Raw genomic sequence first — 223,556 nt, 5'->3', positions numbered from 1 at the left:
TGAACACCACGAGGGTCGAGGCCCTGCTGGCTGCCGGACGTCTGCATCCCGCCGGGCTCGCGGAGGTGAGCGCCGCCCGGGCGGACGGACGGTGGGACGCGGCGTACGAGTCCCAGCGCACCGCCTCCGTCCCCTCCGAGCTCGCGACCGAGCTGGCCGGCAACACCCGCGCGAGCGCCGCGTTCGAGAGCCTCGACCGGTCCGGCAGGTACGCCGTGATGCTGCCGTTGCTCAAGGCTCACACCCCGGAGGGGCGCGCGCGGGCCCTGGCTCGAGCGGTCGCGCAGCTCACCGCCTAGCGGACGCCGTCGCGGTCCGGATGGCGGGTCTGCACGCGATCCGTCAGCGCAGGCGGGCGGCGACGTCGGGCATGGCGGCGCAGTAGTCCTCGACCAGCTGGCGGGCGACCTCGGTGGAGTCGACGAGCGGGTGGTTGGCGAATGCCCGCCACGCGAGCTCGCGCGAGCCCTCGTCGAGCGCCCGCAGGACGAGCTGCTCGCTCGCCTTGACGGTCGTGATGAGCCCGGCCATCTCCCCGTCGAGCGGGGCGACGGCGTGGGGGCGGACGGCGCCGCGCTCCACCGTGCACGGCACCTCGACCACCGCCGCGGCGTTGAGCTGGGGGACGAGCAGCCGCCCGCCGCCCAGGGAGTCGTTGCCGACCCCGAGGATCATGGTCGCGGCGTCCCCGGTGGCGAGGCCGGTCATGAGGTCGAGCGCGACCTCCTGGTAGCCGCCGCCCTCGACGTCCTCGGTGCGCCGGCCGTGGCGCTCCTCCTCGGGGCGCGACTCGTTCATGTAGCTCGACTCGCGGTCGTGCCGGGTCGCGTCCCAGATCTCGAGGGCGCGGTCCGGGGCCGCGGCGGCCTCCCGGTAGAAGGCGCCCTGCTGGACGTCGAGGAACTCCCCGCGGGTGGGCTGCCCGCTGGTGATCCGCTCCATCGCCTCGCGGTGGCGGTAGTAGTAGAAGAGGTACTCGTTGGGGATTGCGCCGATCGCGCGCACCCAGTCGAAGCCGAGGAGACGGGCCTCCTCCATGCCGTCGAGCATCTCGTCGGAGGCGAGCAGGTCGGGCAGGACGTCGCGCCCGTCGACGACGAGCGTGCGCAGCCAGCCGAGGTGGTTGAGCCCGACGTAGTCGAAGTCGACGCGCCGCGGGTCCTGCCCGAACAGGCGTGCGGCACGCCGCATGAGCCCGATGGGGGTGTCGCAGATGCTCACCACCCGCTCGCCCAGCACGCGGCGCATCGCCTCGGTGATGATGCCGGCGGGGTTGGTGAAGTTGATCGTCCACGCGCCCGGGGCGTGGGCGGCGATCTCCTCGGCGAGGTGCAGCGCGTGCGGCACGGTCCGCAGCGCGTAGGCCAGGCCGCCGGGGCCCACGGTCTCCTGCCCGAGAACGCCGAGGCGCAGGGCGGTGTGCTCGTCGGTGATCCGCCCCGCCGTCCCGCCGATACGGATCGCCGAGAAGACGAAGTCGGCGCCGGCGAGGGCCTCGCTGAGCGCCGTCGTCGTCCGCACCTGCGGGGGCCGCGCGAGCGAGGGGGTGAGCTGGGCGAGGACGCTGGCGACGACGTCGAGCCGCTCGGCGGAGACGTCGTAGAGCCACAGCTCGTCCACGCGCAGCCGCGCGTCGCCGGCCGAGAGAGCCTGGTAGATCTGCGGGACGCGGAAGCCGCCCCCGCCGATGACGGTGAGCTTCACCGCGTGCCGGCCCTCGTGTCGCTGAGCGGGCTCGGACTGGTGGCGCGGGAGGTCCTGGTCAGCACCCGGCCGACGCTAGCAGAGCCGCGGAGGGCCACCTGTCGGGGTGCTTAGGATGGCCCGGGCGCGCCCACGGTGGGCGCGAGGAGGAGGAGTCATGAGTGACGAGGTACCCCAGGACGGGAACGTGCTCGACGTCTTCCTCTCCGGCCCGCTCTTCCTCGACGTCGTCTTCTCCGGCCTGCCGAGCACCCCGCGTCCCGGCACCGAGGTGTGGGCGAGCGGCATGGGCTCGCTGCCCGGCGGCATCGCCAACCTCGCCGTCGCCGCGAGCCGCCTGGGCCTGTCCACGGGCCTGGCCACCGGTTTCGGCGGTGACGTCTACGGGCGCTGGTGCTGGGACATCCTCTCCGCCGAGGCCATCGACCTGTCCCGCTCCAAGCGGGTCGCCGACCAGCACACCTCGGTGACCGTCTCCCTCGCCTACGACGGCGACCGCTCGATGATCACCCACGGCCACCAGCTCCCGATGAGCTACGACGAGCTCATCGGTGAGCCGCCCCCCACCCGCGCCGTCATCATCGACCTCGACGACGAGCGCGCCCAGGAGCGTTGGTGGCGCAGGGCCCGAGCCGCCGGGGCGAAGGTTTTCGCCGACCTCGGCTGGGACCCGTCGGAGAAGTGGGACGCGAGCCGGCTCGCCGCGCTCGAGGACTGCTACGCCTTCCTGCCCAACGCCGCTGAGGCGATGGCCTACACGCGCACCGACAGCCCGCAGGCGGCGGCGCGTGCCCTCGCCGAGCGGGTGCCGCTCGTCGTCGTGACGATGGGCGCGGACGGCGCGCTCGCGATCGACGGCGAGACGGGGGAGGAGTGCCACGTCCCGGCCCTCGCGGTCGAGGCGATCGACCCCACCGGCGCCGGGGACGTCTTCGTCGCGGCCTTCGCGCGCGGCTCGCTGGCCGGGTGGCCGCTCGAGCAGCGGCTGCGCTTCGCGGCGCTGTGCTCGGGGCTCGCCGTGCAGGAGTTCGGCGGCTCGCTCGCCGCCCCCGGCATCGGCGACCTCCACGACTGGTGGCAGCGGCTCGACTGCGCCCGCGAGAACGGGAACGGTGCGGCCGCCGCGCTGTACGAGCACTACCGTTTCCTCCCGGACGTGCTTCCCGCACGCCCCGGACGCGTGACCCGCCGGGCGGAGGCGACCTTCGCGCTCGAGTCGGACCTCTGAGCGAGTATCAACCGGGTAGGGGCGGCACCACCGTCCACGACGAAGGAGAATCAGCACCATGAGCTCACTACGCAAGCGCCGCACCGCCGGCGTCGTCACAACGGCCGTGGCGACCATCGCGCTCGTCGCGGCCTGCACCCCCGGCAGCGGCGGCTCGGAGGAGACCGAGGGCGCCACGACCTCCGACGAGGTCTCCACCGACATCTCCGACCTCGGTGACGTCACCCTCGTCGTGTGGGACCAGGAGGTGCGCGGCGGGCAGAACGAGCAGATGGAGCAGCTCAACGCCGCCTTCGAGGACGAGTACCCCAACGTGACGATCGACCGCGTCACCCAGTCCAACGACGACCTCACCACCACCCTGCGCCTGGCGCTCACGGGCGAGGACGCCCCCGACGTCACCCAGGTGAACAACTCGCGCTCGCAGATGGGGCAGTACGTCGCCGCGGGGCAGCTGCGCAACCTCGACCCCTACGCCGAGGCCTACGGCTGGACCGAGCGCTTCCCCGACTCCGTCCTGCAGAACACCCGGTACTCCGAGGACGGCGTGACCTTCGGCGAGGGCTCCGTCTGGGGCCTGCCGCAGGTGGGCGAGGTCGTCGGCATCTACTACTCGAAGTCCAAGCTCGAGGAGCTCGGGCTCGAGGTGCCCGAGACGTGGGCCGACTTCGGCGAGCAGCTCGGCACCATCGCCGCGGCCGGCGAGACGCCCCTGCTGCTCGGCAACCTCGACGCGTGGCCCGCAGGCCACGTCTTCGGCCCCGTCCAGGGCGCGCACGTGGACCCCGAGGAGATCCGGGCCCTCGGCTTCGGCAACGAGGGCGCGAGCTGGGAGAGCGAGGGCAACCGCGCCGCCGCCGAGGAGCTGCAGTCCTGGGTCGACGCCGGCTACTTCAACGAGGGCTTCAACGGCGCCGACTACGACGCCGTGTGGCAGTCCTTCACCGAGGGTGCCGGGGTCTACCTCATGGCCGGCTCCTGGATCGGCCCGGACGTCGAGGCCGCCATGGGCGAGGACGTCGGCTTCTTCGCCCCGCCGCCCGTCGAGGCCGGGGCGGGCAAGGTGACGACCGGTGGCACCGGCATCCCCTTCGCCGTGACGGCGCAGTCCGACAACCCCGACGTCGGCGCCGCCTACATCGACTTCATCACGAGCGAGGAGGCCATGGCCGTCCTCGCCGAGACCGGGAACATGCCCGTGGTGGAGACCGCCCAGCACATGCCCGAGGCCGGCCTCCAGGCCGACATCTACACCGCCTACGGCGAGGTCACCGAGGAGGGCGCGCTCGTGCCCTACCTCGACTGGGGCACCCCGACGATGGCCGACACCCTGGGCCAGTCGCTCCAGTCCTTCATGGGCGGCGAGCTCGACGTCGACGGGCTCCTCGCCGCGCTCGAGGCCGACTACAGCGAGTTCGTCTCGGCCGAGTGACATGACCGCCCAGCCACGGGGCACCATCGCGCCCGTCCCGCGGGCGACCCGCCCGGGTCGTCCGCGGGGGCTGGGCCGTTTCGGGCTCACCCCCTACCTCTTCCTCGCGCCGGCCTTCGTCGTCTACGCGGCCTTCCTGCTCTACCCGCTGGGCCGCGCCGCGCAGATCTCCCTGTACGACTGGGACGGGCTGAGCCTGGCCACCTTCGTCGGCCTGGACAACTACGTCGACGTCCTCGCCGACGAGCGGCTGCGCCAGTCCTTCTGGCACGCCCTCGTGCTCATCTTCTTCTTCTCGGTGCTGCCGGTGTGCATCGGCCTCGTGCTCTCGGCGGTGCTCGTGCGCGCCAAGGTGCGCGGCCTGCCCTTCTTCCGCACCGTCGTCTTCCTCCCGCAGGTCATCGCCATGGTCGTCGTCGCTGTCGCGTGGCGGCAGATCTACGCACCGGACGGCCCGCTCAACGGCCTGCTCGACGCCGTCGGGCTCGGCTCCCTCACCCGCGCCTGGCTCGGCGACTTCACGTGGACGCTGCCCGCCGTCGGCTTCGTCGGCACCTGGGTCTCCACGGGCCTGGTCACCGTGCTCCTCATGGCCGGCATGGCGCGCGTCCCGCAGGACCTCTACGAGGCCGCCACCCTCGACGGCGCAGGCGCCGTCCGCTCCTTCCTCGCCATCTCCGTGCCCGCCGTGCGGGCGGAGATCGTCGTCGCCCTCACGCTGACGATCATCGCGGCGCTCAAGACCTTCGACCTCGTCTACGTCACCACCGGCGGCGGCCCGGGGACGTCGACGACGGTGCCCAGCTACGAGGTCTACCGCCGGGCGTTCATGGAGGGCGAGGTGGGCTCGGCGGCCGCCGTCGCCGTCGTCCTCACGGTCCTCATCTTTGGTATCAACCTGGCCGTCAACCGCATCGGGGAGCGGGAGAGGTGAGGGTCTCCACCGGGGAGCGCCTGGGCAACTACGTCATCCTCATCGTCTTCGCGGCCTTCGCCCTCGCCCCGATCATCACGATCCTCGTCACCGCCCTGGGGCCGGAGACACCGCAGGACGCCGCCACCGGCGGGCCCGTCCACTGGGAGAACTTCGCGCGGGCGTGGGAGCAGGGCCGGTTCAGCGAGTACATGCGCAACTCGCTGCTCGTGGCAGCCGTCGTCGTCGTGAGCGCGGCGGTGCTGTCGATCATGGCGGGCTACGCGCTGGGCGCCTTCGTCTTCCCCGGCTCCCAGGTTCTCTTCTACGTCTTCCTGCTCGGCATCATGGTCCCGGCCGAGGCGATCATCGTCCCGCTCTTCTTCGACTTCCGGACGCTGGGGCTGACGAACACGATCTGGGGCATCGCCCTGCCGCAGGTCGCCCAGTCGATCGCCTTCGGGACCTTCTGGATGCGGGCCTACTTCCGCGGCGCGAACCGCTCGATCATCGAGGCGGCCCGCCTCGACGGCGCCGGCCACCACCGGGTGCTGTGGCAGGTGCTGCTGCCGGTGGCGCGGCCCGCCGTCGTCACCCTCGTGCTCCTCACCTTCATGTGGACGTGGAACGAGTTCCTCATCCCGCTCGTCATGTCGCCCAACGCCCAGCTGCGCACGGCGCCGCTTGGCCTGGCGCTGTTCCAGGGGCAGTACACGCAGGGCACGGTGCTCCTCGCGGCGGGCGCGGTGCTCGTGGCGCTGCCCATGGTGGTGCTCTACCTCTTCCTCCAGCGGCACTTCATCCGCGGCATGCTCGAGGGCGCGGTCAAGGACTGAGCGGCGCCTTGCCGCCGTCGCCGCCGCGTCACTAGGTTGGTGGCACGCGCGGACGGGGCCGTCCGCCCAGGGGGAGGTCGTCGTGAAGAGAGCCGTTGCAGCTGCGCTCGTGGCGCTGGTGCTGGGGGTCGTCGCTCCGGCGGCGTCCGGTGAGGAGCTGCCGCCGCTGACCGTGGGGAAGCCCTCGGTCGCGACCGAGGTCGAGCCGAGCAAGATCGACGTCATGGGCATCTGGGCCCACCCCGACGACGATGCGAGCTTCACCACGCCCTGCGGCGTCTGGCACGACCGGTACGACGTCGACTGCGGGATCATCATGCTCACCCGCGGCGAGGGTGGCTCGAACTCCGTGGGCGAGGAGTCCGGCCCCGCGCTGGGCCTGCGGCGCGAGAACGAGGACCGCGCCTCGCACTACCGCTCCGGCACCGTCGACATCTACAACATCGACGCCGTCGACTTCTTCTACAACACGAGCGCCGCCCTCACCGAGGAGGTGTGGGGCTCCGAGCGGATCCAGCGGCAGGTCGTCCACGTCATCCGCCAGACCCGGCCCGAGATTCTCACCGGCTTCTCGCCCTCCCTCGCCGTGGGGCACGGCAACCACCAGTACGCGGGCCGTGTGGTCTGGGAGGCGGCGCAGATGGCCGCCGACCCGACCGCCTTCCCCGAGCAGCTCACCGGGCCGGACGCCGTCGACGTCTGGCAGGTCAAGATGATCACCTCCGGTGCCGGCACCCAGGGCGAGGGCGGCACGGACGGGCCCAGCTGCAACGCCGGCTTCGTCCCCGCCGCGAGCAACCCGTTCACCGTCGTCGGCACGTGGAGCGGCTACCCCTCGCCCTACACGTGGCTGCCGGGCAACGTCCAGGGGCAGGAGCCGGGCACCGCGCAGACCTGGGCGCAGGTGGGCCGCGAGGGCAACCGTGCGCACCCGACGCAGGCGCGCGTCAAGCACACCGGGGTCTGGGACCCGCAGTGCTTGCGCTTCGGGATCGCCGAGTCGCAGGTGCCGTTCCAGCCCAATGGTTCCCCGGAGAACGGGCGCGACGACGCGATCCTCTTCGGCTCCGTCATCCCCGACCCGGGGGGCATGCCGCTGGGCTCGACCTTCTCCTTCGACATTGGCGACAACTTCCAGGCGCCCGGCGTGCCCTTCGACGTCACGGTCGCGAGCCGCTCCGGGGCCGGCACGATCGCCGCGGGCGAGGTGACGCTCGAGGTGCCGGCCGGGTGGGCGGTGAGCGCCCCGCAGCCGCTCGGGCCGGTCAGCGACTCGGCCGACTCCGCCGTCACCTTCACGGTGACCCCCGCCGACGACGCCGCCACCGGCCGCTACCGGCTCGCCGCGCGTTTCGACAACGGCACCGTCACCGCCTACAACGACACCCGCGTCGACGTCGTCCCCGGCGTCGAGGGCCGCTTCCAGCGCTGGGGCAACTTCGCCGAGTACGAGGACTGGGCCGAGAGCTACACCCACGTCGCTGGCCGGTCCTCCGCGGTGAGCCGCATCGGCGCGGGGGAGTCGGTGACGGTGCCCGTCGTCGTCGCCAACCGCACGACGGAGGCGCAGAGCGGCGAGGTGACCATCACGGCGCCCGCGCCCTTCGCCGTCGCGCCCGCCTCGGTCGACTACACCGACCTCGCCCCGGGGGAGGAGACGACGGTCGAGCTCACCGTCACCCACACCGACCCGGCGGCACCCGGGGGAGCGACGGCGGACCTGACGATCACGACGACGGCGGACCCGGCCGGCTCGTCGAGCAGCGAGACGCTGCAGATGTACGTCGTGCCGACGACCGTCGTCCCGGAAGCCGGCGCGGCACTCGCCGTCGACGGCGCGGAGGACGCCGGCTACGGCGAGCCGATCGACATCGGCCGCCGCTGGGAGGGCGCGGAGTGCGAGCCGGACGGGACCGACTGCGGCGCCGGCAGCTACGCGCGGCTCGCCTGGTCCGGTGACGACCTCTACGTCCTCGCCCACGTCGTCGACGACGTCGCGAGCGCGGCGGCCACCCCCGAGCGCTGCTTCGGGCACTGGCTCGTCGACTCCGTCGAGGTGCTCCTCGACCCGCAGGCCACCTCGCGGGACACCTCGACGACCTTCAAGAGCGGCATCATGCCCTTCACCGACGACCCCACCGGCGAGGCCGGCACCGGGCCGGACGGGCCGTGCTGGAGCCGGGACACCGACGCCCACCAGGGCTTCTCCTCCGGCCCGCTCGCGGACACGGTCGAGCAGGGCCCGAACTCGCCCGGCCAGGAGGTCGCGGTGAGCGTGACCCGCGGTGCGGACGGCAGCTACGAGGGCGGCTCCTACACCGTGGAGACGAAGATCCCGCTCGCCAACCTGCCGGCCGCGGTCGGGCCGACGAGCGCGGTGCCGACCGGTGACCTCGCGACCAACGACGTCGACCCGCAGTTCCTCGGGCTCAACGTCACGCCCTACGACTCGGACACCCAGGACTTCATCGGCAAGACCCGCACGGCGTGGTCGCCCTTCGGCAGCCAGCAGTCCGAGCCCTACCGGTGGGGCCACGCCTACCTCGAGGGCTACGAGCCGCCCGCGGACCGGCCCACCGAGCCGGCCGACCCGATCATCCCCGACACCGCGCTCATGGGCGTGGAGTCACCGCAGACGATCTACCAGTCGGCGGTGCGCGGGGTGACGATCTCGGGCCTGCCCGCGAGCCGCGGGCTCACGGTGTCCGACGTCGAGATCGGCAACCCGTCGGTCACGCTGTCGCTCGACGCCGCCGAGGCCGGCACGGTCCGGGCCTTCGTGTGGCAGGGCGACCTCATGGTGCCGGTGTGGGTGTCCAGCTGCGAGGGTGACGAGCTCGGCTTCTCCGCGTGCTCGGAGGCCGACGGTGCAGCGGCGCCGTGGGCGCCCGACATGGGCGGCCGTCTCCTCGGCGCCGGCACGACCGACGTCGCGCCCGGGACGGAGACCCTCACCGTGGAGATCGGCGACGACGCGCTCGACGCGCTGCGCGCGGACGGCTCGGTGCTCGTGTCCTTCGAGTCCGCGAGCGGCGGGGTCAACGCGTGGTACTTCCCGGTCGTCGAGGGGGAGGTTCCGACCCAGCAGCCCACGGAGCCGCCACCGAGCGAGGAGCCGACGACGGACGGGCCCGGCTCACCGGCACCGACCGACGGCCCCACCACGCCGGCCGGCCGCGGCGCGCTGCCGGCCACCGGCGCGGACGTCGGGACGATCGCGCTCGTCGCCGTCCTCCTGGCTGTGGCCGGCGGCGCCGTCGCCCTCGTCGCCCGCCGCCGCACCCGCCGCTGACCCGACCCCCCACCCGCCGACAGCACACTTACCGCCGAGAGCTCACTTGCCGCCGAGAGCTCACTTATCGCCGAGAGCACAGTTGTCGCCGAGAGTGCACCGGCGGGGTGTCACCTCGCGAGGAGGGTGGTGTGGAAGGTGTAGCGGGAGGCGCGGTAGATGTGGCGGCCGAACTCGACGACCGTGTCGGAGTCCGCGATGGCCAGCCGCTCCATCGTGAGCACCGCGGCGCGGGCCGGTTCCTGGAGGGTGCGCGCCTCGGCGGCCGTCGCCTGCCGGGCCCCGATCGTCTGGTGCGCCAGGCGCAGCCGCACCCCGCGCTCACGCAGCGAGGCGTACAGCCCGGCGCGCTCGAGGTCGTCGCGGGAGGGCGCGAGCTCGGCGCGCACGTAGTTGGTCATGAGGGCGAGCGGCTCGCCGTCCGCGTAGCGCAGGCGGCGCACGACGACGACGTCGGCCCCGACCTCCACCCGCAGCTTGCCGGCGACCTCCTCGTCGGCGGGGCGCACGGCGTGCTCGAGGACCTCGGTGCGCGGGTCGCGGCCGGCGGCGGCGAGGTCGTCGTGGAGGCTGCTCAGCTCCACCGCCCGGCGGATGAGCTCGGGCGCGACCTCCGTGCCCACCCCGCGCTTGCGCACGAGCATGCCCTTGTCGACGAGCTCCTGGAGCGCCCGCCGGGCGGTGGGGCGGGAGACCTGGAGCCGGTCCGCCAGGGCGAGCTCGTTCTCGATCCGGGTGTGCGGCGGCAGCTCCCCGGAGACGATCGCGTCCTGCACCACCGTCGAGATCTGGTGGTAGAGCGGCACCGGACTCGCGCGGTCCAGGTGCACCTGGGGGCGGTACATCTCCGGCGGCGTCATGGGTCCGTCCTTAAATCGGCGGGTGTCGGTTTGGCTGTGGAGAATCCGGCTGTCCGCGGTAACTGTGCTGTCGGCGGTAACTGTGCTGTCGGCGGTAAGTGTGCTGTCGGCGACAGGGGGTGCGGGGACGACGTGGTTGTACTGACAAATGCACATCTTGCCACTGGTCGGGGCGCGAGGACAGGACGTCAGTTTGTCCAGACAAACGGTTGACCGGCACGTCCCGCCTGGGTCAGAATCGAGGCGTCGCGCGCAGGGGCGCGGCGGGAGAGGGGGAGGCTGCGATGACGAGCTCGACGCCACTGGACGTGCTGACCTCCGGTCGCAGCGGCGTCGACATCTACCCCCTGAGCACCGGCGTGGGCCTGGAGGACGTCGAGACCTTCGGCAAGTTCCTCGGCGGCAGCCCCACCAACGTCGCGGTCGCCGCCGCGCGGCTGGGCCACCCCACCGCGACGATCACCGGGGTGGGGGACGACCCCTTCGGCCGCTACGTGCGCCGCGAGATGGTCCGGCTCGGGGTGAGCGACGAGTTCGTCATCACCTCCGAGCTCAACACCCCCATCACGCTGTGCGAGATCTTCCCGCCGGACAGCTTCCCGCTCTACTTCTACCGCGAGCCCAGCGCCCCCGACCTCCAGGTGCGTCCCGAGGACATCCCCCTCGACGCCGTCCGCGCGGCCCGCATCATGTGGTTCTCCGTCACCGGCCTGTGCCAGGAGCCCTCCCGCTCCGCCCACCTCACCGCGCTGCAGGCCCGCGAGCGCCGCGAGCACACCGTGCTCGACCTCGACTACCGCCCGATGTTCTGGGAGTCCAGGGAGGAGGCCACACAGCAGGTGCGCGACTTCCTCCCCGGCGTCACCGTCGCCGTGGGCAACCGCGAGGAGTGCGAGGTCGCCGTCGGGGAGAGCGACCCGGACCGGGCCGCCGACGCGCTGCTCGAGGCCGGCGTCGAGCTCGCCGTCGTCAAGCAGGGCCCGCTCGGCACGCTCGCCAAGACTCGCGAGGAGCGGGTGGAGGTGCGCCCGACCCCCACCGAGGTCCTCAACGGACTCGGCGCCGGGGACGCCTTCGGCGGCTCGCTGTGCCACGGGCTCCTCCAGGGCTGGTCGCTCGCCCGGACGATCACCGCCGCGAGCGCGGCCGGGGCCATCGTCGCCTCCCGGCTCGAGTGCTCCACGGCGATGCCGACGGAGGCCGAGGTCCTCGAGGTCGTCGACGACGGCGCCCGTCCCCAGGACGTCGAGCGCAGGCCGCTGTGATGGTCACCGTCGAGGACGTCCGCCGCATCCGGATGCACGAGCCCGAGCGCATCGCCCGCGCGCTCGCCGAGCGCCCCCGCGGACGGCTGCCCGCGCCGGGCGGCAAGCTCATGATCATCGCCGCGGACCACCCCGCGCGCGGCTCGCTCGCCGTCGGCCCGGACGCGATGGCCATGGGGGACCGCCGCGAGCTGCTGCGGCGCTGTGCCGCCGCCCTCGCCCGGCCGGGTGTCCACGGCTTCCTCGGCACGGCCGACGTCGTCGAGGACCTCGTCCTCATGGGGGCGCTGGACGGCAAGCTCGTCTACGGGTCGATGAACCGCGGCGGGCTGCGCGGGGCGAGCTTCGAGATGGACGACCGCTTCACCGGCTACACCACCCGCGCCGTCGTCGACGCCGGCCTCGACGGCGGCAAGATGCTCGTGCGCATCGACCTCGCCGACGCCGGCTCGCTGCGCACCCTCGGGGCGAGCGCCCGCGCCGTCGACGAGCTGGCCGCGGCGGGTCGCACGGCGATCGTCGAGCCCTTCATCTCCCGCCGGGTCGAGGGGCGGGCCGTCAACGAGCTGAGCACCGAGGCGGTGGTGGCGTCCGTGGCGATTGCCGCCGGGCTCGGCGGGACCTCGGCCCGCACCTGGCTCAAGGTCCCGCTCGTGCCCGACATGGCGGCCGTCGCGGCGGCGTCGACGCTGCCGACGCTCATCCTCGGCGGCGAGGTCGACGCGGACGGCGAGGCGACGGCGGAGGGCTGGGCCGAGGCCCTGCGCCACCCCGGGATCGAGGGGCTCGTCGTCGGACGGGCGCTGCTCTACCCGGCCGACGACGACGTCGACGCCGCTGTCGACCGGGCGGTGGGACTGCTGTGACGACGACCGAGCTCCTCCTCCGGGCCGGGGCGACCGCCCACGGCCGCTACGCCGTGGACGTCACCGCCGAGCGCGCCGGCTGGCGCTTCACCGGCCTCAAGGTCCTCACGCTGGCCGCGGGGGAGAGCGAGGAGATCGCCACAGGAGATGACGAGGCGCTCGTCCTGCCGCTGCGCGGCGGGTGCACGGTCGAGGTCAAGGGCCGCGTGGTCGAGCTCGCCGGCCGCCCCGACGTGTTCGCCGCCGTCACCGACCACCTCTACCTGCCACTGGGGACGACGGCGCGGGTCACCTCCGCCGACGGCGCCACCCTCGCGGTCCCGACGTCGCGCGCCCGCCGCCGCCTGCCGGTCTCGTACCAGCCCGCCGACCGGGTGCGCACCGAGCTGCGCGGCGCCGGGCAGGCCTCGCGCCAGGTGAACAACTACGCGCTCGCCAACGAGCTCGAGACCGACCACCTCCTCGTGTGCGAGGTGCTCACGCCCGCCGGCAACTGGTCCTCCTACCCGCCCCACAAGCACGACGAGCACACCGCCGACGAGCGCGAGCTCGAGGAGATCTACTACTTCGAGGTCCGCCCCGGCCCGGGCGGCCCCGGCTTCGCCTTCCACCGCACCTACGGCACGGCGCAGCGCCCGCTCGAGCTCACCGCCGAGGTGCGTTCCGGCGACGTCGTCCTCACCCCGCACGGCTACCACGGCCCCTCGATGGCCGCGCCCGGCTACGACCTCTACTACCTCAACGTCATGGCCGGCCCCGCCGAGGACCGCGCCTGGATGATGACCGACGACCCGGCCCACGCCTGGGTCCGCGGCACCTGGGACGCCCAGGAGCTCGACCCCCGGCTGCCGATGACCCGCCCCGTCGAACGAGAGGCGCGCCCATGAACGCCAGCGGGACCGTCCGCCTCACGGTGAGCCAGGCCCTCGTGCGCTTCCTGTCCGTCCAGTACTCCGAGCGCGACGGCGTCGAGCGGCGGCTCGTCGCCGGCGCCTTCGGCATCCTCGGGCACGGGAACGTCGCCGGGCTGGGCCAGGCGCTGCTCGAGAACGCGCTCGACCCCGCGCCGGGGGAGGAGCCGCTGCGCCTCTACCAGGCCCGGAACGAGCAGAACATGGTCCACGCCGCCGTCGGCTTCGCCCGCACGGCCAACCGGCTGCAGACCCTCGCGTGCACAGCCTCCATCGGCCCCGGCTCGACGAACATGCTCACCGGGGCGGCGCTCGCGACGATCGACCGCATCCCGGTGCTCCTCCTGCCCTCGGACGTCTTCGCCACCCGCGCGGCGGACCCCGTGCTCCAGCAGCTGGAGAACGAGCAGGCCGGTGACGCCTCCGTCAACGACGCCTTCCGCCCGCTCTCCCGCTTCTTCGACCGCATCCACCGCCCCGAGCAGCTCGTCGCCAGCGCGCTCGCGGCCATGCGGGTGCTCACCGACCCGGCCGAGACGGGGGCGGTGACGATCTGCCTGCCGCAGGACGTCCAGGCCGAGGCCCACGACTGGCCCGTGGACTTCTTCCGCCGGCGGGTGTGGCACGTGCCCCGGCCGGTGCCCGAGCCCGCCGCCCTCGAGCGCGCGGCCGCCGTCGTCCGCGGCGCGCAGCGCCCCGTGGTCGTCGCCGGGGGCGGGGTCGTGTACTCCGAGGCCAGCGCCGCCCTCACTGCGCTCGCCGACGCGACCGGAATTCCTGTCGTCGACACCCAGGCCGGCAAGGGCGCGATCCCCTGGGACCACCCGGCCGCCGCCGGCGGCGTCGGCGCGACCGGCAGCGCCGCGGCCAACGCGCTCGCCGCCGAGGCGGACGTCGTCATCGGCGTGGGTACCCGCTACACCGACTTCACGACGGCGTCCCGCACCGCCTTCCGCAACCCGGACGTGCGCTTCGTCAACCTCAACGTCAAGGCCTTCGACGCCGCCAAGCACGCCGCCGAGATGGTCGTCACCGACGCGCGCACCGGGCTGGAGGCGCTGCGCACCGCCCTGGACGGGTACCGCGTCACCGAGGCCTACTCCCGCGAGGTCACCGGGCTCGTCTCCGACTGGGCGCGGGTCACCGAGGAGTGCTACCACCGCGGCCACGGCCCGCTGCCCGCGCAGACCGAGGTCTTCGGCGTGCTCAACGAGCTCATGGGCGACGACGACATCCTCGTCAACGCCGCCGGCTCGATGCCCGGCGACCTCCAGGCGCTGTGGCGGGCCCGCACCCCCGTCCAGTACCACCTCGAGTACGGGTACTCGTGCATGGGCTACGAGATCCCGGCCGCGCTGGGTGCCAAGCTGGCGCGCCCGGACAGCGAGGTCGTCGCCGTCGTCGGGGACGGCAGCTACCAGATGGCGCCGCAGGAGATCGCCACGCTCGTCGCCGAGGGGCTCAAGGTCGTCCTCGTCGTCCTGCAGAACCACGGGTGGGCCTCGATCGGTGCGCTCTCCGAGTCCCACGGCTCCCAGCGCTTCGCCACCCGCTACCGCCGGCGCGACCCCGCCACCGGGATGCTCGACGGCGCGACGCTGCCCCTCGACCTCGCCGCCAACCTCCGCAGCTACGGCATCGAGGTCCACGAGCCCGCCTCGATCCCCGAGCTGCGCGAGGCCTACCGCGCGGCCGCGGCGGCGAGCGCGACCACCGCGATCGTCGTCGAGACCGACATCGAGGGCCCCAGCCCGCCGTCGTCGGCCTGGTGGGACGTGCCGGTGGCGGAGACCGCCCGCCTCGACAGCACCCGCCGCGCGCGCGTCGAGTACGAGCGTGCCCGCCGCGACCAGCGGCCCTACCTGTGAGCGATGAGGAAGCGATGAGGACCATCCACCACTGGATCGGCGGCGCGCCCCACGAGGGCGGCCCCGACGCCACCACGCCCGTGCTCAACCCCGCGACCGGGGAGGTGAGCGCCCACCTCGCCCAGGCCGACGCCGCCGTCGTCGACGAGGCGGTGCGGGCGGCGGCCGCCGCGCAGCGCGAGTGGGGCGCGACCTCCCTGGCCCGGCGCACCGAGATCATGTTCCGGATGCGTGAGCTCGTCGTCGCGCACACCGAGGAGCTCGCGCGGATCATCAGCTCCGAGCACGGCAAGACGGTCGACGACGCGCGCGGGGAGGTCGGGCGCGGGCGCGAGACCCTCGACTTCGCCTGCGGCATCGCCCACGCGAGCAAGGGCGAGTACACCGCCGACGCCTCCACCGGGCTCGACGTCCACTCGATGCGCCAGCCGCTCGGCGTCGTCGCCGGCATCACCCCGTTCAACTTCCCCGTCATGGTGCCGATGTGGATGCACCCCATCGCGATCGCCACCGGTAACGCCTTCGTCCTCAAGCCCTCCGAGCGTGACCCCTCCGCCGCCAACTACGTCGCCGAGCTCTACCGGCAGGCCGGCCTGCCCGACGGCGTCTTCACGGTCGTCCACGGCGGCCGGGAGGCGGTTGACGCGATCCTCGAGCACCCCGGCGTCGCGGCGGTGTCCTTCGTCGGGTCCACCCCGGTCGCGCGGTACGTGCGCGAGAAGGGCGCCGCCCACGGCAAGCGCGTCCAGGCCCTGGGCGGGGCCAACAACCACGCGATCGTCATGCCCGACGGCGACATCGAGTACGCCGCGGCGCAGATCGCCGCCGGGGCCTTCGGCTCGGCGGGGGAGCGGTGCATGGCGGTGCCGGCCGCCGTCGCCGTCGGGGCCGCCGGTGACCTCCTCGCCGCCGCGCTCAAGCGGGAGGCCGAGAAGATCGTCGTCGGCCCCGGTGACCGCGAGGGGGTGGGCATGGGACCGGTCATCACCGCCGAGGCTCGCGAGCGGGTCATCCGCTACGCGACCGAGGCGATCGAGGCGGGGGCCGAGCCGGTCGTCGACGGGCGCGGGCTGACCGTCGAGGGGCACGAGAGGGGCTTCTTCGTCGGGCCCACGGTGCTCGACCGGGTGAGCCTCGACGTCGGCGCCTACCGGGAGGAGGTGTTCGGGCCGCTGCTCACGGTGGTGCGCGCCGAGACCTTCGAGGAGGCCCTGGAGATCGTCAACTCCTCCCCGTTCGGCAACGGCGCCGCGATCTTCACCGCCTCCGGGGAGTACGCGCGCCGCTTCACCCACGAGGTGCAGGCCGGGATGGTCGGTGTCAACGTCCCCATCCCCACCCCGGTGGCGTACTACTCCTTCGGCGGCTGGAAGGACTCCCTGTTCGGGGAGCACCACGCCCACGGCCCCGAGGGACTGCGCTTCTACACGCGCAACAAGGTCGTCACCACGCGCTGGCCCCACGTGGACCGGCCCGTCCAGGCGTCCATGAGCTTCCCGTCCACCACCGACTGACCAGGAGTGAGCGTTGAAGATTGCCGGAGCACCGATCAGCTGGGGCGTGTGCGAGGTCCCCGGCTGGGGCCACCAGCTGAGCCCGCAGCGGGTCCTCACGGAGATGGCCGAGCTGGGCCTGAGCGCCACCGAGTTCGGCCCGCAGGGCTGGCTGCCGGAGGCCCCCGCCGAGCGGGCCCAGGCGCTCACCCCCTTCGGGCTGGCCGCCGTCGGCGCCTTCGTCCCGGTCGTCCTCCACGACCCCGGCCACGACCCGGTGCCGGAGGTCGACCGCGAGCTCGACAGCTTCGAGGCGGCCGGCGGGGACGTCCTCGTCCTCTCGGCCGCCTCCGGGCAGGAGGGCTACGACGAGCGGCCCGAGCTCGACGACGCGGGCTGGGACACCCTGCTGCGCAACCTCGACCGGCTCACCGAGCTGGCCGCCGCCCGCGGCGTGCGCGCCAGCCTCCACCCGCACGTGGGCACGATGGTCGAGCGCGAGGAGGAGGTCCGGCGGGTGCTCGCGGGCTCCACCGTGCCGCTGTGTCTCGACACCGGCCACCTCCTCATCGGCGGGACCGACCCGGTGGCGCTCGCGGCCGAGCACGCCGCCCGCATCAACCACGTCCACGTCAAGGACGTGCGCCTCGACCTCGCCCGCCGGGTCCAGCGGGGCGAGCTCGGCTACACCGAGGCCGTGCGCCAGGGCATCTACACGCCATTGGGGACCGGCGACGTCGACTTCGCCGCGATCGTCGCGGCACTGGACGCCGTCGGCTTCACCGGCTGGTACGTCCTGGAGCAGGACACCGTGCTGACCGCCGAGCCGCCGGCCGGCGCGGGTCCGGCCGACGACGTGCGCCGCTCGCTGGAGCACCTCGTGTCCCTCCAGCAGAAGCGCGCCGCCGACCTCTAGGCTGAGCCCGCCGGTGACCCGCGACGTCGAGTTGTCGGAATGTCAGGACAATCCTTGACACGCTCTGTCCGTGCCCACCAGACTGGGCGGGGACGGGTGGGCCCGGCCCACGTGTCGACCGGACGAGGGGAACAGCCGATGACGGCCGTTGCTGACCGCGAAGCCGCGCCGCCCGGGGGACCTGCCTCAGGTCGCCCCGGCCCGCAGAGCAGGGGCCTGCACGCCGCGCTCACGGTCGTGCGACTCGGACCGGTCCTCCTGCTCGTCATCATCATGGCGGTGCTCGCCGCGCTCAACCCGCTGTTCCTCTCCCCGGTCAACCTCGGCAACGTCGGCCTCGAGGCCTCCGTCGTCGCGATCCTCGCCCTGGGCCAGCTCCTCGTCATCGTCACCGCGGGCATCGACCTGTCCCAGGGCTCGGTCATCGCGGCGTCCAGCATCATCGGGGCGTTGTGGATCCGCGAGCTCGAGCTCGTCTCGGGCTGGCTCGTCATCCCGACGATGATCCTCGCCGGCGGCCTCGCGGGCGGGATCAACGGCACCCTCTTCGTCAAGGGCAAGCTGCCCCACCCCTTCCTGCCCACCCTCGCGATGCTCATGGTCGCGCGGGGCGTCGCGCTCATCGTCAGCGACGGGCAGCCGATCACCGGGATGCCCGAGTCGGTCAACCTCATCGGCTCGGGCCGCATCGGCTACGTGCCCTACGCCGTCGTCCTCGTCGCCGTCCTCGCGCTCCTCGTCTACGTCCTGCTGCGCCGCATCACGTGGGGCCAGTGGATCTACGCCATCGGCGGCAACCGGGAGGCCGCCCGCCGCGTCGGCGTGCCCGTCGACAAGGTCCTCGTGTCGGTCTACGTGCTCAGCGGCATGTTCGCCGGCACCGCCGCGATCGTCGTCTCCGGGCAGACGAACTCGGCCTACCCCACGGCCGGCAACCTCATGGAGCTGTCGGCGATCGCCGCCGTCATCATCGGCGGGGCGAGCTTCTTCGGCGGTCGCGGCACCGTCGTCGGCACCCTCGTCGGCGCGCTCATCCTCGGCGTCATCCAGAACGGCCTCAACCTCATGAACGTCCAGAGCAGCTGGCAGTACGTGGCCCTGGGCACCGCCGTCGTCATCGCCGTCGAGCTCGACGTCGTCCGCTCCCGGCTCGAGACGCGCCTGAGAGTGGTCCGCACCGAGGAGTCGGAGGCGGGCGCATGACGACGACGGCGGACACGGCTCCCGGCACCGTGCCGGTCCTCGAGGTGCGGGGCGCCGTCAAGCGCTTCGGCGCGGTGACGGCGCTCGCGGGCGTCGACCTCGCCGTCCACCGCGGTGAGGTGCTCGGCCTGCTCGGCGACAACGGCGCCGGCAAGTCGACGCTCATCAAGGCGATCACCGGCGTGCACCAGCTCGACGAGGGCGAAATCTACCTCGACGGCGAGAAGGTCGCCGTCACCAGCCCCACCGGCGCCCGCGGCCACGGGATCGAGGCGGTCTACCAGGACCTCGCGCTCTTCGACAACCTCGACGTCGCCACCAACCTCTACGTCGGTCACGAGCTGACCAAGCCCCGCGGCTGGCGCGGGCTGGGCTGGCTGGACCGCAAGGCGATGCGCCGCGACGTCGAGGAGCGCCTCACCAGCCTCCAGGTCCACCTGCCCGACCTCAGGGGGCAGGTCGGCCTCATGTCCGGCGGGCAGCGGCAGGCGATCGCCGTCGCGCGGGCCGTCGCCTTCGCCCGGCGGGTGCTCATCCTCGACGAGCCGACGGCGGCGCTCGGGGTGCGCGAGACCCGCAACGTGCTCGACACGATCCGGCGCCTGCCGCAGGAGCACGGGATCTCCATCATCCTCATCTCGCACAACATGGACCACGTCGTCCAGGTGTGCGACAACGCCGTCGTCATGCGGCAGGGCCGCGTCGTCGGCAGCACGCGCCCCTCCCCGGAGACGGCGCAGGACATGGTCGCGATGATCGTCGGCGCCACCGAGGGCGCCGGGAAGAAGGGACACCAGCCATGAGGCTCACCCGACCCGCGCTCGGCGCGGCAGCCCTCACCGGCGCTCTCCTCCTCGCCGCCTGCGGCGGGGACGACGGCGGCGGGACCGGCGACGGAGGCAACGGCGAGGGGGAGTACACCGTCGCCGTCGTCCTCAAGACGCTGTCCTCGCCCTTCTGGCTCCAGGTGGCCGGCGGCGTGGAGGACGGCGGGGAGGCGGCCGGGGTCGAGGTCACCCTCGCCGGCGCCACCGCCGAGACGCAGGTGCAGGAGCAGATCGACAAGGTCCGCGCCGCGATCACCCAGCAGGTCGACGCGCTCGTCGTCGCCCCCACGCAGGCCGAGCAGCTGCAGCCCATCCTCGAGCAGGCCGTGGCCGCCGACATCCCCGTCCTCCTCGTCGACACCGACATCGAGGGCTGGGACGGCAAGGAGACCTTCGTCGGGACCGACAACTACCAGGCCGGCGTCACCGCGGGGGAGTTCATCCTCGAGCAGACCGACACCGGCTCGATCGCCGTCATCCGCGGCGTACCCGGCAACCCCTCGACCGACTCCCGGATCGACGGCGCGCTGGAGACGCTCGAGGGCAGCGACATCGAGGTCGTCGCGGACCTCGCGGCGAACTCCGACCGCGCGGAGGGCCGCTCGGTCATGGCCGACATCCTCCAGTCCAACCCCGACGTCTCGATCGTCTTCGCCGCCAACGACGACATGGCCCTCGGGGCGATGGAGGCGATCAAGTCGGCCGGCGTCGACCTCGAGGACATCCTCGTCATCGGCGTGGACGGCACGAGCGACGCCGTCGACTCCATGCTCGCCGGGGAGCTCGACGCGAGCATCGCGCAGAACTCTTACGAGATGGGCCGCACGAGCGTGGAGCTGGCGGTCGAGCTGCTCGAGGGCGGGACGATCGAGGAGCGCGTCGATACCGGCGTCACCGTCGTCACGCCCGAGAACGCCGAGGAGTACGGCAGCCAGCTCGAGGAGCAGGCGGCCGACGAGGACGTCGCCGAGGACGGGTGACGTGCTCGACGTCGGAGTGATCGGCCTGGGCGCGATGGGCGCCGACCACGTCGCCGCCCTGAGCGAGCACGTCCCGGACGCGCGAGTGGTTGCAGTGCACGACGCCGCCACTCACCGCGCGCAGGAGGTGGCGACGTCGGTCGGGGCGCGGGTGGCGGGCAGCGCCGAGGAGCTCATCGCCGACGTCGACGCCGTCGTCATCGCCTCCCCGGACCACACGCACGCCCCGCTCACCCTCGCGTGCCTCGCGGCCGGCAAGCCGGTGCTGTGCGAGAAGCCGCTGGGCGTGAGCGTGGCGGAGACGGCCGCGGTCCTCGCGGCGGAGGAGGCCGCCGGCCGGCGCCTGGTCACCGTGGGCTTCATGCGCCGCTTCGACCCCGGGTACCTCGAGCTGCGCGAGGCCGTGCTCGGGGGCCTGGTCGGGGACCCGGTGCTCGTCCACTGCGTCCACCGCAACGCCGCCCCGCACCCGCAGGCGACGACCGACGGGGTCGTGGGCAACTCGATGATCCACGAACTCGACATCCTCCCGTGGCTCGTCGGGCTCCCGGTGACCGGCATCGAGGTGCGCTCCCCGCGCGCCGAGGGGCTGCGCGAGCCGCAGCTGGCCGTCGTCGAGCTCGGCGGGGGACGGGTGCTGGCGACCGTCGAGGTGTTCCTCAGCGCGCAGTACGGCTACGACGTGCGCTGCGAGGTCGTGGGCACCCAGGGGGCGCTGAGCCTGTGCCCGCCGGCGCGGCTCGGTCTCGCACGCAACGGCCGCAGCGGTGTCGCGGTCCCGGCGGACTTCCGGGTGCGCTTCGCCGAGGCCTACCGGGCCGAGCTGTGCGCCTGGGTCGCCGCGGCGAGCCGCGGGGGAGCGACGGGTGCGTCCGCGGAGGACGGCCACCTGGCCGGCGTCGTCGCCGCCGCCGGCATCGAGTCCCTGCACCTCGGCCGCCGCGTCCCCGTCCCGAGCGAGTCCCCCGCCCCCACGCCTTCGCCCGCTCCCGCGCCCCCTCCCGCCTCCCTTCCTTCGCCGGCAGCCGGATTCTCCGGCGAGGGCGGGCCCGGGGTGTGAGTGCCGGTGGCGCGGTGCGTCCGCCCGAGCGCCGGACCGTCGGCATCGGCGTCATCGGGCTGGGCTGGATGGGGCGGCTGCACGCCCGCAGCTACCGCGGCGTGCCCGAGCGCTACCCGGAGCTGCGCGTCGCCCCGCGCCTCCTCGTCGCCGCCGACCCGCACGAGCACACCCGGCAGGCCGCCGTCGACCATCTCGGCTTCGCCGAGGCGACCGCGGACTGGCGCGAGGTGCTCGCCCGCCCGGACGTCGACGTCGTCTCCATCTGCGCCCCCAACCACCTCCACCGCGAGATCGCGGTGGCGACCGCGGCTGCCGGCAAGCACTTCTGGATCGAGAAGCCGATGGGGGTCGGCGCCGCGGACAGCGAGGCCATCGCCCGGGCGGCGACCGAACGCGGCCTGGTCACCGCCGTCGGCTTCAACTACCGCCACGCTCCGGCGATCGCCCACGCGCGCGAGCTCATCCGCTCCGGGAAGCTCGGCCGGGTCACCAACGTGCGGGCGTGGCTGCTCGCCGACTACGCCGCCTCCTCGGACGCCCCGCTCACCTGGCGCTACGAGCGCGCGCTGGCGGGCTCCGGCGTCGTGGGAGACCTGCTCTCCCACGGCGCGGACCTCGTCCAGTACCTGGCCGGCCGCGTCACCGCGGTGACGGCGACGACGAGCACCGTCATCGCCGAGCGCCCGATCCCGGTCCGGCTCGGGGTGGGGCACGGCGGCCACGAGGTGGGCGAGGAGCGCGGCCCGGTGGAGAACGAGGACCACGCCGCCGCGCTGCTGCACCTCGAGTCCGGCGCTGTCGGGACCATCGAGGCGAGCCGCGTCGCGCACGGACCGCGCGCCGAGTACGTCGTCGAGGTGTACGGCACGCGGGGCTCGGTGCGGTGGAGCTTCGAGCGGCTCAACGAGCTCCAGGTTGCCGACGAGCAGGGCGGCTACCGCACCGTCATGGCCGGCCCTGAGCACGGGGAGTTCGCCCGCTTCCAGCCGGGCGCCGGCACCAGCATGGGCTTCGACGACCTCAAGGTCATCGAGGCGGCGCTGTTCCTCGAGTCCGTGCTCACCGGCGAGCAGCGCGCACCGTCCGTGTCGGACGGGTGGTCAGCCGCGGCGGTGGGGGAGGCCGTCGTCGCCTCGGCCGCCGACGGCGGGTGGCACCAGGTCCCGCACGTGGCCGGGACGACGTTCGACCGCTGACAGCGCAGCCGGCGGAACGGTGGGCGGTGAGAGCCGGGACCGGTAGCGTCTGGCCATGGCACCGACGAAGAGCCCCGCCGTCGAGATCGACGTGGCCGGCCGGCCCGTGCGAATCACGAGCTCGGACCGGGTGATCTTCCCCGAGCCGGGGATCACCAAGCGTGAGGTCGTCGACTACTACCTCGCCGTCGGGGACGGGATCCTGCGGGCGCTGCGCGAGCGGCCGGTCACCCTGGAGCGCTGGCCCAAGGGCGTGCTGCCGGACATGAAGCGGGCCACCCGCAGTGACCCGCACGGGGACGCGTTCTACCAGAAGCGCGTGCCCGCCAAGGGCGTGCCGGACTGGATCGAGACGGTCGAGATCGCCTTCCCCAGCGGCCGCACCGCCGACGAGCTGTGCCCCACCGAGCTCGCTGCCGTCGCCTGGGCCGCCAACCTCGGGACGATCACCTTCCACCCGTGGCCGGTGCGCCGCGACGACGTCGACCACCCCGACGAGCTGCGCATCGACCTCGACCCGCAGCCCGGCACCGACTTCGCCGACGCCGTCGAGGTGGCGGCCGTCGCGCGCGAGTACCTCGCCGAGCTCGGCTGGCGCGGCTTCCCGAAGACGTCCGGCAACCGGGGCGTGCACATCTACGTGCGCATCGAGCCGCAGTGGGACTTCACCCAGGTGCGCCACGCGGCCATCGCCTTCGGCCGCGAGCTCGAGCGGCGCATGCCGGGCAAGGTGACGACGAACTGGTGGAAGGAGGAGCGCGGGGAGACGATCTTCGTCGACTACAACCAGAACGCCCGCGACCGCACGATCGCCAGCGCCTACAGCATCCGCCCGATCGCCCACGCCCCGGTTTCGGCTCCGGTCACCTGGGACGAGCTGCCCGACGTCGACCCCCGCGACCTCACCGTGCGCACCATGCCCGCCCGCTTCGCCGAGCTGGGCGACCTGCACGCCGAGATCGACGACGTCGCCCACGACCTCACGCCGCTCCTCGAGCTGTACGCGAAGCAGGAGGCCGAGGGGCACAGCGACCTGCCCTACCCGCCGGAGTACCCCAAGATGCCCGGCGAGCCGGCCCGGGTGCAGCCGTCGCGCGCGAGGAAGACCGACTGAGGACCGCTCATAGTCCCGACTCCCGGCAGTGCCCCTTGTTAGCCTGCAGACAGTCGCAATGCTGTGGCACGCTGCACGATCGACGATGGGGGTCAGTGATGCGCACCGCCCGAGTGGCCGCCGGAGCACTCGTCCTTCTCGCGCTGGCCGGGTGTTCCACCGACGGGACGACGGCCGAGCCCGGAGACATGGCGTCCGAGATCGCCAACGCTCCTTCCACGGGTCCTTACGACGTCGGGGACGTCATCCCGGCCGGGGAGGTCACCCCGAGCGAAGCCCGGCGGGACGCCGCGGAGCGTCTCGCCGGCGAGAGCGATCGCGAGTTCGTCTGGGTGACGGACGCGTACACGATCGCCGAGGGCGGGGAGGTCGTGGACGTCCACTACGCCGTCGAGGCCACCGGTGAGGCCTCCGACCGTGTCCGGAAGGAGTGGTTGACCTTCGACGACCCGGACGAGGCGCTCAGTTACGCCAACGAGGTCGTCGCCGACGTCAGCGAGTCGGAGCGCTACGACGTCGTCCCCCTCGAACCGTGATCGCCGCACAAGGCTGAACGCCGGGACCCGGGCGTTCGGCCCTGCCGGACGGGCGGGCGGCAGCACGAAGCGCTCACGGAAGCGCCCGGGCGCGTGCTGGATAGAGACTTCCTGCTGGTCCATTTCCAGCACACGCGCCCGACGGCCTGAGGCCCGGCTAGGTCAGGACGTCCGCCAGGTCGAACCTCATCGGCTCCTCGAGCTGCTCGTAGCCGCAGGACCCCGGCTCCCGGTCCGGCCGCCAGCGGCGGAACTGGGCGCTGTGGCGGAAGCGCGTGCCCTCCATGTGGTCGTAGGCCACCTCGAGGACCCGCTCCGGCCGCAGCGGCACGAAGGACAGGTCCTTGCCGGCCGACCAGCGGCTCTGCGCCCCGGGCAGCCGGTTCCTCTCGTGGGCGGAGGCATCCTGCCAGTCGGCCCACGGGTGGTCCTCGCCCTCGGCCAGGCGCAGCGGCTCGAGCTCCTCGACGAGCTCGGCCCGCCGCTTCATCGTGAAGGAGGAGGCGACGCCCACGTGCTGGAGCCGGCCGCCGTCGTCGTACAGGCCGAGGAGGAGCGAGCCGACGACGTCGCCGCTCTTGTGCCACCGGAAGCCGGCGAGCACGCAGTCGGCGGTGCGCTCGTGCTTCGTCTTGAGCATGAGCCGCTTGTTCGGCTGGTAGGTGAGGTCGAGCGGCTTGGACACGACGCCGTCGAGCCCGGCGCCCTCGAAGAGGTCGAGCCACTCGCGGGCCAGGGCGGTGTCGGTCGTCGCGCGGGTGAGGTGGACCGGCGCCTGCGCACTGCCCAGCGCCGACTCCAGCCGCTCGCGCCGCTGCGCCATCGGCAGGCCGGTGAGGTCCTCGTCGCCGAGCGCGAGGAGGTCGAAGGCGACGAAGGACGCCGGCGTCTCCGTGGCGAGCAGCCGCACGCGCGAGTCGGCGGGGTGGATGCGCTGGAGCAGCGCCTCGAAGTCGAGCCGCTCGCCGGTGACGATGACGATCTCCCCGTCGACGACGCAGCGCTCTGGCAGCTGGGCGCGCAGGGCCTCGACGAGCTCGGGGAAGTACCGCGTCATCGGCTTCTCGTTGCGGCTGCCGATCTCGACGTCGTCGCCGTCCTTGAAGATGATCGCGCGGAAGCCGTCCCACTTGGGCTCGTAGAGGTACTCGCCCTCGAACACGTCCTTGACGGACTTCGCGAGCATGGGGGCGACCGGCGGCAGCAGCGGGAGGTCCATCCCGCAGACGCTAGTGGCCGGGCCGCGGCGGCGCCCCCGGATCCGGCTACGGGCGGCGCCAGTCGTGGCTCTCCAGGTGTGAGCCCGCCTGCGGGCCCATCTGGAGCATGCCGCCGTCCACCGTCCACGAGGCGCCGTTGACGTAGCCGGCCTCGGGCCCGCACAGGAAGGCGACGACGGCGGCGATCTCGCGGGCGTCGCCGGGCCGGGCGACCGGGATGCCCGGGCGCTCCTTGCCCTCCATGACCGTCTCGTCCTCCTGGCCGGTCATCGGGGTGGCGATCTCCCCGGGCGCGACGGCGTTGACCGTGATCCCGTGCTCCGCCAGCTCCAGGGCGGCGACCTTGACGAGCAGCCCGAGCCCGCCCTTGGCCGCGCAGTACGGTGCCGCACCGACGCGTGGGGCGTGCTCGTGGACGCTCGTGATCGCCACGATCCGCCCGCCGGTGCCGCCGGCCACCATGTGCCGCGCCGCTGCCTGGAGGCAGCAGAACGCGCCGTCGAGGTCCACCGACACGACCTCGCGCCACGTCGCGAAGTCCATGTCGAGCAGCAGCTCGGAGCTGCCGGTGCCCGAGGACATGACGAGCGCGTCGAGCCCGCCCATCACCTCGGCGAGCTCGTCGACGACGGCGGTCCCGCTCTGCGGGTCGGTGAGGTCGAGGCGGCGTACGTGCGCCGTCGCCCCGAGGGAGCGGACCTCCTCGGCGGTGCGCTCGGCGCCGTCCTCGTCGGTGTGCCAGGTGAGGGCGACGTGCCGGCCCGGTGCCGCCAGGGCGACGGCGGAGGCCTTGCCGATGCCGGAGTCGGCGCCCGTGACGATGACCCGGCGCGGCTGGACGCCCTCCTCACGCGGGTTGGGCTGCGCCGTCGTCGTGTTCTCGCTCATGAGTCGTGTCCTCCGGTCAGCGGGAGACGAGCTTGAAGAAGGTGCTGTCCTCGCCGCTCGCCTTGTGCTCCTGGTAGAGGAAGGCGAGCTTCTGGTCCTCGAACTTGGCGAACCAGTCCTCCCAGCTGATGTGCTCGAGGTCGTCGGTGCCGGCGCCGCCGGGGAAGTCGATCCGCAGGACGCCGGCGGTGTCCCCGCCCTCGGTGCCGCGCACGCTCGCGGGCTTGCCGTCGTGCTCCTCGACCCAGCGGCGGATCTCGTCGTGGTCGGTCGTCGTGCTCGTCTCGGATGCCATTGCTCCCACTCCTTCCCGCAGGTCACGGGCATGACCCGCAGGTCGACGGTAGGCACGACGGCGGACCGGCGCACCCGGTGGGGTGAGCAGGGTCACAAGGGTGTGGGTGCGCGGGACCGGGGCCCCGCGCGGGGCCTCCGCTAGCCTCGCCGTGCCAGATCCCCAGAACCGAAAGGGTTTGACGTGTCGACGCCCCCTCCCAGCCCGTACCAGCCGCCGCAGGGTCAGCCCGGCCAGCCGCAGGTCCCGCCGCCGCCGCCGGCCTACCCGCAGGCCGGACAGCAGCAGGAGCAGCAGCAGTGGGGCTACGGCGCGCCGTCCGCCCCGCAGGCTCCCGCCGGGCAGTCGCCGAAGAACTTCTTCGCTGCGCTCTTCGACTGGAAGTTCCACACCCTCATCACGCCCAAGCTCGTCAGCTGGCTGTACGTCCTCACCATCGGTGTCGCCGTGCTGTACTGGCTCATCCTCCTCTTCGCCAGCTTCGCGGCGGACCCGGCTTTCGGGGTGCTCGTGCTCCTGCTCGGGCCGATCGGCGTTCTCATCTTCATCGCCTTCATGCGGCTGATGTTCGAGTTCTACTTCGCGCTCGTGCGGATGTCCGACGACATCCACCGCAGCCAGGGCGTCCCGCGCTCCTGACCCGCGACAACTGCGCCCCGTGCCGTCCGGCACGGGGCGCAGTCGCGTCTCAGGACAGCAGGCGCGCGAGCTCGGCAACCTCGTGGACGACGGCGTGGGCGCCGTCCTCCTCACCGGGACGCGCGTAGCCCCACCCGACCAGGACGGTCGGCAGGCCGTGCACGCCCGCGCCGTCGACGTCGTGGTGGCGGTCCCCGACCATGACGGCACGGGACACGTCGACGTCATGCTCCCGCAGCCCGGCGAGGGCGTCCTCGACGATGTCGGCCTTGGCGGCGCGCGTCTCGTCGTCCGAGGCGCCGCGGATGACGGTGAAGTACTGGGCCAGGCCGGCGTCCTGCAGGATCGGCACCGCGAGCGACTGCCGCTTGGACGTCGCCAGGGCGATCGGCACGCCGCGGGCGTGGAGCTCGCGGACCAGGTCTGCCATGCCGGGGAACACCGGCGCCTGGAGCATCCGCTCGTTGTAGCGGTCACGGTAGTCGGCGACGACGGCGTCGAGCCGGTCCTCCGGGACACCGACGAAGGCGCGGAAGCCGTCGCGGATCGGCGGCCCGACGAAGCGCAGCAGCTCCTCCTGCGTCTGGGCCGGGTAGCCGAAGTGGGCCAGGGTCTCGGCGATCGAGGCGGTGATGACCGGGCCGGAGTCGCTGATCGTGCCGTCGAGGTCGAGGAGCACGGCGGTGGGCCGCATGGGCTCGAGGGAGACGGGGGCGGGGGCGTGCGTCAATCGTCGTCCTTGCTCGGGGAAACGGGTCTCCTCCCAGGGTCGCACGGACCGGTGTGGTCACCGGTGTCCGGGTTGCCGGGTACTGTGACGTGGACAACTTGATACGCCGCCCACCCGCGGCGGGAGAGTCCCGCTCCGTGCGGGCGCCGAAGGAGCAAGCCCTCCCGCTAATCTCTCAGGCCCCGGTACCGCCGCGATCAGGCAGCTCTGGAAAGCAGCGCGTCAGCGCTCACCGACGGTGCAGGCGAGCCCCGGCTCGCGAAAACTCTCAGGTCACATGACAGAGCGGGGAGGACCCGTTTCCCAGCCACCCTGGAGCCGTGTCCATGACCTCACCGTCCTTCGCCGACCGCCACATCGGCCCCCGCGCCGCCGACACCGCGGCGATGCTCGAGTCGCTCGGGCACGCCGACTGGCGCCCGCTCCTCGAGTCCGTGCCGCCCTCGATCCGCCAGCAGCGGCCCCTGGACCTGCCCGCCCCGCGCACCGAGGCGCAGGTCCTCGAGCGACTGCGTGAGCTCGCGGCGAGGAACGTCCAGCGCGTCCAGATGATCGGCCAGGGCTACTACGGCACCCACACCCCGAGCGTCATCCAGCGCAATGTCCTCGAGTCCCCGGCCTGGTACACCGCCTACACCCCGTACCAGCCGGAGATCTCCCAGGGCCGCCTCGAGGGGCTGCTCAACTTCCAGACGGCGGTCGCCGACCTCACCGCCCTGCCCGTCGCGAACGCCTCCCTCCTCGACGAGGCCACCGCCGTCGCCGAGGCCGTCCTCCTCATGCAGCGGGCCAACAAGGCGTCGAAGGCTGCCACCGTCGTCCTCGACGACGAGCTCCACCCGCAGACGCTCGCCGTCGTCCTCGCCCGCGCGGAGGCGGTCGGGATCACCGCCGTCGTCGCCGACCTCGACGGCGGCCTGCCCGACCTGCCCGACGGCGTCACCGGCCTGGTCCTCCAGCAGCCCGGGACGTCCGGTCGGCTGCGCGACCAGTCCGGCCTCATCGCCGAGGCGAAGGAGCGCGGCGCGCTCGTCACCGTCGCGGCCGACCTCCTCGCCCTCACGCTCGTCACCCCGCCGGGGGAGCAGGGCGCCGACGTCGCCGTCGGCTCGGCCCAGCGCTTCGGCGTCCCGCTCTTCTTCGGTGGCCCGCACGCCGCGTTCATGGCGGTGCGCGAGGGCCTGGAGCGGCAGCTGCCCGGCCGGCTCGTCGGCGTCTCCAAGGACAGCGAGGGCCGCCCCGCCCTGCGCCTGGCGCTCCAGCCGCGCGAGCAGCACATCCGCCGGGAGAAGGCGACGAGCAACATCTGCACCGCGCAGGCGCTGCTCGCCGTCGTCGCCGGCATGTACGCCGTCTACCACGGGCCCGAGGGGCTGCGGGAGATCGCCCGCCACGCCCACGGTGCCGCCCGCACCCTGGCCCTGCGCCTCACCGCCGGCGGGGTCGACGTCGTCCACGACGCGTTCTTCGACACCGTCACCGTCCGTGTGCCGGGGCGGGCCGCCGTCGTCGTCGCCGACGCGGAGAAGGCCGGGGTCAACCTGCGGCTCGTGGACGCGGACACCGTCGGCGTCTCCTGCGACGAGACGACGACGCCGGAGCACCTCGCCGCCGTCCTCGCCGCGTTCGGGGTCGACGACGGGGAGACGGGCGACGGCGGCTTCGAGTTCCCCGCTGCGCTGCGGCGCACGAGCGAGTTCCTCACTCACCCGACCTTCCACGCCCACCGCTCCGAGACGCAGATGATGCGCTACCTGCGCCGCCTGGCCGACCGGGACCTCGCGCTGGACCGGACGATGATCCCGCTCGGCTCGTGCACGATGAAGCTCAACGCCGCCACGGAGATGCAGGCGATGCTGTGGCCCGGCTTCGCGACCATCCACCCGCTCGCCCCGGACCACCAGACCGAGGGCTGGCGCGAGCTCATCGGGGAGCTCGAGACCTGGCTCGCGGAGATCACCGGCTACGACCGCGTCTCCATCCAGCCCAACGCCGGTTCCCAGGGCGAGCTCGCCGGACTGCTCGCGATCCGCGGCTACCACCGCTCCCGCGGCGACGACGAGCGCACCGTGTGCCTCATCCCGTCCTCCGCGCACGGCACCAACGCCGCCTCCGCCGTCCTGGCCGGGATGAAGGTCGTCACCGTGAAGACCGCCGACGACGGCTCGATCGACACCGCCGACCTCCACGCCCGCATCGAGCAGCACGGCGACCGGCTCGCCGCGATCATGCTCACCTACCCCTCGACCCACGGCGTCTTCGACACCGAGGTGCGCGAAGTCTGCGAGGCGGTCCACGCCGCCGGCGGGCAGGTGTACGTGGACGGCGCGAACCTCAACGCGATGATCGGGCTCGCCCAGCCGGGGGAGTTCGGCGGCGACGTCTCGCACCTCAACCTCCACAAGACCTTCTGCATCCCGCACGGCGGTGGCGGTCCGGGCGTCGGCCCGGTCGCGGTGCGCGAGCACCTCGCCCCCTTCCTGCCCGGGGACGCCGCAGGGGACGACGGCGACGGCGCGGTGCCCGTGTCCGCCACCCGTCACGGGTCCGCGGGGGTGCTGCCCATCTCCTGGGCCTACATCGCGCTCATGGGCGCCGAGGGCCTGGCGGCCGCCACGCGCAGCGCGCTGCTGGCGGCGAACTACGTCGCCAAGGCGCTGGACCCCTACTTCCCGGTGCTCTACACGGGCGCGGACGGGCTCGTCGCGCACGAGTGCATCCTCGACCTGCGCGAGCTGACCAAGCGCTCGGGCGTGACGGCCGAGGACGTGGCCAAGCGGCTCGTCGACTTCGGCTTCCACGCCCCCACGCTGTCCTTCCCGGTGGCCGGCACTCTCATGGTCGAGCCCACCGAGAGCGAGGACCTCGCCGAGCTCGACCGCTTCGTCGAGGCGATGGTGACGATCCACGGGGAGATCCAGCAGGTCCTCGACGGCGAGCTCGAGCTGGCCGACAGCCCGGTGCGCCGGGCCCCGCACCCGGCCGCCGACGTCGTCACCGACGCCTGGGATCGGCCCTACCCGCGCGAGCAGGCCGCCTTCCCCGTGCCGGGGCTGCGGCAGGACAAGTACTTCCCACCGGTGAGCCGCATCGACAACGCCTACGGGGACCGCAACCTCGTGTGCGCGTGCCCGCCGCCCGAGGCCTTCGAGGAGGACTGATGAGCGAGAAGGAGACCGCCCTGCGCGCCGAGCACGAGGCGCTGGGGGCGACGATGACCGGCTTCGCCGGCTGGACGATGCCGCTGCACTACGGCTCGCAGCTGGCCGAGCACCAGGCGGTGCGTCAGGCCGCCGGGCTCTTCGACCTCAGCCACATGGGCACCGTGTGGGTCGCCGGACCGGGGGCCGGGGCCTTCCTCGACCACGCCGTCGTCGGCTCGATCTCCACCCTCGAGGTGGGCCGGGCGAAGTACACGCTGCTGTGCACGCCCGAGGGCGGCATCGTCGACGACCTCATCGTCTACCGGGTGGGGGAGGACCGGTTCCTCACCGTGCCCAACGCGGCGAACACCGCGCCCGTCCTCGCCGAGCTGGGCGAGCGCGCGGCGGGCTTCGACGCGCGGATCACCGACGCGACCGAGGAGACGGCGCTCGTCGCCGTCCAGGGGCCGCGCGCCGTCGAGATCGTCACGGCGCTCGCGGACGGGCCGGTCGAGGACCTGCGTTACTACTCGGCCCGCGAGGCTACCGTGGCCGGGCAGCGGGTGCTGCTCGCCCGCACCGGGTACACCGGGGAGGACGGCTTCGAGATCCTCGTGCCGGGGGAGCACGCCGTCGCCCTGTGGCGCGCGCTGCTCGAGGCCGGCGCCGAGGCCGGACTGGTGCCTGCCGGGCTCGCCGCCCGGGACTCGCTGCGCCTGGAGGCCGCGCTGCCGCTGTACGGCAACGAGCTGGGCCTGGACGTCGACCCCTTCGCCGTCGGGCTCGGCGGCATCGTCGGCCTGCGCCGCAAGACCGCGGACTTCGTCGGTCGCGCGGCGCTCGAGCGGATCCGCGACGCGCACGAGGCCGGGGAACAGGGCCGGCGGGTGCTCGTCGGCCTCGCCGGGCAGGGCCGCCGCGCCGCCCGCCAGGGCACCCCTGTGCTGCTCGGGGAGCAGGAGGTCGGCGTCGTCACCTCCGGCCTGCCGAGCCCCACGCTCGGGCACCCGATCGCCCTCGCCGTCGTCGACCGCGCCGCCGCGGAGGTCGGCACCGCGCTCGACGCCGACGTGCGCGGGCGGCGTGAACCCTTCACCGTCGTCGAGCGTCCGTTCTACCGTCGTCCCTGACCCACCGCTGAGGAGAACCCCATGGCCACGATCCGTCCCGACCGCAAGTACACCGCCGAGCACGAGTGGGTGGACGCCTCCGTCTCGCCCGTCCGCGTGGGCATCACCACCGTGGCGACCGACGCCCTCGGCGACATCGTCTACCTCGAGCTGCCGGAGGTCGGCGCCGAGGTGACGGCGGGGGAGACCTGCGGGGAGGTCGAGTCGACGAAGTCGGTCTCCGACCTTTACGCGCCCGTCACCGGCACCGTCACCGCCGTCAACGAGGCGGCCGTCGCGGACCCGGCGCTCGTCAACCGCGAGCCCTTCGGGGAGGGCTGGCTCTTCGCCGTCGAGGCCTCGGAGGAGGCCGAGCTCCTCTCGCCCGAGGAGTACGCCGAGACCACCGGCGCCGACATCGCCTGACGGGTGGCCCGCCCCGAGCGGGCCACCCCCTCCCGCCGACAGCACACTTACCGCCGACAGCACACTTACCGCCGACAGCACACTTACCGCCGACAGTGCACTTACCGCCGACAGCACACTTACCGCCGACAGTGCACTTACCGTCAGGGGCTCAGCCGCTGACCGTCGGGCCGGCCTCCTCGGGCACGAGGACGACGACGCAGCGCCGTTCGCGTTCCATCGCGGTGCGGTACTCGTCCCAGTCCTCGTGCTCGCCGGAGATCCGGCGGTAGTAGTCGACGAGCAGGTCCATCGCCTCGGGCAGGGAGAGGATCTCCACCGGCCCGGTCAGCTGCACCCACGGCCCGAAGAACCGGTCGGTGATGACGCACAGCGACGCCCGTGGCGTCCGCCGGAGGTTGCGGACCTTGACCGCCGTCTCACGGGTGCTGACGAGGATGCGGCCGGCGTCGTCGACCGCGGCGAGGACGGGGGACTGCTGCGCGTCCCCGCTCCGGCGGCGGGTAGCGAGGATGCCTCGCGGGTTCTCGCGCACGAAGGTGAGTGCCGTGTCGATGTCCATGAGACATGGTGGCCCGGCCGCCGTGGCCCACGCGCGTGAACCGGACATCGGTGCTGACGGCGTTAAGTGCACTGTCGGCGATAAGTGTGCTGTCGGCGGGAGCACGGGGCCGGTTACTGGGCGCCGAGCTCGACGAGGAGGACGCCGGCGGCGATGAGCACGATCCCGGCGACCATCATCCGGGTGAGCGGCTCGCCGAAGAGCACCTTGCTCCCGACGGCGGTGAGCGCCACCCCGACCGCCGTCCAGATCCCGTAGGCGACACCGATCCCGATGCCCTGCTGCAGGGTGAGGGACAGCAGCGTGAACGCGACGAGGTACCCGACGCCGACGACGGCGAGCCAGGCCCGCCGTCCGTCGACGCTCGCGCGCAACGAGAGCGTGGCGGTGACCTCGGCGAGGATCGAGCCGGTGAGGAAGAGCCAGCCCATCAGGCCTGCACCTCCTCGGTCGCCCGGTGCGAGCCGACCTCGACGAGCAGGATGCCGCCGATGATGAGCGCCATCCCCGCGGCCATGAGGAGGGTGACCGGCTCGCCGAAGATCGCGGCGGACAGCGCTGCGGTGAGGACCACACCGGTGGCGCCCCAGATCCCGTAGGCGACGCCGAGTGGCATCCCGCGGCGCAGCACCGCGGCCAGGAAGACGAAGGCCGACACGTAGCCGACGACGACGAGCACGTACCAGCGGGGATCGTCGACGGCGGCACGCAGGGACAGCGAGCCGCTCACCTCGCACACGATCGCGCCGGCGAGGAGGAGCCAGGAAGTCACCGGACGATCCTTGCAGAGCCTGCGGAGGGGCGCGGTCGGGAGCGGTTCGTGCCAGGCTACGGCCGTGCCCCAGACCGCCGACGCCGACCTCGTGGCCGCCGCGCGCGAGCTCTACGCCCACGCGCCGGCCGAGTTCGTCGCGGCCCGCAACGCCCGCGCCGCGCAGGTGCGCAAGGCGGGGGACCGGGAGCTGGCGACGAGCATCAAGGCGCTGCCCAAGGCGTCCGCCGCTGCGTGGGCCGTGGGCGCCGTCGCCCGGGAGCACCCCGAGGAGCTCGACGCACTCGGCGAGCTCGGCGCCGAGCTGCGCGTGGCCCAGGCGACGGCCCAGCCGGCCGAGCTGCGCGCCCTGAGCAAGCGCCGTCGTGAGCTGGCCGGCGCAGCCACCCGCACGGCCGCCCGCCTGGCCGAGGAGCACGGCGTCGTCCTCTCCGACGCGGCGCGGGAGCAGGTGGAGGTGACGTGGTCCGCCGTCGTCATCGACACCGCCGCCGAGCGCGCCGTCCGCAGCCTCCTGCTCGTCCGGCCGCTCGAGCCGGGTGGTGGGCTCGAGGACGCGCTCGCTCTGCCCGGCGTCGTCGACGCGGAGGCGCCCGACGACGAGCCGGCCGCCCCACCGCGCGCCACCTCGTCCAAGAGCGCCGCGGACGACGACGGCGGCCCGTCCCGCCGGGCGATCAGCCGCCGACCCCGCAGCGCCGAGAGCGAGGAGGAGGCGCCGCCCCGCCGGGCGATCAGCCGCCGGCCGCGCGCCGAGCGCGAGGAGGAGGCCGACGAGCAGGAGGAGTCCCGGCCCCGTCGGGCGATCAGCCGCCGGCCGCGCGCCGTCGAGCGCAAGGAGAAGGCCAAGGAGTCCGAGGAACCGCCGGCTGACACCGGCCGCGAGGTGCGGCGCGCCGAGCGCGAGCTGCGCGCCCGGGAGCGGGTGGCCGAGCACGCCAGGGCCGAGCTCGAGGACGCAGCCGAGGAGCTGTCCCGCGTCGAGGCCCAGGTGCTGCGGGCGGCGGCGCGCACCGAGGAGCTGCGCCGTGAGCTGGCGGAGCTGGAGGAGCAGCTGGCCGAGCTGGACGAGGAGCGGACGCAGGCCGCCGAGGAGCGCGAGGATGCCGAGGCCCGGGCGGAGACCGCCCGCCAGGCCGTGGAGGAGGCCCGCCAGCACCTCGCGGGGCTGACGGACTGAGGGCGCAAAAGGCCTGGCCAACGCGCGTGCCGCAGGGCAGGCTGACCGCACGAGTCCGACCACGAGAGCACCTGGAGGGACCATGACCGACACCACCCCGCCCGAGACGCCCAAGGACAAGATGCGTCAGGCCCTGGAGCGCAAGAACCAGCGGGCGCACCAGGCCAACCAGGCGCGGCAGAACACCGGCGCGGTGCACGGCAGCCAGGTGAACGGCGGCGGCAAGCGCACCTTCCGCCGCAAGTCCGGCTAGACCGGGTCTGCGCCGCGCCCCTCGACGGCGCGGCGCAGCTCGGCGAAGGCCTCCGCCAGGCGCGCCGGCGTGAAGTGCGCGTTGAGCCCGCTGGGGTTGGGCAGCACCCACACCCGGGTGTCGCCGAGCAGCAGGTCCTGCTCGCCGTAGGTGGCTGCGGGCCGGTCGAAGGCCGTGCGGAAGGCGGTGACGCCGAGCACGGCGAGCCACGCGGGGCGGTGCTCCGCAACGTCGGCCCGCAGCCGCTCCCCGCCGGCGCGCAGCTCGGCGGGGGACAGCTCCGCCGCCGTCGCCGAGGCCCGCTCGACGACGTTCGTCACGCCCAGCCCGAGTTCCAGCAGCTCCTCCTGCTCCGAGGGGTGCAGCTGCCGCGGGGTGAAACCCGAGCGGTGCAGCGCGGGCCAGAACCGGTTGCCCGGCCGGGCGAAGTGGTGCCCCGACCACGCCGAGTACAGCCCCGGGTTGATCCCGCAGAAGAGTACCCGCAGGCCCGGGACCGCGAGCAGCGGCAGCGTCCGGTCGGCTGCGGCGAGCAGCTCCTCACGCGTGGGGCGACGGTCGGCGGGCACGGTCCGACCCTACGTGCCCGTGCCGGGCCGCCGCCGACCTGCGATGGTGGCTGGCATGGAGCGCATCACGGACAAGCTGTACTCCTGGGCCTCGATCATCGACCCGCAGGCGCTGGCCCAGGCCCGCCTCACGGCCGAGCTCGACATCGTCGACCCGCACGTCGCCCTCATGCCCGACGCGCACGTCGGCATGGGCGCGACCGTCGGCTCGGTCATCCCCACGGTCGGGGCCGTCATCCCCGCCGCCGTCGGTGTGGACATCGGTTGCGGCATGGTGGCCGTGCGCACCCAGTTCACCGTCGAGCGGCTGCGCGGCGCCGGCCGCCCGCTCGCTGTCCTGCGCGAGGCGATCGAGCGCGCCGTCCCGCTCAGCCCCGGCAACTACAACCGCAAGGTGTGGGGCCGGGCGCCGGAGGCCGTGACCGAGCTCGAGCGCCTCGCCCGGGACGAGAACGTCACCCCCGAGACCTACGCGAAGAACTGGCGCGTGCAGCTCGGCTCCCTCGGCGGCGGCAACCACTTCATCGAGGTCACCGCGGACGAGGAGGGCCGCGTGTGGACCTTCCTCCACTCCGGCAGCCGCGGTGTGGGCAACCAGATCGCCCGCCGCTTCATCACCGCCGCGCAGCGGGTCGCCGACCGCCGCGGCGACCACCTCGCCGACCGCAACCTCGCCTACCTCACCGACGACGACGCCGAGTACCACGCCTACCTCGCCCACCTCCACTGGGCGCAGGAGTTCGCCCGCCTCAACCGCGAGGTCATGATGGACCGCGTCGTCGACGAGCTCGGCCGCTTCCTCGACGAGGACGTCGAGCGTCTCGAGGCCGTCAACTGCCACCACAACTACACGGCCGTCGAGGAGCACGCAGGCGGCCGTCGGCTCGTCTCCCGCAAGGGCGCCATCGCCGCCCACAAGGGCGTCCGCGGTCTCATCCCCGGCTCGATGGGCACGGCCTCCTACGTCGTCACCGGCAAGGGGGAGGAGATGTCGCTGTGCTCGGCCCCGCACGGCGCGGGCCGCGCCTACTCCCGCACCCAGGCCCGGCGCACCTTCACCCAGGCCGACCTGCGACGGCGGATGGCCGGGATCGAGTACCGCGACCTGCCCGCCTTCATCGACGAGATCCCCGACGCCTACAAGGACGTCGACGTCGTCATGGCCGACGCCGCCGACCTCGTCTCCGTCGACCACGTGCTGCGCCAGCTCGTCAACGTCAAGGGCCAGTGAAACGCTCCGACCGCCATTGCGGGAATGCGTGAATGTGGTACAGCCCACGGGCTGGAAACTTGTTGCCAAATATGAGATGATGCTATGCGCTGGCTCGCGGAGGTCGGGCGCTCCCACTCGATGTGGCGGCGAATTCCTCCGTGTCCTCGTGCCGCCCGAGCGATGTCGGGAATCAGCGGTAGGGCGGGAGAGACAGTCGTCGGCGAATCGCCGGCACCGAGTGTGGCGCTCTCATTAGCGAAGGGTCACGCGTTGAATTTCACCACTGGTCAGGTCGTCGTTCATCCTCACCACGGACCGGCAACGGTCAAGAAGGTCTCCACGCGCACCATCCGCAAGGAGAAGGTCAGCTACGTGGAGCTGGACGTGCACAACAGCGACCTCGTGGTGACCATGCCGGAAGGCCGCGCCGCCGAGGTGGGCGTGCGTCCCGCCGTCGACGTCGCGGGCGTCCAGGAGATCGTCGACGTCCTCCTCGCGCCGAGCCCCGAGCAGGAGACCGTCTGGTCGCGGCGCATCAAGGCCAACGGCGACCGCCTGCGCACCGGCGACATCCTCATCATCGCCGCCCTCATCCGCGACCTCACCCGCAGCAACGAGGAGAAGCGCCTCGCCTTCGGCGAGATGAAGCTCCTGCGCGACGCGAGCGGCCCCTTCGTCACCGAGCTCGCCCTCGTCCTGTCCATGACCGAGGACGACGTCGCCGCCATGGTCGACGCCGCGATCCTCGAGGGCGTGCGCCCCACCATCGACCAGGAGCTCGCCACCGCGAGCTGAGCCCCGCCGCGTAGGTGCCCGCCGCCCGGGCACCTACGCTTGGTCGCTATGAGACTTGGTGACCTGGCTGCCGCGCTGGACCTCGAGCTGCCCGCGGGGGCGGACGCGTCGACCGAGGTCCGCGGCGCCACCCACCAGGCCGACTGGGCCACCACGGGCGACGTGTTCGTCGCCATCCGCGGCGCCCGGGCCGACGGCCACGCCTTCATCGCCGACGCCGTCGCACGCGGCGCCGTCGCCGTCCTCGGCGAGGGCCTGCCCGACGGCGTCACCTCCCCGGTCCCGTACCTGCGGGTGACGAGCGCCCGGGCCGCCCTCGCCGACGCCGCCGCGGCCCTCGCCGGCCACCCGAGCCGCGGGCTCACCGTCCTCGGCGTCACCGGCACCGACGGCAAGACGACGACGTCCGCGCTCTCGCGCCACCTCCTCCGCAGCGCCGGCCGCGCCACCGGGCTGCTGTCGACGATCGGCTACGAGCTGCCCGACGGCGTGCTCCGCCAGCCGCCCACGCACTTCACCACCCCCGAGGCGCCGCAGGTCCAGCAGATCCTGCGTGACATGGTCGACGACGGCGCCACGGACGCCGTCGTCGAGGCCTCCTCCCACGCGCTCGCCCTCGACCGCGTGCGTGGCGTCGACTTCGACGTCGCGATCTGGACCAACCTCACGGGGGAGCACCTCGACTTCCACGGGACGATGGAGCAGTACTTCGCCGACAAGTCCCTCCTCGTCCAGCGCGCCCGCCACGCCGTCCTCAACGCCGACGACCCGTGGACCGAGCAGCTGCTGCCGATGGCCCCGAGCCGCACCACCTACAGCGCGGAGGGCCGCGAGGCCGACTGGCGGGCCGAGGACGTCGTCGAGGGGCCGGACGACCTGCGCTTCACCGTCCACACCCCCGCCGGCTCGGCGACGGCGGTGCTGCCGATGATCGGCCGCTTCAACGTCGCCAACGCCCTGGCCGCCATGGCCGGCGTGCACGCCGCGGGCGTCCCGCTCGAGGAGCTCGTCGCGGGGCTGGCCACCTTCCCGGGCGTGCCCGGCCGCATGGAGATGGCCGAGCGGCAGGACGGCGACCCGCGCGTCATCGTCGACTTCGCCCACACCCCACCGAGCCTCGACAAGGCGCTGGCGACCGTGCGGGTGACGACGGAGGAGCGGCTGTGGGTGGTCATCGGTTCTGCCGGCGGCCCCCGCGACCCCTCCAAGCGCGCCCCGCTCGGCGAGGTCGCCACCCGCATGGCGGACGTCGCCGTCCTCACCGAGGAGGACCACCGCGACACCCCGCTGGCCGACATCCTCGCCGAGATGGAGCGCGGCGCCCGCGAGGCCGGGCGCTCGAACTTCGTCAGCATCGGCGACCGGCGCGAGGCCATCCGGCACGCGGTAGGCCAGGCGGGCCCGCGGGACACCGTCGTGCTCGCCGGCAAGGGCCCGGAGGCCACCCTCGAGCGGGACACCGAGACGATCGACTGGGACGAGATGGCCGAGGCCCGCGAGGCCCTGGCGCTGCGCCGCGAGCACGCCGCCGGGAGGCCGTAGCGGCCCCGGGCCCAAGGTCCTCGCCCTGCGGCCCTCCGACGCGGTATCAAGGAGGTGGGAGGCGATGACCATGACCAGTCCGTCAGAGATGAACCGCCCGATCGTCGTCGGGGTCGACGGCTCCTCGCTCGCCGACACCGCCGTCCTGTGGGCGGCCGCCGAGGCCGACCGCCGCGGCACCACGCTCCACGTCGTCCACGCCTTCGTCCACCTCCACGCCGTGGGCGGGTACGTCGCGGTGCTCGACACCGCCAACCCGCTCGAGATCGGCGGCGAGGTGTGCGAGCGGGCGGCGGGTGCGGCCCGCGAGGCGTTCCCCTCGCTCACCGTCACCACCGAGGTGCGGGTGGGCCGGGCGGCGCCCGAGCTCATCAAGGCCTCGCGGGAGGCCGCCATGCTCGTCCTCGGCGCCCGGGGCCACGGGCGTGTCACCGGCCTCATCGTCGGCTCGGTGTCCCAGCAGGTGGCGATGTACGCCCGCTGCCCGGTCGTCGTCGTCCGCGGCCCCGCCGCGAGCGGGCCCGTCGTCGTCGGCGTCGACGGGTCGCCCGCCGCCGCGGAGGCGCTGCGCTTCGCCGTCGCGCACGCCGCCGCCACCGGCGCCCCGGTGCGAGCCGTGCGCGCCGAGTACGTCGAGCTGCCGATGGGCGCGCCCCCGGGCGACTGGTACGCCGACCTCGTCGCCAGGTCCGAGCAGGCCACCGTGGCAGCGCGCCGCGCCGTCGACGAGGTCGCGGCCGAGCACCCCGGGCTCGACATCGAGCTGCGGGTGCTGCGCCGCCACCCGGAGGCGGCGCTCGTCGAGGAGGCGGAGGGGGCGAGCCTGCTCGTCGTCGCCAAGCGCGGCCTGGGCGGCTTCACCGGCCTCATGCTCGGCTCGGTGAGCCAGGGCGTGCTCTCCCGGGCCAAGGTGTCGGTCGCCGTCGTGCCCGGCGGTGAGGAGCCCGAGCACCCGGACGACCCGTAGGCCGGATGAGCGGCCTCAGCCGGTGAGGTGGCGCAGGTAGCGCCCGGGGGCCTCGAGGAAGCCGCGCCAGTGGCGCACGACCTCGAGGTCCTCCCACGCGACCGGCGTGATGCCGTCCTCGTCGAGCTGGAGGACCCGGGCGCCGGGCAGCGCGGTGAGGATCGGGGAGTGGGTGGCGCACAGGACGTGCCGCTCGCCCTCGGCGAGCAGGGCGAGCACGTCGAGGAGCGCGAGGGACGTCGTGAAGGACAGCGCGGACTCGGGCTCGTCGAGCAGGACGACGCCGGCAGTGCGCACCCACCTGCCGGTGAGCATCTCGACGAAGGACTCGCCGTGGCTCAGCTGGTGGAGGTCGTGGGGGGACGGCGGCGCACCGGCCGGCGCGGAGGCGTCCTCGAGGTAGCTGACGAAGCGGTGCATCGTCTCCGCGCGGAGGAAGAAGCCGCGGCGCCAGGCCGCGCGGTCGCGCCACACCGGGCGCAGGCGCCGGCCGAGGTCGGAGCGGTCGGTGGCGTGCCCGCGCTCGGCGCCGCCGACGTGGTCGGTGGACCCGCCGTCGGCGGGGATGTCGAGCGCCTCCGCGACGGCCTCGACGATCGTCGACTTGCCCGCCCCGTTCTCCCCGACGAGGAAGGTGACGCCCGGCGGGATCTCCAGCCCGTGCTCGAGGAGGTGGGCGACGGCGGGCACGGTGTCGGGCCACGCCGCGGGGTGGGCGGACGCCTCCGGGTGGATCTCGATGCGGAGCTGGGCGGTCACGCGCCCACTGTGCCAGGGCGGACCGACACTCAGCCGGTGGGGCTCGCGGACCGGGCGGCCGGCTCGTAGCCGGCGGCGAGCCCCTCGGTGAGCGCGGCGACCAGCGCAGGCACGTCCTCGGCGGCGACGCGGACCGTGCCGGTGCACACGTCGCCGTGCCACAGCGAGAGGACGGCGACGCCGGCGTCGTGGTGCCACGACACGCGCAGCGCCCGGCCGCCGCCGCGGACGTCCGCGACGACCTCGCCCCGAGCGGGCAGCGCGACGATGCGTCCCATGCACCCATGATCCTCCGCCGGCCCTGTTCTGGCCAGGGCCGCGCGAGTAGCGTCGGGCCATGAGGTACGGCGTCGTCGCGTCCTTCGGGTCCGCCCAGCAGGTGCTGGAGATGGCGGTCGCCGCCGAGGAGGCCGGCTGGGACGGCTTCTTCACCTGGGACGGCATCAGCGTCGGGACGATGGACACCTACGACCCGTGGGCGCTGCTCGGGGCGGTCGCCGTCTCCACCAGCCGCATCCGGCTGGGCGCGATGGTCTTCGCCCTCGCCCGGCGCCACCCGTGGAAAGTGGCGCGCGAGGCGATCACCGTCGACCACCTCTCCGGCGGGCGTCTCGTCATGCCCGTGGGCCTGGGAGCGGCCGACGACGGCGCGTTCAGCCGCGTCTCCGGCGCACCGACCGAGCGGCGCACCCGCGCCGAGCTCCTCGACGACTCCCTCGCCATCCTCGACCTCGCCTGGCGCGGGGAGCCCTTCAGCTACGCCGGCACCCACCACCGGGTCGAGGACCTCGTCTTCCGGCCGCGGCCAGTGCAGCAGCCCCGCGTCCCGGTATGGGTGGTGGGGGCGTGGCCCTCCACGCGCTCGATGAGCCGGGCGCTGCGGTGGGACGGCGTCCTGCCCCAGCCCATGGGCGGGCCGGGCGAGCCGGTCACCCCGCAGATGGTGACCGACATCCGGGCGCTCGCGGCCGAGCGGCGCGAGGACGGGGGAGCGGGTTTCGACGTCGTCGTCGAGGGCGTGCTGGACGACGCGGCCGCCATGAGTCGCGTCCGCGAGCTCGCCGACGCCGGGGCGACGTGGTGGATCGAGTCCCGCTGGGAGGAGGAGAGGGCGCGCCCGGAGAACCTCCTCGCGTTCATCCGCAGCGGGCCGCGGCGGGCCTGACGTGCTGGGACGTGCCGGGTGGGCTCAGAGCTCGAGCCACGAGCTCACGTGCCGGCCGAGGCGCCATTGGATGCCACCTGCGTCGATCGTCAGCACGGGCAAGGGCCGCCGCCGGACGAGGCTTCGTCGGTATGTCACGTCTCCCGCGCCATACAGGTAGGCCCGCACGAGGACGGCAAGGTCCCGGAGCTCGGCTTCCTTCCCCACCTCGTCATCGTCGTAGTCGAAGCGGATGGCGCCCACGTCGAGGTCCAGGAGGTGAGCGCCGAACCGCTCGTTGTTCGCTGTGATCAAGGCGTGGCGCTCCGGCGCGTGAGCGCCGGCACTGTTGCGCAGTCGTATGCCGTAGCCGCGCGGTGCCTCATCGTCGTCCGCCATCTTGCCGAAGGAGACGTCGTCGAAGACCTCGTCGACGACGCGGTGCAGCACTGACCTGATGTCGACGGGCACCGGCACAGTGTAGCAGTCGGGAAGCCGTGAACGCTCTGCCATGATGAGCCGCGTGGGAGCCGTCCGGACACGTGGGTACCAGGTGTTCCTCGTCGCCGTGGCGGTGCTGTTCGCCGGCGCGACCCTCATGGGCGTGTACGACCCGGAGCTCCCGGGCGCCGGGCGATGGGAGGCGATCCCCGTCGGATTCATGGTCGGCGCCGTCGCACTGGCCACCCGAGCGTGCGCGCTCGGCGTGACCGTCCGCGAGGAGACCGTCGTCGTGCGGAACCTCGAGTGGACCCACCGCCTCTCCCGTGCCGACGTCGTCGCTGTTCGGGTCGTCAACTACGACGGTCGTCTCGGCGGCAGCTCCTGGCCCAGCTGGTGGTGGACGACGGTGAGGCTCACCCTGACGTCCGGTCGAGAGGTGACGGCCTACGGGCTGTTGGGCCGTCGCGCGGTCGTCGCGCGCCACGCGGCCCGGCTCCGGGAACTCGTCGGTCTGCCGGAGCCGACGCCTCGCACGAGCCACCGCGCCGCGCGCCGGACCTCTCGTGGCTGAGCTCGGCGTGCCCGCCGGCGCCGCAGCCAACGTCCTCGGCGCACGCCCCACGACAACACAGATCACGCACGTCCGAGGACTGTTCCGGCAGAGGGTGTCGGTCGAGGAACGCACCGTCAGCGACTGGACGATCGACGGCGTGTCTCTGCGGCAGGTCATCGCGCAGCGGTCGGGCTGGCCGGACGAGGCGGACCTCCCGGCTGAGCACCCTCCCCTCCGGTCGGACGGCTTCTGGCCGGAGCTGGCCGTCAAGAGTCTGCGAAGCCTCCTCGGCGACGGGCCGACGGAGCTTCCCGACGCTCGTGTGGTGCTGCTCTCCTGCGCGGGGTGCGCCAACATCAGCTGCGGTGCACTGACCGCGGAGCTGGTCATCGGCGACGACGCGGTGGAGTGGCGGGACATCGGCTGGCAGGACGACGACCGCTTCGACGTCGAGCACGACGGTCTCGCGCCACCCCTGTCGCTCCGGTTCTCCTGGACTCCCTACTCCGCGCTCCTTCGACGACTTCTCAGCGAGTACGCGGCGCTGGTGCCTACGCCGCGGTAACGGGTCGCACGCTGGCACTTCGACGACCGGCGGATCGAACGCCTGTTCGAGTATGCTGGCTTTGTGTCCACCACCGGGCCGACCATCCTCCACGCGGACCTCGACGCGTTCTACGCCTCCGTCGAGCAGCTGCTCCAGCCCGCGCTGCGCGGGCGGGCCATCGCGGTGGGTGGCAGCGACCGCGGGGGAGTCGTCCTCGCCGCGTCGTACGAGGCCAAGGCCCACGGCGTCCAGGGCGGGATGGCCGGGTGGAAGGCGGCGCAGCTGTGCCCGGGCCTCGTCTTCGTGCGTGGCTCCTTCCACCGCTACCAGGCCATCGCCGACGACGTCATGGCGATCCTCCGCGACGTCACGCCCGTCGTCCAGCGCATCTCCATCGACGAGGCCTTCCTCGACGTCTCCGGCTCGACGCACCTCTTCGGCCCGCCCGCCGCCATCGGCGCGACGCTGCGCCACCGTGTCCGCGCCGAGGTTGGTCTGCCGATCTCGGTCGGCGCCGCCCGCACCAAGCACCTGGCCAAGATCGCCTCGCAGGTCGCCAAGCCGGACGGGCTCGTCGTTGTCGAACCCGACGACGAGCGGGACTTCCTCGACCCGCTGCCGGTCGGTCTCATCTGGGGAGTCGGGCCGGTGACGCAGCAGCGCCTGTCCGACCGCGGGATCCACACCATCGGCGACCTCGCCCGCACCGAGCGCTCCGCCATGGAGCGCTACCTCGGCCGCGCCACGGGCGGGACCCTGCACAGCCTCGCGCACAACGAGGACCCCCGGCGCGTGAGCACCTCCACCCGGGCGCGGTCCGTGGGGGCGCAGTCGGCCATCGGGCGCCGCCCGGCCACCCGCGAGCTCGTGCGCGAGGTGCTCAGCGGCCTGGCCGAACGCGTCGCCGGCCGGCTGCGCGCCAAGGACCTGGCCGGACGCACGGTGACGGTCCGGGTGCGGTTCCCCGCCATGCGCTCGGTCACCCGCGCCCACACGCTGCCCGGACCGGTCTCGGCCACGCTCACCCTCACCGAGGTCGCCGAGCGGCTGGCCTGGCAGGCGATCGACGAGGAGGAGGCCGAGCGTCCCGAGATCACCCTGCTGGGCATCTCGGTGTCCAAGCTGACCACGCAGGCAGCCATCCAGCTCGAGCTCGAGCTCCCGCCGCCCGACCCGTGGCGCCCCGGCTCGGAGACTGGCGCCGCCCGATGGGCCCTGGACCGGTCGATGGACGCCGCCCGCGAGCGCTTCGGCCGCTCCGCCGTCGGCTACCTCCCCGCGGCAATGGGCCACTCCGCGGGCGTGCCCGACGAGTTCCGCGAGCTCGCCGAGAAGGAGCTGTGAGCCCCGTTCAGTAACCCCGCCCGAGGTCGACGGCGTGGGCCGGCCGGCGGCCCTCCGCCAGCGCCGCGTGGGCGGCGACGATGGCCTCGACGACGTCCTCCGGCATGGTCGGCCCCGACACGTGCGGCGTCACGGTGACCGCCGTGTGGGACCAGCGCCAGTCCTCCGCCGGCAGCGGCTCGGTCTCGTGGACGTCGAGCACCGCGCGGCGCACCCGGCCACCGTCCAGGGCTGCGCGCAGGTCGTCGGCCACCAGCGTGGCACCGCGCCCGACGTTGACGACGATGGCGCCGTCCAGCCGGTCGAGCACGCTCGCGTCGACGAGGCCGCGGGTGCCGTCGGTGAGCGGGAGGGCGTTGACGAGAGCCGCGCACGTGGCGAGGTGCGGGCCGGCGTCGGCCAGGGCCGCGACGTCGTCGAAGTCGGCGGCCGCGGTGCCCCGCGTGTTGACGCCGATCACGCGGTACCCGGCCGCGCGGACGACGCGGGCCACGCCGCTGCCGATCTCCCCGGTGCCGAGGACGACGACGGTGCGGCCCGTGGTCCGCACCGGCTCGAGTGGCTGCCACTGCGCCCGCGCCTGCTGGGCGTCGTACTCGCGCAGCCGCCAGGCTTCGGCGAGGAGGTGCGCCAGGACGTAGCTGCCGATCGCCTGCGGCATCCCGCCGACGGTCCGCGTGAGGACGACGTCGCGGCCGCGCAGGTCCGCGACCACGCGGTCAACGCCCGCCATCGGCAGGTGCACCCACCGCACTGCGGAGTCCCCGAGGTTCGGCGGGACGGTGAAGCCGGTGTAACTGTCGGCCCAGGCGGCGTCCTCGGCGGAGAGCGCGCCGTGGCGCACGGTGCGGGTTGTCACCGCCGGGACCGCCTCGGCGAGGTCGGCGGCGAGGCGGTCGGCGTCGCGCCCAGCGAGGAGCATGCGCTGGAAGGTGCGGGTCATGGCCTCGACGGTAGGTCACCCGGCGCGGTGAGGGCGCGTCGCCGGCCGGACCGTCAGCGGCCGAGCGTGGAGGCGCGCGCGACGAGCTCGGGGCTGAAGAGCACGTGCTGGTGCTCGTGGTCGTCCGCCCCGCGGACCTCCTCGAGGAGCAGCTCGGCGGCCCGGCGCCCGAGGTCGTCGCGCGGCTGGCGGACCGAGCTGAGCGGGATGGTGGCGGCGGCGGCGAAGGCGATGTCGTCGTAGCCGACGATCGCCACGTCCTCCGGCACCCGCAGGCCGGCAAGGGTCAGGCTCTGCAGGAGCCCGAGGGCGAGCAGGTCGTTGAGGGCGAAGACACCGGTCGGTCGCTCGTCGGCCGGCATCTCGGCGATCTCGGTGCCGACGCGGTGGCCCTCCGCGATCGTCAGGGCGCTGGTGGGCACCACCTGCAGGCGTGCCCAGCGGCCGTTGCCGTCGGCGAAGCCGGCCACCGCCTCCTGCGCACCCGCGCGTCGCTCGGTCACCTGGCGCAGCGTCTCGGGGCCGCCGACGACGGCGATGCGCTGGTGGCCCTGCTCGAGCAGGTGGGCCGTGGCCAGCCGGCCGCCGGCGGCGTCGTCCACCGCGACGGAGCACTCGTGCGTGAGCTCGGTGCCCCGGTCCACGAGGACCACGGGCACACCCCGGTCCCGCAGCCGGGCCAGTGCCCCGCTCGTGGCGTCGACCGGGGAGACGAGCACGCCCTCGGCCCGGATGCGCTCGAAGAGACCGAAGTGGCGGGCCTCGCGCTGGGGGTCCTCGCCGCTGTTGGCGAGCATGAGCGAGTAGCCCGCGTCGGTGATGACCTGCTCGGCCCCGAAGGCGACGTCGGTGAAGAACGGGTTGCCGGCGTCGAGCACGACGAGGCCGATCATCCCGCTGTTGCCGGCGCGCAGCTGCCGCGCGGACTCGTTGCGGACGAAGCCGAGCTTCTCGACGGCGTCCTCGACGCGGGTCCGGGTCGTGGGGGACACCCGCTCGGGGTGGTTGAGGACGTTGGAGACGGTGCCCACGGAGACGCCCGCGAGCGAGGCGACGTCCCGGATGCTCGCGCGTGTGCTGGCCATGATGCAAACGTTACAAGCGGGGACGCTCCCGGTGTCCGGTTCCGAGGCGGACCGTTGACGCAAAGCGGGGCGTGTGAGTAAGGTCGCAGCACTGCTTGAACCGATTCATACGATCACCAGTGAGGACACCGATGTCCGAGCAGAACGAGTCTCCGCGCCCCGTCGTCGCCCTCGAGGGCGTGACCAAGAGCTTCGGCGCCGTGCAGGCGCTGCGCGGCGCCCGCCTGGAGCTCTACGCCGGCGAGGCGCACGCCCTCGTCGGTGAGAACGGGGCGGGCAAGTCGACGCTCATCAAGGTGCTCGCCGGCGTCCACCAGCCCGACTCCGGCTCCCTCACGGTCGACGGGGCGCCCGCGACCTTCCGCAGCACCTCGGACGCGATGGCCGCCGGCGTCGCCGTCATCTACCAGGAGCCCACGCTCTTCCCCGACCTCACGGTCGCCGAGAACATCTTCGTCGGCCGCCAGCCGCGCGGGCGCGCCGGGACGATCGACCGCGCCGCGATGAACGCCGCCGCCACCGAGCTCTTCGACCGCCTCGGCGTCCCGCTCCACCCCGACCATCCCGCCCGGGGCCTGTCGATCGCCGACCAGCAGCTCGTCGAGATCGCCAAGGCGCTGTCCGTCGGCGCGCGCGTGCTCGTCATGGACGAGCCCACCGCCGCGCTGTCCGGCGTCGAGGTCGACCGGCTCTTCGCCGTCGTCCGCGGCCTGCGCGAGGAGGGGGCGGCGGTCCTCTTCATCTCCCACCGCTTCGCCGAGGTCGAGGCCCTGTGCCAGCGGGTCACCGTCATGCGCGACGGGCGGCACGTGTCCACCGACCTCATGAGCGAGGTGACCACCGACGAGCTCGTCCGCCGGATGGTCGGCCGCGACCTGTCCACCCTCTTCCCCAAGGAGGACTTCGAGCCGGGCGAGGTGGTCCTCGAGGTCGAGGGCCTCACCCGCACCGGCATCTTCGCCGACGTCTCCTTCCAGGTGCGGGCGGGGGAGATCGTCGCCCTCGCCGGCCTCGTCGGCTCCGGCCGCTCCGAGGTGGTGCAGAGCGTCTTCGGGGTGGACCCACGCGACGCCGGGACCGTGCGGGTCGCCGGTCGCACCCTGCCCCCGAACCGACCCCGGGCGGCGATGGCCGCGGGGCTCGTGCTCGTCCCTGAGGACCGCCGGCAGCAGGGCCTCGTCCTCGACCTGTCGATCCAGCGCAACATCACCCTGCCGCGCGCCCGGGCCCTGTCCCGGCTCGGCGTGCTCACCGGCCGCAGCGAGCGCCGCTCCGCCCAGGAATGGGCCGAGCGCCTGCACACCCGCTTCTCCCGGCTCAGCGACCCGGTCGCCACGCTCTCCGGCGGCAACCAGCAGAAGGTCGTGCTGGCGAAGTGGCTCTCGACCGAGCCCAAGGTGCTCATCGTCGACGAGCCCACCCGCGGTATCGACGTCGCGACCAAGGCCGAGGTCCACCGCCTCATGTCCGCGCTCGCCGCCCGCGGCGTCGCCGTCCTCATGGTCTCCTCCGAGCTGCCCGAGGTGCTCGGCATGGCCGACCGCGTCCTCGTCATGCGCGAGGGCCGCCTGGCCGCCGACATCCCCCGGGCCGAGGCCACCGAGGAGACCATCATCCGTGCCGGAACCGCCGTGGAGGCAGCATGACGACGACGACGTCCCCTCCGCCCGCCGTCGTCCCCCCTCGCGAGGACGTCTGGGTCCGTCGCCTGCGGCTGCTCCTGGGCGCCCGCATCCTCGGCCTGGTCCTCGCGCTGGCGATCCTCGTCGGTGTCACCGCCGCGGTGAACCCGCGCTTCCTGTCCGGGCAGAGCGTCCGCGACATCCTCCTCGCCGCCGCGATCACCGTCCTCCTCGCCTCGGGCATGACGATGGTCGTCCTCACCCGCGGCATCGACCTGTCCGTCGGCTCGGTGCTCGGGCTGTCCGCCTTCGGCACCGCGACCTTCATGAGCGAGTACGAGCTCGCGGTCCCGGTGGCCGTGCTCCTCGGCGTCCTCATCGGCGCGCTGTGCGGCGTGGTCAACGGTGCCCTCGTGACGTGGGGCGGCGTGCCGCCGCTCGTCGCCACCCTCGGCACGCTCTACCTCTTCCGCGGGGTCGTGTACTTCTGGGCGGGCGGCTCCCGGATCAGTGCCGGTGACATGCCGCGCGGCTTCCTCGACTTCGGCACCGGGCGGGTCCTCGGGCTGCCCTACCTCACGCTCATCGCGGTCCTCGCCGTCGTCGCCGTCGGGGTCTTCCTCGGCCGCTACCGGGCCGGCCGCGACCTGTACGCGCTCGGCTCGAGCCCCGAGGCCGCCACGCTCGCCGGCATCCCGGCCACCCGCCGGCTGATGACCGCCTACGTCACGGCCGGGCTGCTCGCCGGGCTCGGCGGGGTGCTCTACGCCGCCCGCTACGGCACCGTCGACGCCTCCGCCGGGAACGGGCTCGAGCTCGACATCGTCGCCGCCGTCGTCGTCGGCGGCGTGGCGATCTTCGGCGGCAGCGGCACCGTGCTCGGCGCCGCCCTCGGTGCGCTGCTCCTCACCGTCATCAACAACGCCCTGCCCACACTGGGCATCGACCAGTTCTGGCAGCGCGCCATCGTCGGCGCCCTCATCATCGGCGCCATCGCGCTCGACCGGATCGTCGCGGTCCGTACCGCGGCGGCGTCACGGAAGGCCTCCCATGTCGGTTGACACCTCGCCCCGCACCGCCGACACCGCTCCCACCGCCCCGGTGCGCCGCGGCCGCCGGGGGCTGGGCTGGGACGCCGCGATCATCGCGGTCACCCTCGTATTCCTCGTCGCCGCCTCGCTCGGGGTCGAGCACTTCGGCACCGCGCGCAACCTCGGCTTCCTCGTCCTCGACCTCGCCCCGATCCTCGTGCTCGCCCTGCCGATGACGCTCATCATCGTCACCGGCGACATCGACCTGTCGGTGGCCTCGATGGTCGGGCTGACCTCCAGCGCGATCGGCGTCATGTGGAACGCGGGGCTGCCGCTCGAGACGATCCTCGTGCTCGCCGTCGTCCTCGGTGCCGTGCTCGGCGCGGTCAACGGTGCCCTCGTCGCCGGGCTCGGGCTGCCCGCACTGGCCGTCACCATCGGCACCCTCGCGCTGTACCGGGGGCTGTCCTACGTCCTGCTCGGGGACAGCGCCGTCGCCTCCTTCCCGCGCTCCTTCACCGGCTGGACCATCGGCTCGGTCGGGTGGATGCCCAACATCCTGCCCGCCCTCGTCGTGCTGGCCGCCGTGTTCGCCGTCGTCCTCCACGCGACCCCCGCGGGCCGCGCGATCTACGCGATCGGTGCCAACGCCACCGCGGCCGCGTACGCGGGCATCCGGGTCCGGCGCACCCGCTTCCTGCTCTTCGTCACCTCCGGCGCGGTCGCCGGACTCGTCGGCGCCTTCTGGACGATGCGCTACGCGAGTGCCCGCGGCGACAACGCCTTCGGGCTCGAGCTCACGGTCGTCGCGGCCGTGCTGCTCGGCGGGGTGTCGATCTTCGGCGGCAAGGGCTCGCTGCCCGGCGTGCTCGCCGGCGTCGTCCTGCTCATGTCGCTGCAGAACGCGCTGCGGCTCGAGCGGATCTCCACCGAGGCGCTCACCGTCGTCACCGGCTCCCTGCTCATCATCTCCGTCCTGCTGCCCAACCTGCTGGCCCGCGGCCGCCGCGCTCTGCGCCGACGCCGCCCGCCCGCCCCCAGCGCCGCACCCGCGGCACGATGAAAGGAAGTGCCATGACAAGGACGCAACGACGCTCCGTCGCCCTGGCCATGGGCCTGGCCCTGGCCCTCACCGCCTGCGGCGGCACCACGCAGGACAGCGTGGAGGAGGACACCGGCGGCCCCGCGGAGGAGACTCAGGGATCCGGTGAGCAGGCCGAGGACTTCGCCGAGGGCCTGGCCATCACCATGCTGCCGAAGTCGGTGAACAACCCGTACTTCGAGACCTCCTCGGAGGGGGCGGAGGCGGTGGTCACCGAGCTCGGCGGCACCTACGAGTACACCGGCCCCTCGGACGCCTCGGCCTCCTCGCAGGTCAGCTACATCGACACGCTCTCCCAGCAGGGCGTGGACGCCATCCTGCTCTCCGCCAACGACCCCAACGCGCTGTGCTCCTCCCTGGACCAGGCCAGCGCCGGGGGCGCCGCGATCGTCACCTTCGACTCCGACGTCGACCCCTCCTGCCGCGACCTGTTCGTCAGCCAGGTGGACAACGAGGAGGTCGGCAAGGCGCTCGTCGAGATGGCCGCCGAGCAGGCCGACGGGGACGGCCAGATCGCCGTCCTGTCCGCGACCGCCAACGCCGCCAACCAGAACGCGTGGATCGCCGTGATGGAGGAGGAGCTCGAGAACAACCCCGACTACGCGGACCTCGAGCTCGTCGCCACCGCCTACGGCGACGACGAGGACGAGAAGTCCTTCGCCGAGACCCAGGGCCTGCTCCAGTCCTACCCGGACCTCGAGGTCATCGTCGCCCCGACGACGGTCGGCATCCTCGCCGCCGCGCGCTACGTCCAGGGCTCGGACTACGACGTCGCGGTCACCGGCCTCGGCACGCCGAACGACATGCGCGAGTACGTCGAGGACGGGACCGTCACCGAGTTCGCGCTGTGGGACCCGGGCGCCCTCGGCGAGCTCGCCGCCTGGACCGGCGCGGCGCTTGCCTCGGGGATGATCAGCGGCGAGGGCGACACCTTCACCGCCGGTGAGCTGGGGGAGTACACCGTCGGCCCCGACGGCGTCATCGTCCTCGGCCCGCCGACGCGCTTCAACGCGGACAACATCGACGACTTCGACTTCTGACCCCGCTCCCGCCGGCCCCGCCGGGCGGGCACCGGCCCGAGAGGCCGGTGCCCGCCCGGCGGGGCCGACGGCACGTCCGGGCGGTAAGCGCTCGCCCAGAGTGTTGTAACGATTCAGTCGGGCCGGTACACTCGCTTGTACCGATTCACCTACGCCGTTGAGACCGGCGCCCGACTCCCCCCGACGGCGCCTGAGAGCAGAGAGGCTCACCGATGAAGCGCAGAGCTATGACGATCCCGGCGGCGGCTGCCGCCACCGCCCTGCTGCTCGCCGCCTGTGGCGGCGGCGACAGCGAGGGCCAGGACGCCCCTCCCGCCGAGGAGTTCGACACCGAGGAGCCGGTCACCCTCTCGATGACGGTGTGGGGCAACGACGACCGCGCGGCCCGCTACCAGGAGTCGATCGACCTCTTCAACGAGGAGTACCCGAACATCGACGTCCAGCTGAACTTCGCCGCGTGGAACGACTACTGGCCCGCGCGCGCCACCGAGGCCGCGAGCTCCAGCCTCCCGGACATCGTCCAGATGGACCTGTCCTACCTGCGCCAGTTCGGCGAGCGCAACCAGCTCCTCGACCTCGAGCCCTACCTCGACGAGTACATCGACGTCTCCGCCATGGAGGAGACGGTGCTCGCCTCCGGCCAGCTCGGTGAGGCCACCTACGCCATCCCCACCGGCACCAACGTGCTCTCCCTCCACTACAACCAGACCGTGCTCGACCAGCTCGGCGTCGAGGTCCCCTCCGAGGACTACACGTGGTCGGAGTACAACGAGTGGATCACCGCCGCCTCCGAGGCTGGCGCCGGGCTGGACCCCCAGCTCTACGGCGGCATGGACTACAGCGGCGTCTTCTGGATGTTCGCGCTGCACATGACCCAGCAGGGCAACGAGGTCTTCAACGACGAGGGCATCGCCTTCACCGAGGAGGACATGGCCGAGTGGCTCGAGTCCACCGCCGAGCTCCGTGAGGGCGGCCAGACCTTCCCCACGGACCGCACGATCCAGCTCGCGCCCAAGACCGGCTTCACCAACAACCAGGTGGCCACCGAGTTCAACTGGGACAACATGATCTCCCTCGCGATCGCCGACAGCGGCACCGAGGACATGGGCCTGCTCGTGCCGCCCTCGAGCGAGGACGGCGAGAAGGCGCTGTTCAGCAAGCCCGCGATGTTCCTGTCGGTCGCCGCGAACAGCGAGGAGCCGGAGGCCGCGGCCCTGCTCGTCGACTTCCTCACCAACGACCCCGAGGTCGGCGGCATCTTCGGCACCAGCCGCGGCCTGCCCGCCTCCGAGACCCAGCGCGACGGTGTGACGCTCGAGGGCGTGGACGCCATGGTCGCCGAGTACGAGGAGGCCGTCGCGGACGACATCACCGCCACGGTGCCGCAGCCGGTCGAGGGCTTCGGCTCCCTCGAGGCCACCTACCTGCGCCTCTCGGAGGAGCTGGGCCTCGGGTCGATCACCGTGGACGAGTTCGTCGACGCGTGGTTCGCCGAGGCCGAGCAGCTGCTCAACTGACCACCGCACCGTAACGAGGGGAAAGACTCGTGGCACTTCCCACCGAGGCGCTACCTCCTCAGGTCACCGTCCCGCGGCCGCCTGCGATCAAGGGCAGGCGGCCGCTGGGCCGGGAGACCAAGGCTGGTTACGCGTTTCTCAGTCCCTGGCTGATCGGCTTCTTCGCGCTGACGGCCCTGCCGATGCTGGCCTCGCTGTACCTGGCCTTCACGGACTACGACCTCTTCTCCCCACCGGAGTGGATCGGTCTGGAGAACTTCGAGCGGATGTTCTCCGACCCGCGCTACCTCACCTCCGCCAAGGTGACCGCCATCTACGTCTTCCTCGGCACGCCGATCAAGCTGGCGGCTGCGCTGGGGGTGGCGATGCTCCTCAACACCAAGCTCGGGGGCGGCGGCTTCTACCGCTCGGTGTTCTACGCACCCTCGCTCATCGGCGCGAGCGTCTCCGTCGCCATCGTCTGGAAGGCGATGTTCATCGACGAGGGCATCGTCGACCGGATGGGACGCTCCGTCGGCCTCGACTGGGGCGGCTGGGTCGGTGACCCGAGCAAGACGATGCCGATGTTCATCCTGCTCACGGTCTGGCAGTTCGGTGCGCCGATGGTCATCTTCCTCGCCGGCCTCAAGCAGATCCCGCCCGAGCTCTACGAGGCGGCCTCGGTGGACGGCGCCGGTCCGGTGCGCAAGTTCCTCAAGATCACCATCCCGATGCTCTCGCCGGTCCTCTTCTTCAACCTGCTGCTCGAGACGGTCAACGCCTTCCAGATCTTCGCCTCGGCGTTCATCATCTCCAACGGCACCGGCAGCCCGGCCGACTCGACGCTGTTCTACACGCTCTACCTCTACATCAAGGGCTTCACGCAGTTCGACATGGGCTACGCCTCGGCGATGGCGTGGGTGCTCGTTCTCGTCGTCGGCCTCATCACGGCCGGCCTGTTCCGCAGCTCGCGGGCCTGGGTCCACTACAGCGGGGAGTCGAAGTGAGTACGGCAACGACCACCGCGCCGGTCCCCGCGGGCCAGGTGCCGGTCACGGAGCAGACCGAGCGACGCCGGCCCCGACGCACCGGGAAGCGGCTCGCCTTCCACCTCATGATGCTCGTCCTCACGGCCGTGGTGCTCTACCCCGGCCTGTGGATGCTCATGTCGTCCTTCAAGCCCTCGAACGACATCGTCGGCAACGTCAGCCTCATCCCGGCCGACGGCACGGGCCAGAACTACCTCACCGCGCTCGAGGGCATCGGCGGGGTGTCCTTCTGGACCTTCGTGCAGAACTCCGTCGTGCTCGCGGTGCTCACCGTCGTCGGCGTGCTCGTGTCCTCGTCGGTCACGGCCTACGCCTTCGCCCGGCTCGACTTCCCGGGCCGCAACATCTGGTTCGCGCTGATGATCGGCACGCTGCTGCTGCCGTTCCACGTCGTCATCATCCCGCAGTACATCGTCTTCAACGAGCTCGGGCTGGTGAACACCTTCGTCCCGCTCGTCATCGGCAAGTACCTGGCGACGGACGCGTTCTTCGTCTTCCTCATGGTCCAGTTCATGCGCAACCTGCCGCGCGAGCTGGACGAGGCGGCGCGCATCGACGGCGCCGGCCACGTGCGGATCTTCACCTCGATCATGCTGCCGCTGATGAAGCCGGCCCTCGTCACCGCGTCGATCTTCTCCTTCATCTGGAGCTGGAACGACTTCTTCGGGCCGCTGCTCTACCTCAAGAACCCCGAGCTGGCGACGCTGCCGATCGCGCTGCGGCTGTTCGTCGACCAGACGAGCGTCTCCGACTACGGCGCGCAGATGGCGATGGCCGTCCTCGCGCTCGTGCCCGTGCTGCTCTTCTTCATCCTCTTCCAGCGGCACATCGTCGAGGGCGTGGCGACCCAGGGCCTCAAGGGATGAGCGTGGGAGCGGTGAGGGACAGGAGGCTGCCGCACGGCACCTCGGGATTCGCCTTCTTCAGCGAGGTGCTGCTCACCGGGATGGTGCTCTTCGTGCTCAGCCTCCCGCTCGTCACGCTCGTGCCGGCGCTGGCTGCCGGCGCGGGGCACCTGCGGCGCCACCTCGAGGCCCGCCCGGACTCCCTCGCCGAGCTGTGGGCCGACGTCCGTCGCGCCCTCCGCTCGGGCGGCTGGCTCGTCTCCCTCGGGCTCCTCGCCCTCCTCCTCGTCCTCGACCTCAACAGCGCGGTCGCCGCCGGGGGAGCGCTGCCGGGCGGCACGCTCGTCCGGGTCGTGAGCGCCGCCGTCGCCGCCTGCGCCGTCGTCGTCGTCCTGCGGGCGGCCGGGTCCTGGTCCCGCGAGCGGCACTGGGGTGCGAACCTCCGCGCGGCCGCCGCCGCGTCGACCGCGGACCTCGCCGGCTCGGTCCTGCTCCTGTCCGCCGTCCTCCTGTGCGGCGTCATGGTCTGGATGCTCACGCCGCTGCTCCTCGTCGTCCCCGGGCTGCTGTGCCTGGCCGTCGTCGGGGTCGAGTACCGCGCGGGCGGGCGGCGGTGACCGCGCCGCGTCTCGCCGTCGTCGGCGCGGGCTGGTGGTCGGCCAACCACCACGTCCCCTCGCTGGCCGCCTACGACGGCGCGCGGCTGGTGGCCCTGTGCGACCCGCAGCGCGAGCGGGCGGCCGAGCTCGCCGAGCGGCACGGCGTCGCGGAAGTCGTCACCGAGCTTGCGGAGCTCGAGAGGGTCGGCGTCGACGGCGTGCTCGTCGCGACCCCTCACACCACCCACCACGAGCTCGCCGCGGAGGCGTTGGACCGCGGGTGGCACGTCTTCGTCGAGAAGCCCCTGACGACGACGGCGCAGGACGCCGCCGACCTCGTCGCCCGGGCCGAGCGGGCGGGCCTGCAGCTCGCGGTCGGCTACACCGACCAGTACACGCCGGCCGCGCGCCTGGTGCGGGAGGCCGTGCAGTCCGACATCGGCGAGCTCGTCCAGGTCATGGCCGAGTTCAGCTCGAGCACCGGCGGGCTCTTCGCCCGCGCGGAGGAGGCCGAGCCGCACGCTGACGACGCACCCGAGGACCAGCACCCGGAGAGCTACGGTGCCGAGACCGGCGGGGGACAGGCGCAGACGCAGCTCACCCACGTCATGGGCATGGTCTGCTGGGTCACCGACCGGCAGGTCGCCGAGGTCGCCGCCTTCGTCGACCACCGCGGTCAGGAGGTCGACGTCGACGACGTCGCGGCCTTCCGGCTCACCGGGGGCGGCACCGGTGTCGTGAGCTCGAGCGGGATGGCCGGCCCGGGACGGGCCGAGCGGCACGCCGTGCGGTACCTGGGCACCCACGGGGTCGTCGACCAGGACATGATGTCCGGGCGCGCGGTGCTCCGCCGGTCCGACGGCGTCGACGTCACCATCGCCGCCGCCCACGAGAAACCCGAGCGCACCTGGCAGCCGGCACGGACCTTCGCCGACGTCGTCGCCGGCCGGGCGGACAACCCCGCACCCGGCCGCCAGGCCGCCGCCGCTGCCGCCTTCATCGACGCCGCGATCACCTCCGCCCGGACCCGCGCCTTCGTCGAGGTCCCACAAGTGTCCTGAACCCAATCCAACGACGGGGAGATTCGATGATGAGTCATGACATGCGCCGCCCGGCGCGCACGCTGCTGAGCGCGGGGGCCGTCGCGGCACTCGCGCTCGGCACGGTGAGCACGGCGACCGCCGCCGACGACGGGCGAGGGCCGCGCCTCGAGGAGCTCGACCGGGGCCTGGTCGCCCTGTCGACCGAGCAGGGCACCTTCCTCAGCTGGCGCCTGCTGGGCGACGAGGTCAGCGCCTACACCGAGTCCGGCGCCGAGGCGCCGGACTTCCACGTCCACCGCGACGGGGAGCTGCTCGCGACGGTCGAGGACAGCACCAACTACCTCGACCCCGACGGCGGTGCCGCCGCCGAGTACACCGTGGAACCCGCCGAGGGCGCGGGACCGAGCGAGTCCGTGACGCCCGCTGACGGCGGCTACCTCGAGCTGCCGCTGCAGCGCCCGGCGGACGGCGTCACGCCGGCGGGGGAGGCCTACACCTACTCCGCCAACGACATGAGCGTCGGGGACGTCGACGGCGACGGCGAGTACGAGTACGTCGTCAAGTGGGACCCGTCCAACTCCAAGGACGTCTCCCAGGTGGGCTACACCGGCAACGTCTACGTCGACACCTACGAGCTCGACGGCACCCTGCTCAACCGGATCGACCTGGGCGTCAACATCCGGGCGGGCGCGCACTACACCCAGTTCCTCGTCTACGACTTCGACGGCGACGGCCGCGCGGAGATCATGCTCAAGACCGCCCCGGGCACCCGCAGCTACGCGGGCGGGCAGGAGGACGAGGCGCGGTACATCACCATGCCGGCAGAGGACGTCGCCGCGGGCTACGCCCATACCGACGACTACCGGATGAGCGCCGAGGACTACTACGACCACCTCGTCGGGATGTTCCGCGGCTGGCACGAGCACCCGGAGGTCGTCGCCGGGAGGTGGCCGGCCACGCTGGAGGAGGCTTTCGGCATCGCCCCGGCCTACGACTACCCGCTCTCCGAGGCGGACGCCGCCGCGCTCGTCGACCACTTCATCGACGTGTACGCCCCGGCACGGAGCGCGCGCAACGCGCTGCGCGACTTCGAGGGCTTCATCCTCACCGGCCCGGAGTACCTCACCGTCTTCGACGGCGCTAGTGGCCGGGAGCTCGACACGATCCACTACAAGCCGGGCCGCCACGACGACGGCCTCATGTGGGGCGACTACGCGATGTCGCGGATCGAGCCGGGCAACCGGGTGGACCGCTTCCTCGCGACGGTCGCCTACCTCGACGGCGACGAGGCCTCCGCCGTCTTCGCCCGCGGCTACTACACGCGCTCGACGCTCGTCGCCTACGACTGGGACGGCACGAGCCTGTCCGAGCGCTGGTTCGTCGACTCCGGCTGGACGCCGATGGACAACCCCTTCAACGCCGGCCCGCACGGCACCCCCGGCACCGACCCGGAGTTCGGCTCCATCACCACCCAGGGTTTCCACTCGCTGAGCTCGGCCGACGTCGACGGGGACGGCTTCCAGGAGATCGTCTACGGCAGCGCGACCATCGACCACGACGGCAGCCTGCTGTACAGCTCCTTCGCCGAGCTGCCGCCGGAGAGCGCCGACCCGGGCGCCTGGGCCGGCTACGGCCACGGCGACGCCATGCACGTCGCGGACATCGACCCCGACCGGCCCGGTCTGGAGATCTTCACCGTCCACGAGGGCGGGGCCTGGGCGCCCTACGGGATGGCGATGCGCCAGGCCGAGGACGGCGAGCTGATCTTCGGCACCTACTCCGGGCGGGACACCGGCCGCGGCATGGTCGGCGACGTCGTCCCCGGCTCCCGCGGCCTCGAGTCGTGGGCGAGCATGCCGGGTGGCTCCGGCGCCCTCGGCCTGCACACCCCGACCGGTGAGGTCATCTCCGAGCAGATCCCCGGGACGAACCAGTCGATCCGCTGGGCGGCCGACATGACGACGCAGATCGTCAACGGGTCCGGCGACCAGGACGTGACGGTGGACGACTGGACGCGCGGCACCCTGCTCGCAGCGGAGGGCACGCGGACGAACAACGGGACCAAGGGCAACCCCTCGCTCGTGGCCGACGTCCTCGGCGACTGGCGCGAGGAGCTGCTCGTGCGCACCGCGGACAGCTCGGCGGTGCGGCTCTACGTGAGCACGGAGGTCACCGACCGCAAGCTCCACACGCTCATGCACGACCCGCAGTACCGCGTGGAGGTCGCCCGCCAGCAGACGACGTACAACCAGCCGGCCTACCCGAGCTTCTACCTCGCCTCGGACATCGCCTGGCAGGACGTCCCGGTGCCCGACCACCGGTACGGGCCGGACGCCGACCCGATCACGTCGGTGGCGGCGCTGCGGGCTGCGGTCGACGCCCACGTCGACTCCGGGGAGGTTGCCGGGCCGATCGCCCAGCAGCTGGCCAAGGCCGCCGAGCTGGCGGAGCGCCACCTCGAGGGCGGGCGGACCGGCCCGGCCGCCACGGCGCTGGACCGCTTCGTGCGGCACCTGGACAACCCCAAGCGCCCCGACACGCTCGGTGAGGACGCGCGTGCGGACCTGCGGGGGCAGGCCACCGCACTCCTCGCGCTGATCCGCTAGCAGCAGACGGCGCGGCCCCCACCCGCTCGGGTGGGGACCGCGCCCCGTCAGATCTCGCGGACGACGACGGCGCCCCACGCCGGCACGGGTACCTCGCCCTCGTGGGTGGTCCCGCTGAGCAGGTCGGTCCCGCTCGCGGACACGCGCTGCTCGGCGCCGGTGTGGTTGAGGACGAAGAGGTAGCTCGCCTCGGGCCCGTGGCGGCGCACGACCTCGACCCCGGCGGGCGCGTCGGCGGCGGGGCGCACGCCCGACTCCTCGAGGAGGGCGTCGACGAGGCGGCCGAGGGCCACGTCGTCGAGGCGTGCGGCCTCGTACCAGGCCGCACCGGAGCCAACGGCACGGCGGGTCAGTGCAGGGGTGCCGGCGAGCGGTCCCTCCGCCAGGGTGCGGACCGCCGTCGCCCCGGCGAGGCGGAGCTTCTCGGTCCACACGCTCACCGACGTGCCGTCGTCGAGGGCGAAGCGCTCCCCGGCGAGCAGCGGCGCGAACTCCTCCGTCCGCACCCCGAGGAGCTCCCGGAAGGCACCCGGGTACCCGCCGAGGCGGACGTGGTCGTGCTCGTCGACGATGCCGGAGAAGTAGGTGACGACGACGGTCGCCCCCGCCTCGGCCGCCCGCGCGAGGGACGCGGCGTGCTCGTCGCGCACGAGGTGCAGCGTGGGCACGACGACGAGGCGGTAGCCGGACAGGTCGGCGCCCGGGTGGACGACGTCCACCGTGACCCCGCGCCGCCACAGCTCGCGGTAGTAGGCCTTGATGCGGTCCATGTAGGTGACGTCGACGCTCGGGTGGGAATCCAGCTCCACGGCCCACCACGCCTCGTAGTCGAAGACGATGGCGGCCTCGGCGCGCACGCGCGAGCCGCGCACCTCCGCGAGGGCGCGCAGGGCCTGACCCAGGCCGACGGTGCCCTGCCACACCTCGGAGTCCGTCCCGGCGTGGGGCACCATCGCCGAGTGGTACTTCTCGGCGCCGGCCACCGACTGGCGCCACTGGAAGAACATCACCGAGTCCGCGCCCCGCGCGACGTGCGCGAGGGAGTTGCGCAGCATCTCACCCGGGCCCTTGGGCCGGTTGCGCGGCTGCCAGTTGACCGCGGAGGTGGAGTGCTCCATGAGGATCCACGGCCGGCCGCCGGCCACGCCGCGGGTGAGGTCGGCGGAGAGCGCGAGCTCGATCTCCCGCTCCGGGTCGTCCGCCCCGGTGTAGTGGTCGGTGGCGACGACGTCGACCTCCTGCGCCCAGCGGAAGTAGTCGATCCCCTTCATCGACGTCGTCGTCATGAAGTTCGTCGTCATCGGCACGTGCGGGGTGAAGGTCCGCAGGGTGTCGCGCAGGTCGCGGTAGTAGTCGAGCATCGCGTCGGAGGAGAAGCGGTCGAAGTCGAGCTGCTGGGTGGGGTTGGGGTAGGTGGGTGCTACCCGCGGGGGCTGGACGTCGGCGAAGTCGCCGTAGCGCTGGGACCAGAACGCGGTGCCCCACGCCTCGTTGAGGGCCTCCACCGTGCCGTAGCGCACCCGCAGCCACTCGCGGAAGGCCTCGGCGGCGGCCTCGGAGTAGTCCCGGGGCACGTGGCAGCCGATCTCGTTGTCGATGTGCCACAGGGCCAGCGCCGGGTGGTCCGCGTAGCGCTGCGCCATCCGCGCCGCCATGCCCGTCGCGTACTTCCGGAAGAGCGGGTGCGTCACGGCGTAGGCCTGCCGCCCGCCCTGGGACAGCACGGTGCCGTCGGCCAGCCGCGGGAGGATCTCGGGGTGGCGGGCGGTGAGCCACGGCGGCGGGGAGGCGGTCGCCGTCGCCAGGGCGACCCGGATCCCCGCGGCGTGGAGCCGGTCGAGGACGTCGTCGAGCCAGCCGAAGTCGTACTCGCCCTCGCGCGGCTCGATCGTCGCCCAGGAGAAGATCGCGACCGACACGAGGTTGACCCCCGCCTCCCGCATGAGCTCGACGTCCTCGAGCTGGGTGGCCACCGGCCACTGCTCGGGGTTGTAGTCGCCGCCGTAGCCGAGGCCGACGACGCCGGTGGGCCAGCCGTCGTTCGGGGGCGTTGTCCTGGGGGCGGGCACAGGGTCGGTCACGTCTCTCACCTTCCGGGGGAGGGTACGGAAACCCCCGATGCTAGCCGGGGTGACCTCTCGGCGTGAAACGATTCACGACAACGGCCCGAATGGCGGCCCGGAGCGTTGACAGCCAAAAGGGGCCGCTCTAGGGTGTGATGAAACGATTCATAGCGGGGGACCCTGCCCGCCCGAGGACCGGAGGCGCGACGATGCGTGTCTGCTTGATATCGAAGGTCCGGCCGGACCGCCTGGCCGAGTACCGCGAGCGCCATGCCGCGGTGTGGCCGGAGATGCTCGAGGCCCTGCGCGACAGCGGGTGGCGCAACTACTCCCTCCACCTCTCGCCGGACGGCGTGCTCGTCGGGTACCTGGAGACCGAGGACTACGAGGCGGCCCAGGACGCGATGGCCGCCACCGAGGTCAACGCCCGGTGGCAGGCCGAGATGTCGGAGTTCTTCGTCAGCGACGCCAGCCCCGACCGCACCTTCACCGTGCTCGAGGAGGTCTTCTCCCTCGAGGACCAGCTGCGGGCCAACGGCCTGCCGGTGACCCCGACGACCCAAGGAGCGCACTCGTGACCGCCACCGACGCCCTCACCACCCTGGGTGAGCTGGAGATCGAGCTGCCCTCGTGGGCCTTCGCGAACTCCGGCACGCGCTTCAAGGTCTTCCCCCAGCCGGGGGTGCCGCGCGACCCCTACGAGAAGATCGCCGACGCCGCCCAGGTGCACCGCCACACCGGTGGCTCGCCCACGGTGGCCCTCCACATCCCCTGGGACACCGTGGAGGACTACGGGCACCTGCGCCGCTACGCCGAGGACCTCGGCATGCGCCTGGGCACGATCAACTCCAACACCTTCCAGGACGAGGACTTCAAGTTCGGCTCCCTCGCCGCCCGCGACGAGAAGGCCCGCCGCAAGGCGATCGACCACCACCTGCAGTGCCTCGAGGTCATGGCCGCCACCGGCTCCCGGGACCTGAAGATCTGGCTGGCCGACGGCACGAACTACCCCGGCCAGGACGACCTGCGCGGCCGCCAGGACGCCCTCGCGGAGTCCCTCGCCGAGATCTACGACCAGATCGGCGAGGACCAGCGCCTCGTCCTCGAGTACAAGTTCTTCGAGCCGGCGTTCTACCACACCGACGTGCCGGACTGGGGCACCGCCTACGCCCAGGTCGCCGCGCTCGGGGAGCGTGCCGTCGTGTGCCTCGACACCGGGCACCACGCACCGGGCACGAACATCGAGTTCATCGTCATGCAGCTGCTGCGGCTGGGGAAGCTCGGCTCCTTCGACTTCAACTCCCGCTTCTACGCCGACGACGACCTCATCGTCGGGGCGGCCGACCCCTTCCAGCTCTTCCGGATCGTCGTCGAGGTCCTCCGCGGCGGCGGGCTGGGCGCCGGGTCGCCGGTGGCCTTCATGCTCGACCAGTGCCACAACATCGAGGCGAAGATCCCCGGCCAGATCCGCTCGGTCCTCAACGTCCAGGAGGCCGTGCTCAAGGCGCTGCAGGTGGACCACGCCGCCCTCGCCGAGGCGCAGGCCGCCCAGGATGTCCTCACGGCCCACGGCGTCCTCATGGACGCCTTCTGGACCGACGTCCGCCCCCGCCTCGCGCAGTGGCGCGCCGAGCGCGGCCTGCCCGAGGACCCCCTGGCCACCTTCGCCGCCAGCGGCTACCTCGAGCGGATCGCCGCCGAGCGCGTCGGCGGCACCCAGGCCGGCTGGGGCGCCTGACCCACTCTTCCCCTCGATACACATCACGGAGATTCTGTTGAGCACCCCGTCCGACCTCATCGCCCGTTCCAACCGGCTCGGCGCCGACCCCCGCAACACGAACTACGCCGGCGGCAACACCTCCGCCAAGGGCACCGCGACCGATCCCGTGACCGGCCGCCCGGTCGAGCTGTGCTGGGTCAAGGGCTCCGGGGGCGACCTCGGCACCCTCACCGAGGCGGGCCTGGCCGTCCTGCGCCTGGACCGCCTGCGCGCCCTCGTCGACGTCTACCCCGGCGTCGAGCGCGAGGATGAGATGGTCGCCGCCTTCGACTACTGCCTCCACGGCAGGGGCGGAGCCGCCCCGAGCATCGACACCGCCATGCACGGCCTGGTCGAGATGCCCCACGTCGACCACCTCCACCCCGACTCCGGGATCGCGCTCGCCACCGCCGCCGACGGCGAGGCGCTCACCCGCGAGTGCTTCGGCGACCGCGTCGTGTGGGTGCCGTGGCGCCGTCCCGGCTTCCAGCTCGGCCTCGACATCGCCGCCGTCCAGCGGGCCAACCCGCAGGCGATCGGCTGCGTCCTCGGCGGCCACGGGATCACCGCGTGGGGCGCGACGAGTGAGGAGAGCGAGGCGAACTCCCTCGAGATCATCCGCACGGCCGAGGCCTTCATCGCCGAGCGCACCGAGCGGCTCGCGGCCGAGGGCAGGCACCCCTTCGGCGCCGTCGTCCCCGGCCGCGAGCCGCTGCCCGACGACGCCCGCCGCGCCCGCGCGGCCGCCCTCGCCCCCGTCATCCGGGGCCTGGCGAGCACGGACCGCCCGCAGGTGGGCCACGTGACCGACTCCGCCGTCGTCCTCGACTTCCTCTCCCGCGAGAAGCTGGCCGCGCTGGCCGAGCTGGGCACCTCCTGCCCCGACCACTTCCTGCGGACCAAGGTCAAGCCGCTCGTCCTCGACCTGCCCGCCGACGTGCCGCTCGAGGACGCCGTCGCGCGCCTGCGCGAGCTGCACGCCGCCTACCGCGAGGACTACGCCGCCTACTACGAGCGCAACGCCGAGCCGGACTCGCCGGCGATGCGCGGCGCCGACCCGGCGATCGTCCTCGTGCCCGGCGTGGGGATGTTCTCCTTCGGGAAGGACAAGCAGACCGCCCGCGTCGCGGGGGAGTTCTACGTCAACGCGATCAACGTCATGCGCGGGGCCGAGGCGATCTCCACCTACACCCCGATCGACGAGTCGGAGAAGTTCCGCATCGAGTACTGGGCGCTGGAGGAGGCCAAGCTCCAGCGGATGCCCAAGCCCAAGACGCTCGCCACCCGGGTCGCGCTCGTCACCGGCGCGGCGTCGGGCATCGGCAAGGCGATCGCCAAGCGGCTCGCGGCGGAGGGCGCGTGCGTCGTCGTCGCCGACCGCAACCTCGAGGGCGCCGAGGAGGTGGCGCAGGCGCTCGGCGGCCCCGACCGGGCCGTCGCCGTCGGCGGCGACGTCACCGACGAGGACGCCGTCGCGGCGCTCGTGGCGGCCGCGAACCTCGCCTTCGGGGGCGTCGACCTCGTCGTCAACAACGCCGGTCTGTCGATCTCCAAGCCGCTGCTCGAGACGACGACGGCGGACTGGGACCTCCAGCACGACGTCATGGCCCGCGGCTCCTTCCTCGTCGCCCGCGAGGCGGCCCGCGCGATGATCGCCCAGGGCATGGGCGGGGACATCGTCTACATCGCCTCGAAGAACTCCCTGTTCGCCGGCCCCAACAACGTCGCCTACGGCGCCGCCAAGGCCGACCAGGCCCACCAGGTGCGGCTGCTCGCCGCCGAGCTCGGGGAGCACGGGATCCGGGTCAACGGCGTCAACCCCGACGGCGTCGTCCGCGGCTCGGGCATCTTCGCCGGCGGCTGGGGTGCCAAGCGCGCCGCTGTCTACGGGGTGCCGGAGGAGGAGCTCGGCAAGTACTACGCGGGCCGCACGCTCCTCAAGCGCGAGGTGCTCCCCGAGCACGTCGCCGCCGCCGTCCTCGCCCTCACCGGCCCCGACCTCACCCAGACCACCGGCCTGCACATCCCGGTCGACTCCGGGGTCGCCGCCGCCTTCCTCCGGTGAGCGTGTACGCCGCCGTCGACCTCGGTGCCTCGAGCGGCCGGGTCATCGTCGGGCGCCTCGAGGGCGGCCGGCTGGAGACCACCGAAGTCACCCGCTTCCCCAACGCGCCGGTCGGCGTGCCGGCGGGGGAGCGGGAGGTGCTCCACACCGACGTCCTGGGCCTGTACCGGGAGGTCCTCGCGGGGCTGCGGACGGCGGTGCGCGAACACGGCCCGCTCACCTCGGTGGGCATCGACTCGTGGGCGGTGGACTACGGGCTGCTCGACGCGGACGGGGCGCTGGTGGGCAACCCCGTCCACTACCGGGACGCGCGGACCGCCGGCGTACCGGAGCGGGTCTTCGCGCACCTGCCGGCCGAGTGGCTCTACGCTCGCACCGGCCTGCAGGTCCAGCCCTTCAACACGATCTTCCAGCTCGCCGCGGCGGCCGGCAGCGCGCAGCTCTCCGCGGCACGGGCGCTGCTCCTGCTGCCCGACCTCCTGGGGCACTGGCTCTCCGGTGCGTTCGTCGCCGAGGTCACCAACGCCTCGACCACCGGGCTGGTCGACGTGCGCACCCGGCAGTGGTCCGACGACGTCGTATCAGGCCTCGCCGCGCTCACCGGCAGCGACGTGGCCGGGCTGCTGCCCCGCCTCGTGGAGCCGGGGACCGCCGTCGGGCGGCTGCGCCCGGAGCTCGGGGTGGGGGAGGCACGGCTCGTCACCGTCGGCTCGCACGACACCGCTTCGGCGGTTGCGGGCGTGCCGATGGGCTCGCCGCGGGCCGCCTACATCTCCTCGGGCACGTGGTCCCTCGTGGGCCTCGAGCTGCCCGGGCCGGTGCTCACGGCGGCCAGCCGCACCGCGAACTTCACCAACGAGCTGGGCGTGGACGGGACGGTGCGCTACCTGCGCAACGTCACGGGCCTGTGGGTGCTCCAGGAGTGCCTGCGCGCCTGGCGCGAGGAGGGACAGGACCTCGACCTGCCCGAGCTGCTCGCCGCCGCCCGCGCCGAGCCCGCCCTGGGCTGCGTCGTCGACCTCGACGACCCCACCTTCCTGCCGCCGGGCGACATGCCCGCGCGGCTGGCGGCGGCCGCCCGGCGCGCCGGCCAGGAGGCGCCCCGCGGCCCGGCGCAGGCCGCCCGGTGCATCCTCGACTCCCTCGCCCTCGCCTACCGCCGCGCCGTACGCCAGGCCGGCGCGCTGGCCGGGCGGGAGGTCGACGTCGTCCACGTCGTCGGCGGCGGGGCGCGCAACGAGCTGCTGTGCCAGCTCACCGCCGACGCGACCGGCCTACCGGTCGTCGCCGGGCCGGCCGAGGGCACCGCCGTGGGCAACCTGCTCGTCCAGGCGCAGGCGAGCGGTGAGCTGCCCACCGGCCTGGCCGCCCTGCGCGAGGTCGTCGCCGCCTCCACGGCCACCCGCCGCTACCGGCCCGCCGGCGATCCTGCGGCCTGGCAGGCCGCCGATCAGCACCTGTCCCCGACCCACCAGCACTGACCAAGGAGCCACCATGCCCGTGCGCGAACCGCTCCCGGAGCTCGACGCCCTCCTCGCCAGCATGGGCGAGGCCGGCTCACGCATCAGCGAGATCGACGCCAGCGAGGCCGGCGCCGGGAACATCTCCGCGTACCTGGGCTGGGACGTCGAGCTGCGCCACCGCTTCCCGGTCCAGGAGGAGGTCACCCTCCCGCTCGCGGCGCCGTCGCTGGCCGGCGGCACCGTGCTCGTCACCGGCTCCGGGCGACGGCTGCGGCAGATCGCCGGGGACCCGCTGGCGAACGTCGGCGCGCTGCGGGTCCACGAGGGCGGGCTCACCGGCACCCTGCACAGCTCACCGCGGCGGCTGTTCGCCGCGCTGACCAGCGAGCTCAACTCCCACCTCGCGGTGCACGAGGACCACGTGGCGCGGCGCGGGCTGCTCTTCCACGCCGTCGTCCACGCGCAGCCGCCGCACCTCACCTACCTCAGCCACATCCCGGCCTACCGCGACGACGCCGCGCTCAACGGGCGCATCCTGCGCTGGGAGCCGGAGTCGGTCGTCGCGCTGCCCGAGGGGGTGGGCGTGCTCGACTTCATGGTGCCCGGCTCGGACCAGCTCATGGCGGCGAACGTCGCCGGACTGCGCCGGCACGAGATCGTGCTGTGGAGCAAGCACGGGGTCATGGCGCGCTCGGACGACTTGGTGACCCGCGCCGTCGACCGCATCGACTACGCCGAGACCGGCGCGCGCTACGAGTACATGGACATCGTGGCCGGTGGCCGCGCCGAGGGGCTGACCCCCGCGGAGACGGCGGATGTCGCCACGGCCTTCGATGTCAGCTCTCCGTGGGTCCGGCCGTAGAGTCTGCACGCAGTCACGTCGAGGAGGTCGTCTTCATGGTCAAGCGTCAGGTCCCCAACCCGCGCGAGGTGCTCGAGCTGGTGCAGTTCAAGCGGCCCAGTCTCGACGCGCGCAAGCGGCGGCTGGACGCGGCGCTGACGATCGAGGACCTGCGGGCGATCGCCAAGCGGCGCACCCCGGCGGCCGCCTTCGACTACACCGACGGCGCCGCGGAGGGCGAGCTGTCCCTCGCCCGGGCGCGGCAGGCCTTCCAGGACGTGGAGTTCCACCCCTCGATCCTGCGCGACGTCTCGCGGGTGGACACGAGCACGACGATCTTCGGCGGCCCCTCGGCCCTGCCCTTCGGGATCGCGCCCACCGGCTTCACGCGGCTCATGCACACCGCCGGTGAGGTCGCCGGCGCGGGGGCGGCCGGCGCGGCGGGCATCCCCTTCACGCTCTCCACGCTGGGCACGACGTCGATCGAGGACGTCAAGGCGGCCAACCCCCACGGGCGCAACTGGTTCCAGCTCTACGTCATGAAGCAGCGCGAGATCTCCTACGGGCTCGTCGAGCGCGCCGCGGCCGCGGGCTTCGACACGCTGTTCTTCACCGTGGACACCCCGGTGGCCGGGGCGCGGCTGCGCGACACCCGCAACGGCTTCTCGATCCCGCCGCAGCTGACCGTGCGCACGGTCGCCAACGCGGTGCCCCGGCCGTGGTGGTGGGTCGACTTCCTCACCACGCCCAAGCTCGAGTTCGCCTCCCTGTCCTCCACCGGCGGCACCGTCGGTGAGCTGCTCGACTCGGCGATGGATCCCTCGATCAACTACGAGGACCTCGCCACCATCCGGGGCATGTGGCCCGGCACGATCGTCGTCAAGGGGGTGCAGACGGTCGCCGACGCCAAGCGGCTCGCCGACCTCGGGTTGGACGGCATCGTGCTGTCCAACCACGGCGGGCGCCAGCTCGACCGCGCCCCCGTTCCCTTCCACCTTCTGCCCGAGGTGGTCCGCGAGGTCGGCAGCGACCTCGAGGTCACGATCGACACCGGCATCATGAACGGCGCCGACATCGTCGCCGCCGTCGCCCTGGGGGCCCGCTTCACCTTCATCGGGCGCGCCTACCTCTACGGGCTCATGGCCGGCGGGCGCCAGGGCGTGGACCGGGCCATCGCGATCCTCGCCGACCAGGTCCGCCGCACGATGAAGCTCCTCCAGGTCACCACCCTCGAGGAGCTCGGGCCCCAGCACGTCACCCAGCTCCAGCGACTGGTCCCGCGGCCGCGCCCCTAGGGCTCAGCGGCGGCGCCCGGTGCACCGCCGCAGCCGGGCCAGCAGGCCGCGCCGCCCGTCCGGGTGCACCCGGGCGAGCGGCCGGCGGTGCGCCGTCCCGGCGGGCGGCACGTCGAGGGCGAGGTCGGCGACGACGGTGAGGTCCGGGCGCCCCTCCGGCGCGCCGACCGCCCGCCCGCCGAGCCACACGGTGCGCAGCTGCTCGCCGTCGATCTCGAGGACGGCGAGGTTGTTGTCGAACCACGGCCCGGCGATCCCGTGCCAGCGCCACGGCGGCTCGGGCACGCGCGCCCACCGGTAGAGCAGCGAGCCGACCGGTCGGGCGGCGTGCGAGCCGAGCGCGGCGAAGGCCCGCAGCGCGCGGGGGAGCGGGTTGCGGATGGGGGAGCACACGAGCTGGAGCATCCGCGAGCCGCTGCGGCGGTCCACCTCGGTGACGTAGGAGAAGTGGACGTCGCCGGAGAGGAAGAGCACCGAGGCGGGCGGGGCGCCGCGCCGCCCGTCGGCCACCTCGGTGACCATGCGGGCCACCGCGGAGAACGCGTCGCCGAAGGCGGCCCAGTGCTCGAGGTCGAGCTCCTGGCGCAGCCACTCCCCGGCCCGGGCGAGGCGCCCACCGAGCCGCCCCTGCGCCACCACCTCGTCCAGCGCCTCGATGTGGTGCAGCCCCATCGGCAGGAGGAAGGGCAGGGAGGTCGCCACGAGGAGGTGCTCGACGTCTCCAGTGAGCTGCTCGTCCAGCCAGGCCATCTCGTCGTCGTCGAGCATGGACCGGTGGCCTGGGTCGAGCTCGCGCGCCGCCCGGGAGTCGACGACGACGAGCCGCGACCGGCCCAGCGGGTGGGTGTAGCTCCACCGGTAGCTGCGGGGCTCCCGGTCGGCGCGGTCGGCGAAGGCGTCGACCGCGTCGGTGAGGTCCACCTCGGTGCCCGGGGAGGCCTGCTGGCGCCGCTGCAGCTCCGCCCACAGCGGGTCGGCCGCGCGCTCGGCCACTGAGAGGTTGCCCAGGTGCTGGTAGACCCAGTAGGAGCCGAGGCCGGCCACGATCCGCCCGTGCCACCAGCTCGTCTCCTCCATCTGGCGGCGCCAGGTGGCCGAGGTGTTCCAGTCGTCGCGGATGTCGTGGTCGTCGAAGATCATGAGGGAGGGCAGCCACGACAGCAGCCACCGCAGCGCCGGCTCGCCCCACGCCAGCCGGTACAGGTGGGCGTACTCCTCGAAGTCGGCGAGCTCGTCGCCCGGCTCCTCGGTGATGTCGCGGCGGGCGGCGATGAACTCGCGCATCGCCGCCGACGTCGCGTCCGCGTAGACCTGGTCGCCCAGCAGGAGGAGCAGGTCCGGGCCCGTGCCCAGCGGGCCGGTCTCCCCCTGCGCGAGCGCGAGCGCGTAGGTGCGCAGCGCGTCGACCCCGTGGCTGAGGTGGTGGACGTCGTCGTGGGGGACGCTGGTGCGGCACGAGCCGAAGCCGAGGCGCACCGGCGCCGTGTCCGCGCGTCCGGTCAGGGTGCTCGCCGGGAACGCGGCGTCCGCGGGCGGCCAGCACACGCCGTCGTCCACGAGCACCTCGTACGGGACCCGCGTTCCCGGACGCAGACCGTCCACCTCGACGAGGGCGTAGTGGTGCCCGTGGACGGCGAAGGTGCGGGCCGACCACGTGGCGCCGTCGTCGGGCAGGCGGACGGTGACCGTGGCCGCCCGGGCGGTCTCCACCCACACGGCGGCCGTCCCCGCCTCGACGCGGCGGACCATGGGACCCAGCACCAGCTCGGCTGTCATGGGAGCAGTGTCCCCGTGCGCGGCCGCGGGCGCGGGCGTTCGGGCCTGTACGGCGTGGGCGCCGAGTCCTACGATCGGTCACGTCAGCGCCGGCGCCGGTGCCGGCCCCGCGGCGTGGAGGTCGTCATGACTGGTCGAGTGGTCCACTTCGAGATCCCCTTCGACGACAGGGCGCGGGCCAAGCGCTTCTACAGCGACGTCTTCCACTGGGACGTCGAGGAGATGCCCGAGCTCGACTACGTCGGGGTGCAGACCGGGCCCGCGGGGGCGGACGGCATGCCCGGTGAGCCCGGGTTCATCGGCGGTGGCATGACGGCCCGCGGTGGCACGAACACCGCCACGGTCATCGTGCTGGCGAGCACCGACATCGACGCCGACCTCGCCCGCGTGGAGTCACACGGCGGGCAGGTCGTCGAGGGGCGCACGCCGGTGGGGGACATGGGCTTCGCGGCGTACTTCAGGGACTCCGAGGGCAACGTCGTGGGCCTCTGGGAGAACGCCTAGGCCGTGAGCAGGCTCGTCGCGGTGTAGCCGGCGGCGAGTGCGAGCACGGCGAGGGCCGGTCCCATCGCGGCAAGCGGGTCCTTCGCGCGCGCGTGGAACGCGACCGCGCCCACCATGAGCAGCACGACGCCGCCGCCCGCCGCGACCCCCAGCCACGGCCACCACAGCAGTCCGGCGACGATCCCCGCCACCGCGGCGAGCTCGAGGAAGCCGATGGCCCGGTAGCGCGGCCACGCGACCGACAGGTGCGCGGCCATGTCCCGCATCGCCTGCTGCCCGGTCACCTTGCTGAGCGCGGCGACGAGCAGCAGCACGCAGGTGCCGGCGGCGAGGACGGTCCGGGCGGTCTCCACGCGTCCGATCGTGCCCGACGGCGGGTGGCTGCGTCCTGGGAAATGTGGCGCCGGTCTCGCGCCACCAGGACCATGGGCCCGCGTTCCGGGCAAATCGTCCCGGCACGATGGAGGCAGCCGGGAGACACCGGCACCGAGGGGCCCGGAGGGGCCACGAGTGGAGGAAGCATGGAGATCGCCGGCAAGGTGTTCGTCGTCACCGGGGGCGGCAACGGCATCGGACGCGCCGTCGTCCTCGACCTGCTGGCGCGCGGGGCCGGGGTGGCCGCCGTCGACGTCAGCGACGCGGCCCTCGCCCAGACGGTGGCGCTCGCGGGCAACACCGGCCCCCGCCTCACGACGCACGTCGTCGACCTCGCCGACCGTGCCGCCGTCGAGGCGCTTCCCCAGGCGGTCCTCACCGCCCACGGCCAGGTCGACGGCGTCCTCAACGTCGCGGGCATCATCCAGCCCTTCGTGCCGGTCAAGGACCTGTCCTACGAGGACATCGAGAAGGTCATGGCGGTGAACTTCTCGGGCGTGGTCAACATGTGCAAGACCTTCGTGCCGTACCTCCTGCAGCGGCCCGCCGCGAGCCTCCTCAACGTCGGCAGCATGGGCGGCCTGTCCCCGGTCCCCGGCCAGTCGGTGTACGGCGCGAGCAAGGCCGCCGTCAAGCTCTTCACCGAGGGCCTGTACGCCGAGCTCCTCGGCACGCCCGTGGCCGTCACCATCGTCTTCCCCGGTGCCATCGCGACGAACATCAGCGCCAACTCCGGGGTCGGCGGGGCGCGTGACGCCTCCGAGGCGGACGGGGCGATGAAGACGACGACGGCGCAGGACGCCGCCCGCCAGATCATCGCCGCCGTCGAGAAGGGCGCCTACCGCGCCACCGTCGGCAGCGACGCCCGGATGATCGACCTCCTCTCGCGGCTCATGCCGCGGCGCACGACGGAGATGGTGACGAAGAAGATGGGCGCGATGCTCAAGAGCATGGCGCCGAGCAAGGCCTGAGACCGAGAGAGGGGCGGGTGCCGTGGCGGCGCCCGCCCCTCTCGCACGCCCGGGCTGGTGACCTGTGTCACGGGCCGCGGTTAGGGTGGCGCATGGCCCTCATCCCGGAGAAGCTCCGCCTCGCCCTCGGCCGGGAGGCCGGCACCGACGCCGCCCCGGACTGGGTGGTCCTCGACCTCCACGGCCCCTACCCGGTGCACGCGCCCGCCGGCGGACTGCAGGCCCTCGTCCAGCGGGACGAGACCTTCGAGGGGCTGACCGAGCGCCTCGAGCGGCTCGCCGCCGCCGACTGGCTGCGCGGGGTGCTCGTGCGGGTGGGGGACCTGCCGGTCGGGCTGAGCACCGCGCGAGCGCTCGGTGCGGCCCTCGGGCGGCTCGCGGAGCGCACGCGGGTGGTCGGCTACACGCCACAGGTGTCGATGCGCAGCCTGCTCGTCACCGCCGGGCTCAGCGAGATCGTCGTCCCGGAGTCGGCGGAGGTCTCCCTGCCGGGCTTCGCCGCCGAGCAGGTCTTCCTCGGCGCCTTCCTCGCGCGGCACGGGATCAGCTTCGAGAACCTCCGCATCCGTGAGTACAAGTCCGCGCTCACCCGCTTCTCCGCGGACCGGATGGACGAGCACGAGCGCGAGCAGCTCGGCGCCTACCTCGAGTCGGCCGAGGCCAGCTGGCTGGCCGGGGTCGGGGCCGAGGCCGGCGTGCTCGACAGTCCGCTCACCAGTGCCCAGGAGCTCCTCGACGCCGGTCTCGTCACCCGCATCGCCTACGACGACGAGCTCGTCACCGTCGTCGACCAGCACTGGCCGCGGACCGTCGAGCTGCTCCTCCCCGACCTCTACGCCCGCCGGCGGGCGCGCAAGGCCGACTCGGTGGCGGTCGTGCCCGTCGTCGGGCCGATCGTCTCGGGGCGCTCGCGGGCCACGCCGCCGCTGCCCGTGGGCCCCGGGCCCACCGCCGGCTCGGAGACCGTCGTGGCGGCGCTGCGCCGGGCCGAGCGGGAGGAGCACGTCAAGGCCGTCGTCCTGTACGTCGACTCCCCGGGCGGCTCCGCGCTCGCCTCGGACGTCGTGTGCCGCGCCGTCGCGCGCTCCACCAAGCCGGTCGTCGCCGTCATGGGCGAGGTTGCGGCCTCGGGCGGGTACTACGTGCTGGCGCAGGCCGACCACGTTGTCGCCGACCCGTACACGATCACCGGGAGCATCGGCGTCGTCGTCGGCAAGCCGGTGCTCGCCGACCTGGACGAGCGCCACGGGCTCAACCCGGAGACCGTCGGCCGGGAGGCGGCGCTCTTCGCCAGCCCCCACCGGCCGTTCTCGGCGGAGCAGCGCGCGTGGGCCGAGAAGATGATGGCGGAGGTCTACGCGCGCTTCGTCGAGCGCGTGGCCACCGGGCGGGGCCTGGAGCGCGAGCGGGTCGACGAGATCGGGCGCGGGCGCATCTGGAGCGGGCACGACGCGCTGGGCATCGGCCTCGTCGACGAGCTCGGCCACCTCCACGAGGGCATCGCCGCGGCTCGCCGGCTCGCCGGCCTGGGCGAGGACGCACCCGTGCGCACCGTCCCCACCGGCCCGCCGCTGCCCGGCATCCCGACCTTCGCCCGTGGTGCCGCTGCCGAGGCGCTGTGGCCCTTCGGCACCGAGAAGGTCCTCACCTGGTTCGACCGCCAGGTCCGTATCCGCTGACGCTGACCCGCCGTGCGGCTGACGCTGATCTGCGCACGAGTCCGCCGGAGGCGCCGTTGATCGTCAGGTGTCCCGGCGTGTCGGCCGCGTGTTGCCGACTTGTGCGCAGATCACCGGCAGCGGTCCGACGGCCGCGACCCGCGCCGGCGGTTTCAGCTGCGCGGGCGGCCGCGCCGCGGACCCGCGTTCCCCCGGCCCCGGCGGCGGGGGCCGCTCGGCCCGCGCCCCCGCACCGGCCCGGCCTGCTTCCCGTCCCCGGCGGGCCGGGCGTCGTCGCGAGCCGGCCGGGCGTCGGGCTGGCGCGAGCTGCGCTCGGTGCGCCCGCGGACGATCCCGACGAAGGTCTCCACCCGCGGGTCGTCGTCGTCCACCCGCCAGGCCAGACCCACCTGCGTCGTCGCCACCCCGGTGACCGGGACGGCGCGTACGTCCTTGCGCTGGTGGAGCCGCGCCACGGACATCGGCAGGACGACGATCCCCGCGCCGCTCGCCGCGACCTCGACCGCCTGGGCCACCGTCATCGGCGGCGGCTCCACCCGCCGGCCCTCGCGCACCTCGTCGGCGACGGCGACCCACTCCGGGCAGGCCGCGGCGTCCTGCAGAAGGTGCTCGGCGGCGAGGTCGGTGACGTCCACCTCGTCGAAGGCCGTCACCGGGTGGTCCTTCGCGGCCACGACGACCGGCTGCTCCTCGTAGAGCGGGATGAGATGGAGGCCCTCACGGTCGATCGGGAGGCGGACGAAGCACATGTCGAGCTCGCCCTCCGTCAGCAGCCGGCGCTGGTCCTCCTCCTCGACGAGTCGGGGCGCGAGCGGGGAGTCGGGCAGCCGCTGCTCCCACCTCGTGAACCACTTGCCCGGGCTGACGCCGGGCGCGAAGCCGACGCGGAAGGGCTCGGCCATGGCAGCTCCTCGGGGTCGGGGTGGGTGGCGCGGACCCGAGACTATCGGCCGATACCCTGGAGCCATGGCCAAGCCGCAGATGCTCAAGCCCCTGACCGCCGCTCGCAAGCTCGGGGTGCTGCTCTCCGCGACCCCTCCTGAGTTCCAGGAGAACGACATCTCCCGCGACGAGCTCAACGCGCTGCAGGCCGACCCGCCGGAGTGGCTCAAGGAGCTGCGCCGCAACGGCCCGCACCCGCGCCAGGAGGTCGCCCGCCGCCTCGGGGTGTCCACGTCCGGCCTGGCCCGCGCCGGCGTCACCGAGCCGCCGACCACCGACGAGATCAAGGCCCTTCTCGACGAGCCGCCCACGTGGCTCAACGAGGAGCGCGTCACCCTCAACCGGGTCCGCGCCGAGGAGGCCCGCCTCAAGGAGCGCCGCGCCGCCGAGCAAGGCTGAGCTCAGGCGTCCCAGCGGAAGGCGCGGGTGGCGAGCACGCTGCCCAGCACCGCCCACGCGGCCAGCACGACCAGCGCGACGACGTCGACCGTCCCTTCGGTCAGCAGCGTCCGCAGCCCCTCGCCGAGCGCGCCCGGTGGCAGGAACGCGAGGACCGCGGCGACGGCGGAGGGCAGGGTGTCGAGCGGCAGCACGAGCCCGCCGCCCACGACCATGAGGACGAAGAGCAGGTTCGCGACGGCGAGCACCGCCTCGGGCCGCAGCGTCCCGCCCACGAGCAGGGCGAAGGTGACGAACACCGCCGTGCCCAGCACCATGAGCGCCGCGGCGCCGAGCACTTGGACGACGTCGAGCCCGTCGGGCCGCCAGCCCACCGCCAGCCCGATGCCGCCGAGCAGCACCGTCTGGACGACGAGGACGACGAGCACTGCCCCGAGCTTGCCCGCGAGCAGTCCCCGCGGCCCGAGCGGCGTCGTCGCGAGCATGCGCAGCACGCCCCACCGCCGGTCGAAGGCGACGGCGATCGCCTGGGAGGTGAAGGAGGAGGCCACCGCCATCGCAAGGGCGCTGCCGAGCGCCGCGTGCGCGCGCGGGCCGGGCAGCGGGACGAGGTCGGTGCTCGCGAGCGCGACGAGCGCGATCGCGGGCAGCAGCAGGGTGAGCAGGAGCTGCTCCCCGTTGCGCAGGACGGCGAAGGTCTCGAACCGGGTCTGCGCGAGCACCCGGCGGCTGCTCGCGCTCACGCCGCGTCCACCCGCAGGTCGCGGCCGGTGAGGGAGAGGAAGGCGTCCTCGAGGGTGGGCCGGGTCAGCGCGACCTCGGCGGCCCCGTGGCCGGTGTCGGCGAGTGCCCGGGCGACGATCGCGAGGACGGACGCGTCGAGCCCGGCACCGCTGACGACGACGTTGCCTGCCTCCGCGCACGCGTCCAGTCCCGGGCGGCTCGCCAGCACCGGGCCGAGGTCGGCCGCGAGGGCGTCGGGCGACACGCCCGGCGGGGGAGTGATGCGCACGTGAGGATCGCCACGCAGCTCGGCCGGCCGGCCGGCGGCGACGGCGGCACCCCGGTCGACGACGACGACGTGGTCGGCCAGCTCCTCGACCTCCGACATGAGGTGGGTGGTGAGGACCATCGAGGTCCCGGCCTCCCGGAGCTCACGGACGAGGTCCCACACGGCGAGGCGGGCCTGGGGGTCGAGCCCCGCCGTCGGCTCGTCGAGGAACACGAGCTCCGGCTCGCCGACGATCGCGCAGGCCAGGGCCAGGCGCTGGCGCTGCCCGCCGGAGAGGTGACGCACCCGCGTGCGGGCCACCGCCGACAGCCCGAGCCGCTCGAGGAGCGGGCCGGCGGCGTCGGGCCGGTCGTGGAGGGCGGCGACGTGCCGCAGCACCGCACCGGCGCGCGGCGCCATGGGCAGCCCGCCCTCCTGGAGCATGACCCCCACCCGGCGACGCAGCTCGGCGTCGTGCTCCGGCCGCGACCGGTCCAGCCCCAGCACCTCGACCCGTCCGCCGTCGGGGCGGCGCAGGCCCTCGCAGCACTCGATCGTCGTCGTCTTGCCCGCCCCGTTGGGCCCGAGGACGGCGGTGAGCTCACCGCGCGCGGCCCGCAGGCTCAACCCGGAGACGACGTCCCGGTCGCCGTAGCGCTTGCGCAGGCCGTCGACGAGGAGGGCGGGGGAGTCCGTGGGCACGCGCCCCAGCCTAACCGCGCGCTCCGGGCCCTCCGGCCGCCCGCCGGAGGGGCGTGAGACGGGCCACGGTGAGGTATGCCTTCCTTGTCGGGAAGCATTTCAGCAACGACACTGTTCCCTATATGTGACGGCGCGCCCTGCGCGTACACCCCACCCACCCGAGAAGGAGGAGTGAGCCGTGAGCGAGACCAGCGTCGAGTCAGCGACGCAGGACCGCGTCCTTCGTCTCGTCGTCGAGCACGGGCCCGTCAGCGCGGCCGAGCTCGCCCGCCTCCTCAGCCTCACCCCGGCCGGCGTCCGCCGCCACATCGCCGCCCTCGAGCGCGACGAGCGCATCGTCGTGCACGAGCCCGCCGGCCCCGGGCAGCGCCGTCGCGGACGTCCCGCCCGCTACTACGTCGCCACCGAGGCCGGGCGCGCCGGCCTCTCGCAGGCCTACTCCGATCTCGCCACCCAGGCGCTGCGCTTCATCGGCGAGGTCGCCGGGCCCGACGCCGTCGACCACTTCGCCAACGAGCGGGTCAGCGGCCTGGAGGAGCGCTACGCGCCCGTCGTCGCGGCCGCGGGGGAGGACGTCGCCGACCGCGCCCGCGCGCTGGCCGGCGCCCTCACCCAGGACGGCTACGCGGCGACCGTGCGCTCGGTGGGTCCGCAGGGGCTCGCCGTCCAGCTGTGCCAGGGCAACTGCCCGGTCCTGGCCGTCGCCGAGTCCTACCACCAGCTCTGCGACGCCGAGACGCGCGCCTTCTCGCGCCTGCTCGGGGTCCACGTCCAGCGGCTGGCTACGCTTGCCGGCGGCGAGCACGTCTGCACGACCCACATCCCCACGACTGTCCCCACCGGCCGGCCGAGCACCACCCCGTCACCGCACGGTGACGACACGGAAGGAAACTGATGACGAGTACGACCGACACCCCCATGACCCAGGACGAGACGATCGCCTCGATTGGGAACTACCGGTTCGGGTGGCACGACAAGGACGACGCCGGCGCGACCGCCCGGCGTGGCCTGAGCGAGGACGTCGTGCGCAACATCTCCGAGCTGAAGGACGAGCCGGAGTGGATGCTCAAGCGCCGCGTCCGCGCGCTCAACCTCTTCGACAAGAAGCCGATGCCGAACTGGGGCGCCGACCTCTCGGACATCGACTTCGACAACATCAAGTACTTCGTGCGCTCGACCGAGAAGCAGGCCACCAGCTGGGAGGACCTGCCCGAGGACATCAAGAACACCTACGACCGCCTGGGCATCCCGGAGGCCGAGAAGCAGCGCCTCGTCGCGGGCGTCGCCGCCCAGTACGAGTCCGAGGTCGTCTACCACCAGATCCGCGAGGACCTCGAGGCGCAGGGTGTCATCTTCCTCGACACCGACACCGCGCTGAAGGAGCACCCGGAGATCTTCGAGGAGTACTTCGGGACCGTCATCCCCTCCGGTGACAACAAGTTCGCCGCGCTCAACACCGCGGTGTGGTCCGGCGGCTCCTTCGTCTACGTCCCCAAGGGCGTCCACGTCGAGATCCCGCTCCAGGCCTACTTCCGCATCAACACCGAGAACATGGGCCAGTTCGAGCGGACGCTGATCATCGCCGACGAGGGCTCCTACGTGCACTACGTCGAGGGCTGCACCGCCCCGATCTACCAGAGCGACTCGCTGCACTCCGCCGTCGTCGAGATCATCGTCAAGAAGGACGCCCGCGTCCGCTACACGACGATCCAGAACTGGTCGAACAACGTCTACAACCTCGTCACCAAGCGGGCGACCGTCGAGCAGGGCGGCACCATGGAGTGGATCGACGGGAACATCGGCTCCAAGGTGACGATGAAGTACCCGGCCGTCTACCTCATGGGCGAGCACGCCAAGGGCGAGACCCTCTCCATCGCCTTCGCCGGCGAGGGCCAGCACCAGGACACCGGCTCGAAGATGGTCCACATGGCGCCGAACACGTCGTCGTCGATCGTGTCCAAGTCCGTGGCCCGTGGCGGTGGCCGCGCCTCCTACCGCGGCCTGGTCCAGGTCCTCGAGGGCGCCACGCACTCGAAGTCCACGGTGCTGTGCGACGCGCTGCTCGTCGATCTCATCTCGCGCTCGGACACCTACCCGTACGTCGACGTCCGCGTCGACGACGTCGAGATGGGCCACGAGGCCACCGTCTCCAAGGTGAGCGCCGACCAGCTCTTCTACCTCATGTCGCGCGGCATGGAGGAGCCCGAGGCGATGGCGATGATCGTCCGCGGCTTCGTCGAGCCGATCGCGCGTGAGCTGCCGATGGAGTACGCCCTCGAGCTCAACCGCCTCATCGAGCTGCAGATGGAAGGGGCGGTGGGCTGATGACCGCGACGACCGACACGACCAAGGGGACGACTGACAACCAGATGAAGACCGACCACTCCCGCGCCCAGACGGACGCCGCCCACACCCACGGCGGCGGCACCGTCCCGGAGGCCTCCCGCGCCGACCGCGCCACCTCCTTCGAGCTGTCCGACTTCCCCGTGCCCACCGGGCGCGAGGAGGACTGGCGCTTCACGCCCGTCGACCGACTCCAGCGCTTCTTCGCCGACAAGCTCACCGGCGCGGCCCCGGACGTCACCGTCGAGGCCGCCGACGGCGTCACCGTCGAGCGCGTGGGCCGCGAGGACTCCCGCCTCGGCCAGGTCGGCGCCCCCGGCGACCGCACCGCGGCCGCCGCTTGGGCCTCCTTCACCGAGGCGCTCGTCGTCACCGTCCCGAAGAACCACGCGGCCGGCGGCCACACGATGGTCACGGTCAACGGGACCGGCGCCGACGGCGTCGCGGCCCAGCACGTGCTCGTGCGCTCCGAGGAGAGCAGCGAGGCGATCGTCGTCCTCGACCACCGCGGCACCGCGAACCTCGCCCAGACGGTCGAGATCGACCTCGCGGACAACGCCCGCCTCACGCTCGTGAGCATCCAGGACTGGGAGGACGGCGCGCTCCACCTGTCCGCGCACCGCTCCCGCCTCGGCCAGGACGCCAACCTCAAGCACATCGTCGTCACCCTCGGCGGCGACGTCGTGCGCGTCACCCCCGACGCTGCGCTCAGCTCGCCCGGCGGGAACGTCGAGATGCTCGGCCTGTACTTCACCGACGCCGGCCAGCACCAGGAGCACCGCCTCTTCGTCGACCACGTCGCGCCGAACTGCGTCTCGCGGGTCACCTACAAGGGGGCGCTGCAGGGGAAGGACGCCCACTCCGTGTGGATCGGCGACGTCCTCATCCGGGCGGCCGCCGAGGGCACCGACACCTACGAGCTCAACCGCAACCTCGTCCTCACCGAGGGCTCGCGCGCGGACTCCGTGCCGAACCTCGAGATCGAGACCGGTGAGATCGAGGGCGCCGGCCACGCCAGCGCCACCGGTCGCTTCGACGACGAGCAGCTGTTCTACCTGCGCTCGCGCGGCGTCCCGGAGGCCGAGGCCCGCCGTCTCGTCGTCCGCGGCTTCTTCGCCGAGCTCATCGCGCAGATCGGCGTCCCGCTCGTCTCCGAGCGCCTCATGGAGGCCATCGAGGCCGAGCTCGACCGCACGATGGAGCACGCCACCGCATGAGCGCCCAGTACGTGTGCGACACCGGGGACCTCGAGCCCGGTGAGGCGATGCGCGTGGAGATCGAGGACGCCGACGGCCGGCCCGTGCCGGTCTCGGTCGTCCGCGACAACGACGGGCAGTACCACGCCATCTCCGACACCTGCTCCCACGGCCAGGTGAGCCTCTCGGACGGGGAGGTGGAGGACGGCGCGATCGAGTGCTGGCTCCACGGCTCCAGCTTCGACCTGCGCACCGGCAAGCCGCTGAGCCTGCCGGCCACCCAGCCCGTGCCCGTCTACCCCGTCTCCGTCGAGGGCGACTCCGTGCTCGTCGACGTCACCACGACCGTCGCAGCCACCGCCTGACCTGCCGAAACTTGAAGGAAGAGAACAGCAATGTCCACGCTTGAGATCAAGAACCTCCACGTCAACGTCGAGACCAACGACGGCCCGAAGCAGATCCTCAAGGGCGCGACCCTCACCATCAAGAGCGGTGAGATCCAGGCCATCATGGGCCCCAACGGCTCCGGCAAGTCGACCCTCGCCTACGCCATCGCCGGCCACCCCAAGTACGAGGTCACCGACGGCGAGATCCTCCTGGACGGCGAGGACGTCCTCGAGATGAGCGTCGACGAGCGGGCCCGCGCGGGCCTGTTCCTCGCCATGCAGTACCCGGTCGAGGTCCCCGGCGTCACCGTCTCCAACTTCCTGCGCACCGCCAAGACCGCCATCGACGGCGAGGCCCCCGCCCTGCGGACCTGGGTCAAGGACGTCAACGCGGCCATGGACAAGCTGAAGATGGACCCGGTCTTCGCCCAGCGCGACGTCAACTCCGGCTTCTCCGGTGGTGAGAAGAAGCGCCACGAAATCCTCCAGATGGAGCTCCTGCGCCCGAAGTTCGCCGTCCTCGACGAGACCGACTCCGGCCTCGACGTCGACGCGCTGCGCATCGTCGCCGAGGGCGTCAACCGCGTCCACGGCGAGACCGACGCCGGCTTCCTCCTCATCACCCACTACACGCGGGTGCTGCAGTACATCAAGCCCGACTTCGTCCACGTCTTCGTCAACGGGCGCGTGGCCGAGGAGGGTGGCCCCGAGCTCGCCGAGCGTCTCGAGGCCGAGGGCTACGACAAGTACGTGACGGCCGCGGTCTGAGCCGCACCGGAAGGACAGAGATGAGTGCACCGGTCACCGCCGGCTCGGGCGCGCTGAGCGCGCCCGAGCTGGCGGCCGTGCGTGCCGACTTCCCGATCCTGGGAAGGACGACCCGTAGCGGTCGCCCGCTGGTCTACCTCGACTCGGCGGCCACCTCCCAGAAGCCCCAGTGCGTCATCGACGCCGAGCAGGACTTCTACGAGCAGCGCAACGCCGCGGTCCACCGCGGCGCCCACCAGCTCGCCGAGGAGGCCACCGAGGCCTACGAGCAGGCCCGGGCCGCCCTCGCCGCCTTCGTCGGCGTGGGCACCGACGAGATCGTGTGGACGAAGAACGCCACCGAGGGCATCAACCTCGTGGCCTACGCGATGTCCAACGCCTCGCTGGGCCGCGGCGGGGACCGCGCGGAGGAGCTCTTCGCGCTGCGGCCCGGGGACGAGATCGTCGTCACCGAGGCGGAGCACCACGCGAACCTCGTCCCGTGGCAGGAGCTGTGCGCCCGCACCGGCGCGACCCTGCGCTGGATCGGCCTGACCGACGACGGGCGCCTGGACCCCGAGACCTTCGAGGTCATCGGGGAGCGCACCCGGCTCGTCGCCCTCACGCACGCCTCCAACGTCACCGGCGCCATCAGCCCGGTGGACGAGGTCGTGCGCCGGGCCCGGGAGGCCGGTGCACTCGTCCTGCTCGACGCCTGCCAGAGCGTGGCCCACCTGCCGGTGGACTTCCGCGCGCTCGACGTCGACTTCGCCGTCCTGTCCGGGCACAAGATGCTCGGACCCACCGGCGTCGGCGCCCTGTACGGCAAGCGCGAGCTGCTCGCCGCGATGCCGCCCTTCCTCACCGGCGGCTCGATGGTCCAGGTCGTCACCATGGAGCGCACCACCTACGCCGACGCCCCGCAGCGCTTCGAGGCCGGCACCCAGATGGTGTCCCAGACCGTGGGGCTGCGCGCCGCGGTCGACTACCTCGCCGAGCTGGGGATGGACGCCGTCGCCGCCCACGAGCACACGCTCACCGAGCGGCTGCTCGCCGGCATCTCCTCGGTGCCCGGCGTGCGCGTCCTCGGCCCGCAGGACGCGGCCGACCGGCTCGCCGTCGTCGCCTTCGCCGTCGACGGCGTGCACCCGCACGACGTCGGTCAGGTGCTCGACAACGCGGGCGTCGCCGTCCGCGTGGGCCACCACTGCGCCCAGCCGGCGCACCAGCGGCTCGGGGTGCACGCCTCGGCCCGCGCGTCCGCGTCCATCTACACCACCGAGCAGGAGATCGACGTCTTCGTCGAGGAGCTCGGCAAGGTGCGTCACTTCTTCGGAGTCGATCATGGCTGACCCGATGGAACAGCTCTACCAGCAGGTCATCCTCGACCACTCGCGCGAGCGGCACGGAGCGGGCGAGCTCGACCCGTACGACGCCGAGTCCTTCCAGGTGAACCCCACCTGCGGGGACCAGGTGACCCTGCGGGTGCGCCTCACCCACGACGACGGCGGCCCCCGGGTCGACGAGGTCGGCTGGGTCGGCCAGGGCTGCTCGATCTCCCAGGCCTCGCTGTCGGTGCTCAACGACCTCGTCGTCGGCCGCACCGTCCACGAGGTCGACACGCTCAACGAGACCTTCCGCGAGCTCATGCACGGCCGCGGGGTCGAGCTGCCGGAGGAGAAGCAGGACACGCTGGGGGACGCGAGCGCGTTCACCGGGGTGGCGAAGTACCCGGCGCGCATCAAGTGCGCCCTGCTCGGGTGGATGGCGCTGCGCGACGCCCTTGCCCACGCACTGACCAGCGCGCCCGCCACACTGGAGGAGGAACGATGAGTGACACCACGACCAACCCGTCCCCGACGACCGCTGCCGACGTCGAGGAGGCGATGCGCGACGTCATCGACCCCGAGCTCGGCATCAACGTCGTCGACCTCGGGCTCGTCTACGGCGTGACCGTGGACCAGCACAACAACGCCGTCATCGACATGACGCTCACCTCGGCGGCCTGCCCGCTGACCGACGTCATCGAGGACCAGTCCGCCCAGGCGCTCGACGGCCTCATCAACGACATGCGGATCAACTGGGTCTGGATGCCGCCGTGGGGCCCGGAGAAGATCACCCCCGATGGCCGCGAGCAGCTGCGAGCCCTCGGCTTCAACGTCTGAGCCCACCCGCTACAGCGCCGACAGCGCACTTACCGCCGAGAGCCGGATTCTCCGCCGAGAGTCCGGCTCTGGGCGTCTGTCTCTGTCGCCGACCTCCCCGGTTCTCCTCCGAGCTCCCCGGTCTGCACAGGTCCCGGTGGGGTGAACCGGGGAGGTCACCGCGCGCGGACAGGGCTCTCGTCGCAAGATCGAGGCATGACGTTCAACGAGGGAGTCCGGGCGGACTCACGACGAGTGCGTACGTCCGGCGGGCGGCGCGGCATGGCGATCGGTGGCGGGATCGGCGGCGGCGGGCTGCTGCTCGTCCTGGCGATCATGCTCCTCACGGGGCAGAACCCCGCCAGCCTGCTCGACGGCGGCGGCAGCGACACGGCGGGCGGCGGGGGCGGCGTCGACCTCAGCCACTGCCAGACCGGCGCCGACGCGAACGAGCACACCGAGTGCCGCATGGTCCTCACGGCCGACGCCCTCGACGTCTACTGGGAGGGCGCCATGGCCGAGGTTGGGGAGCAGTACGCCATGCCGGGCTTCGAGATCTTCACCGGCTCGGTGGGCACCGGCTGCGGCTCGGCGACCGCCGCCGTCGGGCCGTTCTACTGCCCCGCAGACTCCTCGGTGTACCTCGACCTCGGCTTCTTCGACCAGCTCGAGACCCAGCTCGGCGCGCGCAACGCGCCGCTCGCCCAGATCTACATCGTCGCCCACGAGTGGGGCCACCACGCCCAGCACGCCCTCGGCATCATGGACGCCGCCGACCGCACCGACACCGGCCCCACCGGGGACGCGGTGCGCACCGAGCTCCAGGCCGACTGCTACGCCGGCATGTTCGTCGGGCAGGCGGCCGGCACCGTCGACCCGGACTCCGGGGAGACCTTCCTCCAGCAGCCCACCCGCGACGAGGTCGCCTCCGCGCTCGAGGCCGCGGCCGCCGTCGGCGACGACCGCATCCAGGAGACGAGCGGCCGGGACGTCGAGCCGCACACGTGGACCCACGGCTCGGCCGAGCAGCGCACCCGCTGGTTCACCACCGGCTACGAGCAGGGCAGCCTGCAGGCGTGTGACACCTTCGCCGTCGCGACCCCCTGAGACGCATCTCCCCGCAAAGGAGTGGCGGGCCCGCCGTAGACTGGATGGCGCCGCGCGGCCGTCGTCGCCGGAACCCACCCCCGAACGTCTCTGAGGTCTGCCTGTGATCACCGCCCACGACGTCTCGATGCGCATCGGCGCACGCGAGCTGCTCCACGAGGCGACGTTCCGCGTCGACGCCGGGATGCGGATCGGGCTGGTCGGGCGCAACGGCGCCGGGAAGACGACCCTGACGAAGCTGCTCGCGGGGGAGGAGGCGACCTCCGGCGTCGTCCAGCACACCGGCACGATCACCCGCACCGGCGAGATCGGCTACCTCCCGCAGGACCCGCGGACCGGCGACATGGACGTCCTCGCCCGTGACCGCGTCTTCTCCGCCCGCGGCATCGACGGCATCCTCAAGCGCATCCGCAAGGCCGAGGCGGACATGGGCACGAAGACCGGTGACGCGCAGGTCAAGGCGATGGAGCGCTACGCCCGCCTCGACGCCGAGTTCACCGCCCAGGGCGGCTGGGCCGCCGAGTCCGAGGCCGCGCGCCTCACGTCCAACCTCGGCCTGCCCACCCGCGTGCTCGACCAGCCGCTGCACACCCTCTCCGGTGGTCAGCGCCGCCGCGTCGAGCTCGCCCGCATCCTCTTCTCCGGTGCCGAGACGCTCCTGCTCGACGAGCCGACCAACCACCTCGACCACGACTCCATCGTGTGGCTGCGCGACTACCTCGCCGCCTACTCCGGTGGCCTCATCGTCATCTCCCACGACGTCGAGCTGCTCCGCGCGACGGTCAACACCGTCTTCCACCTCGACGCCACCCGCGGCGAGCTCGACGTGTACAACCTCGGCTGGGACGCCTACCTCAAGCAGCGCGAGCAGGACGAGCGCCGTCGTCGCAAGGAGCGGGCGAACGCCGAGAAGAAGGCCTCGGTGCTGCTCGCGCAGGCGGACAAGATGCGCGCCAAGGCCACCAAGGCCGTCGCCGCGCAGAACATGATCCGCCGCGCCGAGCGGATGGTCGCCGGCCTGGAGGAGACGCGCCGCGCCGACAAGGTGGCCCACCTGCGCTTCCCCGACCCCGCGCCCTGCGGCCGCGTGCCGCTCACCGCCGAGGGCCTGTCGAAGTCCTACGGCTCGCTCGAGGTCTTCACCGACGTCAACCTCGCGATCGACCGTGGGGCGAAGGTCGTCGTCCTCGGCCTCAACGGCGCCGGGAAGACGACGCTGCTGCGCATGCTCGGCGGCGTCGAGGAGCCGGACACCGGCGAGGTCATCCCCGGCCACGGTCTCAAGATCGGCTACTACGCCCAGGAGCACGAGACGCTCGACGTCGAGCGGACCGTCGTCGAGAACCTCCGCTCGGCCGCCCCGGACCTCACCGACACGCAGGTGCGCTCGGTCCTCGGTTCCTTCCTCTTCTCGGGGGACGACGCCGAGAAGCCCGCCAAGGTGCTCTCCGGCGGTGAGAAGACGCGTCTGGCGCTGGCCGTGCTCGTCGTGTCCTCGGCCAACGTGCTGCTCCTCGACGAGCCGACGAACAACCTCGACCCCGCCTCCCGCGAGGAGATCCTCGCGGCGCTGCGGACCTTCACCGGCGCCGTCGTCCTCGTTACCCACGACGAGGGCGCCGTCGAGGCGCTCGAGCCGGACCGCGTCCTCCTCCTGCCCGACGGCGACGAGGACCTGTGGAACGACTCCTACCGCGAGCTCGTCACCCTGGCCTGAGAACTCGTCCTGCCGGGTCTCTAGGATCGAACCATGACGGCGGAGCTCGAGGCGTACATCAAGGCCGGGCTCGCGCTCGACCCCGATGACCGTGCTGTCGCCGCCCACCGCCTCCTGGAGAGTCTCCACCAGGGACAGGGCACGGACGACGATGTCGACGCCGCATGGCAGGGTGAGATCGACCGTCGCGTCGGTGACGTCCTGAGCGGCCGGACTCGGCTGCTCGACGTCGAGGAGTCTCGCGCGAAGATCCGGGCGGACCTCGCCGACCGGAGATCGTGATCTCCCGGCGGGGGAGGATCAGCTTGGCGCCCGGCGAGGGGGCTACTGGTCCTGGAGCTGGGCGTCGATGAGGGCGTCCTCCTCGTCGGCGTCCGATCGGCGGCGGGGCGCCCGCTCCGGCGCTGCCGGCCGCTCCGGCACGCCCGCGAGGTCCTTCGCCTCGCGCCGCGCGAGCACGACGTAGCCGACGATCGCGCCGAGCGAGAACACCCACCACTGGAAGGCGTAGGACAGGTGGGAGCCGGGACTGGTGTCCGGGCGCGGGAAGGGCGAGAGGCCTGCGACCCGCTCGCCGTCCTCGGCGGTCGCCAGCAGGTACCCGTCGAAGAGCTCCCCGCCCTCGACACCCGCCGCCTCGGCCACCGTCTCCGGCTCGATCCGGTACACCTGCCCCTCCGGCGCGGTCCGCTCGTCGGTGCCCTCGGCCTGGCGCAGGCGTCCCTGCAGCGTCACCTCACCGCTCGGGTAGGCGGGCAGCTCCGGGTCGCCCTCCCCGAGCGGCACCCACCCGCGGTCGACGACGACGTACCGGCCGCCGTCGTCGTCCTCGACCTCGAGGAGCGCGAGGACGCGCGCGGCGGCGCTGCCGTCGACGGGACGGTTGCGCACGACCACCTGCTCACCGGTGTAGCGGCCCTCGAGGACGACGCTGCGCCACACGAGGTCGGCCGGGACCGAGTCCTCCACGACCTCCTCGATCCGCTGCGGCGCGCTGTCGTAGTTTCCGTTGACGAGCGCGTTCGCGGCGGAGCGCTCCTCGTGGCGGCTCCACTGCCACGCGCCGAGGAAGACGCAGGCCACCGCGATGACGAGCATGACGGCGGCGAGACCGACCCAGCGGCGGGAGAGGAGGAAGCGGTAGCGGCTCATAGCTCGCTGACCGGCACGACCTCACGCAGGAAGGAGCGCGACCCGAGGAAGGTCTCCAGGTGCGCGCGGTGCTCCTCGCAGGCCAGCCAGGTCTTGCGGCGCTCCTCGGTGTGCAGGCGCGGGTTGTTCCACAGCAGGCCCCAGGCGGCGGTCTGCCGACAGCCCTTGGCGCTGCAGACCTGCTCGCCGGGCGCGGAATCCGCAGCGGACGTGCTCACCTCAGGTAGCCACCTCTCAGGTCGATGGGCGGGTAGGTCGGGCGCCCCTCGGACGAGGGCGCCTCGATCTCTGGCGCTCCGATCAGGGTATCCGCTGGAGCCGGACGTTCCTTGCCCGCGTTGGCCAGGACGACCGCGACATAGGGCACGACGACGGCGCCCACGACCATGACCCAGCGCAGCCAGCCCTCGGTGAACAGGATCCCCACGAGGCACGCGGAGCGGATGGCCATCGAGATGACGTAGCGCACGGCCCGGTCGTGGACGTCCTCGCTCAGCGGTCGCCCCACCGAGGTGATCGCGTGAACACGCTGCTTCCTGCCCACCGAACAAGGGTAGTCCTCGGACGCCTCACACGCTGGGGCGCCCCCGTCGGTTACCGTTCCCCCGGACGGACATCACAGGAGGACATCGTGAACGACACCGACGCACGCAGCGTGCTCGTCACCGGCGCGAGCCGGGGGATCGGCCGTGCCGTCGCCGAGGCCTTCGTCGCGGCGGGGGACCGCGTGGCGACCATCCACCGCGGCGGGGAGCTGCCCGAGGGCGTCCTCGGCGTGCGCGGGGACATGCGCCACACCGCCGCCGTCGACGCCGCGATCGGCGAGATCGAGGCGGCCCACGGACCCGTCGAGGTGCTCGTCGCCAACGCCGGCATGACCCGCGACCAGCTCCTCATGCGGATGAGCGACGAGGAGTTCGAGGAGGTCCTCGACGTCAACCTCACCGGTGTCTTTCGCTGCGTGCGGCGGGTCTCGAAGGGCATGATCCGCAAGCGCGGCGGCCGCATCATCCTCATGGGCTCCGTCGTCGGCATGTACGGCAACGCCGGCCAGGTGAACTACGCCGCCACCAAGTCCGGCCTCATCGGCATGGCGCGCTCGATCTCGCGCGAGCTCGGCTCGCGCGGGATCACGGCCAACGTCATCGCCCCCGGCTTCATCGACACCGACATGACCCGCGCGCTGCCCGACGCGCAGCAGGACAAGCTCAAGGCCGCGATCCCCGCCGGCCGCTTCGGCGACGTCTCCGACATCGTCGGCGCCGTCCAGTACCTCGCCTCGCCCGCCGCCGCCTACGTCACCGGGGCCGTCATCCCCGTCGACGGCGGACTCGGCATGGGCCACTGACCTCACCTCGCGACAGGAGACAGACAATGGGACTTCTCGACGGCAAGACCCTCCTGGTCACCGGCGTCCTCAAGGACAACTCGATCGCCTTCCACGTCGCGCGCCTGGCGCAGGAGGAGGGCGCGACGGTCATCCTCACCTCCTTCGGCCGCCAGCTGCGCCTCACCCAGGTGACCGCCCGCCGGCTGCCGGTCGAGGCGCCGGTCGTCGAGCTCGACGTCACCAACCCCGAGGACCTCGCCGCCCTCGCGGACCGCGTCCGTGAGCACGCCGACCACCTCGACGGCGTCGTCCACTCGATCGGCTTCGCGCCGCAGTCCGTCATGGGCGGCAACTTCCTCGCGGGCGAGTGGGCCGACGTCGCGACGGCGATGGAGGTCTCCGCCTTCTCGCTCAAGTCCCTGGCCGTAGCGGCCCAGCCGCTGCTCAGCCGCGGCGCCGGCATCGTCGGCCTCACCTTCGACGCGTCCTTCGCCTGGCCGGTCTACGACTGGATGGGCGTGGCCAAGGCCGCCTTCGAGTCGACCGCGCGCTACCTCGCCCGCGACCTCGGCCCCGAGGGCATCCGCGTCAACCTCGTCTCCGCCGGCCCGATCCGCACGACCGCCGCCACCTCCATCCCCGGCTTCGAGCAGATGGAGAGCGTGTGGGGCGAGCGCGCCCCGCTCGGCTGGGACGTCAAGGACGCCGAGCCGGCCGCCCGCGCGGTCGTGGCCCTCTGCTCGGACTGGTTCCCCGCGACGACGGCGGAGATCGTCCACGTCGACGGCGGCGTCCACGCGATGGGGCAGTAGGTGACGTCCCGCACCCTCGTGCTGCTGCGCCACGCCCAGGCCGAGCCGGAGAACGGCCTGGGCGACGAGCAGCGACCGCTGTCCGCGCACGGCCGGCGCCAGGGGGCGTCCCTCGGCCCGCTGCTCGCGGAGCAGGTGGGCGGGCTGGACGTGGCGCTCGTGTCGAGCGCGCTGCGGACGACCGAGACCTACAAGATTGTCGCCTCCGGCTGGGACGCCGCGCCCGAGGCGGACGTGCGGGACGAGCTCTACCCGGCCGGGCCGCGCGACGTGCTCGCCGTCCTCGCCGAGCTGCCGGAGGAGGTGCGCACCGTGCTCGTCGTCGGGCACGAGCCGACGATGTCCTCCCTCGCCCACCTCCTCGACGGGGAGCGCAGCACCCTCGCCGAGATGGTGTCGCTCGGCATGGGGACCGCCAACGCCGCGGTCCTCGACGTGCCGGTGCCGTGGGCCGAGCTCGACCGCTCGACCGCCCGGCTGGTCACCGTCCTGCGCCCCGAGCTCTGAGCGCCTGCGCCTGATCTGCGCACAAGTGCCGCGGAGTGGCCGCTGATCGGCACCTGTCCCGGCGTGTCGGCGGCGTGTTGCCGACTTCCGCGCAGTCTGGCGACGGCGGCAGCCGCCTCGGTGCCACAAAGGACGCCGAGCGAGCCGCCCCGGGGGTGGCACCCGGCGTGTCGCGCGGCGTGTCCGCCGCCGACGGCGGCGCTTGTGGCACGGAGCCGGGGGCTCAGCCGCCGAGCAGCCCGAGCACCGCGTCGAGGCGGGGGAAGGTGACGGCGGTGCGGGCCTGCTCCTGGACCACCGGCTTGGCGCAGTAGGCCACGCCCAGCCCGGCGGCGCCGAGCATGTCGAGGTCGTTGGCGCCGTCCCCGACGGCGACCACCCGCTCCAGCGGGACGCCGTCCTCGGCGGCCCACGCCCGGAGGTGGCGTTCCTTGGCGGCGCGGTCGACGACCGGCCCGGTCGTGCGGCCGGTGAGCCGCCCGCCCTCCACCTCGAGGCGGTTGGCGGCGAGGTGGTCGATGCCGAGCTCCTCGGCGATCGGCCCCACCACCTCGAGGAAGCCCCCGGACACGAGGGCGACCTTCCCGCCCCGCTCGTGCACCGCGGCGACGAGCTCCCGTGCCCCCGCCGACAGCTCGACGGCCTCGCGCACCGCGTCGACCACGCCGGCGTCCAGTCCGGCCAGGGTCGCGACCCGCTCGCGGAGGCTGGCGGCGAAGTCGAGCTCCCCGCGCATGGCGCGCTCGGTCACCTCTGCGACCTGCTCGCGGGTGCCGGCGTGCTCCGCGAGCAGCTCGATGACCTCGGCGGTGATGAGGGTGGAGTCGACGTCCATGACGAGCAGGCCCACGCCGTCGGCGGCCAGCGGTCCGGCCGTCACGGCGACGTCCACCCCGAGCGCCGTCGCCGGGCCGCGCAGCTCGGCGGTGAGGGCGACGTCGACGTCCGCGGCCGTCCCCGGCCGCGCGACGCCGGCCACGGCCACCCCTGACCAGCCGGGCCGAGAGGTGTCGGCGGTGGCGACGTCGTCGGCGACGGCGGAGAGCAGGCCGCGCGCGTGCTCGACGAGGGCGGGCGGGACCGGGCGGGCGGAGACGAGGCCGATGCGGATCACCGGCCCAGGCTACGGGGCAGCGCCGATGGGTCGCCCTATCCGCCCACCGGCGGCCGATCGGAAGGCCGACCGATGACCGGAAAGGGCGACCCAAGCGCCGGGGGAGGTCAGCGGCGGACCGTCGCGCCCTTCGGCACCACGGTGATGCCCGACTCCGTGACGACGAAGCCGCGCTCCATGTCGTGCTCGAGGTCGACACCCACCTGGGCGCCGTCGGCGATGCGGACGTTCTTGTCGATGATCGCCCGCTCGATGACGGCGTTGCGGCCGACGTCGACGTTGTCGAAGACCACCGAGTCGCGCACCGAGGACCACGAGTTGATCTTGGTGTTCGGGGAGATGACCGAGCCCATGACCTCACCACCAGAGACGATGACGCCGGGGGAGACGAGCGAGTCGAGCGCGTGCCCCAGCCGTTCGCGGTGGCCGTAGACGAACTTCGCCGGCGGCATGCCCGGGTTGCCGGTGAACAGCGGCCACTCGTTGTTGTAGAGGTTGAAGATCGGGGAGACCGAGATGAGGTCCTGGTGCGCGTCGAAGTACGCGTCGATCGTGCCGACGTCGCGCCAGTACCCGCGGTCCCGCTCGGAGGCGCCGGGCACCTCGTTGTCCTTGAAGTCGTAGACGCCGGCCTGGCCGCGCTCGACGAACCACGGCACGAGGCTGCCGCCCATGTCGTGCTTGGAGTCCGGGTCCTCCGCGTCCACCCGCAGCGCCTCGATGAGCGCGTCGGTCGACAGGACGTAGTTGCCCATCGAGGCGAGGACCTCGTCGGGGGAGTCGGGCAGGCCCTCCGCCTTGGCCGGCTTCTCGAGGAACGCCCGGATGCGCCGGGGGTCGGAGGGGTCGACGTCGATGACGCCGAGCTGGTCGGCCAGCGAGATCGGCTGCCGGATGCCCGCGACGGTGAGCGCGGCCCCGGAGTCGATGTGCTGGTCGACCATCTGGGAGAAGTCCATGCGGTAGATGTTGTCCGCGCCCACGATGACGACGATGTCGGGCTGCTCGTCGTCGATGAGGTTGAGGGACTGGTAGATCGCGTCGGCGCTGCCGAGGAACCAGTGCTTGCCCACCCGCTGCTGCGCGGGCACGGGGGCGACGTAGTTGCCCAGGTGGGTCGACAACCGCCAGGTCTTGGCGATGTGCCGGTCGAGGCTGTGCGACTTGTACTGGGTGAGCACGACGACGCGCAGGTACCCGGAGTTGACGATGTTGGACAGCGCGAAGTCGATGAGCCGGTAGATCCCGCCGAAGGGCACGGCCGGCTTGGCACGCTCGGCGGTGAGCGGCATGAGCCGCTTGCCCTCACCACCGGCGAGGACGATCGCGAGGACTCGGGGGGAGTGGGTGCGCCGAGGGGACATGCTCCTGACTCTAGGGCTGCTTAGATGGTCCCGCAGGGCTAATGGTCGGTGGCGGAGGAGGGAGTCGGCATGCGCGTGGACATGCTCACCAGGGAGTACCCACCCCACGTCTACGGCGGCGCGGGGGTGCACGTGGCCGAGCTGGCCCGGGTGCTGCGCAGCCGCGCGGACGTGCGGGTCCACTGCTTCGACGGCCCCCGGGAGGCGGAGGACGACGCCGTGCGCGGCTATGCCGCCCCCGCCGAGCTGGCGGGCACGAACCCCGCCCTCCAGACCTTCGGCGTCGACCTCGCCATGGCCGACGCCGTGCGCGGCACTGACATCGTCCACTCCCACACGTGGTACGCGAACCTCGCCGGGCACCTCGGCGGGCTGCTCCACGACGTCCCGCACGTCCTGTCCGCGCACTCCCTCGAGCCGCTGCGGCCGTGGAAGGCCGAGCAGCTCGGCGGCGGTTACGCGCTGTCCTCCTGGGCCGAGCGCACCGCCTACGAGGGCGCCGCGGGCGTCGTCGCGGTGAGTGGCGGCATGCGCGAGGACATCCTGCGCAGCTACCCGGCAGTGGACCCGGGCAAGGTCACCGTCATCCACAACGGCATCGACCTCGCCGGCTGGCAGCGGCCCACCGGGGAGGAGGCCGAGCGCGCCGAGCAGGTGGCCCGCTCCCACGGCATCGACCCGAGCCGGCCCGCCGTCGTCTTCGTCGGGCGCATCACCCGGCAGAAGGGACTGCCGCACCTGCTCAGGGCAGCCCGCGCGCTGCCCGAGCACGTCCAGCTCGTCCTGTGCGCGGGCGCGCCAGACACCCCGGCGCTCATGGCGGAGGTCCAGGCCGGTGTCGCCGAGCTGCAGGAGACCCGCGGCGGTGTCGTGTGGATCGAGCAGATGCTCTCGCGCGCCGACCTCATCGCGGTCCTCACCGCGTGCACGGTCTTCGTTTGCCCCTCGGTCTACGAGCCACTGGGCATCGTCAACCTCGAGGCGATGGCGGTGGGCCTGCCCGTCGTCGGCTCGGCCACCGGCGGGATCCCCGAGGTCGTCGACGACGGCGTCACCGGCACCCTCGTCCCCATCGACCAGGTCACCGACGGCACCGGCACGCCCGTGGACCCGGCGCGCTTCGAGGCCGACCTCGCCGCCGCGCTCACCGCCGTCGTCAGCGACGAGGGGCGCGCCGCGGAGATGGGTGCCGCGGGGCGGCGCCGCGCCGAGGAGCACTTCTCCTGGGAGTCGATCGCCGACCGCACCGTGGAGTTCTACGAGCGGGTCCTCGCCGGCGGCTGAGGGCTACCGGGCGCGGGGGACCCCGCCCGACACGTGGCTGACGCTCGCGGCTGCCAGCGCCCGGCGGGCGGTGTGCTCGAGCTCGCGCAGCACCTCGGCCCGAGCCGCGCCCTGCCGCGCGACGACCGCACCGCCGTCGTCCTCGAGGGCGAGCTGAACCACCGCGAGCAGCCGCGCGGCGCGGGTGAGCACCTCGACCCGGGCGGGCTCCAGGCCGGGTGGCAGCAGGTCGCTGGACACGTCCTCGCGCAGGAGGTGGGCGGCCTCGCGGGCGACGTCGGGACGCCAGCCGGCGAGGTCGAGCTGCTCGAGCGCGTCCCCGGCCGTGACGAGCGCGCGGACGATCTCCTGCCGCGCCTGGCGCAGTGAACCGACCAGGCCGAGGAGCGTGGGGACGGGCCGCTCGGCGAAGGGGAAGGGGTGCAGCACCCACCGCACGAGTGTGCCGGGCTCGAGCTCGGAGCCGAAGGACTCGACCTGCGGCACCACCGCCCACGAGCCGCCCTCGGCGCGGATGAGCAGGCACTGTCCGGCGTCGACGGCGTCGAGCAGGGCCACCCCGGGCAGGCCGGCGACGTGCCCGGGCGCGGGGAGCACCGCACCGACGTCCGTGAGCTCCTGGCCCACGAGCCGCCCGGCCATCTCGCGCAGGGAGCGCACCTCGCCGTCGGGCCGGTCGACGACGTGCGTCTCGTGCCCGACGACGGCGTGCAGGGCGGCGTCGATGACGTCACCGCCCGCACCGCTGCGGGCCGGACCGGCGGCGACCACGGGCGGGAGCCACAGCGCCGCGAGCACGGCGTGGGGCAGGACGAGTTCGGGCACGCCCCCACGGTAGACGTCTCGGAAGCCGCGTGGCGGATAAGGTCGGTCCATGAGCGATGTGCTGGAGCTTGCCGACGTGACCCTGCGACGCGGGTCGAAGACGATCCTCGACGGCGTGGGCTGGTCGGTGGGCGACGGCGAGCGCTGGGTGGTGCTCGGCCCCAACGGCGCGGGCAAGACGACCGTGCTCCAGATGGCCGCCGGGCGCCTCTTCCCCAGCGAGGGCACCGTCGAGGTGCTCGGCAGCCGGCTCGGGACCATCGACACCTCCGAGCTGCGCACCCGCATCGGACTTGCCTCCGCCGCCCTCGCCGACCGCATCCCCGGCCACGAGCGCGTGCTCGACGTCGTGCTCACCGCCTCCTACGGCGTCACCGGCCGCTGGCGGGAGTCCTACGAGGACTACGACACCACCCGCGCAGGGGACCTCCTCGCCGCCTTCGGGGTGGAGCAGCTGAGCGAGCGGAAGTTCGGCACCCTCAGCGAGGGCGAGCGCAAGCGCGTCCAGATCGCCCGCTCGCTCATGACCGACCCCGAGCTGCTCCTCCTCGACGAGCCGGCCGCGGGCCTGGACCTCGGTGGGCGCGAGGAGCTCATGGCGGCCCTCGGCGAGCTCGCCGGTGACCGCCGCTCGCCGGTCATCGTGCTCGTCACCCACCACGTCGAGGAGATCCCGGCCGGCTTCACCCACGGCCTGCTGCTGCGCGACGGGCGCGTCGAGGCGGCCGGGCCGCTCGAGGAGGTCCTCACCGCCCAGCACCTGTCGCGCACCTTCGGCCTCGACCTCGAGGTCGAGCGTCACCGGGGCCGCTGGAGCGCCCGCGCGGCCGGGCACGCTGGCTAAACTCGGTCAGGAGGAGGGACGACGATGGCGTGGTTGTGGTGGTTGGGCGGAGCACTCGTGCTCGGCGTGGTCGAGATGCTCACCGTCGACCTCATCTTCCTCATGTTCGCCGGCGGTGCGTTGGCGGCCGGGGGAGTGGCCATGCTCGGTGCGCCGCTGTGGGCGCAGATCCTCACCTTCGCCGTCGTCTCCGCGGTGCTTCTCGTGGCCGTGCGTCCGTGGGCGCTTGGCTACCTCAAGCGCTCCACCCCTGACACGCTGACCAACGTCGCCGCTCACGTGGGCCGCAGTGCCGAGGTCCTCGTCGACGTCACCGACCGCGCCGGCCGGGTCAAGCTCGCCGGCGAGGTGTGGACCGCGCGCGCGGCCGAGCCCGGCAGCCTCCTGCCCACCGGCACCACCGTCCAGGTCGTCCGCATCGACGGCGCGACCGCCGTCGTCGCGCCGCTGCCCGTCACCTACCCCGAAGGAGCCCTGTGACCGACAACACCGGGGGCCTCGTGCTCACCGTCGTGCTCGTCCTGCTCGCCCTCTTCGTCATCATCGCGATCTGGCGGGCGGTGCGAATCGTCCCGCAGGCCGTCGCGCTCATCGTCGAGCGACTGGGCAAGTTCAACACCGTGATGTACGCGGGACTGCACTTCCTCATCCCCTTCGTCGACCGGGTCCGCGCCGGGGTGGACCTGCGCGAGCAGGTCGTCTCCTTCCCGCCCCAGCCGGTCATCACCTCCGACAACCTCGTCGTGTCGATCGACACCGTCATCTACTTCCAGGTGACCGACCCCAAGGCCGCGACCTACGAGATCGCCAACTACATCACAGGTATCGAGCAGCTGACGGTGACGACGCTGCGCAACGTCATCGGCTCGATGGACCTCGAGCAGACGCTCACCAGCCGCGACCAGATCAACGGCCAGCTGCGTGGGGTGCTCGACGAGGCCACCGGCCGCTGGGGCATCCGCGTCAACCGCGTGGAGCTCAAGGCGATCGACCCGCCCGCGAGCGTCCAGGGTTCGATGGAGCAGCAGATGCGCGCCGAGCGCGACCGCCGCGCCGCCATCCTCACCGCGGAGGGCGTCAAGCAGTCCCAGATCCTCACCGCCGAGGGTGAGAAGCAGGCCGCGATCCTCCGCGCCGAGGGTGAGGCGCAGTCCGCGATCCTCAAGGCGCAGGGTGAGTCCCGCGCGATCCTCCAGGTCTTCGACGCCATCCACCGCGGCAAGCCCGACCCCAAGCTCCTCGCCTACCAGTACCTGCAGATGCTGCCGGAGCTGGCGAACAAGGAGTCGAGCAAGTTCTTCGTCATCCCCACGGAGTTCACCGCCGCCCTCGGCGCGATCTCCAAGGGCTTCGGCGGCGGCTCGCCCCTGGGCGGCCCCGACGGCGACGACGACGGACCCACCCCGCAGGTCGACTTCGGGGCACACGACAGCTCGATGGCCTCGGGCCTGGCGGAGACTAACCTCCAGGACCCGGACGAGGCCCTGGCCCAGGCCCGCAGCGAGGCGCAGCAGGCGACGTCGGAGGCGAACGCCGCCGGGGAGCGCTCGGGCCGGCCCTTCTCCGATTCCGCCGAGCGCGGCCAGCGGCCCGCGGAGGACGAGCCGCTGGCCAGCGGCCGCCGCGCCGCGGACCAGTCCCGCTTCGCCCCGCCCGCGGGCGCGCCGACGCCCCCGCCGCCGGCGCCCGGTGCGCACCGTCAGCCGCCGCCGCCCAGCGCGAACCAGCCCGGTCCCACCGCCGGCCCGCCCACCACGGCCGAGCCGGAGCAGGACCCCGACTGGCCCCAGCAGCAGTAGCCAGCACGACGGCGGCGCACCACCTCACGCGGGTGGTGCGCCGTCGTCGTCCGCGGCCCGGCGGCCCGCGGCAGGCCCGGCGGCTTGGGTCGCCCTTCTCGATCTTCGGCCGCACTTCCTGGCGGGTCGCGAGGTGCGGAAGGGGCGACCCAAGCGGTGCGCCGTCGTCGCGGGAGCCTGCCCTGAGCGAAATCCGTCGGGGGATGTCGGCGGTCCGACTTACCCTTCTCGCAGCCGTCCCACCGGCGGCGAAGTGAAAGGTTGACATGCTCCTCACCCTGCTGCGGCGCCACCTGCGCCCGTACCGCCGTGACGTCGCGGTGGTCGTGCTGCTCCAGTTCGTCCAGACGATCGCGGCGCTCTCGCTGCCGAGCCTCAACGCCGACATCATCGACCAGGGCGTCGTCGTCGGGGACACCGGCTACATCCTGCGGGTGGGCGGGCTCATGCTCCTCATCAGCGCCGTCCAGGTCGGCTGCGCGGTGGGCGCGGTCTACCTCGGTGCGCGCGCCGCCACGAGCCTGGGCCGCGACCTGCGCCGCGCGGTCTTCACGCGCGTCCAGCGCTTCTCGGTGGCCGAGGCCGGCCGCTTCGGGGCGCCCTCGCTCATCACCCGCTCGACCAACGACGTCCAGCAGGTCCAGATGGTCACGCTCATGACCTTCACGGTCATCGTCATGGCCCCGATCATGATGGTCGGCGGTGTGGTCATGGCGCTGCGGCAGGACGTCGGGCTGTCCGCGCTGCTCCTCGTCGTCGTCCCGGTGCTGCTCGGCGTCGTCGTCCTGCTCGCGCTGCGGATGGGACCGCTGTTCCGGCTCATCCAGGCGCGCATCGACCGGATCAACCTCGTCATGCGCGAGCAGATCTCCGGCGTGCGCGTCATCCGCGCCTTCAACCGCCAGCCCACCGAGCGGCAGCGCTTCGCCCGCGCCAACAGCGAGCTCATGGGCACGAGCCTGAGCGTCGGCTACCTCATGGCGCTGATGTTCCCCGCGGTGCAGGTCATCATCAACGCCTCCTCGGTGGCCGTCGTGTGGTTCGGCGCCGGGCGCATCGACTCCGGGGCGATGGAGGTCGGCTCGCTCGTCGCCTTCCTCAACTACCTCATGCAGATCCTCATGTCGGTCCTCATGGCCTCGATGATGTTCATGATGGTGCCGCGCGCCGCGGTGTCCGCCGACCGCATCGAGGCCGTCCTCGCCACCGAGCCCGCGATCGTCGCCCCGAGGCAGCCGCGGCGGCTGCCCGCCGAGCGGGTGGTGCTCGAGCTCGACGGCGTGAGCTTCGGCTACGCGGGCGCCGCCGCCCCCGTCCTCCACGACGTCTCCCTGCGCCTGGAACCGGGACGGACGACGGCGGTCATCGGCTCCACCGGCTCGGGCAAGTCCACGCTCGTCAACCTCCTGCCGCGGCTCGTCGACGCCACCGGCGGCGTCGTGCGCGCCGGGGGAGTGGACGTGCGCGAGCTCGACCCCGCCGAGCTGCGGGCCCGAGTGTCCGTCGTCCCGCAGCGCGCCTACCTCTTCTCCGGCACCATCGCCTCCACGCTGCGCTTCGCGCGGCCCGAGGCCACCGACGAGGAGCTGTGGGCCGCGCTCGAGGCGGCGCAGGCCAGCGAGTTCGTCTCCGGGCTGGGCCTGGACGCGCGGGTGGAGCAGGGCGGGTCGAACTTCTCGGGCGGGCAGCGCCAGCGCCTGGCGATCGCCCGCGCGCTGCTCAAGCCGGCCGACCTCTACGTCTTCGACGACTCCTTCTCGGCGCTCGACTACGCCACCGACGCCCGCCTCCGGGCCGGACTGCCGGACGCTACCGCGGGCGCCGCCGTCCTCATCGTCGCCCAGCGGGTGGCGACCATCCGCGAGGCCGACGAGATCGTCGTCCTCGACGACGGCCGCGTCGTGGGACGCGGCACCCACTCCTCCCTCATGGAGGACAACCCCACCTACCAGGAGATCGTGCTGTCCCAGCTGAGCGCGCAGGAGGCCGCATGAGCCACCACCGTCCGGGTCCCGGGGTTCCTCCCGGTGAGAAGTCGGCCAACTTCGGCGCCTCGCTGCGGCGGCTGCTGCGCGCGATGGCGCCGGAGCGAGTCCGGCTGGTCGTCGTCATCGTCCTCGCCGTCGTCGCGGTCGCCCTGCAGGTGCTCGGTCCCACGCTGCTCGGGCGCGCCACCGACATCGTCTTCGACGGCGTCGTGGGCCGGATGCTGCCCGAGGGTGCGACCCTCGACCAGGCCGTGACGGCCCTGCGCGCGTCGGGCCAGGACCAGGTCGCCCAGATGGTCGCCGGCATGGAGAACGTCGTTCCCGGGCAGGGCATCGACTTCGCCGCGCTCGGGCGGATGGCGCTGCTCGTCCTCACCGTCTACGTGGTCTCGGCGCTGTTCCTGTGGGTGCAGGGCCGCATGCTCGCCGGCATCGTCCAGCGCACCGCCTTCGCGCTGCGCCGCGACGTCCAGGCGAAGATCGACCGCCTGCCGCTCCGGGAGCTCGACTCGCGGGCGCGCGGGGACGTCCTCTCCCGCGTCACCAACGACATCGACAACGTCTCCCAGACCCTCCAGCAGACGCTCTCGCAGGTCATCACCTCGCTCGTCACGGTCGTCGGCGTGCTCGTCATGATGTTCGTCCTGTCCTGGCAGCTCGCGCTCATCGCGCTGGTCACCGTGCCCGTGTCGGCGTGGGCGACGGCGACGATCGCGAAGCGGGCCCAGCCGCACTTCGTGGCCCAGTGGAAGTCCACCGGCGACCTCGGTGGCAAGGTCGAGGAGGCCTTCACCGGCCACGAGCTCGTCACCGCCTTCAACGCCCAGGACGGCGTGCGAGAGGGCTTCGACGAGGACAACGAGCGGCTTTTCCGGGCCAGCTTCCGCTCCCAGTTCATCTCCGGGACGATCATGCCGATGATGGGGTTCGTCGGGAACCTCAACTACGTGCTCGTCGCCGTCGTCGGCGGCCTGCGGGTGGCCTCCGGGGACCTCAGCCTCGGCTCGGTGCAGGCCTTCATCCAGTACTCGCGGCAGTTCACCCAGCCGCTGGCCCAGCTCGCCTCGATGGCCAACCTCGTCCAGTCCGGCGTCGCCTCGGCGGAGCGGATCTTCGAGGTCATGGACGCCCCCGAGCAGTCGGCGGACCCCGAGCCGGGGCAGCGGCCGGCGCAGGTGCGCGGTGCTGTGCGGCTGGAGGACGTCGCCTTCAGCTACGACCCCGAGCGCCCGCTCATCACCCGCCTCGACCTCGACGTGCAGCCCGGGCAGACGGTCGCCGTCGTCGGCCCCACTGGCGCCGGCAAGACCACCCTGGTCAACCTCCTCATGCGCTTCTACGAGATCGACTCCGGGCGCATCCTCATCGACGGCGTCGACACCCGCGCGATGACCCGCCACGACCTGCGCGAGCCGATCGGCATGGTCCTGCAGGACACGTGGCTCTTCGAGGGCACGATCGCGGAGAACATCGCCTTCGGCCGCGACGGCGCCACCGAGGAGGACGTGCGCCGCGCCGCGGAGGCGGCGAGCGTCGACCGCTTCGTCCAGAGCCTGCCCGAGGGCTACGACACCGTCATCGACGAGGAGGGCGGTGGCGTCTCGGCCGGGGAGAAGCAGCTCATCACGATCGCGCGCGCCTTCCTCTCCGACCCGCAGCTCCTCATCCTCGACGAGGCGACGAGCTCGGTCGACACCCGCACCGAGATGCTCGTCCAGCAGGCGATGACCCGGCTGCGCAGCGGCCGCACGTCCTTCGTCATCGCCCACCGGCTGAGCACCATCCGCGACGCGGACGTCATCCTCGTCATGGAGCACGGCGACATCGTCGAGCAGGGCACCCACGAGGAGCTCCTCGAGGCCGACGGTGCCTACGCCCGCCTCTACCGCAGCCAGTTCGCCGCCGCCCCCGTCGGCGCCGAGGAGTAGCCCCTCCCCCTGCTCCGACAGCCGGACCCGGCACGGCAGAATGGTCCGGTGCCGCTCATCCGCATCACCGACCCCGCCGACGACCGCCTCCTCGACTACACCGGCCTCACCGACCTCGCCCTGCGACGTCGCCTGGAGACGGAGCGCGGCCTGTACATGGCGGAGAGCACCAACGTCATCACCCGGGCGATCGGCGCAGGTCACCGTCCTCGCTCCTTCCTCATGGCCGAGAAGTGGCTGGGGACCATGGCACCGGTGATCGCTCGCGCCTCCGGAGCCGACGACGGCGGGTCGCGCGTGCCCGTGTTCGTCGCCGAGGAACCGGTGCTCGAGGCGATCACCGGCTTCCACCTGCACCGCGGCGCGCTGGCGGCCATGCACCGCCCGCCGCTGCGTGCGGTGGAGGAGGTCGTGGCAGGTGCACGGCGGGTGGCGATCTTCGACGGCATGGTCGACCACACGAACCTCGGCGCTGCCTTCCGCAGCGCCGCCGCCCTCGGCGTCGACGCCGTCCTCATGACGCCCACCTCCGCCGACCCGCTCTACCGCCGCTCGGTCCGGGTGTCGATGGGTACCGTCTTCCAGGTGCCGTGGACGCGGCTGGAGTCGTGGCCCGGTGCCATCGAGCAGGCGCAGAACCTCGGGTACACCGTGGCCGCCCTGGCGCTGAGCGACGACTCGATCAGCCTCGACGAGTACGTCGCCGAGGACCACGAGCGCTCGGCCTTCGTCTTCGGCCCCGAGGGCCACGGACTGTCCCCGCGCGTCCTGCAGATGGCTGACCGGGTCGTCCGCATCCCGATGGCCGCCGGGGTGGACTCCCTCAACGTCGCCGCCTCGGCCGCCGTCGTCTTCTACGCGACCCGGTAGCCGACCGCGCTCGGTCCCGTGGCCGGCGCCGCTACGGTGGGGGCGTGCTCGTACGACGGAGCCTGCCGACGCTGGCCGCGACGCTCCTCGCCGTCCTGATGACGTCCGGCTGCCTCGACGTGGGGCCCGAGACGGCCTACTGCGAACCGACCGAACCCGTCGTGACGCCAGGGAGCGTCGCCCGGCGGGAGGAGCTGCGCGTCGAGGTCACCGGCGTTGTCGACGCCGACGACTGCGAGCCGTCCCTGCCGGAGGGCGCGCGCTACTCGGTCGAGATCACGTCGGAGGCGCGCGCCGAGGACGGGCGGCCGTTCTCGGCGTCCCTCGGTGACCTCGACCCGGGCCGCCAGGGCGATGCGGGTGGCAGCTTCCGGCTGCCGGCGGACTTCCCGCTCGGCGGGGCCGAGGTGTCGGTGAAACTCGAGGGCGCGGCGACCCAGTGCAAGACCGACCCAACGGTCGGCTGCGCCCCGGCTCCGTCCGTCACGATCGACGTCACCGGCTGACCGCCGGCAGTGACGCGTCTGCCGGCGGCCAGCCCCTGCACCGGAGGACATCGTTGCGCCGGCCTGTCAACCAGGCCGACATCGTGCTGTGCGGACCCATCACGGATTCGGCCCAGCGGGATCGTGTGCGCTGAGCGGGACGGTGGTGGCTGAGCGGGACCGGGGCGCGGTCGGAGCTGCTCCACTCCCGTTCAGCGGACTGCACCGCACGACGCATCCCTCCCAGCAGGGAAGGGCGGCTCAGTCCACGACTGCCGTCGCCTCGATCTCGACGAGGACGTCGGGCGTGTAGAGCCGGTCCACCCCGATGAGCGAAGCCGCTGGCATGGGCAGGCTGAGTCCGACCTCCTCGGCCACCGCCTCGACCCCCGCCATGAAGTCCGCGATCCGCTCCACCTCCCAGTCGGTGACGTACACGGTGAGCCGGACGACGTCGTCGAAGGTCGCGCCGCCCGCGCGCAGGCCGAGGGCCGTGTTGCGCAGCGCCTGCGAGACCTGGTCCGCGAGCCCGTCGGCGGGCACGCCGTCGGCGTCCTGACCCACCTGTCCCGCGACGTGGACGTGCCGGGCGCCGGTCGCGACGGCGACGTGGTGATACGGGGTGCCGGTGGCGAGCCCTGCAGGGCTGAGGCGGTGGACGGTCATGGGAACTCCTCTAGGGTGTGCCGGAAAGGGGTAGCCCAGTGGTACCCGCCGCCCGCCGAGCACCTCAACGAGACCAGGTTTCATGCCCGATACCGCCCCGCTGTCCGAGCAGGTCACCGCCTCCCACCGCGAGCTCATCGGGCAGGTCCTCGACCGGTGGAGCCTGCATGTCATGAGCGAGCTGTGCGAGCGGCCGTGCCGCTTCAACGAGCTGCGCCGCGCCATCCCCGGCGTGACGCAGAAGTCCCTCACCGCGACACTTCGTCGCCTCGAACGGAACGGGCTCGTCCGACGTACCGTGCTCGCCACCCGCCCGGTCGCCGTCGAGTACACGCTGACCCCATTGGGCAAGACGGCGCGTGAGCCTGTCGACGCGCTGCTCGCCTGGTCCGCAGCCCACCACGACGAGATCGAGGCCGCGCGCGACCGCTTCGACCTCGAGTAGCACCGCGGCTCAGGCGCGGTGAACGGTGACCGGCGGGGGAGCGGTGAGCGTGCGGGCGACGACGCAGTAGCGCTCGGTGAGCTCGAGCAGCTTGGCGACGGTCGCGTCGTCGGCGTCGGTGTCGACGTCGACGAGCACCTCGACGGAGCTGAGCCCCACCGGCGTCTCGCGGTCCACGCCGAGGGTGCCACGCGCGTCCCAGGTGCCGTTGGCGGTGACCGACGCGGAGCGCAGCTCCACGCCCATCGCCGTCGCGACGGAGGAGAGCGTGACGCCGGCGCAGGCGACGAGCGCCTGGAGGACGATGTCCGCCGAGCAGGCCTGGGTGCCGTCGCCGCCCGTGGCCGGGTGCAGGCCGGCGACGACCTCGCCCGCCCACGTCGGCACGGTCGCGGTCAGCGCGCCCTGGTCCACCCGGGCGGTCGCGGTGCTCGTGACGAGCGCACTCGCCGGGTCCTCCCTGTAGGCGTCCTTGAGCGGGCGCTGACGGGCGCGCAGCGCGGCCGAGGGGGTCTGGGCGTCGTCGGTGCTGGTCGCGGTCATCGTCGGGCGTCCTCCGTCGGTGGCGTGAGCGCTCGGCGCTCGGGCGTGTGCATCAGAACACACGCGTTCCGGCGTGGGCAACGCGTTCTCACGCACCGGCGTACCCGTGCTGGCGCCACGCCTCGTAGACGCCGATCGCCGCTGAGTTCGACAGGTTCATCGACCGCACGCCGGGCACCATGGGGATCCGCACCCGCTCGGTGACCCGAGGGTCGGCGAGCAGGTCGGCGGGCAGGCCGGTGGTCTCCGTCCCGAAGAGCAGCGCGTCGCCGGCCTCGTAGCGGATCTCGGAGAAGCCGGTCGTCGCGTGCCCGGTGAAGGCGTACACCCGCCCGGGCGCGACGGCCGCCAGTGCGGCGTCGATGTCGGGGTGGACGACGACGCGCGCGAGGTCGTGGTAGTCGAGTCCCGCCCGGCGCAGGTGCGCGTCGCTCAGCTCGTAGCCGAGCGGCTCGACGAGGTGGAGCGTCGCCCCGGTGCACGCGACCATCCGGATGGCGTTACCGGTGTTCGGCGGGATCTTCGGCTCGTGGAAGATGACATGGAACACCGGGTCATCCTCCCACCGGCGCGCGGGCTCCCTGACGGAGGACATAACCTCGGGGCAGACGGAAGGAGCAGGACATATGGGCAAGGTGACGGCGATCGTCAAGGCCGCGGCGAAGTTCGGGCCGGTGGTCTACCCGCTGGTGAAGAAGGGCGCCGCGATGCTGCGCGACAACCCCGAGGCCGCCAAGCAGGTGCAGCGGGTCATCGACGGCCTCACCAAGGCCCGCGCCGCCCGCTCACGTCCGGAGGGGCTGCGCCGCTCGGTCACCGTCCTGCGCGGGCAGGCGCAGCGGGCGCTGGCCACCGCGTCGAGCCCCGAGGAGGTCACCCGCGCCGAGGGCTGGCTCGCCCAGGCCGACAAGCTCGACGGCGCGATCGAGCTCATGGCCCTCCATGACCGCAAGGGCCAGACCACCGACGCCGCCGCCATCGAGGCGCGCGTCGAGGAGCTCTTCGCCCAGATCTTCACCGCGCTCGTCGAGCAGGACAGCGACCAGCGCCGGCTTCCTCCCGCCTGAGCCTGAGGGCGGCTCAGCGCTCCCGGCCGCGCAGCACCCCGGCGAGCAGGAGCGTCCCGACCGCGAGGACCGGCACGACGGCGAGACCCACCCGCAGGCCGAACGCGTCACCGAGCGCGCCCACGAGCGGCGGGGACACGACGAAGGCCACCCGCATGAGCCAGGAGACGATGGTGAGCGCGGTGCCCGCCCGCATGCCCGGCATGTCGTCGGCCGCGTTCATCGCAGCGGGCACGAGCGTCGCCGAGCCGAAACCCGCGAGCGCGAAACCGGCGACGACGGCGAACGCGGCCGGCCCCACGACGACGAGCCCCATCCCCACGATGATGAGGACGGCGCCGAAGCGGGCGACGGCGCGCTGACCGAGCCGGTCGGTCATCGGGTCGCCGAGCACCCGGCCGACGAACTGGGCCCCGACCATCGCGACGAAGCCCAGGCCCGCGAGGGCGGGACCGGCGTCGAGCTCCTGGGTGAGGAAGACTGCCGACCACGTGCTCCCGGCGTCCTCGACCATCGTCCCGCTCATCGCGATGAGGACGAGCGCGGCGAGGAACACGGGCGGACGGCGCAGCCACGCCGGCACCGCGCCGCCGGCAGCGGCGTGGTGCTCCTCGACGAGTGGCGGCCCCACCGACATCCCGGCGGGCAGCGTGAAGCGGCGGGCGACGAGCGCGACGAGCACCCAGAGCACGCCCGAGACCGTGAGGTGGACGCCGAGCGGGACCTCGTTCGCGGCCGCCGCCGTGCCCATGAGGCCGCCGGTCACCGCGCCGGCGCTCCACACGGCGTGGAAGGAGTTGATGATCGAGCGCCCGTAGCCGCGCTGGACGGCGATGCCGTGGCTGTTCTGCCCGACGTCGGTGATCGAGTCGGCCGAGCCGGCGACGAACAGCGCGGCGACGAGCAGCCACAGCGCGGGTGACCAGCCCACCGCGACGAGCCCGGCCGCCGTCAGCACCGTGCCGAGGACGGCGACGTTCGCCGGCCCGAAGCGGCGGATCGCCGCCGCGGCCGCCAGCCCGGAGATGATGGCCCCGACGGGGAAGGCGATGACGACGAGCCCGAACTCGGTGTTCGTCAGCTCCAGGCCGGACTTGATCGCCGGGTAGCGGGGGAGCAGGTTGGCGAACAGCGCACCATTCGTGAAGAACAGGGCGCCGGTGGCCACCCGGGCGTTGCGCAGCAGGCGCGAGGGCGGCCGCCGGGTGGTCACGAGCCCGCGGCGGGCAGGCCCAGCCCCTCGACGGCCTCGGCCCCGGGCAGCGCGAGCAGCACCTCACCGGGCAGGAGCAGCTTGGAGCGGCGCACGCCGCTGCCGACGATCGCCGGCCCGCCCGCGACCGACGCGTCGACGAGCAGCCGCCAGTCCGCAGGCAGCCCCACCGGGGTGATGCCGCCGTACTCCATTCCCGAGGCCTCGACGGCCCGGTCGGTGGGCCAGAAGGAGGCCTTGCGGACGTCGAGCAGCCGCCGGACGGTGGAGTTGACGTCCGCCCGGGTGGTCGCGCGGACGGCGCAGGCCGCCACCCGCTCCTCACCGGCCCGCTTGCCCGCGACGAGCACGCAGTTGACCGAGGCGTCCAGCGGCAGCTCGTATGCCTCGGTCATCGCCGCGGTGTCGGCGAGCTCGGGGTCGATCTCGGCGACGTGGACCTTCTCGGCCCCGTCGAGCGCCGCGAGGGCCGCGCGGACCGGCTCGGCGAGCAGGTCGGGGCGCTGCAGGGCCGGCACCCAGGTGAGGGTGCCGTACCGCAGCGAGCCGTCCGCCGTCGTCGTCGGCTCGCTCACCGCTGGTAGGTGGGCGTGATGACGGCCCGGGCGATGGTGTGGAAGAGGGCCGTGAAGGCCACCTTCGTGGGGCTGTCGTCGGGGTCGAGCTCGAGGGAGTCGGTGTCGAGCGCGTGGACGGCGAAGACGTAGCGGTGCGGGCGGTCCCCCTTCGGCGGGGCCGCGCCGGTGAAGTCGTGGGTGCCGCCGTCGTTGCGCACGTGGTAAGCAGCCCCGGGCAGCATGAGGTCGCTCTCGCCCCAGCCCTGCTCGAGCTCGGTGAGGTCGGCGGGCAGGTCGACGACGGTCCAGTGCCAGAACCCGGCAGGAGTCGGGGCGTCGGGGTCGAAGCAGCTGACGAGGAAGCTCTGCGTCTCCTCGGGGAAGCCGGACCACGCGAGCTGGGGGGAGACGTTGTCGCCGTCCGCCGTGAACATCCGGTCGAAGGGCTGCCCGTCGGTGATGTCGGTGCTCGTCACGGTGAAGGACGGCACGGGGGGCAGCAGGTCGTAGGGTGCGGGTGCAACGGGTCGCTGCAGGTCCATCGAGGCCTCCTCTGTGTGGGGTCGCTCTCAACCTACGGCGTGGGGCCGCGGGATGCCGCGACGGGCACGCCGAGGATGTCACCACCGCATGTCATCATCGAACAACTGTTCGATAGAATGACCGTGGAGGTGGTGGGGATGACCCCGGCCGAACGCATGGCGACCGCCCGCCGGGCCCTGGAACGGGCCGAGGCGGCGGCCGGTCTGCGCACGCGGCTCACGGTCGCGGACAACGACGCCGCACCCTCCCGCCCGTCCACCGCCCACCTTCCGGTCGCGCCGGCTCCCGACACCGCCCCCGAGGGTCCCGCACCCATCCCGGTGGTGGCGGGGGCGCGTACCACCGCGGGGGCGGACCACCTGCCCGTCCCGGCCGCCCTGGCCGGCTTCTTCCCGCCGGCCGGGCTGCGCCGCGGCAGCGTCGTCCAGGTCGGCGGCTCCTCCTCCCTCCTCCTCGCCCTGCTGGCCGCCGCGCAGGGGGAGGGCTGGGTCGCGCTCGCCGCGCTGCCGGACATCGGGCTGCAGGCCGCCGCCGACGCTGGGCTGCACCTGGGCCGCAGCCTCCTCGTGCCCAGGCCGGGCCCGGAGGCCGCCTCCGTGGTCGGGGCCCTGGTCGACGGCGTCGACGTCCTCGCTGTCGGGGACTGCCGGGCGCTGAGCGCGCGTGACCGGCGGCTGGTGTCGGCGCGCCTGCGCACCCGGGGCGCGGTGCTGCTGAGCACGGCGCACTGGCCGGGCGCCGACGTCGTCCTCAGGGCGGGGGAGGCCCGCGCCGGCGGGCTCGGGCGCGGCTGGGGCCGGGTGGAGGCGGCGGAGATGACCGTCCACGGCCGCGGCCGCAGCGGCGTCGCCGGGCGGGTGCGGGTGCGCCTCACCTCCGCCGGGCTCGACCTTGTGAGCGACGGCGGCCGCGAGCTCACCGGCACGGCGCCCGTCGTCACGCGCGGCGCCCGGCTGCGGGCGGTGTCCTGATGACCGCCCCCACCGCGGACCCGGCACGCGCGGGAGCCGGGGTGGCGGCCCTGCGCCGCGCGGTCCTGTGGGTCCCGGACTGGCCGGTGGCCGCCGCCGTCGCCGAAGGTGCCGTGGGCAGCCACGAGCCGGTCGCCGTCCACGACTCCCGCGGGATCCTCGTGTGCTCCGCGGCCGCCCGCGCGGAGGGGGTGCGGCAGGGGATGAGGCGGCGCACCGCCCAGAGCCTGTGCCCCGGCCTCGTCCTGCTGGCGGCGGACGAGAACCGCGACGCCCGGGCCTTCGAGCCGCTCGTCCAGGCGGTCGAGGACGTCGTCGCCGGCGTCGAGGTCGCCCGGCCCGGCGTGCTGCTCATGGCGGCCCGCGGGCCGGCCCGTCACGCCGGGGGCGAGGAGGCGCTGGCCGAGCTGCTCGTCGGCGCGGTCGCCGAGGACACCGGCGCCGAGTGCCAGGTGGGGGTGGCCGACGGCCTGCTCGCCGCACTGCTCGCCGCCCGGGCCGGGATCGTCGTGCCGCCCGGGCAGGCGCCGGACTTCCTCGCCGGCCAGGACGTGCGCCGCCTCGAGCTCGCCGCCACCACCCGTGAGCGGCGCGCCGAGCTCGGCGAGCTCACCGACCTCCTGCGCCGGCTCGGGCTGCGCACCCTCGGGGCGCTTGCGGCCCTCGCCCCCGGTGACGTCGCCGCCCGCTTCGGCACCCTCGGGCTGCTCGCCCACCGCCTCGCCCGCGGCGGGGACGTCTCCGTGCCGGCGCCCCGCCGCCCGGAGCAGGACGTCACGGTCCGCACCGACCTCGACCCGCCCGCCGCGCGCTCCGACGTCGCCGCCTTCGCCGCCCGTGCCCTGGCCGAGGAGCTCGCCGAGCGGCTGCAGCGCCGCGGCGTCGTGTGCGGGCGTGTCCAGGTGCTCGCCCGCACCGAGGACGGCACCGAGCTGGCCCGCACCTGGCGCCTGGACGTCGCCCCCACCCCCGCCGATCTCACCGACCGCGTGCGCTGGCAGCTGGACGGCTGGCTCTCCGGCCGCAGCGCCCGCCCGCCCAGCGCGCCCCTCGTCCACCTCGAGCTGCTCGCCCAGGAGATCAGCCCGGCCGGCACGGTCAGCGACGGCCTGTGGGGCCGCCGCGGGCGAGGGGAGGTCCAGGCCGAGCGGGCCGCGCTGCGGGTCCAGGGCCTGCTCGGCGCCGAGGGAGTGCTCGTGCCCGTCCTCCAGGGCGGTCGTGATCCTCGCACCCGCGTGCGCCTGGTCGCCTGGGGTGACGACCCCGTCCCCGTGCTCCGCCCCGACGCGCCCTGGCCCGGGCGGCTGCCCGACCCCGCCCCGGCCACCCTCCTCGACGAGCGGCGCGCCGTCGTCGTCCTCGACGCCGCCGGCGCCCCGGTCACTGTGGACGGGCGGGTGCGGCTCAGCGGGGAGCCCGCCCGCGTGGTCGACGACGACGCCGGCCGGGAGGTGGTCGGCTGGGCGGGCCCGTGGCCGATGTGGGAGCGCTGGTGGGGCAAGGGCCGCCGGCGGGCCTGGCTGCAGGTGGAGCTGGACGACGGCGTCGCCCAGCTCCTCGCCCTCGAGTCCGGGACCTGGTGGCTGGAGGGGGTGTACGACTGACGGTCAGGGCTGACGCAGCGGCACGAAGCGATAGGTGCCGAGAGCCCGGGTGGTGAGCTCACCGCCCGCGAGGTCCGCGACGACGAGCCTGCCGCGCACGGGGGCGACCATGCGTCCGCCGTCGGCGAGCTGGTCGACCAGGGCGTGCGGGAGCCGGCGCGACTCGGCGGAGACGAGGATGCGCTCGAAGGGGGCGAGGTGGGGCAGACCGAGGGTGCCGGGCACGGCCGGCTCGATCACCGCGGCGACACCGGCCGCGGCGAGGTTCGCCCGCCCGGTCTCGACGAGCGCCGGCTCGAGCTCGACACCGACCACCTGACCGCCTGGTTCCACGAGCGCGGCGAGGATCGCCGTCGTCCACCCCGAGCCGGAGCCGACGTCCAGCACCCGGTGCCCCGGCCGCGCATCGAGGAGGGTGAGCATCCGGGCCACCGTGCTCGGCTGGGAGCAGGTGGCGTGGTGCCCGATGGGCAGCGGCTGGTCCGCGTCGGCGAAGCGGTGCTGGTCGGGCGGGAGGAACGCGCGACGGTCCAGGCCCGACATGGCCCGCTGGACGCGTGGTGCGACGTCGGCGTCACGCATCTGCCCATCCTCGCGCCGCGCCCCGCCGGCGTCGAGCCGGGTGCCTCAGGGCATCGCGAGCAGTGCCTCCTCCGCGTACCGCTCGCCCACCGAGAGGTCGTACTGGGCCAGGCGGTAGTCCGCGAGGAGCTCGCGGGCGCGCGGGGAGAGATCCTCCTCGCTGACGGGCCGGCCCTGCCCGTCGAGCAGCGCTCCCCGCTGGTGCCCGGCGACCTCCTGCGACAGCTCGGTGAGCAGGGCGGCGTACGGGGACAGCGGGGCGTCCACCGCGGCGAGCAGCTGCGTCAGGAGGAGGTTGGGGGTGAGCAGCGGCGGGGCCTGGACGTCGGCGGTGCCGAAGCTCGACCAGACGAACCACGGCGTCTCGCGCAACCGCTGCTCCTCGTTCGCCGTGCGCACGCTCTCGGGCAGGGTGGCGGACAGGTGGTCGCCATAGAAGAGGACGACCGTGCGCTCCTCGAGGCTCTCGAGCTCGGCGAGGAGATCGGCCAGTGCCTCGTCGCTGTGCCGCAGGCCGCGCAGGTAGTGGCCCAGCTTCTCGGCGTCCTCCTCCCCGAAGGGGCCGCTCACGTCGATGGGGTCGGGGTAGCTGCCGACGTGCGGGGTGTGGTTCTGCATGGTCACGACGTTGACCACGAGCGGGTCGGACGAGGCGCGCAGCTCGTCGAGCACCTCGCGGTAGGTGGCGGCGTCGGAGATGTAGGGGCCGCTCTCGATCGTCTCCCGGTGAGCCATGTCCTCCCGGAAGGTCGCCCGGTCGAAGCCCAGCCGCGGGTAGACGATGTCGCGCCGGTAGAAGCCCGCCGCGTAGGGGTGGATCGCGAGGGCGCCGTGCGTCTCGCTCAGCGAGCTGGCGATCGAGGGGAACTGCGGGTGGTGAGGGACCACCTGCGGGAAGGGGGAGCTGACCTGCGGCTGGAAGTTCGTCACCGCCATGCCGGTGAGCACCTCGAACTCCACGGTCGCGGTGCCTCCGCCCACGCCCCGGGCGAGCATCCGGCCCGAGGGGTTCTCCTCCATGAGGGAGCGGGTGAACGGGATCGGGTCCTCGGCCACCTCGACGCCCTCCAGCCACGTCGGGTCGGAGAAGGTCTCGCTGAGCACGATGAGGACGTTGGTGTCCTCCAGTGCGCCGTCCTCACGGGTGGCGTTGAGCTCCGCGGCCACCTGCTCGTAGGTGGCGACGAGCTCCTCCATCCGCTCCTCGCCGTAGCCCTCCGGCCGCTCCATCGCGGGCCCGGGCACGTTGTACAGGGCGCCGGCCACGAAGCCGTTCTGCGCGTAGTTCTGGACCTGGTTCCACGGCGCCCACGTCACCGGCACGTCCTCGTAGGCCTGGCGGAGCGGGTTGTCCGGGCTGTTGAAGCCCGAGATGACGACGACGCCGGCGATGCCGGCCGCGCCGAGCGCGAGGCGCGAGCCCCAGCGGAACCACCGGGCCTCGTTCCCGCGCCTGCCGCGGCGGCGCCAGGCCAGGACCGCGACGGCGGCCAGGCCCAGGAGCACGACGACGACCGCACCGACGGCGAGGGCCGGGCTGATGCCCGCCGACTCGAGGAGCATGCGTGCACTGCGGAGGTACTCGATGTCCGAGGGGAACAGCGGCTCGCTGCGGTGGACCATCTTCTGGTAGTCCGCGACGGCGATGAGCGCGCCCGCCGCGAGGGTGAGGATCGCCGTCGCCCACATCGAGCCGGTGACCGCGAGGAGGAGGGCGACGAAGGGCCACACCGTGAGGGCGCCGAGCACGTGCACCTGGGGCGGGAGTGCCTCCCACCGCTCCTGCGGGGTCACCGGGTAGCTGGTCTGGGCGTGGACGAGCTCGACCCCACGGGCGACGGCGACGGCGAGCAGCACGGTGACCGCGAGCGGCAGGACGACGAAGCGCAGGACGTACCGCAGGATCCGCGGGGCCGTGCGGGGGAGGGCGTGTCGGGGCGAGGTGCTCGTCATCGTTCCTTTGATCGGTCGTGCAGAGGCATACGTTAACCGCCCGTTCACCTGCGCCGGGTACGGTCGGCCGCCACGGGCGTACACTCGAACACATGTACGACAGGTGGTGGCGGTGACCCCGCGCTACGCCGAGCTGCACGCGCACTCGACCTTCAGCTTCCTCGACGGCGCCAACCAGCCCGAGGAGCTGGCGGTCGAGGCGCACCGCCTCGGCCTGTCCGCCCTGGCCGTCACCGACCACGACGGCCTTTACGGCGTCGTCCGCTTCGCCGAGGCCGCCCGCCGGATCGGGCTGCCCGCCGTCATCGGTGCCGAGCTCACCCTCGGGGCCGCCGAGCGTGCCACCGGCCAGATGGACCCGCCCGGCACCCACCTCCTCGCCCTGGCCCGCGGACCACAGGGCTACCGCAGCCTGTCCCGCGCCATCGCCGAGGCCCACCTCGCCACGGGGGAGAAGGGGCGCAGCGACTACCGCCTGCCGGCGCTCGCGGAGGCCGCGGACGGGCAGTGGCTCGTCCTCACCGGCTGCCGCAAGGGTGCGGTGCGCCGTGCCCTGGAGGCCGGCGGCCCGGGCGCCGCCCGCGCGGCCCTCGACGAGCTCACCGCCCTCTTCGGCCGGGACAACGTCGCCGTCGAGATCACCGACACCGGGGACCCCCTCGACTCCGCCCGCAACGACGCCCTCGCCGAGCTCGCCGCCGCGGCCCGTCTCCCGCTCGTGGCGACCGGCGCCGTCCACTGCGCCCGCCCCGCCGACCAGCCGCTCGCCGACGTCCTCGCGGCGGTCCGCGCCCGCGCCACCCTCGAGGAGATCGACGGCTGGCGCCCGCCCACCGCCGCCCACCTGCGCTCCGCCGTCGAGATGGCCGCGATCCACGCCCGCCACCCGCAGGCGGTGACGACGGCCGCCGACCTCGGGGCCGAGTGCGCCTTCGACCTCGCCCTCGTCGCACCCAACCTGCCCCCGCACCCGGTCCCGCCCGGGCACACCGAGGCCACCTGGCTGCGCGAGCTCACCTACCGCGGCGCGGCCGAGCGCTACGGGCCGCGCGGGGCCGAACGCATCCCCGGCGCCTACGCGATGATCGAGCACGAGCTCCAGGTCATCACCGACCTCGACTTCCCCGGCTACTTCCTCATCGTCCACGAGATCGTCGACTTCTGCCGCGAGCAGGGGATCCTGTGCCAGGGCCGCGGCTCGGCGGCGAACTCCGCGGTGTGCTTCGCGCTGGGCATCACCGCCGTCGACGCCGTCCAGCACCGGCTCCTCTTCGAGCGCTTCCTCTCCCCGGGCCGCTCCGGTCCACCGGACATCGACCTCGACATCGAGTCCGGGCGCCGTGAGGAGGTCATCCAGTTCGTCTACGAGCGCTACGGGCGCACCCACGCCGCGCAGGTCGCCAACGTCATCTCCTACCGGCCCCGCTCGGCGGTCCGCGACGCCGCCCGCGCCCTCGGCTACGACCTCGGCCAGCAGGACGCGTGGAGCAAGTCCATCGAGCGGTGGCGCAGCCTGCGCAGCCCCGACGACGGCGGTGGCTCGGGAGCCGCCGAGGGTGGCGGTCCCAAGACGCGTGACGGACGCGGCCCCGCGCCTGCCGACGACGTCGCCGGCATCCCCGACGACGTCGTCGACATCGCCGAGCGGATGCTGCGCCTGCCCCGCCACCTGGGCATCCACTCCGGGGGCATGGTGCTGTGCGACCGGCCCGTCGTCGAGGTCTGCCCGGTCGAGTGGGCCACCATGCCCGGGCGCACCGTCCTGCAGTGGGACAAGGACGACTGCGCCGACGCCGGTCTGGTGAAGTTCGACCTCCTCGGCCTGGGCATGCTCACCGCCCTGCGCCTCGCCTTCGCGGAGGTCAACGAGCACGCCGCCCCCGGCACCCCGCCGGTGGGCCTGCACTCCCTGCCGCAGGAGGACCCCCGCGTCTACGACCTGCTCTGCGCGGCCGACACCGTGGGCCTGTTCCAGGTCGAGTCCCGTGCCCAGATGGCCACCCTGCCGCGCCTGCGGCCGCGGAACTTCTACGACATCGTCGTCGAGGTCGCCCTCATCCGCCCCGGCCCGATCCAGGGCGACTCGGTCAACCCGTACATCAACCGCCGCCGCGGCCGCGAGGAGGTCACCTACCTCCACCCGCTGCTCGAGCCGGCGCTGTCCAAGACGCTCGGGGTGCCGCTCTTCCAGGAGCAGCTCATGCAGATCGCCATCGACGTCGCGGACTTCAGCCCGGGGGAGGCCGACCAGCTGCGCAAGGCGATGGGCTCCAAGCGCTCCACCGAGCGGATGGAGGCGCTGCGTGGGCGGCTGCTCGAGGGCATGGCCCGCAACGGGATCACCGGGGACGTCGCCGACCAGATCTACGACAAGCTCAAGGCCTTCGCGGACTTCGGCTTCCCCGAGTCCCACGCCTTCTCCTTCGCCTACCTCGTCTACGCCAGCGCCTGGCTCAAGGTCCACCATCCCGAGGCCTTCTACGCCGCGCTGCTCGCCGCCCAGCCGATGGGCTTCTACTCCCCGCAGACCCTCGTCGCCGACGCCCGCCGCCACGGGGTGCGGGTGCTGCGTGCCGACGTCCAGGTCTCCCAGGCCCAGGCCGTCGTCGAGCGAAGTGACAGCTCGGCTCCCGGCGGGGAGAGGGGCGGGAACGTGCTCGTCGACCCGCACCCGCACCTGGCCGTCCGGCTCGGCCTGGCGCCGGTCCGCGGCATCGGGGAGAAGACGGCCGAGCGGGTCGTCGCGGAGCGCGAGGCGAACGGTCCCTTCGCCGACCTCGCCGACCTCGCCCGCCGGGTGCGGCTCACCGCCGCCCAGCTGGAGGCGCTGGCCACGGCCGGCGCCCTCGACTGTTTCGGCCTGGAGCGGCGCGAGGCGCTGTGGGCCGCGGGGGTGCTGGCGGGGGAGCACGCCACCTTGCCGCACACCGCCGTCGGCTTCGAGGCGCCGATGCTCCCGGGGATGGACGAGCTGGAGACCGCCGTCGCCGACGTGTGGGCCACCGGGGTGTCCACCGACAGCTTCCCCACCCAGTTCCTGCGTCCCGATCTCACCGCGCAGGGCATCCGCACCGTCGCCGAGCTGGCGAGCCACGAGGTGGGCGTCCGGGTGGAGGTGGCCGGCGTCGTCACCCACCGGCAGCGGCCGGGGACGGCGGGCGGCGTCACCTTCCTGTCCCTGGAGGACGAGACGGGGCTGCTCAACGTCGTGTGCAGCCCGGGCCTGTGGGCGCGCTACCGGCAGGTCGCCCGCACGAGCGCGGCGCTCGTCGTGCGCGGGACGGTCGAGCGCGGCGACGGCGTGCTCAACCTCGTCGCCGACCACGTGCGCAACCTGCCGCTCCAGGTGGCCTCCCGCTCGCGCGACTTCCGGTGACGCTAGCTGTGCATCCCGCCCACGGTCGGGTGGCCGGCCCGCGCGACGTCGGTGCCGTTGTCGGCGCCGCGCTCGTTGTGGCGCTGCCGTTGGCGGTTGACGCCCTCGGCGATGCCGCGGGGGTCGGGCAGCGGACCCTCCACGGGCGGGTCCGGCACGTGGAGCGCGGAGTAGACGGCCCAGATGACGGCGAGCACCGGGATGGCGATGATCGCCCCGAGCAGGCCCGCGAGGAAGGTTCCCGCCGTCACGCCGAGCGCGACGACCACCGGGTGGAGGGAGACCTGGCGGCCCATGACGAGCGGCTGGAGCAGGTGCCCCTCGATCTGGCCGATGAGCGCGACGCCCACCGTGACGATGAGGGCGTCGACGATCCCCCCGGCGGCCAGCGCGACGACGGCGGCGATGATCATCGCGAGCGGCGCGCCGATGAGCGGGATGAACGCGCCGATGAAGACGAGCACGGCGAGCGGGGCGGCGAGCGGCACCCCGACGATGAGCAGGAGGATGAAGGCGAGCACGCCGTCGGCGGTGGCGATGATGACGGTGCCGCGCGCGTACCCGGCGAAGGTGTACCAGCCCGAGCTGGCCGCGCGGTGGACGTTCTCCCGGGAGCGGGCCGGCAGCTGGTTGATGAACCAGCGCCACATGTCCCCGCCGCGCAGGAGGAAGAAGACGGTGACGAAGATGCTCAGCGCGAGGACGGTGAAGATAAGCGTGACGGCGCCCGCGTTGCTCAGCACCTGGCCGGCCAGGGTGCCGGCGTTCTCCGACACGTACTCCTGCGCCTGCGCGACGAGCCCGTTGATCCAGTCGTAGATCTCGGCCTGGGTGAAGTGGACCGGTAGCGGGCCGGTCTCGAGGAACTCGAAGATGTCGTCGATGCCCTGGCCGAACTGGTCAGCCAGGTCCTCCCACTGCCCGGCGACGGAGCTGATGACGTAGGTGAGGATCCCGGCGACGACGGCCAGCGAGCCGAGCATGGCGACGGCGGTTGCCAGCGCGCGCGGCATCACCCGCGCGAGCGCGCTCACCACGGGGTACAGCACCGAGGTGACGACGAGTGCGAGGAAGACGGCGATGAACACCGCCTGGATGCGGGTGGTCGCGAAGACGATCATCGCCACGACGACGACGATCCCGATGAACAGCCACGACATGAGCCCGTAGCGGCGCAGCCAGCGCGGCACGTCGAAAGGGTCCCGCTCGGCGTGCATCGCCCGTTCCGGCATGCGGCGCACCGAGACCCGCCCCGCGGACGACGACACCCGCGGCAGCCGCGCGGCCCTGGCCAGACTCCGCTCGGACGCGGATGGCGACGGCGCACCGTCCGCTGCGACGTCGCCGGGCGTGGGCCGGCTCGAGCGGACCTTGCCGAAAAGCCTCATTCCGCGGCCTCCTCGAGTGCTGGACGTGCCCAGTGTGGCGCACCGGGCGCGCAGCAGCCCGGTGACACGACGGTGCGGTCCCCGGTGGGCGCAGGGCGCCGGTCGTGGCGCTCACCACACTCGGGCCGCGAGGCCCGTTCGGGTTCGAAACCGCCCTCCGGGCCGTGCTATCTTTTGGGACGTCGCCAGCGGCCCCGGTTGCTGGAACACCACTCGTCCGGGTGGCGGAATAGGTAGACGCGCTAGCTTGAGGTGCTAGTGCCCGTATTAGGGCGTGGGGGTTCAAGTCCCCCCTCGGACACAGCAGGACCCGCAGGATCGTCGGCGAGAGCCACGAGCCGGCGGGTCCTTTCTCTTTACGCCGGCCGTCTCGCGACGACGAGGTGACGGGTCGAGTGGGTGACGAGGGCCCGGCCGCCGCGCAGCTGCGCGTCGAGCTCGCGCAGCGCGCGCTCGTACCGCGTCACGGAGAAGTCGGGGACCCACCACACGCACCGGCGCAGGATCCACACGACGGCACCGACGTCGTGGAAAACCATGCGGCAGCGGGCCGACTCGAGCGACACCACGTCGAGCCCGGCGGCCACTGCTGCCGCCGCCTCGCGGTGCGGGTCGCGGCCGTCCTCGCCGCGGGGGAGCGGTCCCGTGAAGTGCTCGATGAGCTCGACGGCGGAGTCCGGGCCGACGTGCTGCGCGACGTAGTGCCCGCCCGGTGCGAGGACGCGGGCGATCTGCGACCAGTCCGGCCGGACCGGGTGCCGGCAGGTGACGAGGTCGAAGGTGGCGTCGGCGAAGGGGGGCGGTGCGCCGTCGTCGGTCCGGACGACACGGACGCCACGGGGGCCGAGGAGCCGGCGCGCGCGCTCGAAGTTCGGGGGCCAGCTCTCGGTCGCGACCATCGTCGGGGGGAGCACCGGCGCCTCGGCGAGCACCTCGCCGCCGCCGGTGTCGACGTCGAGCGCCGAGCTCGCCTGGGCAAGCCGCTCTGCCAGGACGCGGCTGTACCGCCACGGTGGCCGTTCCTCGGTGGCGCGCCCGGTGAGCCACGCGAAGTCCCACCCGCCGACATCGGCGTGGGCTGCCTCGTGCACGAGCTCTCCGAAGGGCCTCATGGCAGCAGGGTCCTGGACGTCGGCCGAAGGGCTCAACGCAATTTGTGCTGCTCAGGTGAGGTGGTCGAAGCGGCCACTGACCCAGTCGACGTACCGCTGCGCCGAACGCTCGACGACGTCCCCGGCCCCTTCGGGCACGACGCCGCGGAAGTTGTTGTAGAGCCGGTCGAAGTCGAGGCGGGCGACCTGGTCGGCGATGCGCCGGACGACGGCGGCCGAGAGCGGGATGCGGTTGGGGTAGCTGCGCAGGAAGCTGACGCTGCGGCCGTCGGGGCCGGGGAAGATGCCGTCACCCGCGAGCAGCACGCCGCGGCCGTCGGCCCCGGTGAAGTGGGCGACGGTGCTGCCCGGGAAGTGCCCGCCGATCTGCTCGAGGCGGACGCCGGGGAGGATCTCGTGGGCCTCGTCCCACAGCTGCACGGCGGGCGGGCGGTAGGGCAGGAACTGGGCGTCCGCCCGGGCGACGAGGATCGGGGCGTCGGAGAAGGCCCGGCTGTACAGCGACTGGACGCCGTACATGTGCGGGTGGCTGGCCACGATCGCCGTGAGTCCGCCATGGGATGCGATGGCCGCGACCGCTGTGTCGTCGATGTAGCCCGGGACGTCGAACAGGAGGTTGCCGTGCTCTGTGACGAGGAGCTTGCCGGTCTGCGTGATCCCGACGCCCGGCTCCGTGCCGATCCCGATCAGCCCGGGCTCCAGCTCCTCGACGACGGTGCGGTGCCCGGCTGCTGCCAGCTCGCCCACCGTCGTCCAGACCTGGCCACTGCGTGGCACCCACTGACGCTCGTCGTCGCAGATGACGCAGACCTCGGGCAGCGGCCCGCTGCCGTACTCGACCGCGCACGTGGCGCACACGACGTGGTCCGCTGCCTGCTGCTCCGGGGTGCTGCTCATACCTGCGTCCTTGCCTCGGCGTCCCCGCCGGGGCCGGCGAGATGGCGCCGAGGCTAGCGCGCAGGCCTCGTCGGACGCGCCGGATTATGTAGCCTGTGACTGGTGTGACACATGTGACTCGTGTGGATTACTGATATATCGTCCGGCCTAGCCGATATACCCGGGGACGCCTCTGTGCGCCGCCCCTCGCCGTCCACTCGGAAGTTCGTCTTCATGCCTCTGCTCAGGTCCGCTGGCCCCACGCTCGTCGTCACGTCGCTGCTGCTCGGCGGCCTCACGCCCCTCGCCGGTGCGCAGAGCGTGCCCGAGGAGCCGGTGACCGTCGTCGCGCTCACGTCCGCGGACCGTGACCTCACGGAGCTGGCGGTCGACGGGCTGGAGCCCCTGCAGGACGACGAGGCGCAGGCCACCGCGTCCGGCGACGTGTCCACGGAGGAGAGCACCCCGGCCCCTGCGGCTGGGACGGCCGACGTGGCCCCCGCCGCCGTGCGGACCCGCATGAGCGCCCCGGCTGCCACCGAGACGGCCTCCGCCGCGGACGTTGCCGTCGCCGCTGTCTCCACCGACCCAGCCGTCGACGCGGACGTCGCGGCGACTGCTGAGCCCACCACCGACGCGGACGTCCCGGCAGCCGCCACTGACGCGCCCACCTCCGCCGCAGACGCCCCGGCCACTGCCTCCGCCGAGCCTGGCACCGACGAGGACACCGCCGCTGCGCCCACCGCCGAGGACGACGCCCCCGCGAACGACGTCGTCGACGACGGCGCGGGCGCCTCCACCGCCGACCCCCAGTCCGACGCCGCGAACGAGACGGACGGCGTCGCGGTGCTCACCGCCCCCATCGCCACCGACGAGTTCTACGTCGCCGGCGTCACCTGGGACGGCGCGGACGCGCTGGCCCCGGACGCCGCCGTCTTCATCCGCGTGATGGAGAACGGGGAGTGGCAGGACTGGTCGCAGCTCGAGGCCGAGCAAGCGAGCGACGAGGCGACCACGACCGGTGGCACCGAGCCGTACGTCGCCGCGGGCGCCGAGGCGGTGCAGGTCCAGGTCTCCGGTGACCCGGAGGACCTGCCGGCGAACCTGCGCCTCAACCTCATGCCCGAGTGGCCCGCCGAGGAGGAGGTCGTCCTCGAGGACGACGCACCGGTCGCCGCGACCGTGCCCCAGACCGACCCGCTGGCACCCGCGCCCGAGCCGGCGCCGCTCCCGTTCCAGCAGCAGACGACCACCGCGGCCGCGGCCCGCACCGTGGCGGCGCCGCAGGGAGTCGCCAGCGCGCGCACCGCCGCCGTCGCCAGCAGCACCGCCCCGCGGCCCGCGGTCATCAGCCGCTCCGGGTGGGGCGCGAACGAGTCGCAGATGACGTGGCGCCCCTCCTACGCGAACCTCCAGGGCGCCGTCATCCACCACACGGCGGGATCGAACAACTACACCCAGTCGCAGAGCGCGAGCGTCGTCCGGGGCATCTACAGCTACCACGCGATCACCCGCGGCTGGGGCGACATCGGCTACAACTTCCTCATCGACAAGTGGGGCCGCGTCTACGAGGGCCGCAGCGGTTCCCTCGCCTCGCCCGACGGCAAGATGCCCGTCGGCGCCCACGCCGCGCCCTACAACACCGGCACCGTCGGCCTGAGCGTCATGGGCGACTACACGAAGGTCGGCGTCCCGGCTGCCGCGATGAACGCCATGGCCGAGATCCTCGGCTGGCAGTTCGGGCGCGCGGGCATCGACGCAACTACGCCCTACGTTCCGCAGGCCACGGGCCAGAACAGGAGCGGCCTCAACCGCGTCTTCGGCCACCGCGATGTCTCGTCCACCGCCTGCCCGGGCAACGACATCTACTCGCGGCTCGGCTGGCTGGCGCGCGCCGCCAACGACCGCGCGGCCGTGTACGGCGGGCTCGTGCACACGAGCACCGTCTACCTCAACAACGACTGGGGTCCGCTCGCGAGCAAGGAGTTCGCCCTCGGCAACCGCTCGACCGAGGTCTACTCCGGCGACTGGGACGGCGACGGCGAGGACACCCTCGCCCTGCGCGTGGGCAACGTCTTCCACGTCTACAACAGCAACGAGGCCGGGGCCGAGCCCTGGGTCGTCGGCTACGGCCGCGTCGGCGACGAGGTTCTCGTCGGCGACTGGGACGGGGACGGCCGCGACAGTCTGGCGGTCAGGCGGGGCAAGACGTACTACATGAAGAACTCCATCACCTCCGGGGCGGCCGACTACGTCATCGCCTACGGATGGGAGGGCGACGAGGTTCACGTCGGTGACTGGAACGGGGACGGCCGCGACACCCTGACCGTGCGGCGGCAGTCCACCTACCACGTGAAGAACGCCATCGCCGGTGGCAAGGCGGACCACGTCATCGCCTACGGCCGCGCGGGCGACACGGTCGTCGTGGGGGACTGGAACGGCAACGGCCAGGACACCTTCGGGGTGCGGCGCGCCGCGACGTACCACGTGAAGAACTCGATCGCCGGCGGCAAGGCCGACATCGTGCAGACCTACGGCCGCCCCGGGGACTCCGTCATCGTCGGGGACTGGGACGGCAACGGCACCGACACGCTCGGGGTCCACCGCCACTGACAGGCCGGCAGCTGCGCGGCCCGGCTCAGCCCGTCAGGGCCGCCGGACCGCGCAGCACGCCCAGCCACCCACTGCCCAGGAGCACCAGCGCCACGACGGCGAGCACGGACGCGGCCAGCGCCCAGTCCGCCGGGGTGACGTGGACCGGCCGCCAGGTCGTGCGCGGGTGCAGGCCCAGGCCGCGGGACTCCAGGGCCTGGGCCATCCGCTCGCCGCGTCGCACGCTCACGACGAGCAGCGAGAACACCACCCGGGCGAGATGACGCGGCCCGCGCGGGGGTCCGCCGCCGCGGCGGAGCGGTGCTCGCACGGCGTGGGCCTGCTGGATGGTCGCCCACTCACGAGGCATGTCCTGGAGCAGCCGGTGCCCGGCAAGCACCGCGTAGGCCACGCGGGGGCTGAGCCGGGCGTTCTGCCGGAGGCTGTGCATGAGCGCGACGGCATCCGTCGAGACCAGGAACCCGATCGCCAGCACCCCGACCAGCAGGGTGCGCACCGCGAGCGCGGCGCCCACGGTGAGTCCCTCGGTCGTCACCCGGAGCACGCCCGCCTGCCAGAGGATCTCCCCGGGGCGGCTGAGGGCGTTGACGACGAGCACGCCCAGCGCGAAGGCAGCGAAGGGCACGTGTGCCACCAGGAGCGTCCGTGGTCCGGTGCGGGTCGAGGCTGCCACGCCGGTGAGGGCGAGCAGGTACAGCACGGCCGGGGTCCACGGGTCGAGCACGAACATCACGACGAAGGAGATGACGACGACGAGCCCGAGCTTGACCGTCGGGTTGCGGCGCTCCAGCGCCGGGATCGTGCTCACCGCGCCACCCCGGCCGGCGCCGGGCGGTCGATGCCCACGGCCGCGTCCAGGTTCGCCAGCACGCGCCGGACCGCCGGTCCGTCGCGCACCTCCTCCACCAGCCACGTGACGAGGGGCGGCAGCACGAGGCCGCCCCGCCGGCGGACCTCCGGGTCACGCAGCACCGGGATGGTCGGGCCGTCGGCGACCACGGTGCCCTCACCGAGCACGACGACGCGGTCGGCCAGGCCGAGCACCGTCCTCAGGTCGTGGCTGGAGACGACGACGGCGCGTCCCTCGGCAGCGGCGTCACGGAGCGCGGACGCCGTGGCGACGGTGTCCCGGCGGTCGAGGCCCAGCGTGGGTTCGTCGGCGAACAGGCAGGGACGGTCGTGGGCGAGCATGGCGGCGAGGCTGAGCCGCCGCTTCTCCCCTCCGGAGAGCCGGAAGGGGCTCTGCTCCGCCAGGTGCTCGAGCCGGTGGCGGCGGAGCTGACGGCGGACGGTGTCCTCGGCGGGGCCGGGTAGGCCGTGACCGACCTCCTCGGCGACCGTGTGCGCGACGAACTGGTGCTCCGCATTCTGGAAGACCATGCCGGCGCGCGGGCCCTCGACCCCGCCGGCCGCGGGCGGGAGGAGGCCGGCCAGGGTGAGGAGGAGGGTGGTCTTGCCGCTGCCGTTGCGTCCGAGCAGGGCGACGACCTCACCGGCGTGGAGCGTGAGGTCGACCCCGGTGAGGACGTTGGTGCCGGTATGCCGCGAGACGGCGAGGCCGGTGGCACGCAGCACGGGTTCCCGCGGGGCGGCGCGGGCAGCGGCGGCTGCGCCGTCGGGATCCTCCTGCGCGAGGCGCTCGAGCAGCGCCCGGTTGGCGGGCAGGCCGCCGGCGAGGCCGCCGACTGCCCGCAGCTCCGACGCAAGCGGCAGCCAGCAGCCCGCCCGCAGCAGCTCGACCGCGTTCTCGTCGAGGACCCGGTCCGTGGGGCCGTCCGCGACCAGCCGGCCGCCCTCGTCGACGACGACGGCGCGTGCGGGCAGCGTGCCTCCGTCCCCGGCGAGGTCGTCGAGCCGGTGCTCGACGACGACCACCGTCGTGTCGCCGGGCGCGGTCGCGGCGGCCAGGGCGCCGCGGACGTCGGCGACGCCGGCCGCGTCGAGCATCGACGTCGGCTCGTCCAGCAGGAGCACGTCCGGCTCGGTGACCAGTGCCGCCGCGAGGGCCACCCGCTGGGACTCCCCGCCGGACAGTTCCCCGGTCGCCCGTTCGCGCAGCTGGGCCGCACCCACGACGCGCAGCGCCGCCTCGATCCGCTCGTCGATGGCCGCCGGCTCGACGGCATGGTTCTCCAGGGGCAGGGCCAGCTCCTGCTCGACCGTCGGCAGGCACACCGCGGCCGTCGGGTCCTGGGCGACGACCCCCACGTGGCGGGACAGCTCGACGACGCTCGTTTCCGTCGTGCGGGTGCCGCAGGTCGCGACCGTCCCCGAGAGCTGTGCGGCGACGGTGTGGGGGACCACGCCGGTGATGCAGTGCAGGAGCGTCGACTTCCCCGAGCCTGAGGGCCCCAGCAGCAGGACGTGCTCACCGGCGGCTACCCGCAGACTGATCTCCTCCAGCACCGGCGCGGTCCGGCGCGGGACGCGGACCGTGACGTCCGCGAGCACGACGGCGTCCTCAGCCACGGGTGGCCTCCTCCCGGCCGATCGCGAAGTTGTCGACGACGCCCGTCCGGGCCAGTGCGTCGACGATCACCTTGGCAAGCAGGCCGCCGAGCGCGACCCCCGAGACGAGCTGGAGGACGAGGCGCAGGGCGAGGATGTCCTGCCCGTACCAACCGGAGCGGAAGGCCGAGTAGAAGAAGACGAGCCCCGCGCCGAGCAGTCCCGACACGGCGAAGACGGTCCACCCGAACCTGCGGTAGCGGGTCGCGGCGAAGGCGAGCTCGCTGCCCAGGCCCTGGATCGCGGCCGCGACGACGAGCGTGGGCCCGACCGGCGAGCCGAGGAAGATCACCTCGACCACGGAGGCGATGACCTCCGCGGCCACCCCCGCGAGGGGGCGCCGGACGATCGCGATGACGATCGGCGCGACGAGCAGCCACCCGCCGAAGAGGACGTGCTGCGCGAGGTCGCCGGCCGGGCCCATGAGCACGGCGAGGCCGTTCCACGCCTGGACCAGGGCCCAGTACACGAAGCCGAAGACGACCCCGAGCACGACCATGAGCATGAGGTCCTTGAGCTCCCAGAACGGCTTTCGTGGCCGGACCGGTGCCGGCAGCGGTGCGCCGGTCACCGGGCCGCCGCCGCGCTCGGGGAGCCGACCGACACGGTGAGGTGGGAGACGACGTGCGGCACCTGGGCACCGACCTGCGCCCACGCGTCGACGGCGGTGGCCAGCACCTCGGCGACGTCGCCGCTCAGCCTCGTGGCGTAGTGCGCGGCGGACGCCGCGGTCCCGCGGCGCTGGGCGGCAGCGATGGCCGCCTCGATGTGCGCCATGTGGTCGCCGTCGCCATCGCCGCCGTCGAGCAGCGGGTACAGGGACCACTGGGCGACGGCGGCCACCCCGGTCGGCTCGACGCTCACCGGCTCCGGGCTCGGCAGGCTCGTGACGCGCAGGTCGCAGGTCCGCTCGCCCGGGCAGCCGCGGGAGAGCAGGACGTGGGCGACGACGTGCCCCCCGCCGCTGAGGCGGGAGGCCCCGGCGACGACGGCGGCGAGGTAGCGCACGAGGCGCTCCTCGGCCGGCGCCTCCGTAGCCCCGACGTAGGTGCTCACGTCGTCGGTCTCGAGGACCAGCCCGTCGGTGAGGCCGGCCTGCTCGGCGTCCTCGAGCGCGCCGAGGATGACGGGGACGAAGTCGTCGCAGTGGGGGTGGATGCTGAAGCGGGCGCCGATCCCGAGCTGCTCGGGCGCGGCGGTCGGCTGGGTCGTGCTCTGGGTGGTGGTCATCGTGGGCCCTCTCAGGCCCCAGGGGTACCTCGAAGCCCTGGCGGCGCCACGCCGACAGGTGCCCTGCTCCCTACGCCGGTACGAACCGGATCAGGTTGACGGGTCTGCGGACGTTCCGCACTCTCAGCGCCGTGTGGCGCTCCCCGGGGGTCGGGGCGAGTCTAGCGCTCAGCGGACGACCGTGTCGACATCGTCGGCGAAGGGGCTCGGGGAGAAGGCGCGCACCTCGTCGGTGGTGGCGCTGAGCTGCGGGTCGTTGGCCAGGTAGTTCTTCGTCTCCCGCGCCACCAGCCCGGAGAGGATGACGAGGCCGATGAGGTTGGGGATGGCCATGAGGCCGTTCATGACGTCGGAGAAGTTCCACACCACCTCGAGGGATACCGTGCAGCCGATGTAGACGACGAGCGAGAAGACCACGCGGTAGGGCATGACGCCGCGGCGCCCCACGAGCCGCTCGATGCAGCGCTCCCCGTAGTAGGCCCAGCCGAGCACGGTGGAGAAGGCGAACATCGACAGGGCGATGGTGACGATGTAGTGGCCCCAGTCGCCGGGCAGGCCGTGGGTGAAGGCCTCGCCCGTCATCGTGGCCGCGCCCTCCTCACCGGTGTCCCACACGCCGGTCGTGACGATGACCAGGCCCGTGAAGGTGACGACGACGATCGTGTCGATGAAGGTCTGGGTCATCGACACGAGCGCCTGACGCACCGGGTGGGAGGTCTTGGCCGCCGCGGCCGCGATCGCCGCCGAGCCCATGCCGGACTCGTTGGAGAACATGCCGCGGGCGGCGCCCATCTGGACCGCGATGATGATCGTCGAGCCGACGAAGCCGCCGGTGGCTGCCGTGCCGGAGAAGGCGTCGGTGAAGATGAGGGCGATCGCCGCGGGCAGGTCGGCGACGTTGACGATGAGGATGAACAGCGCCCCGAGGACGTAGGAGACGATCATGATCGGCACGAAGCCGGCGGTCACCTTGCCGATCGACTTGATGCCGCCGACGAGGACGACGAGCGCGAAGACGCTGAGGACGACGCCGGTCACCCACGGCGGGACGCCGAAGGAGCGGTCGAGGTTGCCCGCGACCGAGTTGCCCTGGGTCATGTTCCCGATGCCGAAGGAGGCGATGATCGCCGCGATCGTGAACGCGAGACCCAGCACCTTGCCCAGCGGGCCGCGGATGCCGCGCTCGAGGTAGTACTGCGGGCCGCCGGACTTCTCGCCGGCCGCGTCGGTGCGCCGGTAGTAGACGCCGAGGAAGGCCTCGGTGTACTTCGAGGCCATGCCGACGAGGCCGGTGACCCACATCCAGAACAGCGCACCGGGCCCGCCGATGGCGATGGCCGTGGCGACACCGACGATGTTGCCGGTCCCGACGGTCGCGGCCAGGGCGGTGGTGAGCGCCTGGAACTGGGAGACGTCGCCGTCGTCGGCTCCGACGTCGCGGCGCTTGATGATGCCGAGGCGGAGGGCGGCGCCGAGCTTGCGGAACTGCAGGCCGCGCAGCCGGATCGAGAGGAAGAGACCGACGCCGAAGAGCAGCGGGATGAGCACGAAGGGTCCCCACACCACCCCGGAGACGTCCCCGAAGAACTGGCTGAGGTCCTCGCCGAGCTGGTCCATGTGGTCTCCCCGGGTGTCGTGCGGCAGTGGCTGGGCGCCACTGTGCCACGGGTCACAGACATCGGTGGTCAACTTCGCCGGGCGAGTTGCGTCAGGTGACGGCCAGGACGCCCCGCACGAGGGTCGCCGTGGCACCGAGGACGACGACGGCGACGGCGACCCGCCGGCCCGTCGCCGGGGTGACGTGGCGGGCCACCCGGCCACCGACGAGGACGCCCAGCGGGACGGAGGCGACGGCGGCGACGACGAGCGGCCACTGCGGCAGACCGGCGGCGCCCGAGGCGGCACCGATGAGCGTCTTGGTCGCGAGGGAGACCACGCCCATCGTGAGGAAGACGGGCTGGAGCGTCGCGGCGAAGGCCCGCTGCGCCCACCGGGTGGCCTGGGCGTAGAGCAGCACGGCGGGCCCACCGACGCCGACGGCCGTGTTGAGGAAGCCGCCGGTGAGCCCGGCGACGGGCGCGGCGGCGCGGCCGAGGTCGGGCAGCTGCCAGGACAGTGCCATCGGGGCGAGCGCGAGCAGCAGCGCTGCACCGATGACGACCTCCAGCCACCCGGCGTCGACGGCGCCGACGAGCAGCGCCGCGGGGACGGAGCCGATGACGATCGTCGGCGCGATGCGCCAGAAGCGGGGCCAGTCGATGTCGCGGCGCATGACGACGGCGAGCGCGAGCGCCGAGACGACCGTCGTGACGTTGGTCAGCATGACGCCCGCGACCGGGCCGATGAGCAGGACGAAGGTGGGGGAGACGACCAGTCCGGTGCCCATGCCGCTCGTGCGCTGGAGGACGGCGCCGAGCACGACGGCGCCGAGCACGGCCGCCAGCACCCACAGGTCCACGTCGCTCATCCTCACCGCCCGCGCCGCCCTGCCGTGCAGGCTCGCCGCGCGGACCTCAGGTGCCGCAGTAGGTGATGAACGGCGTGTCGGGCTCCGCGGGCTCGGTGTACCGCTCGAGACCGGGCCGCTCCTCGTAGGGGCGCGTGACGACGTCGAGCAGCTCGCGGACGGGGCCGAGGTCCCCGGCGGTCGCGGCGTCCAGCGCCTCCTCGACGAGGTGGTTGCGCGGTATGTAGACCGGGTTGTGGCTCGCCATGAGCGCGGGGTCCGGGTTCGCGGCCCGCCACTGCTCGAGCCACCGGCCCAGGCGGGCGTCGAACCCGGGCAGCTCGCGGACCGGGCCCGAGTCGCCGCGGGCGGCCGCTGTGAGGGCGCGGAAGAAGGTCGTGTGGTCCGGACGGGCGGCCACGAGGAGCGCGGTGAGGTCGGTGGCCAGCCGGTCCGCGCCGTCGTCGTCCTCCGCGAGCCCGAGCTTGGCCCGCATGCCCGCCGTCCATGCGGCGCTGTACCGGGCGGGGAAGGTGTTGACGAGGTCGGTGAGGAGGCGGACGGCCTCGTCGTCGTCGGTGTGGACGAGGGGGAGGAGCGCCTCGGCGAGGCGGGCGAGGTTCCACTGGGCGACGGCCGGCTGGTTGCCGTAGGCGTAGCGGCCGCGGGCGTCGATCGAGCTGAAGACGGTGGCCGGGTCGACGGCCTCCATGAAGGCGCACGGCCCGTAGTCGATGGTCTCCCCGGAGATCGTCATGTTGTCGGTGTTCATGACGCCGTGGACGAAGCCGACGAGCATCCAATGCGCGACGAGCGCCGCCTGGGTGCCGACGACGGCCTCGACGAGCGCAAGGTACGGGTTCTCCGCCACGGCGGCGTGCGGGTGGTGGCGCGCGATCGCGTGGTCGGCGAGGCGGCGCAGGAGCTCGTGGTCGCCGGTGGCGCGCGCGTACTGGAAGGTGCCCACGCGCAGGTGGCTGGCGGCGACGCGCGCGAGCACCGCACCGGGCAGCAGCGTCTCGCGCCGCACCGTGGCACCCGTGGCGACGACGGCGAGAGAGCGGGTGGTCGGCACGCCGAGCGCGTGCATGGCCTCGCTGACGACGTACTCGCGCAGCATCGGGCCGACGGCGGCGTACCCGTCACCGCCGCGGGCGAAGGGCGTGGGGCCCGAGCCCTTGAGGTGGAGGTCGCGCAGCCGGCCGCTCGTGTCGGTGAGCTCGCCGAGCAGGAGGGCGCGGCCGTCACCGAGGCGGGGGGAGTAGGAGCCGAACTGGTGGCCGGCGTAGGCCATGGCCACCGGGGTGGCCCCGGCGGGTACGCGGGTCCCGACGAGCAGGCCGGTGCCCTCCTCGCTGCGCAGCTCGTCCAGGTCGAGGCCCAGCTCGGTGGCGAGCGGCTCGTTGAGGAAGAGCAGCGCGGGGCTCGGGGCGTCCGCCGCCCGCCAGGGCACGGCGAGCTCGGGCAGCTCGCGGGCGAAGCGGTCGCCCAGACGGTGGCCGGCGGGGGCGGTGGTGCTCATCGTTCGACGATACGGCGGGCCGGGAGCCTTCGCTGTTCGGGACCCTGGCCCCGGCGTCGTGCAGCCGATGTGTGCTACGAAGCAAAGCTGCGTCAGTCTCCCCGCGATGACGACGAAGTTGAGTGCGGGTGAGTGGTTTTACCGCCTGGTGCGACGACGGGTACCCCCGGCCGATGCTGTGCCGGCCGGCATGGCTCGACCTGGGCGGGGAGTGGCAGTTCGCCCCCGACCCCGAGGAGATCGGCACCCAGCGCGGCTGGCACCGTGACGACCACCCCTTCGCGCACACCATCCAGGTCCCCTTCCCGCCCGGCAGCGAGCTGTCCGGCGTCGCCGCCGAGCACGCCGTCGACGTCGTCTGGTACCGCCGGACGGTCACGGCCGAGGAGCTCGCCCACCTCGCCGACGGCGACGTCCTCCTCCTCCACTTCGAGGCCGTCGACTACCGGGCCGACGTGTGGGTCGACGGGCAGCACGCCGCCTCTCACGAAGGTGGCTTCACGCCCTTCACCGTCCAGCTGGAGCGCGGCACCGAGCCGGTCACCGTCGTCGTCCGCGCGGAGGACCGGCGCGAGGACCTCAGCCAGCCGCGCGGCAAGCAGGACTGGCGCGAGACGGCCCACGGCATCTGGTACGAGCGTTCCAACGGGATCTGGCGCGACGTGTGGATGGAGGCCGTCCCGCGCGCCCACGTCTCCGAGCTGCGCTGGGACAGCGATCTCGACGCCGCCACCGTCCGCTGCGAGCTCACCTTCTCCGGCTGGCTCGCCCCGGGGGCTACGGCCTCCGTCGACCTCGCGCTCGACGGCGCACCGCTCACCCGGGCGGAGGTCGCCGTCTCCGGCCCGACGGCGGAGGTCACCCTCCACCTGCCGGAGCTGCGCAACCGCATGGAGTGGCCCGGGCTCGTGTGGAGCCCGGAGACGCCGACGCTGCTCGACGCCACCGTCCGCCTGCGCACCCAGGCGGCGACCGACGAGGTCGTCTCCTACGTGGGACTGCGGAAGGTCGACGTCGAGGGCCAGTACCTGCGCGTCAACGACCGCCCCACCTACGTGCGCGCCGTCCTCGACCAGGGGTACTGGGCGCAGAGCTACCTCACCCCGCCCTCGCCCGACGCGCTGCGGGTGGACCTCCAGCTGAGCAAGGACCTCGGCTTCAACACCGTGCGCATCCACCAGCGCGTCCCCGACCGCCGCTTCCTCACCTGGGCCGACCGCCTCGGCCTCGAGGAGCTGAGCCGCGGGCCGCTCCCGGACGCCGTCGCCTGCATGAACGACCTCCTCGCCTTCGGCACGCTGCGCGCCTGCGCCGAGCTCGGGATCGACGTCCCGGGCCGCCTCCTCGTCACCGGCTGGGACGACATCGCGCTCAGCCGCTTCTCGGTGCCGTCGATCACCACGGTGTCGCCGGACAAGAGCGCGATCGCGCAGCAGGCGGTCGACGGCCTGCTCGGGCTCATCGACGGCGACGACGTCAACCTGGCCGACGTCGTCGTGCCGCACTCGCTCGTGGTGCGGGAGTCGACGGGGCGATAGTGCATATCGGCATCGACCTCGCGTGGAGCACGCGACGGCGCACCGGTCTGGCTACCGTGGACGCCTCGGGCGCGCTCGTCGCGTCCGGCAGCGCTGTCTCCGACGTCGAGATCGACGAGTGGCTGGCGACCCTGCCCGCCGCCGTCGTCAACGTCGCGATCGACGCGCCGCTCGTCGTCCCCAACCAGACCGGCATGCGCGCGTGCGAGCGGCTGGTCGGGCGGGTCTACGGCCGGTACGACGCGAGCGGCCACGCCAGCAACCGGTCGATCGCGTACTTCGACCCGCCGCGGGCGTGGAGTCTGGCGACGCGGCACGGGTGGGCGACCGACCCGGCCCACCGCGCGACCCCCGAGCGCCCCGGCGCGATCGAGGTGTACCCGCACGCGGCCATGGTCGGGCTCTTCGAGCTCGGCCGGATCCTCAAGTACAAGAGCGGTCCGGTCATGACGCGGCGCGAGGCGCTGCTCGAGCTGCTGCGGCTCATGGAGGGAATCGCGGCCCTTGACCTGCCGGCCAACGAGCGGTGGCGCGAGGTGCGGTGGGCCGTCGAGGAGGCCACGCGGCCGATGCATCTCGACCGGGTCGAGGACGAGGTCGACGCCGTCATGTGCGCGTACCTGGCCTGGCTCTGGCACCACGAGCCGCAGTCGCTGCACGTGTTCGGTGACACGGACAGCGGGTGCATCGTCGCGCCGCCGTCTCCGACGCATCCGGCGACGCCTCGAGTGACGGTCACGCGTTCTCATGACGGCGACCCCACCGGCTCACTACGGGTGTCGCCGAACATGTGGTGAGCAGTCGCTGTGCATCGGTCGAGGCCGAATGTCAGACCCTGTCTGTAACGTCGGTCACATGGACGACGACGGCGCAGCACCGGACGGTGGGAGGGGCACCACCCCTGCCGGCAGCGTGCCGTCAGGCCCGCTCACCGTGGCGGCGCTCGAGTCGTGGCGGGCGGTGCTGGGCGAGGTCGACCGAGCGGTGACCGACACCGAGCGCGTCGACCTGCTGCGTGCCCTCGAGGAGCTGAAGTCGGCGGCGTGCGCCGCCCAGGCGCGGCTGGCGGTCGACCTCGACGCGTCCCAGCGTGCGGAGCAGGCGAGGGGCGGTGTCCCGCTGTCCCGACGGGGTGCCGGCGTTGGTGCCCAGGTGGCGCTGGCACGCCGCGAGTCCCCGCACCGGGGCGGGCGGCTCCTCGGGCTGGCCAAGGCGCTGGTCGTCGAGATGCCGCACACCTACCGCGCCCTGCAGGAGGGTCGGCTCAGCGAGTGGCGGGCCACGCTGCTCGTGCGCGAGTCGGCCTGCCTTTCCGTCGCCGACCGGACGGCTTTCGACTCCGAGCTTGCCGCGGACCCGCAGCAGCTGGAGGGCCTGGGGGACCGGCAGCTCGTCGCCCGGGCCAAGCAGGTGGCCTACCGCCTCGACGCGGCGTCCGTGGTTCGCCGGGCGCGGAAGGCCGAGGCGGAACGGTGCGTCACCCTGCGCCCGGCCCCGGACACGATGAGCTACCTCACCGGTCTGCTGCCCGTGGCGCAGGGGGTGGCCGTGCTCGCCGCCCTCACCGCGGCCGCGAACACCGCCCGCGCCCAGGGAGACTCGCGCAGCCGCGGACAGGTCATGGCCGACACCCTCGTCGAGCGCGTCACCGGGCAGGCCACCGCGGACGACGTGCCGGTGGAGGTCCAGCTCGTCATGACCGAGCGCGCGCTGCTCGCCGGGGAGGACGAGCCCGCCCACGTCCCCGGCTACGGCACCGTGCCCGCCGGCTGGGCGCGGCGCCTGGTGGCACGTCGCCTGGGCGGCGCGCGGATCGCCGGGCGCACGGGCGTGTGGCTGCGCAGGCTCTTCACCGCCCCGAGCACCGGCCAGCTGGTCCAGATGGACTCCCGGCGCCGCGCCGTCCCACCGGGGCTGGCCCGCTTCATCGCCGCCCGCGACCAGACGTGCAGGACCTCGTGGTGCGACGCGACGGTACGGCACGTCGACCACGTGACCCCGTGGGCCGAAGGTGGCCGGACCAGTGCCGAGGACCTCCAGGGCTACTGCGAGGCCTGCAACTACGCCAAGCAGGCGCCCGGCTGGCGCACCCGCGCGGGGCCCCCGGACGAGCAGTCGGGCCACACCGTGGAAACCACCACACCCACCGGGCACCGGTACCGCTCCCGGGCACCGGCGCTCCCCGGACACACCAGCAGCACGCACGAGTCCGGCGGCAGCCCAGCTGAGCGCTACCTGCTCGACATCTCCCGGGTCGCCTGAGGATGCCTCAAGAAGGCCGCCGGTGTGCCGATCGGAACGGTGCGACCGACCGCTCGGCGAGGAGAGACGAGATCATGAGCAGTACCCCAGACGGCCAGCAGCCCGAGCCCTACCTCCCCGTCACGCCTCCCGGGTCCGTCCCGCCGCCGCCCTACGGCACCGCGCCGTCGTCCTCGTACGCACCGCCGGCCGGCCCCGGCTACCAGGCCGCCTACCCCACGGCGCCCGGTGCCCCGCAGCCGCCGCGGCGCGGCATGAAGGGCTGGCAGGTGGCCGCGGTCGCCGCGACCACGGGCGTCATCGGACTCGTCGCCGGGATCGGCATCGGCAGCGCCGGTGAGGACCCGGCACCCGCCGCCGAGCCCACCCCGATCGCGCGCACCGACGAGCCGACCAGCGCCCCCGCCGAGGACGCCGCCACGGAGGAGCCCACCGAGGCCGCGACCGAGGACGCCCCCGCCGGCGAGCAGGGCACCCGCGGTGCGCCCTACCCCGTGGGCACGCCCGTGACCGACGGCGAGTGGGACGTGACGCTCGGCGTGCCGCGCGAGGCGTGGGCGGAGATCCAGGCCGAGAACCAGTTCAACGAGCCCCCGGCCGAGGGCATGGCCTACTACCTCGTCCCGGTGACCGCCACCTACGTCGGCGACGAGACCGGCCTGCCGTGGATGGACCTGTCCGTCCAGTTCGTCGGCAGCGACGCGCGCACCTACACCGACAGCTGCGGCGTCATCCCCGGCGACCTCATGGACGTCGACGAGCTCTACGAGGGCGGCACCGCCGAGGGCAACGTCTGCGTCACGGTGCCCACCGGCGCGGACGGCCTGTGGACCCTGAGCACCGGCTGGGGCGGCAACACCGTCTTCTTCTCTGCAGCCGGCTGAGCCTCAGGTCCGCTCGCGCTCCTGCGCCCGCGCCGCCGCGATCCGCTCCACGTCCACCGGGGAGCGGCGCAGCGGCGGGATGATCTCGTCGTCGGGAGTGATGATGACGAGGTCGTTGTCCATGTGGTCGGCCATGGCGTGCACGGCGTCGATGAAGTCACCCCGGCGGACGGCGTCGACGATCCGCTCGTGCTCCACCTGCATCGAGTGCGCGTCGCCTGCGTGGGTGAGGCGCTCGACGTGGCCGGGCTCGGCGAGCTTCTCGGTGATCCCCGCGTACAGCGAGGCGAGGAGTCGGTTCTTCGCGGCGTCGAAGAGGAGGTAGTGGAAGCGCGAGGCGAGCTCGACGGTCGTCTCCTGGGAGCCCAGCGCCGGGCAGTGCCCCTCGCGCAGCGACTGCGCGACCGAGGCCTCGAGCGCCGCGACGTCCTCCGCCGTCCGGTGCAGCGCGGCCTGCTGCGCCGCCTCGACCTCCAGGGCGCGGCGGTAGCTGAGCAGCTCCTCCAGCGTGTAGGCGGTGAGGAACTCCGAGAGGACGGCGCTCGTCGGCGCGCTGGAGCGCACGAAGGTGCCGCGCCCGGGCAGGGTCTCGAGCATGCCGATGCTGGCGAGCGACCGGACGGCCTCGCGAATGGTCGAGCGGCCCACGCCGAGGGTCTCGGCGAGCTCGGGCTCGATCGGGATGCGCGTGCCGACCTCCCACGTGCCGGTGGTGATCTGCCGGCGGAGGTAGGCCAGCGTGGTGCGGGCGCGCTCGGTGCCGCTGCTGGTGACCATTGCTCGAGTATATGAAGGGGTCGTCGCTCAGCCGGCGAGCCACTCGACGATCTGCTCGCGCCCCGAGACGGTCCCCGACAGGCCCAGCGCCTGCACCTCGCGGCCCTCGAGAAGGAGGACCTCGTGCTCGGCGACGGCGGGCAGGCCGGCCACGGCCGGGTTGTCCAGCAGCGGGCGGAAGATCGAGTCGCCCGAGCCGTTCATGTCGATGAGGAGGATGCGGTCGGGCTCCGCGGCGAGCACCTGCTCCGCCGAGATCGGCCCGGTCCGGACCATGCCCAGGGCCTCGCTGGCGTCCTGCGCGCCGGCCAGGCGCAGCACCTCGAGCGGGAATGCGCCGCCGGCGGTGACGAACGGACGCCCGGCCTGGTTGCTCAGCACGAGCACGCGCGGCCCGTCCGCGGCGGACTCGTCCGCCAGACCGGTGCTCAGCTCCTCGACCAGGGCGGCCGCGGCGTCCTCCACGCCCAGCGCCTCACCGACGAGGGCGACGTTCGTCGTCATGTCCTCGACGCTGGCCCACGTGTTCGGCAGGGTGAGCACCGGGATGCCGGCGCTCTCGAGAACCTGCCCCACGCCGGCCTCCAGTCCGTGACGGTCGTTGAGGACGACGAGGTCGGGAGCCGCGGCGATGACCGCCTCGGCGTCGATGCTGCTCTCGCTGGCCACGTGGTTCTCGACGGCGGCCATCTCCTCCGGGTGGTTCGACAGCACCGGGTTGGTGGCCTGCTCGGGAACCATGACGAGGCGGTCGGCGGCACCGAGCTCGGCGACGACCGAGGCGGTCTCGTAGGTGAGCGCGGCGACCCGCTGGGGCTCACTGTCGAGGGTGACCTCGTCAGCGGGCAGCTCGCGCCCGGCCGGGACCTGGACGGTGCGGGGGAAGGCGGCCGCGCCGTCGTCGTCCGCGGTGGGGGACTCCGAGGGGGAGGCGGTCGAGCACGCGCCGAGCGTGAGCAGGAGGGCGAGCAGAAGGAGCAGACGGTGACGCAACGGGCGTCCTCTCAGTGACGTGCCGCGACGGGGCGCTGGCTGGTGTAGGTGGTGGCCGTCGGGCAGGACGGCCGGACGAGGCTGAGGGTGGGGGAGCCGCCGGGCGAGGTGAAGACCTCGACGGTGACGCCGTAGACGCGGCGGATGAGCGCGGCGGTGATGACCTCGTCGGGTGCCCCGAGGGTCACGCTGCCCTCGGCGATGACGGCGACGCGGTCGGCCCAGCGCAGCGCCTGGGTGAGGTCGTGCATCGTGACGACCACGACGTGCCCGGCGTTCGCGTGCTCGCGCAGCACGTGCATGACCGTGAGCTGGTGGCCCAGGTCGAGGGCGGAGGTGGGCTCGTCGAGGAGCATGACGGGCGCCGCCTGCGCGACGACGCGCGCCACCTGGACGAGCTGGCGCTCACCGCCGGACAGGTGCGCGTAGCTGCGGTCGGCGAGGTGGCCGATCTCGAGGCGCTCGAGCGCCGCCGCCGAGCGCTGCTCGGTCGGTCCCGCCTCGGGGGTGGCGAGCGCACCGACGGCGACGACGTCGCGCACCCGCAGCTCGTTGGGCGCGTAGCTGTCCTGCGTCATGTAGGACAGCACCTGGGCCAGGCGGCGCGGGCGCATGCGGTGCAGGTTCTCGTCGCCGTAGCGGACGGTGCCGCTCGAGCGCACCCCGTTGCCGACGACGGCGGAGAGCAGGCTGGACTTGCCGGTCCCGTTGGGGCCGACGAGCCCGAGCAGCGTGCCCGGTGTGACGGTGGCGTCGACGGGCGCGAACAGCGGCCGGCCGCGGTGGGCGACGAGGCCGTCGAGGACGAGGTCGCTCATGCCCGCCTCCGCGACAGCAGGAGGGCGAGGAACACCGGCGCGCCGATGACGGCGCACACGGCGCCGGTCTGGACGACGAAGGACACCGAGGCGGCCCGCGCGACCGTGTCCGCGAGGACGAGGAACAGCGCCCCGCAGACCACCGAGATCGGCAGCAGCAGCGCGTGCTTGGCGCCGATGACGAGCCGTACCGCGTGCGGCACGACGAGCCCGACGAAGCTGATGACGCCGGAGACGGCGACGGCGGCGCCGGTGACGAGGGAGGCGACGAGGAGGAGGACGAGCCGGGTGCGGTGGACGTCGTAGCCGGAGGTGGCGGCGACGTCGTCGCCCAGGAGCAGCGCGTCCAGCGCCCGCACGCGGGTGAGGAGGAGGGCGAGGCCGACGAGGACCGGCGCGGCGGCCATCGCGGCGTGGGTCCAGGTGCGCAGCTCGAGGTCGCCGGCGAGCCAGAACACCGCGCCGCGCGCGAGGGCGTCGTCCTCGGCGTTGGCGACGAGGACGGAGATGATGGCGCCGGCGAAGGCGTTGATCGAGACGCCGACGAGGATGAGCGTGTAGGTGCTCGCGCCCCGGTTGGCCTGGAGCACCGCCTGGAGGATGAGGGCGACGGCGAGGCTGCCGGCGAAGGCCGCGACCGGCACGCCCCACTGGAGGGAGCCGCCCAGGCCCAGCGTGATGCCCGCGACCGCGCCCACGGCCGCGCCGGATGAGACGCCGGTGACGCCCGGGTCGGCCAGCGGGTTGCGGAACACCGCCTGCATGACGACGCCGACCCCGGCCAACGCCCCGCCCACGAGCATCCCGACGACGATCCGCGGCAGCCGGATCGACCACACGACCGTGCCCACCTGCCCCTCACCGGGGGCGAACACGGCGCGCACCGCCTCGACGGGGTCGAGCCGCAGCGTCCCGAGGCTCACGCTGAGCAGCGCGGCGACGACGAGGGCGAGGACGGCGCCGCCCGCCAGCCACAGGGCGCGGCGCGGGGCCGGCCGGTGAGATGCGGGGGAGGAGCTGACCGGTGGCGCCGTCGTCGGCGGCGTGGCCAGCTGCGTCATGAGGGCACCTTCGAGCTGTGTCGGGAAAAGGGACAACTCAACCTGACACATCGACTTCATCAGATCAAGCAGTTCATCTGATGAGGGGGCGAGTCGTGGCGAACGCCTCAGTCGCGGGCCTACGTGGCGCGGGCGTCGGTGCCGCGTGACGTGGGCGACACCGGGGGAGGGGTGACTTCATCTGATGTTACGGTGATGGCCGTTTGCGACGCCGTACCGAGGAGCCCTCCACCATGTCCCAGTCCTCCGCAGCCCCCTACGACGCCCTGCTGGTGTGCTCCTTCGGCGGGCCGAACGCCAACGAGGACGTCGTGCCCTTCCTCCGCAACGTCGTGCGCGGCAAGGGGGTGCCGGACGAGCGGCTCGAGCAGGTCGGTGAGCACTACTTCCACTTCGGCGGCAAGAGCCCGATCAACGAGCAGAACCTCGCCCTGCGCGCCGCCCTCGAGGCCGAGCTGCGCGAGCGTGGCATCGACCTGCCGGTGCTGTGGGGCAACCGCAACTGGCACCCCTACACGGTCGACACCCTGCGCGACGCCGTCGCCTTCGGTGCGCGCCGCATCCTCGTCCTCGTCACCAGCGCCTACGCCTCCTACTCTGGCAGCCGCCAGTACCGCGAGCACCTGGCCGCCGCGGTGAGCGAGCTCGGCGTCGAGGGCGAGGGCCTCGAGATCGACATGCTCCGCCCCTTCTTCAACGACCCCGGCTTCGTCGACGCGAACACCGAGGCCGTGCTGGCCGCGATCGAGCAGCTGCCCGCCGGTGAGGGCGTCCACGTCGCCTACGTCACGCACTCGATCCCCGACACCATGCAGGACGCCTCCGCCGTCACCGGCCCGGGCTACCGCGAGCAGCACGAGGACGTCCGCAGCGTCATCGACGCCACGCTGCGCGAGCGCGGCCTCGACGTCACCTCCTCCCTGTCCTACTGCTCCCGCTCGGGGGACCCCCGCACGCCGTGGCTCGAGCCGGACATCAACGACCACCTCGAGGAGCTTGCCGCCCAGGACGTCAAGCGCGTCGTCATCGCCCCCATCGGCTTCATCTCCGACCACATGGAGGTGGCCTGGGACCTGGACACCGAGGCGATGGAGACCGCCCGCGAGCACGGCATGGACGCCACCCGCGCCGCGACGGCGGGCACCGCTCCCGTCTTCGTCTCCGGACTCGTCGACCTCGTCCTCGAGCGCGCCTCCCGCGAGCGCGGGGAGGAGCCGGCGGTGGTCGTCCGCGGCGAGCTGCCCGCCTTCCCCGACGTCGCCCCTCCCGGCAGTTGCCGCATGCGCCACGGTGAGGTCACCGGCATCCCCGTCCTCGCCGGCACTGCCGACTGATTCCCCTTCTACGTCAGGAGCACCGATCCATGAGCACCCCCCAGCCGCAGAGCGCCTACGTCATGTACAGCGTCTTCCGGGCGATCCACCCGCTGCCCGAGGAGGGCGACGTGCGCGCCGGCCTCGTGCGTGAGGCGCTCACCGCGCTGGAGGGCGTGCCGGGCCTCACGATCCGCGGCTGGTACGACGTCGCCGGCTTCCGGGCCGACGCCGACCTCATGGTGTGGTGGTGGGCCGAGGACGTCGAGGCCGTGCAGGAGGCCTACCACCGGCTGCTGGCCAGCGAGCTGGGTGCGGCGCTGGAGCCGGTGTGGTCCCAGGTGGGCACGCACCGCCCGGCGGAGTTCAACCGCGGGCACCTGCCCTCCTTCATCATGGGCGAGGAGCCCAAGGGCTTCCTCTGCGTCTACCCCTTCGTGCGCAGCTACGAGTGGTATCTGCTGCCTCCGGAGGAGCGCAGCACCATGCTGCGCGACCACGGCATGGCGGCCCGCGACTACGCGGACGTGCGGGCCAACACGATCTCCGCCTTCGCGCTGGGCGACTACGAGTGGCTGCTCGGCTTCGAGGCCGACGACCTCGGCCGCATCGTCGACCTCATGCGCGACCTGCGCGCCACCGAGGCCCGCCGCCACGTCCGCGAGGAGGTCCCCTTCTTCACCGGACCGCGCCGCGAGCTCGGCGAGATCGTCGAGAAGCTGCCCCGCGCCTGATCAGCGCGCCGCCGCGGCGGTGTCCGTGCCGCACTCGAGCACGGCGCCGCCGCGGACCTCGTAGCGCACGTGGTTACGCGCGTGGGCGACGGCGGCCGGCAGGTCGGCGAAGTAGTGGCCCTCGTCCCCGAGGGCGTCGAGCACGCCGACGGCGGCGGACATTCGCAGCTGCTGCGCGTCCAGCCCCTTGAGCAGCACGGTGATCCCGCGGCGGCGCAGGTCGGTGATGATCTCGGCCAGCGCATGGGCTCCCGAGGCGTCCATGACGCGCACCTCGCGCAGGACGAGGATGATGACGCGCACGTCCTTGACCGTCGTCATCTCGTCGAGGAAGCGCTTGGTGCCCCCGAAGAAGAGGGCGCCGCGGAAGTGGTAGACGGCCACCTGCTCGTGGAGGAGCGCGTCCTCCTCCTCGGCCGCCAGCTCCGGCGGGAGGTCGCGCCGGGTGAGTCCGGAGACGCGCGCCATCGCCCGCAGCGCGAGCAGTGCGGCGACGGCGACACCGACTTGCACCGCGACGATGAGGTCGAAGGCGATCGTCACGACGACGGTGGACAGGTAGACGACGGCGTCGGCCCGGGTGGCGCGCAGGATCGCGCGCCCGGTCCGCAGGTCGATCATCCGGACGGCGGTGACGACGAGGACGCCCGCCAGCGCCGACATCGGGATGAGCGCGACGACGGGCGTGAGCAGCAGGACGATGATGACGAGCACGACGGCGTGGCTCGCGCTGGCCACGCGGGTGCGCGCGCCGGCGCGGACGTTGACGGCGGTGCGCGCGATCGCGCCGGTCGCCGGCATGCCGCCGAACAGGCCGCTGGCGACGTTGGCCAGCCCCTGGCCCACGAGCTCACGGTTGGCGTCGGTGTCGGGCACGGTCTCGACCATGCCGTCTGCTACCCGCGCCGAGAGCAGGCTCTCCAGCGCCGCGAGGGCGGCGATCGCCATCGCGGCGGGCAGCATGGTCGCCAGCGCCGCCGAGTCCCACGCCGGCACCTGGAAGGAGGGCAGCGCATCGGGCAGCGCGCCGATCCGTGCGACGTCGAGCGAGGTGAGCTCGACGACCACCGTGGCGACGGCGACGGCGATGAGCGAGGCCGGCAGCGACCGCCGCAGCCGCGTGAGCAGCACCATGAGGACGACGACGCCGAGCGTCACCGCCAGCGGCGCGACGGCGCGCTGCCAGTCGGTGACCCGCAGGGTCTCCACGGCCGCCGCCGTCGCGTTCTCCACCTGCGGGCGCTCGGTGTCCAGGGCGAGCGGCACCTGCTGGAGGAGGATGATGACGCCGATCCCCAGCGTGAAGCCCTCGACGACGGGCCAGGGGATGACGGACACGAGCCGCCCCATCCCCACGAGCCCCATGACGACGACGAGGACGCCGGCGAGGATCGACAGCGCGAAGACCGCCTCGGTCCCGTAGCGCGCGACGACCGGGATGAGGACGACGGTCATCGCCCCGGTGGGCCCGGAGACCTGGAGGTGGGAGCCGCCCAGCACGGCGGCGACGAAGCCGGCGACGATGGCGGTGACGAGGCCGGCCGCCGCCCCGACACCGGACGCGACGCCGAAGCCGAGGGCGAGCGGGAGCGCGACGACGCCGACGGTCACCCCGGCGACGAGATCAGCGCGCCAGGAGCGGGACAGGCCGGCGTAGTCGGAGCGGCGGGGCAGCGTGAGGTGGCCGACGTAGCGTGCGGCCGAGCGCCAGGTTGGGCGCGGGGCGAGGGGAGTGGGGCCGCTCATCGTGCCTCCCCGTCCTCCCCGAGCGCGTCGGTCGTCCGGTCGAGCGAGCCGAGGAGGAAGGTGCGTGCGGCGTCGAGCATGGTCGCCAGGGAGCCGTCGACCAGGCTGTAGGTGACGGTGTTGCCCTGGCGGGACTTGGCCACCACCCCGGCGCGGCGCAGCACCGTGAGGTGCTGGGACAGGTGGGAGGCCTCGATGCCGATCTCCTGGAGGAGGGTGCTGACCGGCTGGTCGCCCTCGCTGAGCAGCTCGAGCGCCCTGATCCGCACCGGGTGCCCGAGCGCCTTGAAGAGCTCGGCCTTCAGGGCGTAGACGGGCAGGTCGATGGAACGGGCGGGCACGTGTCCTCCGGGTCGAAGCGAGTTGGTGACTTGATGAAGTTATCAAGTCGCGTACCTGAAAGCCAGGGTTGACGGCGGCTCGTACACGTGTTCGACTATGGTCATGCGGTGGGACGGGCAGCAGATCACGGCCGAGGACGGCGCCGCCCTGCCGGGCCTGCGGAAGATGGCCGGCCTGGTCCGCACCGTGCGCACGCCGGAGTTCGCCGGGATCGTCTTCCACGAGGTCACCGCCCGCTCGGTGCTCAACCGGGTGCCGGAGGCCTCCCGGATGCCCTTCCGCTGGACGGTCAACCCCTTCCGGGGCTGCAGCCACGCCTGCGTCTACTGCTACGCCCGCTCCACCCACACCTACCTCGACATGGACGCCGGCGCGGACTTCGACAGCCAGATCGTCGTCAAGGTCAACGCCCCGGAGGTGCTGCGCCGCGAGCTCGCCAAGCCCTCCTGGGCGCGCGAGCAGGTCGCGCTGGGCACCAACACCGACCCCTACCAGCGGGCCGAGGGCCGCTACCGGCTCATGCCCGGCATCATCGGCGCGCTCGTCGACTCCGGCACGCCGCTGTCGGTCCTCACCAAGGGCACCCTCCTGCGCCGGGACCTGCCGCTGCTGGGGCAGGCCGCCGAGCACGTGCCCGTCTCGCTCGGCATCTCCCTGGCCGTCCTCGACCCGGACCTCCAGCACCTCCTCGAGCCGGGGACGCCCAGCCCGCGCGCCCGCCTCGACCTCGTGCGCGCCATCCGGGAGACGGGCGTCGACTGCCACGTCATGGTCGCGCCGGTCCTGCCGTGGGTCACCGACTCGCGCGAGCACCTCGACGCGCTCCTCGGCGCGATCGCCGAGGCCGGCGCCACCTCCGCCTCGGTCATGGCCGCGCACCTGCGTCCCGGCGTCAAGGACTGGTACCTGCAGTGGCTGGGGCAGCACCGCCCGGCACTGGTGCCGGAGTACCAGCGCCTCTACGGGCGCGGCGCCTACGCACCGAACGAGTACCGCACGTGGCTGGCCGAGCGGGTGAGACCGCTGCTGCGCCGTCACGGCCTGGCCGGTGGCTCCCGGCTGAGGATCCCGGCACGCGAGGCCGAGCCGCCGGCCCAGGCTCCCGACGCCGTCATGCAGGCCGCGCTCTTCTGAGCCCTGGCACACTGGCCCGGTGCCCGTCCCCGAGTTCGTCACCGCCCTGCGCGCCCACGTGGGCACGGCGCCGCTGTGGCTCTCGGGAGTGACCGCCGTCGTCCTCGACGATGAGCGCGTGCTCCTCGGCCGCCGCGCCGACAACCGGATGTGGGCCGCGATCAGCGGCATCCTCGACCCCGGTGAGCAGCCCGCCCGCGCCGCCGTGCGTGAGGTCCTCGAGGAGACGGGCGTCGTCGCCCGGGTCCTGGCCCTCGCGTCCGTCGACAGCGGCGACGTCGTCACCTACCCCAACGGGGACCAGGCCCAGTACCTCTCGCTCGCCTTCCTGTGCGAGTACGTCTCCGGGGACGCGCACGTGGCCGACGACGAGTCCCTCGAGGTCGGTTGGTTCCCGCTGGCGGAGCTGCCGCAGCCGCTCGCGCCGTCGTCGGCCACCCGCATCGCCGACGCCCTCGCCGTCCGCGCGAACCCTGCCGCAGGCCCGCGTTTCGTGCGCTGAGCTCAGCCCTCGGGCGTCGGCGGCGGCAGCGTGTCCCCGCGCGCCTCGGCCATCGACATCGCGTACTCCCGCCCGCGGTCCCACGGCCGGGTCCAGCCGAGCTCGTCGAAGACGCCGTCGAGCAGGTTGCCGGTGAAGCCCCACACCCAGCCGCCGGTGACGGCGAAGCCGGCGCTGCCGTGCCCGTGGATGGTCACGGTCGAGCGTCCGCTGGGGTCGAGGAGCTCGCTCACCGGCAGGCGCAGCGTGTGGAGCACCTCGCCGACCTCCACCCGCGCCAGGTCGCCCGGGTCGGCGGCCCACCCGACCACGGGGGTGACGAGGAAGCGGCTGATGGGGACGGCGACCTCGGGCAGCGTGCCGATGACCTCGACCCGCTCGGGCGGCAGGCCGATCTCCTCGTGGGCCTCGCGCAGCGCGGTGCCGGCCGGCCCTGCGTCGCCGGGGTCGGCGCGCCCGCCGGGGAGCGCGATCTGCCCCGGGTGGTGGCGCAGCAGGGGGGAGCGCTGGACGAGGAAGAGGTCGAGGGCGGGGAAGAGGCCCGGGCGCACGAGGGTCGGGGTGAAGAGCAGCAGCACGGCCGCCGGGCGGTACTCGGCGCGGGCCCGTGCGTCCACCCGGTGCACCTCCGGCGGCTGCCCGAGCTCGCCGTCCGCTGCTCGCGCGACGAGCCGCTGTAGGTCGCTGCGCGCCTGCGCCAGGTCCCGGTCCACCGCGCCACCATAGTCACCGACCCCGGGACGCCAGCCACTCCTCGTCGACGGCGACGACCCTGTCGTCCTCGGGTCCCGGTTCCCCGCGGAAGGTGTTGGAGGTGAGGAGCCACAGCCGGCCGTCCGGCGCGACCGCCACGGTCCGGAGGCGCCCGTACTCGCCCTCGAGGAGCCGCTGCGGCTCGCCCGCGCCCGGCTCCAGGGGCACCCGCCACAGGGACTGCCCGCGCAGCGCCGCGACGTACACGGCCTCGTCGGTCACCGCGATCCCGCTGGGGGAGGCCTCGGCGGGCTGCCAGGTGACGAGCGGGTCGACCAGGCCCTCGACGCCGGCCGTGCCCTCGACCTCGGGCCAGCCGTAGTTGCCCCCGGGCTCGACGAGGTTGAGCTCGTCCCACGTGTCCTGCCCGAACTCCGAGGCGAACATCCGCCCCTGCGCGTCCCAGCCCAGGCCCTGGACGTTGCGGTGCCCCAGCGACCACACCGGTGAGCCCGGGTCCGGGTTGTCGGGCGCCGGGCGGCCGTCCTCGTCGACCCGCAGGATCTTGCCGCCGAGCGAGCCCGGGTCCTGGGCGGTGGACGGGACGGCGGCGTCCCCGGTGGCGACGTAGAGGTACCCGTCCGGCCCGAAGGCGATCCGGCCGCCGGAGTGGTAGGTCTCGCGCGGGATCCCCTCGAGGACGACGACGTCGGGCACCAGCCGCTCGCCGTCGTGCACCATCCGCAGCACCCGGTTGTCGGTCTCGCTCGTGAGGTAGACGTAGACGCGCCGGTTCTCGGTGAAGCCGGGGGAGACGGCGATCCCGAGCAGTCCGGTCTCGTTCTGCGCGGCCACCCCCGGCACGGTCGCCAGCTCGCGGGGCTCCTCGCCGGGGGCGAGGGCGAGGACCCGGGCGGTGTCCCGCTCGGTGACCAGCGCCGTGCCGTCGGGCAGGAAGGCCAGCCCCCACGGGACGTCGAGGCCGGTGGCGAGCACCTGCGGCTCCTGAGGGGGCGGCTCGGCGGTCGTCGGCTCGGGCGCCGCCGGGGTCGGCGCCGGGGCCGGGGTCGTCGCCGAGGGGGACGCCGTCGGGTCCTGCATCTCCTCCCCGCCCCCGCACGCCGCGAGGACGACGACGGCGAGCAGCCAGGCTGTCAACCGGGTACCCTTCCGAATCATGGGAGCCATCATCTACGCCCGCCAGTCCCTCGACAGGGACGGCACCGGGGCCGGCGTCGAGCGCCAGATCGCCGACTGCCGCGCCCTCGCCGCACAGCGCGGCTGGACCGTCACCGACGTCCTCACCGACAACGACATCTCCGCCTCCACCGGCGTAGCCCGACCCGGGTACCAGAAGCTCCTCCAGCAGATGAGCTCGGGCGCCGTCCAGCACGTCATCGTCTGGCACCTCGACAGGCTCACCCGCCGCCTCATCGACCTCGAGGAGATCATCGCACTCTGCGAGCGCACCGGGGTGCGGCTCGCGACGGTCACCGGGGACCTCGACCTGTCTACCGATACCGGCCGGATGCTCGCCCGCATCCTCGCGTCCGTCGCCCGCGGCGAGGTCGAACGCAAGGGTGCCCGTCAGCGCCGCGCCAACCGCCAGCGTGCGGAGCGGGGCAAGGTCGCGTGGACGATCCGCCCGTTCGGCTTCGCCCGTGACGGCGACAAGGTCGTCATCGTCGAGGAGGAGGCCGCCCTCATCAGGGACGCAGCCGCCCATGTCCTCAACGGCGGCACGATCATGGCCCTCGTTAACCAGTGGAACGCCGCCGGCGTCACCACCACCCTCGGCGGCCCCTGGGCCCACACGCCCCTGCGGCGGGTCCTCATGAACCCGCGCCTCGCCGGCCGCGTCATCTACCGCGGTGAGGACATGGGCGTCACCGGCCCCGCCATCCTCGACGAGGGCACCTTCCGGCAGCTCGAGGAGACCCTCCGCAACCCCCAACGCCGCACCAGCCCCGCCACCGCCCGCGCCAAGTACCTCCTCTCCGGGATCGTGCGCTGCGGGCGGTGCGGCGACGTCATGTATACGAAGCCCGAGAGCCGGAAGTACCTCTGCAAGCGACTTCACCTCTCCCGGATCATGGAGCCCGTCGACCACGTCGTCGAGGGTGCCGTCGTCGGGATCCTGTCCCGCCCCGACGCCCTCGCGCTCCTCACCCCGGACGTCGACATCGACGCCCTCCGCCGCGAGGCCACCGCCCTGCGCGAGCGCCGCGACGACCTCGCCGGCCTCCTCGCCGAAGGGCTCCTGTCCGCCGCCGCCGTGCGTGAGCAGGCCGGGAAGATCGCCACCCAGCTCCAGGGCATCGAGGACACGATCGCCGCCGCCACCGGCGCCAACCCCGCCGTGTCCGTGGCGGCCGCCGCTGACCCTGCCCAGGTGTGGGCCGACCTGCCGCTACAGGCCAAGCGGGACGTCATCAACGTCCTCATGACCATCACGCTCCTGCCCGCCGGCAAGGGTGCCCGCTTCAACCCCGACCACGTCCATATGGAGCCCAGATGATCCACGTCGCGAACATCACCTGTCCTCACTGCTACCGCTTGTGCGAATGGTGGCGTGACGAGGATGGGCAGGACATCATTGCCCGCACCGCCGAGAGGAGTCGTGAGCTCCTTGAGAAGCAACACGGCAAGGAGCCGGGTGAGGGCATCTTCATAGATGTCACATTTCGCGAGTGGTGCGGGGACGAAACTCATCGCTGGACGCTGAAGCGCCACCAGCGCGAGCGTGCCCTTGAGGACCTCTCAGGCGCTGTACCCGCTCTACGGTTGCCATCACTAAGGGCGATTCCCACTCGTTAACGTGCTATAGTCGCTACTAACTGAACATCATGCCTTAAACGACCGTAGTCCCACGCGGGGACTGATAGGACCGGGGCAGGGCGCCCGGGAAGATCACCGAAGAGGTGTTCTCCCGTGCTGCCCACCACTTACCTATCCACGGCTGATGTCGCCGCCACGACCGGCACCACCCCTCAGACCGTCCGCACCTGGATCAACAGCGGCAACCTTGAGGCTGTGCGTGTCGGTCCGCGCCAGTGGCGCGTCCCCGCCGAGGCACTCGAGGCGTTCCTTGGCACTCGGTCCCAACTGGACGTCTACATCGACAGAGTCGTCGACTCTTGGCCCGAGCTGACCGTCACCCAGAAGGACAAGCTCGTCACCATCCTGCGCCGCGAGCAGGAGGTGGCCCGATGATCGCCACCCGCCAGCGCCACATCCGCACCCTCGACGGCAAGTTCTGCCGCGTCGACGGCGGCACCATCCCGCCCCAGAAGTGCCCCAAGTGCCGGTCGGATCACGAACGCGCCTACGAGGCCGCCCTCCTACGCCTGGACCGCCAGGCCAACCGGGGGCGCTGACACATGGCAATCACCGGCCGCGTCCGCATCGACCTGTCCACCATCCCCGCCGAGTACGGCATGCCCACCCTCGGCCACGACCGCGACATCAGCACCAAGCTGAGCCCCATCATCGACAACAGCGACCTCGCCAGCCACATCCCCCTCATCATCGACGTCGGATCGCTGCGCCCCTTCCGCGTCCACGACGGCATCGACGCCCACCTGTGGGCCGAGCTCGCCTGCCGCTTCGACAACATCTGCATCGAGTCCCCCGACCCCGCCAACGTCGAGCTGTGGGTCGCCGCGCTCCGCGCCGTCGCCACCGAGAGGAGCGCAGTCGCTTGACCGCACTCGCCACCCCCATCGACCCCGACATCGCCCGCCACGAGCGACACCTCACCCTCCTCGAGCGCGTCAAGACCGGGGCCTGGCTCGACGAGCAGCACTTCGCACCCCTCGCCTGGGCCGTCCCCGACATCGTCCCCGAAGGCTTCGGCCTCCTCGTCGGCCCGCCCAAGCTGGGGAAGTCCTGGCTCGCTCTCGGCCTCGGCCTCGCAGTCGCCCTCGGCGGACGTGCCCTCGGACGCGTCCACGTCGGCGACGCCCGGCCCGTCCTCTACCTCGCACTCGAGGACGGCGACCGCCGCCTCCAGGACCGCTGCCGCAAGCTCCTCGACGGCCAGCCCATCCCCGAGAACCTCCACTACGTCACCAAGGCCACCGCAGGCGACGTCATGGAGCTCCTCGACGCCTGGCTCGACGTCCACGGCCAGGACAACCCCCTCGTCATGCTCGACACCCTCGGCCGCGTCATGCCTCCAGCCCTCGCCGGAGAGTCCTCCTACATGCGTGACTACCGCGTTGGCACCCACCTCAAGAACAAGGTCGACGCCTACCCCGGCGCAACCCTCCTCGTCGTCCACCACACCCGCAAGGCCGCCGGCGAGGACTGGATGGACTCCACCAGCGGCACCCAGGGCCTCAACGGGTCCGCGGACTTCACCATCGCCCTCACCAGGGCCCGCAGTGAGACCGACGCCATCCTCAAGGTCACCGGTCGCGACGTCCGCGAGAACGAGTACGCCATGACCGCCGTCGAAGGCTCCTGGACACTCCAGGGCGACCTCCACGAGGCATCCGACCTCGCCCGCACCGCCCGCACCACCGCGGGCCTCGGCGACGAGAGTGCCCGCGTCGTCGAGTACATCAACGCCCACCCCGAGGGCTCCCGCGCCGGGGACATCGCCATCGTCCTCGGCCTCAGCCCCGCCAACGTCCGGCAGCAGCTCGTCCGGGCAGAGGAAGCAGGCCGCATCCGCAAGGTGTCACGTGGCCTCTACGGGCCTGTCACAAGCGTCACAAGTGTCACAAACGGCGGCCCTAGTCAGGACGGACGTGACACTCGTGACGGTTGTGACACCACCCCCACCTGCACCGGATGCGGTCACCCCATGGCCGACCTCGGAGACGGCGCCACCACCCACCCCGGGTGCGACCGATGAGCAAGAGGCACAGGACCCTCGATGAGCTCTACGGCCCCACCGACCCCGCCGACACCTACGACTGGTGGGACGACCCCATCCCCGGCTACGAGCAGTGGACGTGGGCGCAGTGGCAAGACGCCTGGGCCGACCTCACCCTCTCAGTCGTCCAGAACATCTGGCACAAGCACGGCGCACGCCTCTACGCCACCCACCGCGACACCCTCCTGCGCGAAGACCTGTACGACTGGCTCATCGTCGAAGCGCAGACCCTCGCCAACCAGTTCACCCCCTACCGCGACGACCACGCCCCCGAGCGCCGGTGGATGGCCTACCTCTACGCAGCCCTCACACCCGCCACCCGGTGGCACTTCGAGAAGGCCGTCGGCCAGAGCGTGCACGCCCAGAACGCCTGGCGTAAAGGCATCGCCTCCACAGACATGCTCACCGCAGCTGTCGGCGACGGGTGGCTCACCGAGCGCATGGCACTCCACGGCCGCCCCTTCGGCACCGAGGACCCAGCAGCAGTCGTCATCCGGCTCGAGGAGCTCAGCCACCAGGTCGACGACCTCAACGACAAGCAGCCGACCACAGGCACCTACACCACCAGCAGCGGCGGTCCCTGCATCATCAACCTCTGCACCCGACCCGCCAAGGTCCGCGGGCTGTGCGACGTGCACTGGCGCCAAGAGCGCAACCTCACCGGCAACCTCGACCGCCCATGCAACGTCCCCGGATGCGGCCGCACACACAAGGGCCGCGGCCTCTGCGGCGCCCACCACCAGGCGCTCACCACCGGCCGCCTACCCGCAGAGCTCCACCAGTACGTCGAAGCCGCCGGCCGCAAGCCCGGCCCCAAGCCGAGCAACCAGCCCTGCAGCGAGGACGACTGCACCGCCAAGGCGAAGTCCCGAGGACTGTGCCCGCTCCACTACGGCCGCTGGCGCCGCGCACAACAGAAGCAGGAAGCATGAGCCCCCGCCGCTGGGCCGGCAACGCCGTCCGCACCGCACGCGCCCACTGGAAAGCCCGCCTGCCCCTGCCCTGCTACCGCTGCGGCCGACCCGTCCTACCCGAACACGACTGGCACGTCGAGCACATGACCGACCGCGCCCAAGGCGGAGACCACGGCATCAGCAATCAGTGGGTCAGTCACGCCAGGTGCAACACCTCGGCAGGCGGGAAGGCCGGAGCCCGCATCACCAACGCCCGACGCGAGCCCACCGTCACCCGCCGCCTCGAAGACAGGAGACTTCAGTGGTGATCGAACGCCCGTTCGTTTTGAGTCCCGGGACAGTCCTTCGCGTGTCGTCCACTCTCTTTCTCCCCCTCTCGGTGGTGGAACATGGCTGAGCCGACGTACCTGTCTCCGACGCCCCCTGACGTGGACCTGGAGGCCGCTCGTGCTGGCTCGCGCATGATCGGCTTCGAGCTGCTTCCGCAGGGCGAGGTCCTGGCTGGGGTGCTCGAGGCTCGGGACGAGGACGACATGCCGTTGTACCCGACGGTGGCCGGCCTGATCCCGCGGCGGGCGGCGAAGACGACGACGATCTGGGCGACGCTCATCGGGCGGTGCGCGACGATCCCGGGGTACCGGGTGGTGACGACGGCGCAGGATGGGACGCGTGCCCGTCGGAAGTTCCGGGAGATGGCCCGCATCCTGGAGGGCCGTGGCTTCGAGGACGGCGTGGGGAACATCCGGTGGGCCAACGGGGACGAGGCTCTGGAGTTCTCCAACGGGTCCCTGCTGTGGGTGGTGCCGCCCCGTGCGGACGCATTCCGGCAGGAGGCCGCTGACGCCATGCTGTTCGACGAGGCGGGCGAGCTCGACCCGGTCAAGAGCGAGGACCTCCTGGCCGGCGCCCTGCCGCTGCTGGACACGCGCCCGCTGGGGCAGGCGATCATCGTGGGCACCCCGGCGAAGACCCGGGCCGGGCTGCTGTGGGACACCCTCCAGGAGGGCAGGGCGGGGGAGCCGGGCACGGGCATCGTGGACTATTCGATCCGTGACGATGAGGAGAGCGTGCTGTACCCCGACGGCACGGACGGGCCGGCGGTGCTGAACGAGGCGGTGCTGCGCCGTGTGCACCCGGGCATCGGGACGCTGACGACGATGGCGAAGATGCAGCAGCGGTTCCGGAAGATGGACCTGCCGACGTTCGAGCGCGAGTACCTGTGCCGGTTCCCCTTCGATGCGGCGTCCTCGGCGATCGACATGGAGGCGTGGGCGGCGGCGGAGGTGCCGGAGGTGCCACGCCCGGAGCGGTTCGCCCTCGCGTTCGACTGCGCCCCTGACGACTCCTCGGCGGCCGTGGTGGCCGCCTGGCGGGACGAGGAGGGCCTGGCCCATGTCGGGGTGCTGGATCACCGCCTGGGCGTCTCCTGGCTGGCGCGGTTCGTCCACGGCCTGGCCCGCAAGTACAGGGTGCCGGTGAGGTACGACGCCATCGGCGCCAACCATGGGCCGGCGGAGGAGATCGCCCGCCTGCGTGGTGTGCAGCTGGTGCCGGGGACGGCGAAGGAGGCGCAGGCCGCGGCGCAGCGGATCGTGTCGGCGCTCGCGGACGGGGAGCTGCGGCACTTCGGTCAGGGGTCACTGACTTCGGCGGCTGAGGGTGCGGCGTGGCGGCAGGGGGAGGGGGGCCGGTACTTCGCCCGGAAGGCGTCGGCCAACGACATCTCACCGATGGTGGCTGCGTCCCTGGCGCTGTGGGAGTTCGACTCCAAGCCGGCGCGTGCGCCGCTGCGGATCCGCACGTCGCTCGCGTCCTGACGACACACCGCACGGGATGCGCGCATAACTATGCGGTACGCCGTATGATTATGCACACGGGTAGAGGTGGTGCCGGGTAGGAGGTCGCATGGGACTGTGGGACGCGTTCCGCTTCGCAGCAGAAGTCTCCCGCTCCCATGCGCCCTCCGCCGGCCCGGTCACCACGATCGCCTCACCGTGGCAGACCTCCCAGCTCTCCAAGATCGCCTACTCCGACATCTTCGGCGGCGACGTCAAGACCGTCACCCGGGCAGAGGCGATGAAGGTCCCGGCCGTCGCGAAGGGCCGTGCCCTCATCTGCGGCACCCTGGCGAGGCAGCCGCTGGCGAAGTTCCGGGGCGAGTCGATGGTCGACCCCGACGTGTGGATGTACCGCACCGACACGGCCGTGTCCCCCCGGACCCGGATGCTGTGGACGCTGGACGACCTCATCTTCAAGGGCTCCTCCCTGTGGGCCGTGCAGCGCGGCGCACGCGACCGCATCACCGACGCCGTCCGTGTCCCGCCCGAGTGGTGGGAGGTCGACGCGGACCTGCGCATCCTCGTGAACGGGAAGCCCGTGTCGGCGGAGGAGGTCATCCTCATCGAGGGCCCGCAGGACGGGCTCCTCGAGATCGGTGCCGATGACATCCGCGCCGCCCGCAACATGTCCCGTGCCTGGTCCCAGCGCGTGGAGACCCCGGTGCCGATGCTCGAGCTGCACGTCACCGACCTCAACGCGAACCTCACCGACGACGAGCAGGACGCCCTGGTCCGTCAGTGGGAGGAGGCACGGCGGCGGGGCGGGACCGCGCTGACCCCGGCGGAGATCGAGGCCAAGGTCCTCGGTGACGTGAAGACGGACCTGTACGTCGAGGGCCGCAACGCCTCCCGCCTCGACTTCGCGAACTTCCTCAACCTGCCAGCGGCGCTCCTGGAGGGCTCCACGGCCACGGCGTCGCTGACGTACTCCACCAAGGAGACCAGCCGCAACGAGCTCGTCGACCTGTCCCTCGCGTTCTGGGCCACCCCCGTGGAGGCGCGCCTGTCGATGGACGACGTCGTCCCCGCCGGCACCCGCACCGCGTTCGACGTTGAGTACCTGTCCACCCCGACTCAGCCGGTCCAGGGTCCGGCGCACCACGACTAGGAGCGAAGGATGACCACCAAGACCATGCAGGCCGCGGGCAAGCTGCTCACGGCGTCCGTGGAGGACCGCACCCTCACTTACCGGCTGCTCCCCTACGGGGAGGTCGGCCGCACGAACATGGGCCGCCTGACCGCTTCGGCCGGGTCAGTGAAGATCCCCGACGACGCATCTGCGGTGGTGCTCAACCTCGAGCACGACCGAACCAAGCCCGTCGGCCGCGGCGTCGCGATCACCGAGACCGCCGAGGGCCTGGAGGCCACGTTCCGCATCGCGGCCACCCGTGCCGGTGACGACCTCCTCGCCGAGGCCGCCGAGGGCCTGCGCGCCGGTGTGTCCGTCGAGGTCGACGACATCGTCACCCGCGGCGGCAAGCTCCTCGCCGGCCTCCTCACGGGCGCCGCCGCGTGCGTCGCCCCGGCCTTCCCGAGTGCGCAGCTCGTCGCCGCCGACGTCGGGGAGCTGCCCGACTACATGGCCGACCAGGAGTCGGAGACCGAGTCCACCGAGACCATCACGATCGACGGCGTCGAGTACGTCCGCAAGACCACCAGCACCTACAAGACCGAGACCACGCCCAAGGACGCCCCGTCCGAGGACGACACCGAGGAGGAGCCCACCATGGGTGACAGCACCACGACCGCGACCGCCCCCGTTGGCGGGCTCGCCGCGTCCCGCACCGAGACGAAGATCAAGCACCCGAACGAGCTCTACCGGCTGCTCGCCACCGCGCACCGCGAGGGCGGCGAGCGCCGCATGCTCGCGGCGCTGTCCGACATCGTTCCCGCCGACACCCCCGGCACCGAGGTGCCCCAGTTCGTCGGGGAGCTGTGGTCCGGCCGCGCCTACCAGCGGCAGATCATCCCGCTGTTCAACCACGCCGACCTCACCTCCTACGAGGTCCGCGGCTGGCGCTGGGTGACCAAGCCGCAGGTCGCGCCCTACTCGGGCAACAAGACCGACGTGCCCTCCAACGAGGTCCAGACCGAGGCCGTGTCCATCAACGCCGAGCGCATCGCGGGTGCGCACGACATCGACCGCAAGTACCGGGACTTCAACGACGAGGCGTTCTTCGCGGCCTACTTCGCCGCGATGACCGAGTCCTACGCCCAGGTGTCCGACGCGCAGGTCGCCGCCGACGTCATCGCCGCCGCGACCGCCGTCACCCGGGGCACCGTGCCCACCGGCGTCAACCCCGGCCTGGTGTCCATCGTGGACGGCGCCCTGGCGGTCCTGGACAGCACCAAGACCATGCCGTCCTTCGCGCTCCTCGCGCCGGACCTGTGGCGCGACCTCGTCCTGACCCGCGAACAGGACAAGCTCGCGTACCTGACCATGGCCCTCGGCCTGGAGGAGGGCACCCTCAACCCCCAGACCTTCACCCTCAAGCCGTGGTCCGGCCTCACCGCCGGCAGCACGCTCGTCGGCACCCGCTCCGCCGTCACCGTCCACGAGCTCGGCGGCGGCGCCCCCATCCGCGTCGAGGCGCAGGACATCGCCAAGGGCGGCATCGACGAGGGCGTCTTCGGCTACTACGCCGTCAACGTCCACGACGACGAGGGCCTCGCCCTGGTCACCGCCGCCGGCTGACCCACACCGACACGACGGGAGGAGGTGAGCAGCCATGGCACTCGGATGGATCCAGAACCTCGAGGAGCTCCAGACGTACTGGCCTGACGCGCCCTACGCCGAGGACTACGACGTCGACGGGCTGCTCACCTCCGCCCGCATCCAGTGCGAGGAATACGCCCCCGCGATCGGTGACGCTGAGGTCGTGCCCGAGTCGTGGCGCCTGGCGCAGTCCATGCAGGCCCGCGCCCTGTACCGCTCGAGCATCGCGGGCGGCAACGACCAGATCGGTGCCGAGGGCTACACGGTCACGGTTTGGCCAATGGACTGGACTGTTCGAAATCTCCTGCGCCCCAAGCGCGGAAAGCTGAGTGTGCGATGACCGAGAACGACGAGCAGGCCACCGCCGCGGCACCGGCCAAGGCCAAGCGGTTCGACCCCCGCAAGACCGCCGAACGACAGATCAAGGCGCACCTCGCCGGCCACGACGTGACCGACGCCCGCCTGCGCCTGGCCGTGGACCGCCACACCGCCGCCGTCAAGGCCGCAGGGCACGCCACCCCGCTGGACTGGTACACCCGCCAGTACCTCACCCCGACGTGGGGCGTGGCCCAGTGAGCGCCCGCACCCGCCTCGTCGACGACCTCAAGGCCAACCTCCCTGACGGGTACCGGGTCACCGGCTCGGCGCTCCTACCGTCGGGCATCACCCGCCCTACGGTCGCCGTGTGGCAGCAGTCCATCCATCGCCGTGAGGAGTTCGGCCCCAGCCGCGTCGCCGTCGGCCTGGACCTGTGGCTCCTCGTCGGTCCCCAGGATCCAGAGCGTGCGGACGACGAGCTCGACGCCGCTCTCGAGGACCTCCTCGCCGCCCTGCAACCCGTCACGTGGGTGCAGTGGACCGAGGCCAACCGTGGCGTCCTCAACGACGCATTCCACGGCTACAACATCCAGGTCACCGCGGTGGCCGCCATCACCGAAACCGAAGGAGCCTGACCATGGCAGTCATCGACCTGACCACCCCGTACAGCCTCAAGAACGCCACCCTCGCGATCGAGGCAGACGACTTCACCGCGGCCATCAGCCAGGTGCAGTTCACGCCCTCCACGTCCACGGCCACGTGGCGCGGCATCGGCGGCAACGTCGTCAAGGACCAGTCCAAGGCCGAGTGGTCCTGCACCCTCGCCTTCGCGCAGGACCTCGCCCCCAGCGGCCTCCTGCGCTACCTCCTCGAGCACGACGGCGAGAAGAAGGAAGTCGTCTTCACCCCGGTGGCCTCCGGCCCTACGGTCACCGCCACGCTCGTCGTGTCCCCGGGTGACATCGGTGGCACGGCCGGCGCGGACCTCGCCACCTCGAGCGTGAGCCTCGCGGTCGACGGCCGCCCCTCTTTCGCCGACCCCACGCCCTGACCGCACCCGACCTGACGAGGGGAGGCGACGGTGAGTGTCGTAGGGCTCAGACCCATCACCCTGAAGACGGCGACGCTCATCGTCGCTGAGGACGACTACACGCAGGCCGTGGGCCAGGTGCTGTTCGTCCCGCAGGTGCGCTGGTCGTGGGCCGACCGCCTCGGCTTCGACACCGGCGTCCCGATGTACGACGGCGTCACGTGGACCTGCACCGTCAGCTACGCACAGGACTGGGCCACCCCGGGCAGCCTGTCCATGTACCTCATCGAGCACGCCGCCCAGACCCGCACCCTCGTGTTCCGTCCCGACGAGGAGTCCCTCGCGGTGCAGGCCGACGTCATGATCGTGCCCGGCCAGATCGGCGGCGTGCCCAACCAGACCCTCTCGGCCGCCGTCACCATGCCGTGCTTCGAGGAGCCCACCCTCGGCCACTGGCAGGAGGTGAGCGGCTGATGCTGTCCGTCGAGAACTCCCCGCAGCTGCAGGCTGCGGTCCTGGCGATGAAGGCCGCGGACAAGGACCTGCGCCGCGACATCAACCAGGCCACGCGGGAGACGATGAACCCGGTGTGGAAGTCCCTCGTGGACGCTCACATGGCGGGCACGTCGGTGATGGCCAACCGGGTGCTGAACAAGGGCGTGCGCATCGCCGCCGGTAACCCGCCCCGTGCCGTCGCCGCGACCTCCACCCGCGGTGTCGGAGACGGCAAGCGCGTCACCCCCGCACGCGACTACGCCGGCTGGGAGTTCGGCGCGAGCCGTAACGCCTACTCGAGGTACGAGCGCAAGAACCGCGCCCGGTCCGGCTACCACGTCGTCGAGCGCAGGACGATGCGCCACCTGCCGCCCCGTACCCCCAAGGGCCGCCACATCTACCCGGCGTTCGCGGACATCGGCCCCCGCATGGTGTCGCTGTGGGTGCAGCTCATCGTTCGCAAGTACCACGACGCCGCCGAAGGGAAGTAGGCCATGGCCGGCAAGGGCATCCAGATCGACTTCGTTTCCGACGTCTCGAAGTTCATCGCGGGCACCAAGGACATCGAGGGGGCGCTCGACAACGTCGCCGACTCCCTCGACGACGTCGCCAAGGAGGGCGAGCAGGCCGGGAAGAAGGCCGGCGACGGACTCAAGGACGGCCTGGAGAAGGGCGCCAAGGACACCGAGGACGCCCTCAAGGACGTCGAGAACACCGCCAAGCGCGAGCTCGACAACGTCGGCGACCACGCCAAGGATGCAGGCGACGAGCTCGAGAAGGCCGCCGACGGGTCGGAGAAGAAGTTCCGCCAGTCCTTCGACGCCGTCGCCGCCGACTCCAAGACCACCGGTGACAAGGTCGGCCGCAACATCAAGAGCGGCATGGACGAAGGTGAGCGGGCCACCGACACCTTCAAGCAGGAGGCCGGGCAGAACTTCTCCGAGACCATGTCGTCCTTCGATGGGTCACTCGAGGGGCTCATCGACGGCATCCAGGGCACCTTCGGCGGGATCATCGCCGACATGGGTCCCGCCGGGATGGTCGGTGGCGCGTTCATCGCCGCCGGCATCGGCCTCGGTGTGGCGTTCCTGCAGCAGTCCGCGGACAAGGCCGCCGAGGTCAAGGACCAGGTGATCGCCCTTGCCGACGCGATCAACGAGGCCGGCGGCAACATCAACGACATCGACTGGGAGGCCCAGTTCCGGGAGTTCGGCAACACGATCGCCGACCCCAAGTCGTGGTTCGAGCCGTGGCAGGAAGCGTCCAAGACCAACGCCGAGGTCATCGCCGAGGACGCCGAGCGCCTCGGCCTGACCTACGAGACCCTCTTCCGTGGCCTGGCCGGCTCATCCCAGGACGCCGCGATCGCCATGGGCGAGATCGACGGGGCCATGGACTCGGCCCGGGCCGAGGCCCAGCGTCTCCACGACGAGGGCATGGACCCCATGGACGCCGCCGTCCAGGCTGGCGTCATCAGCCTGCAGGACCTGCGCGGCAGGCTCGAGGACGCGGCCGCGGCGACGGAGAACGCCACCGAGATCGAGGAGCTGCACCAGCAGGCACTGGAGGGCTCCGAGGCGGCGCTGCTCGCCTACAACGAGCAGATGGAGGAGAAGCTCGACCTCCTCCAGGAGGACGCCGACCTCAACATGTCCGCGGCGGAAGCCAACGCCGCATGGGCGCAGCAGACGATGGACAACGTCAAGGCCCTGGAGGAGATCAACGGGCTCATCGACACCTCCACCCAGGCGACCCGTGACCAGACCGACGCGGTCACCGACGGGGGCACCGCCCTTGACCTGTACACGGAGGCAGGGCAGAAGGCCAACGAGACCCTCATCGGGACTGCTGAGGCCGGCTGGTCCATGATCGAGTCGGCCCGCCAGCAGGGCGCCACCACCGACCAGCTGCGCACCAAGACCCAGAGCGCACGCGACGAGTTCATCCGCACCGCCACCCAGATGGGCCTCACCGAGCGGGCTGCCCGCGAGCTCGCTGACGAGTACGGGCTCATCCCGTCCCAGATCGAGACGACCGCGATCCTGGACGCCACCACCGCACTGACCCGGGCAGAGGCCCTGGACCGGACCCTCAACCGGATCGACGGGCGCACCGTCACCGCGGCCGTGGCCCTGCAGCAGTACGGCCAAGCTGCGATGAACTCCGGCGGGCAGGTGCCCGGCGCCGCCTCCGGCCGGTACATCACCGGGCAGGGCTCCGACATCGACGACCTCGTCATGACCCCACTGTCGCCGGGGGAGTTCGTTGTCGATGCCCAGGCCACCCAGCGCATCGGCGTCGGCAACCTGCAGGCCATGAACGAGGGCATGCCCCTCGGCCAGCCCCGGGCCACCCAGCAGCAGCAGCCGATCAATCTCACGGTCTACCTGGGCGACGAGCAGATCACCGACCGCATGCGCGTCATCGCAGACCACCAGCTCAAGCAGGCGGATCGGAACTTTGCGCGTCAGATGCGGCAGCACACCGGTCGCGCATAGACGGCAGCCCCCCGGCCCGGTGAATGGACTGGGCCCCTGGGCCGGGGGGCTGCGTCCACGTCAGTCCTGTTGGATGAAGTCCGGTACGGGGATCCCACGGCCTTCCCCGAGGAGCACCTCGAGCGTAGCCACCTGCGTGCTGTAGACGGCGTCCCAGATGGCACTGTGCAGGGCCACCGACGCCCGTCGATCGCTGCCGACCGTATCGTCCTCGCGGGCGTGCTCGACGTCCGCAAGCGCCTGCCGGTACATCGCTAGCAACTCTTCGGCGCGGCTCCGGATGTCCTCATCGTTGTCCATGGTCGTGACGCTACCGATCGTCGCCTGGCCGCGGACCAGAACAGGCGCGAGCATGGATGGCGAGGCCCCACACGAGGAGCCCGCCGACGAGCAGGTTGGAGCCGAGCTGTCCCTGCACGAGGGACGCGGCCTCGAGGTTCGTGGCGCCGTTGTTGAACACGACGCCGGCGACGAGCATGAGACCGCCGAGGATCCAGAGCGCGAGCAGGTAGCGGTTCATCGTTCCGACTTCCGGCGAAGAGGCTGGGCCACGTTCTCGAGGCTGTCGGCCGCGTGGAGGAGCGCTCGGGCGAGCGAGCGAACCTCCGAGGGGGCGAGGTAAGCCTCGTGACGCTGCTCGTCATCGTCCTCCCAGGCGCCGAGAGTTACGCGCACGTACTGCTCGCGAGCGACGTGGTTGGCGTAGGCATCGGCCTTCTTATAGACGCCGTGCAGGTAGGGCTGGACGACGTCGACGCCGACGCTCTCGGGCGTGCCGTCGGCTCTGAGCCCCTGGAAGGTCTTGCCCACGCGCTGTTCGCACCACACGCCGTGGTCGCTGATGGACGTTCCTCGGTTCGACAGTCCGATGTCGACGGCGCAGAACCAGGCGCACCACCCGTAGGTGCTGACGAATCCCTCAGGCGCTTCGTGCCCCGAGTAGGTCTCGTCGACAGGTAGGGGGATGAGAGGGAAGTGCATGGGAGCGGTCTGGTCGGTGGTGCTCATGGTGTCCTCCGGGTGAGGTGGATTGGTAGGACACATCATGGACACTTGGCAGTCCCGCCGTCGTCGTCCTCGCGGTGCGGGTCATGTCAGAAGACGGGCTTGCCGCCCGTGACGCCGAGGACGGTGCCCGACACGTAGCTCGCGTCGTCGGTGGCGAGGAAGACGAAGGCCGTGGCGACCTCGATCGGGTGGCCGGCGCGGCCCAGCGGTGCGTTCTTGCCGAACTCCGGCATCGACTCGGCGGGCTTGGTGGCCGGCTGGAGCGGGGTCCAGATCGGGCCGGGGGCGACGGCGTTGACCCGGATGCCCCTGGGGCCGAGCTCGGCGGCGAGGTTGACGGTGAGGTTGTTGATCGCGGCCTTGGTCGAGGCGTAGTCGAGGAGCGTCTCGGAGGGCTGGAAGGCCTGGATCGAGGTGCAGTTGATGACGCTCGCACCGGGCTTGAGGTCGTCGAGCAGCGCCTTGGTGAGCCAGAAGATCGAGAAGATGTTCGTCTCGTAGGTCTGGCGCAGCTGCTCGTCGGTGATGTCGGCGAGGGAGTCCTGGGCCATCTGGTAGCCGGCGTTGTTGACGAGCACGTCGATCCCGCCCAGGCCCTCGACGGCGGCGCGCGCGAGGGCGATGTTCGCCTCCTCGGTGCGCTGGTCGGTGGGCAGGAGCACGCAGCGCCGGCCCGCGGCCTCGACGTGCTTCTTCGTCTCCTCGGCGTCCTCCTGCTCCTGCTCGAGGTAGGCGATCGCGACGTCCGCCCCCTCCTTGGCGAAAGCGATCGCGGTGGCGCGGCCGATGCCGGAGTCGCCGCCGGTGATGAGGGCGCGCTTGCCCTCGAGCCGCCCGCGGCCGACGTAGCTCGTCTCGCCGTGGTCAGGGATCGGGTCCAGACGGTTGGTCCACCCCGGCCAGGGCTGGCTCTGCTCGGGGAAGTCCTTCATTGCCTCGGTGTCGATGTCCATGGCCCCATCCTTCGACCGCCCCGGCCGGGCCGCATCCCGGGGCCGGGTCAGCCGCCCGTCTGCTCCGTCCACACCGCGAGGCGGTGGCCGCTCGGGTCCTCCAGCTCGAAGCGGCGCCCGCCGGGGAAGTCGTAGGGCGGTGCGACGACCCGGCCGCCGGCCTGCTCGACGGCCGCGAGGCTCGCCTCGAGATCGTCGCTGTAGAGGATGACGAGCGGCCCGCCGGGACGGACGTCGTCGACCTGGACGAGGCCGCCCGCCTCCCGCTCGCCCTCCCCGCGGATGCCGCTGTAGCCGGGGCCGTAGTCGGTGAACTGCCACCCGAAGGCGGCGGCGTAGAACTGCTTGGAGACCTCGAGGTCGCGGACCGGGATCTCGACGTAGTCGATGCTGTGGTGTCTGCTCATGGCCGGACGGTAGACCCGCCCACCGACATCGCCGCCGTCGCGTAGCCTGCGCGGTCATGGAGCCCTTCCCGCTGCACGACGGTGACCTCACGCTCACCGTCCCCACCGCCGCCGACGTCGACCGGATCACCGAGGTCTGCCAGGACCCCGAGGTCCAGCGCTGGACCGTCGTGCCCTCGCCGTACCGGCGCGAGGACGCCGAGTGGTTCGTCAGCACCATGGTGGAGGCTGGGTGGGAGCGCGGGGACAACCACACCTGGGCGCTGCGCCACGGCGGGCGGCTCGTGGGGATGGTCGGGATCTCGCGGGCCGCCGGCTCGGGGGAGATCGGCTACTGGCTCGCCCCGGAGGCGCGTGGGCTGGGGCTCATGCACCGCGCCGTCGGCCTCGTCCTCGACACCGCCTTCGGGCGTCTCGGGCTGGAGCGGGTCGAGTGGCGCGCCGACGTCGGCAACTGGCCGTCGTGGCGGGTGGCGTGGCGCCACGGCTTCCGCCGTGAGGGGCAGGTGCGGGGGATGGGCGTGCACGGGGACCGCCGCGTGGACCAGTGGGTCGGCACCCTGCTGCGCGAGGACCCGCGCGAGCCCGCCCACCCGTGGGACGGGCCCGTCGGTGGCGTCGTGCCGGCCGACCCGCGCGTCCCCGAGGCGCTCGTGCACCAGTTCCACGAGCACTTCGGCGTGCCGGTGGCCTCCGACGCGCCGTCGGTCGACCGCGAGCGGGTCCACCTGCGCATGGCGCTCGTCGCCGAGGAGATGGCCGAGCTCGTCACCGCCGTCTACGGCGCCACGGCGGGCAGGGAGATGGAGGCCGCCTTCACCCGCGCCGTCGCCGCCGACGACGGCGCTCGCGACACCGTCGGGGCCGCCGACGCCCTCGCCGACCTCGTCTACGTCCTGTACGGCATGGCCCAGGAGTGCGCGGTCCCGCTCCCGGACGTGCTCGCCGAGGTGCACCGCGCCAACCTGTCCAAGCTGGGAGATGACGGGCGTCCGCTGCTGCGGGAGGACGGCAAGGTCCTCAAGGCGCCGGGCTACCGGCCCCCAGACGTCGCCGGTGTCCTTGCGCGTCGCCGTGACTGAGGGTGCGTGCCACAAAGGAGCGCGGACACCACTCGGGCAGGGGCGGTACCCGGCGTGTCGCGCGGCGTGTCGTGGTCGCCATGCCGGCTTTGTGGCACCTGACCCGGGTCGCGGGCGGTCGGGCGCGACAATGACCCCATGACCGACACCACACTCGCCGCGGACAGCCCCTTCGCGAGCCCCTCCGACCTGCCCTACGAGCTCCCGGACTTCGGCGCGGTGCGCCACGAGCACCTGCGCCCCGCGGTGCTCGCCGGCCTGGCGGAGCAGCGGGCCGAGTGGGAGGCCATCGCCACCGACCCGGCCGAGCCGGACGTCGCCAACACCCTCGAGGCTCTCGAGCGCTCCGGCGAGCTGCTGCGTCGCGTCGGCCCGGTCCTCAGCACCCTCGTCTCCTCCTGCGCCAACGAGGAGCTGCGCGCGCTCGAGGCCGAGCTCGCCCCGCTCCAGTCGGCGCACTACGACGCCCTCTACCTCGACCGCCGGATCTTCCAGAGGCTCGAGGCGCTCGCCGGGCAGGACCTCGACGCCGAGACCGCCTGGCTGCTCCACACCTACCGCAAGGACTTCGTCCGTGCCGGCGTCCAGCTCGACGACGAGAGCCAGGCCCGCCTGCGTGAGCTCAACTCCCGCCTCACCACCCTGGAGACCGAGTTCTCCCAGCGCGTGGTCAAGGGCATGGACGCGGGCGCCGTCCACGTCACCGACGCCTCCCGCCTCGCCGGGCTCGACGAGGGCACGATCGCCGGGCTCGCCCAGGCGGCCGCCGACCGTGGCCGCGAGGGCTACCTCATCACCCTGCAGCTGCCCACCCAGCAGGCGCTCCTCGCCCAGCTCGAGGACCGCGCACTGCGCGAGGAGCTCCATACCGCCTCCGTGCAGCGCGGCACCGGCGTGGACGAGGCCAGCGACACCCGCGCGACCATCCTCGAGATCGCTCGCCTGCGTGCCGAGCGCGCGCAGCTGCTCGGCTACGAGCACCACGCCGCCTACGTCGCCGAGGACGGCACCGCCGGCACCACCGCGGCCGTCAACGAGATGCTCGCCCGGCTCGCGGCGCCCGCCGTCGCCAACGCCGGGGCGGAGGCCGAGGAGCTGGCCGCCGCCCACGGCGGCCCGATCGAGCCGTGGGACTGGTCCTACCTCGCCGAGAAGGTGCGCCAGGAGCGCTTCAGCATCGACGACTCCGTCCTGCGCCCCTACCTCGAGCTCGAGCGCGTCCTGCACGACGGCGTCTTCCACGCCGCCAACCGGCTCTTCGGGATCACGCTCACCGAGCGCCCCGAGCTCGCCGGCTACACCGACGGCGTGCGCGTGTGGGAGGTGAAGGAGGAGGACGGCAGCCCGCTGGGCCTCTTCGTCGGCGACTACTACGCCCGCGAGGGCAAGCGCGGCGGGGCGTGGATGCACAACCTCGTCGACCAGTCCCACCTGCTCGGGCAGCGGCCGGTCGTCGTCAACAACCTCAACATCACCCGCCCGGCGCCCGGGGAGCCCACGCTGCTCACCTGGGACGAGGTCATCACGGCGTTCCACGAGTTCGGCCACGCGTTGCACGGGCTGTTCTCCAACGTCCACTTCCCCTCGCTGTCCGGTGCGAACGTGCCCCGCGACTTCGTCGAGTACCCCTCGCAGGTCAACGAGATGTGGGCGCGCGAGCCCGAGGTCCTCGCCCGCTACGCGCGCCACCACGAGACCGGTGAGCCGCTGCCCGCCGAGCTGCTCGACGCCCTGCTCGCCTCGGCGCAGTACGGCGAGGGCTTCGCGACCACCGAGTACCTCGGGGCCGCGCTGCTCGACCAGGCCTGGCACCAGATGACTCCCGAGCAGGTGCCCACCGACCCCGCCGAGGTGGAGGACTTCTCCGCCCGGGCCCTGGAGCGCGCCGGCGCCGCGGTGCGCCTCGTCCCGCCGCGCTACCGCTCGACCTACTTCAACCACACCTTCGGCGGCGGCTACGACGCCGGCTACTACTCCTACATCTGGAGCGAGGTCCTCGACGCCGACACCGTGCGGTGGTTCGAGACGCACGCCCCCAGAGACGACGACGGCGGGCTCGGTCGCGCCGCCGGCCAGCGTTTCCGCGAGGTGCTCCTCTCGCGCGGCCACAGCGCCGACCCGCTGAGCTTCTACCGCGAGCTCCGCGGCCGCGACTCCGACATCCAGCCCCTGCTCGAGCGCCGCGGCCTCACCACCTGACAGACGCCCGCGCGCCAGGGGAGGGGCCGGGTGAGCGAGCGCACCGGGTTAGGGTCGGGGGCATGACTGCGCCCACTGACGAGGTCGTCGAGATCTGCCGGCGGCTCATCCGGATCGACACGTCCAACTACGGCGACGGGTCGGGCCCGGGGGAGCGCAAGGCCGCGGAGTACGTCGCCGAGCTGCTCACCGAGGTCGGCTGGGAGCCCGAGCTCATCGAGTCCGAGCCGGGCCGTGCGTCGGTCGTGCTGCGCATCGAGGGCACCGACCCCTCCCTGCCGGCGCTCGTGCTGCACGGCCACACCGACGTCGTCCCCGCCCAGGCGGAGGACTGGCAGGTCGACCCCTTCGGTGCGGAGGTCCGCGACGGGATGATCTGGGGCCGCGGCGCCGTCGACATGAAGGACATGGACGCGATGATCCTCACGGTCGTCCGCGACATGGCCCGCAGCGGCTGGCGGCCGCGGCGCGACGTCGTCGTCGCCTTCTTCGCCGACGAGGAGGCCGGTGGCGCCAAGGGTGCCCGCTGGCTCGTCGAGCACCGCCCGGAGCTCTTCGAGGGCGCCACCGAGGCGATCAGCGAGGTCGGCGGCTACTCCGTCGAGGTCGACGGCCGCCGTGTCTACCTCCTCCAGACCGCCGAGAAGGGCCTCGCCTGGCTCCGGCTCCTCGCCGAGGGCACCGCCGGTCACGGCTCTCAGGTCAACACCGACAACGCCGTCACCCGCCTCGCGGGCGCCGTCGCGCGGATCGGCGCGCACTCCTGGCCGCTGCACCTCACCGGCACCGTGCGCCAGCTCCTCGGCGGGGTCGCCGACCTCACCGGCACCACCTTCGACCCGGAGGACCCCGAGGGCATCGACCGCCTCGTCCGGGCCCTGGGCCCGGCGCAGAAGTTCGTCGGCGCCACCCTGCGCACCGGCGCGAACCCCACGCAGCTCACCGCGGGGTACAAGGCCAACGTCATCCCGGGCAGCGCGGAGGCCGCCCTCGACGTGCGCTACCTGCCCGGCGAGGAGGAGGCGGTTCGCGCCACCCTCACCGAGCTCGCCGGCCCCGGCGTGCGGATCGAGCCGATCCACGCCGACGTCGCCCTCGAGGTGCCCTTCGAGGGCGAGCTCGTCGACCACATGGTCGCCGCCATCGACGCCGAGGACCCGGGCGCCGTCGTCCTCCCGTACATGCTCTCCGGGGGCACCGACAACAAGTCCCTCGCGCGCCTGGGCATCACCGGCTACGGCTTCGCGCCGCTCCAGCTGCCGCCCGAGCTCGACTTCGCGGGGATGTTCCACGGCGTTGACGAGCGCGTGCCGGTGGACGCGCTCCACTTCGGGGTCAGGGTCCTCGAGCGGCTGCTGCGCACCGCCTGAGCGCTACAGGGTGCTGCGCACCTTGATGATCTTGCGGCGCAGCCACACCTTGCGGCTGCCGCCCAGGTAGAGGCGGGTACGGGCCAGCTCCCAGCGGCCGTACTCGGCCTCCTCGGTGAGGAGCTGCCGCACCTGGGAGCGGCTGGTGGAGGGGGGCAGCGACAGCACGCGGAACTCGTACTGCGAGGCGCTGCGGACGTCGGGACGGGGTGGGGTTTCAGGGGTGTACCAGACCATGTCGTAGACCATTGTCTCCCATCGTCACCGCTGCCCGGGCGGGCTGTGCCATTACTACCAGGCGCGATACGGTCATCCCATGTCAATCGACCCGCGCGCCGCTCTGGATCGCTTCATCGCCGCGCTCGAGGCGCACTTCGAGCTCGCCAGCAGTGCGCAGGACCCCGAGTCCCAGGCGATCGAGGACGCCGCCGCCACCGTGGAGGACGCGTTCTTCACCTACGACGACGCCCTCTACACCGCCTACCAGGTCGAGGTTCCGCTCGAGGCCTACGGCGACGAGGACGACGACGAGCTCGACGAGGACGACGACCTCGAGGACTTCAGCCTCGACGAGGAGGAGTAGCCGTCACGCGGCGCTGACGTCGTCCAGCGCCCGGCGGATCGCGTCGGGCAGCTCGAGGTCGGCGCCCGCAAGCACGCCGCGCAGCTGCGCGGCCGTCCGTGCGCCGACGATCGCCGAGCTCACGCCCGGCACGTCGCGCACCCAGGCGAGGGCGACCTCCAGCGGCGTGCGCCCCAGCCCGTCCGCCGCCGTCGCGACGGCCTCGACGACGCCGCGGGCACGGTCGGTGAGGTAGGGCTCGACGAAGCCCCGCAGGTGCGGCGAGGCGGCCCGGGAGTCCGCCGGGATCGTGCTGCGGTACTTGCCGGTGAGGACCCCGCGCCCCAGCGGCGACCACGCGAGCACCCCCGTGCCGAGCGCCCTCGCGCCCGGGAGGACCTCCTGCTCGACGCCGCGCTCGAGCAGCGAGTACTCGACCTCGACGGCGGCCAGCCCGGTCGCGTCCGCGCCCAGGCTCGCCGCGGCGTAGCCCTGGTACCACGCGGGGTGGTTGGACAGGCCGGCGTAGCGGGTGCGCCCGGTGGCGACGGCGTGCCGCAGCGCGGACAGCGTCTCCTCGAGGGGGGCGTCGGCGTCGTGGGACTGGACGAGCCACAGGTCCAGGTGGTCGGTGCCGAGGGCGGCGAGCGACTCGTCGAGGGTGTCGAGGAGCGTGGCGCGGGAGGCGTCGAGCCGGCTGCCGCGGGAGGTGTGCCGCACACCCGCCTTGGAGCACAGGACGACGTCGCGGCGGTCGACCTCCGCCAGCAGGCTGCCGAGGAGGGACTCGGCCGCGCCGTCCCCGTAGGAGGCGGCCGTGTCGATGAGCGTGCCGCCGGCGTCGAGGAACAGCGACAGCTGCTCGGCCGCCTCGTGCTCGTCGGTGTCCCGCCCCCAGGTCATCGTGCCCAGCCCGAGTGACGACACGAGCAGCCCGCTGCGCCCGGCCCTGCGAAGTTCCATGGCGCTCACGCTACCGGCGCCCGCGGCACGTAAGGTGAACCCTCGTGACGTGGTGGGAAGCAATCGTGCTCGGCGTGGTCCAGGGACTCACGGAGTTCCTCCCCATCTCCTCCAGCGCGCACCTGCGCATCGTGGGGGACCTGTTGCCCGGAGGGGGTGACCCCGGGGCGGCCTTCACGGCCATCACCCAGCTGGGGACCGAGACGGCGGTCCTCCTGTACTTCCGCAAGGACATCTGGCGGATCATCCGGGCGTGGTTCGGCGCGCTGCCGGTCGGCCCCTGGCGCGGCACGGTGCCCAAGGATGACCCCGACGCCCGGATGGGCTGGTACATCATCATCGGCTCGGTGCCGATCGTGGTCTTCGGCCTGCTCTTCCAGGACGCGATCGAGACCTCGCTGCGCCACCTGTACATCACCGCGGCGATGCTCGCCGGCTTCGCGATCCTCCTCGGCGTCGCGGACCGCTGGGGCCGCAAGCGCAAGGAGCTGCGCGAGCTCACGCTGCGCGACGGCCTCCTCTTCGGCCTCGCCCAGTCTCTTGCCCTGGTGCCGGGCGTCTCGCGCTCCGGCGGCACGATCACCATGGGGCTCCTCCTCGGCTACACCCGGGAGGCCGCGGCCCGGTACTCCTTCCTCCTGGCGGTCCCGGCCGTCTTCGGCTCGGGTTTCTACCAGCTCCTGGGCGCCGACCCCGCCCCGGACGCCCCGGGTGCCGCGGCGACGGCGATCGCGACCGTCGTCGCCTTCGGCGTCGGCTTCCTCGTCATCATCGCCTTCCTCAAGATCGTCTCGACGTACTCCTACATGCCCTTCGTCGTCTACCGGATCGTGCTGGCGGCGCTCGTAGTGGCGGGCGTCGCTGCTGGCCTCCTCGACCCCCTCGGAGCCGCCGGCACGGAGTAGCAGCCGGCCGGACGTGACGGTTCTCTCCCGCACATAGTTGACGCATCAACTATGGTGGTGGCCATGCAGACCACCACGCCCTCGCACCTGCCCGGGACCAACACCCGTGCCGCCGCCAACCGGGACCTTCTCGCCGCCGACACCGAGATGGGTCCCGTCACCCTGCTCGTCGGCGACCTCGACCTGCTGACCCGGTACTACGTCGAGGGGCTCGCCCTCACCGTCATCAGCGCCGAGGGCAACGAGACCGTCCTCGGCCGCGGCACGCGGCCGATCGTCGTGCTGCGCCACGACCCGAGCCTGCCGCGCGGCAGCCGCCGCGACGCGGGTCTGTTCCACACCGCGATCCTCTTCGAGGACCCCGCCGCCCTGGCCTCCGCCGTCGCCTCCCTCGCGCGCCTCGCGCCGCAGAGCTTCGTCGGTAGCACCGACCACCTCGTCTCCGAGGCCTTCTACTTCACCGACCCCGAGGGCAACGGCATCGAGCTCTACCTCGACCGCCCCCGCGACACCTGGCGCTGGGAGAACGGCCAGGTGGCGATGGACACCATCGCCCTGGACCCTAACGCCTACCTCGGCGAGCACCTCGACGCCGGGCGCCTGTCCACGGCGACGGCGGACCCCGCCGTCGTCGGGCACGTGCACCTCCAGGTCGGGGACACGACGACGGCACGTGAGTTCTACGTCGACACGCTCGGCTTCGAGGCGACCTTCGAGATGCCCAGCGCGCTGTTCGTCTCCGCCGGCGGCTACCACCACCACATGGCGATGAACACGTGGAACAGCGCCGGCGCCGGTCCGCGCGTCCCCGCACTGGGGCTGGGTGTCGTCGACATCGTCGTGCCCGACGCCGAGGAGATCGGCGCCCTCACCGACCGCCTCAGGACCAAGGGCTGGGCCTTCCGTGACGACGGTCGCACCCTCGAGGTCGAGGACCCGTGGCGCAACCTCGTCCGAGTCGTGGCCGCGGCGCACTGACGGTTAGGCTGCCCCTCGTGCACTCCTGGCCTGCCCCCGACCTTCCCGATCTCCCCGGACGCGGCCAGCAGGTCCGCCTCACCGACTCCGGTACGGGCGAGCTCGTCGCGACGGCGGCGGAAGGACTGGCGAGCCTCTACGTCTGCGGGATCACCCCCTACGACTCGACGCACCTGGGGCACGCCAACACCTACCTCGCCTTCGACCTGCTCGTCCGCGCCTGGGGCGACGCCGGCCGCGAGGTCCGCTACGTGCAGAACGTCACGGACGTCGACGACCCGCTCCTCGAGCGGGCCGAGGCCACCGGCGTCGACTGGCGCGAGCTCGCCGCCGAGCAGACCGACCTCTTCCGCGGCGACATGACGGCGCTGCGGGTCGTCCCGCCCGACCACTACGTCGGCGCGGTCGAGACCATCCCCCTCGTCGTCGACGCCGTGGAGGAGCTGCTCGCCAAGGGCGCCGCCTACCGCGTGGACCAGCCCGACGCGCAGGGCCACGGCGTGGGCGACGTCTACGCCGACATCTCCGCCGACCCGCGCTTCGCCATCGAGACCGGCCTCGGCGCCGCCGAGATGGCCGAGTTCTTCGCCGAGCGCGGCGGCGACCCCGACCGCCCCGGGAAGCGTCAGCCCCTCGACCCGCTGCTGTGGCGCACCGCGCGCCCGGGCGAGCCGCAGTGGGAGGGCCGCAGCCTGGGCGTGGGGCGTCCCGGCTGGCACATCGAGTGCGCAAGCATCGTGCGCGAGTTCCTCGGCGTCCCGGTCGAGGTCCAGGCCGGCGGCAGCGACCTCGTCTTCCCGCACCACGCGTGCAGCGAGTCCCACCTGCGGCTGCTCACCGGCCGCGACAGCGCCGTGGGCGTCCACGCGCACGGCGGCATGGTCGCCTACGACGGCGCCAAGATCAGCAAGTCGCTGGGCAACCTCGTCCTCGTCTCCCAGCTCGTCGCCTCCGGCGTCGACCCGATGGCCGTGCGCCTGGTCATGCTCGCGCACCACTACCGGGAGGACTGGGAGTACACCCCCGCGCAGCTCGAGGCCGCGACCGAGCGCCTCGCCCTGTGGCGGCGCGCGATGACCGCCGAGCGCGGCTTCGACGCCACCGGGATGCTCGAGCAGGTCCGCACCGCCCTCGCCAACGACCTCGACGCCCCCACCGCCCTCCACGCCGTCGACGCGTGGGTGGCCGCCTCGGAGTACGACGACGGCGCCGCCCGCACCGAGTCCGACCGTGGCCCCGCCCTCGCGGCGCGGACCGTCGACGCCCTCCTCGGCGTGGCCGTCACCCCCTGAGCCTGTGCTGCCCGTCGCGGTCCTCCTCGTCGGGCTGGGCGGAGCGGTGCTCGCACGGCGGCTGGACCCGGTCCGCGATCGGCTGAGCACCGCGGCGACGACGATCCTCGCCGTCCTCGGCGCGGCGGCGGCCGGCCTGCTGCCGCTCGCCCAGGGAGGCGGGTGGTGGGTTCTCCTCCCCGCCACCGTCGGCGCGACGGCGCTCGTGGCGCTCGGTGCCGTCGTCAACGAACAGACCCTCATGCCCCTGCGGGAACGGTCCGCGGACGGGCCCACCCTGGCCGAGCGGGCCGAGGCCTGGGCCGAGCGGCACCACGTGGGCCCGCGGGGGACGAACCTGCTCGCCGTCGTCGTCCGCTCGCTGCGGCGGGCGACGGAGGTGCGGGTCACCGGGCTCGCCGCCGAGATGACGTACTACGGGCTCATCTCCCTCGTCCCGCTCCTCACCGCCCTCGGGGCGAGCCTCGGCTTCCTCGAGCGGCTCGTCGGGCAGGAGGCGGTGACGCGCATCGAGGAGTCGCTGGTCGACGCCGTCTCCACCGTCTTCGCCGAGCAGGTCGCCGCCGACGTGCTCGCCCCGCTCATCGAGGGCCTGCTGCGCGAGGAGCGCGCCGGCGTCGCCGTCGGCAGCGTCCTCGTCGCGCTGTGGCTCGCCAGCCGCATGTTCCGCGCCGCGATCCGCGCACTCGACGATGCCTACCGGGTGCCCGAACGGCGCGGGCTCGTCGGCCAGTACGCGCTGGGCATCGCCCTCGCGCTCGGCGCTGTGGTCACGCTGCTCACCATCCTGGCCGCCGTCGTCGTCGGCCCGCTGCTCGGTGACGGGCAGGAGATCGCCGACCGGCTCGGGCTCGGCGCCTTCTTCGAGCTGGCCTGGTCGGTGCTGCGGTGGCCCGCCCTGGCGGTGGTGACGACGACGTACCTCACCATCGTCTACCGCTACGGGCCGAACATCACGACGACGTGGCGGCGCTGCCTGCCGGGCGCGGCGGTCGGCACCGTGGGGCTCGTGCTCGTGTCCGTCGGGTTCAGCGCCTACCTGCGCGTGGCCGGGCCGAGTGCGCCGGGCGGGGAGAGCGTCGAGGGTGCAGCGGTCACGGCCGCGGCGCAGACGATCGGCCTCGTCCTCGCCGGGGTGGTGTGGCTGTGGCTGAGCAGCATCGTCACGCTCGCCGGCGGGGTGGTGAACGCCGAGCTGGCTCAGCGAGCGGGCGGGGGAGGGGTGCCCCCACCCTTGTCCCGTCGGCGCAGGTAGCGCTCGAACTCGCGGGCGATCGCCTCGCCGGTGGCCTCGGGCAGCTCGGCGGTGTCCTTGGCCTCCTCGAGCTGGCGGACGTACTCGGCGACCTCCGGGTCCTGCTCGGCCAGCTCGTCGACGCCCGCCTGCCAGGCGCGCGACTCCTCCACGAGGTCCCCGAGGGGCAGCGGCTCACCGACGAGCTCCTCGAGGGCGCCGAGCAGCGCGAGCGTCGCCTTGGGCGAGGGCGGCTGGGCGACGTAGTGCGGCACCGCGGCCCACAGCGACATCGCGTGCATGCCGCGCTCCTGGGCGAGCTGGGCGAGGACGCTGACGATGCCGGCGGGGCCCTCGTACTCCGAGCCCTCGACGCCGAGCAGCGCCTGCACGCCCGGGTCGTCGCTCGTCACCTGGCAGGGCACCGGCCGGGTGTGCGGGACATCGGCGAGGAGCGCGCCGATGCTCACGACGCTGCCCACCTCCCACTCCTCGGCGACGTCGAGGATCTCCTCGCAGAAGTCGAGCCAGCGGAAGGAGGGCTCGATGCCCTGGACGAGCAGCACCGTGCGGCCGGCGACGGGCGTGCGGGCCACGGAGATCGTCGTCGTCGGCCACTTGAGCACGCGCACGCCGTCCTCGTCGCGCACGCTCATCGGGCGGTTGACCTGGAAGTCGTGGAAGTCCTGCGGGTCGAGGTCGTGGACGTCGTGGGCAGCCCACGCCTCGGCGACCACCTGCAGCGCCTGACTGGCGGAGGACCCGGCATCGTTCCAGCCCTCGAAAGCGGCGAGGAGGATGGCGGGAGTGCGCTCGGCATCGTCGGGTGCCGGGCTGCGGTCGGTCTGGTCGGTCATCCCCTCAGCCTATGCGTGCGGGCGGACGCGGGCGGTGCGCGGCCCGCGTGACACCCCTTGTCCGGCCCGGGCCCGGTCCGCCAGAGTGGTGCCTCCAGCCGACCACGGAGGCAACGATGTCCGACCGGCGCACCTGGCAGACCGAGGCGGACCGGCTCGGGAACGCCGACCCCGACCACCCGACCGCCTGGTTCGAGCGGCTCTGGTCGGCCGCGCGACGCGGGGAGGTGACGACGCCGTGGGACCGGACCGAGCCGCACCCCGCCCTGGCCTCCTGGGCGAGGCCCGCCGACGGGCCGGGCCGCACCGCCGTCGTCGTCGGGTGCGGCCTGGGAGCGGACGCCGAGCACCTCGCGCGGCTCGGGTACACGACGACGGCCTTCGACATCTCCGCGTCGGCCGTCGCCGCCGCGGGGGCGAGGAACCCCGGCTCCCCGGTGCGCTACGCCGTCGCCGACCTGCTCGACCTGCCGGCGGCCTGGGCCGGCGCCTTCGACCTCGTCGTGGAGATCTACACCGTCCAGGCGGTGAGCCGCGACGTCCGCGAAGCCCTGGTCGACGGCGTCCGCTCGCTCGTCGCGGAGGGCGGGACCCTGCTCGTGGTGCAGGCCGCCACGGAAGAGCCCGACGACGAGGGGCCACCCTGGCCGCTGACCCGGGCCGAGCTCGAGCTCTTCGCGACGGAGGGGCTCACCGCCGTCTCGGTCGAGGAGATCGTGGCCGACGGGCGGCGCTCCTGGCGCGCCGAGCTCCGGCGGCGCGGGCGCGGCTAGGCGGCGTCGCGGCGGGTGCTCGGGTCCTCGCCCCGGCGCATGAGCGGCAGGTGCTCGACGGCGTGGGCCGCGCGCGTGAGCCCGCGGCTGGCGGTGCGCAGCGCGGGGCTCACGCGCTCGGGGCCGCGCCGCGCACCGGCGTCAAGCAGGTCGCGGAGTCGGTCGAGCACGGACAGGAGGACGGCGGAGATGACGTTGCCAGGGGGACGCCGCGCGACGACGGGGTGGGCGCGCGTCGGGGCCACCCGTCGCACGACCTCCCACAACACACCGAGCCGCCGCAGGTCGCGCCTGCTCACCGCCTCCTGCAGCCGCGGCAGCAGGACGTCCTCCTCGTCGCGGACGTCGTCGCGCAGCACGACCGTCAGCCGGTCGAGGACGGCGCCGCGCTCGGGGTGGTCGTGGTCCATGCCCTCGAGACGGGTGACGAGCTCGTTGACCTCCTGGTGCTCCTGCTCGACCTCGAGGCTCAGCTCGTGGCCGTCGGGCAGCACCCGGCGCAGGGTCGGCCACAGGACCGACTCCTCGGCGAAGGCGTGCGGGAACACGAGGCGGTAGATCCGCTGGAGCACCGCGTCCTGCTCCTGGCCGCTCGTGCGGTGCCGCTCGTGGAGCAGGCGGTCGAGGGTGATGTGGTCCGTCCTCTGGCGGGTGAGGACACTCACCGGCCCGCCGAGCTCGGCCATGCTCTGGTCCGCGATGGATCGGGACATCGTGCCTCCTCGCTCGTCCGTGCCCACACGGTACGCCCGCCTCGCCGGTGGCGAACCTCCAGGGTGCCTGCCGCGTCCGCCCGGGTAGCCTGGGCGCAGACCTGCCGTGCGACGCAGCCGCCGACGACCGGCGCCGTCGCACGTCCCTGACGATGGAGACCTGCTTGACGCTCGCGAACCCCGCCATGTCCGAACGCCGTGCGCCGGGGGCCCGGCCGCCCGCCGCCGTCCTGTGGGACATGGACGGCACCCTCGTGGACACCGAGCCCTACTGGATCGCCACGGAGACCGCGCTGGCCGCCGAGCACGGCGGGACGTGGACCCACGAGCAGGGCCTGGCGATGGTCGGCAAGCCGATCACCCACACCGCGACGCAGCTGCGGGAGCTCGGCGTGCCCGGGACCGTGGACGACGTCGCCGCCGAGCTCGTGCGCCGCGTCACCGAGTGCATCCGCACCGAGGGGGCGCCCTGGCGGCCCGGTGCCCGCGAGGTCCTCGCCGCGCTCGTCGAGGCCGGCGTGCCGTGCGCGCTCGTGACGATGTCCTACCGCCAGATGGCCGAGGCCGTCCTCGAGACGCTCCCGGCCGGCACCTTCGCCGCCGTCGTCACCGGCGACGAGGTGACCCACAGCAAGCCGCACCCCGAGCCCTACCTGCGGGCCGCCGAGATCCTCGGCGTGGACGTGCGCGACTGCGTCGCCGTGGAGGACTCGGTCCCCGGCGTCGCGTCCGCGCTCGCCTCGGGTGCCGCCACGATCGCCGTTCCGCTCATGGTCGAGATCGCGCCGAAGCCCGGACTCAGCATGCTGAGCACGCTCGACGGCCTCACCCTGGACGAGATCGCGACCATCGCGGCCGGTGAGCCGCTCATCAGGTAGTCAACACTCAAGGAGGAGCCCATGACCGTTCCCGTCCTCACGCTCGCAGGCGGCGTCCGCATCCCGCAGCTCGGCTACGGGGTGTTCCAGGTGCCGGCGGACGAGACCCAGCGTGCCGTCGAGACCGCCCTCGAGGCGGGGTACCGGCACATCGACACCGCGGCCGCCTACCGCAACGAGGAGGGCGTGGGCGCAGCACTCCGCGCCGTCGGCCTGCCGCGCGAGGAGGTGTTCGTCACCACCAAGCTCCGCAACAAGGACCAGGGCACCGAGGAGACGCTCGCCGCCTTCGAGGCCTCGCGCCGAGCGCTCGGCCTCGACGTCGTCGACCTCTACCTCATCCACTGGCCGGCGCCGGCCAAGGACCGGTACGTCGAGGCGTGGCGGGCGCTGGAGAAGCTCCACGCGGAGGGCGCGGCCCGGGCGATCGGCGTGTCGAACTTCCTGCCCGAGCACCTCGACCGGCTGCTCGCCGAGACCGACGTCGTGCCCGCCGTCAACCAGGTCGAGGTCCACCCCGGATTCCAGAACCGTGAGGTCACCGAGGCCACCGAGCGCGCCGGGATCGCCGTCGAGGCGTACTCGCCGCTGGGCCGTGGCGCCTCGCTGGAGAAGCCCGAGATCACCCGGACCGCGGAGGCGCTCGGCGTCACGCCGGCCCAGGTCGTGCTGCGCTGGCACCTGCAGCGCGGGCGCATCGTCATCCCGAAGTCCGCCACCCCCGAGCGCATCCGCGAGAACATCGGGGTCGACTTTGAGCTCGACGACGAGCAGCTCGCCGCGATCGACGCCCTGGACGCCGGTGAGCGCACCGGCGGCGACCCGGCCACGATGAACCTGCCGCAGGACTGAGCCCGCCGCGGGCGCGGCGGCGGTTACGCCGTCGTCGCGTCCGCCGGCACGGCCGTGGCGCCCGCCGCCGTCCGCCCGACGGCTGCCAGCAGGCGGTCTATGCCCTCCTGCGGCGGCTGGGGCGGGGTGCCGCCGAAGGACGGGCAGAAGTCCCGGAAGCTGCACCAGTCGCACAGCCGCGAGACGCGCGGGCGGAAGTCCCCGGTCTGCGCGGCCCGGGTGATCGCGGCCCAGATCGACTCGACCTGGTCCTCGGTGGCGAGGAGCTCGTTCTCGGTGGGGTCGAGCGTGAGGACCTGGCCGTCGGCGAGGTAGACGAGCTGGAGGCGGCGCGGCGCCGTGCCGGTGAGGCGCCAGAGCATCAGCCCGTAGAAGCGCATCTGGAACAGCGCCTCGGAGGCGTACTGCGGCCTGGGGGAGCGGCCGGTCTTGTAGTCGACGACCCGCACGGCGCCGTTGGGCGCGACGTCCATGCGGTCGACGAAGCCGCGCAGCAGGATGCCCGAGCCGAGCTCGACCTCGAGGAGCTTCTCCCGCTCCGCCGGCTCCAGCCGCTGCGGGTTCTCCACCTGGAAGTACCGCTCGACGAGCTCCCGGGCGCTGACCAGCCAGGCCCGCAGCTCCTCGGGCGTGCCGAACATCTCCTCGACCTCCGGCCGCGTGCTGCGCAGCTCCTCCCACGCCGGGCCGAGCAGCTCGACGCCGGCGGCCGGGTCACGCTGCGCGGCGGGCAGGTCGTAGAGCCGCTCGAGGACACTGTGGACGAGGGTGCCCTTGGCCGCGGCCGGGCTGGGCGGCTCGGGCAGGCGGTCGACCATGCGGAACCGGAACAGCAGCGGGCACTGCATGAAGTCCTTGGCGCGCGAGGGGGACAGGGCCACCGGGCGCAGGGCCGCCGGCTCCGCCGACTCGGCGATGGGGGACTCGGTGCTGCTCACTGCCATGCCGCCACTGTATGTCGGGGGTCCGACACGGCAGGGGAGGCCCGCGCAGGCTGTGGGGAAGGTCGCGCGGGGACATAAGGTGCAGGAATGGCACAGCTGGGTGAGCGCACCTCCTCGGGCTGGGTGATCGGGCACGTCCGCCGTGTGCCGGTCGTCTTCGCCCCGTCCTGGTTCGTCATGGCGGTCCTCCTCGGCGTCCTCGTGGCCCCGACGATCACGCGCGTCGTCCCCGGCGCCGGGACCGCGGCCACCGTCCTCGCCGCCGCGAGCGTGCCGCTCATGCTGCTGCTCGGCGTCCTCGCCCACGAGCTCGCCCACGGGATGGCGGGCCACGCCGTCGGCTCCCCGCCGCGCGAGTACGTCCTCACGCTGTGGGGCGGGCACACCCAGTTCACCTCCGACATGCGCAGCCCCGGTGCCTCGGCGCTCGTCTCCGTCGTCGGTCCCCTCGCCAACGCCCTTCTCGCGCTGGTCTCGTGGGTCGCCATCGGCCAGGTCGACTCGCCGCTCGCCTCGGTCGTGTGGCAGATCGCCGCGCTGAGCAACGCCGTCGTCGCCGTCTTCAACCTGCTGCCGGGCTACCCGCTCGACGGCGGACGCATCCTCGAGGCGATCGTGTGGAAGGTGACGGGGGACCGGCTCACCGGGACGAGCGTCGCCGGCTGGGGCGGGCGCGTCGTCGCCGTCCTCGTCGTCGTGGTCGGAATCGGCAGGCCGCTCATGCTCGGACTGCGCCCGACGATCTTCACCGTCCTGTGGGTCGTGCTGCTCGCCGGCTACCTGTGGACCGCCTCCACCCAGGCCGTCAACCTCGCCCGCGCGCGCCGCAACGCCGCGCACATCGACCTGCGCGCGATCGCCGAGCCTGCCGCCGGGCTGCCCGCCTCCGCACCTGTCTCGGCCGCCGATGCCCTCGGCCCGCGTCGCGTCGTCCTTCTCGACGACGGCGGTCGCGTCACCGGGCTCGTCGACCCCTCGGTCCTCGCCCAGGTCCCGCCGCACGCCCGCCCCACCACGCCGCTGTCCGCCGTCGCCTCCGTGCTTCCCGCCGAGAGCGTCGTCACCGTGCTCACGGGCGCCGACGGCGTGGGAGCGGCCGCCGTCGCCGCACGCACCAGCCCCGTCGTCGTCCTCGTCGACGGGCCCGCCGGCGTCGTCGGGCTCCTCGCCGTCGCGCGGCTCGAGGAGGCACTGCGGCGCGCACCGCGCTGACCCGCCCCGGATGTCGGTGCCCGGTCCTACCCTCCCGTCATGAGGAGGTGGTGACATGCCGCACCCGCGGATGTACGACGACGACGATCCCTACCTCGCCCGGCTGCGCCCGATCGCGCTCGGCTTCCCCGCCGCGACGGAGGTCGAGACCTTCGGGCGGCCCACCTTCCGGGCGCGCAAGATGTTCGCGATCTACGGCGGCGGCACGAAGGGGCCGGAGGGCACCCGCCGGATGTACGAGCATGGCCTCATCGTCATCCCGGACGGCGAGGAGGAGCGGGCCGCGCTCGGGGAGGACCCGCGCGCCTTCGTGCCCGCGTACTACGGGCCCTTCGGCTGGGTGGGCATCGATCTCGCCACCGCGCCGCCGGAGGAGGTCGACTGGCAGGAGGTCGCCGAGCTCCTCGACGGCTCCTACCGGCAGGTCGCCGGGCCGCGGCTCGTGCGGCGCCTCGACGAGGACGGCGGGCCGGCCGCGAGAGGGGGCGCCTGAGGTCTTCCCGGCGGCGCCGCCCGGTGCCACCCTGGAGCCATGTGCCGCAACATCCACCCCCTGCACAACTACGCGCCGCCCGCCACGGACGACGAGGTCCACGCCGCAGCCCTGCAGTACGTGCGCAAGGTCGCCGGCATGACCAAGCCCTCCCAGGCGAACGCCGCGGCCTTCGAGCACGCGGTCGAGCACGTCGCCGCCGCTACTCGCGAGCTGCTCGACTCCCTCGTCACCAGCGCGCCGCCCAAGGACCGCGAGGTCGAGGCCGCCAAGGCGCGCGAGCGCAGCCGGCGCCGCTTCGCCGAGCAGCAGCCCGCCTGACCCCGCCGGGAGGACGGCGCGGGCACGGCCCGTAGACTCGTCGACCGTGACTTCCCACCCCGCCTCCGACCTCCCGCTCGGCCCCGCGCGCCGCCGCGGCCCCCTCGCGATCGGGGAGCGGGTGCAGCTGACCGACCCGAAGGGCCGCCTGCACACGATCACCCTCGACCCGCAGGCCACCTTCCAGACCCACCGCGGCTACCTGCGCCACGACGCGATCATCGGCGGCCACGAGGGCGTCGTCGTCGCGACCACCGGCGGGGTCGAGTACCTCGTCCTGCGGCCGCTGCTTGCCGACCACGTCCTGTCGATGCCGCGCGGCGCGGCCGTCGTCTACCCCAAGGACGCCGCCCAGATCGTCGCGATGGCCGACATCTTCCCCGGCGCCCGCGTCGTCGAGGCCGGCGTCGGGTCCGGCGCGCTGAGCATGTCGCTGCTCCAGGCCGTCGGTCCGCAGGGGCGCCTGCTCTCCGTCGAGCGCCGCGCCGACTTCGCCGACATCGCCCAGGCCAACGCCCGCGCCTGGTTCGGGGAGGACCACCCGGCCTGGGAGGTCGTCGTCGGCGACCTCGCCGAGGTGCTGCCCACCGCCGTCGAGCCCGGGTCGGTGGACCGCATCGTCCTCGACATGCTCGCCCCCTGGGAGAACCTCGCCGTCGCGGCCGACGCGCTCGCCCCCGGCGGCGTGCTCATCGCCTACGTCGCCACGACCACCCAGCTCTCCCGGTTCGTCGAGGACGCCAAGGCCACCGAGCAGTTCACCGAGCCGCGCGCTTGGGAGACGCTGCTGCGCGGCTGGCACCTCGAGGGCCTCGCGGTCCGCCCCGACCACCGGATGGTCGGTCACACCGGCTTCCTCGTCACCACCCGCCGCATGGCCCCGGGCGTGACGCCGCCGCTGCGCAAGCGCCGCCCCGCCAAGGGCGCCTACCCGGTGGAGGAGGACTGGGCCGAGGACCTGGGCGAGCGGACCGTCTCGGACAAGAAGCTGCGCCGCGTGCGCCGCGACCAGGACCGCGCCGAGCAGCTGCGCGTCACCGGCTCCGAGCGTCCCGAGGAGCTCACCCAGGACGAGGAGCAGCCGCCCACCAGCTGACCCGGCCCTGCGAGTCCCGTGGGGCGTGACCTACCGTGGGGGACGGTGCCGAGCAGGGAAGGGGCCGAGATGGCCGAGGCTGGGATGGACGACTTCCGGGCGAACCGGGTGCGCGAGCTGGAGCAGCAGGCGATCAGCCTCGCGACGAAGAACGAGCGGCTCGCGACGGCGCTCCAGGGCGCCCGCGACCAGCTCGCCTCCCTCCAGGAGCAGCTCGACGCCCTCTCCCGCCCGCCGAGCAGCATCGCCACCGTCCTGTCGGTCCACGTCGCCGAGCGCGAGCTCGAGGTGCTGTCCTCCGGGCGCCGGCTGCGGGTGGCGGTCGCGCCGTCGCTGCCGCTCGGTGCGCTGCGGGCCGGCCAGCACGTGCGGCTCAACGAGTCGCTCGTCGCCGTCCAGGCGGGCGGCTTCGAGGACACCGGCGAGCTCGTGGCCGTCAAGGAGGTCGTCGACGACACCCGGGTGCTCGTCGTCGCCCGCTCCGACGACGAGCGCGTCCTGCGGATGTCGGCGCCGCTCGCCGCGGCCGGGGTGCGGGTCGGGGACACGCTACTCGCCGACCTGCGCAGCGGCTTCGCGCTCGAGCACGTCGAGCGCTCGGAGGTCGAGGACCTCCTCCTCGAGGAGACCCCGGACGTCGACTACGGCGACATCGGCGGCCTCGGTCCGCAGATCGAGCAGATCCGCGACGCCGTCGAGCTGCCCTTCCTCCACCCCGAGCTCTACCGCGAGCACGGCCTCAAGCCGCCCAAGGGCGTCCTCCTCTACGGCCCGCCCGGCTGCGGCAAGACGCTCATCGCCAAGGCCGTGGCCACCTCCCTCGCCGACGCCGCGGGCCAGGGGGACGGCCACCGGGCCGGCAGCTACTTCATCAACGTCAAGGGCCCCGAGCTCCTCAACAAGTACGTCGGCGAGACCGAGCGTCAGATCCGCGTGATCTTTGCCCGCGCTCGGGAGAAGGCGGCGCTCGGGCTGCCCGTCGTCGTCTTCTTCGACGAGATGGACTCGCTGTTCCGCACCCGCGGCACCGGCGTGTCCAGCGACGTCGAGACGACGATCGTCCCGCAGCTGCTCAGCGAGATCGACGGCGTGGAGAAGCTCGAGAACGTCGTCATCATCGGCGCCTCCAACCGCGAGGACATGATCGACCCCGCGATCCTGCGCCCCGGCCGCCTTGACGTGAAGATCAAGATCGAGCGCCCCGACGCCGACGGCGCGCGGCAGATCCTCGCCAAGTACCTCACCGCCGACCTGCCCATCCACCCCGAGGAGATCGAGCGTCACGGCGACGCCGCAGCCGCCGTCGCCGCGATGGCGGAGGCCGTCGTCGAGCGCCTGTACTCGACGACGCACGACAACCGCTTCCTCGAGGTCACCTACGCGAGCGGGGACAAGGAGGTCCTGTACTTCAAGGACTTCGCCTCCGGCGCGATGATGGCCAACATCGTCGACCGCGCGAAGAAGGCCGCGATCAAGGACCTCATCGCCACCGGCGAGCGGGGCCTGCGCACCTCGCACCTGCTCGCCGGCTACGCAGCCGAGATGCGGGAGAACGAGGACCTGCCCTCGACGACGAACCCCGACGACTGGGCGCGCGTGGCCGGCAAGAAGGGCGAGCGGATCGTCTTCATGCGCACTCTCGGCGGGTCCGGGGCCACCGAGGGGGCCGAGCCGACGCGGGTCGTGGAGACCCGCGACTACCTGTGAGCGGAGCGCGCCGATGACCGTGCGCCGGATGATGGGCATCGAGACCGAGTACGGGGTCCTGCAGCCCGGGCAGCCGATGGCCAACCCGATGGCTCTGTCGGCCGCCGTCGTCGTCGCGTACGCGCAGACGGTGGGCGAGGGGGCGACGGCGCGGTGGGACTACGAGGGGGAGGACCCGCTCGCCGACGCGCGCGGCTTCCGTCTCGACCGCGCCGCGGCGCACCCCGACCAGCTCACCGACTCCCCGGCCGAGCGCGCCGCCGCGCTGGGACGCTTCCACCGCCGTCGTCCCGGGGCGGGGGAGCCCGCCTCCGCGACGACGTCGCTCGTCCTCACCAACGGGGCGCGGCTGTACGTCGACCACGCCCACCCCGAGTACTCCAGCCCCGAGGTCACCGGCCCGCGCGACGCGGTGCGCTGGGACCGGGCGGGGGAGGAGGTCATGCGCCGCGCCGCCGCCGCGCTGGCCGCCGAGCCCGCGATGCCCGACGTCGCGCTCTACAAGAACAACGTCGACGGCAAGGGACAGTCCTACGGGACCCACGAGAACTACCTCACGGACCGGGCGGTGCCCTTCGGGGACGTCGTCCGCTACCTCACGCCCTTCCTCGTCACACGCCAGGTGTTCACCGGCGCCGGGCGGGTGGGCCTGGGGCAGCGCTCGGAGATCCCGGGCTTCCAGCTGTCCCAGCGCGCCGACTACATCGAGAACGACGTCGGCCTGGAGACCACGTTCAACCGGCCGATCATCAACACGCGCGACGAGCCGCACGCCGATGCCTCGCGCTACCGGCGCCTGCACGTCATCGTGGGGGACGCCAACCTCCTCGAGGTGGCGACCTGGCTCAAGCTCGCCACCACCTCCCTCGTGCTGTGGCTCCTCGAGCAGGACGCCGTGCCGCTGTCCCTGGACGCGATGGCGCTGGACGACGCCGTCGCCGAGACGCGGCTCGTCAGCCACGACACGACCCTCACCCACCGGCTCACGCTCGCCGACGGCCGGCAGATGACGGCGCTGGAGATCCAGCGCGTCTACCTCGACGTCATCCGGGAGCGGCTCGGCGACGACGTCGACGCCGAGACCCGCGCGGTCCTCGACCGCTGGGACTCCCTCCTCGCCCGGCTGGGGGAGGACCCGATGACCTGCGCGGCGGAGGTCGAGTGGGTGGCCAAGCTCCGGCTGCTCGAGGGGATGCGCCGCCGTGACGGGATCGGCTGGGACGACCCGCGCCTGGCGGCGCTCGACCTCCAGTGGTCCGACGTGCGCCCCGAGCGCAGCATCTACCAGCGGCTGGCCGCGTCCGGTGCTGTGGAGCTGTTGGTGAGTGCGGAGGCGGTCGACGAGGCGGTCCACGCCGCCCCGGTCGACACGCGCGCGTGGTTCCGCGGGGAGACGATCCGCCGCTACGGCTCTGGCGTCGCCGCCGCCGGGTGGGAGTCGGTGGTCCTCGACGTGCCCGGCGAGGAGCACCTCGTGCGCCTGCCCATGGCCGAGCCGGCGCGGGGCAGCCGCGAGCACGTGGGGGAGGCGCTGGACGCCAGCCCGGACGTCGCCGCGCTCCTCGAGGAGCTCCGCCGCCGCCACGGCTGACGCCCTCGTCATCGAGAGCCGACGTGTTCACCCGGGCGTCGAGCGGCTCTCCCCAGAGGCGGGCGCCATTGACATCGCTATCCGTGGAACGGTGGTTCACACCCAGGGCGGCATGACCGCTTCGCAAATGGGATCGGCAATCCGCAGGCACAACTCGTTTGTCCGCTTGTACACGGGCTGGCTTTCGAGGGAGACGCGCTTGACGGCGTCCCGGTGGTTGCCGGTTGCGGGACGCCGTCAAGGTGGGCGTTCAGCCCCGTGCCGATGCGGCGGCGAGTTCGGCCTCGGCCGCCATCCGTTGGCGTTGGATCGCACGGTAGACGGTGGACCGACCGATGCCGAACAGCTCGGCGACCTCCAGGGTGCTGTACTCGCCGCTGTGTACGAGCGACACGAGATGTGCTTCCTGTTTACGGCTGAGCTTGGGCTGCTTGCCCTTCAGCCGACCCTTGGCCTTCGCGACCTTCATTCCCTCGACCGTGCGCAGCCGGATCAGGTCGGACTCGAACTCCGCAACCATGGCGAGCACGTTGAACAGGAGACGACCAATGGCGTCGGTCGGGTCGTAGATGGACCCGCCGAGCGAGAGACTGATCTGTCGGGCGGTCAGTTCGTCCGCGATCGCCCGCGCATCGGGCAGGGACCGGGCCAGGCGGTCAAGCTTCGTCACCACCAGGGGGTCCCCAGCCCGACAGGCGGCCAGGGCCTCGCGCAGGCCCGGGCGTTCTCGGTCGGTGCCGGTCAGGCCGTGATCGACATAGATGCGCTCGGTCTCGACGCCGAGGCCGATCAGGGCAGCGCGTTGCGCTGTGAGGTCTTGCTGATCGGTGGAGCATCGGGCGTACCCGACATGCAGCGCGCTCATCGCGCACCTCCTAGCGATCGGCCCGATCCCACCGCGGGATGCGGCCGGCTCGAGCATCGGGCTCGGCGCCCGACTGATACAGCACGGCCCCGATAGATCACGGGCGCAAGGGGCACGCCGCTGCCAAGATCCGAAAGAACAGCCGGTGCACAGGACGCGCTCAACGCGCGTTCCGCGCGCCACCCCCGCGTCCCGTCGCCGGCAAACAACACGGGTCCGCTGGCAGTTGGTAGCACTGCGGTAGCATCAAGGTATGAAACTCAGCGTCAGTCTGCCGGACGAGGATGTGGCGATCCTCGACGAGTACGCCCGTACTGCCGGCCTGCCGTCGAGGTCAGCTGCGTTGCAACATGCCGTGCGAATGCTTCGCCTTCCCGGTTTGGAACAGGACTACGAAGCGGCATGGCAGGAGTGGCAGGATTCAGGCGATCAGGCCGCGTGGGACATGACCGCAGCCGAAGGGATCGCTGATATTGCGCGGTGAGATCCGGCTCGTCGATCTGGACCCCGTTCGCGGCAGTGAGGCCAACAGCCGCCGTCCTGCGGTGATCGTTAGCAACGATCGAGCGAACGCGACCGCGGCTCGACTCGGCCGCGGAGTGGTGACCGTGGTGCCCCTCACCAGCAACACCGACCGGATCTTCCCGTTTCAAACCCTCCTGCCTGCAGCCGCGACCGGCCTCCGGCAGGACTCCAAGGCCCAGGCCGAGCAAGTCCGCTCGATCGCAGTCGAGCGGCTCGGCGCTGTCATCGGACGAGCCCCTGCTGACGTCATGGCCCACCTCGACGACGCGCTTCGCCTCCACCTCCAGTTGTAGGCACCGGATCCCGGCAAGGGATCGTCAATCGGGAGGGTCTTGGCACAGTCACGCTTCCCGTGGCACGATTGGCGTATGAATGCCACGCTCGTTCTTGGGCAGCAGGGTCGTCTCGTCATTCCGGCCGAGGTGCGTTCCACGCTCGGACTTGCCCCCGGTGACCACTTGCACCTCCGCGTCGAAGGTCGACGAGTCGTACTCGAACGGCAGGAGGACGCAGTGGTGGAACTCCGAGGATTGGCATCTGAGGTCCCCAAGCAGCGTTCGCTGGTTGACGAACTGCTGACCGAGCGCCGTCTGGCGGCATCGAGGGCCGAGTGACAGTCCTCGACGCCTCGGCCGTCCTCGCTCTCGTACACGATGAGCCCGGTGCTGACTTGGTCGCCGCTGAGCTTGGTTCGGCGTCACTGGGCGCCGCCAATCTCGCTGAGGTGATCGGAAAGCTGGTCGACGTCGGAGTCGACGTCCGGCGAGTTCGCGGCCTCCTCGCTGCGGCAGGCGTCACCATCGAGCCGGTCCTGGAAGAGGACGCTGAGCTGGCGGGAGCGATTCGATCACTGGACGGAGGCAAGAACCTCTCGCTCGGAGATCGGTGTTGCCTCGCGTTGACAATCCGCAGCAACCCGGCTGAAGTCTTGACTGCCGATCGCGCGTGGGCAGATCTCGATCTCCCCATACGTGTACGCCTGATCCGATAGAGGATCCCTCACCGGAACCGCGCGCACCATGTCGGCGAAGGGGATGGCCGCGACGTCTGCCACAAGAGGATCGCAGTCCGAGCGGGCGTGCCGATTTCGGTGAGTAGGACGCCTCCAAGAATCTGGAGGACACCTGCCTCGCCGCATGGTGGGACGAACTAGCGCCAGCACAAAGAGCCGGCCATGTCCGTGGGCGCCTGTAGCGTCCTCCTTAGGACGCGGAAGCGAGCGTGGGCACGCTGCGCGCAAGGACGACTAGGAGATCGGCCGGTGATCGCAGCGCCGTCTCGAGAGAACGGGGTTGGACCGAGATGAACCAGGACATTTCTGCGCTTCCGACCGCGCCGGCATCGAGGACTCTGACGCCGCTCTCGTCGGGCTACCAGGAAGCTGAACATGGCGCGTATGCTCGGTACCTCACGGCCGGACTCCGAGAGCCCAAGGTGTTCAACATCGCTCTCACCGGCGGCTACGGCTCGGGCAAGTCCAGCGTCATCGAAAATATAGAGAACTCCGAGAATTTCAAGGTTCTCAACGTCGCCATCTCCAGTCTCGGGAACGACCTCGGAGAGCCCGGATCGCCAATGAAGGGAGCCGACGAGGGCGCGGACCTGACCAACCGCATCGAGAAGGCGATCGTCAAGCAGTTGCTCTACCGCGAGGCTCCGGAGAAGCTTCCTGCCTCAGATTTCCACCGGCTCTCTAAGTTCCCGCTCGGGCGGGCGATGCTGACGTCGGCGGCAGGGATCGTCGGCGCGGTGGCCGTGCCGGTTCTCCTGGGATGGGACCCTGACCTACTCGGGCAGGGCGCACAGGAATGGGTCACCGGCGCCGTCGCCATCGGTATCGGCACGGTCGGGCTGACAGCTATGCGTGCGTTCCTGCACCAGAAGTTCTCAGTCAGCCAGCTGTCGGCTGCCGGTGCTTCCGTCACTCTCGCGCGGCGGCCCACCAGCTACTTCGACAAGTACCTGGCCGAGATCGTGTACTTCTTCGAAGCGACTGACTACGACGTGGTCGTGTTCGAGGACCTCGACCGGTTCGAGAACCCCGGCATTTTTGAGGCGCTGCGCGAGCTGAACACGCTCCTGAACGAGTCCGACCAGGTGGGTCGCAAGGTGCGGTTCGTGTACGCCGTCCGAGACAGCGTCTTCGAGAAGCTCGGCCGAGACCCCGACCCGACTGACTCCGTTGAAAAGGTTGAAGAGGAGGCGTCGTCCGGTAGCAGTGGCGTTGCGGCTGCCCCCAACTCGCAGGGTGATGTAGACGCGGCGCAGGCGGAGGTCGAACGAGCCAACCGCACCAAATTCTTCGACCTGGTCATCCCGCTCGTCCCGTTCATCACGCACCGTTCCGCGCACGAACTTCTCGCTCAGCTTTTTCCCAAAGGGGAAGCGCACCGCCCAAGCGACGAGCTGATCGACCGTGTTGCCAGGCACGTCCCGGACATGCGGATGCTGAAGAACATACGCAACGAATACTGTGTGTTCTCCGAACAGCTCCTCGTGATGGGCAAGGGTGCCCCGGACCTGAGCCCGGACACCTTGCTGTCGTTGGTGCTGTACAAGCAATTCCATCTGGCCGACTTCGAGAAGATCGTCCACGGCCGGAGCGATCTCGACATCCTGTATAAGGCGTACCGGGCGACTATCAACGATTCCATCCGCGACGCCGACGACCAACTCCGGGCTCTCGACTCCGCCGACGCGGTCAACTCGGCAGCTCAGACGCGCGCCGAAGAACTGGGCGCGCGGTTCAACGAACTTGTCGACGTAGCCCGAGCTGACCGGAAGTTGCTGTCAATCGCGGCCGGTGACACCGACTTTGGCACACAAGTGACCGACTGGCTGAAGTTCTGGCGCCAGGCAGCAGCGGACGGCTCTATCACGGTCACGGTCAACCGGCAGGGGTACGCCAACTCGCCCCAGCCGCTCGAGTTCAAGACCGCGATGCTCGAGCGGCTTCTGGACCACTCGCTGACGGTCGACGCTTTCGACACCTGGGCGACAGCGTCGGTCGAGGAGCAGCGCCGGAAGCACCGAGCCAACCGGGACTTCCTCCGAGGCGCGTCTATGGCGAAGCTCAACGGCCGCACCGAGTTCACTGAACGCGACACCGGCCTGCCCCTCGCTAACGTCGTCGGCAAGCTGAAATCAAAGCTGGCCCGCGAACTGGTCCGAGAGGGGGACATCGACCACAACTTCACCCTCTACGTCGGCCAGTTCTACGGCAACAGGCTCAGCAAGGACGTCCAGACGTTCATTCTGCGCAACGTTGACACCAATACTCCCGACGCGAACTACCAGCTCAAGCCCGACGAGGTTGTCTCACTCCTCGCTGAAGCGGGACCGCGATGCTTAAGAGGGGCCAGCGCTTACAACGTCTCCATCTTGGACCACCTCCTCGAGCAGCACGACCCACAGGCTGACTTCATCCTCGACCGTCTGGCCGGCTTTGGGGAGGCGGAGCAGTCGTTCGTCGAGACTTATCTGTCGAATGGCGCGCACCCGGATCTGCTGTCGGCCGGCTTGGCACGCAGATGGCCGCACACTCTCGTGTACCTCGCACACGAAGCACAACTCGAGGCCGGCCGGCGCGTGACCTACGTCGACGCCGCTCTCAGGGCCCTGAGCTCCGAAATCTCCTACGACACCGCACCTGCGCTCGGCGAGTTCTTGGCGACGAACTACGCAGCCATGGCGTCCTACATCGGCGAGCTTCAGCGGACGCAGGTGCACACAATCGTCAACGTGACGCGGGAGTCTGGTGCCAGCATTGCCGACCTCTCGGCCCTGCACTCCACCATGCTGAGCGCCATCGTGGAATCCGACCTGTACCCACTCACAGCAACGAACCTCCGTGTCGCCATCGGCGACGCGCCGTCCATCGCCCTAGATCGTATGCAGGGTGACTCGGCGCTCTACGAGGACTGCCTCGAACAGCCTGCAGCGTTTCTGGCGGCGGTTGCGGACGACGACGCAACCAACTTCACCATCGACGAACCCCAGCACTTCGCCGCCATCTTGGGTGACGTGGCTGACCGCTGGGACGCACAGCACATCGAGGCGCTGATCGAGGATTCTTCGCCAACCTGCGAGGTCACCCGTCTGGCGGAAGCTCCCAAGGAGACGTGGGCCCCCTTGGCGAAGCATCACCGGTTCCCTGCCACCATCACAAACATCGAGGACTACCGCGCCGAGCACGGTATCGACGACGCCCTCGGGGACCTGCTGGCCGCCGCCGAAACTCTCGAGGTCAACGACGAGGCTGCCCAGAGTGACCTGCGCGCCCTGGCCGCAGCGCTCCTGAACTCGCCTACCGCCATTCCGGACCCCGCCCACCGGGTCCGGCTGGCTCAGAGCCTAGGCCTTGCTGACCCGCTCGAACCGTCCGACGTGCCCGCAGAGGCGGGACGACTGCTCTCGTTGCTTCTGGCCGCCGGGTTGCTCGCCGACACTGCGGAGACCTTCGCCCGGTTCGCCACGACCGACTGGGCCACCATCGAGTCCGCCATGACGACGTCTGCAGCCTTCGGCGAGAACCTGTCGCCCGCGATTCTGCCCGGGCCGCTGGTGAAGGACTTCCTTCTCAGCACCGCTGTGTCCGAGGAACTGAAGGCCGTCGTCCTCAGCCGGTCTGCGGAGTTTATCGGCTCTTCCGGAATGAGGGTGTAGAGGCGGTGTCGGCCGGGCGCCCAGCGCGAAGTGGCGTGTCGGGGGCCGGGTAGGGGTCGAGGTCTTCCGATGATGGGGGTTCCTACGCCAACCCATCGGGAAGACCTCGACGTGTCTGACGCTACCTTCGCTCGCCCTGACCTGACCACGTTCGCACGCCTGGACGAGCTCGGCCTCGAAGTCATCGGGCAGCGGCTCGAGCCGGATCGCGCGGTCCTGGCATGCCGAGTCGTGGAGCCCGATGAGTGGTGCCGGCGCTGCGGCTGCGAGGGCGTCGCGCGTGACACCGTCACCCGTGAGCTCGCGCACGAGCCGCTGGGTTGGCGGCCCACGACGCTGCTGCTCACCGTGCGCCGCTACCGGTGCACCGGGTGCGGACATGTCTGGCGCCAAGACACCGGTGCGGCGGCCGAGCCGCGAGCCAAGCTCTCGCGCCGGGCTCTGCGGTGGGCGCTGGAGGGCATCGTGTGCCAGCACCTGAGCGTGGCCCGCATCGCCGAGGCGTTGGCGGTCTCGTGGGACACCGCCAACGCCGCGGTGCTGGCCGAAGGGCGCCGAGTCCTGATCGAGGACCCGACCCGGTTCGACGGCGTGAGGGCTATCGGTGTCGACGAACACGTGTGGCGCCACACCCGCCGCGGGGACAAGTACGTCACCGTCATCATCGACCTCACCGGCATCCGCGACGGGACCGGCCCCTCCCGGCTGCTCGACATGGTTGAGGGCCGCTCCAAGCAGGCGTTCAAGACTTGGCTCGCCGACCGCCCGCAGGCCTGGCGCGACGGCGTCGAAGTCGTCGCGATGGACGGCTTCACCGGGTTCAAGACGGCGACCGTCGAAGAGCTACCTGAAGCCGTCGCGGTCATGGACCCCTTCCACGTCGTCCGCCTGGCCGGGGACGCTCTGGACCAGTGCCGCCGCCGCGTCCAGCAAGACATCCATGGCCACCGCGGCCGCAAAGGCGACCCGCTCTACGCCGCCCGCCGCACCCTGCACACCGGCGCCGACCTGCTCACCCAGAAGCAGACCACGCGGATCGAGGCGCTGTTCACCGGTGAGGACCACGTCCAAGTAGAGGTCACCTGGGCCGTCTACCAGCGCATGATCTCCGCCTACCGCGAGCCCGACCGGGCCAAAGCACGTGACCTGATGACCCGCCTGATCGACTCCCTGAGCGGCGGTGTCCCGGCGCCCATGACCGAGCTCCGCACCCTCGGCCGCACGCTCAAGCGTCGCGCCGCCGACGTCCTGGCCTACTTCGATCGCCCCGGCACGTCCAACGGCCCCACCGAAGCCATGAACGGACGCCTCGAGCACCTACGCGGGTCCGCCCTCGGCTTCCGCAATCTCACGAACTACATCGCCCGATCACTCCTCGAGGTCGGCGGATTCAGACCTCGACTACACCCTGGATTCGGATGAGCCAGTTTATCGAGCCGGGTGACACGTCCACGTGGCAAGTGGCTGCGGAATCCCACCTCGATTTCGACGCGAAGGTGAGCGCCTCAACGCTCCAGATGTTCACAGGGGTCGGGATTTCGGCAGAGACCGTCGTCAAACTCGCAGAACGTTACCTGGACGGGGGAGGCGACGGCACGCAGGTCCTAACGGCCCTCGCCGGGATTGGCGGGCCGTACTCGGCCCTCGCCGGAGTATCCGGTGGGACAGCCGAACTTCCGTACGAGCTGAACAAGCCCCTCTTCGAGCGCCTTCGCACATCCCGCGTTGTCGCTAGGGCGCACCGGGGTATGAAGCGGGGCAGCCTCATTGTAGTGCTCAGGTGATTCCCAGGGATTTCGACCATCGACTCGAGTTCTTCTCGGTCTCGGATAGCACCGCACCCGGAGGCGTGGGGGCTCAACACCGGACCGCGCAGTGATGTCCGGCTGCGCCCCACAGCATCTGACGCGTCCTAGACGTGCTGTCTCACGACGTTTTGGCGCGACGTGATATTGCAGCGCCATGAGCGATCATGCGAGGACGGACTGCCAGCGGCGTGCGCGGCTACGGCTAGCGAGTGTGCATAGGGACGGCGCTGAGTCCACACGCGCCGCTCTTGATCACCGCCTGGTGATCGGCAGATTTGACGTCCCGTAAGCCGAACCCCTACCGAAGTTGCACACCTCGACCTGCGGCGAGAGTCCGCTGGTGGCGCCGCCTGTCCGCAAGACCCGTCCGGTGGCTGTTCCGGTGAAGGGGGCCTGAGCAACACGCTTCGACCGACCCTTGTCGACAGCTAGCGGCTGTTCCGTTGGCCGCTCAGAACCGCACCGACCGAAGCGCACCCGACGTGACCACCATGGACCCCGCTGCTCGCACAACCGCCGGCGCGAACTAGGATCGACGGGTAGTCGAGAAGGAGGCAGCCACCATGGCCCGTCAGGAGCAGCAGCGCCGGAGCGAGCGCGAGTCGGAGGAGCCGACGCCGCCGCCGCTGCCCGCGCCCACCGGGGCGAGCGCGCAGGCGCAGGCCGCCGAGCTGGACGACCTCCTCGGGGAGATCGACTCCGTCCTCGAGACGAACGCCGAGTCCTTCGTGCGCGGGTTCGTGCAGAAGGGCGGGCAGTGAGCCTCGCTCCCCGCATCGTCGGCATCGAGACCGAGTACGGGATCACCGTCGACGGCGCGCGCCGTCCGGAGAGTGGCCCGCCGATCGGTGCCGACGAGGCCGCCCGCTACCTCTTCCGCAAGGTGGTCGAGTGGGGGCGCTCGTCCAACGTCTTCCTCCGCAACGGCGGCCGGCTCTACCTCGACGTCGGCTCCCACCCCGAGTACGCGACGGCGGAGTGCGACGACGTGCGCGACGTCGTCGTCCAGGACCGTGCCGGTGAGGCCATCCTCGTCGACCTCGCCGAGGACGCGACCGCTCGCCTGGCCGAGGAGGGCATCGGCGGGCGCGTCCACCTGCTGAAGAACAACGTCGACTCCGAGGGCAACGCCTTCGGCTGCCACGAGAACTACCTCCTGCGCAGGCGCCGCGACTTCCAGCGGACCGTCGACCAGCTCGTCCCCTTCTTCGTCACCCGCCAGATCCTCACCGGCGCCGGCGCCGTGCGGCAGACCGCCGGCGGCGCCGCGTACTGCTTCTCCCAGCGCTCGGAGCACCTGTGGGACGCGATGAGCTCGGCGACCACCCGCTCCCGGCCCATCATCAACTCCCGCGACGAGCCGCACGGGGACCCCGACCTCTACCGCCGCCTCCACGTCATCTCCGGTGACTCCTCCGTCGCCGAGACGACGACGCTTCTCAAGCTCGGCATGACCGCCCTGCTCCTCGACCTCGTCGAGTCCGGCGGCCGCCTCGACGACCTCCTCCTCGTCGACCCGATGCGCTCCATCCGTGACGTCTCCCGCGACCTCACCGCCACCACGCCGCTCGAGCTCGTCTCCGGCCGGCGGCGCAGCGCGCTGGAGATGCAGGAGGAGTACCTCGAGCGCGTCCTTGCACACACCTCCGGGATGCCCCTGCGACCCGTCGAGCAGCAGGTCCTCGAGCTGTGGGAGCGCGGCCTGCGCGCTCTGCGCACCGGGGACCACTCGCTCGTCGACACCGAGCTCGACTGGGCCATCAAGGAGCGGCTCCTCGAGCGCTACCGGACCGGCAGCGGCGCGGGCCTCGCCGACGTCCGCGTCCAGCGCCTCCTCCTCGCCTACCACGACATCTCGCCCACCGACGGCCTGGCCGACAAGCTGCGCGCCCGCGGCCTCATGGCGCGCGTCGCCACGGACGAGGAGATCACCGCCGCCCGGACGACGCCGCCGCAGACCACCCGCGCCAAGCTGCGCGGGGACTTCGTCGCCGCCGCGCAGGAGCGCCGCCGCGACCACACCGTCGACTGGGTGCACCTCAAGCTCAACGACGCCACCCAGCACACCGTCCTGTGCAAGGACCCCTTCGCCAGCAGCGACGAGCGTGTCGCCGCCCTGATCGCCGCGATGGAGGCCTGATGCTCCGCCGTCGTCCCGTCCGCGCCCTCGTGGCCGCCCTCCTGGCGGCCCTCGTCCTCGCCGGCTGCTCCGCCGAGCCGGAGGAGCCCGTCGAGGAGCCCGTCATCTCCGTCACCGGCGCCTTCGGCCGCCCGCCCGTCGTCTCCTTCGACACCCCGCTCGAGATGACCGAGGAGGAGACCGAGGTCCTCATCGAGGGGGAGGGCCGCCACCTGCGCGACGGCGGCCCCGCCCTCCTTGCGCTCAGCGCCTACGACGGCGCCACCGGCGAGCCGCTGCCCGACCGTGGCACCGGCGCGGCGCGCACCCTGCTCCTCACCCCCGAGCAGGTGGGGGAGGAGGTCCACCCGCTCCTCGTCGACGTCCCCGAGGGCACCCGCCTCCTCGTCACCCAGCCGGTGAGCGCCGACAACGGCGAGCGGATGCTCGTCCTCGTCATCGACGTCCTCCACACGGTCGCGCAGGGGGAGGAGCTTCCCCCCGAGGAGGGGATGCCGACCGTCGCACAGCAGGACGACGGCGTCGCCATCACCCTGCCCGACGCCGAGCCGCCGTCGTCGCTCGAGGTCAGCACCGTCATCCGCGGCTCCGGCCACCAGGTCGCGCCCGGCCAGGCGATCACCGTCCAGTACCAGGCGGTCACCTGGCCCGGCGGCGACATCTACGACTCGACGTGGGCCGACGGCCAGGTGCCGCGCACCATCCTCGTCGACGACACCTTCACCGGCCTGCGCGACGGGCTCGTCGACCAGGCGGTCGGCTCGCGCGTGGTCGTCGTCGTGCCGCCCGCGCTCGGCAACGGCACCCAGACGCTCGTCTTCGCCGTCGACATCCTCGCGGCTTCCGACGTCGAGGAGCAGGAGTCCGAGGAGAGCTGAGCCTGCCGCCGACGGGAGGAACCGTGGAGGAGCCACCGGCCGGAGTGCTCGCGGCCTTCGGCGCGTCTGCGGCGCCCGCGCCCCTGCCCGGCGGGCAGCACCAGGTGTGGCGGTCGGGGCACCTCGTCCTCAAGCCGCTGGACGTGTCGCTCGAGGAGCTGCGCTGGCGGGCCGCCGTGCTCGCCGACCTCGACGGTGCCCCGGGCCTGCGCGTCGCACCGCCCGTGCTCTCGGCGGACGGCGGGCTCGTGGTCGACGGCTGGACCGCGTGGCGCTACGAACCGGGCTCACCGCCGCGCGCGGACCAGTACGAGCAGGTCGTCGCTGCCGGGCGCGTGCTCCACCGCCACCTCGCCGACCTCCCGCGGCCCGCCTTCCTTGACGGCCACGACCACCCGTGGGCGGTGGCCGACCGCGTCGCCTGGGCCGAGCAGGACGTGGACGACGACGGCGGCCGCCTCCCTCACGTCCGCACCCTCCTCGAGGCCCGGCGGCCGCTCGCGCTGCCCGCGCAGCTCGTCCACGGCGACCTCACCGACAACGTCCACCTCCACCCGGACCTGGCGCCGCTGGTCCTCGACCTCACCCCGTACTGGCGTCCGCCGTCGTACGCAACGGCGGTGGTCGTGGCCGACGCCGTCGTCTTCCGCGGTGCGGGGCGCGACCTCGTCGACCGCGTCCGGGATGAGGAGGGCGCGCACTTCCCGCAGCTGCTCGTGCGGGCGCTGCTCTTCCGGGCGGTGGCCGACCACCTCCTCGCGCCCGACAAGGACCCGCAGTGGCCCGACTGGTTCGGTCCGGCCGCGCGCTACGCCGCGGAGATTGCCAGGGGCTGAGGCCGTACCGCGGCCGCGGCCCGACACGCCGGGGGCGGACGAGCGTAGAGATGACGCGGTTCTCGCCGCACGCTTCGACCACAACATCTTGGGGTGAATATTCACGATTACCCCTAGGGGTAGTGTCGGGAGCGACCCGAACCACACTGCTGTCATTTCCGGAGGAAGGCATGCACACCGTGCTGAAGTACGCCGTCGTCGCCCTGCTGGCCGTCGCCTCGGTCGCGTGGCGTGACTACAACCTCAACACCTTCCTCGCGCCCGGCGTCGAGCTCGTCACGGTCCTTGCCGTCGTCAGCGCGATCCTGCTGCCGCGCACGCTGGCGATCGCCGTCCCGCTCCTGACGGTCGCCGTCGGGGACGTCCTCCTCGGCTCCCACTCGGTGATCTTCCTGTACGTCTGGGGCGCCTGGGTCGCCATCGCCGCCGGTGCGCTCGTCATGCGCCGCGCCCGCTCCGCCCGCTCGACGGCGCTCGTCGGGATGGGCGTCGGCGCCGGCTCCTCCACGCTCTTCTTCCTCGTGACGAACTTCGGCACCTGGATGCTGGGGCGGGGGGAGTGGGTCGCCGACTCCGCGGCCGGCCTGCTGTCGACCTACGTCATGGGCCTGCCCTTCTACCTCTACCCGCTGCTCGCGAACGTCGTCCTCGTCCCGGCCGCCGCCGTCGCCGCCCACGCCCTGCGCGCGTACCAGGACGCTCCCGCGCCCGCCCTGCAGCCCGCCCGCTGACCGCCCCGAGACGAAGGCGCACACCATGCTCTCCTTCCAGCTCCCCGACTCCTTCGTCGCCCCGTACGCCGAGCGCACCGTGCCGTGGGGGTACGCCGACGCCGCCGGCAACTCCCTGGGCGAGATCACCTTCCTGCGCACCTACTCCCGCCAGCGCGAGGACGGCACCAAGGAGCGCTGGCACGAGGTCTGCCGGCGCGTCGTCGAGGGGATGTTCTCCATCCTCAAGGACCACACGACCGGCCGCCGGCTCCCGTGGGACGAGGCCGCAGCCCAGCAGACCGCGCAGGACACCTACGAGCGGCTCTTCGAGCTCAAGTGGACCCCGCCCGGCCGCGGCCTGTGGGTCATGGGCACGCCGCTGGTCAACTCGCTGGGCAACTCCGCCCCGCTGCAGAACTGCGCCTTCGTCTCCACCGACGACATGACGGCCCAGCAGCCCTCCGCGCCCTTCACCTTCCTCATGGAGGCCTCGATGCTCGGGGTGGGTGTCGGCTTCGACACCGCCGGCGCGCGCCAGGGCTTCACGATCCACGACCCCGTCGTCCACGAGTCCCAGGAACCCTTCGCGCTCGACGGCGAGGGCCGGGCACTCCCGCCCGTGGTCGACGCCGGCACGCCCGTCTTCGTCATCCCCGACACCCGCGAGGGCTGGGTCGAGTCGACGGCCATGGTCATCGACGCCTTCCTCCGCGGTGACGCGCTGCCGGTGCTCGACTACTCCGCGATCCGCCCCAGGGGCGTCCCGATCCGCACCTTCGGCGGCACCGCGGCCGGCCCCGAGCCGCTCCACCGCCTCCACACCGCGCTGCGCAAGGTCTTCGCCGGCCGCGGCGGCCAGGCGCTGACCACCCGCGACATCGCCGACGTCGGCAACCTCATCGGCGTGTGCGTCGTGGCGGGCAACGTCCGCCGCTCGGCCGAGATCCTCCTCGGGGAGATCGACGACCCCGACTTCCTCGACCTCAAGAACCCCGAGGTCTTCCCCGAGCGCAACTCCTACGACCCGGCGCAGCCGGGCTGGGCGTGGATGTCGAACAACTCCGTCGTCGTCGAGAGCGGGACCGACCTCGCGCCCCTCACCGGCGCGATCGCGCGCAACGGGGAGCCCGGCGTCATCTGGATCGACACGACCCGCAACTTCGGCCGCCTCTCCGACCCGGCCGACTACCGCGACTGGCGGGTCAAGGGCTACAACCCCTGCGCCGAGCAGCCGCTGGAGTCCTTCGAGTGCTGCACGCTCGTGGAGACCTTCCCCTCCCGTGCCAGCTCCAAGGAGGACTACCTCGCCACCCTCAAGGTCGCCTTCCTCTACGGCAAGGCGGTCACGCTGCTGCCCACGCACTGGGAGCGGACCAACGCCGTCATGCAGCGCAACCGGCGGGTGGGCACCTCGATGTCCGGCATCGCCGACTTCGCCGACAACCACGGCCTGGACACGGTGCAGGAGTGGATGGACCAGGGCTACCGGCTCGTGCGGGCGTGGGACACCGAGCTCTCCGAGACGCTCGCCGTGCGCGAGTCGATCAGGACGACGACGGTCAAGCCGTCCGGCACCGTGAGCATCGTCGCGGGCGTCTCGCCAGGCGTGCACTGGGCACCCGGCGGCACCTACTTCAACCGGGCGATCCGCTTCCGCAACGAGGACCCGCTCGTCACGCTGTTCCGGGCCGCCGGGTACCGGGTCGAGCCGGCCGTGGAGGACCCCGAGGGCACCTCGGTCATCTTCTTCCCGGTGAAGTCGGCCGCGCGCCGCTCGGAGAAGGACGTCTCCCTGCGGGAGAAGGCCGAGCTCGCCGCCCTGGCCCAGGCGTACTGGTCGGACAACTCGGTGTCCGTCACGCTGTCCTTCGACCCCGAGACCGAGGGGGAGCAGGTGGGCGAGGTCCTCCGGGACTTCTCCGGCCGGCTCAAGACGGCGTCGTTCCTGCCGCAGGGCAACTTCGTCTACCCGCAGATGCCCTACACGCAGATCACCGCCGAGGAGTACGAGGCCGCCACCGCGTCGCTCATCCCCGCCTTCCTCGACGCCGTGTACGACGGCGACATGGAGACGATCGACGCGATCGGCGAGGCCTTCTGCGACACCGGGGACTGCGAGCTCGACGAGATCAAGATCAACGCCGAGTTCGCCTCCTGAGCTGAGGTGAGTGACCCGGCCGCCGGTCTGCTGGCGGCCGGGACGCTCAGCCCTCGTCGGCGGGACCGTCCTTGCCCTCCGGCCACCCGCGGCGTACCGAGGACTCAAGAACCTCACGGACGACGGCGCCCGGTTCCGTCTCGAGGTCGGCGACCGAGCACACGAGCACGGCCGGCGCCGTCAGCCGCCGCCACGGACCCGCGACGCCGTAGGCGAGGACCACGCCGTGCACCCGCGTGAGCTCGGCGTCCCACCGGCTCGCGACCTCGGCGGCGAGGTCGCCGCAGTCCACGTCCCTGAGCCCGGTGAGCGGAGCGTCGCACAGTGGCTCGCGCCGCGACCAGGCGTGGAGCTCGCGGTCCAGCACCGTGCACGCACGCTGCAGCTCCGGACTGGCCGAGAGGGCTGCAAAGTCGGGCGGCTCGCCGAGCACCTCCTCGCGCACCCTCGCCTGCTCCCAGTGCCACTCCAGCACGTCCCCGGTCACCCGGGTGCCGTGCCGCTGCGCCTCGTGGGCCAGCGTTGCCCGCCACCACGCCGGCCACTGCTCGGCTGCGCGCGCCCGCTCGGCAGCGGTGAACAGGTCGCGGTGGTCCGGCGCGGGCGGGTCGAGCGGCGGCGGCGCCGTCGGCTCGTGGCGGGCCTCCAGGCGCAGTGCGTCGCGGACGAAGAGCGCGAAGGGGCGCGGGTCGTGGGAGATGCTCATTGTCCACCCACCCGGGCCGTCGACCTCGTCCACCCCTACGCCGATTCCTGCCTGCGGACCATCTCGGCGATCCACACGGGCGCGTAGGGCGAGGTGCAGTTCGGGGGAGTGGGGTAGTCCTCGAGCACCCGCAGCCGCTCGCCGATCGCGACCGCGCGCTCGCGGTGCGCGGTGTGCGAGATGCCGATCTGCGCGAGGCAGTGGTTCATCGCCCACTGCAACCGGTCCGGCGCGTCCTTCATCTCGGACTCGATGACGTCGAGGAGGCCGTCCAGGTCCAGGCCCTCCGGCCGCTTGGCGACACGGTCGGTCGTCAGCGCCCAGCCCGCGCTCGCCACGACCGGGTCGGGGTCCGCGAGCCACGCCTGACGCAGCTCCTCGACGTGCGGGCTCTTGCGCACGACGTAGCTGACCAGCCAGTCGTGGACCTTCGGAGCGCCCGCCTCGCGGAGCATCGCGTCGAGCTCGGCCCGCTCGTAGGCCCGGGGCCGGCTGACGAGGATCGCGAGCAGCCGCGCGGCCGTGTCCTGCGTCCGCCACAGCGCCCGGGCGAGCTCGGGCTGCGTCTTGAGCCGCTTGGCGACGGCGCGCAGCTGGCCGAGGTTGACGCCGTGGTCGTCGCCCCGCCGCTCGTTGACCTCCCGCGCCCGCGGGTCCTCGAGAGCCGCCAGCTCGGCCATCACGTCCTCGACGCTCACGTCGGTCATCGGTGCCTCCCGCTCGGGTGAGGCCAGCCTAGGGCGTCGCCCGGCTCAGGAGGGCCCTGCGTCGTCCTGCAGGTAGACGAGCTCGTTGCCGTCCGGGTCGGTGAAGGAGAACATCGGCGGCACGCCGTCGAGGAGGACGAGCTCGTCGTTGTGGACCGTCACCCCCGAGGCGCGGACCGCCGCGTGCGCCGCGGCGGCGTCCGGGGTGCCGAGCCGCACCGCCACCGGGATCTCGCCGTCCGGTGGCAGCAGGACGATGGCGACGGCGGAGCCCGGCGGGAGGACCTCGACGTACCTCGCCCCGGGCCACACCTCCACGTCGGCGACCACCTCGCAGCCGAGCACCTCGGTGTAGAAGCGCAGGGCGGCGTCCTGGTCGGCCACGGGGACCGACACGCTGAGCACTCTCGTCGTCATACCCATGCCCGGTCAGACCGGTGCCGGGGACGGAACTGAGCGCCCCGGCCCGCCTAGGACATCGCGGCCGTGAAGGCGGCGACGGCGTCGGGGGAGCCCTGGACCTCGACCTCGGCCCGCTCCCGGCGGCCCATGAGGTAGAGCGCAAGGTCCACCGGGTCGCCGATGAGGGCCACCGAGTCGGCACCCTTCCGCACCACCGCGCGCGGACCGGCCGTGCTGACAAGGACGACGCCGACCGGCGACTTCCGCGCCGCCACGCGTCCCATGACGGCGAGCTGGCGCCACACGGCGTCGCGCATCTCCTCGGGCAGCCGGCGCGGCGGGCGCGGGGAGTCACCCGCGCGGCGCAGGTCCTCGTGGTGGACGACGAACTCGACGAGGTTGGCGGCGTCCCCGAGGAGACGCGTGGGCCGCAGCCCGTCGGTGCCGAGCAGCTCGTCGACGAGGGCCGCGTACCCGCCCGGGGTGCGGGCCGCAGCGGCCACCTGCGACTGCCGCGGCTCCTCGCCCGGCGCGGGCCGCGAAGCCATGTCCAGCGCCATGACCCACGGCCGGGTCTCGCGGAGCACGAGGTGCGCGAGCAGGTCCTCGCTGCGCCAGCCCTCGCACAGCGTGGGCGCCCCGGGGCCCACCTCCCGGAAGGTGGCGGCCAGGGCCCGCCGCTCGGGCTCGCTCCACTTGGTACGTGACACGCGGGTGCTCCGTCCGTTCGAGGGGTGGGACCTCACGCTAGGCGCAGGTCAGCGCACCGGCACGCCCGCGGCGCGCATCTCGGCCTTGACGTCGGCGACCGTCAGCGTGCCGAAGTGGAAGACCGAGGCCGCCAGCACGGCGTCCGCCCCGGCCTTTGCGGCCTCGGTGAAGTGCACCGCCGCGCCGGCTCCGCCGGAGGCGATGAGCGGCACGGTGACCTGCGCGCGCACCGCGGTGAGCATCTCGATGTCGAAGCCGTCCTCGGTGCCGTCGGCGTCGATCGAGTTGAGGAGGATCTCCCCGGCCCCGCGCTCGGCCGCCTCCACCGCCCACTCGACGGCGTCGATGCCGGTGCCGCGGCGCCCGCCGTGGGTGGTCACCTCGTAGCCCGACGGCGTGCTCGCGCCGTCGCGGCAGCGGCGGGCGTCCACGGACAGGACGATGACCTGGCGGCCGAAGCGCTCGGCGACCTCGGTGAGCACCTCGGGCCGGGCCACGGCCGCGGTGTTGATGCCGACCTTGTCCGCGCCGGCGCGCAGGAGGCGGTCGACGTCCTCGACCGTGCGCACCCCGCCGCCCACGGTCAGCGGCACGAAGATCTCCTCGGCGGTGCGGGAGACGACGTCGAGAGTGGTGGCGCGGTCCTCCGTCGAGGCCGAGACGTCGAGGAAGGTGATCTCGTCGGCACCCTCCGCCCCGTAGCGGCGGGCGAGCTCGACCGGGTCACCGGCGTCCCGCAGGTTCTCGAACTTCACGCCCTTGACGACGCGTCCTGCGTCGACGTCCAGGCAGGGGATCACGCGCACGGCCACACTCATCGTTCCTCCAGAATCACGGCTGCGCAGAGCGTATCTGCCCGGGGCCGACGGCGGCCGGTACCGTTCGCGAGGTGACCCCACTCGAGCGCGTCCTCGCCCTCCTCCCCGCCGTCGACGACGGCGGAGCACCCGTCGTCCTCGGCATCGACGGACGGTCCGGGGCCGGGAAGACCGCGCTCGCCGCCGCCGTCGCCGAGCGGGTGCCCGGCGCGCAGGTGGTCGCCCTCGAGGACGCCTACCGCGGCTGGCGCGGCCTGCGCGAGGGGGTGGAGGAGATCGCCACCGGTGTGCTCGCGCCACTGCGTGAGGGCCGGACGGGCAGCTACCGCCGCTACGACTGGGTACGCGGGGAGCTGGACGGCACCGTGCGGGTGGAGCCGAGCGCCGTCGTCGTCCTCGAGGGCTGCGGTGCCGGCTCGCTGCCCTGCGCGCCCTACCTCGACGCGCTCGTGTGGCTCGAGGCGCCCGAGCCCGAGCGCCACCACCGCGCGATGGCCCGCGACGACGGCACCTGGCTGGACCAGTGGTCCACCTGGGCGGCGCAGGAGAGCGCCCTGCTCGCCGAGCGCGACGCCCGCGCCGCCGCCGACCTCGTCATCGACACCTCGAGCGAGTAGCGGAACGGCGGGCGCCGCACGCCTGGCGGCGCTACCGTGTCGCCATGGCAACGTTCGCCTCGAACCCGCTGATGCCGGCGGCCTACGACGCGGTGTGGACCCTCGTCTTCGTCGCGATCCTCGTGGCGATCACCCTCGCGGTCACGGCCACCGTGCGCGTCCTGCGCCAGCGCACCGCCGGCGACACCCTCGCCCGCGTGGGAGCGCTGACCGCCCTCCACGACTCCGGTGCCATCAGCGACGAGGAGTACGAGCGCCGCCGCGAGCGCCTGCTCGACCAGCTCTGACCCGGACCGCCCCGGCAGTGACCCGGCGCACTGTGCGAGGATTGTCCGCGCCCCGGCGACCCCGCCGTGAGCCCGCTCGAGACCGAGGAGCCGACCGCCGTGCCGGAGACCACCACCCGGACGCGGAGCTTCGACCCCGGTCCCGGGCCGCGCCCCTACCGCCTGCCCGGCGGGACGCTGCGCCGCTCCCTCACCCTCATGGGCCGCGGCATGCGCGACTCCCCGCGCACCTCGACCCTCGCGATCGTCAGCTCGGTCCTCTACGGGCTCGGCACCGTCGGCTCCGGCCTGCTCCTCGGTGAGGTGACCGACCGCGTCGTCACCCCCGCCCTCACCGGCGACGACGTGCCCTCCTCCCACATCTGGCTGGCCGGGCTCGGGCTGCTGCTCGTCGGCCTCGTCACCGCCGCCGCCGTCGCCGGGCGGCGCGTGTGGGCCGGCGCGGCGGTCTTCGAGATCCAGGCCGCCCACCGGCTGCGCGTCACCCGCCAGTACCTGCGCCTGCCGATGTCCTGGCACCGCCGCCACCCCGCCGGCCGGCTGCTGTCCAACGCGAACGCCGACACCGAGGCCGCCTCGGGCGTCTTCATGCCGCTGCCCTTCGCGATCGGCGTCGCCGTCATGCTCCTCGTCGCGGGCACCGCGATGCTCGTCGCCGACCCGCTCATGGGCGCGATCGGCGTCAGCGTGCTGCCCGTCGTCGTCATCGTCAACGCCGTGTTCCGGCGGCACATGTCCCCGCGGGTGGCCGCCTCCCAGCGGCTGCGCGCCGAAGTCTCCGACGTCGCCCACGAGTCCTTCGAGGCCTCCCTGCTCGTCAAGTCCCTCGGCACCGAGGAGGTCGAGGAGCGGCGCTTCGCCGAGGTCACCGAGCGGCTGCAGGACGCGAACATCGAGATGGGCAAGGTCCGCTCGGTCTTCGACCCGATCATCGAGTTCCTGCCCTCGGTCGCGACCCTCGCCGTCGTCGCCGTCGGGGCGAACCAAGTCGCTCGCGGCGCCGCGGACACCGGCGACCTCGTGATGATCGCCTACCTCCTCACCCTCATGACCTTCCCGGTGCGAGCCATCGGCTTCGTCCTCGCCGAGCTGCCCCGCTCGACCGTGGGCCACGACCGCATCTCCTACGTCGTCGACGCCCAGGGCTCGATGCCGGAGGGGCCCGGCGTGCTCGAGGGCCGGGGCGGCCTCACGCTCGACGTCGAGGGCGTCACCCTCGAGGTGCCCGCGCGGCTTGTCCCGGGCGAGATGGGGGAGCAGGCCGGAGCCGAGGGGACCGGGACAGTCGCGCTGCTGCGCGACGTCAGCCTGCGGGTGCCCGCAGGCCGCACCGTCGCCGTCGTCGGCCCCACCGGCTCGGGCAAGTCGACGCTCACCACCGTCGTCGCCCGCCTCGTCGACCCGACGGCCGGCCAGGTGCTGCTCGACGGCACCGACGTGCGCGAGCTCAGCCACGCCGAGCGCACCCGGCAGGTCGCGCTCGTCAGCCAGTCCACCTTCGTCTTCGACGACACGATCCGCGGCAACGTCGCCCTCGACGACGCCGGCGCCATCTCCGACGAGGAGGTGTGGGCCGCGCTGCGCACCGCCCGCGCCGAGGACTTCGTCCGCGCGCTGCCCGCCGGCCTCGACACCGTCGTGGGGGAGCGCGGCGCCACCCTGTCCGGCGGCCAGCGCCAGCGCCTCGCCATCGCCCGCGCCCTCGTCCGCCGTCCGCGGCTGCTCGTGCTCGACGACGCGACGAGCGCCGTCGACCCGGTCGTCGAGCAGGAGATCCTCGCCGGCCTCGGTGCCGGGACGGGGGTGAGCGTCCTGCTCGTCGCCTACCGGACGGCGACGATCGCCCTGGCCGACGAGGTCGTCCACCTCGAGCGCGGCCGGGTCGTCGACGTCGGCACCCACGAGGAGCTCATGGCCCGCGACCCCGGGTACGTCGAGCTCGCCTCGAGCTACGCCCGCCGCAGCGCCGAGCAGGAGGAGGCCCGATGAGCTCGACGATCTCCGCGTCCTCCGAGCTGGGCGTCGTCGCGACGGTCCGCCGCGGACTGCAGCTGTCCCCGGCGATGCTCCAGGGCATCGGCTGGACCCTCGCCCTGGCCGTCGTCGCCACCGCCGGCCGGGTGGTCGTGCCCGTCGTCATCCAGCAGGTGACCGACAACGCGATCATGGCCGACGGCGGACCGGACGTGCCCGCCGTCGTGCGCACCGCTGCGCTCGCCCTGGCCTTCGTCCTGCTCGCCGGGCTGGCGAGCTCCGCCGTCAACATCCGGCTCTTCCGCGCGAGCGAGCGCGGCCTGGCGCAGCTGCGGACGAGCACCTTCCGGCACGTCCACGACCTGTCGGTCCTCACGCAGAACGCCGAGCGGCGCGGGTCGCTGGTCTCGCGCGTCACCAGCGACGTCGACACCGTCTCCCGCTTCGTCCAGTTCGGCGGCCTGCAGCTCATCCTCAACGTCGGCCAGCTGCTCGTGGCGACGGTCGCGATGGTCGTCTACTCCCCGCTGCTCGCGCTCGTCGTGTGGCTGTGCTTCTCGCCGATGTTCCTCCTCGCGCCGCGCGCGCAGCGGGTCATCTCCCGCGCCTACGGGACCGTGCGGGTCAAGGTGGGCGTCATGCTCGGGGCGATCTCCGAGTCGATCGTCGGCGCCGAGACGATCCGCGCCTACGGCGCCTCCGAGCGCACCCAGCGCCGCATCGACCACGCCGTCCAGGACCACCGCGCCGACGCGATCAAGGCGCAGACCTTCACCGCCCTCGCCTTCTCCACGGGCATGGCCTTCTCCGCCCTCGCGCTAGGCGCGACCGTGGTGGTCGGGACCTTCCTCGCGCTGGACGGGCACCTCACCCTCGGGCAGCTGCTCGCCTTCCTCTTCCTCGTCCAGATGTTCACCGGCCCGGTGCAGAACGCGACGGAGATGCTCAACGAGCTGCAGAACGCGGTGGCCGGCTGGCGGCGCGTCATCGCCGTCCTCGAGACCCCCCTCGAGATCACCGACCCCGCCGACGGCGAGGCGGAGAATCCGGCTGTCGACGGTGAGGGTGTCGCCGAGAGTGCACCTACCGCCGAGAGCGCACTTAGCGGCCACGCCGCCGCGTCGCGCGCGGCGTCCGTCGAGTTCCGTGACATCCGCTTCGCCTACCCCGGCGGCCCGGAGGTGCTCCACGGCATCAGCCTCATCATCCCGCCGGGCACCTCGGTGGCCATGGTGGGGGAGACCGGCTCGGGCAAGACGACGCTGGGCAAGCTGCTCACCCGCCTCATGGACCCGACGAGCGGCCAGGTGCTCCTCGACGGCACCGACCTGCGTGAGCTCCCGCTCGCCACGCTCCGCCGCCGGGTCGTGCTCGTCCCGCAGGAGGGCTTCCTCTTCGACGGCACCATCGCGGACAACATCGCCTACGGCCGCCTGCCGCACCCGCGCGCGGAGGTCGAGTCCGCCGTCGCCGAGCTCGGCCTCACCGACTGGCTCGCCACCCTGGGCGACGGCCTCGACACGCCCGTCGGGCAGCGCGGGGAGTCGCTCTCGGCGGGGGAGCGCCAGCTCGTCGCCATCGCGCGGGCCTACCTCGCCGACGCCGACCTCCTCGTCCTCGACGAGGCCACCTCCGCCGTCGACCCGGCCACTGAGGGCCGCATCAGCCGCGCCCTCGCCCTTTTGCAGGCCGGCCGGACGTCCGTGGCGATCGCCCACCGGCTCTCGACGGCGGAGGCGGCCGACCTCGTCGTCGTCGTCGACGCGGGCAACGTCGTCGAGGTCGGCCACCACCGCGAGCTCGTCGACCGCGGCGGGGTCTACGCCCGCATGCACGCGAGCTGGGTCCGCCAGACCCGCTGAGCGGGCGCCGGGTCAGGCCTGGCGCACCACCCAGGTCTCCTCGACCGGGACGCCGGCGTCGCGGATCAGGTTGAACAGCGGGCAGCGGCGCAGCACCTGCGCCTTGAGCTCGCCCAGCTCCGCCTCGGCGACGGCGGTCGTCAGCGTCACCTGCAGCGTGAGCGTCTGGAAGTGCGGGGACACGTCGGCGGTGCCCGCGAAGCCACGGATGTCGAGCGTCCCGGTCGCCTCCGTCGCGACGCCGTCGACGGCGACCCCCAGCTCGGCGGCCACCGTCTCGACGACGACCGTCACGCAGCCGTTCAGCGCGCCGAGCACGTACTCGATGGGGTTGGCGCCCTCGTCGGTGCCGCCCAGCGACGGCGGCTCCGCGACGACGAAGCCGAACTGGCGGGCCTCGACGGCGGTGGACAGCGAGCCGGTCGAGCGGCCGGTCGCGGTGAAGGACGCGAGGCGCGGCGTCGGGTCGGTGGTCGGGGCGGCGGCGGTCGTCGTGGTCATCGGTCTCTCCCTGTGGTCGGTGCTGGTCCCCGCACGCTAGGAAGCACCGGCGTCCCGCCACCCCTCCGCACCGCTCACTGAGACCTCCACCCCACCCGCGTCCGCCCGGTGAGACGTGCTTGTCTGGCAAGATCGACGGGTGTCCAGCCTCGACCCCTCGATCGCCGCCCGCCTCAAGCGCGACAGCTCCGGCCTCGTCTGCGCCGTCGTCCAGGACGACACCACCGACCAGGTCCTCATGGTCGGCTGGATGGACGACGAGGCCCTGCACCGCACCCTCACCACCGGCCGCGCCACCTACTGGTCGCGCTCCCGGCAGGAGTACTGGCGCAAGGGCGACACCTCGGGGAACGTCCAGCACGTGCGCTCGGTCGCGCTCGACTGCGACGGCGACGCCCTGCTCGTGCGCGTCGAGCAGGTCGGCCCGGCGTGCCACACCGGCACCCGCACGTGCTTCGAGGCGGGCGGCGACCTCGGCGCCGTCGTCGGTGGTACCGCGTGAGCGCGCCCGAGTGGGGCGTGACCTCACCCGACCTGCCCACCTTCCGCCAGCTCGCCGCCGACCGTCGCGTCATCCCGGTCGTGCGCCGCCTCCTCGCCGACGACGTCACCCCCGTCGGCCTGTACCGCCAGCTCGCCGCCGGCCGGCCGGGCACCTTCGTCCTCGAGTCCGCCGAGCACGGCGCCTGGGCGCGGTGGTCCTTCGTCGGGGTGCGCTCCCGCGCCACGCTGCTGTCCCGTGGCGGCCGCGCGACGTGGCTCGGTGACGTCCCGGTGGGCGTGCCCACCGAGGGGCCCGTCCTCGACGTGCTGCGCGAGACGCTGCGCGTCCTGCACACCCCCGCCCTGCCCGGCCTGCCCCCGCTGACCGGCGGGCTCGTCGGCTCCCTCGGCTGGGACGTCCTGCGCCAGTGGGAGCCGCGCCTGCGCGCCAACGCGCCCACAGAGCTCGACGCCCCCGAGGTCGCGCTGTGCCTGGCCACCGACCTCGCCGCCGTCGACCACTCCGACGGCTCGGTGTGGCTCATCGCCAACGCGATCAACTTCGACGACACCGACGAGCGGGTCGACCAGGCCCACGCCGACGCCGTCGCCCGCCTCGACGCCATGCAGGCCGCGCTCCTCGAGCCGCTCACCAGCCACGCCGCCGTCACCGCACCCGGCGCGGCACCGGCGGGGGAGCTGCGCTACCGCTCCACCCGCGAGGAGTTCGAGAGCGGCGTCCAGGCCGCCAAGCAGGCCATCCGCGACGGCGAGGTCTTCCAGCTCGTCCTGTCCCAGCGCGTCGACGTCGACTCCCCGGCCGACCCGCTCGACGTCTACCGGGCCTTGCGGACCATCAACCCGAGCCCGTACATGTACTACCTCGAGCTGCCCGACGAGCCGGGCGAGGGCCGCTCGGCGAGCTTCGCCGTCGTCGGCTCGAGCCCGGAGACGCTCGTCAAGGTGACCGACGGCACCGTCGTCACCTTCCCGATCGCCGGCTCGCGCCCGCGCGGCGCGAACGCGGAGGAGGACCACGCGCTGGGGGAGGAGCTGCTCGCCGACCCCAAGGAGCGCTCGGAGCACATCATGCTTGTCGACCTCGCCCGCAACGACCTCGTCAAGGTTTGCGAGCCGACGACCGTCGAGGTCGTCGAGCTCATGGAGGTCAAGCGCTACAGCCACATCATGCACATCTCCTCGACGGTGACCGGCCGGCTGCGGGAGACGTCGACGGCGCTCGACAGCCTCGTCGCGACCTTCCCCGCCGGCACGCTCTCCGGTGCGCCCAAGCCGCGCGCCATCGAGCTCATCGACGACCTCGAGCCGGCCCGCCGCGGCATCTACGGCGGGACCATCGGCTACCTCGACTTCGCCGGGGACGCCGACATGGCCATCGCGATCCGCACCGCCTACATCCGCGACGGCGTCGCGAGCGTGCAGGCCGGGGCGGGGATCGTCGCGGACTCGGTGCCCGAGCTCGAGTACGAGGAGTCGCGCAACAAGGCCGCCGCCGCGCTGCGCGCCGTCCAGGTCGCCGCGGCCCTGCGCCCCGCGACGGAGGCGCCATGACGACGGCGAGCCCGGCACCCGCCGCGCCGCGCCGCCCGAGCCGGGGACGCGTCGTCGTCCTCGTCCTGGTTCTCGGGGCGGTGGCCTTCGGGCTGTCGGTGCTCACCTGGGCCAGCGCGCCGGTGCCCACGGTGCTCGCGGAGCGGACCGTCACGGTGACCGGCGGCGACGCCGCGCCCGCGACCACCGCCGCGGGCCTGGCCGTCCTCGCCACCGCGCTGGCCCTCGCGCTCGGCGGCCGCTGGGTGAGCCGGCTGTGCGCCGTCGCCCTCGTCGCCCTGGGGGCGCTGCTCGCTGCCTCCGCCGTCGGCTTCCTCCTGGACCCGCAGCCCCCGCTGCTCGCCGCCGCGGCCACGGTCAGCGGTGTGCGCGAGATCTCCGCCGCGCCCTCCGTCACGCCGTGGCCCTACCTCGCGGTGCTCGTCGGCGTGCTCGTGGCCGCCTGCTCCGTCCTCGTCCTGCGCATGCCGACGACGGCGGGAGGCCGCCGTTTCGAGCGTCCCGCGGCGGCGGGGGAGCGTCCCGTCACCCTCGCGGACGCGCCCGACGAGCGCGTGCGCGCGATGGACGACTGGGACGCGCTCGGGCGGGGCGAGGACCCGACCGAGCCCGAGCACCGATAGGCTGGCCCGCAGACCACGACCGTTTGAGAGGACGCGAACCATGGTGCAAGACGGCACGAGCCGCGACTACGACCTGCCGCCGGTCGCCCCGTTCCACAACGAGGGCAAGACCGTCGCCGGCTGGGTGATGTTCTGGGGCGTGTGCCTGGGTGCCGTCGTCGTCGCCCTCGGCATGATCATGTGGGAGATGTGGATCATCGCCGTCGGCGGTGGGCTGCTCGTCCTCGCGCTCGTCGTGAGCGGTGTGCTCAGCGTCATGGGCATGGGCCAGCCGCGGAACCGCGAGAACCCGCCGCAGGGCGGGGAGCACAACTGGTACGCGTGAGCGAGCCCTCCGCGGAGGGCAACCGGCACGGCAGCTGGGCGCTCGGGCTCGGCATCGTCGGCGTGCTCGCGCTCATCGCGCCGGCGGCCGTCGTCGTCGTCATCGCGGGGGCGGTCGTGAGCATCACCGCCGTCGTCCTCGGGATCAACGGCGTCCTCGCGGCGTCGGCGCGTCGCGCCACGAACCGCGCGCAGGCCGTCGCCGGGATCGTCCTGGGGACGGTCGGCTCGCTGCTGTGGCTGCTCGCCGTCGCCGGCATGGTCATCGGCGTGTAGCACCCGCCCGCAAGCCGGACGGCGGGCGGGGACGTCCCCCGTGGCACCTACCATGGGGGCGGAAGCCAGGGGAGGGAGACACGGTGACGGTCCTGGAAGACATCATTGCCGGGGTCCGCGAGGACCTCGCCGAGCGTGAGGCGCAGGTGCCGCTCGACGCGCTCAAGGAGCGTGCCCAGCAGCAGCCGGGCGCCAAGGACGCGGTCGCGGCGCTGCGCGGGGGCGAGGAGGCCGTCACGGTCATCGCCGAGGTCAAGCGCTCCAGCCCCTCGAAGGGCGCGCTCGCCGACATCGCCGACCCCGCCGGGCTGGCCGTCGACTACGAGGCCGGGGGCGCCAGCGCGATCTCCGTCCTCACCGAGCGCCGCCGCTTCGGCGGGTCCCTCGAGGACCTCGCCGCGGTGCGCGCCCGGGTGGACGTGCCGGTCCTGCGCAAGGACTTCGTCGTCACGCCCTACCAGGTGTGGGAGGCCCGGGCCTACGGCGCGGACCTCGTCCTGCTCATCGTCGCGGCCCTCGAGCAGACGGTGCTCACCTCGCTCGTCGAGCGCGTCCACTCGCTCGGGATGACCGCCCTCGTCGAGGCGCACAACCGCGAGGAGGCCGCCCGCGCCGTCGACGCCGGTGCGCAGGTCGTCGGGATCAACGCCCGCAACCTCCACACCCTCGAGGTCGACCGCTCCGTCTTTGCCAAGGTCGTCGACGTCGTCCCCGACCACCTGCTCAAGGTCGCCGAGTCCGGGGTCCGCGGCCCGCACGACGTCCTCGACTACGCCCGGGCGGGCGCGGACGTCGTCCTCGTCGGCGAGGCGCTCGTCACCCAGGGCACCCCCCGCCAGGCCGTGGCCGACATGGTCGCCGCCGGCTCCCACCCCTCGCTGCGGGCGGTGCGCCCGTGAGCCTGAGCCAGGCAGAGGGACCGTACTTCGGGCGCTTCGGCGGACGCTTCGTCGCCGAGGCCCTCGTCGCCGCGCTCGACGAGCTCGACGCCGCGTGGCGCGAGCTGCGCGAGGACCCCGCCTTCCAGGCGGAGCTCGCCGAGCTCCACCGCACCTACACCGGGCGCCCGAGCATCATCACCGAGGTGCCGCGCTTCGCGGAGCACGCCGGGGGCGCGCGGGTCATCCTCAAGCGCGAGGACCTCAACCACACCGGGTCCCACAAGATCAACAACGTCCTCGGGCAGGCACTGCTCACCCGCAAGCTCGGCAAGAAGCGCGTCATCGCCGAGACCGGCGCCGGCCAGCACGGCGTCGCCACCGCGACGGCGGCCGCGCTGCTCGGCCTCGAGTGCGTCATCTACATGGGCGAGGAGGACGTGCGCCGCCAGGCGCTCAACGTCGCGCGCATGGAGCTGCTCGGCACGAAGGTCGTCCCCGTCTCCAGCGGCTCGCGCACCCTCAAGGACGCCATCAACGAGGCCTTCCGCGACTGGGTGACGAACGTCGAGACGACGAACTACGTCTTTGGCACCGCCGCCGGGCCCCACCCCTTCCCGGGCCTGGTCCGCGACCTGCAGAAGATCATCGGCGAGGAGGCCCGCGAGCAGGTCCTCGAGCTCACCGGCTCCCTGCCCGACGCCGTCGTCGCCTGCGTGGGCGGCGGCTCCAACGCGATCGGCATCTTCAACGCCTTCCTCGACGACGACGCCGTGCGTCTCGTCGGCTGCGAGGCGGCCGGTGACGGCGTGGCGACGGGCCGTCACGCGTCCTCGATCACCGCCGGCACGCCCGGCGTGCTCCACGGCGCGCACACCTTCCTGCTCCAGGACGAGGACGGGCAGACCGTCGAGTCGCACTCGATCTCGGCGGGGCTCGACTACCCGGGCGTCGGCCCGGAGCACGCGTGGCTCGCCGAGGCCGGCCGCGCCGAGTACGTCCCGATCGAGGACGCCGCCGCCATGGAGGCCTTCCGCCTCCTGTGCCGCACCGAGGGCATCATCCCGGCGATCGAGAGCGCCCACGCCCTGGCCGGGGCCATCCGCATCGGCCGCGCCGCCGCGGAGGCGGGCGAGCCGGCGCCGACCATCCTCGTCAACCTCTCCGGTCGCGGGGACAAGGACGTGGAGACGGCGGCCGCGTGGTTCGGGCTGCTCGACGACGAGTCGGCAGCAAGGCCGCAGGACGAGGCGAAGACCGGTGCCGTCGACGGCGCCGGCTACGAGGCGACGGGCAGCGTGGAGAACTGATGGACCAGCAGACGACGACCTCCCGCCGCGGCTCCGGCGCGGCCATCGACGAGGCCCTCGCCGAGGGACGCAAGGGCCTGGTCATCTACCTGCCCGTGGGCTTCCCGACGGTGGAGCGCTCGGTCGCGGCCGCCCGCACCGCCGTGGCAGCCGGGGCCGACGTCGTCGAGCTCGGCCTGCCGTACTCCGACCCCGGCATGGACGGGGAGGTCATCCAGCACGCGACCACCCAGGCGCTGGCGCAGGGCACGCGGATCACCGACGTGCTGCACGCCGTCGAGTCCGTGGCCGAAACCGGTGCTGCCGTGCTGATCATGACGTACTACAACCCGGTGCTGCGCTACGGCGTCGAGCGCTTCGCGCGCGACCTGGCCAATGCCGGGGGCGCGGGGCTCATCACTCCCGACCTCATCCCCGACGAGGCCGGCCAGTGGGTCGCCGCCGCCGACGAGCACGACCTCGACAAGGTCTTCCTCGTCGCGCCGAGCTCCACCGACGCGCGCCTGGCGATGACGGCCGAGGCCTCCCGCGGCTTCGTCTACGCCGCCTCGACGATGGGCGTGACCGGCGTGCGCTCCGCCGTCGACACCCACGCCCGTGAGCTCGTCGCCCGCACGCGCGCCGCCGGCGCGCAGCGGGTGTGCGTGGGCCTGGGCGTGTCCACGGGGGAGCAGGCCGCGGAGGTCGCCGAGTACGCCGACGGCGTCATCGTCGGCTCCGCGCTCGTGCGCACCCTGCAGGACCCCGACGAGAAGGCGGCCCTGTCCGTCCTCGGCACCCTCGTCGAGGACCTGTCCGCCGGCGTCCGCCGCTAACAAGCCTGTCTCCCTGTCACCGACAGCACACTTAGCGCCGACAGCACACTTAGCGCCGACAGCACACTTACCGCCGACAGTGGACGTGTTCCTGAGGCCCGCCCTCCGGCGTCGCGAATCGCCGCAAGCCGGGCGCGTTAGGCTGCCCGGGTGCTGATCCTCCCCGCATCGATCCCCAGCCCCTCCCAGGCGGAGTGGTTCATCGGACCGTTCCCGCTGCGGGCCTACGCCCTGGCCATCGGGCTCGGGATCGTCGCGGCCTGGTGGATCCTCGACCGTCGCTACACCGCCAAGGGCGGGCCCAAGGACACGGCGATCGACGTCGCGCTGTGGATGGTGCTCTTCGGCATCATCGGTGCGCGGCTCTACCACGTGATCTCCTCACCGGACGCCTACTTCGGCGAGAACGGGAACCCGGCCCGGATCATCGAGATCTGGAACGGCGGCCTGGGGATCTGGGGCGCGATCGCGGGCGGCGCCGTCGGGGCCGCGATCGCGATGCGCCGCCGCGGCCTGCGCCTGGCGCCCTTCGCCGACGCCCTCGCGCCGGGGCTGCTCGTCGCGCAGGCGATCGGCCGCCTGGGCAACTACTTCAACCAGGAGCTCTACGGCGCCCCGACCACGCTGCCGTGGGGCCTGGAGATCGACGCCGCCCACCGCGTGTCCGGCTACACCGACCCCGACCTCCTCTTCCACCCCACCTTCCTCTACGAGATGGTGTGGAACCTCGCCATGGTCGGCGTGCTCCTGTGGGCCGAGCGCCGCTTCCGCCTGCGCCACGGCCGGGTCATGTGGCTCTACGTCATGCTCTACACGCTCGGGCGCGTGTGGATCGAGTACCTGCGTATCGACACCGCCGAGACGGTCCTCGGCATGCGCCTCAACGTGTGGACCTCGATCCTCGTCTTCCTCCTCGCCCTCGGAATCTTCGTCCGCATCGGGCGCCGCACCCGCGGGCAGGAGGAGGAGATCTGGCTCCCTGGGCACGGTCCGGTCGACGACGAGGCGGGGGACGCCGTCGTCGTCCCGCAGGACGACGACGACGCGACGGACGTCGACGAGCCCGCTGCCGATCGCGAGAGCTAGGCGGGATCAGGCGAAGCTGCTGCCCACCTTGCGCCCGATCGCGAGGTGGCCACCCAGTGCGCCACCCGCGACGAGCGCGCCGCCGGCGAGCCCGCTCAGCGCCTTGCCGGCGCCGTGGTGCCCCTTGCGGCGGGCCAGCCACGAGCCGGTGAAGAGGACGGCTGCCACGCCGTTCGCGCTCGCGTGGACGACGCCGGTGCGCCGGTCCTCGCGCTTGGGAGTCCGGGCCCACTCGGCCCATCCGGTCACGACGGTCGGGACCGCCGCGAGGAGTCCGAGCCCGACCAGCCGGCGCGAGGCGTGCGGCGCCGCGGGCAGGGTGACGTCGAGGACGAGCGAGCTCGTCCAGAAGCCGATCGGCAGGTCAGTGAGGATGGGGTGCAGCGCGTGCCCGAGCTGCTTGCCGAGCAGGAGGTCGCGCCGCCCCGGTGAGGCGATGAGCCTCTCGGTGGGGCCGGTCAGGCGGGCGACGAGGCCGTCGAGCCGGTCGTCCTTCTCGACGACGGCGGCCAGGCGGGCTCCCAGGGACTCGTGCGTGCTCATCGGTCAGCTCCTGTCGCAGCGGTTCGGTAGGGCAGCAGGGCGACGAGCAGGCCGCCGATGACGGAGGCGAGGTGCAGCCAGTTGTCGGCCCAGTTGATGTTGAGGAAGTTCGCGTCGGCGTTGTCGACGACGAACAGCCCGTAGAGGAAGGTCGCGCCGTAGCCGATGACGAGGAGCCAGCCGAAGGTGCGGGCACCGCTGGCGGTGCGCCACAGCACGACCCCGAGGAGCCCGATGAGCACGTGGACGACGTTGTGGGCCGGGTTGACCGCGAAGCCGAGGAGGGTCTGGCTGTGGTCGTGCTCGGTCCAGCCCTCGAAGCCGGTGACGCCGAAGCCGGCGATGCCGACGACGAGGTAGAGAGCGCCGATGACGAGCGCGAGCCACTGGTGGGCCCCGCGTCGCGTCGTGGCTGGTCTGGTGTCTGTCATGTGGTTCTCCAGCGCTGGTCGGGTCCCCGCCATGATCGTGGTGCCCGCCACGTGCCGCATCCCAGCGGATGCCGCCGGCGGGCGACGCCCTGACAATCGCGTCCATGGCCAACGAACCCCACATGACCCGCGACGCCGAGCAGCTCGCCAAGATCGTCGCCGAGAACGCGTACGAGCGCGGCGTCACCGTCGCCACTGCCGAGTCCCTCACGAGCGGGCAGATCGCCGTCCACCTCGGCGCCGCCCCGAACGCCGGGAGCTGGTTCTCCGGCGGCGCCGTCACCTACACGGTCGAGGCCAAGCAGAAGGCGCTCGGCGTCCCGGACATCCCGGTCATCAGCGAGGAGTGCGCCCGGGCGATGGCCGAGGGCGCCGCGCGGGTGCTGGGTGCGGACTGCGCGGTCGGCGTCACCGGTGTCGGTGGCCCGGACCGGCAGGAGGACCAGCCGGTGGGCACCGTGTTCATCGCCATCCACACGCCGGCGGGGACGACCTGCGAGGAGCACCACTTCGACGGCGACCCGCAGGAGATCCTCGACGCGACGACGACCCGCGCCCTCGAGCTCCTCGGCGCGGGGCTGGAGGACGCGGGCGGCAAGTGAGCCTCGCCGGAGAATCCGGCTGTCGGCGGTAACTGTGCTGTCGGCGGTAGGTGTGCTGTCGGCGTTCGGGAGGGGGGCGCGGGTGTGAGGTGGGTCGCACCTTTCTCGCCACGGTGAGACGCGGTCCAGGGCGGGGGAGCGGCGCCGCTAGCATGAGCCGCGATCTGCCCGTCCTTTAACGACCCGTCCTGTGAGGCGGGGAAGGAGCCTGCCAGATGTCACCTGGTCCTGTCGTACCCGTGCTCGGCCCGCCGGAGATCACCCGGGCGCTGACCCGCATCTCCCACGAGATCCTCGAGCGCACCGACCCGGGGGAGCGTCTCGTCCTCCTCGGGATCCCCACCCGCGGCGCCCCGCTCGCCGGGCGCCTGCACGAGCGCGTCCTCGCCGCCGGCGGCAGCGCGGAGCTCGGCACCCTCGACGTCACGATGTACCGCGACGACCTGCGCTCCCAGCCCACCCGCACGCTCATGCGCACCGAGGTCCCGGCCGGCGGGATCGACGGCGCGACCGTCGTCCTCGTCGACGACGTCCTCTACTCCGGCCGCACGATCCGCGCCGCCCTCGACGCGGTCAACGACCTCGGCCGCCCCGCGCGCGTCCAGCTCGCCGTCCTCGTCGACCGCGGCCACCGCGAGCTGCCGATCCGCGCGGACTACGTCGGCAAGAACCTGCCGACCTCCCGCCACGAGCGGGTCCAGGTGACGCTCGCGGACGTCGACGGCGGCGAGGACGCCGTCGTCATCGTCAAGCCGGCCGAGGGGGAGGAGCGATGAGGCACCTGCTCTCCGCCGCCGACCTCGACCGCGCGACCGCCGTCGCGCTCCTCGACACCGCCGAGGAGATGGCCGCCACCCAGTCCCGGGAGATCCGCAAGCTCCCCACGCTGCGCGGCCGCACCGTCGTCAACCTCTTCTTCGAGGACTCCACGCGCACGCGGATCTCCTTCGAGGCCGCAGCCAAGCGCCTGTCCGCGGACGTCATCAACTTCGCCGCCAAGGGCTCGAGCGTGTCCAAGGGCGAGTCCCTCAAGGACACCGCCCAGACCCTCCAGGCGATGGGCGCGGACGCCGTCGTCGTCCGCCACAGCGCTTCCGGCGCCCCGCACCGCCTTGCCCACTCCGGCTGGATCGACGTGCCCGTCGTCAACGCCGGGGACGGCACCCACCAGCACCCCACCCAGGCGCTGCTGGACGCCTACACCGTGCGTCGCCACCTCGCGGCCGACGACGACGGCGACTCCCGCGGCCGCGACCTCACCGGTCTGCGCGTGGTCGTCGTGGGCGACGTCCTCCACTCCCGGGTGGCCCGCTCGAACGTCGACCTCCTCACCACGCTCGGGGCGCACGTGACGCTCGTCGCGCCGCCGACCCTCGTGCCGGTCGGCGTCCACGCCTGGCCGGCGCAGGTCGAGTACGACCTCGACGCCGCCATCGCGGCCGGCCCGGACGCCGTCATGATGCTGCGCGTCCAGCGCGAGCGGATGTCGAGCTCCGGCGGCGGGTTCTTCCCCTCCCCGCAGGAGTACCACCGCCGCTACGGCCTCACCGGCGCGCGCCTCGCCGCGCTGCCCGACCACGCCATCGTCATGCACCCCGGCCCGATGAACCGTGGCCTGGAGATCTCCGCCGAGGCCGCCGACAGCCCCCGCTCGACCATCGTCGAGCAGGTCGCCAACGGCGTCTCGGTGCGCATGGCAGTCCTCTACCACCTCCTCGCCGGCGCGCCGGCGCCCACGACGACGCAGGGAGCCACCGCGTGACCACCCACCTCATCCGGGGCGCCGCGCCCCTGGGCGCCGAGCCCACCGACCTCCTCCTCGCCGACGGCGTCGTCGCCGCCACCGGCCCCGACGCCGCCGCCCAGGCGGGCAGCGACGCGACCGTCGTCGACGCTGACGGGCTCGTCGCCCTGCCCGGGCTCGTCGACCTCCACACCCACCTCCGCGAGCCGGGCCGCGAGGACGCCGAGACCGTGTGGTCCGGCACCCGCGCCGCGGCGCTCGGCGGCTTCACCGCCGTCCACGCGATGGCCAACACCCAGCCGGTCGCCGACACCGCCGGCGTCGTCGAGCAGGTGTGGCGCCTGGGCCGCGAGGCCGGGTGGACCGACGTCCTGCCCGTCGGCGCCGTCACCGTCGGCCTGGCGGGCGAGCAGCTCGCCGAGCTCGGCGCCATGGCCGCCTCCCAGGCCCGCGTGCGGGTCTTCTCCGACGACGGCCTGTGCGTGTGGGACCCGGTCCTCATGCGCCGCGCCCTGGAGTACGTCAAGGCCTTCGACGGCGTCATCGCCCAGCACGCCCAGGAGCCGCGCCTCACCGCCGGTGCCCAGATGAACGAGGGCGTCGTGTCCGCCGAGCTCGGGCTCACCGGCTGGCCCGCCGTCGCGGAGGAGGCGATCATCGCCCGCGACGTCCTCCTCGCCGAGCACGTCGGCTCCCGGGTGCACATCTGCCACCTGTCGACCGCCGGGTCGGTGGAGATCGTCCGCTGGGCCAAGGCCCGCGGCATCGACGTCACGGCCGAGGTCACCCCGCACCACCTTCTCCTCACCGACGAGCTCGCCCGCAGCTACGACCCGGTCTACAAGGTCAACCCGCCGCTGCGCACCGAGGAGGACGTCCTCGCGCTGCGCGCCGCGCTGGCCGACGGGACGATCGACATCGTCGCCACCGACCACGCGCCCCACCCCGTGGAGGCCAAGGACTGCGAGTGGGCCGACGCCGCCTTCGGGATGACCGGCCTGGAGACCGCCCTGCCCGTCGTCATCGAGACGATGGTCGAGCCGGGTCTGCTCGACTGGGCCGGCGTCGCCCGCGTCCTGTCGACCACCCCCGCCCGGATCGGGCGCGTCGAGGGGCACGGGCGGCCCATCGCCGTCGGCGAGCCCGCCAACCTCACCCTCGTGGACCCGGCCGCGCGCGTCGTCGTCGACGGCGCCCACCAGGCGACCACGAGCCGCAACACCCCGTTCCAGGGCCGTACCCTTCCAGGGCGCGTCGTGGCCACGTTCCTCCGCGGGCGTGCGACCGTGCTCGACGCCCAGCCCGTCGCCGACCACACAGGAGGAACCCGTTGAGGAACCAGCGTGAGGACGCCCTGCTCGTCCTCGAGGACGGATTCGTCCTCGCCGGGCAGGCCTACGCCGCCGAGGGCCGCACGGTCGGGGAGATCGTCTTCGCGACGGCGATGACGGGCTACCAGGAGACGGTCACCGACCCCTCCTACCACCGCCAGATCGTCACGATGACGGCCCCGCACATCGGCAACACGGGCGCCAACGACGAGGACCAGGAGTCCACCCGCATCTGGGTCGCCGGCCTCGTCGTCCGCGAGCCCGCGCGCCGCGCCTCGAGCTGGCGCTCGACCCGCGAGTTCGAGGACGAGCTGCGCGACCAGGGCGTCGTCGGCATCTGCCACCTCGACACCCGTGCCCTCACCCGCCACCTGCGCGACCGCGGCGTCATGCGCGCCGGCATCTTCTCCGGCTCCGCGCTGCCCGCCGGCGCGATGGCCCGGGACGCCTCCGCGATCAGCGTCCTCGTCGACCTCGTCCACCAGGCGCCGGCGATGAGCGGCGCCGCCCTGGCCGGGGAGGTCTCCACCCAGGAGCGCTACGTCGTCGAGCCCACCGGCGAGTTCGAGGGCAAGGAGCCGCTCGCCGAGATCGTCGCCGTCGACCTCGGGATCAAGGCCCGCACGCCCGCCCAGCTCGCCGAGCGCGGCGCCCGCGTCCACGTCGTCCCGCAGCAGACGACGCTCGCGGAGATCGTCGCCCTCAACCCGGACGGCGTCTTCTTCTCCAACGGGCCCGGCGACCCGGGCACCGCCGACCACGAGGTCGAGGTGCTGCGCGGGGTCCTGTCCGCCGGGCTGCCCTTCTTCGGCATCTGCTTCGGCAACCAGCTCCTCGGGCGCGCCCTGGGCTACGGGACCTACAAGCTCGACTACGGCCACCGCGGCGTCAACCAGCCCGTGCTCGACCGCGTCACCGGGAAGGTCGAGATCACCGCGCACAACCACGGCTTCGCCGTCGACGCGCCCGTGGGGGAGGAGAGCGTCGCCCCCTACGACGACGGCCGCTTCGGCCGCGTCGAGGTCTCCCACATCAGCCTCAACGACGGCGTCGTCGAGGGTCTGCGCGCCCTCGACATCCCCGCCTTCTCCGTCCAGTACCACCCCGAGGCGGCCGCCGGCCCGCACGACGCCGCCCACCTGTTCGACCGATTCCTCGAGCTCGTGGCGGAGCGCCGCCAGGCTCGCGCGACCACTGGAGAGGACGCCTGATGCCGCGCCGTTCCGACCTGCGTTCCGTCCTCGTCATCGGCTCCGGGCCGATCGTCATCGGGCAGGCCGCCGAGTTCGACTACTCCGGCACCCAGGCCTGCCGGGTGCTGCGCGAGGAGGGCCTGCGGGTCATCCTCGTCAACTCCAACCCGGCGACGATCATGACCGACCCGGAGATCGCCGACGCCACCTACGTCGAGCCGATCACCCCCGAGGTCGTCGCGACGATCATTGCCAAGGAGCGCCCCGACGCGCTCCTGCCGACCCTCGGTGGGCAGACCGCCCTCAACACCGCGATCGCGCTCGACGAGGCCGGGGTGCTGGCCGAGTACGACGTCGAGCTCATCGGCGCGTCCGTCGCCTCCATCCACGCCGCGGAGGACCGCCAGGCCTTCAAGGAGATCGTCGAGCAGTGCGGGGCGAGCTCGGCCCGCTCGGTCATCTGCCACTCGATGGAGGAGTGCCACGCGGCCGCCGAGGAGCTGGGCTACCCGCTCGTCGTGCGCCCCTCCTTCACCATGGGCGGCCTCGGCTCCGGCTTCGCCTACGACGCCGAGGACCTCGAGCGGATCGCCGGCGCCGGCCTGCACTACTCGCCGACCACCGAGGTGCTTCTCGAGGAGTCGATCCTCGGGTGGAAGGAGTTCGAGCTCGAGCTCATCCGCGACAAGGCCGACAACGTCATCGTCGTGTGCTCGATCGAGAACGTCGACCCCGTGGGCGTCCACACCGGCGACTCGATCACCGTCGCCCCCGCGATGACGCTCACCGACCGCGAGTTCCAGAAGATGCGCGACATCGGCATCGCGATCATCCGCGCCGTCGGCGTGGACACCGGCGGCTGCAACGTCCAGTTCGCCGTCGAGCCCGACACCGGGCGCATCGTCGTCATCGAGATGAACCCGCGCGTCTCACGCTCCTCCGCACTGGCGTCCAAGGCCACCGGCTTCCCGATCGCCAAGATTGCCGCGCGCCTCGCCGTGGGCTACACGCTCGAGGAGATCCCCAACGACATCACGAGGACCACGCCGGCCTCCTTCGAGCCGGCGCTGGACTACGTCGTCGTCAAGGTGCCGCGCTTCGCCTTCGAGAAGTTCCCCGCCGCCGACCCCGTCCTCACCACCACCATGAAGTCGGTCGGTGAGGCGATGGCGCTGGGCCGCAACTACACGGAGGCGCTGCAGAAGGCGATGCGCTCGATCGACGCCAAGGGCAGCGTCTTCCACTGGCAGGGCGAGGCACCCGACGCCGAGCAGACCGCCGCGCTCCTCGAGTCGGTCAAGATCCCCACCGCCGGCCGGCTCGTCGACGTCCAGCAGGCGATCCGCGGCGGCGCGAGCGTCGAGCAGCTCTTCGCGGCGACCGCCATCGACCCGTGGTTCCTCGACCAGATGGTCCTCATCGAGGAGATCGCCACCGAGCTGCGTGAGGCCCCGGCCCTCACGCCGGAGCTGCTCGCCGAGGCCAAGCGCCACGGCTTCTCCGACGCCCAGATCGGCCAGCTGCGCGACCTGTCGGAGGACACCGTCCGCGAGGTGCGCCACGCCTACGGCCTGCGCCCGGTCTACAAGACGGTCGACACCTGCGCCGCGGAGTTCGCCGCCCAGACGCCCTACCACTACTCCTCCTACGACGAGGAGACCGAGGTCGAGCCGCGCGAGCGCGAGGCCGTCATCATCCTCGGCTCCGGGCCCAACCGGATCGGGCAGGGCATCGAGTTCGACTACTCCTGCGTCCACGCGACGATGGCGCTGGCCGAGAAGTACGAGACCGTCATGGTCAACTGCAACCCGGAGACCGTCTCCACCGACTACGACATCTCCGACCGCCTCTACTTCGAGCCGCTGACCTTCGAGGACGTCCTCGAGGTCTACCACGCCGAGCTCGCCGTCGGGCCGGTGGCCGGCGTCGTCGTCCAGCTCGGCGGCCAGACGCCGCTCGGCCTGGCCCAGCGGCTCGCCGACGCGGGCGTGCCGATCCTCGGCACCCCGCCCGAGGCCATCGACGCCGCCGAGGACCGCGGCCGCTTCGGCGCCGTCCTCGACCGCGCCGGCCTGCCCGCGCCGGCCTTCGGCACCGCGACGACGCTCGCGCAGGCCGAGGAGGTCGCCGAGGGCATCGGCTACCCGGTGCTCGTGCGGCCGTCCTACGTGCTCGGCGGCCGCGGCATGGAGATCGTCTACGACGTCGCCCAGCTGCGGGACTACGCGAGCCGCTCCGACATCGGTGCGTCCAC

The 223,556-nt window shown here is 72.8% G+C and carries 227 protein-coding genes, 1 tRNA gene and 2 riboswitches (2 of these 230 running past the window's edge); of the genes, 156 read left to right on the top strand and 72 right to left on the bottom strand.

Going from position 1 to position 223,556, the window contains the following annotated elements; genetic code table 11:
- On the top strand, nt 1-299 hold the 3' portion of the coding sequence (locus AA0005_RS11775) for a YdeI/OmpD-associated family protein (RefSeq protein ID WP_413450363.1). Its footprint begins 253 nt before the window's first position; only the last 299 of its 552 coding nucleotides appear in the window; its start codon lies off the left edge, out of view; its stop codon occupies nt 297-299.
- A gap of 43 nt (nt 300-342) precedes the next feature.
- Here AA0005_RS11775 and AA0005_RS11770 read toward each other — a convergent pair whose 3' ends face one another.
- Nucleotides 343-1,704 carry a 6-phospho-beta-glucosidase gene (locus AA0005_RS11770; RefSeq protein WP_413450362.1) on the bottom strand — a complete coding sequence of 454 codons (1,362 nt, stop codon included), beginning with the start codon at nt 1,702-1,704 and terminating at the stop codon, nt 343-345.
- Nucleotides 1,705-1,861: 157 nt separating this feature from the next.
- On the opposite strand from AA0005_RS11770, the gene AA0005_RS11765 reads away from it, so the two are divergent.
- The 5 genes from AA0005_RS11765 to AA0005_RS11745 all read left to right on the top strand — a co-directional run bounded on the left by AA0005_RS11765 (nt 1,862) and on the right by AA0005_RS11745 (nt 9,405).
- A complete protein-coding gene (locus tag AA0005_RS11765) occupies nt 1,862-2,932 on the top strand; it encodes a carbohydrate kinase family protein (RefSeq protein ID WP_413450361.1) in 1,071 nt (356 codons plus the stop codon).
- A 58-nt stretch (nt 2,933-2,990) separates the two neighbouring features.
- Nucleotides 2,991-4,364: an ABC transporter substrate-binding protein gene (locus tag AA0005_RS11760; RefSeq protein ID WP_413450360.1), complete on the top strand. Its 1,374-nt coding sequence runs from the start codon at nt 2,991-2,993 to the stop codon at nt 4,362-4,364.
- A gap of 1 nt (nt 4,365) precedes the next feature.
- Nucleotides 4,366-5,298, top strand: a complete 933-nt coding sequence (locus AA0005_RS11755; protein ID WP_413450359.1) for a carbohydrate ABC transporter permease — start codon at nt 4,366-4,368, stop codon at nt 5,296-5,298.
- Complete coding sequence (locus AA0005_RS11750) at nt 5,295-6,113, top strand: carbohydrate ABC transporter permease (RefSeq protein WP_413450358.1); 819 nt, start codon at nt 5,295-5,297, stop codon at nt 6,111-6,113. Before AA0005_RS11755 ends, AA0005_RS11750 begins: the two co-directional genes overlap by 4 nt.
- Nucleotides 6,114-6,195: 82 nt before the next feature.
- Nucleotides 6,196-9,405 (top strand): PIG-L family deacetylase, encoded by a 3,210-nt coding sequence (locus AA0005_RS11745; protein ID WP_413450357.1) that lies wholly within the window; start codon nt 6,196-6,198, stop codon nt 9,403-9,405.
- A gap of 110 nt (nt 9,406-9,515) precedes the next feature.
- Here the strand turns inward: AA0005_RS11745 and AA0005_RS11740 are convergent, their stop codons facing one another.
- Nucleotides 9,516-10,265, bottom strand: a complete 750-nt coding sequence (locus tag AA0005_RS11740; RefSeq protein ID WP_413450356.1) for a GntR family transcriptional regulator — start codon at nt 10,263-10,265, stop codon at nt 9,516-9,518.
- A gap of 284 nt (nt 10,266-10,549) precedes the next feature.
- Here AA0005_RS11740 and iolC point away from each other — a divergent pair, with 284 nt between their 5' ends.
- The 13 genes from iolC (at nt 10,550) to AA0005_RS11675 (ending at nt 24,503) form a co-directional block, all read left to right on the top strand.
- Nucleotides 10,550-11,530 (top strand): 5-dehydro-2-deoxygluconokinase, encoded by a 981-nt coding sequence (gene iolC, locus AA0005_RS11735; protein WP_413450355.1) that lies wholly within the window; start codon nt 10,550-10,552, stop codon nt 11,528-11,530.
- Nucleotides 11,530-12,396 (top strand): deoxyribose-phosphate aldolase, encoded by an 867-nt coding sequence (locus AA0005_RS11730; RefSeq protein ID WP_413450354.1) that lies wholly within the window; start codon nt 11,530-11,532, stop codon nt 12,394-12,396. Before iolC ends, AA0005_RS11730 begins: the two co-directional genes overlap by 1 nt.
- Complete coding sequence (gene iolB, locus AA0005_RS11725; protein ID WP_413450353.1) at nt 12,393-13,283, top strand: 5-deoxy-glucuronate isomerase; 891 nt, start codon at nt 12,393-12,395, stop codon at nt 13,281-13,283. Before AA0005_RS11730 ends, iolB begins: the two co-directional genes overlap by 4 nt.
- The gene (gene iolD, locus AA0005_RS11720; protein WP_413450352.1) at nt 13,280-15,175 is read left to right on the top strand and encodes a 3D-(3,5/4)-trihydroxycyclohexane-1,2-dione acylhydrolase (decyclizing); all 1,896 of its coding nucleotides are present in this window, start codon (nt 13,280-13,282) and stop codon (nt 15,173-15,175) included. Before iolB ends, iolD begins: the two co-directional genes overlap by 4 nt.
- Nucleotides 15,176-15,189: 14 nt before the next feature.
- Nucleotides 15,190-16,689, top strand: a complete 1,500-nt coding sequence (locus tag AA0005_RS11715; protein ID WP_413450351.1) for a CoA-acylating methylmalonate-semialdehyde dehydrogenase — start codon at nt 15,190-15,192, stop codon at nt 16,687-16,689.
- A gap of 13 nt (nt 16,690-16,702) precedes the next feature.
- A complete protein-coding gene (locus tag AA0005_RS11710) occupies nt 16,703-17,584 on the top strand; it encodes a TIM barrel protein (RefSeq protein ID WP_413450350.1) in 882 nt (293 codons plus the stop codon).
- A gap of 237 nt (nt 17,585-17,821) precedes the next feature.
- Entirely contained in the window at nt 17,822-18,787 is a 966-nt protein-coding gene (locus AA0005_RS11705; RefSeq protein WP_413450349.1) for an ABC transporter permease, read from the top strand.
- On the top strand, nt 18,784-19,590 hold the full coding sequence (locus AA0005_RS11700) for an ATP-binding cassette domain-containing protein (RefSeq protein WP_413450348.1): 807 nt from the start codon (nt 18,784-18,786) through the stop codon (nt 19,588-19,590). Before AA0005_RS11705 ends, AA0005_RS11700 begins: the two co-directional genes overlap by 4 nt.
- Nucleotides 19,587-20,594: a sugar ABC transporter substrate-binding protein gene (locus AA0005_RS11695; protein WP_413450347.1), complete on the top strand. Its 1,008-nt coding sequence runs from the start codon at nt 19,587-19,589 to the stop codon at nt 20,592-20,594. The genes AA0005_RS11700 and AA0005_RS11695 overlap by 4 nt, the downstream gene beginning before the upstream one ends.
- A gap of 1 nt (nt 20,595) precedes the next feature.
- Nucleotides 20,596-21,654: a Gfo/Idh/MocA family oxidoreductase gene (locus AA0005_RS11690; protein WP_413450346.1), complete on the top strand. Its 1,059-nt coding sequence runs from the start codon at nt 20,596-20,598 to the stop codon at nt 21,652-21,654.
- A 14-nt stretch (nt 21,655-21,668) separates the two neighbouring features.
- Nucleotides 21,669-22,853, top strand: a complete 1,185-nt coding sequence (locus AA0005_RS11685) for a Gfo/Idh/MocA family protein (RefSeq protein WP_413450345.1) — start codon at nt 21,669-21,671, stop codon at nt 22,851-22,853.
- 55 nt (nt 22,854-22,908) lie between these two features.
- The gene (gene ligD, locus AA0005_RS11680) at nt 22,909-23,967 is read left to right on the top strand and encodes a non-homologous end-joining DNA ligase (protein WP_413450344.1); all 1,059 of its coding nucleotides are present in this window, start codon (nt 22,909-22,911) and stop codon (nt 23,965-23,967) included.
- Nucleotides 23,968-24,065: 98 nt separating this feature from the next.
- Nucleotides 24,066-24,503, top strand: a complete 438-nt coding sequence (locus AA0005_RS11675; protein WP_413450343.1) for a hypothetical protein — start codon at nt 24,066-24,068, stop codon at nt 24,501-24,503.
- A 157-nt stretch (nt 24,504-24,660) separates the two neighbouring features.
- Here AA0005_RS11675 and AA0005_RS11670 read toward each other — a convergent pair whose 3' ends face one another.
- Genes AA0005_RS11670 through AA0005_RS11660 form a run of 3 tightly spaced genes read right to left on the bottom strand, consistent with a single transcriptional unit; the run spans nt 24,661 to nt 26,906 of the window.
- Nucleotides 24,661-25,722 (bottom strand): ATP-dependent DNA ligase, encoded by a 1,062-nt coding sequence (locus AA0005_RS11670; RefSeq protein ID WP_413450342.1) that lies wholly within the window; start codon nt 25,720-25,722, stop codon nt 24,661-24,663.
- A gap of 46 nt (nt 25,723-25,768) precedes the next feature.
- Entirely contained in the window at nt 25,769-26,611 is an 843-nt protein-coding gene (locus AA0005_RS11665) for an SDR family oxidoreductase (RefSeq protein WP_413450341.1), read from the bottom strand.
- A 16-nt stretch (nt 26,612-26,627) separates the two neighbouring features.
- Nucleotides 26,628-26,906, bottom strand: coding sequence for a hypothetical protein (locus tag AA0005_RS11660; protein ID WP_413450340.1), 279 nt, complete (start codon nt 26,904-26,906; stop codon nt 26,628-26,630).
- Between the two features lie 183 nt (nt 26,907-27,089).
- Between AA0005_RS11660 and AA0005_RS11655 the strand changes: the two genes are divergently transcribed.
- Nucleotides 27,090-27,545 (top strand): DUF4282 domain-containing protein, encoded by a 456-nt coding sequence (locus AA0005_RS11655; protein ID WP_413450339.1) that lies wholly within the window; start codon nt 27,090-27,092, stop codon nt 27,543-27,545.
- Between the two features lie 49 nt (nt 27,546-27,594).
- On the opposite strand, the gene AA0005_RS11650 is transcribed toward AA0005_RS11655, so the two are convergent.
- Nucleotides 27,595-28,275: an HAD hydrolase-like protein gene (locus tag AA0005_RS11650; RefSeq protein ID WP_413450338.1), complete on the bottom strand. Its 681-nt coding sequence runs from the start codon at nt 28,273-28,275 to the stop codon at nt 27,595-27,597.
- Nucleotides 28,276-28,385: 110 nt separating this feature from the next.
- Nucleotides 28,386-28,476, top strand: a riboswitch (glycine riboswitch).
- A gap of 125 nt (nt 28,477-28,601) precedes the next feature.
- On the opposite strand from AA0005_RS11650, the gene gcvP reads away from it, so the two are divergent.
- Genes gcvP through gcvH form a run of 3 tightly spaced genes read left to right on the top strand, consistent with a single transcriptional unit; the run spans nt 28,602 to nt 32,953 of the window.
- The gene (gene gcvP / locus AA0005_RS11645) at nt 28,602-31,436 is read left to right on the top strand and encodes an aminomethyl-transferring glycine dehydrogenase (RefSeq protein ID WP_413450337.1); all 2,835 of its coding nucleotides are present in this window, start codon (nt 28,602-28,604) and stop codon (nt 31,434-31,436) included.
- Nucleotides 31,436-32,548, top strand: a complete 1,113-nt coding sequence (gene gcvT, locus AA0005_RS11640) for a glycine cleavage system aminomethyltransferase GcvT (RefSeq protein WP_413450336.1) — start codon at nt 31,436-31,438, stop codon at nt 32,546-32,548. Before gcvP ends, gcvT begins: the two co-directional genes overlap by 1 nt.
- Nucleotides 32,549-32,569: 21 nt before the next feature.
- Entirely contained in the window at nt 32,570-32,953 is a 384-nt protein-coding gene (gcvH, locus tag AA0005_RS11635) for a glycine cleavage system protein GcvH (RefSeq protein WP_413450335.1), read from the top strand.
- Nucleotides 32,954-33,104: 151 nt separating this feature from the next.
- Here gcvH and AA0005_RS11630 read toward each other — a convergent pair whose 3' ends face one another.
- The 3 genes from AA0005_RS11630 to AA0005_RS11620 all read right to left on the bottom strand — a co-directional run bounded on the left by AA0005_RS11630 (nt 33,105) and on the right by AA0005_RS11620 (nt 34,287).
- On the bottom strand, nt 33,105-33,515 hold the full coding sequence (locus AA0005_RS11630; protein WP_413450334.1) for a PPOX class F420-dependent oxidoreductase: 411 nt from the start codon (nt 33,513-33,515) through the stop codon (nt 33,105-33,107).
- A 113-nt stretch (nt 33,516-33,628) separates the two neighbouring features.
- Nucleotides 33,629-33,946, bottom strand: coding sequence for a DMT family transporter (locus AA0005_RS11625; RefSeq protein WP_413450333.1), 318 nt, complete (start codon nt 33,944-33,946; stop codon nt 33,629-33,631).
- The gene (locus AA0005_RS11620) at nt 33,946-34,287 is read right to left on the bottom strand and encodes a DMT family transporter (RefSeq protein WP_413450332.1); all 342 of its coding nucleotides are present in this window, start codon (nt 34,285-34,287) and stop codon (nt 33,946-33,948) included. The genes AA0005_RS11625 and AA0005_RS11620 overlap by 1 nt, the downstream gene beginning before the upstream one ends.
- A gap of 64 nt (nt 34,288-34,351) precedes the next feature.
- Between AA0005_RS11620 and AA0005_RS11615 the strand changes: the two genes are divergently transcribed.
- Nucleotides 34,352-35,467 carry a hypothetical protein gene (locus AA0005_RS11615; protein ID WP_413450331.1) on the top strand — a complete coding sequence of 372 codons (1,116 nt, stop codon included), beginning with the start codon at nt 34,352-34,354 and terminating at the stop codon, nt 35,465-35,467.
- Between the two features lie 82 nt (nt 35,468-35,549).
- Nucleotides 35,550-35,720: a DUF5302 domain-containing protein gene (locus tag AA0005_RS11610; RefSeq protein WP_413450330.1), complete on the top strand. Its 171-nt coding sequence runs from the start codon at nt 35,550-35,552 to the stop codon at nt 35,718-35,720.
- Here AA0005_RS11610 and mug read toward each other — a convergent pair.
- Nucleotides 35,717-36,289, bottom strand: coding sequence for a G/U mismatch-specific DNA glycosylase (gene mug, locus AA0005_RS11605; protein ID WP_413450329.1), 573 nt, complete (start codon nt 36,287-36,289; stop codon nt 35,717-35,719). The two genes, AA0005_RS11610 and mug, sit on opposite strands and share 4 nt — an antisense overlap.
- Nucleotides 36,290-36,344: 55 nt before the next feature.
- On the opposite strand from mug, the gene AA0005_RS11600 reads away from it, so the two are divergent.
- The 4 genes from AA0005_RS11600 to AA0005_RS11585 all read left to right on the top strand — a co-directional run bounded on the left by AA0005_RS11600 (nt 36,345) and on the right by AA0005_RS11585 (nt 40,806).
- Nucleotides 36,345-37,520: an RtcB family protein gene (locus tag AA0005_RS11600; RefSeq protein ID WP_413450328.1), complete on the top strand. Its 1,176-nt coding sequence runs from the start codon at nt 36,345-36,347 to the stop codon at nt 37,518-37,520.
- A 252-nt stretch (nt 37,521-37,772) separates the two neighbouring features.
- The gene (locus AA0005_RS11595) at nt 37,773-38,297 is read left to right on the top strand and encodes a CarD family transcriptional regulator (RefSeq protein ID WP_413450327.1); all 525 of its coding nucleotides are present in this window, start codon (nt 37,773-37,775) and stop codon (nt 38,295-38,297) included.
- Nucleotides 38,298-38,345: 48 nt separating this feature from the next.
- Entirely contained in the window at nt 38,346-39,839 is a 1,494-nt protein-coding gene (locus AA0005_RS11590; protein WP_413450326.1) for a UDP-N-acetylmuramoyl-L-alanyl-D-glutamate--2,6-diaminopimelate ligase, read from the top strand.
- Between the two features lie 70 nt (nt 39,840-39,909).
- Nucleotides 39,910-40,806, top strand: a complete 897-nt coding sequence (locus AA0005_RS11585) for a universal stress protein (RefSeq protein WP_413450325.1) — start codon at nt 39,910-39,912, stop codon at nt 40,804-40,806.
- 15 nt (nt 40,807-40,821) lie between these two features.
- On the opposite strand, the gene AA0005_RS11580 is transcribed toward AA0005_RS11585, so the two are convergent.
- Nucleotides 40,822-41,565 carry an ATP-binding cassette domain-containing protein gene (locus AA0005_RS11580; protein ID WP_413450324.1) on the bottom strand — a complete coding sequence of 248 codons (744 nt, stop codon included), beginning with the start codon at nt 41,563-41,565 and terminating at the stop codon, nt 40,822-40,824.
- A 29-nt stretch (nt 41,566-41,594) separates the two neighbouring features.
- Entirely contained in the window at nt 41,595-41,843 is a 249-nt protein-coding gene (locus tag AA0005_RS11575) for a hypothetical protein (protein WP_413450323.1), read from the bottom strand.
- A gap of 59 nt (nt 41,844-41,902) precedes the next feature.
- Here AA0005_RS11575 and AA0005_RS11570 point away from each other — a divergent pair, with 59 nt between their 5' ends.
- A complete protein-coding gene (locus tag AA0005_RS11570; RefSeq protein WP_413450322.1) occupies nt 41,903-42,730 on the top strand; it encodes an LLM class flavin-dependent oxidoreductase in 828 nt (275 codons plus the stop codon).
- A 24-nt stretch (nt 42,731-42,754) separates the two neighbouring features.
- On the opposite strand, the gene AA0005_RS11565 is transcribed toward AA0005_RS11570, so the two are convergent.
- Nucleotides 42,755-43,180 (bottom strand): hypothetical protein, encoded by a 426-nt coding sequence (locus AA0005_RS11565; RefSeq protein ID WP_413450321.1) that lies wholly within the window; start codon nt 43,178-43,180, stop codon nt 42,755-42,757.
- A gap of 43 nt (nt 43,181-43,223) precedes the next feature.
- On the opposite strand from AA0005_RS11565, the gene AA0005_RS11560 reads away from it, so the two are divergent.
- The 3 genes from AA0005_RS11560 (at nt 43,224) to dinB (ending at nt 45,597) form a co-directional block, all read left to right on the top strand.
- Entirely contained in the window at nt 43,224-43,724 is a 501-nt protein-coding gene (locus AA0005_RS11560; RefSeq protein ID WP_413450320.1) for a hypothetical protein, read from the top strand.
- Nucleotides 43,717-44,271, top strand: a complete 555-nt coding sequence (locus tag AA0005_RS11555) for a hypothetical protein (protein ID WP_413450319.1) — start codon at nt 43,717-43,719, stop codon at nt 44,269-44,271. The genes AA0005_RS11560 and AA0005_RS11555 overlap by 8 nt, the downstream gene beginning before the upstream one ends.
- A 63-nt stretch (nt 44,272-44,334) precedes the next feature.
- On the top strand, nt 44,335-45,597 hold the full coding sequence (gene dinB / locus AA0005_RS11550) for a DNA polymerase IV (RefSeq protein WP_413450318.1): 1,263 nt from the start codon (nt 44,335-44,337) through the stop codon (nt 45,595-45,597).
- Between the two features lie 7 nt (nt 45,598-45,604).
- On the opposite strand, the gene AA0005_RS11545 is transcribed toward dinB, so the two are convergent.
- Nucleotides 45,605-46,540, bottom strand: coding sequence for an NAD(P)-dependent oxidoreductase (locus AA0005_RS11545; protein ID WP_413450317.1), 936 nt, complete (start codon nt 46,538-46,540; stop codon nt 45,605-45,607).
- 53 nt (nt 46,541-46,593) lie between these two features.
- Nucleotides 46,594-47,625 (bottom strand): LacI family DNA-binding transcriptional regulator, encoded by a 1,032-nt coding sequence (locus AA0005_RS11540; RefSeq protein WP_413450316.1) that lies wholly within the window; start codon nt 47,623-47,625, stop codon nt 46,594-46,596.
- A 131-nt stretch (nt 47,626-47,756) separates the two neighbouring features.
- On the opposite strand from AA0005_RS11540, the gene AA0005_RS11535 reads away from it, so the two are divergent.
- The 10 genes from AA0005_RS11535 to AA0005_RS11490 all read left to right on the top strand — a co-directional run bounded on the left by AA0005_RS11535 (nt 47,757) and on the right by AA0005_RS11490 (nt 60,058).
- Entirely contained in the window at nt 47,757-49,271 is a 1,515-nt protein-coding gene (locus AA0005_RS11535; protein WP_413450315.1) for a sugar ABC transporter ATP-binding protein, read from the top strand.
- Nucleotides 49,268-50,308, top strand: coding sequence for an ABC transporter permease (locus AA0005_RS11530; RefSeq protein ID WP_413450314.1), 1,041 nt, complete (start codon nt 49,268-49,270; stop codon nt 50,306-50,308). The genes AA0005_RS11535 and AA0005_RS11530 overlap by 4 nt, the downstream gene beginning before the upstream one ends.
- The gene (locus AA0005_RS11525) at nt 50,298-51,341 is read left to right on the top strand and encodes an ABC transporter permease (protein ID WP_413450313.1); all 1,044 of its coding nucleotides are present in this window, start codon (nt 50,298-50,300) and stop codon (nt 51,339-51,341) included. Before AA0005_RS11530 ends, AA0005_RS11525 begins: the two co-directional genes overlap by 11 nt.
- 11 nt (nt 51,342-51,352) lie before the next feature.
- Nucleotides 51,353-52,420, top strand: coding sequence for a rhamnose ABC transporter substrate-binding protein (gene rhaS / locus AA0005_RS11520; protein WP_413450312.1), 1,068 nt, complete (start codon nt 51,353-51,355; stop codon nt 52,418-52,420).
- 212 nt (nt 52,421-52,632) lie between these two features.
- Complete coding sequence (locus AA0005_RS11515) at nt 52,633-53,937, top strand: ABC transporter substrate-binding protein (protein ID WP_413450311.1); 1,305 nt, start codon at nt 52,633-52,635, stop codon at nt 53,935-53,937.
- An 86-nt stretch (nt 53,938-54,023) separates the two neighbouring features.
- Nucleotides 54,024-54,923 carry a carbohydrate ABC transporter permease gene (locus tag AA0005_RS11510; protein ID WP_413453093.1) on the top strand — a complete coding sequence of 300 codons (900 nt, stop codon included), beginning with the start codon at nt 54,024-54,026 and terminating at the stop codon, nt 54,921-54,923.
- Complete coding sequence (locus AA0005_RS11505; RefSeq protein WP_413450310.1) at nt 54,920-55,831, top strand: carbohydrate ABC transporter permease; 912 nt, start codon at nt 54,920-54,922, stop codon at nt 55,829-55,831. The genes AA0005_RS11510 and AA0005_RS11505 overlap by 4 nt, the downstream gene beginning before the upstream one ends.
- A gap of 11 nt (nt 55,832-55,842) precedes the next feature.
- Complete coding sequence (locus AA0005_RS11500) at nt 55,843-56,427, top strand: hypothetical protein (protein WP_413450309.1); 585 nt, start codon at nt 55,843-55,845, stop codon at nt 56,425-56,427.
- Nucleotides 56,424-57,470 (top strand): Gfo/Idh/MocA family protein, encoded by a 1,047-nt coding sequence (locus AA0005_RS11495; RefSeq protein WP_413450308.1) that lies wholly within the window; start codon nt 56,424-56,426, stop codon nt 57,468-57,470. Before AA0005_RS11500 ends, AA0005_RS11495 begins: the two co-directional genes overlap by 4 nt.
- Nucleotides 57,471-57,499: 29 nt before the next feature.
- The gene (locus AA0005_RS11490; protein WP_413453092.1) at nt 57,500-60,058 is read left to right on the top strand and encodes a rhamnogalacturonan lyase; all 2,559 of its coding nucleotides are present in this window, start codon (nt 57,500-57,502) and stop codon (nt 60,056-60,058) included.
- 47 nt (nt 60,059-60,105) lie between these two features.
- On the opposite strand, the gene AA0005_RS11485 is transcribed toward AA0005_RS11490, so the two are convergent.
- Entirely contained in the window at nt 60,106-62,139 is a 2,034-nt protein-coding gene (locus AA0005_RS11485; RefSeq protein ID WP_413450307.1) for a beta-galactosidase, read from the bottom strand.
- 191 nt (nt 62,140-62,330) lie between these two features.
- Between AA0005_RS11485 and AA0005_RS11480 the strand changes: the two genes are divergently transcribed.
- Genes AA0005_RS11480 through AA0005_RS11455 form a run of 6 tightly spaced genes read left to right on the top strand, consistent with a single transcriptional unit; the run spans nt 62,331 to nt 69,544 of the window.
- Nucleotides 62,331-62,699, top strand: a complete 369-nt coding sequence (locus AA0005_RS11480; protein WP_413450306.1) for an L-rhamnose mutarotase — start codon at nt 62,331-62,333, stop codon at nt 62,697-62,699.
- Entirely contained in the window at nt 62,696-63,859 is a 1,164-nt protein-coding gene (gene rhaI / locus AA0005_RS11475; protein WP_413450305.1) for an L-rhamnose isomerase, read from the top strand. Before AA0005_RS11480 ends, rhaI begins: the two co-directional genes overlap by 4 nt.
- 37 nt (nt 63,860-63,896) lie before the next feature.
- Complete coding sequence (locus AA0005_RS11470; RefSeq protein ID WP_413450304.1) at nt 63,897-65,945, top strand: bifunctional aldolase/short-chain dehydrogenase; 2,049 nt, start codon at nt 63,897-63,899, stop codon at nt 65,943-65,945.
- Nucleotides 65,942-67,426, top strand: a complete 1,485-nt coding sequence (locus tag AA0005_RS11465) for a rhamnulokinase (RefSeq protein ID WP_413450303.1) — start codon at nt 65,942-65,944, stop codon at nt 67,424-67,426. The genes AA0005_RS11470 and AA0005_RS11465 overlap by 4 nt, the downstream gene beginning before the upstream one ends.
- Before the next feature lie 13 nt (nt 67,427-67,439).
- Nucleotides 67,440-68,270, top strand: a complete 831-nt coding sequence (locus AA0005_RS11460) for a class II aldolase/adducin family protein (RefSeq protein WP_413450302.1) — start codon at nt 67,440-67,442, stop codon at nt 68,268-68,270.
- Between the two features lie 35 nt (nt 68,271-68,305).
- Nucleotides 68,306-69,544 carry an alpha-hydroxy-acid oxidizing protein gene (locus AA0005_RS11455; protein WP_413450301.1) on the top strand — a complete coding sequence of 413 codons (1,239 nt, stop codon included), beginning with the start codon at nt 68,306-68,308 and terminating at the stop codon, nt 69,542-69,544.
- A gap of 3 nt (nt 69,545-69,547) precedes the next feature.
- On the opposite strand, the gene AA0005_RS11450 is transcribed toward AA0005_RS11455, so the two are convergent.
- Entirely contained in the window at nt 69,548-71,320 is a 1,773-nt protein-coding gene (locus AA0005_RS11450; protein ID WP_413450300.1) for an alkaline phosphatase D family protein, read from the bottom strand.
- 126 nt (nt 71,321-71,446) lie between these two features.
- Here AA0005_RS11450 and AA0005_RS11445 point away from each other — a divergent pair, with 126 nt between their 5' ends.
- Nucleotides 71,447-71,824 (top strand): VOC family protein, encoded by a 378-nt coding sequence (locus AA0005_RS11445; RefSeq protein WP_413450299.1) that lies wholly within the window; start codon nt 71,447-71,449, stop codon nt 71,822-71,824.
- Here AA0005_RS11445 and AA0005_RS11440 read toward each other — a convergent pair.
- The gene (locus AA0005_RS11440; protein ID WP_413450298.1) at nt 71,821-72,177 is read right to left on the bottom strand and encodes a DoxX family protein; all 357 of its coding nucleotides are present in this window, start codon (nt 72,175-72,177) and stop codon (nt 71,821-71,823) included. The genes AA0005_RS11445 and AA0005_RS11440 overlap by 4 nt on opposite strands.
- A gap of 168 nt (nt 72,178-72,345) precedes the next feature.
- On the opposite strand from AA0005_RS11440, the gene AA0005_RS11435 reads away from it, so the two are divergent.
- Nucleotides 72,346-73,170 carry an SDR family NAD(P)-dependent oxidoreductase gene (locus AA0005_RS11435; protein WP_413450297.1) on the top strand — a complete coding sequence of 275 codons (825 nt, stop codon included), beginning with the start codon at nt 72,346-72,348 and terminating at the stop codon, nt 73,168-73,170.
- A 92-nt stretch (nt 73,171-73,262) separates the two neighbouring features.
- A complete protein-coding gene (locus tag AA0005_RS11430; RefSeq protein ID WP_413450296.1) occupies nt 73,263-74,849 on the top strand; it encodes a S49 family peptidase in 1,587 nt (528 codons plus the stop codon).
- A gap of 152 nt (nt 74,850-75,001) precedes the next feature.
- Here the strand turns inward: AA0005_RS11430 and AA0005_RS11425 are convergent, their stop codons facing one another.
- Nucleotides 75,002-75,751, bottom strand: a complete 750-nt coding sequence (locus tag AA0005_RS11425; protein ID WP_413450295.1) for a LysR family transcriptional regulator substrate-binding protein — start codon at nt 75,749-75,751, stop codon at nt 75,002-75,004.
- Nucleotides 75,752-75,815: 64 nt separating this feature from the next.
- Here AA0005_RS11425 and AA0005_RS11420 point away from each other — a divergent pair, with 64 nt between their 5' ends.
- Nucleotides 75,816-76,190, top strand: a complete 375-nt coding sequence (locus AA0005_RS11420; RefSeq protein ID WP_413450294.1) for a DUF5997 family protein — start codon at nt 75,816-75,818, stop codon at nt 76,188-76,190.
- 2 nt (nt 76,191-76,192) lie between these two features.
- Here AA0005_RS11420 and AA0005_RS11415 read toward each other — a convergent pair whose 3' ends face one another.
- Both AA0005_RS11415 and AA0005_RS11410 read right to left on the bottom strand, forming a co-directional pair.
- On the bottom strand, nt 76,193-76,933 hold the full coding sequence (locus tag AA0005_RS11415) for an ABC transporter permease (RefSeq protein ID WP_413450293.1): 741 nt from the start codon (nt 76,931-76,933) through the stop codon (nt 76,193-76,195).
- A complete protein-coding gene (locus AA0005_RS11410; RefSeq protein WP_413450292.1) occupies nt 76,930-77,883 on the bottom strand; it encodes an ABC transporter ATP-binding protein in 954 nt (317 codons plus the stop codon). The genes AA0005_RS11415 and AA0005_RS11410 overlap by 4 nt, the downstream gene beginning before the upstream one ends.
- A gap of 178 nt (nt 77,884-78,061) precedes the next feature.
- Here AA0005_RS11410 and AA0005_RS11405 point away from each other — a divergent pair, with 178 nt between their 5' ends.
- From AA0005_RS11405 to AA0005_RS11355, 11 genes are all read left to right on the top strand, one after another.
- Nucleotides 78,062-78,778 carry a helix-turn-helix transcriptional regulator gene (locus AA0005_RS11405; RefSeq protein WP_413450291.1) on the top strand — a complete coding sequence of 239 codons (717 nt, stop codon included), beginning with the start codon at nt 78,062-78,064 and terminating at the stop codon, nt 78,776-78,778.
- Nucleotides 78,778-80,208, top strand: a complete 1,431-nt coding sequence (gene sufB, locus AA0005_RS11400; protein WP_413450290.1) for a Fe-S cluster assembly protein SufB — start codon at nt 78,778-78,780, stop codon at nt 80,206-80,208. Before AA0005_RS11405 ends, sufB begins: the two co-directional genes overlap by 1 nt.
- Nucleotides 80,208-81,443, top strand: a complete 1,236-nt coding sequence (sufD, locus tag AA0005_RS11395; RefSeq protein WP_413450289.1) for a Fe-S cluster assembly protein SufD — start codon at nt 80,208-80,210, stop codon at nt 81,441-81,443. The genes sufB and sufD overlap by 1 nt, the downstream gene beginning before the upstream one ends.
- Nucleotides 81,440-81,787, top strand: coding sequence for a non-heme iron oxygenase ferredoxin subunit (locus tag AA0005_RS11390; RefSeq protein ID WP_413450288.1), 348 nt, complete (start codon nt 81,440-81,442; stop codon nt 81,785-81,787). Before sufD ends, AA0005_RS11390 begins: the two co-directional genes overlap by 4 nt.
- Before the next feature lie 30 nt (nt 81,788-81,817).
- On the top strand, nt 81,818-82,576 hold the full coding sequence (sufC, locus tag AA0005_RS11385) for a Fe-S cluster assembly ATPase SufC (RefSeq protein WP_413450287.1): 759 nt from the start codon (nt 81,818-81,820) through the stop codon (nt 82,574-82,576).
- A gap of 20 nt (nt 82,577-82,596) precedes the next feature.
- Nucleotides 82,597-83,907 carry a cysteine desulfurase gene (locus AA0005_RS11380; RefSeq protein WP_413450286.1) on the top strand — a complete coding sequence of 437 codons (1,311 nt, stop codon included), beginning with the start codon at nt 82,597-82,599 and terminating at the stop codon, nt 83,905-83,907.
- Nucleotides 83,900-84,388 (top strand): Fe-S cluster assembly sulfur transfer protein SufU, encoded by a 489-nt coding sequence (gene sufU, locus AA0005_RS11375; RefSeq protein WP_413450285.1) that lies wholly within the window; start codon nt 83,900-83,902, stop codon nt 84,386-84,388. Before AA0005_RS11380 ends, sufU begins: the two co-directional genes overlap by 8 nt.
- A complete protein-coding gene (locus AA0005_RS11370) occupies nt 84,385-84,720 on the top strand; it encodes a metal-sulfur cluster assembly factor (RefSeq protein ID WP_413450284.1) in 336 nt (111 codons plus the stop codon). The genes sufU and AA0005_RS11370 overlap by 4 nt, the downstream gene beginning before the upstream one ends.
- 195 nt (nt 84,721-84,915) lie before the next feature.
- Entirely contained in the window at nt 84,916-85,806 is an 891-nt protein-coding gene (locus AA0005_RS11365) for a neutral zinc metallopeptidase (protein ID WP_413450283.1), read from the top strand.
- 103 nt (nt 85,807-85,909) lie between these two features.
- Nucleotides 85,910-87,523: an ABC-F family ATP-binding cassette domain-containing protein gene (locus AA0005_RS11360; protein WP_413450282.1), complete on the top strand. Its 1,614-nt coding sequence runs from the start codon at nt 85,910-85,912 to the stop codon at nt 87,521-87,523.
- A 33-nt stretch (nt 87,524-87,556) separates the two neighbouring features.
- On the top strand, nt 87,557-87,805 hold the full coding sequence (locus AA0005_RS11355; protein WP_413450281.1) for an addiction module protein: 249 nt from the start codon (nt 87,557-87,559) through the stop codon (nt 87,803-87,805).
- A 42-nt stretch (nt 87,806-87,847) separates the two neighbouring features.
- On the opposite strand, the gene AA0005_RS11350 is transcribed toward AA0005_RS11355, so the two are convergent.
- From AA0005_RS11350 to AA0005_RS11340, 3 genes are read right to left on the bottom strand one after another with little or no spacing between them, the layout of a single operon-like run.
- Nucleotides 87,848-88,675, bottom strand: a complete 828-nt coding sequence (locus tag AA0005_RS11350) for an SURF1 family protein (protein ID WP_413450280.1) — start codon at nt 88,673-88,675, stop codon at nt 87,848-87,850.
- Complete coding sequence (locus AA0005_RS11345) at nt 88,672-88,893, bottom strand: hypothetical protein (RefSeq protein ID WP_413450279.1); 222 nt, start codon at nt 88,891-88,893, stop codon at nt 88,672-88,674. Before AA0005_RS11345 ends, AA0005_RS11350 begins: the two co-directional genes overlap by 4 nt.
- Nucleotides 88,890-89,219: a DUF3099 domain-containing protein gene (locus AA0005_RS11340; RefSeq protein ID WP_413450278.1), complete on the bottom strand. Its 330-nt coding sequence runs from the start codon at nt 89,217-89,219 to the stop codon at nt 88,890-88,892. Before AA0005_RS11340 ends, AA0005_RS11345 begins: the two co-directional genes overlap by 4 nt.
- Before the next feature lie 87 nt (nt 89,220-89,306).
- On the opposite strand from AA0005_RS11340, the gene fabG reads away from it, so the two are divergent.
- Genes fabG through AA0005_RS11325 form a run of 3 tightly spaced genes read left to right on the top strand, consistent with a single transcriptional unit; the run spans nt 89,307 to nt 91,324 of the window.
- Complete coding sequence (gene fabG / locus AA0005_RS11335) at nt 89,307-90,023, top strand: 3-oxoacyl-ACP reductase FabG (protein WP_413450277.1); 717 nt, start codon at nt 89,307-89,309, stop codon at nt 90,021-90,023.
- A gap of 26 nt (nt 90,024-90,049) precedes the next feature.
- Nucleotides 90,050-90,817, top strand: coding sequence for an enoyl-ACP reductase FabI (gene fabI, locus AA0005_RS11330; RefSeq protein WP_413450276.1), 768 nt, complete (start codon nt 90,050-90,052; stop codon nt 90,815-90,817).
- Complete coding sequence (locus tag AA0005_RS11325) at nt 90,818-91,324, top strand: SixA phosphatase family protein (RefSeq protein WP_413450275.1); 507 nt, start codon at nt 90,818-90,820, stop codon at nt 91,322-91,324. It abuts the gene before it with no gap.
- 223 nt (nt 91,325-91,547) lie between these two features.
- On the opposite strand, the gene serB is transcribed toward AA0005_RS11325, so the two are convergent.
- Nucleotides 91,548-92,438: a phosphoserine phosphatase SerB gene (serB, locus tag AA0005_RS11320; RefSeq protein WP_413450274.1), complete on the bottom strand. Its 891-nt coding sequence runs from the start codon at nt 92,436-92,438 to the stop codon at nt 91,548-91,550.
- Nucleotides 92,439-92,545: 107 nt separating this feature from the next.
- Nucleotides 92,546-93,802 carry a glucose-1-phosphate adenylyltransferase gene (glgC, locus tag AA0005_RS11315; RefSeq protein ID WP_413450273.1) on the bottom strand — a complete coding sequence of 419 codons (1,257 nt, stop codon included), beginning with the start codon at nt 93,800-93,802 and terminating at the stop codon, nt 92,546-92,548.
- 69 nt (nt 93,803-93,871) lie between these two features.
- Here glgC and glgA point away from each other — a divergent pair, with 69 nt between their 5' ends.
- Nucleotides 93,872-95,086, top strand: coding sequence for a glycogen synthase (gene glgA, locus AA0005_RS11310; protein ID WP_413450272.1), 1,215 nt, complete (start codon nt 93,872-93,874; stop codon nt 95,084-95,086).
- Nucleotides 95,087-95,089: 3 nt separating this feature from the next.
- Here the strand turns inward: glgA and AA0005_RS11305 are convergent, their stop codons facing one another.
- Nucleotides 95,090-95,911, bottom strand: coding sequence for a hypothetical protein (locus AA0005_RS11305; protein ID WP_413450271.1), 822 nt, complete (start codon nt 95,909-95,911; stop codon nt 95,090-95,092).
- Between the two features lie 49 nt (nt 95,912-95,960).
- Here AA0005_RS11305 and AA0005_RS11300 point away from each other — a divergent pair, with 49 nt between their 5' ends.
- From AA0005_RS11300 to AA0005_RS11270, 7 genes are all read left to right on the top strand, one after another.
- Nucleotides 95,961-96,755, top strand: coding sequence for an ABC transporter ATP-binding protein (locus AA0005_RS11300; protein ID WP_413450270.1), 795 nt, complete (start codon nt 95,961-95,963; stop codon nt 96,753-96,755).
- Between the two features lie 24 nt (nt 96,756-96,779).
- Complete coding sequence (locus AA0005_RS11295; RefSeq protein WP_413450269.1) at nt 96,780-97,235, top strand: NfeD family protein; 456 nt, start codon at nt 96,780-96,782, stop codon at nt 97,233-97,235.
- A complete protein-coding gene (locus AA0005_RS11290; RefSeq protein ID WP_413450268.1) occupies nt 97,232-98,554 on the top strand; it encodes an SPFH domain-containing protein in 1,323 nt (440 codons plus the stop codon). Before AA0005_RS11295 ends, AA0005_RS11290 begins: the two co-directional genes overlap by 4 nt.
- Before the next feature lie 266 nt (nt 98,555-98,820).
- Nucleotides 98,821-100,548: an ABC transporter ATP-binding protein gene (locus AA0005_RS11285; RefSeq protein WP_413450267.1), complete on the top strand. Its 1,728-nt coding sequence runs from the start codon at nt 98,821-98,823 to the stop codon at nt 100,546-100,548.
- A complete protein-coding gene (locus tag AA0005_RS11280; protein WP_413450266.1) occupies nt 100,545-102,470 on the top strand; it encodes an ABC transporter ATP-binding protein in 1,926 nt (641 codons plus the stop codon). Before AA0005_RS11285 ends, AA0005_RS11280 begins: the two co-directional genes overlap by 4 nt.
- A 48-nt stretch (nt 102,471-102,518) precedes the next feature.
- Complete coding sequence (locus AA0005_RS11275) at nt 102,519-103,340, top strand: TrmH family RNA methyltransferase (RefSeq protein WP_413450265.1); 822 nt, start codon at nt 102,519-102,521, stop codon at nt 103,338-103,340.
- A 44-nt stretch (nt 103,341-103,384) separates the two neighbouring features.
- Entirely contained in the window at nt 103,385-103,846 is a 462-nt protein-coding gene (locus tag AA0005_RS11270) for a hypothetical protein (protein ID WP_413450264.1), read from the top strand.
- 240 nt (nt 103,847-104,086) lie between these two features.
- Here AA0005_RS11270 and AA0005_RS11265 read toward each other — a convergent pair whose 3' ends face one another.
- Nucleotides 104,087-104,491 carry a RidA family protein gene (locus AA0005_RS11265; RefSeq protein WP_413450263.1) on the bottom strand — a complete coding sequence of 135 codons (405 nt, stop codon included), beginning with the start codon at nt 104,489-104,491 and terminating at the stop codon, nt 104,087-104,089.
- Between the two features lie 82 nt (nt 104,492-104,573).
- On the opposite strand from AA0005_RS11265, the gene AA0005_RS11260 reads away from it, so the two are divergent.
- The gene (locus AA0005_RS11260) at nt 104,574-104,936 is read left to right on the top strand and encodes a winged helix-turn-helix transcriptional regulator (protein WP_413450262.1); all 363 of its coding nucleotides are present in this window, start codon (nt 104,574-104,576) and stop codon (nt 104,934-104,936) included.
- Between the two features lie 9 nt (nt 104,937-104,945).
- Here the strand turns inward: AA0005_RS11260 and AA0005_RS11255 are convergent, their stop codons facing one another.
- Nucleotides 104,946-105,479: an OsmC family protein gene (locus AA0005_RS11255; RefSeq protein ID WP_413450261.1), complete on the bottom strand. Its 534-nt coding sequence runs from the start codon at nt 105,477-105,479 to the stop codon at nt 104,946-104,948.
- 88 nt (nt 105,480-105,567) lie between these two features.
- Nucleotides 105,568-106,029: a tRNA (cytidine(34)-2'-O)-methyltransferase gene (locus tag AA0005_RS11250; RefSeq protein ID WP_413450260.1), complete on the bottom strand. Its 462-nt coding sequence runs from the start codon at nt 106,027-106,029 to the stop codon at nt 105,568-105,570.
- Nucleotides 106,030-106,105: 76 nt separating this feature from the next.
- Between AA0005_RS11250 and AA0005_RS11245 the strand changes: the two genes are divergently transcribed.
- Nucleotides 106,106-106,546, top strand: coding sequence for a hypothetical protein (locus AA0005_RS11245; protein ID WP_413450259.1), 441 nt, complete (start codon nt 106,106-106,108; stop codon nt 106,544-106,546).
- 13 nt (nt 106,547-106,559) lie between these two features.
- Here AA0005_RS11245 and AA0005_RS11240 read toward each other — a convergent pair whose 3' ends face one another.
- The 3 genes from AA0005_RS11240 to AA0005_RS11230 are packed head-to-tail and all read right to left on the bottom strand — an operon-like array spanning nt 106,560 to nt 108,858.
- On the bottom strand, nt 106,560-107,759 hold the full coding sequence (locus AA0005_RS11240; RefSeq protein ID WP_413450258.1) for an MFS transporter: 1,200 nt from the start codon (nt 107,757-107,759) through the stop codon (nt 106,560-106,562).
- On the bottom strand, nt 107,756-108,334 hold the full coding sequence (locus tag AA0005_RS11235; protein WP_413450257.1) for a YbaK/EbsC family protein: 579 nt from the start codon (nt 108,332-108,334) through the stop codon (nt 107,756-107,758). Before AA0005_RS11235 ends, AA0005_RS11240 begins: the two co-directional genes overlap by 4 nt.
- Nucleotides 108,331-108,858 carry a YbhB/YbcL family Raf kinase inhibitor-like protein gene (locus AA0005_RS11230; protein WP_413450256.1) on the bottom strand — a complete coding sequence of 176 codons (528 nt, stop codon included), beginning with the start codon at nt 108,856-108,858 and terminating at the stop codon, nt 108,331-108,333. Before AA0005_RS11230 ends, AA0005_RS11235 begins: the two co-directional genes overlap by 4 nt.
- Before the next feature lie 138 nt (nt 108,859-108,996).
- Between AA0005_RS11230 and AA0005_RS11225 the strand changes: the two genes are divergently transcribed.
- On the top strand, nt 108,997-109,830 hold the full coding sequence (locus tag AA0005_RS11225) for a hypothetical protein (protein WP_413450255.1): 834 nt from the start codon (nt 108,997-108,999) through the stop codon (nt 109,828-109,830).
- Nucleotides 109,830-111,434, top strand: coding sequence for a DNA polymerase Y family protein (locus AA0005_RS11220; protein ID WP_413450254.1), 1,605 nt, complete (start codon nt 109,830-109,832; stop codon nt 111,432-111,434). Before AA0005_RS11225 ends, AA0005_RS11220 begins: the two co-directional genes overlap by 1 nt.
- A gap of 3 nt (nt 111,435-111,437) precedes the next feature.
- Here AA0005_RS11220 and AA0005_RS11215 read toward each other — a convergent pair whose 3' ends face one another.
- Together AA0005_RS11215 and AA0005_RS11210 are read right to left on the bottom strand one after the other, a co-directional pair.
- On the bottom strand, nt 111,438-112,016 hold the full coding sequence (locus AA0005_RS11215; protein ID WP_413450253.1) for a protein-L-isoaspartate O-methyltransferase family protein: 579 nt from the start codon (nt 112,014-112,016) through the stop codon (nt 111,438-111,440).
- Nucleotides 112,017-112,061: 45 nt separating this feature from the next.
- Nucleotides 112,062-113,969: an LTA synthase family protein gene (locus AA0005_RS11210; RefSeq protein ID WP_413450252.1), complete on the bottom strand. Its 1,908-nt coding sequence runs from the start codon at nt 113,967-113,969 to the stop codon at nt 112,062-112,064.
- Between the two features lie 112 nt (nt 113,970-114,081).
- Here AA0005_RS11210 and AA0005_RS11205 point away from each other — a divergent pair, with 112 nt between their 5' ends.
- Entirely contained in the window at nt 114,082-117,345 is a 3,264-nt protein-coding gene (locus AA0005_RS11205; protein ID WP_413450251.1) for an error-prone DNA polymerase, read from the top strand.
- A 2-nt stretch (nt 117,346-117,347) separates the two neighbouring features.
- Here the strand turns inward: AA0005_RS11205 and AA0005_RS11200 are convergent, their stop codons facing one another.
- Nucleotides 117,348-118,733 (bottom strand): AI-2E family transporter, encoded by a 1,386-nt coding sequence (locus tag AA0005_RS11200; RefSeq protein WP_413450250.1) that lies wholly within the window; start codon nt 118,731-118,733, stop codon nt 117,348-117,350.
- A gap of 215 nt (nt 118,734-118,948) precedes the next feature.
- Here AA0005_RS11200 and AA0005_RS11195 point away from each other — a divergent pair.
- A tRNA-Leu gene (locus tag AA0005_RS11195) sits at nt 118,949-119,034 on the top strand.
- A gap of 55 nt (nt 119,035-119,089) precedes the next feature.
- On the opposite strand, the gene AA0005_RS11190 is transcribed toward AA0005_RS11195, so the two are convergent.
- Both AA0005_RS11190 and AA0005_RS11185 read right to left on the bottom strand, forming a co-directional pair.
- Nucleotides 119,090-119,845 (bottom strand): class I SAM-dependent methyltransferase, encoded by a 756-nt coding sequence (locus AA0005_RS11190; protein ID WP_413450249.1) that lies wholly within the window; start codon nt 119,843-119,845, stop codon nt 119,090-119,092.
- Nucleotides 119,846-119,896: 51 nt separating this feature from the next.
- On the bottom strand, nt 119,897-120,742 hold the full coding sequence (locus AA0005_RS11185) for an MBL fold metallo-hydrolase (protein ID WP_413450248.1): 846 nt from the start codon (nt 120,740-120,742) through the stop codon (nt 119,897-119,899).
- A 213-nt stretch (nt 120,743-120,955) separates the two neighbouring features.
- Between AA0005_RS11185 and AA0005_RS11180 the strand changes: the two genes are divergently transcribed.
- A complete protein-coding gene (locus AA0005_RS11180; RefSeq protein WP_413450247.1) occupies nt 120,956-123,334 on the top strand; it encodes an N-acetylmuramoyl-L-alanine amidase in 2,379 nt (792 codons plus the stop codon).
- A 25-nt stretch (nt 123,335-123,359) separates the two neighbouring features.
- Here AA0005_RS11180 and AA0005_RS11175 read toward each other — a convergent pair whose 3' ends face one another.
- The 7 genes from AA0005_RS11175 to AA0005_RS11145 all read right to left on the bottom strand — a co-directional run bounded on the left by AA0005_RS11175 (nt 123,360) and on the right by AA0005_RS11145 (nt 131,040).
- The gene (locus tag AA0005_RS11175; RefSeq protein WP_413450246.1) at nt 123,360-124,142 is read right to left on the bottom strand and encodes an energy-coupling factor transporter transmembrane component T family protein; all 783 of its coding nucleotides are present in this window, start codon (nt 124,140-124,142) and stop codon (nt 123,360-123,362) included.
- Nucleotides 124,139-125,803 (bottom strand): ABC transporter ATP-binding protein, encoded by a 1,665-nt coding sequence (locus AA0005_RS11170; protein ID WP_413450245.1) that lies wholly within the window; start codon nt 125,801-125,803, stop codon nt 124,139-124,141. The genes AA0005_RS11175 and AA0005_RS11170 overlap by 4 nt, the downstream gene beginning before the upstream one ends.
- A complete protein-coding gene (locus AA0005_RS11165) occupies nt 125,796-126,413 on the bottom strand; it encodes an ECF transporter S component (RefSeq protein WP_413450244.1) in 618 nt (205 codons plus the stop codon). Before AA0005_RS11165 ends, AA0005_RS11170 begins: the two co-directional genes overlap by 8 nt.
- Entirely contained in the window at nt 126,410-127,072 is a 663-nt protein-coding gene (locus AA0005_RS11160) for a YkoF family thiamine/hydroxymethylpyrimidine-binding protein (RefSeq protein ID WP_413450243.1), read from the bottom strand. The genes AA0005_RS11165 and AA0005_RS11160 overlap by 4 nt, the downstream gene beginning before the upstream one ends.
- Before the next feature lie 48 nt (nt 127,073-127,120).
- Nucleotides 127,121-127,228: riboswitch (TPP riboswitch) on the bottom strand.
- 12 nt (nt 127,229-127,240) lie between these two features.
- Entirely contained in the window at nt 127,241-128,689 is a 1,449-nt protein-coding gene (locus AA0005_RS11155; protein WP_413450242.1) for an alanine/glycine:cation symporter family protein, read from the bottom strand.
- A 91-nt stretch (nt 128,690-128,780) separates the two neighbouring features.
- The gene (locus tag AA0005_RS11150) at nt 128,781-129,539 is read right to left on the bottom strand and encodes a TSUP family transporter (RefSeq protein ID WP_413450241.1); all 759 of its coding nucleotides are present in this window, start codon (nt 129,537-129,539) and stop codon (nt 128,781-128,783) included.
- Between the two features lie 46 nt (nt 129,540-129,585).
- Nucleotides 129,586-131,040: a protein adenylyltransferase SelO gene (locus AA0005_RS11145; RefSeq protein WP_413450240.1), complete on the bottom strand. Its 1,455-nt coding sequence runs from the start codon at nt 131,038-131,040 to the stop codon at nt 129,586-129,588.
- Nucleotides 131,041-131,213: 173 nt separating this feature from the next.
- On the opposite strand from AA0005_RS11145, the gene AA0005_RS11140 reads away from it, so the two are divergent.
- From AA0005_RS11140 to AA0005_RS11125, 4 genes are all read left to right on the top strand, one after another.
- A complete protein-coding gene (locus AA0005_RS11140) occupies nt 131,214-132,578 on the top strand; it encodes a substrate-binding domain-containing protein (protein WP_413450239.1) in 1,365 nt (454 codons plus the stop codon).
- Nucleotides 132,578-133,375, top strand: a complete 798-nt coding sequence (locus tag AA0005_RS11135; protein ID WP_413450238.1) for a DUF429 domain-containing protein — start codon at nt 132,578-132,580, stop codon at nt 133,373-133,375. The genes AA0005_RS11140 and AA0005_RS11135 overlap by 1 nt, the downstream gene beginning before the upstream one ends.
- A 58-nt stretch (nt 133,376-133,433) precedes the next feature.
- Nucleotides 133,434-134,840, top strand: a complete 1,407-nt coding sequence (locus AA0005_RS11130) for a DUF222 domain-containing protein (protein ID WP_413450237.1) — start codon at nt 133,434-133,436, stop codon at nt 134,838-134,840.
- A 74-nt stretch (nt 134,841-134,914) separates the two neighbouring features.
- Nucleotides 134,915-135,724, top strand: a complete 810-nt coding sequence (locus tag AA0005_RS11125) for a hypothetical protein (RefSeq protein ID WP_413450236.1) — start codon at nt 134,915-134,917, stop codon at nt 135,722-135,724.
- Nucleotides 135,725-135,727: 3 nt separating this feature from the next.
- Here AA0005_RS11125 and AA0005_RS11120 read toward each other — a convergent pair whose 3' ends face one another.
- From AA0005_RS11120 to AA0005_RS11105, 4 genes are read right to left on the bottom strand one after another with little or no spacing between them, the layout of a single operon-like run.
- On the bottom strand, nt 135,728-136,501 hold the full coding sequence (locus AA0005_RS11120) for a FadR/GntR family transcriptional regulator (protein WP_413450235.1): 774 nt from the start codon (nt 136,499-136,501) through the stop codon (nt 135,728-135,730).
- Nucleotides 136,502-136,528: 27 nt separating this feature from the next.
- Entirely contained in the window at nt 136,529-137,494 is a 966-nt protein-coding gene (locus tag AA0005_RS11115; RefSeq protein ID WP_413450234.1) for an ABC transporter substrate-binding protein, read from the bottom strand.
- Nucleotides 137,495-137,505: 11 nt separating this feature from the next.
- Nucleotides 137,506-138,312 carry an ABC transporter ATP-binding protein gene (locus AA0005_RS11110; protein ID WP_413450233.1) on the bottom strand — a complete coding sequence of 269 codons (807 nt, stop codon included), beginning with the start codon at nt 138,310-138,312 and terminating at the stop codon, nt 137,506-137,508.
- On the bottom strand, nt 138,309-139,373 hold the full coding sequence (locus tag AA0005_RS11105; RefSeq protein ID WP_413450232.1) for a FecCD family ABC transporter permease: 1,065 nt from the start codon (nt 139,371-139,373) through the stop codon (nt 138,309-138,311). The genes AA0005_RS11110 and AA0005_RS11105 overlap by 4 nt, the downstream gene beginning before the upstream one ends.
- A gap of 233 nt (nt 139,374-139,606) precedes the next feature.
- On the opposite strand from AA0005_RS11105, the gene AA0005_RS11100 reads away from it, so the two are divergent.
- Both AA0005_RS11100 and hemQ read left to right on the top strand, forming a co-directional pair.
- Complete coding sequence (locus AA0005_RS11100; protein ID WP_413450231.1) at nt 139,607-140,707, top strand: ferrochelatase; 1,101 nt, start codon at nt 139,607-139,609, stop codon at nt 140,705-140,707.
- A 29-nt stretch (nt 140,708-140,736) separates the two neighbouring features.
- On the top strand, nt 140,737-141,420 hold the full coding sequence (gene hemQ / locus AA0005_RS11095) for a hydrogen peroxide-dependent heme synthase (protein ID WP_413450230.1): 684 nt from the start codon (nt 140,737-140,739) through the stop codon (nt 141,418-141,420).
- Here the strand turns inward: hemQ and AA0005_RS11090 are convergent, their stop codons facing one another.
- The gene (locus tag AA0005_RS11090) at nt 141,421-143,166 is read right to left on the bottom strand and encodes a SulP family inorganic anion transporter (RefSeq protein WP_413450229.1); all 1,746 of its coding nucleotides are present in this window, start codon (nt 143,164-143,166) and stop codon (nt 141,421-141,423) included.
- The gene (locus tag AA0005_RS11085) at nt 143,163-143,507 is read right to left on the bottom strand and encodes an ArsR/SmtB family transcription factor (protein ID WP_413450228.1); all 345 of its coding nucleotides are present in this window, start codon (nt 143,505-143,507) and stop codon (nt 143,163-143,165) included. Before AA0005_RS11085 ends, AA0005_RS11090 begins: the two co-directional genes overlap by 4 nt.
- 103 nt (nt 143,508-143,610) lie before the next feature.
- Between AA0005_RS11085 and AA0005_RS11080 the strand changes: the two genes are divergently transcribed.
- Together AA0005_RS11080 and AA0005_RS11075 are read left to right on the top strand one after the other, a co-directional pair.
- Complete coding sequence (locus tag AA0005_RS11080; protein ID WP_413450227.1) at nt 143,611-144,642, top strand: Rv2578c family radical SAM protein; 1,032 nt, start codon at nt 143,611-143,613, stop codon at nt 144,640-144,642.
- A gap of 19 nt (nt 144,643-144,661) precedes the next feature.
- Entirely contained in the window at nt 144,662-145,144 is a 483-nt protein-coding gene (locus tag AA0005_RS11075; protein ID WP_413450226.1) for an NUDIX hydrolase, read from the top strand.
- Nucleotides 145,145-145,146: 2 nt separating this feature from the next.
- On the opposite strand, the gene AA0005_RS11070 is transcribed toward AA0005_RS11075, so the two are convergent.
- Both AA0005_RS11070 and AA0005_RS11065 read right to left on the bottom strand, forming a co-directional pair.
- Nucleotides 145,147-145,857 carry an NUDIX hydrolase gene (locus AA0005_RS11070; protein WP_413450225.1) on the bottom strand — a complete coding sequence of 237 codons (711 nt, stop codon included), beginning with the start codon at nt 145,855-145,857 and terminating at the stop codon, nt 145,147-145,149.
- Nucleotides 145,858-145,870: 13 nt separating this feature from the next.
- Nucleotides 145,871-147,016, bottom strand: a complete 1,146-nt coding sequence (locus AA0005_RS11065) for a PQQ-dependent sugar dehydrogenase (protein ID WP_413450224.1) — start codon at nt 147,014-147,016, stop codon at nt 145,871-145,873.
- Here AA0005_RS11065 and AA0005_RS11060 point away from each other — a divergent pair.
- The 17 genes from AA0005_RS11060 to AA0005_RS10980 all read left to right on the top strand — a co-directional run bounded on the left by AA0005_RS11060 (nt 147,015) and on the right by AA0005_RS10980 (nt 160,528).
- On the top strand, nt 147,015-148,355 hold the full coding sequence (locus AA0005_RS11060) for a recombinase family protein (RefSeq protein ID WP_413450223.1): 1,341 nt from the start codon (nt 147,015-147,017) through the stop codon (nt 148,353-148,355). The two genes, AA0005_RS11065 and AA0005_RS11060, sit on opposite strands and share 2 nt — an antisense overlap.
- Before the next feature lie 413 nt (nt 148,356-148,768).
- Entirely contained in the window at nt 148,769-149,050 is a 282-nt protein-coding gene (locus AA0005_RS11055; protein ID WP_413450222.1) for a helix-turn-helix domain-containing protein, read from the top strand.
- Complete coding sequence (locus AA0005_RS11050) at nt 149,047-149,214, top strand: hypothetical protein (protein ID WP_413450221.1); 168 nt, start codon at nt 149,047-149,049, stop codon at nt 149,212-149,214. Before AA0005_RS11055 ends, AA0005_RS11050 begins: the two co-directional genes overlap by 4 nt.
- Before the next feature lie 3 nt (nt 149,215-149,217).
- Complete coding sequence (locus tag AA0005_RS11045) at nt 149,218-149,541, top strand: hypothetical protein (protein ID WP_413450220.1); 324 nt, start codon at nt 149,218-149,220, stop codon at nt 149,539-149,541.
- Nucleotides 149,538-150,698, top strand: coding sequence for an AAA family ATPase (locus AA0005_RS11040; protein ID WP_413450219.1), 1,161 nt, complete (start codon nt 149,538-149,540; stop codon nt 150,696-150,698). The genes AA0005_RS11045 and AA0005_RS11040 overlap by 4 nt, the downstream gene beginning before the upstream one ends.
- Nucleotides 150,695-151,651 (top strand): hypothetical protein, encoded by a 957-nt coding sequence (locus AA0005_RS11035; protein ID WP_413450218.1) that lies wholly within the window; start codon nt 150,695-150,697, stop codon nt 151,649-151,651. Before AA0005_RS11040 ends, AA0005_RS11035 begins: the two co-directional genes overlap by 4 nt.
- Nucleotides 151,648-151,941 carry an HNH endonuclease gene (locus tag AA0005_RS11030; RefSeq protein ID WP_413450217.1) on the top strand — a complete coding sequence of 98 codons (294 nt, stop codon included), beginning with the start codon at nt 151,648-151,650 and terminating at the stop codon, nt 151,939-151,941. Before AA0005_RS11035 ends, AA0005_RS11030 begins: the two co-directional genes overlap by 4 nt.
- An 81-nt stretch (nt 151,942-152,022) precedes the next feature.
- The gene (locus AA0005_RS11025) at nt 152,023-153,450 is read left to right on the top strand and encodes a hypothetical protein (protein WP_413450216.1); all 1,428 of its coding nucleotides are present in this window, start codon (nt 152,023-152,025) and stop codon (nt 153,448-153,450) included.
- A gap of 88 nt (nt 153,451-153,538) precedes the next feature.
- Nucleotides 153,539-154,579, top strand: a complete 1,041-nt coding sequence (locus AA0005_RS11020) for a phage portal protein (protein ID WP_413450215.1) — start codon at nt 153,539-153,541, stop codon at nt 154,577-154,579.
- Between the two features lie 9 nt (nt 154,580-154,588).
- Nucleotides 154,589-156,166, top strand: a complete 1,578-nt coding sequence (locus tag AA0005_RS11015; RefSeq protein WP_413450214.1) for a hypothetical protein — start codon at nt 154,589-154,591, stop codon at nt 156,164-156,166.
- 34 nt (nt 156,167-156,200) lie between these two features.
- Nucleotides 156,201-156,527, top strand: coding sequence for a hypothetical protein (locus tag AA0005_RS11010; RefSeq protein WP_413450213.1), 327 nt, complete (start codon nt 156,201-156,203; stop codon nt 156,525-156,527).
- Entirely contained in the window at nt 156,524-156,763 is a 240-nt protein-coding gene (locus AA0005_RS11005; RefSeq protein ID WP_413450212.1) for a hypothetical protein, read from the top strand. The genes AA0005_RS11010 and AA0005_RS11005 overlap by 4 nt, the downstream gene beginning before the upstream one ends.
- Entirely contained in the window at nt 156,760-157,140 is a 381-nt protein-coding gene (locus AA0005_RS11000; RefSeq protein WP_413450211.1) for a hypothetical protein, read from the top strand. Before AA0005_RS11005 ends, AA0005_RS11000 begins: the two co-directional genes overlap by 4 nt.
- A 2-nt stretch (nt 157,141-157,142) precedes the next feature.
- Nucleotides 157,143-157,556 carry a hypothetical protein gene (locus tag AA0005_RS10995; protein ID WP_413450210.1) on the top strand — a complete coding sequence of 138 codons (414 nt, stop codon included), beginning with the start codon at nt 157,143-157,145 and terminating at the stop codon, nt 157,554-157,556.
- Nucleotides 157,557-157,586: 30 nt separating this feature from the next.
- A complete protein-coding gene (locus AA0005_RS10990; RefSeq protein ID WP_413450209.1) occupies nt 157,587-158,009 on the top strand; it encodes a hypothetical protein in 423 nt (140 codons plus the stop codon).
- On the top strand, nt 158,009-158,521 hold the full coding sequence (locus tag AA0005_RS10985; RefSeq protein ID WP_413450208.1) for a hypothetical protein: 513 nt from the start codon (nt 158,009-158,011) through the stop codon (nt 158,519-158,521). The genes AA0005_RS10990 and AA0005_RS10985 overlap by 1 nt, the downstream gene beginning before the upstream one ends.
- A gap of 3 nt (nt 158,522-158,524) precedes the next feature.
- The gene (locus tag AA0005_RS10980) at nt 158,525-160,528 is read left to right on the top strand and encodes a hypothetical protein (RefSeq protein ID WP_413450207.1); all 2,004 of its coding nucleotides are present in this window, start codon (nt 158,525-158,527) and stop codon (nt 160,526-160,528) included.
- 60 nt (nt 160,529-160,588) lie between these two features.
- Here the strand turns inward: AA0005_RS10980 and AA0005_RS10975 are convergent, their stop codons facing one another.
- From AA0005_RS10975 to AA0005_RS10955, 5 genes are all read right to left on the bottom strand, one after another.
- Entirely contained in the window at nt 160,589-160,828 is a 240-nt protein-coding gene (locus AA0005_RS10975; protein ID WP_413450206.1) for a hypothetical protein, read from the bottom strand.
- 10 nt (nt 160,829-160,838) lie between these two features.
- Complete coding sequence (locus tag AA0005_RS10970; RefSeq protein WP_413450205.1) at nt 160,839-161,048, bottom strand: hypothetical protein; 210 nt, start codon at nt 161,046-161,048, stop codon at nt 160,839-160,841.
- Nucleotides 161,045-161,536, bottom strand: coding sequence for a hypothetical protein (locus AA0005_RS10965; RefSeq protein ID WP_413450204.1), 492 nt, complete (start codon nt 161,534-161,536; stop codon nt 161,045-161,047). The genes AA0005_RS10970 and AA0005_RS10965 overlap by 4 nt, the downstream gene beginning before the upstream one ends.
- Nucleotides 161,537-161,622: 86 nt before the next feature.
- Nucleotides 161,623-162,489 carry an SDR family oxidoreductase gene (locus tag AA0005_RS10960; RefSeq protein WP_413450203.1) on the bottom strand — a complete coding sequence of 289 codons (867 nt, stop codon included), beginning with the start codon at nt 162,487-162,489 and terminating at the stop codon, nt 161,623-161,625.
- A 47-nt stretch (nt 162,490-162,536) separates the two neighbouring features.
- Nucleotides 162,537-162,896 carry a VOC family protein gene (locus tag AA0005_RS10955; RefSeq protein ID WP_413450202.1) on the bottom strand — a complete coding sequence of 120 codons (360 nt, stop codon included), beginning with the start codon at nt 162,894-162,896 and terminating at the stop codon, nt 162,537-162,539.
- Between the two features lie 56 nt (nt 162,897-162,952).
- Between AA0005_RS10955 and AA0005_RS10950 the strand changes: the two genes are divergently transcribed.
- The 3 genes from AA0005_RS10950 to AA0005_RS10940 all read left to right on the top strand — a co-directional run bounded on the left by AA0005_RS10950 (nt 162,953) and on the right by AA0005_RS10940 (nt 167,547).
- Entirely contained in the window at nt 162,953-163,978 is a 1,026-nt protein-coding gene (locus tag AA0005_RS10950) for a GNAT family N-acetyltransferase (RefSeq protein ID WP_413450201.1), read from the top strand.
- A gap of 138 nt (nt 163,979-164,116) precedes the next feature.
- The gene (locus tag AA0005_RS10945; protein ID WP_413450200.1) at nt 164,117-166,177 is read left to right on the top strand and encodes a M3 family metallopeptidase; all 2,061 of its coding nucleotides are present in this window, start codon (nt 164,117-164,119) and stop codon (nt 166,175-166,177) included.
- A gap of 62 nt (nt 166,178-166,239) precedes the next feature.
- On the top strand, nt 166,240-167,547 hold the full coding sequence (locus AA0005_RS10940) for a M20/M25/M40 family metallo-hydrolase (RefSeq protein WP_413450199.1): 1,308 nt from the start codon (nt 166,240-166,242) through the stop codon (nt 167,545-167,547).
- A gap of 3 nt (nt 167,548-167,550) precedes the next feature.
- Here the strand turns inward: AA0005_RS10940 and AA0005_RS10935 are convergent, their stop codons facing one another.
- Nucleotides 167,551-167,784: a DUF5703 family protein gene (locus AA0005_RS10935; RefSeq protein ID WP_413450198.1), complete on the bottom strand. Its 234-nt coding sequence runs from the start codon at nt 167,782-167,784 to the stop codon at nt 167,551-167,553.
- A 79-nt stretch (nt 167,785-167,863) separates the two neighbouring features.
- Here AA0005_RS10935 and AA0005_RS10930 point away from each other — a divergent pair, with 79 nt between their 5' ends.
- Nucleotides 167,864-168,130, top strand: coding sequence for a DNA primase (locus AA0005_RS10930; protein ID WP_413450197.1), 267 nt, complete (start codon nt 167,864-167,866; stop codon nt 168,128-168,130).
- Nucleotides 168,131-168,133: 3 nt separating this feature from the next.
- Here AA0005_RS10930 and AA0005_RS10925 read toward each other — a convergent pair whose 3' ends face one another.
- The gene (locus AA0005_RS10925; protein WP_413450196.1) at nt 168,134-169,072 is read right to left on the bottom strand and encodes an aldo/keto reductase; all 939 of its coding nucleotides are present in this window, start codon (nt 169,070-169,072) and stop codon (nt 168,134-168,136) included.
- Nucleotides 169,073-169,116: 44 nt separating this feature from the next.
- Here AA0005_RS10925 and AA0005_RS10920 point away from each other — a divergent pair, with 44 nt between their 5' ends.
- From AA0005_RS10920 to AA0005_RS10905, 4 genes are all read left to right on the top strand, one after another.
- The gene (locus AA0005_RS10920) at nt 169,117-169,977 is read left to right on the top strand and encodes an undecaprenyl-diphosphate phosphatase (RefSeq protein WP_413450195.1); all 861 of its coding nucleotides are present in this window, start codon (nt 169,117-169,119) and stop codon (nt 169,975-169,977) included.
- A 63-nt stretch (nt 169,978-170,040) separates the two neighbouring features.
- Nucleotides 170,041-170,955, top strand: a complete 915-nt coding sequence (locus tag AA0005_RS10915) for a VOC family protein (RefSeq protein ID WP_413450194.1) — start codon at nt 170,041-170,043, stop codon at nt 170,953-170,955.
- Between the two features lie 17 nt (nt 170,956-170,972).
- Nucleotides 170,973-172,247: a cysteine--1-D-myo-inosityl 2-amino-2-deoxy-alpha-D-glucopyranoside ligase gene (gene mshC / locus AA0005_RS10910; protein WP_413450193.1), complete on the top strand. Its 1,275-nt coding sequence runs from the start codon at nt 170,973-170,975 to the stop codon at nt 172,245-172,247.
- A 4-nt stretch (nt 172,248-172,251) separates the two neighbouring features.
- A complete protein-coding gene (locus AA0005_RS10905) occupies nt 172,252-173,502 on the top strand; it encodes a YihY/virulence factor BrkB family protein (protein WP_413450192.1) in 1,251 nt (416 codons plus the stop codon).
- On the opposite strand, the gene AA0005_RS10900 is transcribed toward AA0005_RS10905, so the two are convergent.
- Nucleotides 173,448-174,338, bottom strand: coding sequence for a PAC2 family protein (locus tag AA0005_RS10900; RefSeq protein ID WP_413450191.1), 891 nt, complete (start codon nt 174,336-174,338; stop codon nt 173,448-173,450). The genes AA0005_RS10905 and AA0005_RS10900 overlap by 55 nt on opposite strands.
- Before the next feature lie 116 nt (nt 174,339-174,454).
- Here AA0005_RS10900 and AA0005_RS10895 point away from each other — a divergent pair, with 116 nt between their 5' ends.
- Nucleotides 174,455-175,111 (top strand): class I SAM-dependent methyltransferase, encoded by a 657-nt coding sequence (locus AA0005_RS10895; protein WP_413450190.1) that lies wholly within the window; start codon nt 174,455-174,457, stop codon nt 175,109-175,111.
- On the opposite strand, the gene AA0005_RS10890 is transcribed toward AA0005_RS10895, so the two are convergent.
- Nucleotides 175,108-175,824 (bottom strand): hemerythrin domain-containing protein, encoded by a 717-nt coding sequence (locus tag AA0005_RS10890; protein ID WP_413450189.1) that lies wholly within the window; start codon nt 175,822-175,824, stop codon nt 175,108-175,110. The two genes, AA0005_RS10895 and AA0005_RS10890, sit on opposite strands and share 4 nt — an antisense overlap.
- Nucleotides 175,825-175,988: 164 nt before the next feature.
- On the opposite strand from AA0005_RS10890, the gene AA0005_RS10885 reads away from it, so the two are divergent.
- Nucleotides 175,989-176,702: an HAD family hydrolase gene (locus AA0005_RS10885; RefSeq protein WP_413450188.1), complete on the top strand. Its 714-nt coding sequence runs from the start codon at nt 175,989-175,991 to the stop codon at nt 176,700-176,702.
- Between the two features lie 21 nt (nt 176,703-176,723).
- Complete coding sequence (locus AA0005_RS10880) at nt 176,724-177,554, top strand: aldo/keto reductase (RefSeq protein ID WP_413450187.1); 831 nt, start codon at nt 176,724-176,726, stop codon at nt 177,552-177,554.
- Between the two features lie 23 nt (nt 177,555-177,577).
- Here AA0005_RS10880 and AA0005_RS10875 read toward each other — a convergent pair whose 3' ends face one another.
- Nucleotides 177,578-178,498: a RecB family exonuclease gene (locus AA0005_RS10875; RefSeq protein ID WP_413450186.1), complete on the bottom strand. Its 921-nt coding sequence runs from the start codon at nt 178,496-178,498 to the stop codon at nt 177,578-177,580.
- Nucleotides 178,499-178,585: 87 nt separating this feature from the next.
- Here AA0005_RS10875 and AA0005_RS10870 point away from each other — a divergent pair, with 87 nt between their 5' ends.
- From AA0005_RS10870 to dop, 6 genes are all read left to right on the top strand, one after another.
- The gene (locus AA0005_RS10870) at nt 178,586-179,710 is read left to right on the top strand and encodes a site-2 protease family protein (protein ID WP_413450185.1); all 1,125 of its coding nucleotides are present in this window, start codon (nt 178,586-178,588) and stop codon (nt 179,708-179,710) included.
- A gap of 55 nt (nt 179,711-179,765) precedes the next feature.
- Complete coding sequence (locus AA0005_RS10865) at nt 179,766-180,203, top strand: MmcQ/YjbR family DNA-binding protein (protein WP_413450184.1); 438 nt, start codon at nt 179,766-179,768, stop codon at nt 180,201-180,203.
- A gap of 39 nt (nt 180,204-180,242) precedes the next feature.
- Nucleotides 180,243-180,524 (top strand): DUF2277 domain-containing protein, encoded by a 282-nt coding sequence (locus AA0005_RS10860; RefSeq protein ID WP_413450183.1) that lies wholly within the window; start codon nt 180,243-180,245, stop codon nt 180,522-180,524.
- A gap of 46 nt (nt 180,525-180,570) precedes the next feature.
- Entirely contained in the window at nt 180,571-181,620 is a 1,050-nt protein-coding gene (locus tag AA0005_RS10855) for a tRNA (adenine-N1)-methyltransferase (RefSeq protein ID WP_413450182.1), read from the top strand.
- A gap of 69 nt (nt 181,621-181,689) precedes the next feature.
- Nucleotides 181,690-183,327, top strand: a complete 1,638-nt coding sequence (arc, locus tag AA0005_RS10850; protein WP_413450181.1) for a proteasome ATPase — start codon at nt 181,690-181,692, stop codon at nt 183,325-183,327.
- A 13-nt stretch (nt 183,328-183,340) separates the two neighbouring features.
- On the top strand, nt 183,341-184,918 hold the full coding sequence (gene dop, locus AA0005_RS10845) for a depupylase/deamidase Dop (protein ID WP_413450180.1): 1,578 nt from the start codon (nt 183,341-183,343) through the stop codon (nt 184,916-184,918).
- 250 nt (nt 184,919-185,168) lie between these two features.
- Here dop and AA0005_RS10840 read toward each other — a convergent pair whose 3' ends face one another.
- The gene (locus AA0005_RS10840; protein ID WP_413450179.1) at nt 185,169-185,783 is read right to left on the bottom strand and encodes a recombinase family protein; all 615 of its coding nucleotides are present in this window, start codon (nt 185,781-185,783) and stop codon (nt 185,169-185,171) included.
- Between the two features lie 253 nt (nt 185,784-186,036).
- Between AA0005_RS10840 and AA0005_RS10835 the strand changes: the two genes are divergently transcribed.
- From AA0005_RS10835 to nrdJ, 13 genes are all read left to right on the top strand, one after another.
- Nucleotides 186,037-186,267, top strand: coding sequence for a ribbon-helix-helix domain-containing protein (locus AA0005_RS10835; RefSeq protein WP_413450178.1), 231 nt, complete (start codon nt 186,037-186,039; stop codon nt 186,265-186,267).
- Complete coding sequence (locus tag AA0005_RS10830) at nt 186,257-186,601, top strand: type II toxin-antitoxin system PemK/MazF family toxin (RefSeq protein ID WP_413450177.1); 345 nt, start codon at nt 186,257-186,259, stop codon at nt 186,599-186,601. Before AA0005_RS10835 ends, AA0005_RS10830 begins: the two co-directional genes overlap by 11 nt.
- A gap of 75 nt (nt 186,602-186,676) precedes the next feature.
- Nucleotides 186,677-186,922 (top strand): AbrB/MazE/SpoVT family DNA-binding domain-containing protein, encoded by a 246-nt coding sequence (locus AA0005_RS10825; protein WP_413450176.1) that lies wholly within the window; start codon nt 186,677-186,679, stop codon nt 186,920-186,922.
- Nucleotides 186,919-187,299: a type II toxin-antitoxin system VapC family toxin gene (locus AA0005_RS10820; RefSeq protein WP_413450175.1), complete on the top strand. Its 381-nt coding sequence runs from the start codon at nt 186,919-186,921 to the stop codon at nt 187,297-187,299. Before AA0005_RS10825 ends, AA0005_RS10820 begins: the two co-directional genes overlap by 4 nt.
- 311 nt (nt 187,300-187,610) lie before the next feature.
- Complete coding sequence (locus tag AA0005_RS10815) at nt 187,611-190,973, top strand: hypothetical protein (RefSeq protein WP_413450174.1); 3,363 nt, start codon at nt 187,611-187,613, stop codon at nt 190,971-190,973.
- Between the two features lie 111 nt (nt 190,974-191,084).
- A complete protein-coding gene (locus AA0005_RS10810) occupies nt 191,085-192,395 on the top strand; it encodes an ISL3 family transposase (protein WP_110854004.1) in 1,311 nt (436 codons plus the stop codon).
- Complete coding sequence (locus AA0005_RS10805) at nt 192,392-192,757, top strand: hypothetical protein (protein WP_413450173.1); 366 nt, start codon at nt 192,392-192,394, stop codon at nt 192,755-192,757. Before AA0005_RS10810 ends, AA0005_RS10805 begins: the two co-directional genes overlap by 4 nt.
- Before the next feature lie 587 nt (nt 192,758-193,344).
- Nucleotides 193,345-193,542: a ubiquitin-like protein Pup gene (locus AA0005_RS10800; RefSeq protein ID WP_413450172.1), complete on the top strand. Its 198-nt coding sequence runs from the start codon at nt 193,345-193,347 to the stop codon at nt 193,540-193,542.
- The gene (pafA, locus tag AA0005_RS10795; RefSeq protein ID WP_413450171.1) at nt 193,539-194,921 is read left to right on the top strand and encodes a Pup--protein ligase; all 1,383 of its coding nucleotides are present in this window, start codon (nt 193,539-193,541) and stop codon (nt 194,919-194,921) included. Before AA0005_RS10800 ends, pafA begins: the two co-directional genes overlap by 4 nt.
- On the top strand, nt 194,921-195,799 hold the full coding sequence (locus AA0005_RS10790; RefSeq protein ID WP_413450170.1) for an FKBP-type peptidyl-prolyl cis-trans isomerase: 879 nt from the start codon (nt 194,921-194,923) through the stop codon (nt 195,797-195,799). Before pafA ends, AA0005_RS10790 begins: the two co-directional genes overlap by 1 nt.
- A 23-nt stretch (nt 195,800-195,822) precedes the next feature.
- Nucleotides 195,823-196,635, top strand: coding sequence for a TIGR02569 family protein (locus AA0005_RS10785; RefSeq protein WP_413450169.1), 813 nt, complete (start codon nt 195,823-195,825; stop codon nt 196,633-196,635).
- 170 nt (nt 196,636-196,805) lie between these two features.
- Nucleotides 196,806-197,366, top strand: a complete 561-nt coding sequence (locus AA0005_RS10780; protein ID WP_413450168.1) for a DUF6580 family putative transport protein — start codon at nt 196,806-196,808, stop codon at nt 197,364-197,366.
- Nucleotides 197,367-197,391: 25 nt separating this feature from the next.
- Nucleotides 197,392-199,506 carry a ribonucleoside-triphosphate reductase, adenosylcobalamin-dependent gene (nrdJ, locus tag AA0005_RS10775; RefSeq protein WP_413450167.1) on the top strand — a complete coding sequence of 705 codons (2,115 nt, stop codon included), beginning with the start codon at nt 197,392-197,394 and terminating at the stop codon, nt 199,504-199,506.
- 46 nt (nt 199,507-199,552) lie between these two features.
- Here nrdJ and AA0005_RS10770 read toward each other — a convergent pair whose 3' ends face one another.
- From AA0005_RS10770 to hisF, 5 genes are all read right to left on the bottom strand, one after another.
- Complete coding sequence (locus AA0005_RS10770) at nt 199,553-200,212, bottom strand: hypothetical protein (RefSeq protein ID WP_413450166.1); 660 nt, start codon at nt 200,210-200,212, stop codon at nt 199,553-199,555.
- A 35-nt stretch (nt 200,213-200,247) separates the two neighbouring features.
- The gene (locus AA0005_RS10765) at nt 200,248-200,919 is read right to left on the bottom strand and encodes a DNA alkylation repair protein (protein ID WP_413450165.1); all 672 of its coding nucleotides are present in this window, start codon (nt 200,917-200,919) and stop codon (nt 200,248-200,250) included.
- A gap of 45 nt (nt 200,920-200,964) precedes the next feature.
- Entirely contained in the window at nt 200,965-201,315 is a 351-nt protein-coding gene (locus tag AA0005_RS10760; RefSeq protein ID WP_413450164.1) for a VOC family protein, read from the bottom strand.
- 74 nt (nt 201,316-201,389) lie between these two features.
- Nucleotides 201,390-202,031, bottom strand: coding sequence for a TIGR03085 family metal-binding protein (locus AA0005_RS10755; RefSeq protein ID WP_413450163.1), 642 nt, complete (start codon nt 202,029-202,031; stop codon nt 201,390-201,392).
- Nucleotides 202,032-202,079: 48 nt separating this feature from the next.
- Nucleotides 202,080-202,850 carry an imidazole glycerol phosphate synthase subunit HisF gene (gene hisF / locus AA0005_RS10750; RefSeq protein ID WP_413450162.1) on the bottom strand — a complete coding sequence of 257 codons (771 nt, stop codon included), beginning with the start codon at nt 202,848-202,850 and terminating at the stop codon, nt 202,080-202,082.
- A gap of 71 nt (nt 202,851-202,921) precedes the next feature.
- Here hisF and AA0005_RS10745 point away from each other — a divergent pair, with 71 nt between their 5' ends.
- The 4 genes from AA0005_RS10745 (at nt 202,922) to AA0005_RS10730 (ending at nt 207,590) form a co-directional block, all read left to right on the top strand.
- Nucleotides 202,922-203,467, top strand: coding sequence for a hypothetical protein (locus AA0005_RS10745; RefSeq protein WP_413450161.1), 546 nt, complete (start codon nt 202,922-202,924; stop codon nt 203,465-203,467).
- A gap of 44 nt (nt 203,468-203,511) precedes the next feature.
- Nucleotides 203,512-203,754 (top strand): SHOCT domain-containing protein, encoded by a 243-nt coding sequence (locus AA0005_RS10740; protein WP_413450160.1) that lies wholly within the window; start codon nt 203,512-203,514, stop codon nt 203,752-203,754.
- A 66-nt stretch (nt 203,755-203,820) separates the two neighbouring features.
- The gene (locus AA0005_RS10735; protein WP_413450159.1) at nt 203,821-205,743 is read left to right on the top strand and encodes an ABC transporter ATP-binding protein; all 1,923 of its coding nucleotides are present in this window, start codon (nt 203,821-203,823) and stop codon (nt 205,741-205,743) included.
- Nucleotides 205,740-207,590, top strand: a complete 1,851-nt coding sequence (locus AA0005_RS10730; protein ID WP_413450158.1) for an ABC transporter ATP-binding protein — start codon at nt 205,740-205,742, stop codon at nt 207,588-207,590. The genes AA0005_RS10735 and AA0005_RS10730 overlap by 4 nt, the downstream gene beginning before the upstream one ends.
- Before the next feature lie 12 nt (nt 207,591-207,602).
- Here AA0005_RS10730 and AA0005_RS10725 read toward each other — a convergent pair whose 3' ends face one another.
- A complete protein-coding gene (locus AA0005_RS10725; protein WP_413450157.1) occupies nt 207,603-208,091 on the bottom strand; it encodes an OsmC family protein in 489 nt (162 codons plus the stop codon).
- A 139-nt stretch (nt 208,092-208,230) separates the two neighbouring features.
- Here AA0005_RS10725 and hisI point away from each other — a divergent pair, with 139 nt between their 5' ends.
- The 9 genes from hisI (at nt 208,231) to lgt (ending at nt 215,458) form a co-directional block, all read left to right on the top strand.
- Nucleotides 208,231-208,593: a phosphoribosyl-AMP cyclohydrolase gene (gene hisI / locus AA0005_RS10720; protein ID WP_413450156.1), complete on the top strand. Its 363-nt coding sequence runs from the start codon at nt 208,231-208,233 to the stop codon at nt 208,591-208,593.
- Complete coding sequence (locus AA0005_RS10715; RefSeq protein WP_413450155.1) at nt 208,590-210,146, top strand: anthranilate synthase component I; 1,557 nt, start codon at nt 208,590-208,592, stop codon at nt 210,144-210,146. The genes hisI and AA0005_RS10715 overlap by 4 nt, the downstream gene beginning before the upstream one ends.
- Nucleotides 210,143-210,769 (top strand): Trp biosynthesis-associated membrane protein, encoded by a 627-nt coding sequence (locus AA0005_RS10710; protein ID WP_413450154.1) that lies wholly within the window; start codon nt 210,143-210,145, stop codon nt 210,767-210,769. The genes AA0005_RS10715 and AA0005_RS10710 overlap by 4 nt, the downstream gene beginning before the upstream one ends.
- 40 nt (nt 210,770-210,809) lie before the next feature.
- Nucleotides 210,810-211,094: a hypothetical protein gene (locus AA0005_RS10705; protein WP_413450153.1), complete on the top strand. Its 285-nt coding sequence runs from the start codon at nt 210,810-210,812 to the stop codon at nt 211,092-211,094.
- Nucleotides 211,091-211,369 (top strand): hypothetical protein, encoded by a 279-nt coding sequence (locus tag AA0005_RS10700; RefSeq protein WP_413450152.1) that lies wholly within the window; start codon nt 211,091-211,093, stop codon nt 211,367-211,369. Before AA0005_RS10705 ends, AA0005_RS10700 begins: the two co-directional genes overlap by 4 nt.
- 83 nt (nt 211,370-211,452) lie before the next feature.
- Entirely contained in the window at nt 211,453-212,268 is an 816-nt protein-coding gene (trpC, locus tag AA0005_RS10695) for an indole-3-glycerol phosphate synthase TrpC (RefSeq protein ID WP_413450151.1), read from the top strand.
- Complete coding sequence (gene trpB / locus AA0005_RS10690; RefSeq protein ID WP_413450150.1) at nt 212,265-213,557, top strand: tryptophan synthase subunit beta; 1,293 nt, start codon at nt 212,265-212,267, stop codon at nt 213,555-213,557. The genes trpC and trpB overlap by 4 nt, the downstream gene beginning before the upstream one ends.
- Complete coding sequence (trpA, locus tag AA0005_RS10685; RefSeq protein ID WP_413450149.1) at nt 213,557-214,372, top strand: tryptophan synthase subunit alpha; 816 nt, start codon at nt 213,557-213,559, stop codon at nt 214,370-214,372. The genes trpB and trpA overlap by 1 nt, the downstream gene beginning before the upstream one ends.
- A gap of 150 nt (nt 214,373-214,522) precedes the next feature.
- Complete coding sequence (gene lgt / locus AA0005_RS10680; protein ID WP_413450148.1) at nt 214,523-215,458, top strand: prolipoprotein diacylglyceryl transferase; 936 nt, start codon at nt 214,523-214,525, stop codon at nt 215,456-215,458.
- Nucleotides 215,459-215,464: 6 nt separating this feature from the next.
- On the opposite strand, the gene AA0005_RS10675 is transcribed toward lgt, so the two are convergent.
- Entirely contained in the window at nt 215,465-216,001 is a 537-nt protein-coding gene (locus AA0005_RS10675) for a DUF2231 domain-containing protein (protein WP_413450147.1), read from the bottom strand.
- Entirely contained in the window at nt 215,998-216,432 is a 435-nt protein-coding gene (locus tag AA0005_RS10670; protein WP_413450146.1) for a DUF4383 domain-containing protein, read from the bottom strand. The genes AA0005_RS10675 and AA0005_RS10670 overlap by 4 nt, the downstream gene beginning before the upstream one ends.
- A 104-nt stretch (nt 216,433-216,536) precedes the next feature.
- On the opposite strand from AA0005_RS10670, the gene AA0005_RS10665 reads away from it, so the two are divergent.
- The 6 genes from AA0005_RS10665 to carB all read left to right on the top strand — a co-directional run.
- A complete protein-coding gene (locus tag AA0005_RS10665; protein WP_413450145.1) occupies nt 216,537-217,034 on the top strand; it encodes a CinA family protein in 498 nt (165 codons plus the stop codon).
- 215 nt (nt 217,035-217,249) lie between these two features.
- A complete protein-coding gene (gene pyrR, locus AA0005_RS10660) occupies nt 217,250-217,810 on the top strand; it encodes a bifunctional pyr operon transcriptional regulator/uracil phosphoribosyltransferase PyrR (RefSeq protein ID WP_413450144.1) in 561 nt (186 codons plus the stop codon).
- Nucleotides 217,807-218,796 (top strand): aspartate carbamoyltransferase catalytic subunit, encoded by a 990-nt coding sequence (locus tag AA0005_RS10655; protein WP_413450143.1) that lies wholly within the window; start codon nt 217,807-217,809, stop codon nt 218,794-218,796. The genes pyrR and AA0005_RS10655 overlap by 4 nt, the downstream gene beginning before the upstream one ends.
- Entirely contained in the window at nt 218,793-220,112 is a 1,320-nt protein-coding gene (locus tag AA0005_RS10650) for a dihydroorotase (protein WP_413450142.1), read from the top strand. Before AA0005_RS10655 ends, AA0005_RS10650 begins: the two co-directional genes overlap by 4 nt.
- Complete coding sequence (gene carA, locus AA0005_RS10645) at nt 220,109-221,320, top strand: glutamine-hydrolyzing carbamoyl-phosphate synthase small subunit (RefSeq protein ID WP_413450141.1); 1,212 nt, start codon at nt 220,109-220,111, stop codon at nt 221,318-221,320. The genes AA0005_RS10650 and carA overlap by 4 nt, the downstream gene beginning before the upstream one ends.
- Nucleotides 221,320-223,556, top strand: partial view of a carbamoyl-phosphate synthase large subunit gene (gene carB, locus AA0005_RS10640; RefSeq protein WP_413450140.1) — the 5' portion only. 1,051 nt of this gene lie beyond the right edge of the window; 2,237 of the gene's 3,288 nt are visible here — the first part of the coding sequence; its start codon is at nt 221,320-221,322; its stop codon lies beyond the right edge, outside the window. Before carA ends, carB begins: the two co-directional genes overlap by 1 nt.

The sequence above is a fragment of the Georgenia phoenicis genome (genome assembly GCF_047302425.1).
In the GTDB taxonomy this organism is placed as follows: Bacteria; Actinomycetota; Actinomycetes; order Actinomycetales; family Actinomycetaceae; genus Oceanitalea.
The sequence above is the reverse complement of the archived record's forward strand: the minus strand, read 5'-3'. Positions and strand labels throughout refer to the sequence as shown.

Excerpts from the sequence above, each read along its gene's own strand:
- AA0005_RS11765 (WP_413450361.1), top strand. The coding sequence starts at position 1,862 with ATGAGTGACGAGGTACCCCAGGACGGGAACGTGCTCGACGTCTTCCTC.
- AA0005_RS11760 (WP_413450360.1), top strand. The coding sequence starts at position 2,991 with ATGAGCTCACTACGCAAGCGCCGCACCGCCGGCGTCGTCACAACGGCC.
- AA0005_RS11755 (WP_413450359.1), top strand. The coding sequence starts at position 4,366 with ATGACCGCCCAGCCACGGGGCACCATCGCGCCCGTCCCGCGGGCGACC.
- AA0005_RS11740 (WP_413450356.1), bottom strand. The coding sequence starts at position 10,265 with ATGACGCCGCCGGAGATGTACCGCCCCCAGGTGCACCTGGACCGCGCG.
- iolC (WP_413450355.1), top strand. The coding sequence starts at position 10,550 with ATGACGAGCTCGACGCCACTGGACGTGCTGACCTCCGGTCGCAGCGGC.
- AA0005_RS11730 (WP_413450354.1), top strand. The coding sequence starts at position 11,530 with ATGGTCACCGTCGAGGACGTCCGCCGCATCCGGATGCACGAGCCCGAG.
- iolD (WP_413450352.1), top strand. The coding sequence starts at position 13,280 with ATGAACGCCAGCGGGACCGTCCGCCTCACGGTGAGCCAGGCCCTCGTG.
- AA0005_RS11715 (WP_413450351.1), top strand. The coding sequence starts at position 15,190 with ATGAGGACCATCCACCACTGGATCGGCGGCGCGCCCCACGAGGGCGGC.
- AA0005_RS11700 (WP_413450348.1), top strand. The coding sequence starts at position 18,784 with ATGACGACGACGGCGGACACGGCTCCCGGCACCGTGCCGGTCCTCGAG.
- AA0005_RS11695 (WP_413450347.1), top strand. The coding sequence starts at position 19,587 with ATGAGGCTCACCCGACCCGCGCTCGGCGCGGCAGCCCTCACCGGCGCT.
- ligD (WP_413450344.1), top strand. The coding sequence starts at position 22,909 with ATGGCACCGACGAAGAGCCCCGCCGTCGAGATCGACGTGGCCGGCCGG.
- AA0005_RS11675 (WP_413450343.1), top strand. The coding sequence starts at position 24,066 with ATGCGCACCGCCCGAGTGGCCGCCGGAGCACTCGTCCTTCTCGCGCTG.
- AA0005_RS11670 (WP_413450342.1), bottom strand. The coding sequence starts at position 25,722 with ATGGACCTCCCGCTGCTGCCGCCGGTCGCCCCCATGCTCGCGAAGTCC.
- AA0005_RS11665 (WP_413450341.1), bottom strand. The coding sequence starts at position 26,611 with ATGAGCGAGAACACGACGACGGCGCAGCCCAACCCGCGTGAGGAGGGC.
- AA0005_RS11660 (WP_413450340.1), bottom strand. The coding sequence starts at position 26,906 with ATGGCATCCGAGACGAGCACGACGACCGACCACGACGAGATCCGCCGC.
- gcvP (WP_413450337.1), top strand. The coding sequence starts at position 28,602 with ATGACCTCACCGTCCTTCGCCGACCGCCACATCGGCCCCCGCGCCGCC.
- gcvT (WP_413450336.1), top strand. The coding sequence starts at position 31,436 with ATGAGCGAGAAGGAGACCGCCCTGCGCGCCGAGCACGAGGCGCTGGGG.
- gcvH (WP_413450335.1), top strand. The coding sequence starts at position 32,570 with ATGGCCACGATCCGTCCCGACCGCAAGTACACCGCCGAGCACGAGTGG.
- AA0005_RS11630 (WP_413450334.1), bottom strand. The coding sequence starts at position 33,515 with ATGGACATCGACACGGCACTCACCTTCGTGCGCGAGAACCCGCGAGGC.
- AA0005_RS11625 (WP_413450333.1), bottom strand. The coding sequence starts at position 33,946 with ATGGGCTGGCTCTTCCTCACCGGCTCGATCCTCGCCGAGGTCACCGCC.
- AA0005_RS11610 (WP_413450330.1), top strand. The coding sequence starts at position 35,550 with ATGACCGACACCACCCCGCCCGAGACGCCCAAGGACAAGATGCGTCAG.
- AA0005_RS11600 (WP_413450328.1), top strand. The coding sequence starts at position 36,345 with ATGGAGCGCATCACGGACAAGCTGTACTCCTGGGCCTCGATCATCGAC.
- AA0005_RS11590 (WP_413450326.1), top strand. The coding sequence starts at position 38,346 with ATGAGACTTGGTGACCTGGCTGCCGCGCTGGACCTCGAGCTGCCCGCG.
- AA0005_RS11585 (WP_413450325.1), top strand. The coding sequence starts at position 39,910 with ATGACCAGTCCGTCAGAGATGAACCGCCCGATCGTCGTCGGGGTCGAC.
- AA0005_RS11575 (WP_413450323.1), bottom strand. The coding sequence starts at position 41,843 with ATGGGACGCATCGTCGCGCTGCCCGCTCGGGGCGAGGTCGTCGCGGAC.
- AA0005_RS11570 (WP_413450322.1), top strand. The coding sequence starts at position 41,903 with ATGAGGTACGGCGTCGTCGCGTCCTTCGGGTCCGCCCAGCAGGTGCTG.
- AA0005_RS11560 (WP_413450320.1), top strand. The coding sequence starts at position 43,224 with ATGAGCCGCGTGGGAGCCGTCCGGACACGTGGGTACCAGGTGTTCCTC.
- AA0005_RS11545 (WP_413450317.1), bottom strand. The coding sequence starts at position 46,540 with ATGACCCGCACCTTCCAGCGCATGCTCCTCGCTGGGCGCGACGCCGAC.
- AA0005_RS11540 (WP_413450316.1), bottom strand. The coding sequence starts at position 47,625 with ATGGCCAGCACACGCGCGAGCATCCGGGACGTCGCCTCGCTCGCGGGC.
- AA0005_RS11535 (WP_413450315.1), top strand. The coding sequence starts at position 47,757 with ATGTCCGAGCAGAACGAGTCTCCGCGCCCCGTCGTCGCCCTCGAGGGC.
- AA0005_RS11530 (WP_413450314.1), top strand. The coding sequence starts at position 49,268 with ATGACGACGACGACGTCCCCTCCGCCCGCCGTCGTCCCCCCTCGCGAG.
- AA0005_RS11525 (WP_413450313.1), top strand. The coding sequence starts at position 50,298 with ATGTCGGTTGACACCTCGCCCCGCACCGCCGACACCGCTCCCACCGCC.
- rhaS (WP_413450312.1), top strand. The coding sequence starts at position 51,353 with ATGACAAGGACGCAACGACGCTCCGTCGCCCTGGCCATGGGCCTGGCC.
- AA0005_RS11515 (WP_413450311.1), top strand. The coding sequence starts at position 52,633 with ATGAAGCGCAGAGCTATGACGATCCCGGCGGCGGCTGCCGCCACCGCC.
- AA0005_RS11490 (WP_413453092.1), top strand. The coding sequence starts at position 57,500 with ATGAGTCATGACATGCGCCGCCCGGCGCGCACGCTGCTGAGCGCGGGG.
- AA0005_RS11480 (WP_413450306.1), top strand. The coding sequence starts at position 62,331 with ATGCGTGTCTGCTTGATATCGAAGGTCCGGCCGGACCGCCTGGCCGAG.
- AA0005_RS11460 (WP_413450302.1), top strand. The coding sequence starts at position 67,440 with ATGCCCGTGCGCGAACCGCTCCCGGAGCTCGACGCCCTCCTCGCCAGC.
- AA0005_RS11455 (WP_413450301.1), top strand. The coding sequence starts at position 68,306 with ATGGTCAAGCGTCAGGTCCCCAACCCGCGCGAGGTGCTCGAGCTGGTG.
- AA0005_RS11450 (WP_413450300.1), bottom strand. The coding sequence starts at position 71,320 with ATGACAGCCGAGCTGGTGCTGGGTCCCATGGTCCGCCGCGTCGAGGCG.
- AA0005_RS11445 (WP_413450299.1), top strand. The coding sequence starts at position 71,447 with ATGACTGGTCGAGTGGTCCACTTCGAGATCCCCTTCGACGACAGGGCG.
- AA0005_RS11435 (WP_413450297.1), top strand. The coding sequence starts at position 72,346 with ATGGAGATCGCCGGCAAGGTGTTCGTCGTCACCGGGGGCGGCAACGGC.
- AA0005_RS11430 (WP_413450296.1), top strand. The coding sequence starts at position 73,263 with ATGGCCCTCATCCCGGAGAAGCTCCGCCTCGCCCTCGGCCGGGAGGCC.
- AA0005_RS11425 (WP_413450295.1), bottom strand. The coding sequence starts at position 75,751 with ATGGCCGAGCCCTTCCGCGTCGGCTTCGCGCCCGGCGTCAGCCCGGGC.
- AA0005_RS11420 (WP_413450294.1), top strand. The coding sequence starts at position 75,816 with ATGGCCAAGCCGCAGATGCTCAAGCCCCTGACCGCCGCTCGCAAGCTC.
- sufB (WP_413450290.1), top strand. The coding sequence starts at position 78,778 with ATGACGAGTACGACCGACACCCCCATGACCCAGGACGAGACGATCGCC.
- sufD (WP_413450289.1), top strand. The coding sequence starts at position 80,208 with ATGACCGCGACGACCGACACGACCAAGGGGACGACTGACAACCAGATG.
- AA0005_RS11390 (WP_413450288.1), top strand. The coding sequence starts at position 81,440 with ATGAGCGCCCAGTACGTGTGCGACACCGGGGACCTCGAGCCCGGTGAG.
- sufC (WP_413450287.1), top strand. The coding sequence starts at position 81,818 with ATGTCCACGCTTGAGATCAAGAACCTCCACGTCAACGTCGAGACCAAC.
- AA0005_RS11380 (WP_413450286.1), top strand. The coding sequence starts at position 82,597 with ATGAGTGCACCGGTCACCGCCGGCTCGGGCGCGCTGAGCGCGCCCGAG.
- sufU (WP_413450285.1), top strand. The coding sequence starts at position 83,900 with ATGGCTGACCCGATGGAACAGCTCTACCAGCAGGTCATCCTCGACCAC.
- AA0005_RS11370 (WP_413450284.1), top strand. The coding sequence starts at position 84,385 with ATGAGTGACACCACGACCAACCCGTCCCCGACGACCGCTGCCGACGTC.
- AA0005_RS11365 (WP_413450283.1), top strand. The coding sequence starts at position 84,916 with ATGACGTTCAACGAGGGAGTCCGGGCGGACTCACGACGAGTGCGTACG.
- AA0005_RS11355 (WP_413450281.1), top strand. The coding sequence starts at position 87,557 with ATGACGGCGGAGCTCGAGGCGTACATCAAGGCCGGGCTCGCGCTCGAC.
- AA0005_RS11350 (WP_413450280.1), bottom strand. The coding sequence starts at position 88,675 with ATGAGCCGCTACCGCTTCCTCCTCTCCCGCCGCTGGGTCGGTCTCGCC.
- fabI (WP_413450276.1), top strand. The coding sequence starts at position 90,050 with ATGGGACTTCTCGACGGCAAGACCCTCCTGGTCACCGGCGTCCTCAAG.
- glgC (WP_413450273.1), bottom strand. The coding sequence starts at position 93,802 with ATGTCCCCTCGGCGCACCCACTCCCCCCGAGTCCTCGCGATCGTCCTC.
- glgA (WP_413450272.1), top strand. The coding sequence starts at position 93,872 with ATGCGCGTGGACATGCTCACCAGGGAGTACCCACCCCACGTCTACGGC.
- AA0005_RS11300 (WP_413450270.1), top strand. The coding sequence starts at position 95,961 with ATGAGCGATGTGCTGGAGCTTGCCGACGTGACCCTGCGACGCGGGTCG.
- AA0005_RS11295 (WP_413450269.1), top strand. The coding sequence starts at position 96,780 with ATGGCGTGGTTGTGGTGGTTGGGCGGAGCACTCGTGCTCGGCGTGGTC.
- AA0005_RS11285 (WP_413450267.1), top strand. The coding sequence starts at position 98,821 with ATGCTCCTCACCCTGCTGCGGCGCCACCTGCGCCCGTACCGCCGTGAC.
- AA0005_RS11280 (WP_413450266.1), top strand. The coding sequence starts at position 100,545 with ATGAGCCACCACCGTCCGGGTCCCGGGGTTCCTCCCGGTGAGAAGTCG.
- AA0005_RS11265 (WP_413450263.1), bottom strand. The coding sequence starts at position 104,491 with ATGACCGTCCACCGCCTCAGCCCTGCAGGGCTCGCCACCGGCACCCCG.
- AA0005_RS11260 (WP_413450262.1), top strand. The coding sequence starts at position 104,574 with ATGCCCGATACCGCCCCGCTGTCCGAGCAGGTCACCGCCTCCCACCGC.
- AA0005_RS11255 (WP_413450261.1), bottom strand. The coding sequence starts at position 105,479 with ATGACCGCGACCAGCACCGACGACGCCCAGACCCCCTCGGCCGCGCTG.
- AA0005_RS11245 (WP_413450259.1), top strand. The coding sequence starts at position 106,106 with ATGGGCAAGGTGACGGCGATCGTCAAGGCCGCGGCGAAGTTCGGGCCG.
- AA0005_RS11230 (WP_413450256.1), bottom strand. The coding sequence starts at position 108,858 with ATGGACCTGCAGCGACCCGTTGCACCCGCACCCTACGACCTGCTGCCC.
- AA0005_RS11225 (WP_413450255.1), top strand. The coding sequence starts at position 108,997 with ATGACCCCGGCCGAACGCATGGCGACCGCCCGCCGGGCCCTGGAACGG.
- AA0005_RS11220 (WP_413450254.1), top strand. The coding sequence starts at position 109,830 with ATGACCGCCCCCACCGCGGACCCGGCACGCGCGGGAGCCGGGGTGGCG.
- AA0005_RS11215 (WP_413450253.1), bottom strand. The coding sequence starts at position 112,016 with ATGCGTGACGCCGACGTCGCACCACGCGTCCAGCGGGCCATGTCGGGC.
- AA0005_RS11210 (WP_413450252.1), bottom strand. The coding sequence starts at position 113,969 with ATGACGAGCACCTCGCCCCGACACGCCCTCCCCCGCACGGCCCCGCGG.
- AA0005_RS11200 (WP_413450250.1), bottom strand. The coding sequence starts at position 118,733 with ATGAGGCTTTTCGGCAAGGTCCGCTCGAGCCGGCCCACGCCCGGCGAC.
- AA0005_RS11190 (WP_413450249.1), bottom strand. The coding sequence starts at position 119,845 with ATGAGGCCCTTCGGAGAGCTCGTGCACGAGGCAGCCCACGCCGATGTC.
- AA0005_RS11185 (WP_413450248.1), bottom strand. The coding sequence starts at position 120,742 with ATGAGCAGCACCCCGGAGCAGCAGGCAGCGGACCACGTCGTGTGCGCC.
- AA0005_RS11180 (WP_413450247.1), top strand. The coding sequence starts at position 120,956 with ATGCCTCTGCTCAGGTCCGCTGGCCCCACGCTCGTCGTCACGTCGCTG.
- AA0005_RS11160 (WP_413450243.1), bottom strand. The coding sequence starts at position 127,072 with ATGACCACCACCCAGAGCACGACCCAGCCGACCGCCGCGCCCGAGCAG.
- AA0005_RS11155 (WP_413450242.1), bottom strand. The coding sequence starts at position 128,689 with ATGGACCAGCTCGGCGAGGACCTCAGCCAGTTCTTCGGGGACGTCTCC.
- AA0005_RS11150 (WP_413450241.1), bottom strand. The coding sequence starts at position 129,539 with ATGAGCGACGTGGACCTGTGGGTGCTGGCGGCCGTGCTCGGCGCCGTC.
- AA0005_RS11145 (WP_413450240.1), bottom strand. The coding sequence starts at position 131,040 with ATGAGCACCACCGCCCCCGCCGGCCACCGTCTGGGCGACCGCTTCGCC.
- AA0005_RS11140 (WP_413450239.1), top strand. The coding sequence starts at position 131,214 with ATGCTGTGCCGGCCGGCATGGCTCGACCTGGGCGGGGAGTGGCAGTTC.
- AA0005_RS11130 (WP_413450237.1), top strand. The coding sequence starts at position 133,434 with ATGGACGACGACGGCGCAGCACCGGACGGTGGGAGGGGCACCACCCCT.
- AA0005_RS11125 (WP_413450236.1), top strand. The coding sequence starts at position 134,915 with ATGAGCAGTACCCCAGACGGCCAGCAGCCCGAGCCCTACCTCCCCGTC.
- AA0005_RS11120 (WP_413450235.1), bottom strand. The coding sequence starts at position 136,501 with ATGGTCACCAGCAGCGGCACCGAGCGCGCCCGCACCACGCTGGCCTAC.
- AA0005_RS11110 (WP_413450233.1), bottom strand. The coding sequence starts at position 138,312 with ATGAGCGACCTCGTCCTCGACGGCCTCGTCGCCCACCGCGGCCGGCCG.
- AA0005_RS11105 (WP_413450232.1), bottom strand. The coding sequence starts at position 139,373 with ATGACGCAGCTGGCCACGCCGCCGACGACGGCGCCACCGGTCAGCTCC.
- AA0005_RS11100 (WP_413450231.1), top strand. The coding sequence starts at position 139,607 with ATGTCCCAGTCCTCCGCAGCCCCCTACGACGCCCTGCTGGTGTGCTCC.
- hemQ (WP_413450230.1), top strand. The coding sequence starts at position 140,737 with ATGAGCACCCCCCAGCCGCAGAGCGCCTACGTCATGTACAGCGTCTTC.
- AA0005_RS11090 (WP_413450229.1), bottom strand. The coding sequence starts at position 143,166 with ATGAGCGGCCCCACTCCCCTCGCCCCGCGCCCAACCTGGCGCTCGGCC.
- AA0005_RS11080 (WP_413450227.1), top strand. The coding sequence starts at position 143,611 with ATGCGGTGGGACGGGCAGCAGATCACGGCCGAGGACGGCGCCGCCCTG.
- AA0005_RS11060 (WP_413450223.1), top strand. The coding sequence starts at position 147,015 with ATGGGAGCCATCATCTACGCCCGCCAGTCCCTCGACAGGGACGGCACC.
- AA0005_RS11065 (WP_413450224.1), bottom strand. The coding sequence starts at position 147,016 with ATGATTCGGAAGGGTACCCGGTTGACAGCCTGGCTGCTCGCCGTCGTC.
- AA0005_RS11050 (WP_413450221.1), top strand. The coding sequence starts at position 149,047 with ATGATCGCCACCCGCCAGCGCCACATCCGCACCCTCGACGGCAAGTTC.
- AA0005_RS11045 (WP_413450220.1), top strand. The coding sequence starts at position 149,218 with ATGGCAATCACCGGCCGCGTCCGCATCGACCTGTCCACCATCCCCGCC.
- AA0005_RS11035 (WP_413450218.1), top strand. The coding sequence starts at position 150,695 with ATGAGCAAGAGGCACAGGACCCTCGATGAGCTCTACGGCCCCACCGAC.
- AA0005_RS11030 (WP_413450217.1), top strand. The coding sequence starts at position 151,648 with ATGAGCCCCCGCCGCTGGGCCGGCAACGCCGTCCGCACCGCACGCGCC.
- AA0005_RS11025 (WP_413450216.1), top strand. The coding sequence starts at position 152,023 with ATGGCTGAGCCGACGTACCTGTCTCCGACGCCCCCTGACGTGGACCTG.
- AA0005_RS11020 (WP_413450215.1), top strand. The coding sequence starts at position 153,539 with ATGGGACTGTGGGACGCGTTCCGCTTCGCAGCAGAAGTCTCCCGCTCC.
- AA0005_RS11015 (WP_413450214.1), top strand. The coding sequence starts at position 154,589 with ATGACCACCAAGACCATGCAGGCCGCGGGCAAGCTGCTCACGGCGTCC.
- AA0005_RS11010 (WP_413450213.1), top strand. The coding sequence starts at position 156,201 with ATGGCACTCGGATGGATCCAGAACCTCGAGGAGCTCCAGACGTACTGG.
- AA0005_RS11005 (WP_413450212.1), top strand. The coding sequence starts at position 156,524 with ATGACCGAGAACGACGAGCAGGCCACCGCCGCGGCACCGGCCAAGGCC.
- AA0005_RS10995 (WP_413450210.1), top strand. The coding sequence starts at position 157,143 with ATGGCAGTCATCGACCTGACCACCCCGTACAGCCTCAAGAACGCCACC.
- AA0005_RS10985 (WP_413450208.1), top strand. The coding sequence starts at position 158,009 with ATGCTGTCCGTCGAGAACTCCCCGCAGCTGCAGGCTGCGGTCCTGGCG.
- AA0005_RS10980 (WP_413450207.1), top strand. The coding sequence starts at position 158,525 with ATGGCCGGCAAGGGCATCCAGATCGACTTCGTTTCCGACGTCTCGAAG.
- AA0005_RS10975 (WP_413450206.1), bottom strand. The coding sequence starts at position 160,828 with ATGGACAACGATGAGGACATCCGGAGCCGCGCCGAAGAGTTGCTAGCG.
- AA0005_RS10970 (WP_413450205.1), bottom strand. The coding sequence starts at position 161,048 with ATGAACCGCTACCTGCTCGCGCTCTGGATCCTCGGCGGTCTCATGCTC.
- AA0005_RS10965 (WP_413450204.1), bottom strand. The coding sequence starts at position 161,536 with ATGAGCACCACCGACCAGACCGCTCCCATGCACTTCCCTCTCATCCCC.
- AA0005_RS10960 (WP_413450203.1), bottom strand. The coding sequence starts at position 162,489 with ATGGACATCGACACCGAGGCAATGAAGGACTTCCCCGAGCAGAGCCAG.
- AA0005_RS10955 (WP_413450202.1), bottom strand. The coding sequence starts at position 162,896 with ATGAGCAGACACCACAGCATCGACTACGTCGAGATCCCGGTCCGCGAC.
- AA0005_RS10950 (WP_413450201.1), top strand. The coding sequence starts at position 162,953 with ATGGAGCCCTTCCCGCTGCACGACGGTGACCTCACGCTCACCGTCCCC.
- AA0005_RS10945 (WP_413450200.1), top strand. The coding sequence starts at position 164,117 with ATGACCGACACCACACTCGCCGCGGACAGCCCCTTCGCGAGCCCCTCC.
- AA0005_RS10940 (WP_413450199.1), top strand. The coding sequence starts at position 166,240 with ATGACTGCGCCCACTGACGAGGTCGTCGAGATCTGCCGGCGGCTCATC.
- AA0005_RS10935 (WP_413450198.1), bottom strand. The coding sequence starts at position 167,784 with ATGGTCTGGTACACCCCTGAAACCCCACCCCGTCCCGACGTCCGCAGC.
- AA0005_RS10930 (WP_413450197.1), top strand. The coding sequence starts at position 167,864 with ATGTCAATCGACCCGCGCGCCGCTCTGGATCGCTTCATCGCCGCGCTC.
- AA0005_RS10925 (WP_413450196.1), bottom strand. The coding sequence starts at position 169,072 with ATGGAACTTCGCAGGGCCGGGCGCAGCGGGCTGCTCGTGTCGTCACTC.
- AA0005_RS10915 (WP_413450194.1), top strand. The coding sequence starts at position 170,041 with ATGCAGACCACCACGCCCTCGCACCTGCCCGGGACCAACACCCGTGCC.
- AA0005_RS10900 (WP_413450191.1), bottom strand. The coding sequence starts at position 174,338 with ATGACCGACCAGACCGACCGCAGCCCGGCACCCGACGATGCCGAGCGC.
- AA0005_RS10895 (WP_413450190.1), top strand. The coding sequence starts at position 174,455 with ATGTCCGACCGGCGCACCTGGCAGACCGAGGCGGACCGGCTCGGGAAC.
- AA0005_RS10890 (WP_413450189.1), bottom strand. The coding sequence starts at position 175,824 with ATGTCCCGATCCATCGCGGACCAGAGCATGGCCGAGCTCGGCGGGCCG.
- AA0005_RS10880 (WP_413450187.1), top strand. The coding sequence starts at position 176,724 with ATGACCGTTCCCGTCCTCACGCTCGCAGGCGGCGTCCGCATCCCGCAG.
- AA0005_RS10875 (WP_413450186.1), bottom strand. The coding sequence starts at position 178,498 with ATGGCAGTGAGCAGCACCGAGTCCCCCATCGCCGAGTCGGCGGAGCCG.
- AA0005_RS10870 (WP_413450185.1), top strand. The coding sequence starts at position 178,586 with ATGGCACAGCTGGGTGAGCGCACCTCCTCGGGCTGGGTGATCGGGCAC.
- AA0005_RS10865 (WP_413450184.1), top strand. The coding sequence starts at position 179,766 with ATGCCGCACCCGCGGATGTACGACGACGACGATCCCTACCTCGCCCGG.
- AA0005_RS10860 (WP_413450183.1), top strand. The coding sequence starts at position 180,243 with ATGTGCCGCAACATCCACCCCCTGCACAACTACGCGCCGCCCGCCACG.
- arc (WP_413450181.1), top strand. The coding sequence starts at position 181,690 with ATGGCCGAGGCTGGGATGGACGACTTCCGGGCGAACCGGGTGCGCGAG.
- dop (WP_413450180.1), top strand. The coding sequence starts at position 183,341 with ATGACCGTGCGCCGGATGATGGGCATCGAGACCGAGTACGGGGTCCTG.
- AA0005_RS10840 (WP_413450179.1), bottom strand. The coding sequence starts at position 185,783 with ATGAGCGCGCTGCATGTCGGGTACGCCCGATGCTCCACCGATCAGCAA.
- AA0005_RS10835 (WP_413450178.1), top strand. The coding sequence starts at position 186,037 with ATGAAACTCAGCGTCAGTCTGCCGGACGAGGATGTGGCGATCCTCGAC.
- AA0005_RS10825 (WP_413450176.1), top strand. The coding sequence starts at position 186,677 with ATGAATGCCACGCTCGTTCTTGGGCAGCAGGGTCGTCTCGTCATTCCG.
- AA0005_RS10815 (WP_413450174.1), top strand. The coding sequence starts at position 187,611 with ATGAACCAGGACATTTCTGCGCTTCCGACCGCGCCGGCATCGAGGACT.
- AA0005_RS10805 (WP_413450173.1), top strand. The coding sequence starts at position 192,392 with ATGAGCCAGTTTATCGAGCCGGGTGACACGTCCACGTGGCAAGTGGCT.
- AA0005_RS10800 (WP_413450172.1), top strand. The coding sequence starts at position 193,345 with ATGGCCCGTCAGGAGCAGCAGCGCCGGAGCGAGCGCGAGTCGGAGGAG.
- AA0005_RS10790 (WP_413450170.1), top strand. The coding sequence starts at position 194,921 with ATGCTCCGCCGTCGTCCCGTCCGCGCCCTCGTGGCCGCCCTCCTGGCG.
- AA0005_RS10780 (WP_413450168.1), top strand. The coding sequence starts at position 196,806 with ATGCACACCGTGCTGAAGTACGCCGTCGTCGCCCTGCTGGCCGTCGCC.
- nrdJ (WP_413450167.1), top strand. The coding sequence starts at position 197,392 with ATGCTCTCCTTCCAGCTCCCCGACTCCTTCGTCGCCCCGTACGCCGAG.
- AA0005_RS10770 (WP_413450166.1), bottom strand. The coding sequence starts at position 200,212 with ATGAGCATCTCCCACGACCCGCGCCCCTTCGCGCTCTTCGTCCGCGAC.
- AA0005_RS10765 (WP_413450165.1), bottom strand. The coding sequence starts at position 200,919 with ATGACCGACGTGAGCGTCGAGGACGTGATGGCCGAGCTGGCGGCTCTC.
- hisF (WP_413450162.1), bottom strand. The coding sequence starts at position 202,850 with ATGAGTGTGGCCGTGCGCGTGATCCCCTGCCTGGACGTCGACGCAGGA.
- AA0005_RS10740 (WP_413450160.1), top strand. The coding sequence starts at position 203,512 with ATGGCAACGTTCGCCTCGAACCCGCTGATGCCGGCGGCCTACGACGCG.
- AA0005_RS10730 (WP_413450158.1), top strand. The coding sequence starts at position 205,740 with ATGAGCTCGACGATCTCCGCGTCCTCCGAGCTGGGCGTCGTCGCGACG.
- AA0005_RS10725 (WP_413450157.1), bottom strand. The coding sequence starts at position 208,091 with ATGACCACGACGACCGCCGCCGCCCCGACCACCGACCCGACGCCGCGC.
- AA0005_RS10710 (WP_413450154.1), top strand. The coding sequence starts at position 210,143 with ATGACGACGGCGAGCCCGGCACCCGCCGCGCCGCGCCGCCCGAGCCGG.
- AA0005_RS10705 (WP_413450153.1), top strand. The coding sequence starts at position 210,810 with ATGGTGCAAGACGGCACGAGCCGCGACTACGACCTGCCGCCGGTCGCC.
- trpA (WP_413450149.1), top strand. The coding sequence starts at position 213,557 with ATGGACCAGCAGACGACGACCTCCCGCCGCGGCTCCGGCGCGGCCATC.
- AA0005_RS10675 (WP_413450147.1), bottom strand. The coding sequence starts at position 216,001 with ATGAGCACGCACGAGTCCCTGGGAGCCCGCCTGGCCGCCGTCGTCGAG.
- AA0005_RS10670 (WP_413450146.1), bottom strand. The coding sequence starts at position 216,432 with ATGACAGACACCAGACCAGCCACGACGCGACGCGGGGCCCACCAGTGG.
- AA0005_RS10665 (WP_413450145.1), top strand. The coding sequence starts at position 216,537 with ATGGCCAACGAACCCCACATGACCCGCGACGCCGAGCAGCTCGCCAAG.
- pyrR (WP_413450144.1), top strand. The coding sequence starts at position 217,250 with ATGTCACCTGGTCCTGTCGTACCCGTGCTCGGCCCGCCGGAGATCACC.
- AA0005_RS10655 (WP_413450143.1), top strand. The coding sequence starts at position 217,807 with ATGAGGCACCTGCTCTCCGCCGCCGACCTCGACCGCGCGACCGCCGTC.